152 protein-coding genes, 2 tRNA genes and 1 other RNA gene are annotated in these 188,898 nt (G+C 54.4%); 79 read left to right on the forward strand and 76 right to left on the reverse strand.

Features of this window, described 5'->3' with window-relative positions:
* From RTX30_RS11750 to RTX30_RS11760, 3 genes are all read right to left on the reverse strand, one after another.
* Positions 1-3,082, reverse strand: a 3,082-nt coding sequence (locus RTX30_RS11750) for a DUF6531 domain-containing protein (RefSeq protein ID WP_312689939.1), incomplete at its 3' end; no start/stop codon positions are given.
* Positions 3,083-3,084: 2 nt separating this feature from the next.
* Positions 3,085-3,504, reverse strand: a complete 420-nt coding sequence (locus tag RTX30_RS11755; RefSeq protein WP_312689941.1) for a DcrB-related protein — start codon at positions 3,502-3,504, stop codon at positions 3,085-3,087.
* A complete protein-coding gene (locus tag RTX30_RS11760) occupies positions 3,504-5,426 on the reverse strand; it encodes a type VI secretion system tip protein TssI/VgrG (protein WP_312689943.1) in 1,923 nt (640 codons plus the stop codon). The genes RTX30_RS11755 and RTX30_RS11760 overlap by 1 nt, the downstream gene beginning before the upstream one ends.
* Before the next feature lie 515 nt (positions 5,427-5,941).
* On the opposite strand from RTX30_RS11760, the gene RTX30_RS11765 reads away from it, so the two are divergent.
* Together RTX30_RS11765 and RTX30_RS11770 are read left to right on the forward strand one after the other, a co-directional pair.
* The gene (locus tag RTX30_RS11765) at positions 5,942-6,646 is read left to right on the forward strand and encodes a GNAT family protein (RefSeq protein ID WP_312689945.1); all 705 of its coding nucleotides are present in this window, start codon (positions 5,942-5,944) and stop codon (positions 6,644-6,646) included.
* A gap of 407 nt (positions 6,647-7,053) precedes the next feature.
* On the forward strand, positions 7,054-9,540 hold the full coding sequence (locus RTX30_RS11770; RefSeq protein ID WP_312689947.1) for an autotransporter domain-containing protein: 2,487 nt from the start codon (positions 7,054-7,056) through the stop codon (positions 9,538-9,540).
* Positions 9,541-9,585: 45 nt separating this feature from the next.
* On the opposite strand, the gene RTX30_RS11775 is transcribed toward RTX30_RS11770, so the two are convergent.
* Positions 9,586-10,779, reverse strand: a complete 1,194-nt coding sequence (locus tag RTX30_RS11775) for an NAD(P)/FAD-dependent oxidoreductase (protein ID WP_312689949.1) — start codon at positions 10,777-10,779, stop codon at positions 9,586-9,588.
* A gap of 228 nt (positions 10,780-11,007) precedes the next feature.
* Between RTX30_RS11775 and pitA the strand changes: the two genes are divergently transcribed.
* On the forward strand, positions 11,008-12,504 hold the full coding sequence (pitA, locus tag RTX30_RS11780) for an inorganic phosphate transporter PitA (protein WP_312689951.1): 1,497 nt from the start codon (positions 11,008-11,010) through the stop codon (positions 12,502-12,504).
* Positions 12,505-12,603: 99 nt separating this feature from the next.
* Here pitA and uspB read toward each other — a convergent pair whose 3' ends face one another.
* The gene (uspB, locus tag RTX30_RS11785) at positions 12,604-12,939 is read right to left on the reverse strand and encodes a universal stress protein UspB (protein WP_312690204.1); all 336 of its coding nucleotides are present in this window, start codon (positions 12,937-12,939) and stop codon (positions 12,604-12,606) included.
* Positions 12,940-13,394: 455 nt separating this feature from the next.
* On the opposite strand from uspB, the gene uspA reads away from it, so the two are divergent.
* On the forward strand, positions 13,395-13,832 hold the full coding sequence (gene uspA, locus RTX30_RS11790; RefSeq protein WP_312689953.1) for a universal stress protein UspA: 438 nt from the start codon (positions 13,395-13,397) through the stop codon (positions 13,830-13,832).
* A gap of 65 nt (positions 13,833-13,897) precedes the next feature.
* On the opposite strand, the gene rsmJ is transcribed toward uspA, so the two are convergent.
* The 3 genes from rsmJ to RTX30_RS11805 form a co-directional block, all read right to left on the reverse strand.
* Positions 13,898-14,650, reverse strand: coding sequence for a 16S rRNA (guanine(1516)-N(2))-methyltransferase RsmJ (gene rsmJ, locus RTX30_RS11795; RefSeq protein ID WP_312689955.1), 753 nt, complete (start codon positions 14,648-14,650; stop codon positions 13,898-13,900).
* A gap of 4 nt (positions 14,651-14,654) precedes the next feature.
* A complete protein-coding gene (gene prlC, locus RTX30_RS11800) occupies positions 14,655-16,697 on the reverse strand; it encodes an oligopeptidase A (protein ID WP_312689957.1) in 2,043 nt (680 codons plus the stop codon).
* Positions 16,698-16,880: 183 nt separating this feature from the next.
* Positions 16,881-18,149: a phosphatase PAP2 family protein gene (locus RTX30_RS11805; RefSeq protein WP_312689959.1), complete on the reverse strand. Its 1,269-nt coding sequence runs from the start codon at positions 18,147-18,149 to the stop codon at positions 16,881-16,883.
* Positions 18,150-18,343: 194 nt separating this feature from the next.
* On the opposite strand from RTX30_RS11805, the gene RTX30_RS11810 reads away from it, so the two are divergent.
* From RTX30_RS11810 to potE, 5 genes are all read left to right on the forward strand, one after another.
* Positions 18,344-19,186 carry a 23S rRNA (adenine(2030)-N(6))-methyltransferase RlmJ gene (locus tag RTX30_RS11810; RefSeq protein WP_312689961.1) on the forward strand — a complete coding sequence of 281 codons (843 nt, stop codon included), beginning with the start codon at positions 18,344-18,346 and terminating at the stop codon, positions 19,184-19,186.
* Positions 19,187-19,268: 82 nt separating this feature from the next.
* On the forward strand, positions 19,269-20,621 hold the full coding sequence (gene gorA, locus RTX30_RS11815) for a glutathione-disulfide reductase (RefSeq protein WP_312689962.1): 1,353 nt from the start codon (positions 19,269-19,271) through the stop codon (positions 20,619-20,621).
* 436 nt (positions 20,622-21,057) lie between these two features.
* On the forward strand, positions 21,058-21,162 hold the full coding sequence (gene speFL, locus RTX30_RS11820) for a leader peptide SpeFL (protein WP_263100815.1): 105 nt from the start codon (positions 21,058-21,060) through the stop codon (positions 21,160-21,162).
* A 258-nt stretch (positions 21,163-21,420) separates the two neighbouring features.
* Positions 21,421-23,619 (forward strand): ornithine decarboxylase SpeF, encoded by a 2,199-nt coding sequence (speF, locus tag RTX30_RS11825; RefSeq protein WP_312689966.1) that lies wholly within the window; start codon positions 21,421-21,423, stop codon positions 23,617-23,619.
* The gene (gene potE / locus RTX30_RS11830) at positions 23,616-24,935 is read left to right on the forward strand and encodes a putrescine-ornithine antiporter (protein WP_312689968.1); all 1,320 of its coding nucleotides are present in this window, start codon (positions 23,616-23,618) and stop codon (positions 24,933-24,935) included. The genes speF and potE overlap by 4 nt, the downstream gene beginning before the upstream one ends.
* A 153-nt stretch (positions 24,936-25,088) precedes the next feature.
* Here the strand turns inward: potE and RTX30_RS11835 are convergent, their stop codons facing one another.
* The gene (locus tag RTX30_RS11835) at positions 25,089-25,982 is read right to left on the reverse strand and encodes a LysR family transcriptional regulator (RefSeq protein ID WP_312689970.1); all 894 of its coding nucleotides are present in this window, start codon (positions 25,980-25,982) and stop codon (positions 25,089-25,091) included.
* Between the two features lie 133 nt (positions 25,983-26,115).
* Between RTX30_RS11835 and aguB the strand changes: the two genes are divergently transcribed.
* Together aguB and aguA are read left to right on the forward strand one after the other, a co-directional pair.
* Positions 26,116-27,000, forward strand: a complete 885-nt coding sequence (gene aguB / locus RTX30_RS11840; protein ID WP_312689972.1) for an N-carbamoylputrescine amidase — start codon at positions 26,116-26,118, stop codon at positions 26,998-27,000.
* Positions 27,001-27,003: 3 nt separating this feature from the next.
* The gene (gene aguA, locus RTX30_RS11845) at positions 27,004-28,086 is read left to right on the forward strand and encodes an agmatine deiminase (RefSeq protein WP_312689974.1); all 1,083 of its coding nucleotides are present in this window, start codon (positions 27,004-27,006) and stop codon (positions 28,084-28,086) included.
* 33 nt (positions 28,087-28,119) lie between these two features.
* Here the strand turns inward: aguA and RTX30_RS11850 are convergent, their stop codons facing one another.
* Complete coding sequence (locus RTX30_RS11850) at positions 28,120-28,527, reverse strand: GNAT family N-acetyltransferase (protein WP_312689976.1); 408 nt, start codon at positions 28,525-28,527, stop codon at positions 28,120-28,122.
* A gap of 306 nt (positions 28,528-28,833) precedes the next feature.
* On the opposite strand from RTX30_RS11850, the gene RTX30_RS11855 reads away from it, so the two are divergent.
* Entirely contained in the window at positions 28,834-30,483 is a 1,650-nt protein-coding gene (locus RTX30_RS11855; protein ID WP_312689978.1) for an alpha,alpha-trehalase, read from the forward strand.
* 84 nt (positions 30,484-30,567) lie between these two features.
* Here RTX30_RS11855 and RTX30_RS11860 read toward each other — a convergent pair whose 3' ends face one another.
* Complete coding sequence (locus tag RTX30_RS11860; RefSeq protein ID WP_312689979.1) at positions 30,568-32,154, reverse strand: STY4199 family HEPN domain-containing protein; 1,587 nt, start codon at positions 32,152-32,154, stop codon at positions 30,568-30,570.
* A gap of 157 nt (positions 32,155-32,311) precedes the next feature.
* On the opposite strand from RTX30_RS11860, the gene RTX30_RS11865 reads away from it, so the two are divergent.
* Both RTX30_RS11865 and RTX30_RS11870 read left to right on the forward strand, forming a co-directional pair.
* On the forward strand, positions 32,312-32,851 hold the full coding sequence (locus RTX30_RS11865; protein ID WP_312689980.1) for a GNAT family protein: 540 nt from the start codon (positions 32,312-32,314) through the stop codon (positions 32,849-32,851).
* Between the two features lie 64 nt (positions 32,852-32,915).
* A complete protein-coding gene (locus RTX30_RS11870) occupies positions 32,916-33,317 on the forward strand; it encodes a YdeI family stress tolerance OB fold protein (protein ID WP_312689982.1) in 402 nt (133 codons plus the stop codon).
* A gap of 43 nt (positions 33,318-33,360) precedes the next feature.
* Here the strand turns inward: RTX30_RS11870 and RTX30_RS11875 are convergent, their stop codons facing one another.
* A complete protein-coding gene (locus tag RTX30_RS11875; RefSeq protein WP_312689984.1) occupies positions 33,361-34,119 on the reverse strand; it encodes an SDR family oxidoreductase in 759 nt (252 codons plus the stop codon).
* A gap of 118 nt (positions 34,120-34,237) precedes the next feature.
* On the opposite strand from RTX30_RS11875, the gene RTX30_RS11880 reads away from it, so the two are divergent.
* The 3 genes from RTX30_RS11880 to RTX30_RS11890 all read left to right on the forward strand — a co-directional run bounded on the left by RTX30_RS11880 (position 34,238) and on the right by RTX30_RS11890 (position 37,811).
* Entirely contained in the window at positions 34,238-35,137 is a 900-nt protein-coding gene (locus tag RTX30_RS11880) for a LysR family transcriptional regulator (protein WP_312689986.1), read from the forward strand.
* Between the two features lie 53 nt (positions 35,138-35,190).
* Positions 35,191-36,222 carry an inner membrane protein YhjD gene (yhjD, locus tag RTX30_RS11885; RefSeq protein WP_312689987.1) on the forward strand — a complete coding sequence of 344 codons (1,032 nt, stop codon included), beginning with the start codon at positions 35,191-35,193 and terminating at the stop codon, positions 36,220-36,222.
* Positions 36,223-36,494: 272 nt separating this feature from the next.
* Positions 36,495-37,811, forward strand: coding sequence for an MFS transporter (locus RTX30_RS11890; RefSeq protein WP_312689988.1), 1,317 nt, complete (start codon positions 36,495-36,497; stop codon positions 37,809-37,811).
* A 33-nt stretch (positions 37,812-37,844) separates the two neighbouring features.
* Here the strand turns inward: RTX30_RS11890 and RTX30_RS11895 are convergent, their stop codons facing one another.
* Both RTX30_RS11895 and pdeH read right to left on the reverse strand, forming a co-directional pair.
* Positions 37,845-39,881 (reverse strand): AsmA family protein, encoded by a 2,037-nt coding sequence (locus tag RTX30_RS11895; RefSeq protein ID WP_312689990.1) that lies wholly within the window; start codon positions 39,879-39,881, stop codon positions 37,845-37,847.
* Positions 39,882-39,945: 64 nt separating this feature from the next.
* The gene (gene pdeH / locus RTX30_RS11900) at positions 39,946-40,716 is read right to left on the reverse strand and encodes a cyclic-guanylate-specific phosphodiesterase (RefSeq protein WP_312689992.1); all 771 of its coding nucleotides are present in this window, start codon (positions 40,714-40,716) and stop codon (positions 39,946-39,948) included.
* 231 nt (positions 40,717-40,947) lie between these two features.
* Between pdeH and RTX30_RS11905 the strand changes: the two genes are divergently transcribed.
* Positions 40,948-41,877, forward strand: a complete 930-nt coding sequence (locus tag RTX30_RS11905; RefSeq protein WP_312689994.1) for a sugar kinase — start codon at positions 40,948-40,950, stop codon at positions 41,875-41,877.
* 84 nt (positions 41,878-41,961) lie between these two features.
* Here RTX30_RS11905 and RTX30_RS11910 read toward each other — a convergent pair whose 3' ends face one another.
* The 9 genes from RTX30_RS11910 to bcsR all read right to left on the reverse strand — a co-directional run bounded on the left by RTX30_RS11910 (position 41,962) and on the right by bcsR (position 57,941).
* On the reverse strand, positions 41,962-43,455 hold the full coding sequence (locus tag RTX30_RS11910) for a pitrilysin family protein (protein ID WP_312689996.1): 1,494 nt from the start codon (positions 43,453-43,455) through the stop codon (positions 41,962-41,964).
* A gap of 218 nt (positions 43,456-43,673) precedes the next feature.
* On the reverse strand, positions 43,674-44,960 hold the full coding sequence (locus RTX30_RS11915; protein ID WP_312689998.1) for a dicarboxylate/amino acid:cation symporter: 1,287 nt from the start codon (positions 44,958-44,960) through the stop codon (positions 43,674-43,676).
* A gap of 157 nt (positions 44,961-45,117) precedes the next feature.
* Entirely contained in the window at positions 45,118-47,124 is a 2,007-nt protein-coding gene (gene hmsP / locus RTX30_RS11920; protein WP_312690000.1) for a biofilm formation regulator HmsP, read from the reverse strand.
* Between the two features lie 222 nt (positions 47,125-47,346).
* Positions 47,347-50,844: a cellulose synthase complex outer membrane protein BcsC gene (gene bcsC, locus RTX30_RS11925; protein ID WP_312690003.1), complete on the reverse strand. Its 3,498-nt coding sequence runs from the start codon at positions 50,842-50,844 to the stop codon at positions 47,347-47,349.
* Positions 50,826-51,935: a cellulose synthase complex periplasmic endoglucanase BcsZ gene (bcsZ, locus tag RTX30_RS11930; protein ID WP_409429814.1), complete on the reverse strand. Its 1,110-nt coding sequence runs from the start codon at positions 51,933-51,935 to the stop codon at positions 50,826-50,828. Before bcsZ ends, bcsC begins: the two co-directional genes overlap by 19 nt.
* Positions 51,935-54,352: a cellulose biosynthesis cyclic di-GMP-binding regulatory protein BcsB gene (gene bcsB, locus RTX30_RS11935; RefSeq protein WP_312690007.1), complete on the reverse strand. Its 2,418-nt coding sequence runs from the start codon at positions 54,350-54,352 to the stop codon at positions 51,935-51,937. The genes bcsZ and bcsB (RTX30_RS11935) overlap by 1 nt, the downstream gene beginning before the upstream one ends.
* A 10-nt stretch (positions 54,353-54,362) precedes the next feature.
* On the reverse strand, positions 54,363-56,981 hold the full coding sequence (gene bcsA, locus RTX30_RS11940) for a UDP-forming cellulose synthase catalytic subunit (RefSeq protein ID WP_312690009.1): 2,619 nt from the start codon (positions 56,979-56,981) through the stop codon (positions 54,363-54,365).
* Positions 56,978-57,742: a cellulose biosynthesis protein BcsQ gene (gene bcsQ / locus RTX30_RS11945; protein ID WP_312690010.1), complete on the reverse strand. Its 765-nt coding sequence runs from the start codon at positions 57,740-57,742 to the stop codon at positions 56,978-56,980. The genes bcsA (RTX30_RS11940) and bcsQ (RTX30_RS11945) overlap by 4 nt, the downstream gene beginning before the upstream one ends.
* A gap of 10 nt (positions 57,743-57,752) precedes the next feature.
* The gene (gene bcsR, locus RTX30_RS11950; protein ID WP_312690012.1) at positions 57,753-57,941 is read right to left on the reverse strand and encodes a cellulose biosynthesis protein BcsR; all 189 of its coding nucleotides are present in this window, start codon (positions 57,939-57,941) and stop codon (positions 57,753-57,755) included.
* 188 nt (positions 57,942-58,129) lie between these two features.
* On the opposite strand from bcsR, the gene bcsE reads away from it, so the two are divergent.
* From bcsE to bcsG, 3 genes are read left to right on the forward strand one after another with little or no spacing between them, the layout of a single operon-like run.
* A complete protein-coding gene (gene bcsE, locus RTX30_RS11955) occupies positions 58,130-59,689 on the forward strand; it encodes a cellulose biosynthesis c-di-GMP-binding protein BcsE (RefSeq protein ID WP_312690014.1) in 1,560 nt (519 codons plus the stop codon).
* A complete protein-coding gene (bcsF, locus tag RTX30_RS11960; protein ID WP_312690016.1) occupies positions 59,686-59,883 on the forward strand; it encodes a cellulose biosynthesis protein BcsF in 198 nt (65 codons plus the stop codon). The genes bcsE and bcsF overlap by 4 nt, the downstream gene beginning before the upstream one ends.
* Positions 59,876-61,555, forward strand: coding sequence for a cellulose biosynthesis protein BcsG (gene bcsG, locus RTX30_RS11965; RefSeq protein ID WP_312690017.1), 1,680 nt, complete (start codon positions 59,876-59,878; stop codon positions 61,553-61,555). The genes bcsF and bcsG overlap by 8 nt, the downstream gene beginning before the upstream one ends.
* A gap of 43 nt (positions 61,556-61,598) precedes the next feature.
* On the opposite strand, the gene RTX30_RS11970 is transcribed toward bcsG, so the two are convergent.
* The 18 genes from RTX30_RS11970 to RTX30_RS12055 form a co-directional block, all read right to left on the reverse strand.
* The gene (locus RTX30_RS11970; RefSeq protein ID WP_312690019.1) at positions 61,599-62,594 is read right to left on the reverse strand and encodes a glycosyl hydrolase family 8; all 996 of its coding nucleotides are present in this window, start codon (positions 62,592-62,594) and stop codon (positions 61,599-61,601) included.
* Positions 62,595-62,602: 8 nt separating this feature from the next.
* Positions 62,603-63,076 (reverse strand): cellulose biosynthesis protein BcsD, encoded by a 474-nt coding sequence (bcsD, locus tag RTX30_RS11975; protein WP_312690021.1) that lies wholly within the window; start codon positions 63,074-63,076, stop codon positions 62,603-62,605.
* Entirely contained in the window at positions 63,076-67,059 is a 3,984-nt protein-coding gene (locus tag RTX30_RS11980) for a cellulose synthase subunit BcsC-related outer membrane protein (protein WP_312690205.1), read from the reverse strand. Before RTX30_RS11980 ends, bcsD begins: the two co-directional genes overlap by 1 nt.
* A gap of 14 nt (positions 67,060-67,073) precedes the next feature.
* Positions 67,074-69,359 carry a cellulose biosynthesis cyclic di-GMP-binding regulatory protein BcsB gene (gene bcsB, locus RTX30_RS11985; RefSeq protein ID WP_312690023.1) on the reverse strand — a complete coding sequence of 762 codons (2,286 nt, stop codon included), beginning with the start codon at positions 69,357-69,359 and terminating at the stop codon, positions 67,074-67,076.
* Positions 69,356-71,470, reverse strand: coding sequence for a UDP-forming cellulose synthase catalytic subunit (bcsA, locus tag RTX30_RS11990; RefSeq protein WP_312690025.1), 2,115 nt, complete (start codon positions 71,468-71,470; stop codon positions 69,356-69,358). The genes bcsB (RTX30_RS11985) and bcsA (RTX30_RS11990) overlap by 4 nt, the downstream gene beginning before the upstream one ends.
* Positions 71,471-71,486: 16 nt before the next feature.
* A complete protein-coding gene (bcsQ, locus tag RTX30_RS11995) occupies positions 71,487-72,290 on the reverse strand; it encodes a cellulose biosynthesis protein BcsQ (protein WP_312690027.1) in 804 nt (267 codons plus the stop codon).
* Positions 72,281-72,814, reverse strand: a complete 534-nt coding sequence (bcsO, locus tag RTX30_RS12000) for a cellulose biosynthesis protein BcsO (RefSeq protein ID WP_312690029.1) — start codon at positions 72,812-72,814, stop codon at positions 72,281-72,283. The genes bcsQ (RTX30_RS11995) and bcsO overlap by 10 nt, the downstream gene beginning before the upstream one ends.
* Before the next feature lie 637 nt (positions 72,815-73,451).
* Positions 73,452-74,465, reverse strand: coding sequence for a dipeptide ABC transporter ATP-binding subunit DppF (dppF, locus tag RTX30_RS12005; RefSeq protein WP_312690031.1), 1,014 nt, complete (start codon positions 74,463-74,465; stop codon positions 73,452-73,454).
* The gene (dppD, locus tag RTX30_RS12010; RefSeq protein ID WP_312690033.1) at positions 74,462-75,445 is read right to left on the reverse strand and encodes a dipeptide ABC transporter ATP-binding protein; all 984 of its coding nucleotides are present in this window, start codon (positions 75,443-75,445) and stop codon (positions 74,462-74,464) included. The genes dppF and dppD overlap by 4 nt, the downstream gene beginning before the upstream one ends.
* A 10-nt stretch (positions 75,446-75,455) precedes the next feature.
* On the reverse strand, positions 75,456-76,358 hold the full coding sequence (gene dppC / locus RTX30_RS12015; protein WP_312690035.1) for a dipeptide ABC transporter permease DppC: 903 nt from the start codon (positions 76,356-76,358) through the stop codon (positions 75,456-75,458).
* 9 nt (positions 76,359-76,367) lie between these two features.
* Positions 76,368-77,387: a dipeptide ABC transporter permease DppB gene (dppB, locus tag RTX30_RS12020; RefSeq protein ID WP_312690037.1), complete on the reverse strand. Its 1,020-nt coding sequence runs from the start codon at positions 77,385-77,387 to the stop codon at positions 76,368-76,370.
* 135 nt (positions 77,388-77,522) lie between these two features.
* On the reverse strand, positions 77,523-79,130 hold the full coding sequence (gene dppA, locus RTX30_RS12025; protein ID WP_312690039.1) for a dipeptide ABC transporter periplasmic-binding protein DppA: 1,608 nt from the start codon (positions 79,128-79,130) through the stop codon (positions 77,523-77,525).
* A gap of 713 nt (positions 79,131-79,843) precedes the next feature.
* Positions 79,844-79,975: non-coding RNA, RtT sRNA (locus tag RTX30_RS12030), on the reverse strand.
* A gap of 36 nt (positions 79,976-80,011) precedes the next feature.
* Positions 80,012-80,088: transfer RNA gene (locus RTX30_RS12035), tRNA-Pro, on the reverse strand.
* Between the two features lie 91 nt (positions 80,089-80,179).
* A complete protein-coding gene (gene eptB, locus RTX30_RS12040) occupies positions 80,180-81,859 on the reverse strand; it encodes a kdo(2)-lipid A phosphoethanolamine 7''-transferase (protein WP_312690041.1) in 1,680 nt (559 codons plus the stop codon).
* A 216-nt stretch (positions 81,860-82,075) separates the two neighbouring features.
* Entirely contained in the window at positions 82,076-82,507 is a 432-nt protein-coding gene (locus RTX30_RS12045) for an organic hydroperoxide resistance protein (RefSeq protein ID WP_312690043.1), read from the reverse strand.
* A gap of 128 nt (positions 82,508-82,635) precedes the next feature.
* Positions 82,636-83,838: an MFS transporter gene (locus RTX30_RS12050; protein ID WP_312690045.1), complete on the reverse strand. Its 1,203-nt coding sequence runs from the start codon at positions 83,836-83,838 to the stop codon at positions 82,636-82,638.
* Between the two features lie 242 nt (positions 83,839-84,080).
* The gene (locus tag RTX30_RS12055; RefSeq protein ID WP_312690047.1) at positions 84,081-84,770 is read right to left on the reverse strand and encodes an autotransporter domain-containing protein; all 690 of its coding nucleotides are present in this window, start codon (positions 84,768-84,770) and stop codon (positions 84,081-84,083) included.
* Positions 84,771-84,919: 149 nt separating this feature from the next.
* On the opposite strand from RTX30_RS12055, the gene tag reads away from it, so the two are divergent.
* Positions 84,920-85,498, forward strand: coding sequence for a DNA-3-methyladenine glycosylase I (gene tag, locus RTX30_RS12060; RefSeq protein WP_312690049.1), 579 nt, complete (start codon positions 84,920-84,922; stop codon positions 85,496-85,498).
* On the forward strand, positions 85,479-85,925 hold the full coding sequence (locus RTX30_RS12065; protein WP_312690051.1) for an N-acetyltransferase: 447 nt from the start codon (positions 85,479-85,481) through the stop codon (positions 85,923-85,925). The genes tag and RTX30_RS12065 overlap by 20 nt, the downstream gene beginning before the upstream one ends.
* On the opposite strand, the gene RTX30_RS12070 is transcribed toward RTX30_RS12065, so the two are convergent.
* Entirely contained in the window at positions 85,888-88,218 is a 2,331-nt protein-coding gene (locus RTX30_RS12070; protein ID WP_409429815.1) for a molybdopterin guanine dinucleotide-containing S/N-oxide reductase, read from the reverse strand. The two genes, RTX30_RS12065 and RTX30_RS12070, sit on opposite strands and share 38 nt — an antisense overlap.
* 231 nt (positions 88,219-88,449) lie before the next feature.
* Between RTX30_RS12070 and RTX30_RS12075 the strand changes: the two genes are divergently transcribed.
* From RTX30_RS12075 to ghrB, 5 genes are all read left to right on the forward strand, one after another.
* Positions 88,450-89,466, forward strand: coding sequence for a LacI family DNA-binding transcriptional regulator (locus RTX30_RS12075; protein ID WP_312690053.1), 1,017 nt, complete (start codon positions 88,450-88,452; stop codon positions 89,464-89,466).
* A gap of 112 nt (positions 89,467-89,578) precedes the next feature.
* Positions 89,579-90,340 carry a sugar phosphate isomerase/epimerase gene (locus tag RTX30_RS12080; protein WP_312690055.1) on the forward strand — a complete coding sequence of 254 codons (762 nt, stop codon included), beginning with the start codon at positions 89,579-89,581 and terminating at the stop codon, positions 90,338-90,340.
* Entirely contained in the window at positions 90,333-91,274 is a 942-nt protein-coding gene (locus RTX30_RS12085; RefSeq protein ID WP_312690057.1) for a sugar kinase, read from the forward strand. Before RTX30_RS12080 ends, RTX30_RS12085 begins: the two co-directional genes overlap by 8 nt.
* Before the next feature lie 81 nt (positions 91,275-91,355).
* Positions 91,356-92,648, forward strand: coding sequence for an MFS transporter (locus RTX30_RS12090; protein ID WP_312690059.1), 1,293 nt, complete (start codon positions 91,356-91,358; stop codon positions 92,646-92,648).
* Complete coding sequence (gene ghrB, locus RTX30_RS12095) at positions 92,645-93,619, forward strand: glyoxylate/hydroxypyruvate reductase GhrB (RefSeq protein ID WP_312690060.1); 975 nt, start codon at positions 92,645-92,647, stop codon at positions 93,617-93,619. Before RTX30_RS12090 ends, ghrB begins: the two co-directional genes overlap by 4 nt.
* Positions 93,620-93,701: 82 nt before the next feature.
* Here the strand turns inward: ghrB and RTX30_RS12100 are convergent, their stop codons facing one another.
* A complete protein-coding gene (locus tag RTX30_RS12100; protein WP_263098844.1) occupies positions 93,702-94,415 on the reverse strand; it encodes a DUF3053 domain-containing protein in 714 nt (237 codons plus the stop codon).
* Positions 94,416-94,804: 389 nt separating this feature from the next.
* Here RTX30_RS12100 and RTX30_RS12105 point away from each other — a divergent pair, with 389 nt between their 5' ends.
* Positions 94,805-95,098 carry an HTH-type transcriptional regulator gene (locus RTX30_RS12105; RefSeq protein WP_312690067.1) on the forward strand — a complete coding sequence of 98 codons (294 nt, stop codon included), beginning with the start codon at positions 94,805-94,807 and terminating at the stop codon, positions 95,096-95,098.
* 36 nt (positions 95,099-95,134) lie between these two features.
* On the opposite strand, the gene RTX30_RS12110 is transcribed toward RTX30_RS12105, so the two are convergent.
* Positions 95,135-96,754, reverse strand: a complete 1,620-nt coding sequence (locus tag RTX30_RS12110) for an ABC-F family ATP-binding cassette domain-containing protein (RefSeq protein ID WP_312690068.1) — start codon at positions 96,752-96,754, stop codon at positions 95,135-95,137.
* A gap of 413 nt (positions 96,755-97,167) precedes the next feature.
* Here RTX30_RS12110 and RTX30_RS12115 point away from each other — a divergent pair, with 413 nt between their 5' ends.
* Genes RTX30_RS12115 through RTX30_RS12125 form a run of 3 tightly spaced genes read left to right on the forward strand, consistent with a single transcriptional unit; the run spans position 97,168 to position 99,163 of the window.
* A complete protein-coding gene (locus RTX30_RS12115) occupies positions 97,168-97,536 on the forward strand; it encodes a response regulator (protein ID WP_312690070.1) in 369 nt (122 codons plus the stop codon).
* Positions 97,533-98,177, forward strand: a complete 645-nt coding sequence (locus RTX30_RS12120; RefSeq protein WP_312690072.1) for a chemotaxis protein CheC — start codon at positions 97,533-97,535, stop codon at positions 98,175-98,177. The genes RTX30_RS12115 and RTX30_RS12120 overlap by 4 nt, the downstream gene beginning before the upstream one ends.
* 2 nt (positions 98,178-98,179) lie before the next feature.
* A complete protein-coding gene (locus RTX30_RS12125; RefSeq protein WP_312690074.1) occupies positions 98,180-99,163 on the forward strand; it encodes a diguanylate cyclase in 984 nt (327 codons plus the stop codon).
* Between the two features lie 52 nt (positions 99,164-99,215).
* On the opposite strand, the gene glyS is transcribed toward RTX30_RS12125, so the two are convergent.
* From glyS to RTX30_RS12140, 3 genes are all read right to left on the reverse strand, one after another.
* Positions 99,216-101,285 carry a glycine--tRNA ligase subunit beta gene (gene glyS, locus RTX30_RS12130; RefSeq protein WP_312690076.1) on the reverse strand — a complete coding sequence of 690 codons (2,070 nt, stop codon included), beginning with the start codon at positions 101,283-101,285 and terminating at the stop codon, positions 99,216-99,218.
* Positions 101,286-101,294: 9 nt separating this feature from the next.
* Entirely contained in the window at positions 101,295-102,206 is a 912-nt protein-coding gene (gene glyQ / locus RTX30_RS12135; protein ID WP_312690077.1) for a glycine--tRNA ligase subunit alpha, read from the reverse strand.
* A gap of 136 nt (positions 102,207-102,342) precedes the next feature.
* Entirely contained in the window at positions 102,343-102,642 is a 300-nt protein-coding gene (locus RTX30_RS12140; RefSeq protein ID WP_312690078.1) for a YsaB family lipoprotein, read from the reverse strand.
* A gap of 174 nt (positions 102,643-102,816) precedes the next feature.
* On the opposite strand from RTX30_RS12140, the gene RTX30_RS12145 reads away from it, so the two are divergent.
* Positions 102,817-103,812, forward strand: coding sequence for an acyltransferase (locus RTX30_RS12145; RefSeq protein ID WP_312690079.1), 996 nt, complete (start codon positions 102,817-102,819; stop codon positions 103,810-103,812).
* Here the strand turns inward: RTX30_RS12145 and RTX30_RS12150 are convergent.
* From RTX30_RS12150 to xylA, 4 genes are all read right to left on the reverse strand, one after another.
* The gene (locus tag RTX30_RS12150) at positions 103,805-104,722 is read right to left on the reverse strand and encodes a helix-turn-helix domain-containing protein (protein WP_312690080.1); all 918 of its coding nucleotides are present in this window, start codon (positions 104,720-104,722) and stop codon (positions 103,805-103,807) included. The two genes, RTX30_RS12145 and RTX30_RS12150, sit on opposite strands and share 8 nt — an antisense overlap.
* Positions 104,722-105,258, reverse strand: coding sequence for an isochorismatase family protein (locus RTX30_RS12155; protein ID WP_312690081.1), 537 nt, complete (start codon positions 105,256-105,258; stop codon positions 104,722-104,724). Before RTX30_RS12155 ends, RTX30_RS12150 begins: the two co-directional genes overlap by 1 nt.
* 121 nt (positions 105,259-105,379) lie before the next feature.
* The gene (gene xylB, locus RTX30_RS12160; protein WP_312690083.1) at positions 105,380-106,834 is read right to left on the reverse strand and encodes a xylulokinase; all 1,455 of its coding nucleotides are present in this window, start codon (positions 106,832-106,834) and stop codon (positions 105,380-105,382) included.
* 50 nt (positions 106,835-106,884) lie between these two features.
* Entirely contained in the window at positions 106,885-108,207 is a 1,323-nt protein-coding gene (gene xylA, locus RTX30_RS12165) for a xylose isomerase (RefSeq protein WP_312690085.1), read from the reverse strand.
* A 360-nt stretch (positions 108,208-108,567) separates the two neighbouring features.
* Here xylA and xylF point away from each other — a divergent pair, with 360 nt between their 5' ends.
* From xylF to xylR, 4 genes are all read left to right on the forward strand, one after another.
* Entirely contained in the window at positions 108,568-109,560 is a 993-nt protein-coding gene (xylF, locus tag RTX30_RS12170) for a D-xylose ABC transporter substrate-binding protein (protein WP_312690087.1), read from the forward strand.
* An 88-nt stretch (positions 109,561-109,648) separates the two neighbouring features.
* The gene (locus tag RTX30_RS12175; protein WP_312690089.1) at positions 109,649-111,190 is read left to right on the forward strand and encodes a xylose ABC transporter ATP-binding protein; all 1,542 of its coding nucleotides are present in this window, start codon (positions 109,649-109,651) and stop codon (positions 111,188-111,190) included.
* Entirely contained in the window at positions 111,168-112,349 is a 1,182-nt protein-coding gene (gene xylH / locus RTX30_RS12180; protein ID WP_312690091.1) for a xylose ABC transporter permease XylH, read from the forward strand. The genes RTX30_RS12175 and xylH overlap by 23 nt, the downstream gene beginning before the upstream one ends.
* Positions 112,350-112,451: 102 nt before the next feature.
* The gene (gene xylR / locus RTX30_RS12185; RefSeq protein ID WP_312690093.1) at positions 112,452-113,630 is read left to right on the forward strand and encodes a D-xylose utilization transcriptional activator XylR; all 1,179 of its coding nucleotides are present in this window, start codon (positions 112,452-112,454) and stop codon (positions 113,628-113,630) included.
* Positions 113,631-113,684: 54 nt separating this feature from the next.
* Here the strand turns inward: xylR and RTX30_RS12190 are convergent, their stop codons facing one another.
* A complete protein-coding gene (locus RTX30_RS12190) occupies positions 113,685-114,515 on the reverse strand; it encodes a protein bax (RefSeq protein ID WP_312690095.1) in 831 nt (276 codons plus the stop codon).
* Positions 114,516-114,831: 316 nt separating this feature from the next.
* Between RTX30_RS12190 and RTX30_RS12195 the strand changes: the two genes are divergently transcribed.
* Positions 114,832-116,868: an alpha-amylase gene (locus RTX30_RS12195; RefSeq protein WP_312690097.1), complete on the forward strand. Its 2,037-nt coding sequence runs from the start codon at positions 114,832-114,834 to the stop codon at positions 116,866-116,868.
* Between the two features lie 148 nt (positions 116,869-117,016).
* The gene (avtA, locus tag RTX30_RS12200; protein WP_312690099.1) at positions 117,017-118,267 is read left to right on the forward strand and encodes a valine--pyruvate transaminase; all 1,251 of its coding nucleotides are present in this window, start codon (positions 117,017-117,019) and stop codon (positions 118,265-118,267) included.
* Positions 118,268-118,885: 618 nt separating this feature from the next.
* Here avtA and RTX30_RS12205 read toward each other — a convergent pair.
* The 4 genes from RTX30_RS12205 to RTX30_RS12220 all read right to left on the reverse strand — a co-directional run bounded on the left by RTX30_RS12205 (position 118,886) and on the right by RTX30_RS12220 (position 123,441).
* On the reverse strand, positions 118,886-119,347 hold the full coding sequence (locus RTX30_RS12205; protein WP_312690101.1) for a 4Fe-4S dicluster domain-containing protein: 462 nt from the start codon (positions 119,345-119,347) through the stop codon (positions 118,886-118,888).
* Positions 119,348-119,513: 166 nt separating this feature from the next.
* Entirely contained in the window at positions 119,514-121,364 is a 1,851-nt protein-coding gene (selB, locus tag RTX30_RS12210; RefSeq protein WP_312690103.1) for a selenocysteine-specific translation elongation factor, read from the reverse strand.
* Complete coding sequence (gene selA / locus RTX30_RS12215; RefSeq protein ID WP_312690105.1) at positions 121,361-122,737, reverse strand: L-seryl-tRNA(Sec) selenium transferase; 1,377 nt, start codon at positions 122,735-122,737, stop codon at positions 121,361-121,363. Before selA ends, selB begins: the two co-directional genes overlap by 4 nt.
* Before the next feature lie 95 nt (positions 122,738-122,832).
* Entirely contained in the window at positions 122,833-123,441 is a 609-nt protein-coding gene (locus RTX30_RS12220; RefSeq protein ID WP_312690107.1) for a glutathione S-transferase, read from the reverse strand.
* A 513-nt stretch (positions 123,442-123,954) separates the two neighbouring features.
* Between RTX30_RS12220 and RTX30_RS12225 the strand changes: the two genes are divergently transcribed.
* The 8 genes from RTX30_RS12225 (at position 123,955) to trmL (ending at position 132,574) form a co-directional block, all read left to right on the forward strand.
* Entirely contained in the window at positions 123,955-125,865 is a 1,911-nt protein-coding gene (locus tag RTX30_RS12225; RefSeq protein WP_312690109.1) for a PTS mannitol transporter subunit IICBA, read from the forward strand.
* Between the two features lie 115 nt (positions 125,866-125,980).
* Positions 125,981-127,144, forward strand: a complete 1,164-nt coding sequence (gene mtlD / locus RTX30_RS12230; RefSeq protein ID WP_312690207.1) for a mannitol-1-phosphate 5-dehydrogenase — start codon at positions 125,981-125,983, stop codon at positions 127,142-127,144.
* Complete coding sequence (gene mtlR / locus RTX30_RS12235) at positions 127,144-127,731, forward strand: mannitol operon repressor MtlR (RefSeq protein WP_312690209.1); 588 nt, start codon at positions 127,144-127,146, stop codon at positions 127,729-127,731. The genes mtlD and mtlR overlap by 1 nt, the downstream gene beginning before the upstream one ends.
* A gap of 56 nt (positions 127,732-127,787) precedes the next feature.
* Positions 127,788-128,150, forward strand: a complete 363-nt coding sequence (locus RTX30_RS12240; protein ID WP_312690111.1) for a YibL family ribosome-associated protein — start codon at positions 127,788-127,790, stop codon at positions 128,148-128,150.
* Positions 128,151-128,417: 267 nt separating this feature from the next.
* Positions 128,418-130,073 carry an L-lactate permease gene (gene lldP, locus RTX30_RS12245; protein ID WP_312690113.1) on the forward strand — a complete coding sequence of 552 codons (1,656 nt, stop codon included), beginning with the start codon at positions 128,418-128,420 and terminating at the stop codon, positions 130,071-130,073.
* Positions 130,070-130,846 carry a transcriptional regulator LldR gene (lldR, locus tag RTX30_RS12250; RefSeq protein WP_312690115.1) on the forward strand — a complete coding sequence of 259 codons (777 nt, stop codon included), beginning with the start codon at positions 130,070-130,072 and terminating at the stop codon, positions 130,844-130,846. The genes lldP and lldR overlap by 4 nt, the downstream gene beginning before the upstream one ends.
* The gene (gene lldD, locus RTX30_RS12255) at positions 130,843-132,030 is read left to right on the forward strand and encodes an FMN-dependent L-lactate dehydrogenase LldD (protein ID WP_312690117.1); all 1,188 of its coding nucleotides are present in this window, start codon (positions 130,843-130,845) and stop codon (positions 132,028-132,030) included. The genes lldR and lldD overlap by 4 nt, the downstream gene beginning before the upstream one ends.
* A gap of 70 nt (positions 132,031-132,100) precedes the next feature.
* Positions 132,101-132,574 carry a tRNA (uridine(34)/cytosine(34)/5-carboxymethylaminomethyluridine(34)-2'-O)-methyltransferase TrmL gene (trmL, locus tag RTX30_RS12260; RefSeq protein WP_312690118.1) on the forward strand — a complete coding sequence of 158 codons (474 nt, stop codon included), beginning with the start codon at positions 132,101-132,103 and terminating at the stop codon, positions 132,572-132,574.
* Between the two features lie 136 nt (positions 132,575-132,710).
* Here trmL and cysE read toward each other — a convergent pair whose 3' ends face one another.
* From cysE to RTX30_RS12285, 5 genes are all read right to left on the reverse strand, one after another.
* Complete coding sequence (gene cysE / locus RTX30_RS12265; protein WP_312690119.1) at positions 132,711-133,532, reverse strand: serine O-acetyltransferase; 822 nt, start codon at positions 133,530-133,532, stop codon at positions 132,711-132,713.
* A 139-nt stretch (positions 133,533-133,671) separates the two neighbouring features.
* Entirely contained in the window at positions 133,672-134,691 is a 1,020-nt protein-coding gene (gpsA, locus tag RTX30_RS12270) for an NAD(P)H-dependent glycerol-3-phosphate dehydrogenase (protein ID WP_312690121.1), read from the reverse strand.
* Complete coding sequence (secB, locus tag RTX30_RS12275; RefSeq protein ID WP_312690123.1) at positions 134,691-135,158, reverse strand: protein-export chaperone SecB; 468 nt, start codon at positions 135,156-135,158, stop codon at positions 134,691-134,693. Before secB ends, gpsA begins: the two co-directional genes overlap by 1 nt.
* 38 nt (positions 135,159-135,196) lie before the next feature.
* A complete protein-coding gene (gene grxC, locus RTX30_RS12280; RefSeq protein ID WP_312690124.1) occupies positions 135,197-135,448 on the reverse strand; it encodes a glutaredoxin 3 in 252 nt (83 codons plus the stop codon).
* 47 nt (positions 135,449-135,495) lie between these two features.
* Positions 135,496-135,927: a rhodanese-like domain-containing protein gene (locus RTX30_RS12285; RefSeq protein WP_312690125.1), complete on the reverse strand. Its 432-nt coding sequence runs from the start codon at positions 135,925-135,927 to the stop codon at positions 135,496-135,498.
* 248 nt (positions 135,928-136,175) lie between these two features.
* On the opposite strand from RTX30_RS12285, the gene gpmM reads away from it, so the two are divergent.
* From gpmM to RTX30_RS12310, 5 genes are all read left to right on the forward strand, one after another.
* A complete protein-coding gene (gene gpmM / locus RTX30_RS12290; protein WP_312690127.1) occupies positions 136,176-137,723 on the forward strand; it encodes a 2,3-bisphosphoglycerate-independent phosphoglycerate mutase in 1,548 nt (515 codons plus the stop codon).
* A 9-nt stretch (positions 137,724-137,732) separates the two neighbouring features.
* The gene (envC, locus tag RTX30_RS12295) at positions 137,733-138,998 is read left to right on the forward strand and encodes a murein hydrolase activator EnvC (protein ID WP_312690129.1); all 1,266 of its coding nucleotides are present in this window, start codon (positions 137,733-137,735) and stop codon (positions 138,996-138,998) included.
* 3 nt (positions 138,999-139,001) lie between these two features.
* Entirely contained in the window at positions 139,002-139,928 is a 927-nt protein-coding gene (locus RTX30_RS12300; protein WP_312690131.1) for a divergent polysaccharide deacetylase family protein, read from the forward strand.
* A gap of 67 nt (positions 139,929-139,995) precedes the next feature.
* Entirely contained in the window at positions 139,996-141,225 is a 1,230-nt protein-coding gene (locus RTX30_RS12305) for a glycosyltransferase (RefSeq protein WP_312690133.1), read from the forward strand.
* Entirely contained in the window at positions 141,218-142,138 is a 921-nt protein-coding gene (locus tag RTX30_RS12310) for a hypothetical protein (protein ID WP_312690135.1), read from the forward strand. Before RTX30_RS12305 ends, RTX30_RS12310 begins: the two co-directional genes overlap by 8 nt.
* Before the next feature lie 26 nt (positions 142,139-142,164).
* Here RTX30_RS12310 and tdh read toward each other — a convergent pair whose 3' ends face one another.
* Positions 142,165-143,193: an L-threonine 3-dehydrogenase gene (tdh, locus tag RTX30_RS12315; RefSeq protein ID WP_312690211.1), complete on the reverse strand. Its 1,029-nt coding sequence runs from the start codon at positions 143,191-143,193 to the stop codon at positions 142,165-142,167.
* Positions 143,194-143,201: 8 nt separating this feature from the next.
* Positions 143,202-144,398 carry a glycine C-acetyltransferase gene (kbl, locus tag RTX30_RS12320; protein ID WP_312690137.1) on the reverse strand — a complete coding sequence of 399 codons (1,197 nt, stop codon included), beginning with the start codon at positions 144,396-144,398 and terminating at the stop codon, positions 143,202-143,204.
* Between the two features lie 216 nt (positions 144,399-144,614).
* Between kbl and rfaD the strand changes: the two genes are divergently transcribed.
* From rfaD to RTX30_RS12345, 5 genes are read left to right on the forward strand one after another with little or no spacing between them, the layout of a single operon-like run.
* Complete coding sequence (rfaD, locus tag RTX30_RS12325) at positions 144,615-145,547, forward strand: ADP-glyceromanno-heptose 6-epimerase (protein ID WP_312690139.1); 933 nt, start codon at positions 144,615-144,617, stop codon at positions 145,545-145,547.
* Between the two features lie 2 nt (positions 145,548-145,549).
* Positions 145,550-146,596, forward strand: coding sequence for an ADP-heptose--LPS heptosyltransferase RfaF (gene rfaF, locus RTX30_RS12330; RefSeq protein WP_312690141.1), 1,047 nt, complete (start codon positions 145,550-145,552; stop codon positions 146,594-146,596).
* 3 nt (positions 146,597-146,599) lie between these two features.
* Entirely contained in the window at positions 146,600-147,583 is a 984-nt protein-coding gene (gene rfaC / locus RTX30_RS12335) for a lipopolysaccharide heptosyltransferase RfaC (RefSeq protein ID WP_312690143.1), read from the forward strand.
* A gap of 3 nt (positions 147,584-147,586) precedes the next feature.
* Entirely contained in the window at positions 147,587-148,705 is a 1,119-nt protein-coding gene (locus RTX30_RS12340; RefSeq protein WP_312690146.1) for a glycosyltransferase family 9 protein, read from the forward strand.
* Positions 148,702-149,610 (forward strand): glycosyltransferase family 2 protein, encoded by a 909-nt coding sequence (locus RTX30_RS12345; protein WP_312690147.1) that lies wholly within the window; start codon positions 148,702-148,704, stop codon positions 149,608-149,610. Before RTX30_RS12340 ends, RTX30_RS12345 begins: the two co-directional genes overlap by 4 nt.
* A gap of 61 nt (positions 149,611-149,671) precedes the next feature.
* Here RTX30_RS12345 and RTX30_RS12350 read toward each other — a convergent pair whose 3' ends face one another.
* Positions 149,672-150,628, reverse strand: coding sequence for a polysaccharide deacetylase family protein (locus tag RTX30_RS12350; RefSeq protein ID WP_312690149.1), 957 nt, complete (start codon positions 150,626-150,628; stop codon positions 149,672-149,674).
* A gap of 150 nt (positions 150,629-150,778) precedes the next feature.
* Here RTX30_RS12350 and rfaQ point away from each other — a divergent pair, with 150 nt between their 5' ends.
* From rfaQ to coaD, 7 genes are all read left to right on the forward strand, one after another.
* Positions 150,779-151,849: a putative lipopolysaccharide heptosyltransferase III gene (rfaQ, locus tag RTX30_RS12355; RefSeq protein ID WP_312690151.1), complete on the forward strand. Its 1,071-nt coding sequence runs from the start codon at positions 150,779-150,781 to the stop codon at positions 151,847-151,849.
* Positions 151,846-152,973, forward strand: a complete 1,128-nt coding sequence (locus RTX30_RS12360) for a glycosyltransferase family 4 protein (protein WP_312690153.1) — start codon at positions 151,846-151,848, stop codon at positions 152,971-152,973. Before rfaQ ends, RTX30_RS12360 begins: the two co-directional genes overlap by 4 nt.
* Before the next feature lie 2 nt (positions 152,974-152,975).
* Positions 152,976-154,079 (forward strand): glycosyltransferase, encoded by a 1,104-nt coding sequence (locus tag RTX30_RS12365; RefSeq protein WP_312690213.1) that lies wholly within the window; start codon positions 152,976-152,978, stop codon positions 154,077-154,079.
* Between the two features lie 11 nt (positions 154,080-154,090).
* Positions 154,091-155,080: a glycosyltransferase gene (locus RTX30_RS12370; protein WP_312690154.1), complete on the forward strand. Its 990-nt coding sequence runs from the start codon at positions 154,091-154,093 to the stop codon at positions 155,078-155,080.
* Between the two features lie 67 nt (positions 155,081-155,147).
* Positions 155,148-156,422: a lipid IV(A) 3-deoxy-D-manno-octulosonic acid transferase gene (gene waaA, locus RTX30_RS12375; protein ID WP_312690155.1), complete on the forward strand. Its 1,275-nt coding sequence runs from the start codon at positions 155,148-155,150 to the stop codon at positions 156,420-156,422.
* Positions 156,422-157,192, forward strand: a complete 771-nt coding sequence (locus tag RTX30_RS12380) for a glycosyltransferase family 2 protein (protein ID WP_312690156.1) — start codon at positions 156,422-156,424, stop codon at positions 157,190-157,192. Before waaA ends, RTX30_RS12380 begins: the two co-directional genes overlap by 1 nt.
* Before the next feature lie 3 nt (positions 157,193-157,195).
* Positions 157,196-157,675 carry a pantetheine-phosphate adenylyltransferase gene (gene coaD, locus RTX30_RS12385; protein WP_312690158.1) on the forward strand — a complete coding sequence of 160 codons (480 nt, stop codon included), beginning with the start codon at positions 157,196-157,198 and terminating at the stop codon, positions 157,673-157,675.
* A 51-nt stretch (positions 157,676-157,726) separates the two neighbouring features.
* Here coaD and mutM read toward each other — a convergent pair whose 3' ends face one another.
* The 4 genes from mutM to radC form a co-directional block, all read right to left on the reverse strand.
* The gene (mutM, locus tag RTX30_RS12390; RefSeq protein WP_312690160.1) at positions 157,727-158,536 is read right to left on the reverse strand and encodes a bifunctional DNA-formamidopyrimidine glycosylase/DNA-(apurinic or apyrimidinic site) lyase; all 810 of its coding nucleotides are present in this window, start codon (positions 158,534-158,536) and stop codon (positions 157,727-157,729) included.
* A gap of 75 nt (positions 158,537-158,611) precedes the next feature.
* Positions 158,612-158,779 carry a 50S ribosomal protein L33 gene (gene rpmG / locus RTX30_RS12395; RefSeq protein ID WP_003024094.1) on the reverse strand — a complete coding sequence of 56 codons (168 nt, stop codon included), beginning with the start codon at positions 158,777-158,779 and terminating at the stop codon, positions 158,612-158,614.
* Positions 158,780-158,799: 20 nt separating this feature from the next.
* Positions 158,800-159,036, reverse strand: a complete 237-nt coding sequence (gene rpmB, locus RTX30_RS12400; RefSeq protein ID WP_002436699.1) for a 50S ribosomal protein L28 — start codon at positions 159,034-159,036, stop codon at positions 158,800-158,802.
* Between the two features lie 216 nt (positions 159,037-159,252).
* Entirely contained in the window at positions 159,253-159,921 is a 669-nt protein-coding gene (gene radC, locus RTX30_RS12405) for a RadC family protein (protein ID WP_312690162.1), read from the reverse strand.
* 173 nt (positions 159,922-160,094) lie between these two features.
* Here radC and coaBC point away from each other — a divergent pair, with 173 nt between their 5' ends.
* The 4 genes from coaBC to RTX30_RS12425 all read left to right on the forward strand — a co-directional run bounded on the left by coaBC (position 160,095) and on the right by RTX30_RS12425 (position 163,659).
* Positions 160,095-161,306: a bifunctional phosphopantothenoylcysteine decarboxylase/phosphopantothenate--cysteine ligase CoaBC gene (gene coaBC, locus RTX30_RS12410; protein ID WP_312690214.1), complete on the forward strand. Its 1,212-nt coding sequence runs from the start codon at positions 160,095-160,097 to the stop codon at positions 161,304-161,306.
* Positions 161,284-161,742, forward strand: coding sequence for a dUTP diphosphatase (dut, locus tag RTX30_RS12415; protein WP_312690164.1), 459 nt, complete (start codon positions 161,284-161,286; stop codon positions 161,740-161,742). The genes coaBC and dut overlap by 23 nt, the downstream gene beginning before the upstream one ends.
* A gap of 124 nt (positions 161,743-161,866) precedes the next feature.
* A complete protein-coding gene (gene slmA / locus RTX30_RS12420) occupies positions 161,867-162,463 on the forward strand; it encodes a nucleoid occlusion factor SlmA (RefSeq protein WP_312690166.1) in 597 nt (198 codons plus the stop codon).
* Between the two features lie 179 nt (positions 162,464-162,642).
* A complete protein-coding gene (locus tag RTX30_RS12425; RefSeq protein WP_312690168.1) occupies positions 162,643-163,659 on the forward strand; it encodes an SMP-30/gluconolactonase/LRE family protein in 1,017 nt (338 codons plus the stop codon).
* Between the two features lie 32 nt (positions 163,660-163,691).
* On the opposite strand, the gene pyrE is transcribed toward RTX30_RS12425, so the two are convergent.
* Both pyrE and rph read right to left on the reverse strand, forming a co-directional pair.
* The gene (pyrE, locus tag RTX30_RS12430; protein ID WP_312690170.1) at positions 163,692-164,333 is read right to left on the reverse strand and encodes an orotate phosphoribosyltransferase; all 642 of its coding nucleotides are present in this window, start codon (positions 164,331-164,333) and stop codon (positions 163,692-163,694) included.
* Between the two features lie 63 nt (positions 164,334-164,396).
* Entirely contained in the window at positions 164,397-165,113 is a 717-nt protein-coding gene (gene rph / locus RTX30_RS12435) for a ribonuclease PH (protein WP_312690172.1), read from the reverse strand.
* Positions 165,114-165,235: 122 nt separating this feature from the next.
* Here rph and RTX30_RS12440 point away from each other — a divergent pair, with 122 nt between their 5' ends.
* Together RTX30_RS12440 and RTX30_RS12445 are read left to right on the forward strand one after the other, a co-directional pair.
* The gene (locus RTX30_RS12440; RefSeq protein WP_312690174.1) at positions 165,236-166,099 is read left to right on the forward strand and encodes a YicC/YloC family endoribonuclease; all 864 of its coding nucleotides are present in this window, start codon (positions 165,236-165,238) and stop codon (positions 166,097-166,099) included.
* A 674-nt stretch (positions 166,100-166,773) separates the two neighbouring features.
* The gene (locus RTX30_RS12445) at positions 166,774-167,391 is read left to right on the forward strand and encodes a trimeric intracellular cation channel family protein (RefSeq protein WP_312690176.1); all 618 of its coding nucleotides are present in this window, start codon (positions 166,774-166,776) and stop codon (positions 167,389-167,391) included.
* Here the strand turns inward: RTX30_RS12445 and ligB are convergent.
* Entirely contained in the window at positions 167,385-169,064 is a 1,680-nt protein-coding gene (gene ligB / locus RTX30_RS12450) for an NAD-dependent DNA ligase LigB (RefSeq protein WP_312690178.1), read from the reverse strand. The genes RTX30_RS12445 and ligB overlap by 7 nt on opposite strands.
* A 255-nt stretch (positions 169,065-169,319) precedes the next feature.
* Here ligB and gmk point away from each other — a divergent pair, with 255 nt between their 5' ends.
* The 7 genes from gmk (at position 169,320) to RTX30_RS12485 (ending at position 178,579) form a co-directional block, all read left to right on the forward strand.
* On the forward strand, positions 169,320-169,943 hold the full coding sequence (gene gmk / locus RTX30_RS12455; protein ID WP_312690180.1) for a guanylate kinase: 624 nt from the start codon (positions 169,320-169,322) through the stop codon (positions 169,941-169,943).
* Between the two features lie 54 nt (positions 169,944-169,997).
* A complete protein-coding gene (gene rpoZ / locus RTX30_RS12460) occupies positions 169,998-170,273 on the forward strand; it encodes a DNA-directed RNA polymerase subunit omega (RefSeq protein ID WP_000135058.1) in 276 nt (91 codons plus the stop codon).
* 19 nt (positions 170,274-170,292) lie between these two features.
* A complete protein-coding gene (gene spoT / locus RTX30_RS12465; RefSeq protein WP_312690182.1) occupies positions 170,293-172,413 on the forward strand; it encodes a bifunctional GTP diphosphokinase/guanosine-3',5'-bis pyrophosphate 3'-pyrophosphohydrolase in 2,121 nt (706 codons plus the stop codon).
* A 3-nt stretch (positions 172,414-172,416) separates the two neighbouring features.
* Entirely contained in the window at positions 172,417-173,106 is a 690-nt protein-coding gene (gene trmH / locus RTX30_RS12470; RefSeq protein ID WP_312690184.1) for a tRNA (guanosine(18)-2'-O)-methyltransferase TrmH, read from the forward strand.
* 4 nt (positions 173,107-173,110) lie between these two features.
* Positions 173,111-175,192 carry an ATP-dependent DNA helicase RecG gene (gene recG / locus RTX30_RS12475; RefSeq protein ID WP_312690186.1) on the forward strand — a complete coding sequence of 694 codons (2,082 nt, stop codon included), beginning with the start codon at positions 173,111-173,113 and terminating at the stop codon, positions 175,190-175,192.
* Between the two features lie 124 nt (positions 175,193-175,316).
* Complete coding sequence (locus RTX30_RS12480; protein ID WP_312690188.1) at positions 175,317-176,702, forward strand: uracil-xanthine permease family protein; 1,386 nt, start codon at positions 175,317-175,319, stop codon at positions 176,700-176,702.
* Between the two features lie 122 nt (positions 176,703-176,824).
* Positions 176,825-178,579 (forward strand): AsmA family protein, encoded by a 1,755-nt coding sequence (locus RTX30_RS12485; protein WP_312690190.1) that lies wholly within the window; start codon positions 176,825-176,827, stop codon positions 178,577-178,579.
* A 56-nt stretch (positions 178,580-178,635) separates the two neighbouring features.
* Here RTX30_RS12485 and yicI read toward each other — a convergent pair whose 3' ends face one another.
* Both yicI and RTX30_RS12495 read right to left on the reverse strand, forming a co-directional pair.
* Entirely contained in the window at positions 178,636-180,954 is a 2,319-nt protein-coding gene (yicI, locus tag RTX30_RS12490) for an alpha-xylosidase (protein ID WP_312690192.1), read from the reverse strand.
* Between the two features lie 10 nt (positions 180,955-180,964).
* Positions 180,965-182,356: a glycoside-pentoside-hexuronide family transporter gene (locus RTX30_RS12495; RefSeq protein ID WP_312690194.1), complete on the reverse strand. Its 1,392-nt coding sequence runs from the start codon at positions 182,354-182,356 to the stop codon at positions 180,965-180,967.
* Positions 182,357-182,644: 288 nt separating this feature from the next.
* On the opposite strand from RTX30_RS12495, the gene RTX30_RS12500 reads away from it, so the two are divergent.
* Positions 182,645-182,739: transfer RNA gene (locus tag RTX30_RS12500), tRNA-Sec, on the forward strand.
* A 162-nt stretch (positions 182,740-182,901) separates the two neighbouring features.
* Positions 182,902-184,104 carry a phage integrase central domain-containing protein gene (locus RTX30_RS12505; RefSeq protein WP_024552134.1) on the forward strand — a complete coding sequence of 401 codons (1,203 nt, stop codon included), beginning with the start codon at positions 182,902-182,904 and terminating at the stop codon, positions 184,102-184,104.
* Positions 184,105-184,188: 84 nt separating this feature from the next.
* On the opposite strand, the gene RTX30_RS12510 is transcribed toward RTX30_RS12505, so the two are convergent.
* The 3 genes from RTX30_RS12510 to RTX30_RS12520 form a co-directional block, all read right to left on the reverse strand.
* Positions 184,189-184,518 carry a hypothetical protein gene (locus RTX30_RS12510; RefSeq protein ID WP_024552133.1) on the reverse strand — a complete coding sequence of 110 codons (330 nt, stop codon included), beginning with the start codon at positions 184,516-184,518 and terminating at the stop codon, positions 184,189-184,191.
* Positions 184,519-184,929: 411 nt separating this feature from the next.
* The gene (locus RTX30_RS12515) at positions 184,930-188,208 is read right to left on the reverse strand and encodes a PIN domain-containing protein (protein WP_312690202.1); all 3,279 of its coding nucleotides are present in this window, start codon (positions 188,206-188,208) and stop codon (positions 184,930-184,932) included.
* On the reverse strand, positions 188,208-188,537 hold the full coding sequence (locus RTX30_RS12520) for a hypothetical protein (RefSeq protein ID WP_024552131.1): 330 nt from the start codon (positions 188,535-188,537) through the stop codon (positions 188,208-188,210). The genes RTX30_RS12515 and RTX30_RS12520 overlap by 1 nt, the downstream gene beginning before the upstream one ends.
* Positions 188,538-188,898: the final 361 nt, after the last annotated feature.

Raw genomic sequence — 188,898 nt, forward strand, 5'->3', positions numbered from 1 at the left:
CCGGCAGCGTTTTGCCGCCGAAAACAAGCTGCATCTCCAGCAGGTGCCCGGTGCCGTAACGCAGGTACTGCATCTGCCGCCCGTCCGGGTACGTGGTCGCACTCAGGTTGCTTAACGCATCGTACTGGTGTTCATATTTGCCGGACGCGTTCTCTTCACTGACCAGGTCACCGAGCTTGTTACGCGTCAGGATGATGACGTCACTGCTCTGCGGCTCGCGCATATCGATAACCGACTGCCGCCACTCGCTGTAGGCATAACGGCGGATTTCTGTTGCCAGCGCGCTGAAGCGGTACTCGGTGCGGTGCTGGTCGGTTTCCCGCGCCACCATGCGCCCGAGCGCGTCGTATTCGTAATTCACCACCTGCGGCGGCAGCGCACTGCCGCGGGCTGGGTGACGGATCATCGTCGCCACTTGCTGCGCGGCGTTGTACTGGTACTCGGTCTGCCGCCCGGCGTAATCCTGCTGGCGGGTCAACAGCCCGGTGGCGGTGTAATCAAAACGCCACTGCTGGTTATTGGCATTGGTGAGTGTGACCAGCCGACCCGCGCGGTTAAAGGCAAAACGGGTGACCTGCCCGGCGGAATCGATCGCTTCAGTGACCTGGCCGCGCGCATTCAGCTTGACTTTGCGATCCAGCATGCCGTCTATGTTCTGCCCGCACAGTAGCCCGGCTTTGTTGTACTTAAACAGCGTCTCGCGGCCATCGGCGCGCACAAAGGTCTGCAGGCGCGACGCCGCGCTCCAGCGGTAACGCTCGGTATTGCCCAGCGGATCGGTCACAGACGTAAGCCGGCCTGCGGTGTCGTACTGGCGGCGGCTCTGGTAACCCGAGCAATCCTCTTCGCGGATCAATTGCCCCAGTTCGTCCCACCAGAAACGGTAACTGTTCTCCAGCGCATCGATACGGCGGACTAAATCGCCCTGATCGTTCCACTCAAAGCGGGTTATGCCGCCTTCCGGATCGGTCAGTGCCACCACATCCCCTGCCAGGTTGTACTCATAGCGCCAGGTCGCGCCGTCGGGTAACACTTCAATGGCCGGGAAATCGTACAGCGGGTGCCAGGTGGTCATACGCGCGCGATGCAGCGGGTCGCGCTCCAGCGTCAGATTGCCGCGCTCATCCCAGGTATATTCCCAGCGCCCGCCGTCCGGCTGAATGGCAGAACGCAACTGTTCGGAACTGCCCACCCAGTTGAATTGCCAGTGGCCGCCGTGCACATCGGTGTAGTCCGTCACACGGTACATCGCATCCCAATGATGTTCGCTGACTACGCCTTCGTCGTTGCTGACGCGGGCGTAACGTTTTTGCTCGTCGGCGTCGATACGCCAGTTCTCCAGTACCGCGCCCTGCTCGTCATGCACCTGGTAACCGCTCACGCGCCAGTGCTCTGAGCCTGCCTCTGGCCGCCACTGGTAGTGCACCGTTAAGCCGGTTGAGAAGCTATGCCAGGCCAGCATATCGCTGGCACGATCCCAGCCAAACTGGCGGGTGACAACGCCATCGGCGTCCGTCACGGCAATCAGTTGCCCCTGGGCGTTATAACCATAAGTGACCAGCAGACGACGTTCGCCCGCGCAAATCTGGTACACCGCAGCCAGTCGCCCGAAGCGGGTTTCGTATGCCAGTTCCACGTCCAGCGCTTCGTTATCACTGGAGATGCGCGTCAACTGGCCCTGTTCGTTCCAGCTGTAATAGTGGGCGTTTTCATGGCGATCGTAGATGCGCTGGATGCGCCACTCACCCGGTCGGGTGGGGTCTGGCTCATAGATATGGTGCTCACCTTCGCCGGTTTGCATGGCGATGATCCCGTTCGGGCTGGCAAAAATCCGCATGCCATCTTCCGGGTAGGAGATCATGTCGCCAACCCGGACTTCGCCCAGTCCCAGTTCACGCCCGCTCATATCGCGGAAGATCATCTGGTTATCCGCCAGGCGCAGGAGACGGGTTTCAAACGGCATCATCCAGCCGGTTCCAAGCATGCCGGTGGCACGGTTGCGGCTGTGGTAGATGCGCTGCCAGTAGAGCGGCATGCGATCCGGCAACACAAAATCAAGATCTTCTTCTTTGGCGAGCACTTTGCTGCCAAGCGGAATATGAACAGGAAAGGCAGTCTGGATGGCGCTTACCACCATGCCTGAAAGTACCATCTCACCGGTCATGCCGCCTAATACGCAGACAAACTGTTTTAATGCCCCGCGCAGTAACTGGCGTTCGCAGGCGAGCTTTGCCAGGCGAGACAGCGCACCGAGCCCCGCACTCCCTATCAGGTTGCCCAGCAGGTAAGCCAGCTGGTTTTTGCCGCTGTGAATATCACGCACCGTAATCGTGTCGCCCCCAATGCGCACACGCGGGTTCTCGCTGACTTTGATTTCGGCTTCGCAGGTGCTTTTTTCACCGTTGCGGGCAGCGGGCTGGTTGTTAATGAGGACTTTTTTCGACCCCTGCGCCACAAAGTTGCTGCTGGTGACCATATGGCCTTTTGTACAGTCAACGGTGTCTTCCGGCATTGGCGTCGCGTTGGGGTTCGCGCTTTCCACCATCGGCTGGGTGAGGGTGTCCCAAAAGTTGGAGCCCCATTTTTTAAGGTCGTCGAGGGTGATGTCTTTGGCGCGTTCGGCAATGGCCATTACCACACCGCCAGGCGTGAGGATCGTTTTTGCCGCTGTGGCCGCAACGGCAAGCGCGATCATACCTACCGCGGCCCAGTCGATGCTTTCATCGGCGGTGGGGTTGTTCAGGTAATCACGATCCACCGTTCCGGCTGCCCGGGCGGCTTTTTTGCCCATGATCTGGACGTTTTCCGAGCCAGAAGCAATGTGCGCGTCCGGTGGCCCATGATCGAAGAGCGCATCCACCATTTTGCCTGCGGTATTGCCGATCTCCTCCAGCTTGCCGCTAAAGATAAGCGCCGCCAGGCCCGCAAGCGCGGCCCCGGCAAACAGAGTACCGACACCGGAGCTGGCAAAAGCAATGACCCCACAGACGATCGCCCCTTCTACCAGACCGCCAACGAAGTCCGCCAGCACGGAACTGTGGATCAACGGATCCTCAATACGGGCAGCGATATAATCTGTCATTCTTACGCCCCCAACTGTAAACCCGTTCTGATCGACGCCCAGAATGCCTCGGCGTCGGCATCAAACGGCGCAGTCCGGCTGAGCGTCAGCACGACCAGGTGGTCTTCCACCCGGGTTACAGCCAGTTTTTCATACACCATCGAGCTCTGGTTTAAGAAACGCAGCGCCACCTCACGGGCCGGTTGCCCGGCGACAGTGCTGTCTGTCACTTCACCCATCGTGACTTTTTTCATGCTGCGCTGCACTTTCGCCAGTTGCTGCTTGATGAAATCCTCTTCTTTGCCGGGTTGCACATCCCATGCGCGGGTAACCACCAGCGTTGCGTCATGCTGCTTAAACTTCAGGATGTTGATGCTTCTGTCCTGGTGCGCGTCCGGCAGGTTGAGTACGCCTTCGGAAAGCACAAACTGCGATGTCGCCATTATTTATCCGTCCCTTGATTAAATGCTTTTTTCACCGCCGCCTGGATTTCCGTCGGGGTGGGCGACGCCTGGGTCGCAGGTTTCGCTTCGGCGAGATTCAGATCCAGCAGGCCGCCAGTGTTAATGACCCCATGGTCGCCTGCTTCAATAAGGAAGTTGTTGCACTTGAGTTCCACCGTGCCGTTGGCGTTCAGCGTTAGCGACGAGTAGCCGCTCACCAGGGTGATACTGCTGTCCGACGCCTGCACGATCTTGCCCTGAACAAGCTGATTAAACCCGCCGCCGATCAGCTCGTCATGCTTAAGCTGGGTCGCCTGGGTGTGTTTTCCCGCCACCGAACCGGTGTAGTCCTGGGCGACACTGACCGTACGCGACCCGCCGACGCTGTGGGATTCATCTTTTTTGACGTTGGTGTCCAGGTTACGCTCAGCCTGGATCCATACCTGTTCTTCCCCCGCTTTGTCTTCAAAACGCAGGGCGTTGGCGTTATCGACAGAGCCATCTTTTGAACGGCTGAGGAAGCCCATTTGCGTAGCAGCGGCGGGTAATGCCCACGGCGGCATGCTGGCTTCGTTGTACACGCGCCCGGTGATGATGGGTCTGTCCGGATCGCCGTTGATAAAGTCGATCACCACTTCATCGCCCACGCGTGGCACCTGCACCCCGCCAAAACCCTGCCCGGCCCAGGCACTGGAAACGCGCACCCAGCAAGAGCTGGTGTCGTCGCCTTTTGCCAGCCGGTCCCAGTGAAACTTCACTTTTACCCGCCCGTAACGGTCTGTCCAGATACTCTCGCCCTGCGGCCCCACCACTTTCGCAGTCTGCGGGCCATAGGTGCGTGGCCACGCGGTCTGCTGCGGCGGACGGTACACGACGGAAGACGGGATCACACTGAAATCAACGCGATGGATGGTTTCGCTGTCTGCGCCGCTGGCGTAGCGGTTCTCTTCAAAGTTGTAGTAAGCCGAGGTCACCAGATACTCGCCGTTGTCATTAAAGAAAGCGGCATTGGTCAACTGGAACGTGCTGCCCGGCACGATGCCCACAGCGGTGGCAGTGCCTTCAATTTGCTGATGCTCCACCTGCCAGCGCTCCTGACGGATGCGGGCGTAAAACTCACCGTGACCGTGCTCCACAAAACGGCCTGGCCAGTCGTACACGTCGATGGCACCTGGCGAAGGGGAGTTCGGGTTTTGCCGCGCCTGGAACAGCCACGCGTTCGGCTTGCGGAAGTCGTAGTCGTCGAGGCTGTACAGCCCCGGCGTAACGCTGTCTTCCAGCGCCCACTGGCTAATACCTTCTTCATCGGTGCTGCCGCCAGACGGCGTCTGATGGTAAGGGATGGTTTCATAGCCGCTGAACGGTTGATGCTGGGTAGCCGCATCGGTCAGAACCAGCGTGTGCTTATCGGCTTCATGGCGGAAGTGGTAAGTAATGCCCTCCAGCTCCATCAAGCGGCTGATAAAGTCAAAGCTGCTCTCCTGGTACTGGACGCAGTAATCCCACGTGCGGTAGCTGCCGGTCAGTTTGTCTTCAATATTGACCTGGTATTCGCCGAGCAGCGTTTTGACGATTTGCGGTACCGTCTGCCCCTGGAAGATACGCAGGTTACGGTCGCGCTTCATCGGCCAGAGATCCGACTCCACAGTTAATTGATAAACAGCATAGCGCGTGCCGCTCAGCTCAACCGCACTCACCGCCACGCGGGTGATTTTGCCATTGAGATAGCGCGAGCCAGATAATGCCTGTGTAGGAATGGTCACAGTGACCGACTTGCCGAGTAACTGACTGCGATCCATTCTCGCGTCTGTGCCGAGCAGTTGCAGGTTAAATGCAAATGACTCAGACAACGCTTCCCGGCCAGAAACCTTCCAAAAGAGCAGTCCTTCGGCAGGTAATTGAACAGTAATACGATTGAGCATAAATCGGATCCTGACATAAAGACGGATTCCACTCCGGGTTCCGTTCTTGCGTTTAGTATTGCGGTATTCAGATAAAGCTACCGCATGAATTCTGTAAATGAAAAGATCTATATTGTCTGATTTCTCGCCTTAATAAATGCCAGGAATAATCCTAATCAAGCTGTATAAACCTGAAAAAAATTCAGTTTTTTATGGGGTTAAACGCCAGAGTTCGCTGGCAAGATGGCATAAGCTAAATTTTAGACAATTTCTGTGTTTTCTGTCAGCGCGCGGTTAACCCCGAAACCGCACTCTCTAAAGGTACAGCCTCCTGTTTGCGATACTTATCGCAGTTTCATACGGTCTGTTAGACGGTGCACCGGAAAAGGGTTATAAAATATTCATGGCACGTTACCAATTATTATTCCCTTACGTTAACTACCGTTATTATTTTTATTGTATCAGACCGCCGGAAAGTTAATCTCTGTTAAATTTTATTTAAGCTGTATTAACCGGGTAATAGACAGGAGGGGGTTATGGATAAATTCAACGCCTATGGTCAACGTCTGGGCCAGCCGCTTCCGGAGTGGGCACCACGAGCGTTACCGGAGAAGATCAACCTGCATGGCCAATATTGCAACGTTATTCCATTAGCGATTGATCATGCCGAAGATCTTTTCCCCGAATGGCATAGCATCGAAGATGATCGCGACTGGACATGGCTCGAAGATAATCGCCCGAAGGATAAATCTGCCTGTTACGCTTATTTAAGAGACCTGATTGCACATAAAGACAGATTATATTTTTCTGTGCAGGATAAAAGTGACGATCAAATAAAAGGCATTTTCTATATTGGGAAAATAGACCCGGATAATGGTTCTTTCGATATGGCAGAAGTCAACTGGACACCCTTAATGAAAAGAACCCGCGTCAGCACCGAAAGCCTTTATCTGGTGCTGTCTTATTTTTTCGACACCCTGAAGTACAGGCGATGTGAATGGAGAACAAGCACGTATAACATTGAGGGTATCCGTGCTGCAGAGAGAATAGGCTTTGTTAAAGAGGGTATCCTGCGCGATAAGAAAGTACGCAAGGGGTATTCTGTCGATATTGCCGTCTTCGCCATCACCCGCAAAGAGTGGCCCGCCATTGTCTCAATGATGACCGCCTGGCTACGCGAAGAGAACTTCGACGGGCTGGGTCATCAACGGCAGAAGCTCACCGCGTTTCGTCGTTATTAGCCCGCGCCTGCGTTGAGTCGGTTTCCCGTCAATGCAGGCGGGTGATTTACGTTCCGCCAGGCGCGGGTTGCCCCTTCGGGGCATACCCTTTTCACGTCGTGCTAGTCGCCACAGTTACAGTTATGCGTAAAAGGTTACTCTTTTGTAATCATATAGTTAAATAAAGAGCCGGAAATTATTAGCTTTATTTATCTATTTTTAACGCGCATGCGTTAAAGAAGACGGGTTCCTGCGTCGATAACCTGAAGGTCGTAGAGAATTTATTCCGTGATGCATTCTGCAAGTTGTCCTGTTTCAACGCATTGCCCTGTTGAAACACTGCAAACGCTCCCTCGAAGACAACAATATTCCCGATCCTGACTGGACAAAGAGCCGGCGGAACCATTCACATATTGGATGAATAGCAGATGCAAAAACCCGTTTTTCGTAAAACGCCACTGTCGCTGGCCGTTATCGCTGCGCAACTGTTGCTGGCGCAACAGGCGCTGGCCGCTGAAGCCAATTTGATCAGCAGTGATCAGAGTAACGGCATTCAGATCGTTGAAGCGCATAGCACCTATGATGTGCTGCAGAACGTTATCGTCAGGGGAACATCGGAAGATATGGCTGGCATTTATGCCGGCACGGCAATTGGCACGTTTACCAACGCCGGCACCATTACCTCCGTGCGTGATAATGGCCCCTTCAGGGTGCTGGGCCTGAACGTACAGAACCATATCAATACGCTGATTAATACGGGTGCCATCACCGCAGAAAACGTAGCCAATGCGGCAGCCGTGTTTAACGGCGGCACCATCGATAGCCTGCAAAACAGCGGTTATATCTATTCTGAAACTGGCCTGCGTAACCTGCGCAATATCGGCGCGCTGACCAACAACGGGACGATCTCTGGCGCTCTGTATGGCATTAATAGCGATAATTTCGCTTACGGTGCCAACACGGTGATAGGTGATATTACTAACAACGGCCTGATCAGCGGCAATACTGCCATTAACAGTAACGCGCCGATGACCACGGTGAATAACAACGGCGCCATCAGCGGCGCACTGGCGGCAATCAACAGTAGCGGCGCGATTGGTACCCTTAATAACAGCGGAAGCATTGTCGGGGATATTCTCTATACCAGCTCTTCCTCCATGACTCTGAACGGATCCGCTCAGGGCGGCGCGCTGTTCGGCGTCTTCACCGGTCAGAACGGAGTGATGGGCACGCTTGCCAGCCAGAACGCCGATCTCTATATGGGGAGCGGGCATATATGGATGAACGACAACATCGATGTGGGCAGCCACAAACTGATTAACCAGGCTGCAGTGCTGCGTCTCAACCAGCCGACCGCGATAACCGGTAACTATCTGCAGAAAGCAGATGCCACGCTCGAAATCGGTGTCAATGACAATGCGGTGATCAACACCTTTACCGGTGATTCTGGTTATGGCCGCCTTAATGTGTCGGGCATCGCCACGTTTGAGCCAGGTTCGAATGTGGTGCTGGCGAGAAACGGTGCCAGCTACAATTTTGCCGCCGGGCAGCGTTATCTGGTGGCGCTGGCCAACATGAACGGCACCAATTACAACGAGTCTTCGTTGCACTACGCGGTTGAAAATTTCAATGGCAAAGCGGTCGGCGGGACTTACATGGATATGGACAGCGGCCAGCGTGGGCTGGTGGTGGTCCTGCGCGCGGCCGACCCGGTGCTGCCGGGCGACTCAACCGTGATTACACCCCCCGATACATCGCTGGCACCGCAGCCGACAAAAGGTTTAGCCACCACGCGCAATGCTGCGTCGTCCCTGAAAGGGCTTTCTGGCTATAGCGGTTTCGCTGACGGACTGCTTGATCTCTATAACGCCTCTCTGGCGATCAGCAGCCGCGAAGAAGCCAACAAAGCGGGCGAGCAGCTCTCTCCGGTGCAGAATATCGCCGCGGGCAGCACCGCATCGGCCGCATCGCTGAATGCGCTGTCTGTGGTAAGCAACCATGTCGACAGCGTGCGCCTGGCGCGTAACGGCAGCGTACAGCGCGGTATTGCCACCGGTGATGATCCGCTGGACTGGGCTGTCTGGGGCCAGCCATTTTATGGCAACGTTCGCCAGGGAATGATCGATAACGTCAGTGGTTACACGGCACACTACGGTGGGCTGGTACTGGGGGCGGACCGCCAGATCGCGGAGGCCTGGCGCGCAGGTGGGGCAATGACTTACTCGCACGCGTCCGTTCGCGGCAGCGACAACTTAACAGGCAACCACACCGATGTGGATGCGTGGGGCGGCGTGGCGTATGCCAGCTGGAGCGGTAACCCGTGGTACGTCAACCTCTCGGCCAGCGTCACCCGCCAGCAGTTTGACAGCCAGCGTGTGATTGCGTTTGACGGCTTCTCTGGCCAGGCGAAGGGTAAGTTCAACGGCCTGCAAACCGTGACGAAAGCTGAAGCGGGTTACCCGATCCTGTTTGGCGAAGGGACGACGCTGACCCCTCTGGCCGCCATGAGCTATAGCTATTTGCACCAGAAAGGTTACCGGGAGCACAGCGACAGCGGTGCCGCACTCAACGTAGACAGCAGCCACAGCCAGTCTGTCCGCCACAGCGTGGGCGGCAAACTGGAGCACAGCTGGAGCACGCCAGCCGGGGATTTAGTACCGTTCGCACAGGTCATGTGGAGCCATGAGTACGACCGCAGCCGCACCGCAACCGGTGCCAGCTATGTGGCCGATTCCGTGGGGGAAACCCGCTTCACCAGCCTCGGCGCTACACCGGTGGCAGATACGGCGGATATCAGCGCGGGCGTTACGCTGGTGCAGGGCGATGATCTGAGCATTAGCGCACGCTACGACCTCTCTACCGCACCGCATTTTGATGCGCAGACGGTCAGCCTGCGCCTGCGTAAGTTGTTCTAAAACAATCACCCAGGGCCGCTCCCGTAGCGCAGCGGCCTTTCTGGGTTATTCGGCCGTCAGCGCCTGCGCGCAAGCCCAGGCGCTGGACCACGCCCACTGAAAGTTATACCCGCCGAGCCAGCCAGTGACGTCCATCACCTCGCCAATAAAATACAATCCAGGCACCTTACGGGCCTCCATGGTGCGCGAAGAGAGTTCATGGGTATCCACACCGCCAAGCGTTACTTCCGCCGTGCGATAGCCTTCGGTGCCATTCGGCTGCACCCGCCATTGCGTCAGCGTCATAACCAGATAGTCCTGCTCGCGGCTGTTCAGTTGCTTGAGGGTCACATCCGGGAGTTGCCCCAGTTGCTGCAGGCACTCCACCAACCGTTTCGGTAACTGCATGGCGAGCGTGTTTTTCAGGCTTTGATTCGGGTGCGCATCGCGCTGCTGATTGAGGAAAGTGTCCAGATCGCATTCGGGCAGCAGATTAATGGTGACAAATTCCCCTGGCTGCCAGTAACTGGAAATTTGCAGAACAGCCGGCCCTGAGAGCCCACGGTGGGTAAACAGCAAGTTTTCGCGAAACACAGTGCCATCTTCGGCGGTAATGATCGACGGTACAGAAACCCCGGAAAGGGTTTGCATCTGCTCCAGCAGCGGCTTGTGCAACGTAAACGGCACCAATCCTGCGCGGGTGGGCAGTACCTTTAAACCAAACTGTTCGGCGATTTTATAACCAAACGGCGAGGCTCCCAGGCCCGGCATCGATAACCCCCCCGAAGCGATCACCAGTTTTGCAGCCTGGACGCCGGCGCCATTCAGTTGCAGTGTAAAGCCCTCTTCGTTGCGCTCAACACTCAGCACTTCGCTGCGCAGGCGCTGCGTGACGTTGCCTTTTTCACACTCGGCAACCAGCATGTCGACAATCTGCTGGGCGGAGTCATCGCAGAAGAGCTGACCCAGCGTTTTTTCATGCCAGGCAATACCGTGTTTGCCCACCAGATCGATGAAATCCCACTGGGTATAGCGCGCAAGGGCAGATTTGCAAAAATGCGGGTTCTGACTCAAATAAGCTGCCGGCTCAACATAAAGGTTAGTAAAGTTGCAGCGGCCGCCGCCGGACATCAGGATCTTGCGGCCCGGTTTTTTGCCGTTATCCAGCAGCAATACCCGGCAGCCCGCCTGCCCGGCCAGCGCCGCACAGAACATTCCCGCCGCACCGGCGCCGATAACGATGGCATCAAACCTTTCCACAGCAGTTTCCTCATTTGAAAAACGTGGCGGATTGTAAAGAGTTCATGCTGGTCGCACCAGAGAGAATGCGCGCTCACAGAACATGATATTGAAAAATAAAAGATAATTTCCAAAATACCGGCCTTTGTAAGAAATAATGTCAAAAAAAATACATATTTCACTTTGCCCGCACACGCAATGTCCCTGATAATGCGCCGCGTTCATGTCCTCAAAATGGCGTAACGACTTATGTTACATTTGTTTGCCGGCCTGGATCTTCATACCGGGCTATTACTCTTGCTTGCTTTGGTTTTTGTTCTGTTTTACGAAGCGATTAATGGCTTCCATGACACTGCAAACGCCGTTGCAACAGTGATTTATACGCGCGCTATGCGCTCTCAGCTGGCGGTAGTAATGGCGGCGGTGTTTAACTTTTTCGGCGTGTTGCTGGGCGGGTTAAGCGTTGCATATGCGATTGTGCATATGTTGCCAACCGATCTACTCCTCAATGTCAGTTCTGCTCACGGTCTGGCGATGGTCTTCTCCATGCTGCTGGCCGCGATTATCTGGAACCTCGGCACCTGGTATTTTGGTCTGCCGGCGTCCAGCTCCCATACCCTGATTGGCGCGATTATCGGCATTGGTTTAACCAATGCGTTGATGACCGGTACCTCAGTGGTTGATGCGTTAAACATCCCGAAAGTGCTGAATATCTTCGCGTCGCTGATCGTCTCACCGATTGTCGGCCTGGTGTTCGCTGGTGGGCTGGTATTTATACTGCGTCGCTACTGGAGCAATACCAAAAAACGCGCCCGTATCCATATGACACCGGCGGAACGCGAGAAAATCGACGGCAAAAGAAAGCCGCCGTTCTGGACGCGCATAGCGCTGATCCTCTCCGCGATTGGCGTGAGTTTTTCACACGGCGCGAATGACGGCCAGAAAGGCATCGGCCTGATTATGCTGGTGTTGATCGGTGTTGCGCCAGCCGGATTCGTGGTGAATATGAACGCTTCCGGCTATGACATCACCCGTACCCGTGATGCCGTAAACAACGTGGAAACGTACTTCCAGCAACATCCGGCGCTGCTGCAAAAAGCAACGGGTGTGGATCCGCTGATCCCAACGCCGGAAGAAGTGACCACGCAGCCGGGTGAGTTCCATTGCCATCCTGGCCGCGCCATCATTGCGCTGGACCGCGCTAAAGCGATGCTGACAAACGTTGAAAGCTACGACAAACTGCCGGTTGAGCAGCGTAGCCAGCTGCGTCGCATTATGCTTTGCCTCTCCGATATTACCGATAAAGTAGCGAAGCAGCCGGAAGTCAGCGCTGACGACCAGCGTCTGCTGAAGAAACTGAAAGGCGATATGCTGAGCACCATCGAGTATGCGCCTGTCTGGATCATTATGGCGGTGGCGCTGGCGCTGGGCCTCGGCACAATGATCGGCTGGCGTCGTGTGGCAACGACCATCGGCGAGAAAATCGGTAAGAAAGGCATGACCTACGCGCAGGGGATGTCTGCACAAATGACCGCCGCGGTGTCCATCGGTCTGGCGAGTTATACCGGTATGCCGGTATCCACGACTCACGTGCTCTCCTCTTCCGTTGCCGGGACGATGATTGTCGATGGCGGTGGCCTGCAACGCAAAACGGTCACCAGCATTCTGATGGCCTGGGTATTTACCCTGCCAGCCTCGATTATTCTGTCTGGCGGGTTGTACTGGATTGCACTGCACCTGATTTAACGGTTTGCACGCATGACAAGAACGGGTCAGGAAACTGGCCCGTTTTTTTGGCTCCTACAACGGCAGAGCGGCGCGTTTACCGCCCTGCGGCGCAGCGGCTTAATGCCAAATCATCAACGCAATCAAACTCACCACTACGAGACCGCACAGCGAACTGGTCAGGATGAACTGCCGACGTACCCTTTCGCAGCGGCGAATGAATTCGTCGTCATGGTGATCGCGATAGCGCTGGGCGTAAATGTACCACACCAGCCGCATCTGCTTGCCCGGTTGACCGTGGGACGTGAAAAATCCGCCGCCATCCACGTATTGATAGAGTAAGGGGTCACAACCTCGAAGTACCACTAACAGTGCGCGCAACGATGAGTAATAACGCACCATGTTAACCACACAGACGACACACAAGGCCCAAAACAGCGCTACAGTGCTGATCACCATATCCCCTCCCCTGGCGATCCCCCCACGAAGACAAACTCCGCGACGACCGCTCCTGGATACTCAACCAAGTCAGACAATGAAGAGTGTTACCAACGCCGGACGGGGCGACAGCGCAGGCGGTGTCCCGCAATTGACCTTGGCTTCCTGCCCGAACAATTGTGGGACACCGTCTGTTTTCCGTACGGTTTATTAATAGTGTAGGAGAAAGGGATCTTTTTTTGCCACTCGCTTTATCATCTACCCTGCATCTGGCTGTAAATATCCCTTAAGTGAATCGTGATCCAGGTTGATTGACGGTGATATAAGAGAGTTATAAGGTAGAAATATCTTCACAAAGAGATCCTTAAGGCCGGGCGCTACCCGCTCACGTGAAACGCAGGACGCGGGCGCAGTGCACACACATCAGGGGCACTCCCCGATGGTCATCGACAACTTATGGAAGGAGTAACACTATGGCTTACAAACACATCCTCATCGCAGTTGATCTCTCCCCTGAAAGCAAATTGCTGGTTGAGAAAGCAGTATCCATGGCGCGTCCTTATAACGCGAAGATTTCCCTGATTCATGTCGATGTAAACTACTCCGATCTTTACACTGGCCTGATCGACGTTAATCTCGGCGATATGCAAAAACGTATCTCTGATGAAACCCATCAGGCGCTGACTGAGCTGTCCACCAATGCCGGTTACCCGATTACCGAAACCCTGAGCGGCAGCGGTGACCTGGGCCAGGTGCTGGTAGACGCCATCAAAAAATACGATATGGACCTGGTGGTTTGCGGTCATCATCAGGACTTCTGGAGCAAGCTGATGTCTTCCGCACGCCAGCTAATCAATACCGTTCATGTTGATATGCTGATTGTCCCGCTGCGCGATGAAGACGAGGATTAACACCTCCTACACGGCGGCGCATTAACCTGAATACCGCCCGGCCCGCGCAACGCGGCCGGGCTTTTTTATTCCCCGGAACCGGGATAAATATCAAAACGGTGGCTTTTGGTCACCACCGCCGACTGCGTAGCAATCCCCGCCAGCGGCGGCGCGTAATCCGGTCGCTTCACCACCACGCGTTTAATGGCAAGACGACGCGCCGGTTCGAGTAATCCGTCGGCATCCAGATCCGGCCCGACAAGCGACTGAAACACCCGCATCTCCTTTTTCACCAGCGCACTTTTTTGCTTATGCGGAAACATCGGATCGAGATAGACCACCTGCGGGCGCGGGGTGATATCTGCGAGCCCGGTCAGACTGGAGGCATGGATCAATTGCAAACGCTCGCGCAGCCACGGGCCGATTTCCACATCCGCATAGCCGCGGTGCAGGCCATCTTCCAGCAAGGCCGCAACCACCGGATTTCGCTCCAGCATGCGCACCCGGCAGCCAACCGACGCGAGCACAAACGCATCGCGCCCCAGCCCGGCAGTGGCATCCACGACATCCGGCAGGTAGCCGCCTTTAATACCGACCGCTTTGGCAACCGCTTCGCCGCGACCGCCGCCAAACTTACGCCGGTGCGCCATTGCGCCTGCCACAAAATCAACAAAAATGCCGCCCAGTTTGGGTTCATCACGCTTGCGCAGTTCCAGATGGGTAGGCGTGCGCACCAGTGCCATCAGGTTGGCATCATCCTGCTCCAGCCCAAAGCGAGCCGCAAGAACAGATAAGGCGCCGTCTCCGGCGCCTGTTTCATCCAGCAAACAAATTTTCAACGCGTTAGCCTTCGATACCGTAATGCTCAAGCATCGCATCAATCTGCGGCTCGCGGCCACGGAAGCGTTTGAAGAGATCCATCGGCTCTTCTGAACCGCCGCGGGTCAGGATGTTATCCAGGAAGGATTGCCCGGTTTCGCGGTTGAAAATCCCCTCTTCTTCGAAGCGGGAATAGGCGTCTGCCGCCAGCACGTCCGCCCACAGGTAGCTGTAGTAACCGGCAGCATATCCTCCGGCAAAAATATGGCTGAAGGCATGCGGGAAACGTCCCCATGACGGCCCCGGCATCACCGCAACCTGGCGTTTGATTTCGGCCAGCGTTTCGAGGATTTTCGCCCCCTGTTCCGGGCTAAATTCCGCATGCAGACGGAAGTCGAACAGACCAAACTCAAGCTGACGCAAAATAAACATCGCGGCCTGGTAATTCTTCGCAGCCAGCATCTTATCCAGCAATGCCTGCGGCAGTGGCTCGCCCGTCTCGTAATGGCCGGAGATAAACGCCAGCGCTTCCGGCTCCCAGCACCAGTTTTCCATAAACTGGCTCGGCAGTTCGACGGCATCCCACGGCACACCACTGATGCCGGCCACACCGGCGGTTTCAATTCGGGTCAGCATATGGTGCAGACCATGACCAAACTCGTGGAACAGGGTGATCACTTCATCGTGGGTGAACAGTGCCGGTTTGCCGCTGACCGGGCGGTTAAAATTACAGGTAAGATAGGCCACCGGTTTTTGCAGCGAGCCGTCTGCTCTGCGCATTTGCCCCACGCAGTCATCCATCCATGCGCCGCCGCGTTTATGTTCGCGCGCATACAAGTCGAGATAGAAGCTGCCGCGCAGTTCGTTATTTTCATCATACAGCTCAAAGAAACGCACATCCGGATGCCAGACGTCGATATCGTTGCGCTCCTTCGCGGTGATGCCGTAAATGCGTTTCACCACTTCAAACAGGCCGTTGACGGCGCGATTTTCCGGGAAGTAAGGGCGCAATTGTTCATCGCTGATGCTGTAAAGATGCTGTTTCTGTTTTTCGCTGTAGTAACCAATATCCCACGGCTGCAGTTCATCCACACCGAACTCAGCTTTCGCAAACGCACGCAGCTGTGCCAGCTCTTTTTCACCCTGCGGACGGGCGCGTTTTGCCAGATCGGTTAAGAAGTCCAGCACCTGTGACGGGTTTTCTGCCATTTTTGTGGCCAGCGATTTAAAGGCATAACTTTCGAAGCCCAGCAGTTGCGCCAGCTCATGACGCAGCGCGAGGATCTCCGCCATCACCGGGCTATTGTCCCATTTGCCGGCATTTGGCCCTTGATCGGAGGCACGAGTGCTGTAAGCGCGGTACATCTCTTCACGCAGTGCCTGATTATCGCAGTAGGTCATGACCGGCAGATAACTCGGGATATCCAGCGTGAGCAGCCAGCCCTGTTGTTCTTTGGCTTCCGCCTGCGCTTTAGCAGCGGCTAAGGCGCTTTCCGGCATCCCGGCCAGTTCGGCCTCATCGGTGACCAGCTTGCTCCAGCCCATGGTCGCATCTAACACGTTATTACTGTAGGCGTTGCCCAGTTCCGACAGGCGTGCGGCGATTTCGCCATAACGTTGCTGTTTCTCTTTTGGCAGCCCGATACCGGACAATTTGAAGTCACGCAGCGCATTATCAACAGATTTCTTCTCAGCGACGCTCAGCGCAGCGTAGTGCGGCCCGTCACGCAAATCGCGGTATGCGTTATACAGCCCTTCGTTCTGGCCGACCCAGGTACTGTATTCCGACAACAGCGGCAGGGTCTGCTCGTAAGCTTCACGCAGTTCCGGGCTGTTTTTAACGGAATTCAGGTGACTGACTGGTGAAAAAAGGCGACTTAAGCGGTCATCCACTTCTGCCAGCGGCTGGCAAAGGTTTTGCCAGGTGTAAGGACCGCCCTGCGCGACAACGCTTTCGACCGCGTTCCGGCAATCTTCCAGCGCTTGAGTTACCGCTGGCACAACATGCTCAGGAAGGATTTTGGAAAAAGGCGGTAATACGAAAGGCGTCAATAATGGATTAGTCATATGCGCAGTCCTTGGGATGGGGTGAATATAGCGCGTCGGCGCTTGGCAATGTTTTGTAGCATGGGGTTAAGTGTAGGAGATTTCAATCCCGGACGTTGCGCTTAACGGGGTATCGCTGCAATAAGCGCCAATAATGAAAACGCCCGGCAGCATTGCGCTCACCGGGCGGACAAACTCGCTGAATTAATGGCCTTTATGTGCCATATCGTAAGCGGCTGGCAGGTTCAGACGCTGCCAGAAGTTCTGCTCGTCGGTGGTGCCGGCAAGGGGATAACCCGCAGGCAGCGCCGTTTTTACCATCAATGCACGGCGCTGGGCGGCGGAGAGGTTCGGTAGGGCCGCTTCCAGCAGGACTTCTGCACCTTGCGGAACGTTTAACGCTTTTTGCGCCCCTTTCTGCTGCGGCAGGTTGTAGGTCATGGTGAAGCGGTAGAAATCACGCATCGCCGGATCACGATACGGATCGTCTTTGCCTGCCGTTTTCGCACAGGCTTCAAGCGTCATGCCACACTCTTTTTCCAGCGCCGCACGCAGCTGGTCACGCGCTTCATTGAACAGGGCGCGGTACTGTGGATCGCTGAGGTAATGCGCGACGTTGCGTTGCGCTACCATGCGCGAGCCTATGACATCCAGCGGGTAATGCACGCCCAGCACCACGCGGGAGTATCCGTAGCGGGCACCTCGCGCCAGCAGCGCATCAAACCGCTCCGGGATCATCTCCGCCATGAGCAGCGCATCGGTATACCCGGTATTAGTGTGGCCGCTCGGGAACGCACCACCCTCGGCTGAATAAGGCTGGTTATCTTTTACCACCACATCATCCGGCACTTGATGGATCGTGTTACCAGGGATCAGGAAAGGGCGCTTATAGTCGAAATGTTTTTTTGCCGTGCTGGTGCTGACTTCGCTGGCTTTGATCAACGCGGCGGCTTTACCTAACTCGCCCTTATCATAAGCGGTAAGAAATGCCTGCCCGAGCTTCGGCCCCAGAGCATCTGCAATAAAGTAGAGGTAGCTAATGCCTTCTGCATCCGCCAGTGCCTGGCGACGTAAGCCTTTGGTCGCGTTGAGGTTAATCGCCTCCACAGTTTGCAGGCTGGCGTCCAGCGTCGGTTTCGGTAGCGCGCTAAACGCCGAAAGCAGGTCAATACCGGCTTGCTGGTTGGCTTTGGTCTGGAAGTCATAACCCCGCGCTTTCAACCAGCCTTTATCAGCCTGTTTATCCTGGGTTGCGTGTTCCAGTTGCGCGCGTGTCAGCGCAGACGCACTGCCCTGCAACGCTTGCCGTAGTGCAGCCAGGGATTGAGCCTCCAGTGCAACATAGGTCTGGCTCTCTGCTGCCGGAGTGGTGGAATTGGCGATATCACGCGCTTGCTCCAGCGGGATTGCCTGCGCCATCGCCTGGTGAGCAAGCAGTAGCGCAGCCGTTAAAAGCGTAAGACGGATTTTCATATTTTTTCCTTTTATTCAAACCATTACCTTGCCCTGGTGCGACGCTAGCGCGTCGGTTTGACACTTTCATGACACGGTTATGTTTTGAAACCTTTTCCGACGGCCTGAAACAAGCGCGGCGCGCCTGCGGTAATTGCGGGCAATCTGCGGTAAACTGTGGCAAACCTCGTTTATTTTCCGGAATCCCAGTATCCATGCTCAGTTATCGCCATAGCTTCCACGCGGGCAACCATGCCGACGTCCTTAAACACACCGTTCAGAGCCTGATCATCGAAGCGCTGAAAGAAAAAGAGAAACCGTTTCTCTATCTCGACACCCATGCAGGCGCCGGACGCTACCAGCTCTCTGGCGAGCATGCTGAACGCACGGGTGAATATCTGGAAGGGATTGCGCGTATCTGGCAACAGGATGATTTGCCTGCCGAACTGGAGCCGTATATGAGTGCGGTGCGCCACTTTAACCGCGGCGAACAGCTGCGCTATTACCCGGGTTCGCCGTTGATTGCGCGTGAACTGCTGCGTGAGCAGGACAGCCTGCTGCTGACCGAACTGCACCCCAGCGACTACCCGCTGCTGCGCCAGGAGTTTCAGAAAGACAGCCGCACGCGCGTGAGCCGTGCCGACGGTTATCAGCAGTTAAAAGCCAAACTGCCGCCGGTTTCCCGCCGCGGTCTGATCCTTATTGACCCGCCTTATGAGATCAAAACCGATTACCAGGCCGTCGTCAGCGGAATTAACGAGGGGTACAAACGGTTTGCCACCGGCGTCTATGCGCTGTGGTATCCGGTCGTGCTGCGCCAGCAGATCAAACGCATGTTGCGCGATCTGGAAGCCACCGGCATCCGCAATATTCTGCAAATCGAACTGGGCGTGCGCCCGGACAGCGATCAGCGCGGCATGACTGCCTCCGGCATGATTGTGATTAACCCACCGTGGAAGCTGGCTGCACAAATGAATAACGTGCTGCCGTGGTTGCACAGTAAATTGGTGCCGGAAGGGACCGGACATACACTGGTCCATCAATTGGTACCGGAGTAATCGCAGCCATTGATGGAACCTTTCGGGCTGCGCGTTACAATCGCGACACTTTTCGACCTCGTTCAGGATTAAGGAATCAACCATGAGCAAACATTACGACTATATCGCCATTGGCGGCGGCAGCGGCGGTATCGCATCGATCAACCGTGCGGCGATGTACGGTCAGAAATGCGCGCTGATCGAAGCGAAAGAGCTCGGCGGCACCTGCGTGAACGTGGGTTGTGTCCCGAAGAAAGTGATGTGGCACGCCGCGCAGATCGCCGAAGCCATCCATTTGTACGGCCCGGATTACGGTTTCGACACCACGGTAAACCACTTTGACTGGGGCAAGCTGGTCGCCAGCCGCAGCGCCTATATCGACCGAATCCACACTTCGTACGACAATGTGCTGGGTAAAAACAATGTCGATGTCATCCGCGGGTTCGCACGCTTTGTCGATGCCAGAACCGTTGAAGTGAATGGTGAAACCATCACTGCCGATCACATTTTGATCGCCACCGGCGGCCGCCCGAGCCACCCGGATATTCCTGGCGTAGAGTACGGTATTGATTCCGACGGTTTCTTTGCATTACCGGCGCTGCCAAAACGCGTTGCGGTCGTTGGCGCTGGCTACATTGCCGTTGAACTGGCCGGCGTAATTAATGGCCTTGGCGCTGAAACGCACCTGTTCGTCCGTAAACATGCGCCCCTGCGCAGCTTCGACCCGCTGATCACCGAAACGCTGGTGGAAGTGATGGCGGCGGAAGGCCCGACGCTGCACACCCATGCCGTGCCGAAAGAGGTAGTGAAAAACGCCGACGGCAGCCTGACCCTGACGCTGGATGATGGCCGTTCACAAACGGTGGACTGCCTGATTTGGGCGATTGGCCGCGAACCGGCTACGGATAATTTCAACCTGGCCGTCACTGGCGTGAAAACCAATGATAAAGGCTATATCGAAGTGGATAAGTTCCAGAATACCAGCGTACCGGGGATTTACGCCGTGGGCGATAACACGGGAGCGGTAGAGCTGACCCCGGTTGCTGTGGCAGCGGGCCGTCGTCTCTCTGAGCGTCTGTTTAATAACAAACCGGATGAGCACCTGGATTACAACAATATCCCGACGGTGGTGTTCAGCCACCCGCCGATTGGAACAGTTGGCTTAACAGAGCCGCAAGCACGTGAACAGTACGGTGACGAGCTGGTAAAAGTGTACAAATCATCGTTTACCGCGATGTACACCGCCGTCACCACCCATCGCCAGCCGTGCCGCATGAAACTGGTGTGCGTCGGGCCGGAAGAGCGTATCGTCGGTATTCATGGCATCGGATCCGGTATGGATGAGATGCTGCAAGGTTTTGCTGTCGCGCTGAAGATGGGTGCCACCAAGAAAGACTTTGACAATACGGTTGCGATCCACCCCACCGCAGCCGAAGAGTTTGTGACCATGCGTTAATGCCTGAACCGCCTGTATCCACGCAGAAAAGCTGGCCGTAACACGGTCAGCTTTTTTTTGCCCGGTACTCAATGAAGAGAGAACGCAGCGCCTGCTTAGCGCCGCCCGGTCGCCGTCTTCAACGACCTCACGTAAAATGTCTTGCCACTGCAAAGTGAATTGTTATTCATTATTTTTAATTAATTAACGATATTATTTTTTTAAATTTTAACACCCGAAAGAACGTATTTTAATAATACATTTAATGATCAACTCAAATATCAAAAGAAACATCTATAACATTAAATTAACAATGCAGTGCGTTATCTCGCAATATGCATAAAACGCGACTAATTATTTCTAATATGATCCTTTTTTATTGATCGCTATCACACAAAAAGCCCATTTCCTGGATAAAATACCCACACCTTTAATTTACTCAGGAAAGGTGATGAAAATGGAAAATAATAATCGTGCAATGCCCCATATCAGGCGCACCACGCATATTATGATGTTTGCCAACCGTAATAGCTTCGACTTTCACTTCTTTAATGCCCGGTAGTCATCTGACTACGGGCACTCCAGCATACAGGTCTTTCTGACCCTCTGTATTACAGGCTGAATGCCTGTATCTCGCGGTGCTCGCACGCTCTAACCCTGCATTACTGGTGACCGGACTGGTTAGGGTTTATTGCATCTGAATAACATCGACTTACTGACTTTTTATTTGTCAGTGGGATGATTTTATTCGCTCCGGAGATATCAATTTCTTATTTGAGAAATTGAGGACCTGCTATTACCTGAAAATAAAGAGTTGAAAATGTCTGAATTAAAAATTGCAATCAGTCGTTCCTGTCATGATTGTTTTTCCACACAGAGAAATATTGTCAGTGTCGATGAAAGTCAGTTTATTGACGTTGCTGCCATTGTGTTATCCGTCAATGATATTGAACGAGGGAAACTCGATGAAATCGACGCCACTGGCTACGGCATCCCGGTCTTTGTCGCAACACAAGATGAAGAGCGCGTTCCGGCGGAACATCTGCCTCGGATCTCTGGCGTCTTTGAGCTGAACGAAACCCGCAGCGACTATTACGGTCGCCAGTTGGAAACTGCAGCTCACCACTATGAAACTCAACTGCGACCGCCGTTCTTTCGCGCGCTGGTGGATTATGTCAGCCAGGGCAACAGCGCGTTTGACTGCCCTGGCCACCAGGGCGGTGAGTTTTTTCGCCGCCATCCGGCAGGCAATCAGTTTGTTGATTACTTTGGCGAAACACTTTTCCGCTCAGATCTGTGCAATGCCGACGTAGCAATGGGTGATTTGTTGATCCATGAAGGCGCGCCATGCATTGCGCAGCAGCATGCGGCCAGCGTGTTCAACGCCGACAAAACCTACTTCGTCCTGAATGGCACGTCATCGTCCAACAAAGTGGTGCTCAACGCCTTGCTGACGCCGGGGGATTTGGTGTTGTTTGACCGCAACAACCACAAATCAAACCACCACGGCGCACTCTTGCAGGCAGGTGCCACACCGGTCTATCTGGAAACCGCACGCAACCCGTATGGTTTTATCGGCGGCATCGACGCCCATTGTTTTGAAGAAGCCTATCTGCGCCAGCTTATTGACGACGTTGCACCACAGCGGGCCAAAGAGGCACGCCCCTTCCGCCTGGCGGTGATCCAGTTAGGGACTTACGACGGCACCATTTATAACGCCCGCCAGGTGGTGGACAAGATCGGCCACCTGTGTGACTACATCCTCTTTGACTCCGCCTGGGTGGGTTATGAGCAATTTATCCCGATGATGGCCGATTGCTCGCCATTGCTGCTGGATCTAAACGAAAACGATCCGGGCATTCTGGTGACCCAATCGGTACACAAACAGCAGGCGGGTTTCTCCCAGACCTCGCAAATCCATAAAAAAGACCGCCATATCAAAGGGCAGCCCCGTTATGTGCCGCATAAGCGCATGAACAACGCCTTTATGATGCACGCCTCCACCAGCCCCTTTTACCCGCTGTTCGCCGCGCTGGATATCAACGCCAAAATGCATGAGGGCGTGAGTGGTCGCAACATGTGGATGGACTGCGTCATCAATGGCATTGATGCCCGCAAATTAATCCTCGATAACTGCCGTTATATCCGTCCATTTGTGCCGGAAACCATCGAGGGTAAACCGTGGCAATCCTATGACACTGCTGAGATCGCCAGCGATCTTCGCTTCTTCCATTTTGTTCCAGGGGAACGGTGGCACGCCTTTGAAGGCTATGCCGAACACCAGTACTTTGTTGATCCGTGCAAGCTACTGCTAACCACGCCGGGCATTAACGCGGGCAGTGGGGAGTATGACGCCTTCGGCGTTCCGGCCACTATTCTTGCCAACTTTCTGCGTGAAAATGGCGTAATACCGGAAAAATGCGACCTTAACTCGATCCTGTTTCTGCTGACCCCGGCAGAAGATATGGCCAAGCTGCAGCAGCTTATTGCCCTGCTGGTGCGGTTCGAAAAATTGCTGGAAGCCGATGCGCCGCTTGCCGACGTCCTGCCTTCACTCTACCGCCAGCACCAGGCGCGTTACGACGGCTACAGCCTGCGTCAGCTATGTCAGGAAATGCACGATCTTTACGCCCGCCACAACGTAAAACAGCTGCAGAAAGAGATGTTCCGCAAATCGCACTTCCCGCGCGTCAGCATGTCGCCTCAGGACGCTAATTACGCTTATCTGCGCGGCGAAGTGGAGCTGGTTCGTCTGCCAAATGCGGAAGGCCGCGTGGCGGCAGAAGGCGCGCTGCCTTACCCGCCAGGGGTGCTGTGTGTCGTCCCAGGCGAGATTTGGGGCGGTTCGGTACTGCATTATTTCAGCGCGCTGGAAGAAGGGATCAACCTGCTTCCGGGTTTTGCGCCGGAGCTGCAGGGTGTGTACATCGAAGAACATGATGGCCGTAAACAGGTATGGTGCTATGTCATTAAGCAGCAGGAACAGCAACATAACCTGCTGAAAGGAGAGAAATTATGAGTACGGCAAAATCCAATAAGATGGGTGTTATCCAGCTCACCATTCTGACGATGGTCAATATGATGGGCTCCGGGATAATTATGCTGCCCACCAAACTGGCGGAAGTCGGCACCATTTCCATTATCTCCTGGCTGGTGACCGCTGTCGGTTCCATGGCGCTGGCATGGGCTTTTGCCAAGTGTGGCATGTTCAGCAGGAAATCTGGCGGCATGGGCGGCTATGCGGAGTATGTGTTCGGCAAATCCGGCAACTTTATGGCGAACTACACCTATGGCATGTCGTTGCTGATTGCTAACGTGGCCATCGCCATTTCTGCCGTGGGGTATGGCACCGAGCTGTTTGGCGCCGTTTTGTCGCCGGTGCAAATTGGCCTCGCCACCATCGGCGTGTTGTGGATTTGTACCGTGGCGAACTTTGGCGGCGCGCGCATTACCGGGCAGATCAGCAGTATCACCGTGTGGGGGGTGATCATTCCGGTGGTTGGCCTGTGCATTATTGGCTGGTTCTGGTTTAGCCCGTCGTTGTATGTCGCGTCCTGGAATCCGCATAGCGTGCCGTTCTTCAGCGCTGTCGGCTCCTCTATCGCCATGACCTTGTGGGCTTTCCTCGGACTGGAGTCGGCCTGCGCAAATGCGGACGTGGTGGAAAACCCCGAACGCAACGTACCGATTGCGGTGCTGGGCGGCACACTGGGTGCAGCGGTGATTTACATCGTCTCCACCAACGTGATTGCCGGGATTGTGCCGAATATGGATCTGGCGAACTCCACTGCGCCGTTTGGCCTGGCGTTTGCGCAGATGTTTACCCCTGCAGTCGGGAAAGTGATTATGGCGCTGATGATCATGTCCTGCTGCGGTTCACTGCTGGGCTGGCAGTTCACCATTGCGCAGGTGTTTAAATCCTCCGCTGACGAAGGTTACTTCCCGAAAGTCTTCTCACGGGTAACAAAAGTGGATGCGCCCGTGCAGGGGATGCTGACGATTGTGATTATCCAGAGCGGGTTATCGCTGATGACGATCAGTCCGTCGTTAAACAGCCAGTTTAACGTACTGGTCAATCTGGCGGTGGTGACTAACATCATCCCGTATATTCTGTCGATGGCGGCGCTGGTGATCATTCAAAAAATGGCGAACGTAAACCCGGCAAAAGCCAAAGCCGCGAACATTGTTGCCTTTATTGGCGCGCTGTACAGCTTCTATGCGCTTTACTCCTCCGGTGAAGAAGCCATGCTTTACGGCTCAATTGTGACTTTCCTCGGCTGGACGCTGTATGGGCTGGTTTCACCCCGTTTTGAACTGAACAATAAACACAACTGAGTGCGGCCCCGGAGGCAACGCTTCCGGGGTTGTTGTGCTACATCATCAGCTTTGCTTACTGCCAGAAACCGGCCTCACCCGCCGGTTTTATTCGCCTGCGCTCTTTCGTTTAAAAGGCGTTGTCATTTATGCATAAGCCCCACCTTTCAGCCGTTAAATGCGCGCGGTTTTTAATTCGTTAATCAGCCACTGCACCGCGGGCTGGTAATCATACAACCGGTGGGTGAGCAACAATAAATCATACGACGGAGCGCCCTCCGGCAACTGCATAATGCGCAGCGGCAACATCTTTGCCAGCTCCTGGGCAATACGAAACGGAACACACATGACATAACCGGATGCCACCGCCACACGCCCGCCAACGGCATAGCTCTGTACCACGGTCGCCAGCGGGCGGTAAAGGTGCTGAGAGAGCAGCCAGCCGTCGATGTGATCTGCGCCGGAACTCACCGCTGGTAAGTGGATCTGAGGTTCACTGACCAGGTGCCTCATCGTCAGTTGCGCGGGTAAGTCGTCACGATCGATGGACGCAATCGCCACAAAATGATCCGACACCAGCCGGTGTTTATTAAAATAGTGCGGAATGTGCTGCACCGTATCCACACCGATAAAGGCATCCAGTTGCCCTTTCTCCACCCTTTCGACTTTGATGGTTTCAGACAGAATATCCACGGACAGGCGCACATTCGGCGCAATAGTTTTAAACCGCGCGGTCAGCACCGGCATGAACATAAACTCGAAGTAATCCACCGCGCCGATATAAAAGGTGTGTGCGTCGCGCAGTGGGTCGAAGTGGCTCGGCCCGCGTGTGGCGTTATCCAGCTTGCTAAGTGCATTTTCAATCACCGGGATCATCATCGCCGCATACGGCGTTGGCTCCATGCCGTTGCGCGTGCGAATGAACATCTCATCGTTCAACTGTTCACGCAGGCGGTTCAGCGCATGGCTGAATGCCGACTGCGAGAGATTGGCTTTCTGCGCCGCACGGGTCACGTTCTTCTCTTTCGCCAGAATCGGCACCAGCCGCAGCAAGTTCAGGTCGATCACCACTATGCATCCTGTTCATGTTTTTATGATAACAATACATTTTATGCATAACGGTTTTCGTTGCTATAGTTTGCAGCAAAATAGGTGCTGACAATTTGCACTGCCTGAACCGAGTCCAACGGGAGATTTTTTTATGAGAAATGTCACAGTCGCCGCAACCCAAATGGCCTGTAGCTGGGATCTGGAAAAAAACGTACAAAACGCAGAGCGTCTGGTACGTGAAGCCCACAGCAAAGGCGCACAGATCATCCTGATTCAGGAGCTGTTTGCTGCACCTTACTTCTGCATCGATCAGAGCCCGGAACACTACGCTCTGGCGCAGGAAGTGGCTACCAGCCCGCTGATCAAGCATTTCTCTGCACTGGCCAAAGAGCTGGAAGTGGTGCTGCCGCTGAGCCTGTTTGAAAAGAGCAACAACGCCTACTACAACTCGCTGGTGATGATAGACGCCGACGGTAGCGTGCTGGACACCTACCGTAAAACCCACATCCCGAATGGCCCGGCCTACCAGGAAAAACAGTTCTTTGTGCCTGGCGATACCGGCTTCAAAGTGTGGAACACCCGCTACGCGAAAGTGGGCGTTGGTATCTGCTGGGATCAGTGGTTCCCGGAAACAGCACGTTCACTGGCACTGATGGGTGCTGAGGTGATTTTCTACCCTACGGCAATTGGTTCTGAACCGGCATACCCGGATATCGACAGCCAGCCGCACTGGACCCGTGTTCAGCAGGGTCACGCGGCCGCCAACGTCATTCCGGTGATTGCATCCAACCGTATCGGTACCGAAGCCAGTAAATATGTTGAAGGCCTGGAAATGACCTTCTACGGCTCGTCGTTCATTGCCGATCAGACCGGCGCACTGGTCGAGCAAGCCAACAAAACGGACGAAGCGGTGCTGGTGCACACCTTTGATCTGGATGCTATTGCCGCACAACGTGCATCCTGGGGTCTGTTCCGTGACCGTCGTCCGAACATGTACACCACGCTTGCCACCTCTGACGGCAGCGTAAGGAGCTGAGTCATGTCACAACTGACCACGCCCGTAAAAGACGGGTTCGCAATGCCTGCAGAATGGGCGCCGCATCAGGCCGTGTGGATGATTTGGCCCTACCGTACCGATAACTGGCGTGCAGGCGCGGCGCCCGCGCAACAGGCTTTTGCGAAAGTGGCTCAGGCGATTTCACGCAATACGCCGGTTATCATGGGCGTGCCTGCTGCAGAGATGGCCAAAGCGCGCGCCACCATGCCGGCGGACGTCACCCTGGTGGAAATGGAAAGCGATGATGCCTGGATGCGCGACACCGGGCCAACAGTAGTGCTGAATGCCGCCGGTGAACAGCGTGGCATCAGTTGGACATTTAACGCCTGGGGCGGTCTGAATGGCGGTCTGTACGCAAGCTGGGATCGCGATCAGCAGGTGGCGGCTCAGGTGGCGCATTACCACCAAATGCCGTGCTATCACACGGATCTGATTCTGGAAGGCGGCTCCATTCATGTTGATGGCGAAGGCACCCTGCTGACCACAGCAGAATGTCTGCTTAACCCAAACCGCAACCCGAATTTGAGCAAGGCGGAGATCGAACAACAGTTGCGCGACTACCTTGGTGTCTCGCAAATCATCTGGCTGCCGGATGGCGTTTTCAATGATGAAACCGACGGTCACATCGACAATATGTGCTGCTTTGTGCGCCCGGGTGAAGTTGCGCTGCACTGGACAGACGATCGCAACGATCCACAGTACGCCCGTTCCGTTGCCGCACTTGAGGTTCTGGAGCAGGTGAAGGATGCGCAGGGCCGCACGCTGAAAGTGTGGAAAGTCCCCTCTCCACCAGCGCTGTTCGCCAGTGCGGAAGAGGCCGACGGCGTAGCGAAAGGCACGGCGATTGAGCGTAACGAAGGCAACCGCCTGGCGGGCTCCTACGTCAACTATCTGGTCAGCAATCAGCAGATTATTTTCCCTCTGCTGGATCCGGCCACCGACGCGACCGCGCAGGCGTTGTTTGCAGAGATGTACCCGGATTTCGTCATCACTGGCGTACCGGCGCGCGAGATTTTACTCGGCGGCGGTAATATCCACTGCATTACGCAGCAAATCCCGCGTTGATCCTTTACCCGGCGACAGCTGTTGCCGGGTGTTTCACAACTTTCGTCCCATACGTATATACGCCATACCATGTTGATGGAACGGCGCGCTTTCTGCGATAAAACCAAACCGGGTATAAAACGATACTGCACTGGCTCTGGCATTCAGTTGAACTGACGCTATTCCTTCCTGCGCGAGTTTTTCCAGCACCGACTGGAAAAGAAAATGGCCAAATCCCTGTTGTTGCTTATGCTGTAGCGTGGCGAATTTTCGAATTTGGCAGTGGCGATCGCCCCGTAAAAACACGGATAAACAGCTGACGATTTCCTGCTGCGCAATGACCCCATAATGGCTGGCCTGTTCATCCCCCTCCACGCGTGAGGCCTCGCGCTCACGTTGCGGCCACAGTACCGCATGGCGGATATCCAGACATTGCTCTAACGTAATAGTAGCGAGTTCCAAGCCTTTTCCTCTGTGCGTAACGGGTGTTTGCCCTACTCTACCCTGCGGTAAAATAGAGCGGGGGGATTATTCACAAATCGTTGCAAAACGAATGCTCCGAATTTCGCCGCTGCGCTGGCCGTCTTGTTATGCCAGTTATATTTTTTAAATCAGCAAATTAGTGCGTTTCTTCGGTTTTGTACCCGGCAATGAAACGTGATCGAGCGCACACTTTGTCACGCCAAGATCGAAGCGAATGTCTACGCTTAATAGATAGCCGGGAAACACCCGTATTTTTTACGACGACATCCGGAGGCCAGAATCGTTATGTTCAACCAGAAATTACAAAGCGCAGAATCAGTCGGGTTCGCCATTGACCAGGAAGTCTTCTACGAAACCGATCCATGCGAATTAAAACTGGATGAAATGATCGAGGCGGAGCCGGAGCCGGAAATGATTGAAGGGTTGCCCGCATCCGATGCGCTGACCCCTGCCGATCGTTATCTTGAGCTGTTTGAACACGTGCAGTCATCGCGTATCTTTTCCGATAGTAAAACCTTCCCTGACTGCGCGCCGAAAATGGATCCGCTCGATATCCTGATTCGTTATCGCAAAATCAAACGTAAACCCGAGTTTGACCTGCGCCAGTTTGTGGTGCGTCATTTCTGGATGCCAGAAAACTATGCAAAAGCGTATGTGTCGAACCCAGAAAATTCGTTGAAAGAGCATATCGACCAGTTGTGGCCGGTATTGACCCGTGAACCACAGGATCATATTCCCTGGTCATCCCTGCTGGCGCTGCCACAGGCCTACATTGTGCCGGGCGGGCGCTTCCGGGAGACCTACTACTGGGACTCCTATTTCACCATGCTGGGGCTGGCAGAAAGCGGGCGTGACGATCTCCTGCGCTGTATGGCCGATAACTTCGCGTGGATGATTGAGCGTTACGGCCACATTCCGAATGGTAACCGTACCTATTACCTGAGCCGTTCGCAGCCGCCAGTGTTTGCGCTGATGGTCGAACTGTTCGAAGAGGACGGTGTGCGTGGCGCACGCCGCTACCTGGACCATTTGTTGATGGAATATGCATTCTGGATGGATGGCGCAGAGTCGCTGGTGCTCAACCAGGCTTATCGCCACGTGGTGCGCATGCCAGACGGTTCATTGCTCAACCGTTACTGGGATGACCGCGATACCCCGCGTGATGAATCCTGGATAGAAGACGTAGAAACCGCGCGCCATTCAGGGCGTCCGCCGAATGAGGTTTATCGCGATTTGCGTGCTGGCGCGGCGTCCGGCTGGGATTACTCTTCACGCTGGCTGCGGGACGCGCAACGTCTGGCAAGTATTCGCACGACGCAGTTTATCCCGATTGATTTGAACGCCTTCCTGTTCAAACTGGAAAGCGCTATTGCCAATATTTCTGGTCTGAAAGGCGACCGCGAACGCGAAACGTTGTTCCGCCAGAAAGCCAGCGATCGCCGGGCCGCGGTGAACCGCTACCTGTGGGATGAAGAAAACGGTTGTTACCGCGATTATGACTGGCGTCGTGAACAGATGGCGCTGTTTTCTGCCGCCAGTATTGTGCCGCTGTACGTGGGCATGGCGACTCACGAACAGGCAGACAGACTGGCAGAAGCCGTGACGGCGCGTTTGCTGACGCCTGGCGGTATTCTGGCGACCGAATATGAAACCAGTGAACAGTGGGATAAGCCTAACGGCTGGGCGCCGTTGCAATGGATGGCGATCCAGGGGTTCAAACTGTATGGCAACGATGCGCTGGGGGATGAAATCGCCCGCAGCTGGTTACAAACCGTGAACCACTACTATCAGCATCATCACAAACTGATTGAGAAGTACCACATTGCCAGCAGCACGCCACGCGAAGGGGGCGGGGGTGAATATCCGTTGCAGGATGGTTTCGGCTGGACGAATGGTGTCGTGCGCAGATTAATTGGTTTGTACGGCGAGCCCTGATCTGCCGGGCTGAAAACAGGCCGGATGGCAATCCGGCCTGGAAGGATCCAGACCGGATGAGCGCTGCGCCAGCAGGGCTGCCTCTTAGTCAATGACGTTATAAATGGCGGTCTGAATGTCCGCCTGTTTTTTATTCTCGTCCGAAGGTTCTGCTTTGTAACGCAACTGCGCCTGTTCCATCTCGTAACGCTGGCGTTCTACCACCGGCTCCCGCGCACAGAAGGCCCGCAGGTATTCTTTGCCGATGGACGTTAACTTTTTACCGGCCAGCATTTCGTGCGAGAGCGTGGTAATGAAGCGCCGACAGGGGCGGTTTTCATCCATTTGCAGCCGGTAGCGCAACAGCATTTCCAGCACCTCGCTGTTATCAGCCGCCATTGCCTGTTCCGTCCATGAGAGCTTCCAGTTCATGCCCGTGCGTAAAAACATCGACACCACCTTGGTGTCATTACGATCGATGGCCGAACGGAAATTGTTCTCATCGCGCGGGATCCCCATATTGCTCAGTTCTTCTTTTGGTGAGGTTCGCTGCCTGTCTTCGGCAATCGGTACTGAAATACCGCTTCCACGGGAAGCCGGTACAGAACTCCCGCTGCTAAACATCCAGAACGCGCCAATGACCATAAGCAGTACCATCACCCCCACCGCGCCCCACAGCGCACCTGAGAGCATCACATCCCGCTCTTCGCGGCTGCGCGCTGCACGTTTAGCGGGGGGATCAATATTGTCGCGTATTGGCATCTCATCACCTCCGGCGGCGCGATCACGCTTGCGCGCTTGCTCCCAGAAAGCGTCCAGTCCCACACCCGCTTCTTTCAATAAGTGAGCGGGGTTCGTTTTTGTGCGCCCCTCTTCCCATGCCCGCTGTACCGGCCCGGTAATTTGCGGGTAATAACTCTCCAGCAGGCTCAACTGATTCGAGGTGAGCGGCTGGTTGGCAATCACGGTTGTCCGGATCTGCCGGATATCATCCAGAAACGTTTGTAGCGTTTTGCGGGGTTCCAGAAAAAGGTTTAAGACCGACGAATCATTAAACAATCGTGCATAGTGCTGGCTGAACTCTTTTTTATCGATTAACAGCAATGCCAGCTCACTAAAGCGCATGCCGCTTAATACATCGTTTCGATCGCCAATCCGCAGCCAGCGACGCACGCGATCGGCACCAAACTGCATTTTCAGATGGTTGCGCAGCCGTTCAGGATCTGACCATGCCTGCATAACCAGCGATTTGATCATCAGTTCCAGCGCCCGCAGTTGCTCCAGGCCATGTGTTTGTTGAGCATCCGTCACTTTTAGCAACGTGGTGTAGCTCAGCAATTTTTGCCGGGCGCGCAGGTTTTCTAACGCCGCCACAAAGCGTAATGCGGCAATAAGCTGATTTTCCGTCACGCTTTGCCCGCTCTCATAATGCGGAACGAGCTGCTGCAAGTGGCGAAGTTGTAAAGTGAACTGAGTTAATTCCGCATCGTTGAGTTTAAGTCGTTTTGCCACTGCGCCCCATCCACCCATACTGAGGCGCGCAATATCCAGTTGTTCAAGAAACCAGCGGGGATCTTTTCCCTCATCGAAATGCGCATTCAGTAATAACAGAATTTCGACGGCAGCCTCGCGAATAACGGCAATACATTTTTCAAACTGTTCACCCGTACTAGCTGGGGCAGTATGTGTCATTATTTTCCTTTAAGTACAACTGAAGAAATAATTATCTGGCCTACATCAGCGCTGAATTTTTTCTTTATTTATCTGTAGTTAAAACATAGCGCAGATAATAATTATTATCAGTGACAACCGTTTGAACACGTAAAAAAAATCACTGGAGACATTCAACGTGCCAATACTTCGTACCCCCAGGTTAATATGTGAACCGATCGTCGAACGCGACTGGCCGTTCTTTCTCGCGCTGCAACAGCAGCCGGAGGTGATGCAATATGTCGCAGAACCGCGTTCAGAACAGGAGATTCGCACGGCATTTATCTCACGCCTGCCGTCATGGTCTCCCGGCAGCCCGCACTGGCTCTGTTTAGTGGTACGGGACAATGCCAGCCAGTTACCGCTCGGCGTGACAGGATACATTCACCGTGAAGATGATTGCGCAGAAGTGGGCTTCCTGTTTGCACCGCAGGCACAAGGCAAAGGTTATGCCAGAGAATCGCTCAATGCGCTCTGTCACTACGCGTTTAATGACGGCGGCATTCGTCGTCTGGTGGCCACAGTGACGGCAGGGAATCTTGCTTCACGCCATTTACTGGAAAAAACAGGCTTCTTATTGGAAGGCGAACTGCGCGAAGCCTACTGGCTGGCCGGACGCTGGCAAAATGACTGGCTGTTTGGCTTGCTGCGGCATGAATTTGCAAAAGCCGGTAATTAGCCTGCACACCTCCTGTACCTCTGCCAGGCTTAAGGCTGTGTTCAGAACACTATCAGGAGAAGTTATGAAAAAAATCGTACTGGCCACCGCCTGCATCACAACTCTGCTTTGCGCTACTGCGTTTGCCGAAGACCAACCAGGCCTGAAGACCGACAAAGCACCACCGCCGCCGCACAAAATCACAGACGGTTACCGCGGTATTGAAGATGCGCGTACCATGACGGTTAAGCAGGCGAAAGCCCTGCACGATAACGCGTCCATTTCGCTACGTGGCAATCTGGTCGAAGAAGAGGGGAAAGATCTCTATTTGTTCCGCGACAAAACCGATCAGATTCAGGCCTATATTCCCAAAGCCGTTTTTGATGGTAAATCAGTCTCGCCGGATGAATTAGTCGGTATCAGCGGCTCGCTGGATAAAAAACAGCAGCCGCCGCAAATCAAAGTCACCCATTTTCAGAAGCAATAAACCGTGCACGCCCGGCGCAGTGTCACCCGCCGGGCATCGGCCCTCACAGGAACATCCCGCCGGAGACTTCCACGCGCTGCGCATTCATCCAGGCCAGATCATCACTCAGTAATGCGGCAATGGCGTCGCCAATATCATCTGGTAACCCCACGCGCCCCAACGCGGTTTGCGCTGCAATGTGCTGATTAATTTGTTCGTTATCCCGCACCATGCCGCCGCCAAAATCCGTTTCGATAGCACCAGGCGCAATAATGTTGACGGTGATCCCCCGTAGACCCAGCTCTTTTGCCTGATAACGCGTCAGGACTTCCATCGCCCCTTTCATCGCAGCATAGGCGGCATAACCGGGCTGGCAGAAACGCGCCAGCCCACTGGAAACATTCAGGATCCGCCCACCATTTTTGAGCAATGGCAGCAGATGCTGCGTCAGGAAAAATGGCCCCTTGAAGTGGATGTTGACCAACTCGTCAAACTGCTCTTCGCGGGTGTCGGCGAAAGCTGCATTAATACCGACACCCGCATTGTTCAATAAATAATCAAACGTCTCACGCTGCCAGACCGTTTTAAGCTGTTCATGGACTTGTCGGGTAAACGCGGCGAAGGCGGCACAATTGCCGACATTAAGCTGCAATGCCACGGCTTTCACGCCTTTTTCTTCAATTTCGCGCACAACGCGCAGCGCATCGTCAGCATTATGGTTATAGGTCAGGATAATTCCCGTTCCCCGTGCAGCCAGCTTCAACGCCGCGTTTTTACCCAAACCGCGGCTACCACCAGTCACTAATGCAATAGGTTGTGTCATAAGAAACCTCGTTTTCACTGAAGGAATGTGTCAGGAAAGCGTATTAGCTGACGGAAAAACAATAAAGGTGCTAAATTACGCTTCACTGTTTCACTGATGACAACAATCGAGTGCCGTGATGGATAAAATTTACGCAATGCAACTGTTTATCCGCGTCGCAGAACTGGAGAGTTTTTCCCGGGCGGCAGACTCGATGGGGCTTCCTAAGGGTAGCGTATCGCGCCAGATCCAGTCGCTGGAGACGCATCTCGGTACGCAATTGCTGCATCGAACGACCCGCCGCGTGCAGCTCACCCAGGATGGCATGGTCTATTACGAGCGGGCCAAAGATCTGCTCGCGAATATCGACGAACTCGACGGTATGTTTTTGCACGATCCGGCCAGCGTCAGCGGGCGGCTGCGCGTGGATATGCCCGTTGGCGTGGCGAAAAACCTGGTGATCCCCCGGTTGCCCACTTTTTTGCAACAGTACCCCGGCATCGAACTGGAACTGAGCAGCAGCGACCGACGGGTGGATATTATCCGCGAGGGCTTTGACTGCGTGGTACGCGTTGGGACGCTAAAAGATTCTGGCCTGATTGCCCGCCAGCTTGGCCGGCTCTCGGTCATTAACTGCGCCAGCCCGGGTTATCTGGCGCGTTTTGGCTACCCGGAAACCCTCGACGATCTCTCTTCCCATGCGCTGGTGCATTACGCCGCAAACCTTGGTGTTCGCCCACTGGGGTTTGAAGTGTGGCAAAACGGGCAGACAACATGGGTAAAAACCGGGGGCATTCTGACCGTGAACAGTACCGAGACTTACCAGGCGTCCTGCATGGCGGGGCTGGGGATTATTCAGGTGCCCCGCGTTGGCGTGCGCGATGCGTTACGCAGCGGCAAACTGGTCGAGATCCTGCCCCAGTACCGCGCCGAAGCTATGCCGGTTTCGCTGATATACCCGCATCGCCGCAACCTTTCGCGTCGCGTGCACCTCTTTATGGAATGGCTGGCCGCCGCGTTGAAAGACTATGTGGATTAGCACCAGGCTATAATTCCAGTTACCTCACCTTCAGGAAAAGGAAAAACGACCTGATGACGCCGGAGAATCACGAAAAACGCCCGACGCAACATCTCGACTACGAACCCGTCAGGAAAATGACGGTGCCGCCGCCGGAAAAGGAACACACCGCCAGCCCGAAGGGCAACACCACGCTGTCGAAGCTGAATGATATGGTGCAAAAAATTCAGCGCTTTCCCGTTATCGCGCATCTGATCCGGGCCACGGAACGCTTTAACGACCGCATGGGGAACCAATTTGGCGCGGCCATCACCTATTTCTCGTTTTTATCGATGATCCCCATTCTGATGGTTTCTTTTGCTGCGGCAGGTTTTGTGCTCGCCTCACACCCGACGTTATTACAGGATATCTTCGACAAGATCCTAATGAGCGTCAGCGATCCGACGATGGCGGCGACGCTGAAGAACACCATTAATATCGCCGTGCAACAGCGCACGACGGTGGGCATTGTCGGGTTGGCCATTGCGCTCTATTCCGGTGTGAACTGGATGGGCAACCTGCGCGAAGCCATTCGTGCCCAGTCGCGTGATGTCTGGGAGCGCAATGCACAGGACCAGGAAAAAATCTGGGTGAAGTATTTCCGCGACTTTATTTCGCTGATTGGTCTGCTGATCGCGCTGGTTGTCACCCTGTCGATCACGTCCATTTCCGGCGCGGCACAGCAGCTCATCATCTCTGCGCTCTACCTGGATTATATCGAGTGGCTGAAACCGGCATGGCGGCTCATTGGCCTGGCAATTTCCATTTTCGCTAACTATTTGCTGTTCTTCTGGATCTTCTGGCGATTGCCGCGCCACCGCCCGCGCAGAAAAGCCCTGATCCGCGGCACCCTGATCGCCGCAGTGGGTTTTGAGGTGATTAAAATCATCATGACCTGGACCCTGCCATCGCTGGTGAAGTCCCCCTCTGGCGCGGCGTTTGGCTCCGTGCTGGGTCTGATGGCGTTCTTCTACTTCTTCGCCCGCCTGACACTGTTTTGCGCCGCGTGGATCGCCACTGCGCAGTACAAAGATGACCCGCGTATGCCAGGCAAAACCGATCGTTAAACGGGCTATCGGGCTGATCACAATTGCAATATTTCAGCCCGATCGGCTAATTCAGCATGAAAATCCAGACCGTAACTTTTATTTAACCAAAAACCAGTTTTATTCACTAATTTTGAAAATGTGTGAAGCATTTCATAGAAGATAAATCTCGGGTCTGAAAATTATCCGCTTTTTGCCTGTTTTTTGCTCGGCCCGCCATTTTGTTACAGATTGAAATGTCGCTTTTGCTGTGACTAATATGGTCGTTCGTTCGCCAAAAATAAGAAAATTCTATGCAAGCTACAGCTACAACATTAGACAATGAGCAGGAAAACCCACCGGTAAACTCACGTAATAAAGTCGTCGTCGCCTCTCTGATTGGCACCGCCATCGAATTCTTCGATTTCTATATTTACGCGACCGCGGCGGTCATTGTTTTCCCGCATATCTTCTTCCCGCAGGGCGATCCGACCGCGGCGACACTCCAGTCGCTGGCCACCTTCGCTATCGCGTTTATTGCCCGCCCTATTGGTTCGGCAGTATTTGGTCACTTTGGCGACCGCGTTGGCCGTAAAGTCACCCTCGTTGCGTCACTGCTGACGATGGGGATCTCGACCGTATTGATTGGCCTGCTGCCAGGTTATGAAACGATTGGCGTCATGGCGCCGCTGCTGCTGGCGCTGGCCCGTTTTGGCCAGGGCCTGGGGCTGGGCGGTGAATGGGGCGGCGCGGCGTTGCTGGCGACAGAAAATGCGCCACCGCGGAAACGCGCGCTGTATGGCTCCTTCCCGCAGTTAGGCGCGCCTATTGGCTTCTTCTTTGCCAACGGTACTTTCCTGCTGCTCTCCTGGTTGCTGACCGATGAGCAGTTTATGAGCTGGGGCTGGCGCGTTCCGTTTATCTTCTCCGCCGTGCTGGTGATTATTGGTTTGTATGTGCGTGTTTCACTGCATGAAACGCCGGTTTTTGCCAAAGTTGCCGCCGCGAAAAAACAGGTGAAAGTGCCGCTGGGTACGCTGTTAACCAAACATGTACGCGTTACGGTGCTGGGCACTTTTATCATGCTGGCGACCTACACCCTGTTCTATATCATGACCGTTTACTCGATGACCTACAGCACCTCGCCGCAGGGACTGGGACTGCCGCGTAACGAAGTGCTGTGGATGTTGATGCTGGCGGTCATTGGTTTTGGCGTGATGGTGCCGGTTGCGGGCTTGCTGGCGGATGCGTTCGGGCGCCGCAAAAGCATGGTGGCGATCACCGCAATGATCATTGTGTTCGCGTTGTTTATCTTCCCGCCGCTGCTCGGTTCCGGTAACCCGGTGCTGGTTATGGCATACCTGTTGATTGGCCTGAGCCTGATGGGGTTAACGTTCGGACCGATGGGGGCGCTGCTGCCGGAGCTGTTCCCGACAGAAGTGCGTTACACGGGGGCGTCTTTCTCTTACAACGTCTCGTCGATTCTTGGCGCGTCTGTTGCTCCTTACATCGCCACCTGGCTGCAGGCAAACTACGGTCTGTTTTATGTGGGGGTTTACCTGGCAGCGATGGCAACATTAACGCTGCTGGCGCTGCTGCTGACCCACGAAACCAGGCACCAGTCGCTGTAATGCGTTCGCCCTCTCCGGAGAGAGGGCGATAACTTAGCGCTTCATCTGCGACAAAATGGCCTGACACTGATTTTGCTCGCCTTCTGAAGGCGAGATCAACGCCAGCAGTGCCGCCGCCGGCGTGACCAGCGTCGCCAGCGCTGCGGCCACCGCACCACGCGCAATTAACGGCCCGGCTTTAACGCCCGCCTGCGGATTTTTAAAGCTGCCGCGCACATATAACGGCGAGCGCAGCGTCACAATCCGCACCCCTTTACTTTCCGGATCGATGGTCAAATCCAGCTGTTCAGAGGCGAAACGGGCAGTCCCGGTGATGTTAATCAGCGCGTTTTCCGTGTCAAAAGCGAAAATCTGCGGGCGCGCCACGCCCTGCACCAGGTCCAGATTGGCGGCTGCGCAGTTTACCCGCACTTCATCATCGCCGAAGATCTGCCCCACTACGTAGTTCCCCACATTCAGACCGAGGATCTCCATCAGGTTGCGGCTGACCAGACCGTCGTTCATTAGCAGTTTCACATTGCCGTTGCTGGTGCCGAGCAGCGCCGCCACCGAATTGCCCACCCCGCGAATATCGGCATCGCCGTTCATCTCGCCGAGCGTTTTTTGCATCAGTTCAACGTTGGGCATCAGTTCTTTAAGCTTCAGCCGGCGCGCCTGAATTTCCGCCCGTCCCTGCATCGGCTTTTTGTCGCCTTCAAGATGAACAGTGGAAGAGATGGTGCCCCCCGCTAGGCCAAACTTCAGTGGCTGCAGGCGCAGGTCGGCATTTTTTAACATCACGTGGGTGGAGAGATCGCTAATCGGCAGGGTTGAACCATGCTCAATACGGCGACCTTTAAAGCGCACATCGGCATCCATCACGTTCCATTTATCGGTTTCAAAGCGATCGTAGGGCAACACTTTGTCCGCCGGTTGTGGTGAGCTTTTATCTTTATTCGCCACCGTGCCTTTGCCGGAATCCACGCCAATCAGCGGCCCCAGATCGGCCAGCCGTAACTGACGTGATTCAACGTCCCCTTCCAGTTTCGGACGCGGCTTGCCAGTGGTGTAGCGCAGCGTACCGTGAATATCGCTGGCGCCAATGTGGCCATTGAAATCACGGTAATCGTACTGGGAGCTTTTTTCGTTATCGAGCTTCGCCACCAGGTGACCATCGGTTTCAAACGGTGGCGTATCCGGGAGCAGCACGCCGGTGAGGTCATACAGATCGCCAAGCGAATCACCGCCGAACTTCAGTTGCAAGTCAACGCCGCCCATCTTCAGCGGATCGGTTACCGTGCCGACAAACGCCACGCGGGTATTACCGGAACGAAAATCTGCCTGTACCGGGAAGGGGGTGTCATCACCGCGCAACGCCAGCATACCGCCGATCTTCCCGGAACCAGAGAGCGGTTGGCCGTTGTAGCGCCCCTTCGCCGTCAAGCCAAAAACATAATCGCCCGCTTTCACTTTCGCATCACTGTTACCGGTGACTTCGCTAAATGGCAGCGGTTTACCCAACGGATCGACGAGGATCGTTATATCGGAGCGGGTGACGCTATCGTCAATGACGATACGTCCGCGATCAAAAAGAATATTGTCGAGGCGGAAAGACCAGCCTGAAGGCTGCGCATTTGCGTCTTTGTTACCTTCGCTGGCGAGGGTAAATGTCCAGTTATTGAGGGTGTCTGAGCGACGGATCAGCCGGGCATCCGGTTGCTGGAGTTTGACCCAGGGCAGATAAACAGTTTTGGTCAGCAGTGAGAGCGGAGCCAGCGTGGCTTCCACGCGCGGCAGATGCACCATCGTGACTTCGGGAATATCCGGCGGGTTGCCAAGCATAATGTCATTGGCGTGAATATGCGGCCATGGTACCCAGCTACGCCAGCCTGGCTCTTCTTTTTGCCGTTCCCAGACCACGCCCAGATCGCCACGAATGGCAAACGGACGATTCAGCTCGACGGAGACTTTTTCATTGATGGTAGGTTTAAGGCGATTCCAGTCGAATGTGGCGATGATAATAATGGCAACCACAATCAGCAGCAGTAGCGTTGCAACGATGGCAATGATCGCTTTACTCGTTTTTGTCATTGTGCCTTTCCTTTTTAAGCCTTGCTTTCATAAAGATAGCTGAGGCTCAGGGAAAGGGCGGCGATTACAGCTCGAGTATCACGTGTTCAAGTCGGGTTAACGGAACCGGGCGAGAGAGAAAATACCCTTGAGCGGCAAAAGCGGGAGAGTCCTGCACATCACGCCACTCTTCCAGCGTTTCAACCCCTTCGACAATCACGCCCTGACAATAGCGGTTCATTAACTGCAACAGCAACGTGAACAAATTCTGCCCTTCCGGGGTTTTGCGCAGCATGATAAACAAGTCACGCGCCACTTTGATGTAGTCGTACCGGACTTCGCTCAGCGCAGAGAAATTCGCCATCCCGGTACCAAAGTCATCAAGCCACAGCGGACCGATTTCGCTAATTGAAGCGAATGTTGAATCCTGCGGCAATCGAATATGTTCAACCAGTTCAAAACGGATCCACGGCAGCGATTCCACCAGTGACATCAACTCATCTACCTGGCGCATTGCCAGCAGGGTCGGGCCATCAACATTCACCGACGCCAGCACATCGTTTTCGGCAAAAAATGCCTTTTGTTCCGCCAGCAGCGCCACTTGTTCATATACCACTTCCACGCGCTGACGCACCGGGACTTCTGAAAAGTAACGGTCCGGAGCAATGCGGGTTTCTGGCTGCGAGGGATGGGTAACAATGGTCAATACTTCAATAGCCATCAGGCGTCCATCTGTTTTGTAGATGGGCTGATAAGTATAAGCACGTTCGCATTGCAGCCAGTAACGCCGTTCCTGCAAGCTTTCGATGCTCGCCTCAGGAATACTGAGTTGCTGGATGACCTGCTTTAACTTCATTTCTGCTGTCCTGTCGATGGGATGACCTGGAAGAACTCGTCAAAGGGTTATCGGCGCTCCGTCTGATAACTTTATGTTCATGCAGGTTGCAAAATTAAAAAACGACACGGCGGAATATGCATGGAATACGCTTTAGCTCAAAAAAATACTGGAACGTTGTTTTAATATAGTTGACCACGAAACACCCACAACGCACACTATCGTTAATTCATCTGATTCAGGTTCACGACTATGTCCAGGAAAATTGCCATCATTGGCGAATGCATGATTGAGCTGTCACAAAAAGGCGACGATGTTAAGCGTGGCTTTGGCGGCGATACCCTTAACACCTCCGTATATGTTGCGCGCCAGGTCGACCCGGCGGCCCTGTCGGTGCACTATGTTACCGCGCTCGGGACGGACAGTTTCAGCCAGCAAATGCTGGGAGCCTGGCAGAGTGAAAAGCTGGATACCCGCCTGATTCAGCGAATGGAAAACCGTTTACCGGGCCTGTACTACATCGAAACCGATGAAACCGGCGAACGTACCTTTTACTACTGGCGTAACGAGGCTGCAGCGAAATTCTGGCTGGAGAGTGAGCAGGCAGACGCCATCTGCGAAGAGCTGGCGACCTTCGACTATCTCTATCTCAGCGGCATCAGCCTGGCGATTTTAAGCCCGAACAGCCGCCAGAAGTTGCTGTCATTGCTGCAGGAATGCCGCGCCAACGGCGGCAAGGTCATTTTTGACAATAACTATCGCCCGCGTTTGTGGAACAGCAAAGAAGAGACGCAGCAGGTATATCAGCAGATGCTGGCCTGCACCGATATTGCCTTCCTGACGCTGGATGATGAAGATTTGCTGTGGGGCGCTAAACCGGTAGAAGAGGTCATTGAACGTACGCAGCGCGCGGGCGTTGAGGAAGTGGTGATCAAACGCGGCGCAGACTCCTGCCTGGTTGCTATTACCGGTGAAGCGATAATTGAAGTACCGGCCGTGAAATTGCCGAAAGAGAAAGTGATTGATACAACGGCGGCGGGCGACTCCTTCAGCGCGGGCTACCTTGCCGTGCGTCTTACCGGGGGCGACGCCGCAGCAGCGGCGAAACGCGGCCACTTAACCGCCAGTACAGTGATTCAGTATCGCGGCGCGATTATTCCGCACGAGGCCATGCCAGACTGATTTTGTGCGTACGCACAGCAGTTATCGTGACGTACTCAAAACAAAAGGCCCGTATAAGCGGGCCTTTTTCATATCATGAGCAGATCATTGCTGCGGTGGAATATCTGAGACATCCGAATGGGTGTCATCGGCGGCGGCGGGCGCAGCAGACGCATCCGCGGGTGCCATCACGCCTTCCCACGTCGCCTGCAGATCCTTCATATTGAATTCCGGTTCCCCTTTCGGCTGCAGCAATATTAACGCCATATCCTGCGATAGTTGCTGATGCAGATCCCGGTTCAACATTTCCGGCGTCAGGCTTGCCAGGAACGCCTGGCGCAGTTTCTGATACTGTTCCGGGGCGATGTCCACCACCTGGTTTTGCAGCGAGCGCATTCTCTGGCTGATCAGAATGTCGGTCCCCGTGCGAGCATACGTGGCAAACAGTTTCTGTAATTCAAGGCTCTTCTGCGCAATCAACGCCTTGAACTCCTCTTCCGGCAACCCTTTTTCACGCACTTTCGCCAGTTCCCGGGCAATAACGCCTGCATTAGCATTCAGCTTGTCGTTCGGCGAATCGACATTAATGGCGCACTGGGCGCGCTGGAAAAGCACCCGGCATTCAAAGCTCAGGCCAATGTCTTTGGTGTTGTTGCGGGTCAGGTTTTGCTGAATATGCCAGAACAGCGCCTCGCGCGCTAAGTCCGCACGCCAGTAACGCTCCAGCGCCGAAGACTCACGGATCGGCTGCCAGGGCGAGTCCCACATAATCGACAACCGATCCTGTGTGACCGCGTCGGTCATCAGGCTTACCGGCTGGCGCGGCAGCGGCGACAATGTCGGCACCGGCGCAGGCGTATGGCGTTTCCCTTCTAACTCACCGAACGTCTTATTAATTTGCTCGGCGATAGCCCGGCTATCCACGTTGCCGACCACAATCAGCGTCATCGCGTCCGGGGTGTACCATTTTTCATAAAATGCTTTGACCTGTTCGGCATCGACCGGATCTTTTGGCGCGTCGGAGGGGTCATGCGCCAGCAGTGCGGAGCCTTTCAGACGGTACCGCCACGCGTTGTCTTTGGTGTCGGCAGGCCAGGTTGCGACCACATCATTGCTGGCCAGCGCATGGCTGACCGTTTCGGGTGTGATAGTGAGCTTACCGGCGGCGTCGGCCAGCCAGACCAGCGCTTCTTTCAGGAGATCGCTGCGGTTATTCGGCAGGCTCAGGCTGTATTGCGTAAAGTCGTAAGAGACGACAGCCGGAGGCAGTGGGTGCTTCGGATCGATGCCCTGCTGCCATAAAGAACGTACCTGCGCCGGTTCAAGTCGACCGCTATGGGTCAGCGCGATACGGGGAATAAAATGGTTGAATCCGCTCTGTTGTGTGCTTTCGGAGAGCGAGCCGGTATCAATAGACAGACGAATTTCAATACGATCGCTGGGGCGCTGCGGCGTGGCTAACACTTGCCACTTAAAACCATTCGCCAGTGTCCCTTGTTGCCACGCCGGGTCTGGCTGGAGCGCATCTGCCTGCACATAACCGACAGCCGCCAGCATCAGCAAACCGCCTGTTAACAATCGAATTTTTGTGCCCTGCATGTGAACCCCTAATCAACATTCCTGGTTAAAAAGTTAGCCCTCCAGGAGGAGGTCGAAAGATACATAAAAACACTTCGCTTTTAGACCACAAGAAACGCAAAACGTCTCACTGCGAAGTGAATTATCCCGAAAATTCATCATGAATGGCGTCGGTATCTGGGGGGATTATGCGCAGAAGCCCGCAGCCCGACAAGGGACTGCGGTCATAAGTAGTGAAATTATGAGGAAATTTCGTGGGTTTTCGTGCTGTCAGCACGATTATTCAGCGTATCGACGAGCTGTTTTTGGTCCAGCTCTTTCACCCATTTTGCGACGAAGATTGTCGCTACACCGTTACCGACCAGGTTGGTTAACGCACGCGCTTCAGACATAAAGCGGTCGATACCCAGGATCAGCGCAAGGCCCGCCACCGGCAAATGCCCAACCGCAGACAGCGTGGCCGCCAGCACGATAAACCCACTGCCAGTCACCCCGGCAGCGCCTTTCGAGGAGAGCAGCAGCACCACCAGCAGCGTAATTTGATGGAAGATATCCATCTGGCTATTCGTCGCCTGCGCGATAAAGACCGCCGCCATGGTCAGGTAAATGGAAGTACCATCCAGGTTGAAAGAGTACCCGGTCGGAATAACCAGCCCCACCACCGATTTGCGGCACCCCAGGCGTTCCATTTTCTCCAGCATACGCGGCAGCGCGGATTCAGATGACGACGTACCGAGCACAATCAGCAGCTCTTCACGGATATACCGGATAAATTTGAAGATGCTAAAGCCGGTTGCCCGCGCGATGCCACCCAGTACGACCACCACAAACAGAATACAGGTTACATAGAAGCAGATGATCAACTGACCGAGTTGCACCAGCGTGCCAACACCGTATTTGCCAATGGTGAATGCCATTGCGCCGAAAGCACCAATCGGGGCAAGACGCATGATGAAGTTGATGATACCGAAGATCACCTGCGAGAAACTTTCAATGACGTTGAAAATCAACTGGCCTTTATGGCCAAGGCGATGCAACGCAAATCCAAACAGCACAGCAAATAGCAGCACTTGCAGAATGTTGCCGCTGGCAAATGCGCCGATCACGCTGGAAGGAATAACATCAAGCAGGAACGCAATGACCCCCTGCTCTTTCGCCTGTTCGGCGTAAACAGCAACCGCTTTGGCGTCCAGCGTTGCGGGGTCCACGTTCATGCCCGCGCCGGGTTGCACCACGTTAACAATCACCAGGCCGATGATCAGCGCCAGCGTACTGACGATTTCAAAGTAAAGCAGCGCAACGGCACCAGTACGTCCCACCGCTTTCATGCTTTCCATGCCCGCGATGCCGGTAACAACCGTACAGAAGATGACAGGGGCAATGATCATCTTGATAAGCTTAACGAAGCCATCACCAAGCGGCTTCATTTGCGCGCCGAGTTCAGGATAGTAATGGCCAAGCAGGATACCGATAGCAATCGCCGTCAGAACCTGAAAGTAGAGACTTTTAAACAAAGAGGTTTTCATAAGGTGTCCTTGGATTAAACCTCAGGCTTAGTGGGGATTTTTACCTAGCCTGCGATTTAAAAATAACACCCGTCAAACATGACAGAAATAAACTTACATCATTTCTGAAACAACAATGTTAAAAAGTTTGAACTGACTCGCACAAGCCCATAACAATTTATTGTTTTTCAGCCTTATCCGTCGCGGCGAAATAGTGGCCTTCGAAAACCTCCGGCGTGGTCGCGCGGGCAAATAAAAAGCCCTGGGCCACATCCACACCCGCCTCTGCCAGCCAGCGTCGCTGCGCCTCGTTCTCCACCCCTTCGGCGATAATCTCCAGCCCGAGGCTGCGCGCCATGTGAATAATGGCCGACACCATGCTGCTGTCCTCCGGCAACCCTTCGACAAACAATTTGTCGATTTTCAACACATCCACGGGCAGCGACTTCATGTGCTGCAACTGACGCAGCCCGGCATACCCCATGCCGAAATCATCCAGGGCGATGCGCACCCCGGCATCACGCAATGGGCGAAGGATCGCGACCGCAGCCTGCGGATCGTCAATACGGCGGCTTTCGGTCACTTCGAGAATCAGGGTATTCGGTGCAATACGGTAGCGATGCAGTAATTCAAGCATGTCTGGCACCATATTTGGGTGCAGTAGCTGCAAGGCAGAAAGATTGACCGACAACGGCAGCATAATCCCGCGGGATTGCCACGCCGACAACAAACGGCAGGACTCTTCCAGAACCCAGTAGCCAACATTTATCATCAGGCCGCAGGCTTCCATGCGCTCGATAAGCCCGTCTGGCAAATCCCAGCGATTATCCGCTTGCTGCATACGCAGTAACACTTCGGCGCTCACCAGTTTGCCGGTCGTCATATCCACTTGCGGTTGCAGCCAGACGGCGAATTTGCCCTCATCGAGCGCGGTCAGAATATCGCTCTCCTCGGTTAAGCGCTGCTGCGCCAGTTCCATCTGCTCAGGGTCGAAAAATTGGATCTGGTTTTTGCCTTTGCGCCGGGCATTACGCGCTGCCGAAACCGCACGGCGGTAGAGCTGTTCCGCGTTCACTTCGCCATTGAACATGGCAACACCGATGCTGGCGGTCGGGCGCAGCTGAATTCCGTGCAGCGGCACGCGCTCATTCATAGCAGTGAGCACTTGCTGACCTAGCGTAATGGCATGCCACGGCGCCTTTACACCGTTGGCGATAATGGCAAAATCATAGCCGCTGACCTGCGCCAGTACGCTATCCGGCGACACTACGGATTTCAGCTTCTCCGCCAGCGTCAGCAACAACATCTCACGCTGGTTCTCCTGCAACACACCGGCAGTATCGTGCAACGTTTCGCAGGAGACGATCATCAAGGCCGTGGCCTGCTGGCGGGCAATTGCCTGCTCCAGTAACGCCATCAAAAAGGCTTTGTTCGCCAAACCAGATACCGGGAAATGGGTCGACTGAATATTTAACGCGTCATATTCACGCAACATAATCAGCTGGTTACGGTTGTAGCTACGCACCAGCATGCCAATTTCATCATCATGGTGATGCGCTGGCAGCGCCATCTGGTGGCCAATCCGCTCTCCGGCCGTCAGGTCGTTCAGCTCGCGCGCCATTTTACGCAGCGGATGTATCACCAGCCGGTTAACGCACCAGGAGATCGCCACGGTCAGCACTAACCAAAGCAGCAAGTAAGCAGTTACTAACGTTGAGAGCGTACTGATAACAAATTTATAGACGTGCCAGGAATCCGCCTGTAACACCAGATAAGCCAGCGGTTGGGGATTGGCCGGGCGCTCAAGGGAGTAAACAGGCAAGGAGATCTGGATCGGTAATTCGAAGAAGCGAGTGACCATCACCGGCACCGGGCGTTCCGGAATAAAGCGCACCCGCAGCGCCTGGAACTGATTCGGCAATACCACATCTGCGCGACTGACCACACCCGCCGGTTTAATCTGTTTGAGAATGGACTCCGCTTCAGGAATATCCGCCTTCAGAATTGCCGCAGAGAGCGGTTCACGAACAGAACGCGCAATACTTTCCAGTTGCGTGGCCGTGTAATAGCGATTCTGCTGTAAAAAGTGGAACAGCAAAATAACGCAAAAAATAAAAACAAATACCATCGACACGGCAGAAACCATGGCCATCTGTTTAATGGTTAAAGAACGGCTAACACGCAAAATCACTCTCCAGAGATACGATGAGCGCAGAGGAAATAAACGGCGAACTCTGCCGCCAGAGTATACTCGATCGCAACGCGCTTGAGACCAGCAAGCAGGCAGATTGCCTGGCGCTGTGGAAAGCGCAGCAAAAAGGGAGGGTAACGTGTTGAATTTTTGGTGATTCGCTGCCGCGCGCTGAGCCAGCCACGCGGCAGTTTCCCGCCAGGAATTATCTTTTTTTTACCAGTCGGCGTAAGGCATCAACGGTTGAGGCGGAATATCCATGTCACCCTGCCAGCCTGCGCCGGAATAACGGACATAGAGTAATGCGTGGCTTGGGGTATAATCCTTCGCTTGCTGAATGTCCACCCCTGCACCAATAAACCAGTGGGCTGTCACTCTGCGCTCAACCAGCGCCCGCGCGGTATAACCAAAACCGTTAGAACTGCTGGTCGAACTGCCACGATCCTTGTCGGAATACTTCGCGTTGCCGTTGGGGAAGGTTTCGTTATCCGGGATCAACCCCTGCAATGGGTAGCGTTTCGTCCCGGTGGTTCTGGCGTGTGACCAGGAGCCAGAAGCGCCCAATTCCCACGACCAGTTCTCGGTGCGTTTACGCCACGTCACCGGCACCGCAAACGAAACATACTGCTGTGGGCTGTAATAGCCGCCTTGCCCCAGCGTGTACTCGCTCAAATCTTTGTTATAGCGCCACAACATATTATTCAGGCCGACCGTCAGGCGCTCATTGTCTTTATTGATCAGCTTGTAGTAATACCCGGCCATCAAACGCATACGCCAGTTATCCGCTACGTTTTTGCCGGTCAGGGAATCGACATTGAAACTCGACCAGACCCCATTAGCGTCGCCTTTATCATAACTCACGCTGACACCGCCGCCGGTGGCGCGCACGCCGCCCCAGGTGGTACCGGTATTGGTATCTTTCTGGCCGCCAAACGCCAGCAACGAGCTTGAGATAGCGCGACGATGGACATTCACCGTGTAACCGAGCGGACCGATATCGCTGCTGTAACTCAGCCCCCCGACAATGTCGACCACATCGAAGCCCGTTGGCGTGGTGCCGATATCGCCAGCCCAGGTTTCATTTTGCCAGCCCGCCGCAAAGCTTGCGCCACTGGAACTCTGATGTGTGTTGCCGCTACAGGGCGTTGCGGAACAGGTTCCCCAATTAGGGTTGTAAGTACCGTCGGTGGTGGCAAAGCTGCCGACATTCATATTCACCACATCGGTGCGCAAGAACACCCGCCCGTCGGACAGCGGCGCATCCACCTGCAACATGGTGGTGTGCCCTTTCAAATCAGAGTAACCGCCGGTGCCGCTCGAATCGGAATATTCATGTTGCAGCGTGACATTGAGATCTTGCTGACGATAGAGCTCCGCCGCATCGCTGCGCACGCCGCGCTTCAGCCAGTCATCTTTTGTCTCTGTACGCGTCAGGCGCGTATAGGCATCGTTATCAGTCGGACGGCGGGTCGCAATGCCTGCCGCCACCATCGCATCTTTGTAGGTATCCAGCGCCTGTTGTGGCTCGCCCTGTTGCCGCTGGAAGCGGGCGGCGTCACGCAATACCAGCGCACTCTCCATTGAAGGCGGCTGCGATTTCGCCTGCGGCACGATAGCCGCAAAGGTTTGCTGCGCGCTGGTGGTATCGCCCAGCGATGCCTGCACCAGTGCCAGCCGGCGCTGTGTGTTGATGGATGGCGGCGCTGCGGGTGTGGTGGTTTGCAGTTTCGCCAGCTGCGCGCGCGCTGCCATGGCGTTGCCCCCGGCGGCATACAGCTCCGCCAGGCCGAGCAGAGCATCGTCGTTATTTGCATCCTGCGATAACACCTGCTGGTAGTAATGTTGTGCAGAGGCGCTGTCGCCACGCTGTTGCGCCCAGTCGGCGCGAGTCAAATCAATACGGGCGGTAGCCGGTTGCTGCGCCAATAGCGCCAGCGCCTGATCTTCATGTCCGCTGTCGCGCAGACGATTGGCGTTTTCCATTACCCGGTTGGTTTGCAGCCGCTCCGCCAGTTCCTGAATATTGCTGTTCCACTGATCCTTCGGCAGACCATTAAGATGGTTCAGCGCCGCCAGTTCCTGATTATTTCCCGAGAGATAGAGCGCGTAGGCATACACCTGCTCCGCATCGCGCGGTTTCAGCGCCACCAGTTGGTGCATCTGCGCATCGGCTTCGTGTTGCCTGCCCGACTGACGCAAATCACTGGCCAGACGGTAGGTGATCCACACGCTGCCGGGGTCAAGTGCCAGCCGCTGGCGCTGCAGCTCTGCCGCCTGCGCCCACTGACCTTTGTTTTCAAGCGCTTCCGCCTGCTGCGCCAGCTGATCATTTTTCAGCCCACGTTCAATGTCATCAATGCTGCGACGCTGACTGGCCGTCAGGGATTGAATAAAGCTGGCGGCTTTTTCCGGCGACTGGGCGCGGTAAATATTCGCCAGCCCACGCACGGCATTACTGTTACCGCTGTCCATGCGCAACGCCTGGCGGTAAAAACGCTCTGCTGCTGCGCTATCCTGACGGGCTGTCGCCACATCGCCCAGACCGAGTACCGCGTAACTGTCGCTATTATCAATCCCACGCGCCTGGGTGTAGTAACGCTCCGCCTGCGCGGGATTTTTTGCTTTCAGCGCCTCGTCACCCTGCTGGATCAGCAGCCAGTAACGGTTGGTTTGCAGCAGGCTATCCCACTTGCTGCGGCTTCCACTGGTGGGATCCATAGCGATGGCTTTTTCAAACTGCGCCACGGCGCGTGCGCGATCGCCGCTTTGTGAATAGGCCTGTCCAAGCGCGCCAACGGCTTCACTGTCAGTATGATTGGCGTTAACCGCCTGCTGAAGTTCGCCAATCGCTTTTTTACCCTGACCGGCATCGACCGCCGCCAGCCCTGTCGCGCGTGCCCGAAATGCCGGGTCCGCCAACTGCTGTTGCTGAGCCGCAAGCTGGCTGCGGGCCGCATCCACCGTATCGCCAGAACTGAACACCGCGAGAAAGTTTTGCAGCGCTTTCACACTGGCATCGCTCACCGGCATGCCCTGAATTTGCTGGTACCAAAGGCTTGCCGCCGCATCACGCCCGGCTCCAGATTTAGCCATCTGTTGCAACACCGCGTAACCCTCCGCGCTGCGGCCTTCGCCAAACAGCAATTGCGCCAGCGAGCCTTGCAGTTGCACGTTCCCGGGGTTAGCGGCGTTCAGGGTTTTCAGTTGGTTAATGGCTTCACTGCGACGCGCCGGCACTTTCGCCACCAGCGACCAGTACTCTACCGCCAGATCGCCATCCGGCGGGTTGCCTTTAAACAGGGCATCGTAGGCGGCAATGGCTTCCTGCGTATGGCCAGTCGTCGCCTGCAACCGCGCCTGTTGCAGCGCCTGACGCCCCTCCGCCGTAGAGAGCGCCATCGTGGTGACAGAGGATTTATATGCTCTGGAATTCGCCGCCAGGTGCTTCATACGATCGAGCTGTTTTTGCGCTCCGGCCTGATCGCCCTGACGCAAAAGATAACGAAAACGGGCGGCAACGACTTCCGGATTGTCCGGATCGATAAGTTCGAGGCGATACAACGACTGACGCACCAGATCTTCACGCTTCGTGGCTTCTCCCAGCCGCACCTGCTCCAGCAATTGCTGCTGCGCCGTGGGTTCGGCTGTTTGCCCGGCGGGCACCAGCGCAAAACCGAGTGAGAGACAGAGTAAACTTACTGTGAACTTGCGCATGCCTGGCCCCAGTCAGGTTGTAACTCACCGCGAGGGGTGAAACGAAAACGGTGCTCATCCCACCCCTGCCCAAACAGAGTGAGAACATAGCTGTAGTAGGCATCATCGCCAGGAAAACGATCGGCGACGATCTGACGTTGTACCGCCTGCGCATCGCGATTTTGCAGAAAGGGCAGCAAAGCGGCGGAAAACCCTACCGGGCCATCACCGCGCACCTGGCCGGTCGCGACATCGACTTTCTCTGGCACCACGCCATTCTTCGCTGTCACTGTCGCCATCGGTTTGAGTCGCTCCAGCAACCGCGCTTTTTGCCCGTCGCGGTCGTGCATCATACCCACCCATAAATAGACACGGATGGCATCGTAGCTGCTTACCAGCGTCTTACCGGGTTGCAACTGCCAGCCTTTGCCTTTTTGATAGCGGACCCAGTCCGGCGAGAAGCCTTTTGGCGCCGTCTCCAGCAACAGGCGAAGGTTGGTTTCGCGCAGCGTTGTCCACGGCGCGCCAAAACGGGTGAAATAACTTGCCAGTTGCGGCGGCAAATAGCTGGGGTTAAAACGCCAGCTCGTCGCTTCAGCAAAGCCGACTTTGCCAGGCAACAGCATTGATCCCAGCCCTGGCACGTTGGTCACTTCCTCTTTTGCGATGCGGCTCAATAGCGCCTTGCCGAGCGTGGTATAGCGCGGCTCTTGCCACAACCGCCCCGCTTCCAGCAGCGACCAGGCTATCCACAGATCCGAATCCGCCGCGGAGTTGGTGTCCAGCACGTCCCAACTGGTGTCCTCTTTCTTTCCCCACAGCCAGGCAGGAAGCCGGGCTGTAAGATCGCCCTGCGCCAGGTTGTTCTGCGTCCAGTCCAGCTGCGTGTCGAATGCCTTGCGGTCGTTGGCGACCAGCGCAAAGAACAGCGCATAGCTTTGCCCTTCCGAGGTGGTTATCTTGCGCGCATCGCTGGGGTCAATGACCCGCCCGCCGTCGCTCATATAAGCCTGTTTAAAGTGTTCCCAGGCTGGCCATGTGCAGGCGGCGCGCGCATTCATCGCCACCAACACCAGCGCCATGACAACCCAGCGTAGCGCTCTCATGCTCATTACTCGTGATCAGGGTCAAGACGACGACGGCTGATAATGCGCAGCAGACGCCACAGCACCCAGGCCAGCAGCACAATGCTGACCGCCGCCAGCACCGCCAGCAGCACCGGATGGTTTGCCAGCGCATACCAGATGCGTTCAAACCACGGCAAATGCCCCACATAGTAAATATCGCCGACACGCAGACCATCCACGCCGGATTCGCGGATGACGGTGACCGAACCGAAAATCGCGGCGCGTTTACCGCTGTCGTTCATGGCAGTGTTCAGCAATTCATAGCCACGCGGGCTATCCGCCAGCAGTGCAACAACGCTGCGCTGATCGTTATACGGTGACTGGAAGCCGACAATCGCCGCCATTGGCCCCTGCGACGCGACGCCGGTTTGTACATCCGCCCGACGGTCAGCCTCATCCGGTACGATGGAAGGGAATGGCGTCTGGCGCAGCGGCGTTTTCACCCAGCTTTGCGCTGCATCGACAAGCAGATCGACTTTTTTATCATCCTTTAGCTGTGCAGGAATGGCGCCGATGATCATGATGTCGGCATCTTTGTTCTGAATCTGGCTACCGTCGTCAGTGACTTGCACGTTAATGGCCGGGAACCCGGTTTGCGCGCCGATTGCACCCAGAGAATCCAGCAATGTCGATACCTGAGCCGCCGTCGGTTTAGGCGGAGTGACCACAATGGTTTGCGACAGATCAGCCATACGGCTAAACGGGAAACCGGCATTCGCAAAGGCGCGCAGATCCGGCATGGCAATAAAGTGATAGTACTTCGAGAAATCGATAGTGGAGTCGTCGCCAATCACGACCCGGTTCGGTACCTGCTGGAAGGTGATGCAGTTTTCAAGAGTACCGCCCGGCATTGGGTTCATATACTGGAAGTCAAAACGCAGCTGGTTGACTGCACCCAGTTTCAGCGCCGGAATAGACACATCGGTTTTACCATCCAGCAGGCCTTGCAATACCGGAAGACGCAACAGCAACTTGTTAGAATCCTGATTACCCAGCAGATTGAAATATTGCAGGAACTGGTTGTTCAGGCTGATATCCATGCGCGAGTTATCTTTGGTCGGCGGCGCGGTGTAGCGGTAATTGAGGTTCATATCAATGCCGTTACTGCGCAGCAGATAGAGGTCCGGCGGCAGGTTCAGCGCCACGTTAATCGACGCCGGCTCCAGGCCGTTGGACTGTAACTGCTCTTCATAGGTTTTCAGCTCGCCAAACGTCACCGGACGATCGGTGCGGATCCAGTTCGGCGCATCGTACGGCTGGCGTGCCAGCAACGGTTTTACTTCATTAACCGTGACCGTATCGCCACGGAAAAGAATATTCCCTTGGGCAATACCTTTCGCCGCCTGCAGCAGATCGTTGTCGTCGCGGCCCATCACCACCAGTAGCTTCACATAGGGGTTATTCGGATGGCTGATCATGCTGACGGTCGGCGCCTTAACAGCAGGCAGATCGCGCAAGAAATCAGGACGCCTGTCATTGGTGGCGAAGACAATGGCATTACGATCTGGCAGCGCGTTGTAACTGACCGGGAAGCGCTGACCACGCCAGCCAGTACGGGACCCAAACCAGGACGCAATGACCGCGGCGGCCTGCTGCTGTGCAATACCCGGCGCATCGGCAAAGACCATCGGCAGATCTAACGCGCGGGTATCACGCTGATCGAAGAACGGCACCGGGAAGTGCGACAAATCATTTTGCACGGCCAGTTTCTGGTAAGTCAGATCCAGCGAACTGCTACGACCAATGTCCAGCCACAGCGTAGTGCTGGCCGGGTTTTCACACACATCACGGTAATGGCCGACAAACTCCAGACGCACCCGGTTAAAGTCGGTGATAAACAGTGGATTGATCGGTACCTGAGCCAGCGTTTTTTTGCCTAACTGCTCTTTCGTTACCGGCAGCACGCCCATCAGTTCATCGTTCAGGTAGACCTTCAGTTGCGACTGCACCGGCAGTAATGAAGGTGATGGCGTGTACTCAAGATTCAGCACGGCTTTTGATACCAGCTCATCGCTGCGCATGCCAAACTCGACGCCTCCGTCCGGGTTAACGCCACGCAGCACCATACTGCCCGGCGGCGGCGCAATCTGTGCAAAGGTCAGCTTCACATCGCGCGAGGGCGCATTTGCCGCAACCACAGGCGCATTCGCGCCCGGCACGCCCGGCATCACCTGGCCGATGACTGGCTGGCCGTTACTGGCCGGCATTTGCCCTTCCGTTGGCGTGGTCGGCGTCAGGGCTTCCGATTGGTTCGGCGTCTGGGTGACAACCGGTTGCGTTGCGGGCGCAACGGTCGGCACGGTGGGCGCAGCAGGGTTCGCGGGTGCCGCAAGGGTCATCATTGGGGGAAGTGCGCTCATCCCCACAGCCACTGCACAAAGCCAGGAAAGTTTTCTTTTCATCGCGTTTTCATCATTGTTGAGCCATAACCGGATCCGGTTGCTGTACCGCCACGTTCCGTGCCGGGCGGCGGGGGATAAAAGACACCACCCATGACACCAGGCCGGTGAGGGCACGGAAAATCATCTTGACTGACGACGGAGCAAATTCCGCGAGATGGCGATAGCCGCGGAAACCCAATTTCAAAATATCAAACAGACTTTCCAGCGGTTTATCTTCCGGGAAACTGTCCTGCCACAACGCCCAGGTATCCGCGCGGGCAAAAGTACACTGCACAAAATCGATATGCTGTTTGGTGGTCAGCGGCATCAGTTGCAAACCCACTTCATTGCCGGAGACACGCGCCACTGTGGTGGGGAAGACATACTCCTGCTGACCGCGTTTGAGCAGCAGGTTGACTTTCTGCCCTTCCAGCACCAGCGCCTGGCCATTAATCTTGATACCCAGCCCGCCGTCGGAGAAGTCATGAACCGTACAGGAGAAGAGGTGACCATCTTCACGGGCAATCGCGGCGGGCATGGAGATTTCCACACGGTGTGCGCGCCGCACCTGTTTACTCTCGACCGATACCGCCACTGCACCGCCGAGAATAATCATGTTGTAGAACACCCAGGCCATACTGACAAAGACAGTGAGGATTTCATTTTCCGGGCCATAGAAATAGCGCCAGATGCCCGCCAGCAAGCCAACCACATTAATCAACACCAGGTAGATATAGGGCCGAGAAATCACCCAGTCGACATACTCTTCTTCCACCAGCCCGCCTTTGGCGGTGACGTTAAACTTACCTTTGTGCGGGTTGAACAGCGCCACCAGCGTGGGTGGCGCGATATACCACGCCAGCACCGTTTCATAGATCTCGCTCCAGAAGGAGTGGCGGTATTTGCCCTGAATTTTTGAGTTGGTCAGGCTGGCGTGGATCATATGCGGCAGCACAAACAGCGCAATCATGATCGCCGGGGCGTAAATGATGTAGGCATGCAACAGCAGAAACGCCAGCGGCGCGGTGAGGAAGATCAGCCGTGGAATGCCCGACAAGAAGTGGAACATAGCGTTGACGTAGCACAAGCGCTGCGCCAGTTTCAGCCCTTTGCCCATTAAGGGGTTATCAAGACGGAAAATCTGCACCATGCCACGCGCCCAGCGAATGCGCTGACCGATATGGGCAGAGAGACTCTCCGTCGCCAGCCCCGCCGCCTGCGGAATGCGCATATACGCCGAGGTGTGGCCCAGGCGGTGCAACCGCAACGAGGTGTGCGCATCTTCGGTTACGGTCTCAACCGCAATGCCGCCGATCTGATCCAGTGGCCCACGGCGTATAACCGCACAGGAACCGCAGAAGAACGTGGCATCCCACATGTCATTACCGTCCTGCACCAGGCCGTAGAACAGTGTGCCTTCGTTAGGGGTTTTACGGAACCGGCCAAGGTTACGCTCAAACGGATCCGGCGAGAAGAAGTGGTGCGGCGTCTGCATCATTGCCAGCTTTTTCTCTTTCAGGAACCAGCCCATCGTCATTTGCAGGAAGGAGCGTGTCGGGACGTGGTCACAGTCGAAAATCGACACGAACTCGCCCTTGGCGTATTTCAGGGCGTTATTGATGTTCCCGGCTTTCGCATGTTCATGTGTGGTACGGGCGATATATTCCACCCCGACGCTTTTAGCGAAGGCGCGGAACTCTTCGCGGCCGCCATCATCCAGGATCCAGATTTTGAGCTTATCTTTCGGCCAGTCGATACCCAGCGACGCATAAATCGTGTTTTTCACCACGTTGAGGTCTTCGTTATAGGTCGGTACGAAGATATCTACCGTAGGCCACTGCGCCATATCTTTCGGCAGCGGAACGGGCTGGCGATTAAGCGGCCACACGACCTGGAAATAACCCAGAATCAGGACAATCCAGGCATAGGTTTCGGCGAACAGCAATACCACGCCGCAGACCAGGCTGACCGGATCGTTCCAGTTCAGGGTGGAGGTATAGCGCCACCAGATATACCGGCAGGAGACGGTGAGCGACAGCACAATCAGCATCAGTGCCGAGAAGCGACCAGGAATGCGCCGCACCAGCAGCGCCACGCCCCACAGCAGCATCAGGAAGACGAACTGCGAAAGCGGGTTAAACGGCTGCGTCACGCACAAGATAGCGAGAACCAGCGAGAAAAAGACGATAACGCCGAGGATCAGGCGGCGCACGTGCGGGTTGATATGCCCCAGCTCTTTTTGGTTATCGAGATGGCCGGTACGCTGTGTAACCCGTTCAGGGAGCGTATCCAGCCAGTGATACCAGCGACCACGTAGCGCACGCGCCCTGGCAAAACGCTTACGGCGGGCGGACTTCGGCGGCCCCCACGGCAGCGTGACTAACAGCCACAGGGTCTGTACCAGGTAGCGCGCCGGATCAAGGGGACGTGGCTTATCGGGGTCAATATGCGGAAACCACAGCTGCTGCTGCGCACGTAATTGCTGCCAGCGCGGGTGCTCCAGCGGAATAAACACCCATGCAAGTATCGCCCAGAAGCAGCCAGAAGCCGCACTGAACCCGGAAGCACCCTGCCGACGATAGTGCTGATAACGCGCGCTTAAGCGCGCGCTGACCGGGGGGATCAGTAACCAGGCGGAGAGGCGACTCATTCCGGGCTCCTTTCCGGCTCGCCGTCGGGGGCGCCTGACCGGGCGTAGTGAAGCAGGCACCAGTTCGCCAGTGTCAGCATCTCTTCTGCCGCCAGCGCGTCGGCGCGATATTCCCCCAGCGGCTGTTTCGACGCCATACTTTCTGCTACCGCTTCATCACGATGGATATACATCGGCAGGATCCGCCGCTGGCTTTGTAACCAGACTTGCCAGAGATCATCCTGCAGCTGGCTGCCGATACGCAGATCATTAATCAGAATATGGGTTCCGGCCGGTAACGCCTGCTGGTGCAAACGCACATGGCAGTTGGTATCCGGCTTCACAATGGTGAGCGTGTGATCGCAATGCTCAATAAACAGACGGGCCAGCGGCGAATAGCCGTGCGGCAAATCAATCAGCACCCATTGATAATGGTGCTGCGTTTTGAGGGCCTGCAGAATAGCCGCCAGTTGGTTGAGTACTTCAGGCAGGCGCTGGCTGTTTTCCCATTCGCTGGTCGTGAGCCGGCCAAAAGGCAGGACATCAAGTTGTGATGTGTAGCGCAGCCCCGCATCGCGCCAGTCCTGGCCATCAAGCACGCTGCGTGCCCAACCGCCGTTGTGCGAGAAATCGACATTAAATGACAGGCGCAGAAGATTATCGGGGCAGGCATCAATGACCAATACCGATTCCCCTAATAATTGCAATGACCAGGCCAGCGCCGCGGTGACGGACGTCGTGCCGACGCCACCGCGAATCCCCTGTAGTCCCAAGATGGCCATTCAGGCTCCCTTATTGTTGACGGGCAAATTCTGCAAGCAGAGGCCAACGTTTAATCGCTGCCGCCAACTGTTCTCGTTGGGAAATATCGGCATAATCTATTTCGGGCAATGAAAAAGCCTTGCTCAGCGCCAGGAAATCATTTTGAAATGTGTAGCCCAAAGTTGGGTCTGTTTGAGTGTTGGGTTCATTGTTGTGCATTCAGGCCCGATCCTCGATCCCTATGAATAAAAAACTCACGTAAACACGTATAGATACAGCGAGGCATCGCGCCTGAGAAAATTCGTTTACATGCTAAATCTGATATTCTTTAATTTCAATGTTAGGTTTATTTCTTCGCTTTCGCTAGTAAACTGAGATACAGACAAATTCGCTGCAAGAGGGACATCGTGGACCCCGTATTTTCTATTGGCATCCAGTCATTATGGGATGAATTGCGTCAAATGCCTGCTGGCGGTATCTGGTGGATTAATACCGACCGGGAACAGGATGCGATTAATCTGATAAATCAAACCATCGCGGCGCAAGATAAAGATGCAAAAGTCGCGGCTATTGGCATGGGCCACGATCTGCGTAAAATCATTGAGCTGGATAATGATCACGGCCCTGAAAAAATCCGTCTGTTTTCCGTGCCAAATCGGGAAAAGAGTCTATACTTTTTCACCCGCGATTTGCTTTGCTCCATTGAGCCTGAACATTATTTATTGATTCTGGTTGGTGCCAATAATGCCTGGCAGAATATCCCTACTGCTAATTTGCACAAATGGCTAGAAAAAACTCAGGAATGGGTGAAATACCACAAATGCTCGCTATTAATTATTAACCCAGGCAGCAACAATGATAAACAAGCGTCGATGCTGATGAGTGAATACCGCACGCTATTCGGCATGGCGAGCCTGCGTTATCAGAGTGATTTGCATATTTATGATGTAGCCTGGTGGTGTAATGAAAAAGGGGTAAGCGCACGTCAGCAGTTGCAGCTGTTGGCTCACGAGGGGCGCTGGCAATTAGCCCGCCAGGAAGAGGCCGCTGTTCAGCCTCGTAGCGATGAAAAACGCATCCTTAGCCATGTTGCAGTACTGGAAGGCGCGCCACCGCTCTCAGAACACTGGTCATTATTTGAAACCAATGAAGGTTTGTTTGAAGAAGCCCGCTCCAGCCAGGCGGCAACGCTGATCTTCGCCCTCATGCAAAACCATCAGATCGAGAGTATCGCCCGGCAGATCCATACCTTGCGCCGCCAGCGCGGTAGCGGGCTAAAAATTATTGTGCGTGAGAGCAAAGCCAGCCTGCGCGCCACCGATGAACGTCTGTTGCTTGGCTGTGGCGCGAATATGGTGATCCCCTGGAACGCACCGCTGTCGCGCTGCTTAACCCTGATTGAAAGCGTCCAGGGCCAGCAGTTCAGCCGCCTGGTGCCGGAAGATATCACCGCCCTGCTCTCCATGACGCAACCGCTGAAATTGCGCGGCTTCCAGCCGTGGGATACGTTTTGCGAAGCCGTGGGCAATATGGTCAATAACACGTTACTGCCAGCCGATGGCAAAGGGGTGCTGGTGGCGCTGCGCCCGGTGCCCGGTATTCGCGTTGAACAGGCGCTGACGCTCTGCCGACCAAACCGAACTGGCGATATTGTCAGTATTGGCGATAACCGACTGGTGCTGTTTTTATCGTTCTGCCGGGTCAACGATCTCGACACCGCGCTGAATCATATTTTCCCGCTGCCCACGGCGGATATTTTCTCCAACCGTACAGTGTGGTTTGAAGATAACCAGATTGCCGCTGAGCTGGTGCAAATGCGCTCGCTGCCGCCAGAGAAATGGTCAAAACCGCTGACGGCCACACGCGAAACGAAAAAAGTCATTAATGCAGAACATGATGGCACCGTGTGGCGGCGCATCCCGGAACAGTTCAGACTTTTAAGCGAAACAACGGAGCGTCCATCATGATGTCTGTTGCCGATATTGTGCAGCTTATTGTGCTGTGCGCGCTCATCTTCTTTCCGCTGGGTTATCTGGCGCGCCACTGGTCACGCCCGCTCCGCACCGCGTTACGCATCACCTTTACCAAACCGCGCTATATGAAATCGAACGGCGTGTTGCGCCGTGAATCGTCCGTCAAGGCAGACCGTAAACATGACTAATCCAACTACGACCACTCCCATGCCCTCGCCGTTATGGCAATACTGGCGCGGCCTGGCAGGCTGGAACTTCTATTTTCTGGTGAAGTTCGCGCTGCTTTGGGCGGGTTACCTCAATTTTCACCCAATGCTGAACCTGGTATTTATGGCATTCCTGTTAATGCCGATACCCCGCCAGCGTTTGCACCGCCTGCGCCACTGGATTGCTATCCCTGTCGGTTTCGGGCTGTTCTGGCACGACACCTGGTTGCCAGGACTGGAAAGTATGATGAGCCAGGGTGCGCAGGTAGCGGGTTTTAGCGCTGATTACCTGCTGGATCTCGTCACACGCTTTATCAACTGGCAAATGATCGGGGCATTGTTCGTTCTGCTGATTGCCTGGCTCTTTTTGTCACAATGGATCCGCGTCACGGTCTTTGTGGTGGCGATCATGATCTGGCTGAACGTATTAACGCTTACCGGGCCGTCATTCTCATTATGGCCGGGCGGCCAGCCAACGACCACAGTGACCACCACGGGTGGCAGCGCCGCTGCTACAGTCGCTGCTGCTGGCGATACGCCGGTCGTGGGCGATATGCCCGCACAGACCGCGCCGCCAACGTCGGAAAATCTCAATGCGTGGCTGGCCAGCTTCTATGCCTCAGAAGCCAAACGCCAAAGTACCTTCCCGACCCAGCTCGCCGCCGACGCCCAGCCGTTTGATTTGCTGGTCATTAATATCTGTTCACTGTCATGGGCCGATATTGAAGCTGCCGGTTTAATGTCGCACCCGCTGTGGTCGCATTTCGATATGGTGTTTAAACATTTCAACTCCGCCACGGCTTACAGCGGCCCGGCAGCGATTCGTCTGCTGCGCGCCAGCTGCGGGCAGACCTCGCATACCAACCTTTACCAGCAAGCCGGAACGCAATGCTATCTGTTTGATAACCTCGCAAAACTGGGCTTTACGCAGCAGTTGATGATGGATCACAACGGTGAATTTGGCGGTTTTTTGAAAGAGATCCGCGATAACGGCGGGGTGCAAGTACCACTGATGAACCAGGCCGGCCTTCCGCCAGTCCTGCTCTCCTTTGATGGCTCGCCGATTTACGACGACACCGCTGTACTGAATCGCTGGATGGAGTCCGAAGCGGATAACCAGGGTAAGCGCACCGCCACCTTCTACAACCTGCTGCCATTGCATGACGGCAACCACTATCCGGGCGATCGCAAAACAGCGGATTACAAACTGCGGGCGCAGAAACTGTTTGATGAACTGGATGCCTTCTTCACCCAACTTGAGCAATCCGGGCGTAAAGTAATGGTGGTACTGGTGCCGGAACATGGCGCCGCGTTGCAGGGCGATAAAATGCAGGTTTCCGGCCTGCGCGATATCCCAAGCCCGTCGATCACCAACGTACCGGCAGCTATCAAGTTCTTCGGCATGAAGTCTCCGCATCAGGGCGCGCCAATCGAGATCACCCAGCCGAGCAGCTTCCTGGCAGTATCGGAAATTGTCACCCGCGTTCTTGATGGCAAGATCTTTACGGAAGACACCGTTAACTGGACGCAACTGACCAGTAACCTGCCGCAAACCGCGCCGGTTTCCGAAAATGCTAACGCGATTGTTATCCAGTACCAGGACAAGCCGTATGTGCGCCTGAATGGCGGCGACTGGGTACCGTATCCGCAGTGATGTGGTTTTTACCCCTCTCCCGGCGGGAGAGGGGCTGAAGACATTATTTCTGTTGCGCCAGCCAGACCAGCATTTTCAGGCTGGCAGAGTAGTAATCATCCTGCGCACTGATTTGCGGCTCACTGAGCGGCTCGCCAAGCGTAAAGTCACGCACCGCCAGTAACCCGTCATTCATATTGTAAGGCGAATAATCATTGGTGGTCACATTCACCCAGGCCGGAGTCTGGTTGCGACTAAAACCCTGCCACCAGTTGCGCCACGGCGTCAGTAGCGGGCTTTGCTTATCCTGCCAGCCGACATATAACGGAATACGGATCGCATCGTAACTCATGCGCGGCGGCCACTCTTTAGCGGGCGTCAGCTTACCGTCCGCCGCCAGCGCCACCCAGTCAGTCGGCAAATTGGCTTTACCCCAGCCCATTTTCCCCAACAGTGTCTGCCCGTCTTTAATCAGCTCACGCCAGACCACCAGGTGACTGCGATCGGCAAAGTCCTGCCACGCCGGGAAAATAAAGTACGCGGGGTTCAGGTTCACATAGGTGTGCAGATTGAAGCCTTTCGCCCCCGGCAACATCACCCGATAACCGGCAAAGCTTGTCACAGTGTGTTTCAGCACGGCCTGGGTAATCGCGTCGGATGCAGAGAGATACGCCGGGTCATTCCAGCGCTGTCCGGCTTTCAGCAATGCCCATGCGATCAGGACATCGCCGTCGCTGGCATCGTTTTTGTCGGCAATGGGATCAGCCTCTACCGGGTTATAACGCCAGTAAAACAGGCCGGTATCCTTGTCTTTCAGGGTGTTGTTCGTCCAGTTCCACAAACTGGCAAAGGCCGCTTTATCATTATTAGCCACCGCCATCAGCATGGCGTAGCCCTGGCCTTCAGTATGGGAAATGCTCTTATTACCGGTATCGACGATACGGCCATCCGGCATCAGAAACCGTGCTTTATACGTCTCCCAGGCCACTCCGGCCTGAGAGAAGGACGAAAACAACAGGCTTGTCATCATCACCATTGCGGCGAAAATGTGCTTCAACATGGGTTCACTCACTGTGGGTTAGCGTAACGGAATACGACATCCGACACAGAATAGAGGCTTTCACGTCTGAAGACGAGACCGGACTCGCCGCCCTGCCCCTGCAACCAGCGTGAATAAAGCCCTTCGAGAATGGCGCAAAATGCCGCGCACCAGCGCGTCTGGTGCGCTTCCTCACGGGCGACCGGCATGCCCTGGTGGCGAAAAGCCAGGCCGTTATCACTGGCCTGAATATCAATACAGCCCCAGTTGAACAGGCTCAATTGCGCATTGATATGGGCTTCCAGTTCGCCCACGGTCTGCGAAGGCGGCAATGGCGCACGATCCGCCATCGCCTCTCCCATCTGGCGCAGGAACGGCAAGCTTTCGGCTTCGCCAACGTTACGCACCATGCCATCAATCATCACGCTCAGCAGATCAAACCACCCCGGCGGGGTCTGCTGCTGCTGAAAATAGGCCAGCAACATCGCGTTATCCGTCGTCATTACTTATCTCCCAGCATGTACCGCAAATAAACACCTGCGGTACTTTCGTTATAGCTGCCGAAGGTGTCGTAACTGACGTTACCGCCCACCGTCATTTTCTTGTTCACGTTGTAATCCAGACCTGCATGGAAGTTATAGCCAATGCCGTTTTGCGAACGTCCGCCATACTGGGCTTCTTTGATAAAGCCCAGGTCAGCCAGCTGTTGCAACATCTGTTGTGACTGCCCGTCTGTCGGGAAGTAGTCGCTCTTGTCCTGGGTATAAGACTGATACCCCACTGCGCCGCCAAGCTTCAGCTTCCAGTTGTCGATCTTCTGTGTCAGATCCACAGGCAGAGCCACGCTGACATAGTTCTGCGGGCTAAAGTAACCGCCCTGGCCGAAGGTGAAATAGCTGAGGTTTTTCGAGTAATCCATCCAGCTGACGCTCAGCCCGGTTTGCAACTGCCGGAAATCATCATGCCACGGGCGCAAATAGACTCCGGCATTGGCGTTCATGCTGGTGTTGGTCGCCACGTTTTCACCCACATAGCTGTAGCCGCCACCACCCACATAAAAACCTGCATCGCCGTCATCGTAACTCAGCTGCACGCTGCCGCCGTTTTTCGTCACCTGACCCCAGCGTTGGCCAGAATACTTGTCATATAAGCCGACATATGACAGCAGGCTGTCGGTCACCGCACGGCGCTCCCCGGTCAGGATCAGGGTTAAATAGTTGGTCAGCCTCGGCGACCACTTCACGCCGCCCACCAGCGAAGTGAGATCCTGGCCGAGCGGCGTACTGCCGATATCCAGCTTGTAGCTTTCGCCGCTTAACGCCATGTTCAGTTCAACACCGCTGGCGTTTTGGGAATCCGTCGAAGCGTTTATCGCATCGCTATAGTTCTTTTTATAGTTGGATTCGCTCAGGCTTTGCAGACGACCGGAACCCAGCAGCGACGTCAGATTGCTGTACCCTTCCGCCGTGAAAGGCGACAACTTGCTGGCGTCGGTGTAACCGGATAGATCGGTGAATTTGTCGCTGCCATCGGTCGCCGTTGAGCTATTCGCCGTTTTAATCGATGTACTGAGATTACTGGCGGCATCCGCCAGCGGGTTAGTGCCGTAGCGACGCCAGGCATCGCCCGAGGCGCTCCCCGAACTGAGGGAGACCGGCGTGGCGGTGAACTCAAAACGCGATTCGCCAAACGGCGAACTCGACCAGGTCAGCGGCGCTTTGGCTTCCGTCAGTTTACTGGTGCCGGTTTCGCCATCACGACCACGGATTTGTACGCCACCCTGCAACCACATACCGGTTTGTTCATTCATTTGCTGCATCATGTCGTCGACCTGGCGCAGAGTGCGGCTTTGCGCCGTTTCAACCGGTAAGTCGGTACGGGTCGTTCCCGGCAGGTTACTCCCTGGCTCACGCGCAACCTGGGCCACCTGCCACGGCAGTGTCTGCCCATACAGCGACTGCGGTGCGGCGCTTTTGCTGGTGGTGGTAAACGGGTTATCCGCCAGCAATACGCCGCCGAGGGTAGGCGTCGCATCACGGTTGGTCGAGTCCAGCCCGACCAGCTTGCCACGCGCGCTACGCAGGTAAGTCATTGCCTGTTGGTGGTTGCCTTTTGCCTCTTCCAGTCGCGCCAGCAGCAGCAAGCGATCCGGCGAGCTATTACTGCGCAGCCCGTTCGCCAGGCTTTGCGCTTTCGTCACGTTATTTTCCGACAGCGCCACATCAATTGCGCCCACGCGTGCCGCCTGATCATCGCTGTCACGCGTCATCAGGTAGTCATACAGCACACCGGCTTCTTTGTTCATTTTGCCGCTCTGGTACAGGCGCCCCATCGCAAACATCAAATCGGTATTCTGCGGATCGTTTTGCAAAGCGCGGATCAGCTTATCGTAAGCGGCGGCGTAATTGCCCTGCTCACGCAGCCGATCGGCTTCGTTGATCACGTAGCCATTGCGCACGCCCGCCAGCTGCGCCGGGGTGCTGCGCGACTGCAGTTCCGGGCTGGAAACAAAGCTTTGCGCCTCCTGGTTAAGCCCGGCCTGGTTCAGTACGGCAACCTGATCGGCATAATCGCCGGCATTGCCCTGCACCCCTTGCTGCATGTTGCCCCGTACCAGCGATACGGCTGTCGTCAAATCGCCAGTACGCGCCAGCATGCGCGCCAGTTTGCCGGCATCTACCGGGCTTTTTGGCGGCGTAACAGACAACGCTTTCAGGGTATTTGACGCGGCGGTCATATTGCCCTGCGCCAGATAACGCTCAGCAGTCGCCATTTGCAGGTTGTAATTAACCCGCTGAGCGAGATCGCGCATCTGGCTGTTCTGGCTGGACGGGGAAATGCGGCCCAGCAACGAGCTGGCTTGCTGCCAGCCACCATTTTCACTGGCGTACAGCGCTGCTGCGTACAGCGAACTGGCTCCCGCGCCATCACGCCCTGCCGGGAGCATCACCGTCGCTCCTTCGCTCTCGCGTCCGGATTGCTGCAACAGACGGGCTAAATCGAGACGCAGCCACGGGTCATCCGGCAATCGGGCCACGCCCTGGCGCAGCAGACTGATGGCCTGCTCACTGTTTCCGGCAGCAGCCAGTTGTTGGGCCTGGCGGCGCAATGGATCGCCAGGTGTTCCCGCCACCACACGCGGTTGCAGCTTCGCCTGCACATTCGCCGGCAGGGTTCTCAGCATTGCCTGGGCTTCCTCTGCTTTATTTTGCTCGCGCAGAACGTAATAGAGGTTTTCCCGCGCCGGTGCGTTCTGCGGTTGATCGCTCAGAACGCCGCGCAGCGTCTGTTCCGCCTGGCTGTAATCTTTATTCTGGCGAAGCACATCGGCGCGGAACAGCTTCGCCGCCGTGCCACGCTCACCACTTTGTTGCGCCAGTGGGGCCGACAGCGCCAGCGCCTGGCTGACATTGCCCTCTTTTAACGCTTGTTGCGCCTGTGCCAGTTGCCCGTAAAACGCAGCGTCTTCTGCCTGGTTCTGCCGTTCGCCTGCCGCGTCGCCACCCTGATTTGCCGCCCGGTTAAGGTATTGCGCCGCCGCCTTATAATCACCGCTACGCTGGGCGATATACCCCATCCCCGCCAGCGCATCGGCATCGTCCGGGTTGGTTTGCAGCACTTGTGCAAATTTCTGCTTTGCCGCGCCAGTGTCCCCGCTATTGAGTGCGTTAAAGCCCGCGCCCTTTGCCGCCCCGCCTATGTTTTTGCGGTAGTAGGCCTGCACCTCGCTGTCCTGCGGGTGGCGTTGCAGCCAGGTATCGTAAAAGCGCTCATCGCCCGAGGTCGGGCCGAGCCATAACAACGCCTGGCGTAACCCGGCATCTGCCTCGGGGCTGCCGCCTGCCATCGGCTCCAGCAACAACATCCCCTGGCGGCGTGTCTCTTCACGCCAGGTCAGCATTTTGCCCAGCGCAACGCGTGCGGCATTATCCTGTGGGTACTGCGCGACAAAGCTTTGCAATTGCGACAGCGCCTGCGAATAGAGCGCTTTATCGCTCGCCATCGTCAGGTAATATTCCGGCGCGAGGCTTGGCGGCGGCGTGGGGCCATTAAACATACTGCGCCATGTTTCCAGCGCCGCCGGCACGTTACCGCTACGCGCTTGCTGCCGTGCGAGGGTCAATTGCCCCTGCGGGACTTGCGCCAGCTGTTTGGCGTTATCCAGCGCTTGCAGGCCGTTGTCGTTCGGCGCGCTCTTCGCCAGCCTGGCGCGCCACTGTGCGGCGGTTTGCAGGTCGCCGTTTTGCTGCGCCCATAATGCCATCAGGTACATGGCCTGGGTGTTATTGGCATCGACCATTAACACTTTTTTCAGCGACTCCATCGCCAGATCGTCATGGGATTTTTCGTGCCAGTAGTTAGCCTGATCGAACAACGCTTTCACTGCCGCCTCGTTTTGTGCGGCAACAGCCTGCCCGGCCACGCCGAGCAATAGGGTGCCGGAGAGGCAAAATGTGGATAACCGACGCGCGGTGTTGATGGTCATGGTGGTGATCTTTTTCACTTGTGGCTCTCCGGATCCAGACGTGCAGGCTCGCGTTTTTTCAGCGTGATATACAACACCCAGGCTCCCAGAGCGCTGAAGAGCAGTCCAAGAAGCGCCAGCAGCGCCGAGTGCTGGTTGGCGTACCAAATCACCCGCATCTGTGCAGGCATTTCGCCACTCGGGAACTGCTCGCCCACACGGAAACTGCGCACGCCATTTTCATTGGTGATGATCGCTGCATCACCACGAATACCGGCATTAATGCGTGCAGAACTCAGGTCATCATGCAAACGTGAAAGCTGTTCATCGTTGCTGCCCAGCGCCAGCACCACCAGCCGTGCGTCATTCCACGGTGAACGGAAACTGACGAAGCCGCGCCACGCTTCGTTAGAAGAGAAGTAGCGATCCGCTTCAATGCCCTGCGCCGCCCAGTCGCCGGAGAGCCAGCGCCGGATTTTTTGCCAGTTGCCGGGTTCACGCACGCCCAGCGTGCTGTCATGCGTGGTAAACGGCGACTCGGACAGCAGCGCACGGTTGAACGCATGCTGATCCATACCGGATACGGCCAGCACATCGCGGTCACGCAGCAGCGTCTGTACATTCCCTTCCGTCGGCATGCCCAGCAGTACGCGGTTATGCGCCAGAGCAGTACCAGTGGCATTACCGGAACGTGCCGCCATGTCGAGCAGTGTGGCAAGCTGAGTTTCCGTCGGGTTTGTCGGCAGCATTAAGACGGTTTCTGAGTAGTCCGCCAGCCGGGTAAAGGGGAAGGCCGCGCCGACGAAGTAAGAGAGGTTCGGTAACAAGGCAAAATGACGGGTGTGGCTCAGGTCAATCCACGACTCATCATCAATGCGGCTCTTAATATTGTTGTTTAACAATGTGCTGCATGGCGCGCTCGCTTTCGGCACGATGTTGAAGTACAGCGATAGCTGGTTGTCGCCGTAAATCATGTACGGCTCGAGCGGCATATCAAAGGATTCCTGTCGCGCATCGCCCCCCACTTTATGCCACAGTGTTTCCAGCGCGCCTTGCTTGTTCACCGGCAGGTTATGCAGGAACGTATCATTCAGTGTCATGCTCAGCCAGGAGCGCTGTTCGTCGATCCAGTTCTCGGTCGGGAAGCGGTAACCAATATGCAGAGGGATGGTTTCCCCGTCCCACAGGAACAGATCCGGCGCGGCGCGAAACGCAACCTGTAAAGGCGGGTGCCAGATCCCGGTGGTGGTCAGGCTCTGATCTTTACGCATCAGTTCACTGAGCTTTACCGGACGATCGGTTGGGATCCAACGCGGCGCATCATACGGTTTGCTCAGCGGGATGGTTTGCGCATCAACATCCACCTGCGGGGTTTGCTGGGAGAAATTACCTCGCGTCAACCGCCAGGCCGCCGCGCGCAATTCGGTGTCGTCTTTGCCCACCACCAGCAGCAGTTTGTAAACCGGGTTCGCCGGGTTATCGATCACTTTCAGCAGCGGCTGCGCGCTTTCCGGCAATGTCAGCCCGCCGATCTGCTCGCCTGGGTGGCCAATCAAAATGCCGTTCTTCTCCGGCAAACGATCGTGATACGCAGCAAAGGAAACGCCACGATAATCGGCCTGGATACCCATCCACGATGAGATCAGCGCCGCGGCACTGAGGGTATCGGCGCTGAGCGTCTGTCCGAACGCTATCGCAATCGCCGCCGGGGTCATCTGCATACGGTCAAAGAAGGGGCGCGGGAAGTGGCTCAGATCGGCACCAATATCAAGCTGCTGCCCTTCCAGTTCAAAATGAGAGTCCGGCAGGATGGTAACGCGATACTTGTCATTCAGATCGCGCTGGCACTGCATCGCATCGCCGTCGTTGATTTTAAAACTGAGATTGTTGCTGGAAACCATTAACGCTGCGGGTACATCGAGCTGGTAGCGGGCAATGTCGCCGTCGGTGAGGCTTAGCGGCACGGTGCCCAGCGGCTGGCCGTTGAGCATCAGTTGCAGGGTGGCGTTGCGCGTCGCCATTGCCGGGGAGAGACGGAGATTTAATGCCAGCCGGGCGCTGGTCATCACCTGGTCTGTCGGCAGGGTAAAATCGACTCCGCCCTGGAATTGCCCCCCGCTGAGGGTAATGCCCTGCGGCTGGCCCATTTGTGCAAGGCTAACGCTATTGACCACCGACGGCACAAACGTTGAGGTGCTCTGCGTCAGCCCGGGTGCGGTGAGTTCCAGCGGCAGGAGCGCGCCGACAGACGTTTCTTCGCTGTGCAACGGCGTAATAAATAATGCGCTGACCAGCATCGCCAGCGTAGTCAGACGTTTCATGCTTGCTCCTCCGCAGACGCTGCGCTGTCTGCCTGCGCCGCCCGCAGGCGACGATTTTCACGGCGGGACGTCCAGGTAAGCCAGAAGAGATCAAACACAGAACGCACAATCGTCAGCAGGGAACGGAACGGGTTGTCCTGCGGCTTCGGCGGGTGGATCCAGGCATCGGCGCGGGAAAGCACAACCCGCACCAGTTCACGGCGACGCGACAGAGGAATGTCGTTAAACATCAGCCGGATATATTGCTCATCGCTGGCAATAACATTTACCGGAATGCTGATCGCCCCGGATTGCAGCAACAGTTCAATCTCTTCGATGTCATCGGACAGATGGCGCGTGTCCGGCACCACGATGCGACAGCCCCCCATCGACAGATCCGCCGTCTTGCTGCGGGAGATGATCCCGCTGGCGTAGTGGATCAGTACCGGGATGTCGACATCAATACGGATTGTTTTACGCGTTTGTCGTGTTTCACGCGCCACGGCGATAGCCGCCAGCAGGAAGATCAGGCTGTACACTCCCCAGCCGACGTTCAGCGCGATAACGCGTGGATCGACACCAAAATAGTCATGCGCGCAGGCCCGCACGATGCCGGCAATGACCCCGGCGGCGAGCAGGACCGCAATAATCAAATGCGGGCGTACCACGCTAAAGTCGAAGTAGCCCACGTTCAGCAGGCCGCCTTTGTCGGTCACGTTAAACTTGCCGCGTTTCGGGAATAGCATCGTGACCACTGTCGGCAGCGCAATGTGAAAAGCCAGCACCAGGTCATAGATTTCGCCCCAGAAGCTGTAGCGGTAGCGCCCGTTCAGACGGGAGTTAACATAGACAGAGAGGAACAGGTGCGGTAGCGCGTACGCAAAAACCAGGCTCGCCGAGGAGTGAATAATGTTCAGGTTAAACAGTAGATACGCCAGCGGCGCGGTCAGAAAGGCGATACGCGGCAGGGCAAATTGGTAATAGAGCATGGCGCTCAGGTAACAGAGACGCTGCTGGAGGGTCAGGCCACGGCCAAACATCGGGTTATCGAGGCGAAAAATCTGCGTCATCCCTCGCGCCCAGCGGGTACGCTGGATCACATGCAGAACCAGACGCTCGGTCGCCAGGCCCGCCGCCAGTGGGATTGCGATAAATGACGATCCCCAGCCCAGGCGCTGTAATTTCAGCGCGGTGTGTGCATCTTCGGTGACGGTTTCTACGGCAAAACCCCCAATCTCTTCCAGCGCGCTGCGGCGGATCACCGCACAGGAGCCACAGAAAAAAGTGGCGTTCCAGTTGTCGTTGCCTTGCTGTATCGGGCCATAGAACAGCGTCCCTTCGTTAGGGATATTGCGCCCGACCGAGAGGTTACGCTCAAACGGATCGGGCGAATAGAAGTAGTGCGGCGTCTGCACCAGCGCCAGCTTCGGATCCTTAAGAAAACCGCCCACCGTAGCTTGCAGAAAGATGCGCGTGGCGACATGGTCGCAGTCGAAAACGCAGATCAGCTCCCCGTTGGTGAGCTTCATAGCGTGATTAAGGTTCCCGGCTTTGGCATGCGCATTATTATTACGCGTGATATACCCCACCCCCACATCGGCGGCAAACACGGCGAACTCGCTACGTTTACCGTCGTCAAGCAGGTAGATCTTGAGCTTGTCTTGCGGGTAATCAATACACTGCGCCGCCAGCACCGTATCCCGCACCACCTCTAACGGTTCGTTATAGGTGGGGATATACACATCCACCGTCGGCCACAGGCTGATGTCGTCCGGCAACTGGACAATGTCGCGTTTTAAGGGCCAGGCAGTCTGCAAATAGCTGAGCAGCAACATTACCCATACGTAGACTTCCGCGAGGAACAGCCCCATGCCGAGGAGGGTTTCAATCTCTGAATTAAAATGCAGCGTTTGCGTCAGTCGGAAGTACATATAGCGGGTCGACAACAGGATCGACATCACCACCATTATCAAAGAGATGTAGCGCTTTTTATTAAAACCGAGCAGGAACAAAATGCCGATGCTGATCAAGCCAAAAATGTACTGCTTCTGGCTGTCCATCGGGGTAATGACCACTAACAGGGCGACCGGAATCATTGCCAGCGCCAGCAAGAGATAAAGAAACGTTTTCATGGGTTGCCCGTGAGTGTTAGAAGCCAGACATTTTGGGTTTACTGTGCACCGTGCCGTCGCCAATCTTGATGCCGAGAATGCCAGCGACGCGTTTCGCAATCAGTTCAATATCAAACGCCGCCGCAGAAGCCGGGCTGAAATCAAAAACCGACTGTTGTGAGGCGTTGGCTTCCGCAACACTTTCATCCCGGTGCAGCACGCCCAGCAGTTGGTTGCCCAGCCGCTGCTCCATAAACGCCGTCACGTCGCGGCTGATTTGCCGACGGTTATCGCTCTGGTTGATCACAAAGTAGTGGCCGGCTTTACGGTTGAGGATCTCCCCGGTCAGGCGGTTATTTTCGATATGCGGTAACAAAGAGAGCGACGCGGTATCTGCCAGCATCGTCACCAGGTGCACATCGGCCAGCCGTGACATGGCTTTTAATGCGGCCGACGGCCCCGGCGGGAAGTCGGCAATGATAATCAGGCCGGGATAGTTGAGCAGGGTATTCAACCCCCGCGTGAGGAAGTGCTCATCGTTGGTCAGACGCTCTTCGAAGGCGACACGCTGCTCTTCGCTGGCATCACCATACGGCAGGACAAAGATATTGCTGCCAGCGGAGAGGACAAACTGGCTCCAGTCGGAAGATTCCCCCGCTTTAGCCACAAAACCGCGCCCGTCGGAAAGAGGAACGCCGAAATGCAAACGCAACGCGTTCTGCACATCGAAATCCAGCGCCAGCACTTTACTGCCCGAGCGCGCCAGCGCATACGCCAGGTTAGCCGTTAGCGTCGTTTTCCCGACCCCGCCTTTCGGCGAACACACACAAATTAACGGCATGACGCAATCCTTTCTAACAACGATTGTAATGGCTGATTTTTGCCCGGTGCCGGTTTGGCTTCCGGCGTTTTTGCCGCAAAAAGTTTGGCGTAGTTGACGCGCGCTGACGCAGCGGTAGTAAGCGAGGCGGGATGCGGCGCAGGTATCTGCATCACGGGCGCAAATCTGGCGGGTTCCGGGGCACTGGCTGCGGCATTAAACGCGGGCGCCACGCTATCAAGTTGGCTGGCAACCCCCTGAAAAATAGACGAGGCCGGTACACGGAGCGGCTCTACGGGTTCCGCGTCATTAGCGTGTTCGTGATCGCTGACGTGAAAGAGCGCCGGATCAACGGTCTGGGGGACAGGAACGGAAACATGGCCGCCAGGGGCCAGCACCGAGGCGTCCGTGGCGGGAGAAAGCTGATTAATAAGGCTCCAGTGGCCCTGGTCGTTCGCGAGGTTCTGCGCAGAGAAATCCTTGAAAGCGTGATTCTGATTACGAGTCTTGTCCTTGAACCTCTGCAAATCATCATAATGATTCATAGTTATTCTCATGATTTACAAAAAAATATTGTACCCACCACCGTCAGGATCGACAGGTCCTGGTATTGGTAGCTCGATGGCGTTTTTTTATTTCGCGGTGCAATTACGAGTGGGTACGTGGTAATGCTTTTCTATTAGCAACAGCGTGATTGTGGCGGTAAAAGTTTTAGCAGTGCTAAACACGCTGTTAATTTGCAGCAAATATATAAATATTGCCCATACATGTGCCATCTTTTTTTTACGCTAAAATCATTACAGAATTTTAATCCTGCGATTCAGCCTTTAATCGGGACAATTAACAACAATAAATATTAAAAATGTTATTATTAATTTTTTATAATTAAATATTCAGCACAATATGCTATTTGTTGTATTTATGCGTTACACTTTTAGTTACCTCAGGACATATTCAGAAATAACTTTTCGCGTCGGAAAAGACGCTAATTGCGCTAACTCATTATTCCTGTTGGCATTATTGCGACACTACTGTTTTTGGCAGGTTTTTCGGAAATTTTTAAAATAAACCGGAGCGTTTATCAGGTTTTAAGATTATCGCCAGAATGAAAATAAGCGATTTCGCCGCCAGCGGACAAAAAAATGCCCGGTAAGCAACAAGCTACCGGGCAGGGAGAACGGATTATGCCTGTGGTTTCTCGCCGTTTTCATCCTGATCAACAGCAAAGCAGGCCACCAGCTGACCGCCATACTCTTTCAGTTGCGGCTGCAACTGCGTGCACGGCCCAAAACGACGACGGCAGCGGGCATTAAACGCACAGCCCGGCGGCGGGTTGAGCGGGCTGGGCAGCTCGCCGGTCAGCTTGATGCGCTCGCGGCGCTCATCCGGGTTCAGACGGGGCGTGGCAGAGAGCAGCGCCTGGGTATAAGGATGGCGCGGATTAGAAAAAATCTGATCCTTGGTGCCTTTTTCCACGCAGCGGCCGAGGTACATCACCATGACTTCATCCGCAATGTGCTCAACCACCGACAGATCGTGAGAAATAAAGACGTAAGACAGCCCCAAATCCTGCTGCAGATCCATCATCAGGTTTAGCACCTGCGCACGTACGGACACGTCCAGCGCGGAAACCGGTTCATCTGCGATGACCACATCCGGGTCAAGCATCAAACCACGGGCGATAGCAATACGCTGACGCTGGCCGCCGGAAAACATATGCGGATAGCGGTCGTAATGTTCGGTTTTCAGGCCGACTTTCGCCATCATCGCCAGCGCTTTCTCACGCCGCGCCTCTTTGCTCAGCGCGGTATTAATCAGCAGCGGCTCTTCAAGGATTTGCCCCACTTTTTTGCGCGGGTTCAGCGAACCATAGGGGTTCTGGAAGACAATCTGAATTTTCTGCCGACGCAGTTTTTGCGCCTGCGGATCGTGCTTCAGCAAATCCTGCCCCTGGTAGTACAGCTCGCCGCCGGTCGGGGTTTCGATCATGGTCAGCAGGCGACCGAGCGTGGATTTGCCACAGCCGGATTCACCCACCACCGCCAGCGTTTTGCCGCGCTCCAGCGTAAAGGAGACGCCATCCAGTGCTTTAACCAGGCGTTCCGGAGCAAAGAGCCCTTTTTTCACCGGGTAGTGTTTTTTCAGGTCGATAGCCTGCAACAGCGGCTGTTGCGAGGTGGCCTCTTGCGTACTCATCGTGTTGGCCTCCCGGCGTCATCGAGTGGGTAGTGACATTTAGACTGACGCCCGCCATCGACGGTGTTCAGTGCAGGCTCCTGCTCGCGGCACAGGTCCGTAGCATACGGGCAGCGCGGGTTGAGCAGACAGCCAGTCGGGCGGTCATATTTGCCCGGCACCACACCCGGCAGCGATGCCAGACGGGCTTTATCCTGCGCGAATTCCGGCAGCGCGCGCAGCAGCGCCTGGGTGTACGGATGACGCGGCGCGCGGAAAATATCTTTCGCTTCACCGGTTTCCACCACCTGACCCGCGTACATAACGATAATTTTATGCGCCGCTTCCGCTACCAGCGCCAGATCGTGAGTGATCAGGATCAGCGCCATGTTCTCTTTCTGCTGTAACTCCAGCAGCAGTTCAATGATCTGCGCCTGGATCGTCACGTCGAGCGCGGTCGTCGGTTCGTCGGCAATCAGCAGCTTCGGCTGGCAGGCAATCGCCATGGCAATCATCACGCGCTGGCTCATCCCACCGGACAATTGGTGCGGGTAAACATCCAGACGCGATTCAGGGTCAGGAATACCAACCTGCGTCAGCAGATCAATGGCACGCTGACGACGGGTTCTTTTATTGCCGCCCTGGTGGACTTTAATGGCTTCCATAATCTGGAAACCGACCGTATAGCACGGGTTCAGGCTGGTCATCGGATCCTGGAAAATCATCGCCACTTCGGAACCCACCAGACTGCGGCGCTCTTTTTCCGATATGCGTTTCAGATCCTGACCATTAAATTCCAGCTTGTCGGCCATGACGCGGCCCGGGAAGTCAATCAATCCCATGATTGCCAGCGAGCTGACCGATTTACCGGAACCGGACTCACCGACAATGCCAACCACTTCACCCTGATTTACGCTGTAGCTTATGCGGTCTACGGCGCGGAATTCGGAGCCAACGTCGCCGAAGTGCACCGATAATTTATCTACATTTAATAACGCCATCTCGAGCCTCTTACTGCTTCAGTTTGGGGTCGAGCGCATCACGCAAACCGTCGCCCATCAGGTTAAATGCCAGCACCGTTAGCAGGATCGCAACGCCAGGGAAGGTGACGACCCACCAGGCGCTCTGCGCGAATTGCAACACGTCGGAGAGCATCGTGCCCCACTCCGGTGTTGGCGGCTGCGCACCCATACCGAGGAAGCCCAGAGCAGCCATATCAAGAATGGCGTTCGAGAAACCCAGCGACGCCTGAACAATCAGCGGCGCAAGGCAGTTAGGGAAGATGTTCACGAACATTTGGCGCATCGCACCGGCACCCGCCACGCGGGACGCAGTCACATAGTCGCGATTCACCTCCACCAGTACGGCAGCGCGGGTGAGTCGGACATAGTGCGGCAAGGCCACAAAGGTGAGCGCCAGCGAGGCGTTAACGATCGACGGGCCAAAGATGGCCACCAGCACCAGCGCCAGTAACAGGCTTGGCAGCGCCAGCATGATGTCGACAACACGCATAATGATATTGTCGATCAGACCGCCGAAGTAGCCGGCGACAAGCCCCAGCACAATACCGGCAACCAGCGACAGCACCACCACCAAGCAACCGACCAGCAGCGACAGACGCGCACCGAACATCAGACGGGACAGCGTATCGCGACCTACATCGTCGGTGCCAAGAATATGTGACCAGGTGCCGCCATCCTGCCAGACCGGCGGCGCAAGCAGCGCATCGCGGAACTGATCCGCCGGGTTGTGCGGCGCCAGGACGTTAGCGAATACGGCAATAATCAGCATGATGAGCACATACACCAGCCCAACGACCGCGCCTTTATTGCGTTTGAAATAGTGCCAGAACTCCTGCAGCGGGGTCATCGGCACCGGTGCAGCGACAACTTTATTTTCAGTGACTTGTGACATGATGGCCCCTTACTTCTTATGCCGGATACGCGGGTTCACCACGCCGTAAAGCAGGTCTACCAGCAGGTTGACGAGAATGATCATCGTCGCCACCAGCAGCACCCCGCCCTGCACCACCGGATAGTCACGGCGTTGCAGCGCATCAATCAGCCAGCGGCCAAGACCCGGCCACGAGAAGATGGTTTCTGTCAGGATGGCCCCTGCCAGCATCGTTCCCACCTGCAAACCGATGACCGTCACCACGGGCAGCATCGCATTGCGCAGTGCATGGACGATAATCACGCGCATGCGGGTCAGCCCCTTCGCGCGGGCGGTACGAATGTAATCTTCACCCAGCACTTCGAGCATGGATGAGCGCGTCATACGCACAATCACCGCTAACGGGATTGTCCCCAGGACCACCGCAGGCAGGATCATATGCGCCAGTGCGTCGATGAAGTTCCCCTCTTCGCCCCAGATGGCGGTGTCTATCAACATAAACCCGGTTAATGGGTTCGTGTCATCAAGGAACACCATATCGCTGACGCGCCCCGAAACCGGCGTCAGGTTCAACTGCACCGACACCAGCATGATCAACATCATGCCCCACCAAAAAATAGGCATCGAGTAACCCGTCAGCGCAAGACTCACGGCGGTGTGATCGAAAATGGAACCGCGCTTCACCGCAGCCATTACACCGACCGGAATGCCAACCGCAACGGCAAAAATCATGGCGCAAACACCGAGTTCGAGTGTCGCTTTAAACCGCGGCACGAACTCGTCCCACACCGGAAGACGGCTCTTCAGAGAGATGCCTAAATCACCATGCAACACGCCCCAGACGTACTGGACATATTGCTCCCAGAGCGGCTTGTCGAGTCCAAGCTCGGCCAGCAACTGGGCGTGACGCTCAGGGGAGATACCACGCTCACCCGCCATGATCATCACCGGATCGCCGGGGATCATATGGACAAAAGCAAAGGTGAGAAGGGTGATACCGATAAACGTGGGGATAACCAACCCCAAACGTCGGAGAATGAACTGCAACATAACCCGGATTCTCAGTAGTGACGCAGCGCCTGGCGACGGCGCGTCTGTATTACTCACAATAATGAATTCCCTCCTGAGAGGGAAAACGCCTTTCCCCCTCTCCCGGAAAGGGAGAGGGGTCAGGATTCGAACTTATTATTCGACAGACACGTTTTCGAAGTGGTGTTTGCCTAATGGATCAACCACATAGCCTTTGACTTCTTTACGCACTGGCTCATAAACGGTGGAGTGAGCCACAATCAGCGCCGGAGCCTGATCATGCATCACAACCTGAGCTTGTTTGTACAGTTCAATACGCTTGTTATGGTCGTCGGTCGCACGCGCCGGCTGAATCAGATCTTCAAACGGCTTATAGCACCAGCGGGAGTAGTTAGAGCCGTCTTTCGCCGCTGCGCAGCTGAACAGCGTGGCGAAGAAGTTATCCGGATCCCCGTTGTCGCCGGTCCAGCCCATCATCACCGCCTGGTGTTCGCCTGCTTTCGCACGCTTCAGGTATTCACCCCATTCGTAGGTGACGATCTTGGCCTGCACGCCCACTTTCGCCCAGTCAGCCTGAATCATCTCTGCCATGCGGCGAGCGTTCGGGTTGTACGGACGTTGTACCGGCATTGCCCACAGTTCAACGGTAAAGCCTTTATCCTGACCTGCTTCTTTCAGCAGTTGTTTCGCTTTCTCAGGATCGTAGGTGTAATCCTTAACGTCGTCGTTATAGCCCCACATGGTCGGCGGGATCAGGTTTTTCGCCGCGACGCCCGCGCCCTGGTACACCGCTTTAATGATCGCTTCTTTGTTCACCGCGTAAGTCAGCGCCTGACGTACTTTCACATCATCAAACGGTTTCTTCTCGGTATTGAAGGACATATAGCCGACGTTCAGACCCGCCTGCTCAAGCAGCGTAATGTTTTTATCCTGCTTCATGCGTTCAATGTCTGCCGGGTTCGGGTACGGCATAACCTGGCACTCATTTTTCTGCAGCTTGGCGTAACGCACTGAGGCGTCTGGGGTGATGGAGAAGACCAGACGATCGATTTTCGGTTTGGTGCCCCAGAATCCTTCAAACGCTTTGTAGAGAATGCGCGAGTCTTTCTGGTATTGCAGCAGCTGGAACGGGCCGGTACCGATCGGATCAAGATCGACTTTCTCCGGTGTGCCCGCTTTCAGCATGTTGTCTGCGTACTCTTTAGAGAGGATAGACGCGAAATCCATCGCCAGATCGGCGAGGAACGGTGACTCCGGACGCGTCAGGACGAACTGGACGGTATGATCGTCCACTTTCTTCACTTCGCTAATCAGGTCTGGCAGACCCATACCTTCGAAGTATTCGTAACTGCCGCCAGAGACTTTGTGATACGGATTCTGGGCGTTTTTCTGACGATCGAAGGAGAAGACGACGTCATCTGCGTTGAATTCACGCGTTGGTTTAAAACCTTTGTTGTCCTGCCACTTTACGCCTTTACGCAGGTGGAAAGTGTACGTTTTGCCATCGGCGCTGATTTCCCACTTTTCAGCAAGACCCGGAATGACTTCAGTTGTGCCGGTTTTAAATTCAACCAGACGGTTATAAATCGGCACTGAGCTGGCATCGTAAGTGGTACCAGAAGTGAAAAGCTGTGGGTTGAAGCCTTCAGGCGAACCTTCAGAACAATAAACCAGGGTTTTTGCCTGCACGCTGGCGGCTACAGTCATAGCCACAAGGCTAAGACCAAGCTTCAGCATCCCTGACTTCTTCAAGGAAATACTCATTGATTCTGCTCCAATGTGATATGTGTTGTTACCCTTGCATGGGGTATGTCCGACAGGCCTTTATTAGATTTTTACCCGGTCTGGTCGGTAGTGCCCGAGGGCTTTATGAGAGATGGGGATTCCTTTCACAAGGTTGACTGAGTTGCAGTGCAGATTCTCCTTGAAATGCCCCTCATGCCCTACAATCTGTCAACAGAATGTCAAAACGTCAATACAGGTAACCGGGATTTACAACGGCGGTGAGAATCCGTAAACAAAGTTTAAAAAAACTTCAAACCTCTATTTTCAGCAGGGAAATTTATGCTACTGCCTCAGGAGCAGGACAAATCACCTTACAACGCGATATATCCAGTGATTAACATTCATGCAGATTATAAAAAATTTCTTACGATATGCTGAATATATGAGCGATTAATACCGTGAACGCTAAAACGCACAGCGAAATATGCTGCCTCTATCTATAAGCAACGCGAAAAAAGATTCATCTATATATAAAAAAATACAATGGAATATCTCACAAAAGAGTGAACTGGCAGTGGGAAGTGAGGATAAGCGAGATTTTTGACGAAAAGGAATGTTGCGGCGTTGCTGGCGGGGGCTGCGCTCCCCCGTTCTGCTGCGCAGCAGAGGTGATGAGGCAAACCTGTTATCAGTTACGTTTTGCAGGCGCAGAAAGCAAAAAACCCAACCTTGCGGTTGGGTTTTTCTGAATTTGGTCGGTGATAGAGGATGACTCGCCACTGCGTGGCTCGCCCTGCGGGCCGTTGCTGAAGCAACGTTCTCTCGCTTCGCTCGGGTCGAACCTCCCCCCCGGAGTTTCTCATCCTCTTCTGGACGCAGAAAGCAAAAAACCCAACCTTGCGGTTGGGTTTTTCTGAATTTGGTCGGTGATAGAGGATTCGAACCTCCGACCCCTTCGTCCCGAACGAAGTGCGCTACCAGGCTGCGCCAATCACCGAATGCGGGGCGCATCTTACTGCCGTGAACATGCCCCGTCAATCCTTTAATGTAAAAAAGCGCGCTGACTGGTGAGAAAGCCAGCAGCGTAGTTACTTCGCGGGCTGCGACCGCAAATGGCACCAGTTATTGTTCTCGTTAATCCCGCCATTTGGCGAGGTATAACCGAGGCAACCCATTACCGTGTCGTACAGCTCAACGTGGCGGCGCGGCGTTTTATAGGCGGCCTGCTGCTTCAGTTGCGCGAACATTTTCGCCTTGTCCGGATCCTGCAAATACTTATCGGACATCCACACCATCATCGGCACGCGGAACTGCTCCGGCGGCGCCATTTTACGCGGCGTACCATGCAAATGCTCTTTGTCGTTAATCGACTCGCCGTGGTCGGCTGCGTAGAAGATGATTGCCTTACGATCGCGCAGCTTATCAATCACCGTATCGATAAAGTGATCCACATACGTGACCGAATTATCGTACGAGTTAATCAACTCCTCTTTACTGCATTTGCCGCTGGCCTGGCACTCCGGCGTCCACTGCGCAAAGCTGCGCGGGTAGCGCTGGGTGTAATTAAAGTGCGAGCCTTTAGTATGGAGAATAATCATGTGTTTACCGGCATGTTTATTGTCCAGCGAGCGTTGCATCTCCTCAATAAGCAGCATGTCATCCACGCTTTTACCGCGGTTACGCGGCTCGGCACCAATCTGCTCGCGATAGGCTATGTTGTCTGCCATGGTATTGCTGTAGAACCACATCTCGCTCTGCATGGCGTACAAATCGGTGGTGAACCCCAGTTGCTTGAGCACCGCAAACACATTTTGCTCTTTCAGCGTACGTTGCGGGTTATCGTCTGCCCCGCCTTCACGCACAAACATGCAGCGTAAAGAGAGTTTTGTCGCCGTATCGCAGGACTCGCCGCGATAAGCAACCAGGTTTTTCTCCTGCGCCAGTTTCGGGGTGGTGTCACGGGAATAGCCCAGCATCCCCATATGATCCCAACGCGTTGTTTCGCCAATAATAAAGACGACCCAGGTATCATCGATATCTTTCGGCGCCACGTAGGTAAACTTTGTCGCCGGGTTCATCAGTGACTTATTATCTGAAGACTCATCCACCTGCGCCCAGGCATACAGCCCCAGTGCCGAAAGCCAGTTAGAAGGCAGATAAGAGTTGGCCACCACCCCGCCATAACTGGGCATATCTACGCCGGAGATCTTCTCATCATCTTTTTGCTGCATATCCAGCAGACGAATCGGCCCCCACACCATCAACCCCGCCAGCACCACCAGCGTCACACTGCGAAGGCGCTGGCCGGGCGTATGCAACTGGCGCAGCAGCGTGTAGCGGCAACGATTACTCCAGATAAAGAGCAACGGCAACGCGCTGACCAGCACAACCCAGACAATCAGTTGCCAGCCCACCACTTCTTTGGAGAGGTCAATATCCGTGGTCATCACCGAGGCAATAATGCCATAGCCGATCACCACGTTAAGGAAAGTCATATAGAAGCTGGCACAGGCGGAAAACAGCACGACCAGCGAAGCCAGTACGCGCCAGGCGCGGCGGCCAAACAGCGATAAAACGCGCAGCAGGAAAAAGGTAACCAACACCGTACCTGCCAGTTCAACAACCGCAGAGAGTCCTTTCAAAACGGTGAAAGCTTGCGCATAACCGTCAAACCGACGATAAAAAACCGCGCTATTCATAAACAGACCGATATACAACGCCAGGAAGAAGCTCAGCTTCTGCTGGGTCATCGTTTTGATATAACTCATGCAAACGACCCTGAAAAAAGGGGAAACAGCGCCCGACAAGCGTCGACCAGTAACGCAGGCAGGCAAACAGAGTGCGACGGAAGTTAAGGATGGAAACTTCTAAGGCGCGGTAAGTAGACCATAGCGGGGCGGAAAAGTGTCAGGATGGAGTGAACGCTGACCACATATTTACAAAAATATTCGGTCAGCGTCAGAAAACGATTAGCTTATTTGATATCAGGAGGTGATCACATTCAGCTTAACGTCGATATTGCCGCGTGTGGCGTTTGAATAAGGGCACACAATATGGGCTTTTTGCACCAGCGCCTCAGCTTCGGCGTGATCCATCCCCGGCAGGTGGATATCCAGCTGCGCTTCAATACCAAAACCGGTCGGCAGAGGACCGATCCCGACCTGTCCTTCAATATACGCTTCCTGCGGTACTTTCTTTTTCTCGACCGAGGCAACATGTTTCAGCGCACCCAGGAAACAGGCGGAATATCCAGCGGCAAAGAGCTGTTCCGGGTTGGTCACTTCCCCACCCGCTCCCCCCATTTCTTTGGGTACGCCCAGTTTGACATCCAGCACGCCATCAGAAGAGGTTGCGCGGCCATCACGGCCCCCGGTTGCTTTTGCTTTCGCACGGTAAACCACTTTTTCTAAGGACATGTAAAACTCCTTCTGTTGGAAGAAACCTGACCTATAAGGATAGTCGCTCTGTCAGGAGTGTGCGGCGCAGATCAAAAAAACCGCCGGAGCGGCGGTTTTTGCTGAGCACACTTTGATTAACCGGTCGGTCAGGCGTGCGCCTCTTTATAAAAATGGCGTTGCGGCTGGCGAATGGTGGTAGACAGCGCCAGAGAAATAATCAGCAGCGCGAAGATCACGCAGAAAGTGACATAAAAGCCGCCAAACAGCGAGGCGATAATCGAACCACAAATGCTGCCGATACCGAAGCCGAGATAAATCACACCGTAATTTTTCGCCAGATTGTTCAGACCGAAGAATTCGCTGACCAGCGACGGGAAGACGGTGATCGTCCCCCCGAAGTTAAAGGCCACACAACCGATTGCCGCAAAGAAGGTCAGCCCATTCAGCGGAGCGAACAGCAGCGCTGCCATACCCACCAGCGAAATCACCTGGCCAAGCGTGATCACCCTGATTCGGGCCATTTTGTCAGACAGGATGCCCAGCACCAGGCGACCACTCAGGTTAGCAATGGCAATCACGGTTACCGCATTGGCTGCTGTTGCCACATCCAGGTGCACCATGCCTTGCGCGATATCCTTCGCCACGCCGATCACATACAGGCCACTCATGCAGGCCGTCAGGAACATGACCGCCAGCATCCAGTACTGCGGTTTACGCATGGATTGCGCCAGCGTGAAATCATTTTCGACCACGCCGTTAACAGAGGTGGCTTTTTGCAATGGCGCATCGGTCATCAGGGTGGCACCAAAAACGATCATCACCAGCACAATGGCCCCCCAGATCATAAAAGTGCTTTCCAGGCCCACCGTCGCCAGCAAATGACTGTCGATAAATTTAAAACCCAGGCTGCCAAGGCCATAAGAACCAATGGAAAACGCAGAGATAAGCCCTTTGCGTTCCGGAAACCATTTTACGCAGTTGGAGAGTGTTAACAGGTAACCGGCACCATCAGCCAGGCCGACCAGCACGCCTGCGCTGAGCCACAGCATTAACAGATTGTGAGAGTGCGCGGTCAGGAAGAAACCAATGCCGAGCAGAACGCCGGAAGCCATAGTGACACGTTTAACGCCAAAACGTTCCTGTAATTTCCCGGCGACTGACGATGAGAGCGCCAGTCCGAGACTCAACAAGCCAAAGGAGAAGGCAACCTGGCTCACCGGCTCATCCAGCTTTTCCGCCAGTGAACTGTTGAACAAACTCCAGGTATAAACAGACCCTAACGCAAACTGCGTAATAATGGTGCCGACCAGCGTCAGCCAGCGCGTGCGATTAACAATGGAAGTTTTCATGGCAGTCGTCCTGCAGAAGAAAAGAAAGGAATTCACTGCCGACAACCATAACGAAGCGCATTTCACGCCGGGGTAAAAAAGGCATGAAATGCAGTAAAGAAGGAATGAAATGCCTCTGAGCGGGAATGAATGGCGCGCCAAAAAAACGAGGCGGCCATTCAGGAATGTGAGTTAGTACATACTATCAATGCAAATCGCGCTGCTATTGTTTCTTAACTGTAAAAAGTTTGTTTTAAATGTACTTAAAAACGGGCGCTTACCCCCATGCTGTAGAGGTAGTTTTGCCCGAGGGTGACATTTTCTGACTGCGACATGGAGGCATAAGCGGCCAGGTGCGAATTCAGCAGCATATCGGCGCCCAGCGTTACGTCCAGCCAGTTGCCATACTGGCTGGCAGCGGCCAGCCGATAGAACCCGGACTGGCTCTTCCAGACGTTCTCGCCTATTTGCTGGTTATAACTGATTTGCGCCCATGGGCGCAGGCCGCCGACGCGGCTGTCCACACGCCATCCCAACGAGCTGACGCTGGCATGCCACAGCGGATCGCTGTACTGTGCGTTGGTCGCGCTATCGCCGAATTCGTTATACATTGAGGTCGTGGAACCGTCGTAACGCCACACCGCGACCGGCCCGGTCGTTAACCCCTGCGCCAGCGGGATATTCAGGCCAATACTCATGGTGCTGGTGGCGTCCAGCGGGGCGTTGTCCGGTAGATTAAAAGCAATACCCGGCGAATTCTGCGCAGAGCGAATACGCTCCTCAAGAATATCGTTGTAGCGCGGTTGGCGAGCGCTATCCCAGGTATAGCGCGCAGAGGTCGCGTTCTGGTGGTCAGTAATAATATATTCTTGCTGCCACGCCATTGCCGCCTCGCAAAAAAAGAGACAGGCAGGCACTAGCGCAACCAACAGGCCACTGTTTTTAATTTTCATCAATTTGCGACTCCAGAAAAGAGCCGAACACGGCGTAATTGTTATCGTTGTTGTCGGGCCTAAGACCCTTTAGTAAATATTGTCTTTTTAACACACACGTCAAGATGGGTTGACGATCTATTTCACTATATCGAGAACGGAGTAAGGATATGCAACGTTGCGGATGGGTCACTCAGGACCCGCTCTATCTTGCTTACCACGATACCGAATGGGGCGTGGTGCAAAAGGATGGCAAAAAACTGTTCGAGATGATCTGCCTCGAAGGCCAGCAAGCCGGGCTTTCGTGGATTACCGTATTGAAAAAACGCGAAAATTACCGTGAGGCCTTTCATCACTTCGACCCCGAACGCGTTGCCGCAATGACCGTAGAAGATGTAGAAAAACTACTGCAAAATGCCGGTATTATCCGCCATCGCGGTAAACTTGAAGCGATTATCGGTAATGCCCGCGCCTACCTGTCCATGGCGCAAAATGGCGAGTCATTTTCGGAATTTGTCTGGGGGTTTGTGGATCATACGCCACAGATAACCCAGGCTGCCACGCTCGGCGAGATCCCCACCTCAACGCCCGCGTCCGATGCGCTGTCAAAGGCGCTAAAAAAGCGTGGCTTTAAATTCGTGGGTACCACCATCTGTTACTCGTTTATGCAGGCCTGCGGTCTGGTCAACGACCATGTTACAGGCTGTATCTGCCATGCCGGGAGCGCGCATGATCCGCGAGTGGCATAACCAGGACTTGTCGCCGCTGATCGAGCTCTGGCTGGAGAGCACTATCTTCGCCCATCCCTTTATCCAGGAAAGCTACTGGCATGAGAGCGAAGCGCTGGTGCGCAGTGCTTACCTGCCGGTTGCGCAGACCTGGGTCTGGGAAGAAAACGGCGAACTGACAGGATTTATTAGCGTAATGGATGAACAGTTTATCGGGGCGCTGTTTGTCCGCCCCGCAGCGCTGCGTCGCGGTATTGGTAAAAGGCTGATTGATCATGCCAAACAGCACTTTTCATGGCTCAGCCTTGAAGTTTACCAGAAGAACGAACGGGCGGTTAACTTCTACCATGCGCAGGGTTTTCGTATCGAAGAGAGCGCATGGCAGGATGAAACACGTCACCCGACGTGGATCATGAACTGGCGGGCGGATCAAACGCCGTCAGGGTAAGCGACGGGCCTTGATACTTCTCGATCCACGCCAGCGCAGTATTACCGGCGCAGCCGTTGCCAAGACGCGAGCTGGGCAAATCTTTGGTCAGCACGTTCACTGCACCATTTTTACAAATACCGCCGGCGTGGTGGTCGAGATCCGGCCAGGCACCTTCGTGGATACAGATAACGCCAGGCTTAATGCCCTCTGTCACCACTGCCCCCGCCAGCACCTGCCCACGCCCATTCCATACGCGTACCACGTCGCCGTCTGCAATCCCGCGCGCCTGTGCATCCTGCGGATGCAGGGTAACAGGTTCGCGGCCGGCCACCGCATACTGTTCACGCAGGCGGGTAAAGTTAAGCTGACTGTGCAAGCGATGCGCCGGATGCGCAGAGAGCACCTGTAACTGCTGCGGCTCAGCATTGCCGTGCCACTCGTCCGGCTCCAGCCACATTGGGTGTGGCGGGCAGTCGGCATAGCCGAAACGTTGAATACGCTCGGAGAAGATTTCGATTTTACCGCTCGGCGTTTTTAGCGGATTCGCCTGCGGGTCACGGCGAAAATCACCGAAGCGAACGAAGCGCGCATTTTGCTCGCTTTCAGGCATCTCAATCAACTGGTTGGCCTGCCAGAACTGCTCAAAAGGCGGTAAGGTGACTTGCTGGCTGGCACCGCGCTGACCCGCAATCTCATAGAACGTTTCCAGCCATTGCAGATCGCTTTTCCCTTCGGTAAAGCGCTCGCGCCCACCTGCCTCCCAGCGTTCGCTCAGTTCAGCAAACACCTCCCAGTCATCACGCGCTTCGTACTGCGGAGCCACCACGCGCTTCATTGGCACCAGATGCTGGTTGCTGTAATCGCCGGTCATGGTCAGGTCATTGCGTTCAAACGAGGTGGTCGCTGGCAGCACGATATCGGCATGCTTAGCGGCTGCCGTCCAGAAGCATTCTGAAATCACCACCAGTTCGGGTTTTTGCCAGGCGCGGATCAAGCGATTGGTGTCCTGATGGTGGGTAAAGTTCGCGCCACCTGCCCACCAGACAAAACGGATATCAGGGAAGTGGCGGTTCATACCGTTGTGCTGATAAGCACCGCCGGGGTTTTCCAGCGCTTCAACAATGCGGGCGACGGGAATTTTATCCACAGCGTCGGTCCCGTCCTTCACGGTGCCCTGCATCGAAGCCAGCACTGCCGCACGACGCGTCGGGTTGCCGCCGTTGGCAAAATGGTAAGAGAGACCAAAACCGCCGCCGGGCGTGCCAATCTGGCCAAGCATGGCGGCCAGCGTCACCAGCATCCAGTGTTTTTGCTCGCCAAATTGCTGACGCTGCATGCCCCAGCCGGACATCAGCATGGTGGTGTTTTCATGGAAAAGTTGCGCCAGTTCGCGGATTTTTGGCGCATCAATACCGCAAATATCTGCTGCCCATTCCGCCGTTTTCGGCACGCCGTCGCGCTCGCCAGTCAGATAAGCCGCAAACGCGTCGTAGCCCACGGTACACCGTGCCAGAAAATCATTATCCTGCCAGCTATGTTCCACCAGCGTATGCGCAATGCCGAGCATTAACGCCACGTCAGTGCCCATATGCGGTGCGAGCCACTCTATGCTGTCGCCAAAGAAATCGACGGTTTCCGAGCGCATAGGATCGATGCAGATCACCCGTTTCCCGCTTTTTCGCAGCGCGTCAAAATAAGGAATGCCCTGTTCATCGCTCGCGTTCCAGGCAATCTTCAGCGTATTGAGCGGATTGGCGCTCCACAGCACCACCACCTCGCTGTGTTCAAGGATCAGCGGCCAGCTGGTCTGTTGTTGGTACACTTCGTTGCTACCGACCACATACGGCATGATCGCCTGCGCCGCACCGGTGGAATAATCCCCCAGATGGCCCGTGTACCCCCCCGCCAGACTCATATAGCGTTGTAACAACGTCGCGGCTTTGTGCAGCACGCCGTTTGAACGCCAACCATACGAACCGGCAAAAATCGATGCCGGCCCGTAACTGTCACGAATGCGTTTATGCTGCTGGTGAATGAGCGTCAGCGCATCGTCCCAGCTGACACGGACAAACTCATCCTGGCCCCGCACGCCCTGCGGATTAGCAGGCGATGCAAGAAAACCTTTGCGTACCATCGGATAGCGAACACGTGTGGGACTGTGCACTTGCTCCTGCACGACCGTTTGCAGTGAGTTCGGGTGGCGAACAGGCAGCGCCCCGCGTGAAGCAAGCACGTTTTCGCCGTCGGTATCGACCAGCATTGGCCCCCAGTGGGCCGCCGTAAGAACAGTTTTGATAGCAGAGTTTGCCAAAGCGCGCTCCTGAATAGCATGCAGGTGATGACGGCGGTTCGCCGTATTCATGGTGTCTGTTGGAACTTCATTGCGTTCTATCATCCACAGTGACGTTGGGATAGCAAAGAATTAAACGTCATTACGCGCATACCAGAGGTGATAAGCGCGGCAAAGACATTATCTTAGTGCTTGATTGAACGCCATTTCGCGCTAAGGTGTGGGCAAATATTCACGGCGAGGGACGCAGTCATGGCGAAAACAGCACGCGCAACCATTAGCGATGTCGCAAAAGCAGCGAAAACCGGTAAAACCAGTATTTCCCGCTACCTGAATGGTGAAAAACACCTGCTGTCCGCCGCGCTGCTGGCGCGTATTGAACAGGCGATAGCCGAGCTGGATTACCGCCCCAGCCTGATGGCGCGCGGCCTGAAACGTGGGCGTACCCGCCTGATTGGTTTGATCATCGCCGATATCACCAATCCTTACTCTGTACATGTGTTAAGCGGCATTGAGGCGGCGTGCCGCGAGAAAGGCTTCACTCCGCTGGTGTGTAACACCAACAACGAAGTCGATCAGGAGTTGCACTATCTTGACCTGCTGCGCAGCTACCAGGTCGAGGGCATTGTGGTCAACGCGGTCGGCATGCGTGAAGAAGGGCTTAATCGCCTGCAACAATCCGCTCTGCCAATGGTACTTATCGACCGCAAAATTCCGGATTTCGCCTGTGATGTTGTCGGACTGGATAACACCCATGCCGCCACTACCGCCACGGAGCATTTGATTGAACAGGGCTTCGAGGCGTTACTTTTTCTCAGCGAACCGCTTGGCACGGTCAATACCCGCCGCGAACGCCTAAGCGCCTTTCGCGCCACGCTCGCGCGTTATCCTGGCGTGGTGGCAGAAAACGCCGAAACGCCGCTGCATGACGCCGCCATCATGGACAATGTCTTGCGTCAGTTCCACGCCAGCCACCGGGGCATGCGTAAAGCCGTGATTTCCGCCAATGGCGCATTAACTCTGCAAGTGGCGCGGGCTTTAAAACGCATCGGGTTGAACTGGGGTAGCGATATCGGTTTGCTCGGCTTTGATGAACTGGAGTGGGCAGAACTGGCAGGTGTCGGGATCACTACGCTCAAACAACCCACCTGGCAAATCGGCTATGCCGCTGTAGAACAAGTGGTACGGCGCATCGAAGGCCACAGCGACACCGTGCACGAGCAGGTATTTTCCGGCGAATTGATCGTTCGCGGCTCCACCTCACGCTAAAAGCTTCGTGATAGTGATCATAAATTCGGCACAGTAAACTTTTCTTTGGAACCGGTTCCATCTAGCGTTAAAGGCAGACTGAAGTCATGTCGATCGATGTTGGAGCCGGACTATGCAGAGAAAGATTATTGTTGTCACCGCCGCCTATGGCCATGACGCTATTGACGCGCTGGGCGGGCAATTGGCCCTGTTACCGATTGTGGCCGACGCAGGCGCTGACGGGGTGGAAATCCGCCGCGAATTGTTGAGCGAAGCCGAACTGACTCACTTGCCAGCACTGGCGCGCGCCGTACAAAACCACCACTTGCAGGCCTGCTACTCCGCGCCAGAGCCGTTGTGCCTCGAAGACGGCGCACTCAACCCCCGCCTGCCGCAATTACTGGCCGAAGCACAAACGCTGAACGCGCTGTGGCTGAAAGTTTCCCTGGGTCACTTTCGTCATAGCGCGGAGCTTGAGACGCTACGGGAATGGCTGGCGAACAGCACGGTGGGGCTGGTGGTGGAAAATGATCAAACCGAATGCGGCAGGCTGGCGCCAATGCTGCGTTTTAAGGCAGCCTGCCATACGCTGGCCCTGCCCGTCACACTGACTTTCGATACGGGCAACTGGCTCTGGGTGGGCGATTCGCCGGAAGAAGCCGCACGCCAGTTGGCACCCGCCGTCAGCTATATCCATGTAAAAGCCGCCATTGCGCATGGCGATCGCTATCGCGCTGTGCCGCCTGACCTGGCGGATCCCCGCTGGCTAACCCTGCTGGATAACCTCCCGGCAGATGCGCCGCGCGGTATTGAATTCCCGCTTGAAGGCGATGATCTCGCCGCCGTCACACGTCGTTACGTAAATGCCTTACGGAAGGAGCCACGCCATGCATAGCCCACTGGATGTTGTCACTGTCGGTGAAGCCATGGCGATGTTCGTCGCCACCGAAACCGGCGATCTGGCCGCTGCCGGGCAGTTTATTAAACGTGCAGCAGGCGCAGAGCTGAATGTGGCCACCGGACTGGCGCGGCTCGGCCTGAAGGTGAGCTGGATAAGCCGTGTCGGCGATGACAGCTTTGGCCGTTTTATTCTCGATACGCTGCAAAAAGAGGGGATTGACCGTACAGGCGTGACGCTGGACGGGCGTTATCCGACCGGTTTTCAGTTGAAATCTAAAGCCGAAAATGGAACCGATCCCATTGTGGAATATTTCCGTAAAGGCTCCGCCGCTAGCCATTTGTCGCCAGAAGATTTCAATAATGCCGTTTTCCGTCAGGCACGGCACCTGCATTTAAGCGGCGTGGCCGCAGCGTTATCCGACTCGTCATATGCCTTGCTGAACCATGCGGTAAACATCATGAAATCACAGGGCAGGACAATCTCTTTCGATCCCAATCTGCGCCCGGTGTTGTGGCGTAGCGAAGCAGAGATGGTAGAGAAACTGAACCAGCTCGCCTTCCAGGCAGACTGGGTGTTGCCAGGGTTAAAAGAGGGCATCACCCTGACGGGCCAACACACGCCGGAAGGCATTGCGGATTTCTATCTGCAACGCGGCGTGCAGGCCGTGGTGATCAAGACCGGGCCGGATGGCGCCTGGTTTAAAAACGCCAGCGGCGAGCAAGGTGCCGTTGCGCCGATAAAAGTGGACAACGTTGTAGACACTGTCGGCGCCGGAGATGGCTTCGCTGTGGGCGTGATCAGCGCCCTGCTGGAGGGCAAAACCCTGGTCGATGCAGTGCGCCGTGGTAACACCATTGGCGCGCTGGCGATACAAGTGCCAGGCGACAGCGAAGGTTTGCCAACGCGTGAGCAGTTAGGCGCGTGGTAGTTTTTCGCCTGTTTCGCCGCAAATAACACCGATCTGTCCCCTACAAACAGACGGCGAGTAACCTCAACTGGAGGCAGCCTTATGAATAAAGCAACGAATCCGACAAAACGCTGGCTGTATATTATGCCGATTGTGTTTATCACCTACAGTCTGGCTTATCTGGACCGGGCGAACTTTAGTTTCGCCTCTGCCGCCGGGATCAATGACGATCTGGGCATTACCAAAGGGATCTCGTCTCTGCTGGGTGCCCTCTTCTTTCTTGGGTACTTCTTTTTCCAGATCCCCGGCGCGGTCTATGCCGAACGCCGTAGCGTGCGTAAGCTGATTTTTATCTGCCTGATTTTATGGGGCGGTTGTGCGTCGTTAACCGGCGTGGTCAACAACATCCCCATGCTGGCGGCGATCCGCTTTATCCTTGGTGTAGTGGAAGCGGCCGTGATGCCAGCCATGCTGATTTATATCAGTAACTGGTTTACCAAATCGGAACGCTCACGCGCGAATACGTTTCTGATCCTCGGCAACCCGGTCACTGTGCTGTGGATGTCAGTGGTGTCTGGCTATTTGATTCAGTCCTTTGGCTGGCGCGAAATGTTTATCATTGAAGGCATTCCAGCGGTGATTTGGGCGTTCTGCTGGTGGGTGCTGGTTAAAGATAAACCTGAACAGGTGAACTGGCTTTCCGGCGAAGAAAAAGCGGCGCTTAAGGCCCAACTGGATAAAGAGCAACAGGGTATTAAAGCTGTGCGCAACTACAGTGAAGCCTTCCGCTCACGTAATGTCATCCTGCTGTGTCTGCAGTATTTCGCCTGGAGTATTGGCGTGTATGGGTTTGTGCTGTGGCTGCCGTCCATTATCCGCAGCGGCGGCGAAAACCTCGGCATGGTCGAAGTGGGCTGGTTGTCGTCGGTTCCTTACCTCGCGGCCACGCTGGCAATGCTACTGGCGTCCTGGGCATCGGATAAACTGCAAAACCGCAAACTGTTCGTCTGGCCTCTGCTGCTGATGGGTGCCTTCGCGTTTATCGGCTCCTGGGCGGTGGGCGCGAACCACTTCTGGATCTCCTACACGTTACTGGTCATCGCCGGCGCGGCAATGTATGCGCCGTATGGGCCATTCTTCGCGATTATTCCCGAGATGCTGCCACGTAACGTTGCCGGCGGCGCAATGGCGTTAATCAACAGCATGGGCGCGCTGGGCTCGTTCTGTGGTTCCTGGGTTGTAGGGTATCTGAACGGCGCGACCGGCAGCCCGGCAGCGTCGTACATTTTCATGGGGGTAGCGCTTTTCGCCTCTGTGTGGCTTACTTTAATTGTTAAGCCTGCTAACAATAAATTGGTTTCGGCAGGCGCATCACCACGAGGGAGAACCGCATGAAGCCGTCCATCATCCTGTACAAAGTCTTGCCCGAAGACTTGCTCAAGCGTCTGGAAACGCACTTTACCGTCACCCAGGTTGCCGATCTGAAGCCGCAAACCGTCGAGCAGCACGCCGACGCCTTCGCCAGTGCGCAGGGATTGCTGGGGTCCAGTGAAAAAGTGGATCAAGCGCTGCTGGAGAAGATGCCGCACCTGCGCGCCACTTCTACCGTTTCCGTCGGGTATGACAACTTTGATGTGGATGCGCTGAATGCCCGCAAAATTTTGCTGATGCACACGCCGACCGTTCTGACCGAAACCGTTGCCGATACCATCATGGCGCTGGTGCTGAGCAGCGCCCGCCGGGTAGTAGAAGTGGCTAATCGGGTGAAAGCGGGCGAGTGGAAGTCCGGCATCGGCGCGGACTGGTTTGGTGTCGATGTCCATCATAAAACGTTGGGTATTATCGGCATGGGGCGGATCGGTATGGCGCTGGCCCAGCGCGCGCATTTTGGATTCGGCATGCCCGTTCTGTATAACGCTCGCCGCCATCATACCGAGGCAGAGGAGCGCTTTCAGGCACGTTATTGTGACCTGGAGACGCTCCTGAAAGAGTCCGATTTTATTTGCCTGATCCTGCCGCTTACTGACGAAACGCACCATTTAATTGGCGAGAAACAGTTCGCCATGATGAAAAAGTCCGCCATCTTTATTAACGCCGGTCGCGGCCCGGTAGTTGACGAACAAGCACTGGTGCATGCTCTGCAAAGCGGTGAAATCCACGCTGCCGGGCTGGATGTGTTTGAAAAAGAGCCGCTGCCCGCCGACTCCCCGCTGTTGTCGTTACCCAATGTGGTCGCACTGCCGCATATTGGCTCTGCCACGCACGAAACGCGCTACAACATGGCGGCGTGCGCGGTGGATAACCTGATAGACGCATTGAAGGGTAACGTGGAGAAAAACTGCGTTAACCCGCAGGTGGCTGGCTAAATTAATCACCCCTCCCTGCGGGGGGTCAGAGATGACAATAAAAAAGAGGCGATAATCGCCTCTTTTTTTTGCCCGCACCGGATTATTGTTGCGTGGCGTTGACGGTTGCCGTCCAGGCCTGAGTAAACGCCTGATGCTGCGCCGCCAGCGGCCCAATCAGCGCATTGTACTGGCTGGCCTGTTGCGAGGTCGGGAACTGAATACCATTGGCGACAAAGCTCACCTGGTTATTCTGCTGCGCAATAAAATCACCGACCTGTACCAGCTGCTGAGTGAAGATCTGCGCCGCCGGGATCAGCGGTTGCAGCGCATTGGCCGGGTTGGTCACGACTTTGGTAAACACCTGGTCATACACCGGCTTCAAATCATCCGCTTGTTTCAGCGCCGCGTGTGAAGCGTCCGCCTGCATTTTGGCGTTTTGCAACTGCTGACTCAGCACGCCCAGCGAGCCATTGGCCTGACGAAGCGGTTCGCGCTGCGTCATATAATCCTGCGGTACGCGAATGGCGTTTACGCTGTCCACGACCGGACGTAAACCCGAATCCATGGCCTGATTAACCTGCTGGGAATAGCCATAAATGACGGCATAGTCAGAAACAAACGGGCCAAATTGCTTTTTCTGATCCGCCGTCAGGGCAGGCAGCCGTTCGCTGCTACGCATCGCGGTATTTTGCAGGAAATCGATAAACGCCTTGCGTTGATCGCCTTCTTTGTCGAAACACCCACTCAGGCTAACTACCATTAATAACGCCGCAAGTGGCGCAAACCAGCGAGAGCAGGACTTACCTGTCGCCATTTTATTACTCCTTTCACCCAAAAAAGCGCACACCGACACCCGTGTGCCGATGGCTAACAAGGATAGTCCAGGTCAGCCTTGCAAGATACCCTTTCCTTGCATTCTTATGCCGGAAAAAGCGCGCCGGGAGAGCACGTTACCACGCTTGCGTCACTGCGCCCTACATACAACAATTTGCTGACTATTTACAAAAAAATACTGAGCGCGGGCAGTCTGTGAGTAATCAAGCAATTAAGTGCCATAAAAATGCCTGAACATGCATCTCCAGGGCATCAAAAGCCCCACATAGCACGATTAGCCACTGAGGCAACCACACACCAGGACTTTTCCCGACTATTCTTAACAGGCTGTATCACGATCCCGCTGTGTGATTTTAAGAGGAGTTCTCAATGGAATACAAAGATCCTGTGTTTGAACTGCTGAGTAGTTTGGAACAGATTGTATTAAAAAGTGATGTAACACAGCCGGTTACCCTGAGCCAAAAGCCAAACACCTTTAATGAGTTTGAACGATTGAGACGGGGTACCGGCCTGAAAATTGACGACTTCGCGCGTGCGATGGGCGTCAGCGTCTCCATTGTTCACGAGTGGGAATCACAACGTATAAAACCCACTGCGACAGAGATGAAACTGATGCGTCTTATTCATGCCAACCCGACGCTCAGTAAGCAACTTATTGACTAAGTGATGCCCGACCCCCGTCAAGACGGGGGTTTATGTTTATACCCTTTCGCAACGCCACCCCGTATCCTGCCATTCAACACTGTGCGTTAGCATTAATCCTTGTAAGAACGCCTCATCGTGCGATACCACCAGCATTGCTCCAGGAAATGACGCCAGTGCGACTTCAATGGCACGGGTTGATACCAAATCAAGATGGTTTGTCGGCTCATCCAGCAGCAAAAGCTGTGTCGCCTCACGTCGCCACAACACACAGGCCAGTGCGGCTTTCAGGCGTTCACCGCCGCTGAGCGCAGCCAGCGGAAGCGTGACTTTATCCGCCCCCAGTTGCAGTTGCGCCAGACGCGTGCGCAGCACGCCTTCTTCAAGCGGCGTATTCTCCAGGTTGAGATGCTCCATCACCGACAGGCTGAGATCCCACTGCGTCAGATGCTGGTCAAGGTAAGCGGCCGTGACCGAAAGTTGGCAACATCCGGAAACGGGCACCACTTCGCCAAGAATGAGCTTCAGCAATGTCGATTTACCGCAACCATTTGGACCTCGCAACGCCACACGCATTGGCCCGTCGATACGCCAGTTCAACGCTGGCATCGCCACCCAGGGCAGAACCAGATCGTCGATCACCAGCACCTGCTTTCCATCAGCAATATGGCTGCCCGGTAACGTAAAGAGCACAGGAGCCTCTTCCTCTACCCTTTCCCGAGCCTGCCTGACCGCCGTATTGAGCGCATCGTTTTGCTCGCGATGCTGCTTGCGCCAGCTCGCAGGGCGCTCTTTCGCCGCGTTTTTATACCTGACCCGCTCGAACGAGGCGATATTCAGCGTGTCCACCGTGCGCAGGGTATGGGCAGAGCGCCGCTGGCTGGCATCATGCTCTTTCTGCATGCGGTGTCGCGTGCGTCGGCGTTCGGTGGCGGCATGTTCCAGCATCGCTTTCGCCGCCTGCTGCTCGCTTTCCCGCTGGCGCTCGTACTCGTCATAATTCCCGCCGTAGCTGTGCAGGCCTGCAGGCGTCAGTTCGAGAATGCGGGGCATTAGCGCCAGTAACTCGCGATCGTGAGAGGCCACCAGCGCGCCGCCGTGCCAGCGTGACAGGCCTTCGTAAAACCAGGCCCGCCCTTCCCGATCCAGATGGTTTGTCGGCTCATCCAGCAGCAGGTAATCCGCACCGGTCATTAACGCACTGCTCAGCAGGGCGCGCATTCGTTCACCGCCGCTCAGGTCAGCGGCAGGTTTATTCGGGTCAAACGCCGGTAACCCGGCCCGGATAAAGGCCAGTTGCAGGCGCTCGGGCAGATCCCAACCCCCTTCCAGCACGTTGAGATCGTCTGATTGATACTCACCGCGTTCGATGCGATCACGGGCGGCAAAAACATCGCCATACCCCAGAAATTCAGCCAGCGTCGTCGTTGCCGTTACCACAGGTTGTTGAGACACCCAGGCCAGGGTGCCAAAGCGTTCGATATGACCGGCAGCGGGAGTTTCCAGCCCTGCCAGCAGCCGCAGTAGCTGCGTTTTACCCGCACCGTTGCGGCCAACCAGCCCACATAGCGAGGGTTCAAGTGACAGGTTTAACGGGCCGAAAAGGGTTTCGCCCGTCGCAAACTGACAGGTGAGCTGATGCAAAATAAAAGCAGGGGATTGCGCACAATGAGCCATAAGCACTCCTGAATGAAATCAATACCTTTCCCCGCTGACGCCATGGCGTTTAGCAAGGAACCGAATTCATCAGTCGTGTTTGTTCATTTTCCAGGTGCGCTCCAGTGAGACGAGACGTTCGTCGGGGCAAAGCATAGCCGTAACCTCCGCTGAGCTTCAAGCTTAAATTTTCACCCTCTTCCTTAAAGGGGCTAATTGTTTGTCCAATAATGCCGATGAATAAGATGACTTAACTAAAAGTGGCAAGCCGTGCGTGTCTTTCGGGCAGGCAACCTCGCAAAGCAAACGACTCAAAAAGGTTACGCATCCGCGTTATTGCGTCGAATTGTGCTGTGGCATTCATCAGGGAAGATAGCCCCCGGAATAGGTGCATTGTTGTTGTTTTTGCGGCAATGAACGATAAAAGAGAATGAATGATGTCCAGATATATTCTTATTGTTGATGACAGCCGTCTGTCCCGAATGATTTCACGCCAGTATGTCACGAACCTGCATAACGACTGGAAAATTGATGAAGCCGGGACGGGCGAAGAAGCGATCGAACTCGCATCCGCGACGACGCCGTGGCTTATCCTGCTGGATGTGAACATGCCCGGTATTGGCGGGATTGAAACCGCCTCGCGTATCCGTCAATCCCACCCTGAAACACACATTGTGTTGCTGACAGCAAACGTGCAGAACTCGATTCAGGTCGCGGCTGAAGAGCTCGGTCTGGGTTTTCTGGCAAAACCGCTGAAAGAGCCACAACTCCATGCCCTGCTCAATAGCATGGAGGTGAAATGATGAGTGAACTCCCGGATATCACCGACATTGAATCAGACAGCCTGATGGAGATCTTCAACATAGGCGTTGGCCACGCGGCCGCCGCGATGAGCAATATCGTCAATGAAGAAGTCCGTATGTCTGTGCCAACCCTCCGCTTCACCCCGCGCTCGGAAGCCGCCGATGAGCTGGGTGCCGGCATGTCCCTGTTTGGCATCAGCCAGCATTATGAAGGGGCTTATGCGACCGAAGCGATTTTGATGTTTCCGGAAGCCGCCAGTTTTGAGATTGTGCGCATGATGGTCGGCGACCTGATCCCAGCACACGAACTGGGGGAGATGGAGCGCGAAGCGATGAGCGAAATCGGCAATATCGTGCTCAATGCCTGCGTCGGGACGCTGGCCAATATGTTCCAGAAGGAGTTGCAAGGCTCGTTGCCCGTTGTGAGGGTGGGTACCAGCAAGCAGATCCTCAACCCGAACAAAGACGAAAGCGATCCGCTGGTGATGATGCTGCGCATCGATTTTTCTCTTGAGCGCCAGCAAATCCAGGGCTATCTGGCTTTTATTCTTGATATGTCTGCGCTGCGTGACTTACGCGAGCAAATACGGTTGTACATCAGCCGTTTAGAATCCGGTAGCGTGCCTGACGGAATGCAATAATCATGAAAGATAAGTTGTTATTGGATGCATTTTCAGCGCTTAGCCTTGGTGTCATCATTGTTGACGCCCACTACCGTATTACCCAGTGGAACGCCTGGTTAGAGGCGCATACCGGACATGCGGCCAGTGACACTACCGGCAAGAATTTCTTTAGTGTATTCCCTGACCTGGAGCATCATCGCGTGGGTGATGCTATTCGTCAGGCCATTAATCACAATTTATCTTCATTGCTTTCTCAGTCGCTGCACCGCTCGCCGTTCCCGCTGTTTGCTGAACCGGCCCGGCCAGGCGCACGCCTCAGCCAGGCCGTCACCATCGTCCCGCTGGGCGAAACCGAGCGTTATTGTCTTATTCAGATAGTCGATGTCACCGCTGCCGTTCGCCGTGAATCTCTGCTGCGTGAACAGGCAAATGAGCTGCTGGCTCAGTCCCTGTCCGATGGACTAACAGGTGTGGGCAATCGGCGCTATTTTGATCTCTGCATTGACCGGGAGTGGCGGGCCAGCAAGCGCAATAATAAATCCTTGTCGCTGCTGTTGATTGATGTCGACTATTTTAAGCTCTACAACGACTGTTACGGTCACCAGCGCGGAGACGAATGTCTGAAGCAGATTGCGACCGCCATGCGCGGCGCGCTGGAAAACGCCAACGATGTGCTGTTCCGTTACGGTGGCGAGGAGTTTTGCGCGCTGTTACCGGAGACACGCTCAGCCGATGCCGTCGAAGTGGCTGAACGCCTGCGCACCCGCGTGCAGATGCTCGATTTACCGCACATCAGCTCGCCGGATGGCATCGTCAGTGTCAGTATCGGCGTTGCCAGCCTGAGCCAGAAAAACCACTCCGAATACGGTCAGCTTATTCAGTGCGCGGATAACGCGTTGTATGAAGCCAAACGTGCCGGGCGCAATAGCGTGCGGGTCAAAACGACCTTCACAAAATTCGCACCCTTTACGGGGACCGCCTGTGGAAATCCTCCGCACCCCTGAATTTCGGGCATAAAAAAACCCGCCGCGCTGGCGGGTTTTTTATAACACACGGTTATTGCAGCAGGGAGATATCCGCTACCTGCAAGAACAACTCACGCAGTTTCGACAGCAAGGTCAAACGGTTGACCCGCACGTCTTTATCGTCGGCGTTAACCATTACCTGTTCGAAGAACTCATCGACCGGCTCACGCAGCGCTGCCAGCTCGATCAGCGCTTGCTGATAACGGCCCTCAGCGAAGAACGGCTGCAGCTTGTCGCGCAGCACAACGAGATTGCCCGCCAGCTTGATTTCCGCCGCTTCTTTCAGCACCGACGCGTGAACCATATCGTTCAGTGTCTCATCGGATTTCGCCAGAATGTTGGAAACACGCTTGTTGGCTGCCGCCAGCGCCGCGGCCTCTTCCAGCGTACGGAAGTGTGAAACCGCCTTCATGCGGGCATCGAAGTCCGCCGGTTTGGTCGGACGACGTGCCAGCACCGCCTGAATGGTATCGACGCTGTAACCTTCGTCCTGATACCAGGCGCGGAAACGGCCCAGCATAAAGTCGATTACATCGTCAGTCACTTTAGCGTTGGTCAGCTTGTCGCCGTACAGACGCACGGCTTCTTCGGTCAGGGTCTGCAGATCCAGCGCGAGGTTCTTCTCAACGATGATACGCAGCACGCCCAGCGCTGCACGGCGCAGTGCGAACGGATCTTTGTCGCCTTTCGGATGCTGACCAATACCAAAGATACCCGCCAGGGTGTCCATCTTATCGGCAATCGCCAGTGCGCAGGCAATTGGGTTTGATGGCAGGTCGTCCCCGGCAAAACGCGGCTGATACTGCTCGTTCAGTGCAACGGCCACATCTTCCGCTTCGCCGTCGTGACGCGCATAGTGCATACCCATCACGCCCTGGGTGTCGGTAAATTCAAACACCATATTGGTCATCAGGTCGCACTTGGAGAGCAGGCCCGCGCGGGTGGCATGGTTCACATCCGCGCCGATTTGCCCGGCGATCCAACCCGCCAGCGCCTGAATACGGTCAGTCTTGTCGCGCAGCGTACCCAGTTGCTGCTGGAACAGCACGGTTTGCAGACGCGGCAGATGATCTTCAAGGCGTTTCTTGCGGTCGGTATTAAAGAAGAACTCGGCGTCCGCCAGACGCGGGCGCACCACTTTTTCGTTACCCGAGATGATTTGCGTCGGATCTTTCGACTCAATATTGGCCACGAAGATAAAGTGCGGCAGCAGTTTGCCGTCGTTATCATAAACCGGGAAGTACTTCTGATCGCCCTTCATGGTGTAAACCAGCGCTTCGGCTGGAACCGCGAGGAATTTCTCTTCAAATTTCGCGGTCAGCACCACTGGCCATTCTACCAGCGAGGTCACTTCTTCCAGCAGGCTGTCGCTCAGATCGGCATTACCGCCGATGTTGCGCGCCGCTTCTTCGGCATGCGCTTTGATTTTTGCTTTACGCGCCGCATAGTCAGCAACCACTTTGCCGCGCTCCAGCAGGATTTGCGGATACTGGTCTGCATTATCGATGGTGAACTCCGGCTCGCCCATAAAGCGATGGCCGCGGATCACGCGATCGGAACTGATACCCAGAATGTTGGCCGGCACAACAGCATCGCCCAACAGCAGGGTAACCGTATGCACAGGACGCACGAAATGCACGTCGGACGCGCCCCAGCGCATCAGTTTCGGTATCGGCAATTTGCCCAGCGCGGTTGCCACCATGTTCGGCAGCAGGGTTTCAACGCTTTCGCCCTTCACATGGGCACGGTACAGCAACCATTCGCCTTTGTCGGTAGTCAGACGTTCTGCCTGATCGACCGTGATCCCGCAACCGCGTGCCCAGCCTTCAGCCGCTTTGCTCGGTTTCCCTTCGGCATCAAATGCCTGGGCAATCGCCGGGCCGCGTTTTTCAACTTCGCGATCCGGTTGTGCGGCAGCCAGTTTCGCCACTTTCAGCGCCAGACGGCGCGGGGCGGCAAACCACTGAACATCGCCATGCGCGACGCCAGCCGCATCCAGTTCTGCGGTAAAGTTGGCAGCGAAGGACTCAGCCAGGCTGCGCAGTGCTTTTGGTGGCAGCTCTTCGGTGCCGATCTCCACCAGGAAAGTTTTCTCAGACATGGCCGCCTCTTATTTATTTCTGTTGCACATCGGGAAGCCAAGGGCTTCACGGGAAGCGTAGTACGCCTCAGCGACTGCTTTGGTCAGCGTGCGGATACGCAGAATGTAGCGCTGACGTTCCGTCACGGAGATGGCTTTGCGCGCATCCAGCAGGTTGAAGCTGTGGGCGGCCTTCAGAATGCGCTCGTAAGCAGGCAGCGGCAGCGGGTTTTCAAGCGCCAGCAGTTGCTGGGCTTCTTTTTCATACTGTTCAAAGCAGGTGAACAGGAAATCGACATCCGCATATTCGAAGTTGTAAGTGGACTGCTCCACTTCGTTCTGATGGAACACGTCGCCGTAGGTGGTTTTACCCAGCGGGCCGTCGCTCCAGACCAGGTCGTAAACGCTGTCTACACCCTGGATGTACATGGCCAGACGTTCCAGACCATAGGTGATTTCGCCGGTGACCGGTTTGCACTCCAGGCCGCCAACCTGCTGGAAGTAGGTGAACTGTGTGACTTCCATACCGTTGAGCCATACTTCCCAACCCAGCCCCCAGGCACCCAGCGTCGGGTTTTCCCAGTTATCTTCCACAAAGCGGATATCGTGGATTTCCGGGTCCATACCCAGCTCTTTCAGCGACCCGAGATACAGCTCCTGAATATTATCCGGAGAAGGTTTAATCACGACCTGGAACTGATAGTAGTGCTGTAAACGGTTCGGGTTTTCGCCATAACGACCGTCAGTCGGACGGCGGGAAGGCTGCACATACGCGGTCGCCATCGGTTCTGGCCCCAACGCGCGCAGGCAGGTCATCGGGTGAGAGGTGCCGGCGCCAACTTCCATGTCCAGAGGTTGAACAATGGTGCAGCCCTGACGAGCCCAGTAATCCTGTAAGGTCAGGATCAGGCCCTGGAAGGTCCTGGTATCAAACTTTTGCATATTATTTCGTGCTGGATACGTGTGGATTTAAAGGAAGCGCTCAGTATACCCGCTGACTGCAAGATATACAGTACGAAACGGATCTGTTTAGGGAAAATTGGGCAAAACAACGCGGATAAGACCACCAACAACCCGATTAACGCATCGAAAGGTGTAAAAATTGGCCTTCTGTATCAAAAGCGCAGACAAAGGCTTCATGGCGGGGCGTGACACCACGCATTTCATAACTGCCCTGAAATTGCTCAAAACCGGTCACGTCAATCTGCTGTGCGCCCGTATTGTAACGCTGCGCCGCATTTTGCCGGCAGACCTGTTCCATAGAGAGCGTGTGCGACGGCCCAATTCTCGCCTTCTGCGCTTTTTGCGCTGGGTGTTCCGGTAAGGCACTGCAGCCGACCAACAGCAGCACGAGTACTGACGTAAGACACTTCATCATTTTTTTGTCACCGCCCTGTTCACGGGCTGTTATTTTTAAAAGAAGGCAGGAAACACAATTTTTGCAAATCTGTGGAAAACTGCACAAGCGTGAGCGGAAAAACTCAGAATTATCCAACGAGATGGCCCGAAAAATCGCGAGTCAGAGGATATTTACGGAAAACCAGAGGGACTGATGTCGTCGAAAATTTACTGGATAGATAATCTGCGAGGGATAGCCTGCTTAATGGTGGTGATGATCCATACTACGACCTGGTACATCACCAACCCGGCCAGCGTGACAACCTTTGACTGGGATGTCGCCAACATTTTGAATTCTGCTTCCCGTGTCAGCGTTCCGCTGTTTTTTATGATCTCCGGCTATCTCTTTTTCGGCGAACGCAGCGCACAGCCCCGTCATTTTTTACGCATCGCGCTGTGCCTGCTGTTTTACAGCGCCATCGCAATGCTCTACATCGTGCTGTTCACGTCGATTAACAACGAATTATCGATAAGAAATCTGCTGCAAAAACCGGTGTTTTATCACCTGTGGTTTTTCTTTGCGATTATCGTCATTTACCTGGTTTCACCGCTGATCCAGGTGAAAGCGGTCAATGGCAAGATGTTGCTGGCGCTGATGGTGGTGCTGGGCATTGTGGCCAACCCCAATACCGTGCCGCAGAAGATGGGCGGATTTGAGTGGCTGCCGATTAATCTCTATATCGGCGGCGACACCTTTTACTACCTGCTGTATGGCATGCTGGGGCGTGCCCTTGGGATGATGGATACGCAAAAGCGTGCGCTGACATGGGGTTGCGCCGCGCTGTTTTTTGCCGCCGTGTTTATCATTTCTCGCGGCACCCTGCATGAATTGCAATGGCGCGGTAACTTCGCCGATACCTGGTATCTCTACTGTGGGCCGATGGTTTTTCTGTGCGCGATTTCGCTGTTTACCTTCGTGAAAAACACGCTTAACAGCCGCAGCCTGCCAGGGCTGACGTTAATCTCGCATCATTCACTGGGTATTTACGGCTTTCACGCGTTGATTATCCATGCTTTACGCACCCGCGGCGTCGAGCTGCGGGCCTTGCCGCTGCTCGATATCGTATGGGTTTTTGCTGCCACGCTGCTGGCAAGCCTGGCGCTGTCGATGCTGGTGCAGCGCATCGACAGGCGGCGTTTTATCAGTTAAACGTTCGCGCCCGTGCCCGGTGCAACTGGCGAGGTGAAGAGAACCCGGCGGCAAACGCCGCCTGCTCGGCACCACGCCCCTGCAGTAGCCACTGTTCGGCTATTGCCAGCCTCAGTTGCTCAAGGTAGTCACGCACGCTAATGCCTAAATGCTGTTGAAAAAGACGCGTCAAGTGGCGGGGGCTGACGTGCGCCCGCTCTGCGATATCCGCCAGTTGCCAGGCCCGCTGAGGATCCGCAGTCAGCGCATCCTGCGCCCGATGCACCGCCGGGTGCATATGGTTGCGGTAGCGCAGCCAGGGCGAAATTTGCGGATCGTCACCGGAACGACGGAACCACACCACCATTTCACGGGCCACTGCCAGCGCTGTCTCTGGCCCGCTGATGCGGTTAATCAAATGCAGCGCCAGGTCGATTCCCGACGTGATGCCAGCACTGGTCCAGATGCTGCGATCCTCAATAAAAATACGGTTCTCTTTAACCAGCGCGGCCGGAGCAACGCTTTTTAAACGGTTGATAACGTCATGGTGCGTGGTGCATTGAATACCGTTTAACAGTCCGGCTTTCGCCGCCAGCACGGAACCGGAACAGACGCACATCAAGGTAATTCGCTGGCTGTGAATGTGCGGTTGCAGGCGCATTAACCAGCGGCGCACTGCCTCCGCCTGCGGTGTATCGAACAGGCGCGAGGAGTCAAACACGCCTGGCAATACCAACAGGCTGCCCTCCGGCAGGGTGTCTGGCAGTGGCGCAATATTGCCCATCGTGAGGCCAATGGAGGTGGATACGTCGCTTTCAGGGCCGATGTAGTGCAGTCGGTACGCCTTCGCCAGCGCGAAGGTTTCCGCCGGGCCGGTCAAATCCAGCGCCAGTACACCCGGCAACATCACAAACCAGACATCAGTCGTCATCAAGATTCCAGAGTTTCATAAACGGTTTTAATGGCGGCGAAGCGGCCTTCCAGCACGGTTTCTGTGCGATGGCGCAGCGCGTGGCAGTCCAGCGTAACCCCTTTGTGGGTCATCGGGAAGGTCAGTGTTGCTTCGCTGACGAAGGTCACGCGGTATCCCAGATCTGACGCCACACGCGCCGTTGTTTCACAGCACTGCTCAGTACGCACACCACAAATGATCAGGTGATTGATATCGCGGCTACGCAGCCAGTGATCCAGCCCGGTATCGGTAAAGGCATTATGCACGTGTTTGTAAAAGGTGACGGCTGGCTGATGTTGCAGGAACGGCATCGGCGTGACAAAGCCGCTGTCCAGCGAGAACGGGCCGCTGTCGGCAACGTGGAAAATATCCACCACCGGTATGTCACGCGCCTGGCAGCCCTCAATCAGCGCCAAAATGGCCTGCTGAAACGCGGGAAAGTCACTCTCCTGCCAGTACTCGCGATGAAAGAAAGACTGCTGGGTGTCGATATTGATAAGGGCGGTGCGTGACATTTCAGGACTCCATGCTCAGTAGGTGTAAGGCTATTCTGGCAAGGAGTTAATGGGTTGCTAAGACCAAAAAAGGACAACATAATGGTGAATCAGGCCCATCCACCAGGATGGGCCACAGAGGTTATGACATGAGGGGCACTAGCTGCTGGTAAATACGGCGGAACGTTTCACGCCGCGTAACGTAATGCGCATGGCGTGCAGCATCTGGCACGTGTTGTTGCTCAAGGGCAAGCTGTGGTAACAACGTTGCCAGCGGCGTGTGTGGATGAACAGCAATTTGCGCCAGCCGCGCCGCGCCCAGCGCAGGGCCGACATCCCCCCCGGTGCGATAGTCGAGCTGCAATCCGCTGATATCTGCCAGCATTTGCCGCCACCAGGCGCTTCGCGCACCGCCGCCGATAAGGGTAATGCTCTGCGGTGTGACGCCGCAGGAATGCACCACATCCATACCGTCCGCCAGCGCGTAGCCGACCCCTTCCAGCACCGCGCGGGCCAGCTCCGGGCGCCCATGCTGATGCGTGAGGCCAAAGAACACCCCTTTGGCCTGCGGATTATTATGCGGGGTGCGTTCGCCAGACAGATAAGGCAAAAACCAGAGGTCTCCGGCGTTATCGTCTGCCTGTTGTGCGGCATCAATCAACGCCGGTACGGTATCCAGACCGGTGAGTTTCGCCGCCCAGTCGAGACAGGACGCCGCACTCAGCATCACCGACATCAAATGCCAGCGTCCCGGTAACGCGTGGCAAAAACTGTGCACCGCGCTTTCTGGTTTGCTGAGGAACCCTTCGCTGACGGCAAAATAGACGCCGGATGTACCGAGCGACAGCATAGCCTGCCCGGCATCAGCCATACCCACACCAACCGCACCAGCGGCATTATCGCCCCCGCCCGCGACCACCGGCACCACCGGCATCGACCAGCGCTGCGCCACTTCAGGCAGCAGTTCGCCGGTTATCTCGCTGCCTTCAAACAAGGCGGGCATGTGCGCGCGCGATAAGTTGCAGGCGGCGAGCATTTCGTCGCTCCAGTCACGCTTCGCCACATCCAGCCACATCGTTCCCGCTGCATCGGACATATCGCTGGCAAACACGCCAGACATCTTCAGTCGCAGAAAGTCTTTGGGCAGCAATACCTTCGCTACCCGGGCAAAAATATCCGGCTCGTGGCGCTGCACCCACAGCAACTTGGGCGCAGTAAAACCGGGCATCATCAGATTCCCGGTTATCGCACGAGAATTTTTCACCTGCGCTTCCAGCAACGTGCACTCTTCGCCGCAACGGCCGTCGTTCCACAGGATAGCCGGACGCAGCACGCGGTTTTCGCTATCCAGCAGCGTCGCGCCGTGCATCTGCCCGGCAAGACCAATGGCTTTAACCTGCGCGAGAGAGTGGGCTGCCGCCAGCGCTTGTACCGCGCTATCCGTCGCCTGCCACCACTGTTCGGGATCCTGCTCAGACCAGAGAGGATGCGGACGCGATACGCTGAGTTTCTCCGTATGGGAAGCCAGCACATCGCCCTGCTCGCTTAGCAGAATCGCCTTTACGCCAGAGGTGCCGAGATCGATCCCGATATACATAGTGACCACTCCTTTTGTTCTGCGCCGCGAAGCCTGCGGCGCAGCGCCGGTTATTTGTCGAACAGGTAGTAATTAACCAGGTTTTCCAGCTGTTCCTGATGACCGCTTTGATGCCGCGGCGCCAGGTTCTGCTGTTCAGCGTACTTCGCCAGCTCCGCAAGGCTAAGCTGCCCCTGCAAAATTTGCTGGCCCAGTTCACCATTCCAGCCGGCGTAACGCCGGGCGACACGTTTATCCAGCTCGCCATCTTCAACCATCCGCGCCGCCACTTTCAGCGCCAGCGCCATGGTGTCCATTGCCCCGATATGGCCATAGAAAAGATCGTACTTGTCGGTGCTCTGGCGACGCACTTTGGCGTCGAAGTTCAGCCCGCCGGTCGTGAAGCCGCCCGCTTTGATAATCTCGTACATCACCAGCGCATTTTCCTCCACGCTGTTGGGAAACTGGTCGGTGTCCCAGCCGAGCTGCGGGTCGCCACGGTTGGCGTCCACAGAGCCAAACAGCCCCAACGCAATGGCGGTGGCGATTTCATGGTGGAAAGAGTGCCCGGCAAGCGTGGCATGGTTAGCCTCGATATTCAGTTTAATCTCTTTCTCCAGACCAAACTGTTTCAGGAAGCCATACACATTCGCGGCATCGTAATCATACTGATGCTTGGTTGGCTCCTGCGGCTTGGGTTCAATCAGCAGCGTGCCACGAAAACCGATTTTGTGTTTGTGCTCAACCACCATGTGCATGAAGCGCCCAATCTGTTCGCGCTCCTGACGCAAATCGGTATTGAGCAGGGTTTCGTAGCCTTCGCGGCCGCCCCACAGCACATAGTTTTCGCCGCCGAGTTTATGGGTAGCATTCATTGCCGTGACCACCTGTGTGGCCGCCCAACTGAACACTTCCGGATCGGGGTTGGTTGCTGCGCCTGCGGCGTAGCGCGGATTGGTGAAGCAGTTTGCCGTTCCCCACAATAGTTTCACGCCGCTTTGCTGCTGCTTTTCACCCAGCACATCTACCATTTGCGCAAAGTTGTTCAGGTACTCTTTCAGCGAAGCACCTTCTGGTGAGACATCCACATCATGAAAGCAATAAAAGGGCACATGCAGCTTATGGAAGAACTCAAAAGCGACATCCGCCTTACGTTTTGCCTGTGCCAGCGCCTCGCCAGGCTGCTGCCATGGACGGTCAAAAGAGCCAACGCCGAACATATCCGCGCCGTTCCAGCAGAACGTATGCCAGTAGCAAGCAGCAAAACGCAGGTGATCTTCCATACGCTTACCGAGCACTAACTCATCCGGATTGTAATGACGAAACGCTAAAGGGTTAGTGGTTTTCGGGCCTTCATAACGAACGCGATCCAGCTGGTCAAAATATGCTTGCATAATGAGCTCCATTGACAGATATGCGGCGAGTGTTCAAATCTGCAGTAATACTGGATCCTCGCCGGGCGTTGCTCAATTACGTTATTTCACACTGCCATTAAGAGAATGCGCAAACGTGCGCTGGCTCGCAAAATAATGACTTTCAGCGTTGCGTAGCGTCTTCCGATTTTTTATGCAAAATCGGTTTTGCTTTTTTTAAAATAAGATCGTGGTCATAAATCAGGAAATAAACCAAAAAACGTAATGCCCGGATAAAAATCTGTAATTGCCAGCCCAGGATTATGCGTTAAGAATTTGCTCGTTCAAAGCAGTGCATGTTTCTTTTATCTCGCCATTCACCCTACAAAAGGTATTACTATTATGAAGATAAAGAATCTTTGCCTTACTCTCTGCGCTTCCCTGCTGTTTGCCAGCGTCGCCAGCCATGCCAAAGAGGTGAAAATCGGCATGGCGATTGACGATCTCCGTCTTGAACGCTGGCAAAAAGATCGCGATATTTTTGTTAAAAAAGCCGAGTCGCTCGGCGCCAGTGTGTTTGTTCAGTCTGCTAACGGCAACGAAGAAACGCAGATGTCGCAAATTGAAAATATGATTAATCGCGGCGTTGATGTCCTGGTTATTATTCCTTACAACGGTCAGGTATTAAGTAATGTGGTAAAAGAAGCTAAGCAGGAAGGAATTAAAGTACTGGCTTATGATCGCATGATTAATAATGCCGACATTGATTTCTATATTTCTTTTGATAATGAAAAAGTCGGGGAATTACAGGCGCAAAGCCTTGTCAGTAAAGTCCCTCAGGGTAATTATTTCCTGATGGGCGGTTCACCAGTCGACAATAACGCCAAACTGTTCCGCGCCGGGCAAATGAAAGTGTTAAAACCCTATGTTGATAGCGGAAAAATTAAAATTGTTGGCGATCAGTGGGTCGATGGCTGGCTGCCTGAAAATGCGCTAAAAATCATGGAAAACGCCCTCACCGCTAACAATAACAAAATCGATGCCGTGGTCGCGTCGAATGATGCAACCGCTGGCGGCGCTATCCAGGCGCTGAGTGCACAGGGACTGGCCGGGAAGGTCGCTATCTCCGGCCAGGATGCCGATCTGGCCGGGGTGAAACGGCTGATTAACGGTAGCCAGACCATGACGGTCTACAAACCCATTACCCAACTGGCAAATACCGCTGCAGAGATTGCCGTCGAGCTGGGTAACGGCAAGCAACCCAAAGCAGATGCTTCCCTGAACAACGGGTTAAAAGACGTGCCTGCTCGCCTGCTGACGCCAATTGAAGTGACCAAAGACAACATTGACGCCACGGTCATCAAAGACGGTTTTCATCAGAAAAATCAGCTCTGAATACGGCGGCGCGCCCTTGCTTCATCGCGGCGCGCCTTCCGCCAATGCTTTCGGGCGCTGTTATACCAGCGGATAACGTGGAGCAGCCATGCCTTATTTACTCGAAATGAAGAACATCACCAAAGCGTTCGGCGCGGTCAAAGCCATTGATAACGTCAGCCTGCGCCTGAATGCTGGCGAAGTGTTGTCGTTGTGCGGCGAAAATGGGTCGGGCAAATCCACACTGATGAAAGTGCTGTGCGGGATCTATCCGGCAGGTAGTTATGAAGGGGAAATCGTCTTTTCGGGCGAAACGCTACAGGCCACGCATATCCGCGATACCGAGCGTAAAGGCATCGCTATCATCCATCAGGAGCTGGCCCTGGTGAAACATCTGACGGTACTGGAAAACATCTTCCTGGGCGCGGAAATTACCCGTCATGGCGTAATGGACTACGACCAGATGACGCTGCGCTGTGAAAAGCTGCTTAAGCAAGTCAGCCTGGCGATTTCGCCGGACACCCGCGTGGGCGATTTAGGTCTTGGGCAGCAGCAATTGGTGGAAATCGCCAAGGCGCTGAACAAGCAGGTACGCTTACTGATTCTTGATGAACCGACCGCCTCGCTGACGGAACAGGAAACCGCGATCCTGCTCGATATAATTCGCGATCTGCGCAACCACGATATTGCCTGTATTTATATCTCTCACAAACTCAATGAAGTCAAAGCGATATCCGACGTGATCAGCGTTATTCGCGACGGTTTGCATATAGGCACACGCGACGCCGCGGGAATGAGCGAAGACGACATTATCACCATGATGGTTGGCCGCGAACTGACGGCGCTGTACCCCAATGAACCGCACGAGACAGGCGACGAGATCCTGCGCGTTGAGCACCTTACTGCCTGGCATCCGGTAAACCGCCACATCAAGCGCGTTAACGATATCTCCTTCAGCCTCAAACGCGGGGAGATCCTCGGTATTGCCGGGCTGGTCGGTGCAGGCAGGACCGAAGCGGTACAGTGCCTGTTTGGTGTCTGGCCGGGGCGCTGGGAAGGCACCGTCTATCTGGACGGTAAGCCGGTACACATTGCTAACTGCCAGCAGGCGATTGCGCACGGCATTGCAATGGTGCCCGAGGATCGTAAAAAAGACGGCATTGTGCCCGTGATGGCGGTGGGTAAGAACATGACCCTGGCAGCGTTGGATCAGTTCACCGGGGCGTTCAGTAGCCTGGACGATGCCGCCGAGCAAGCCTGTATTTTGCAGTCACTGCAGCGTCTGAAGGTCAAAACCTCCTCGCCAGAACTGGCGATTGGCCGCCTGAGCGGCGGTAATCAGCAGAAGGCGATTCTCGCCCGCTGCCTGCTGCTCAATCCGCGCATTCTGATCCTTGATGAGCCGACACGCGGCATCGATATTGGCGCCAAGTACGAAATCTACAAACTGATCAATCAACTGGTACAGCAAGGGATTGCGGTCATTGTTATCTCATCCGAACTGCCTGAAGTGTTGGGCTTAAGCGACCGGGTGCTGGTGATGCACGAAGGCAGGCTAAAAGCCGATCTTATCAATCGTAATCTGACCCAGGAGCAGGTCATGGAAGCGGCGCTGAGGAGCGAACATCATGTCGAAAAGCAACCCGTCTGAAATCAAGTTATCCAGCGCAACGCCGGGAGCATTCTCCGGGCTGAAGTCGCTCAATCTGCAAGTGTTTGTGATGATTGCAGCCATCGTGGTGATTATGCTGTTTTTTACCGGCATGACAGATGGCGCCTATCTGAGCGCGCGTAATATCTCCAACCTGCTGCGCCAGACTGCCATTACTGGCATCCTCGCCGTGGGAATGGTGTTTGTGATCATCTCCGCCGAAATTGACCTTTCTGTTGGCTCAATGATGGGCCTGTTGGGCGGCGCGGCGGCGATTTTCGATGTCTGGCTCGGCTGGCCGCTGCCGCTCACAGTGGCGGTCACGCTGGTGCTGGGCTTAGTGCTGGGCGCCTGGAATGGCTGGTGGGTGGCCTATCGCAAAGTCCCGTCGTTTATTGTGACTCTTGCCGGGATGCTGGCCTTCCGCGGGGTATTGATCGGCATCACCAACGGCACGACGGTGTCGCCCACCAGCGCGGCAATGTCGCAGATTGGCCAAAGTTACTTGCCCGACGGCATCGGTTTCGGCGTGGGGGTACTGGGGCTGGCGGCATTTGTGTTATGGCAATGGCGAGGCCGTTTGCGTCGCCAGTCGCTCGGGCTGGCAACATCCTCTTCGGGCACGGCGGTAGGTCGTCAGGCGATTATTGCAGTGATTGTACTGGGCGCCATCTGGTTGCTTAATGATTATCGCGGTGTGCCCACACCCGTGCTGCTGCTGGCTTTTTTGCTGCTGGCCGGAATGTTTATGGCTACCCGCACCGCCTTTGGCCGGCGTATTTATGCGATTGGCGGCAATGTTGATGCCGCACGCCTGTCTGGCATCAACGTTGAGCGCACCAAACTGGCGGTATTCGCCATTAATGGCCTGATGGTGGCGATTGCCGGCTTGATCCTCAGTTCGCGCCTTGGTGCGGGCTCACCGTCGGCGGGGAATATTGCCGAACTGGATGCCATTGCCGCCTGCGTGATTGGCGGCACCAGCCTCGCCGGAGGAATCGGCAGTGTTGCCGGTGCGGTAATGGGGGCATTTATTATGGCTTCGCTGGATAACGGCATGAGCATGATGGACGTGCCGACGTTCTGGCAGTACATCGTTAAAGGTGCCATTTTGCTGCTGGCGGTGTGGATGGATTCAGCAACCAAACGCCGGGCCTGAATAACGTGATCGCTGCGACGATCACACTGCCAGCGCTTTTTTATCCGGCCACAGGCTGAATATGGTAATCAGAACAGACGACTCATCAGGAAGCGAATCGATATGTTTGAGAAGCGCCATCGCATCACGTTGTTATTCAACGCCAATAAAGCCTACGACCGTCAGGTCGTTGAGGGGGTTGGTGAATATTTGCAGGCGTCACAATCGGAGTGGGACATCTTTATAGAAGAAGATTTTCGCGCCCGTATTGAAAACATCAAAGAGTGGCTTGGCGATGGGGTGATTGCCGATTATGACGACCGGGATATCGAGCGTCTGCTGGTAGATGTCGACGTGCCGATCGTCGGCGTTGGCGGCTCTTACCACACGCCAGAACACTACCCTCCCGTTCATTACATCGCCACCGACAACTATGCGCTGGTAGAGAGTGCCTTTCTGCATTTGAAAGAGAAAGGCGTTCACCGCTTTGCGTTTTACGGCTTACCCGCTTCCAGCGGTAAGCGATGGGCGGCCGAGCGTGAATATGCGTTCTGCCAGCTGGTGGCGCAGGAGAAATACCGTGGCGTGGTCTACCAGGGTCTGACAACCGCGCCAGAGAACTGGCAACATGCGCAAAACCGTCTGGCGGACTGGCTGCAAACGCTGCCGCCGCAGACTGGCATTATTGCGGTCACTGATGCGCGTGCACGTCACGTACTGCAAGTGTGCGACCATCTGCATATTCCAGTGCCGGAAAAATTATGCGTCATTGGCATTGATAACGAAGAACTGACCCGTTATCTGTCGCGGGTGGCGCTCTCCTCTGTGGCGCAGGGAACCCGGCAGATGGGTTACCAGGCGGCGAAGCTGCTGCACCGGCTACTGGATAACGAAACCCTGCCGCTTCAGCGGCTGCTGGTGCCGCCCGTGCGTGTTGTGGCACGGCGCTCCACTGATTACCGTTCTCTGAACGATCCGGCGGTTATCCAGGCCATGCACTATATCCGTAACCATGCCTGCAAAGGCATCAAGGTCGATCAGGTGCTGGATGCCGTGGGGATCTCACGATCTAATCTGGAAAAACGCTTCAAGGAAGAAGTCGGAGAGACAATTCACTCAATGATCCATGCTGAAAAGCTGGAAAAAGCCAGAAGTTTGTTGATCTCAACCTCACTGTCGATCAATGAGATTTCACAAATGTGCGGTTACCCGTCTCTGCAATATTTCTATTCGGTATTCCGCAAGGAATACGACAGCACCCCAAAAGATTACCGCGACCGCTACAGCGAGATCCTTATTTAACGCACTTTTAATGCATATAGAAAAACGCCTTCCGGATGGAAGGCGTTTAATGCATTACATATGAGAGGCAATTAACTGCCGGTTGTCCTGATACATGGCAAACAGGTAGTTGTTGTAACTCGTGCCACGGGTTGAGTAACCCTGCAGCTTATGGATCATATTGGTCGCCGTCACTTCCTGATCCGCCTTACGCAACTGCGCGCGCGACTTACGGAAAGAGGCATACGCTGAATGCGTGTTCAGGTTGGTCACATAGGCGTCTACTGACTCCTGTACCGACTCAAAGTGAGAGTAACCTTTCACTTTGCCTGCGCCATTCTTACATGCCCCTTTGGCACACTTCATACCAAACAGGTTATTATTAGAACGCGCCAGCTTCGAGGTTCCCCAACCACTTTCCGCTGCCGCCATCGTCGCCACCATGCTGTCCGGGATGATGTCCACTCGCTCCAGCAGCGCATTCCAGGGAATACGACGCGTATTCCCGGACCAGCTTACTTTATAACGTTTGGACAACTCCCTCAGACGCGTGCGTTCGGCAGGCGACCACTGGCTGTCGTATTGTTTGCTAAGCAACCAGTTACGCTCGGCGGTAATCGCTGAGTTTTTACTGGTGATATAAGGCATTACCGTCCGGAGAAACGCTTTTTTCCTTGGGGTTCCGGAAGGGTATTTTCGCAAATCAGGAAGTGAACTACTTTTTACACTATTGCGAGAATACTCTTGTTTACTGCTTGCCTGTTTTTTTACGCTTGCCTTAGTGACGTGGGCTTTGTGACTCGCTGTTTCTGTTGTGTGCGTCTTTGCCAGCACCCCACCCGAAAATATAAGGGTGAAAAACATGAGTATCGTCGCCCCAGGTCGTCGCATGGGTATCGATATCATTAAGTCTCCTGGTCGGATATAAACATTCCAACACCTTCTTTTTTGCCTAATTTTGAGAGCTGAATCTCAAATCATAACAAAAATAGCCTGCAAGAGCACGTACAGAAATAATCCAATTCTGAAACCATGTCACGAGTAAACTGCATAAAAAACGGACAATATCCCGTAATTGTGGCGTTTATCGCAGATCCGGGACCCATTTGTGCGCGCGATCGCTCACCCCTAAGACTCCTCCCTGGCGATAACCCACACAGGAGGAGTTGCCCACGTGACGAGGATGGCACACTGGCGCACATCGCCATCACCGAGGCTCCCCATGAAACACGCCACATTAGCCCTTCTCTTTTTGCCCACGCTTGCGCTCGCCGACTGGACCGCCAGCGGCTTTCCCGCTCTCACTAACGACGGAACCGGCCTGTGGCGGAGCGAAACCACGCTGAAAAAGGGCAGCGTGCCGCTGGTCTTTAAAGAGGGAGAGCAGTGCTGGCAACCCGCAGAGAGCGTAAAACTGAATCAGATGCTGTCACTGGTCCCTTGTACAGGAAGCGCCGCACAGTGGCGGGTTTTCCGCGATGGTGACTACCAGTTACAGATTGATACCCGTTCGGGCACACCGACTCTGATGCTGAGTGTGAAAAGCGAGTCGGTAGATACGCCAGCGGCGACGGTACGCCAGTGCCCGGTGCGCAATAATACGCCGCTCACGGTGCCCGTCGGCGACACGTTTCCGGAAGGCAGCGTGGTGAGGGACTTCTACAGTCAGCAGACCGCAACCGTGCACGGAGGCAATATCACCCTGCAACCTGCGGCGAACAGCAAGGGGTTATTGCTGCTTGAATCTGCACAAACCGCGAAGCCTGCGGCATTTCAGTGGCACAACGCCACTGTCTATTTTGTCCTCACCGACCGTTATGTGAATGGCGATCCGTACAATGACAACAGTTATGGCCGACACAAAGACGGTATGCAGGAGATCGGCACCTTTCACGGCGGCGATCTAAAAGGGTTAACCAGCAAACTGGACTACCTGCAACAGCTGGGCGTTAACGCACTGTGGATTAGCTCGCCGCTGGAGCAAATCCACGGTTGGGTTGGCGGCGGTACGAAGGGCGACTTTCCGCATTATGCGTACCACGGCTATTACCCCATGGACTGGACGCGCCTCGACGCCAATATGGGAACGGAGGACGAGCTACATACGCTGGTGGATGAAGCCCACCGACGGGGCATTCGTGTGCTGTTTGACGTGGTAATGAATCACACTGGCTACGCGACGCTAGCGGATATGCAAACTTACCAGTTTGGCGCGCTGTACCTGAAAGAAAACGAGCGCGAGAAGCTGCTGGGCAAACACTGGACCGACTGGCGGCCCGCCGCTGGCCAGAGCTGGCACAGTTTTAATGATTACATCAACTTCAGCGATAAAACCGCCTGGCAAAACTGGTGGGGCAAAAAATGGATCCGTACCGATATTGGCGACTATGACAATCCGGGTTTTGACGATCTGACGCTGTCGCTGGCCTTCCTGCCGGATTTGAAAACCGAGTCTACTACCGCCTCCGGGCTGCCGCTGTTTTACCGCCATAAAGCGGATACTCGCGCACAGGAGATGCGCGGTTATACGCCACGGGATTACCTCACGCACTGGCTGAGCCAGTGGGTACGCGAGTATGGCATTGACGGTTTTCGCGTCGATACCGCTAAACACGTTGAACTGGCGGCCTGGCAGCAGCTTAAAGATCAGGCGACACAGGCGCTGGCCGCGTGGAAGCAGGCCAATCCCCAGAAAAAAATCGATGATTCCCCCTTCTGGATGACCGGCGAATCCTGGGGCCACGGCGTCATGCAAAGTGAATATTACCGCCACGGTTTTGATGCGATGATCAATTTTGATTATCAGCAGCAGGCGGCCAGCGCTGTGCCATGCCTGGCGAATATGGATGCCGTCTGGCAGCAAATGGCTGACAAGTTGCAGAACTTTAACGCCCTGAGTTATCTCTCTTCGCACGACACTCGCCTGTTCCGTGAAGGGGGTCAACAGGCGGCGGAATTGCTGCTGCTTGCGCCTGGTGCGGTCCAAATCTTTTATGGCGATGAGTCCGGCCGTCCCTTTGGCCCCACGGGATCGGATCCGCTTCAGGGTACGCGATCGGATATGAACTGGCAGGATCTGAATGGCAGCGCAGCACAGAACCTGCGTCACTGGCAAACGCTGGGCCAGTTCCGCGCACGTCATCCTGCACTTGGCGCGGGTAAGCAGACGACGCTCACATTACCGCAGGGTTATGGATTCAAACGCCAGTGGGGCGATGACAAGGTCATTGTCGTCTGGGCCGGGCGTGATCCGCAGTGAGCCGCTCGCTCACATCAGTATATAACGCCATATAAGTGTAAATTTTAAGAATAAAACGCGATTATTTGCGCCGAACGGTGATTTGCACCCTGCTTCGCAGAGCGCTATGGTTAGCCACTTTGAACAGTAGCCCGGCAGAACAGTAGCGATGACATTTTCACTTTTCGGCGACAAATTCACCCGCCATGCAGGCATTACACGCCTGATGGAGGATCTCAACGACGGTTTACGTACCCCTGGTGCCATCATGCTTGGCGGTGGCAACCCGGCGCAAATTCCCGCCATGACTGATTACTTCCACAACCTGCTGGCAGAGATGGTAGAAAACGGCAAAGCGACTGATGCGCTGTGTAATTATGACGGCCCACAGGGTAAAACCGAGCTACTGACCGCGCTGGCAGGTATGCTGCGTGAAGAACTGGGTTGGGATATTGAGCCACAGAATATTGCACTGACAAACGGCAGTCAGAGTGCGTTTTTCTACTTGTTCAATCTGTTTGCAGGCCGCCGCGCCGATGGCAGCACCCGTAAGGTATTGTTCCCGCTGGCGCCAGAGTATATCGGCTATGCGGACTCCGGCCTGGAAGAGGATCTGTTTGTTTCCGCGCGCCCGAATATTGAGCTACTGCCGGACGGCCAGTTCAAATATCACGTCGATTTTGAACATCTGCACATTGGTGAAGAGACGGGGATGATTTGCGTCTCGCGCCCGACCAACCCCACCGGCAACGTTATCACCGATGAAGAACTGATGAAGCTGGATGTGCTGGCCAATCAACACAACATTCCGCTGGTGATCGATAACGCGTATGGCGTGCCTTTTCCGGGGATTATCTTCAGTGAAGCGCGCCCGCTGTGGAACCCGAATATTATTTTGTGTATGAGCCTGTCGAAGCTGGGCCTGCCAGGCAGCCGCTGCGGCATCATTATTGCCAATGAAAAAGTGATCTCCGCTATTCGTAATATGAACGGCATTATCAGCCTTGCGCCTGGCGGTATTGGACCGGCAATGATGTGTGAAATGATCAAGCGCAAAGACCTGCTGCGGCTGTCGCAGGAGGTCATCAAGCCCTTTTACTATCAACGGGTGCAGGAAACCATTACCACGCTGCGCCGTTATTTGCCGGAAGAACGCTGCCTGATCCATAAACCCGAGGGCGCTATCTTCCTGTGGTTGTGGTTTAAGGATTTACCTATCAGCACTGAATTGCTGTACCAACGACTCAAGAAACGCGGGGTATTAATGGTACCTGGCGATTATTTCTTCCCCGGCCTGGATAAACCCTGGCCGCACACACACCAGTGCATGCGCATGAACTATGTGCCTGACCCCTCGCTTATTGAACAAGGGGTGAGAATTCTCGCTGAAGAAGTCGAAAAGGCCTGGCAAGAAAACTAACACCACACGCCTTATCTAACGCCCTCCAGCCAGGGGGCGTTTTCGCTGCGTATTAATCTGGCCACGCACAATATATTTTTCCACGCTTATATTTCTTCAGAAAACGATGAATAGCTCAGTTTATTTATGGAAGTTATTTCCATCTGGCTGTGCCGATTAACGCAACCTTCAGAAACCTAATACTATTAGGGTTTAATCGTTAGCGTGCTACGATAGGTTATTGAAATAAATATATTTTATATTGCTTTGCGTTATTTTTAAGAATAATCACATTTTTCACTTTTTCCTGCCATTATTCATCAGGCCATATGGCTGGTCTTAAAAAGCGACATACACTGATTAATACATCCCTGCCGTTTTATTCAGTGGAGCATCATCATGGCGACGAACGCATTTCTCGCCCTCAATACCCTGGCAACGGAATAACGACAGCATCGTTGCCGTTATTTGCTCTCTCATACCTCCAACACCAGCGAAACCAAGCCCCCGAATGGTTGGGCGGCGAACAGTGATAAACAGATCTGGCGTTACCCTTCGGTGCCCCCACAAGGGGCACTGTTTCACTGCCATTACAGGTGCGATAAGGTCCGCCACAATACTTATAACTAAAACAGCGACTTATAAAGAGAGACTACGCAAGCGCGCTTCTCGCAGAAGCAGCGGATTGATACAACTCAGCGCCGACGTCGGGCAAGCTTCAACGCAGGCCGGGCCCGTCTCACGGTGCTGGCAGAGATCGCATTTCAGTGCCTGTGCCCCGGTGACCTGCATTGCGCCGAATGGGCAGGCGATCATACAGCTCTTACAGCCGATACAACGAGATTGTTCGACATGTATCGCCCCTTCCGAACGACGAATTGCACCGACCGGGCAGACATTGGCACAGGGCGCATCTTCACAGTGATGGCAGGTGACTGCGGTAGAAAATGCCCCGGTTTTCACCACACGAATACGGGCAGTAAACGTGGAAGGTGTGACCCCGGAGCAGTCCTGGTTGTCTTCATGGGAAACAACGCAGGCCACTTCGCAGGTCCGGCAGCCGATGCATCGGCTAGAGTCTGCGACAATAAAATGGTTCATTTTCCACTCCGGCAGGCGAAAAAAGCCAAGGGTGCCAGAAAACAGGATGACAGTGCTTTGATCGCAACCGGGAAAAAGGCCAGATTTGTCATTTGCATAAACCTATCTGGCGCTTTGCCTTAACCCTTTTAACGCGACTGGCGCGGGAGACGCCAGTTAACCAGGATTAGCCATGATCTTTGCTGAACAAGGCCCTATCACGCAGGATATGGTCATTGCCGCGGCGGCGAGTAAAACCAATCCGGTCAAAGTATTCGAGGATCTGGATCGCCAGTTTGCGCCCGACATTGAGCGTATCGCGGAAGTCGGCCGCGCTGGTTGAACCGCGCGCCAGATCCAGATCGCGGATCATATCGGCGAAAGTAACAATCCGATCGTTACGGTAATAGCGATCTTTGACGATCGCAGTAATCAGCCCCTGCTGTGCCGCCTGTTGCAGCAAGCTGCGTGTCACCTGCTCATCGGCGCCGATCGCTCGCGCCAAATCGCGCACCCACCATGGCTCATCACCAAATAACATGCCCGCTTTTTGCCAGAGCTGCGCCTGCTCGTCGGTAAAGCCCGCTTTGTGATCGGGCAGATGCAGCCAGCCATGGTGGCTATGGATATCGCCATTTTCACGCATCCGCTCAATCAGCGTTAAAACCAGCGCTTCATCTTCCATCGGCAGAGCCATGCGTCGCAAGCGCTCACGGCCGGGGCCCGGTTCATCACGATGTTGCTGGTGATAAACCGCCAGCGTCTCCAGCAACTTGCGTTGCCAGCGTGCCGCAACCGGTGCATTCAGCAGATTATCGCCAGCACGGATATACCCCGGCTGCCCGGCAAGTTGCTCCAGCCCGACAGGGCTGAGCTGGCGTGCCCAGCCAAAGGCGCGGAGATTAACGGCCCCACGCGACAAATGCACGGCCAGCGCCTGCGCATCGCTTGTGGTTTGCGCAAGCGCGGCGATCCATTGCAGGTACTCCGTTTTACGTTTGCCGCGACGCGGTGAGTTCAGCGCCACTATGCGCGCGCCAGCCAGTGTGCTGCGTGCGGAAATATCCCTCAGCACCAGGCGGTCGTTATCCGCAAGCCACAGCGGCGAATCCAGCACCAGCTCTGCAAGGTCATTTTCCAGCAGCGAGACGCGCCCGGTCACGTGGCTGGCGGCATGATGCACATGCACTGGTTGCCACTGCGTCAGCGGAACGTGTGTTTGCAGCGTGACGATCAGGCGTTCTGTTGGCGCATCGGGTTGCTGCGACAGCAGCCAGTCACCACGGGTGAGATCCTCTTTTTGCGCATCACCGGCGATATTCAGGGCGATGCGCTGCCCGGCATGTGCCTGATCAACAGGCTGATTTTGAGCATGCAGGCCTCGCACGCGCATCGGTTTATTCACACCCGTCAGCCACAGCGTATCGCCAACGCGCACCTCGCCGGAGAGCGCAGTGCCCGTGACCACCAGCCCCGCGCCTTTTACGGTAAAAGCGCGATCCAGTGCCAGACGAAAGCGCTGGTGCTCCGGGTGCGTACGCTCTGTAAGCTGCAGCAGGTGTTCACGCAACGCATCAATACCGCGCAGGGTGGTTGCCGCCGTCACGAACACCGTCGCGTGTTGATAACCAAAACGCTGCACGGTGGCCTGAACGTCTTCATGCACCTGGGCAATACGCGCCTCATCGACGCGATCGGCCTTGGTCAGCGCCACGGTCAGCGCCGGGTTGCCGGTGAGCTGTAAAATCGCCAGGTGTTCGCACGTTTGCGCCATGACGCCATCATCACAGGCCACCACCAGCAGCGCATGATCAATGCCGCCCACGCCCGCGAGCATATTGGAAAGAAACTTCTCATGCCCCGGAACATCAATAAAGCCCGGTACGCGCCCGTCTGGCTGCGGCCAGTAGGCGTAACCGAGATCGATGGTCATACCGCGTTTTTTCTCTTCCGGCAGGCGGTCTGCATTCACACCGGTAATGGCTTCAATCAACGTGGTTTTGCCGTGGTCAACATGCCCGGCAGTGGCAATAATCATTTCTGCAGCATCTCCAACAAGCGGGATTCATTTTCAAGACAGCGGCAATCCAGCCACAACCGGCCCTCATAAATACGGCCAATCACCGGCTGCGGCAGCGCGCGCCACTGCACGGCCAGCGCTTCCAGCCGACGACCGCTTCCATCGCGCGGGGTGAACGTCAGCGCTGCACCGGGCAGGCGGTCTACCGGCAGCGATCCACTGCCGATTTGCGACAGGCAAGGCTCAACACGCAAGTCAAATTCAGGGTAATGTGACATCAGCGCGTGACGCAGGCGCTGCGCCTGCTCACGGATCTCCTGCTCCGGTCGCGTAAGATAACGCAGCGTGGGCAGCGACTGTGGGAGTTTTTCCGGGTGCAAATAGAGGCGTAACGTGGCCTCCAGCGCGGCCAGTGTCATTTTATCTGCACGCAGCGCACGCTTCAGCGGGTGCTGCTGCAATTGGTCAATCAGTGTTTTTTTACCGACGATAATTCCCGCCTGCGGGCCTCCCAGCAACTTGTCGCCCGAGAAGCTGACCAGGCTAACGCCCGCAGCAATCAGGGATTGCGGCATCGGTTCCTGCGGCAGCCCATACTGGCTTAACGCCACCAGCGAACCACTGCCAAGGTCGACAATCACCGGTAGCCCTGCGGCCTCAGCAAGCGCCACCAACTCGCTCTCATCGACCGCTTTAGTAAAGCCTTCAATATGATAATTGCTGGTGTGCACCTTCATCAGCAGCGCGGTATTGTCATTGATGGCTTGCTGATAGTCTTTGGCATGGGTGCGGTTGGTCGTGCCGACTTCATGCAGTACGCAGCCTGCCTGGCGCATCACATCCGGAATGCGAAACGCCCCCCCAATCTCTACCAGTTCGCCACGAGAAACCACTACCTCACGGCCTGCCGCTGTGGCGGCCAGCATTAACAGCACGGCGGCGGCATTGTTATTAACGATGCAGGCATCTTCCGCCCCGGTCAGCTGGCAAAGCAGCGTTGCCAGGGCGCGATCGCGATGCCCTCGTCCGGCACCGTCAAGATCATACTCCAGCGTTACCGGCGAGCTCATCACCCGGGTCACGGCATCAATGGCGGCTTGCGACTGCACGGCGCGGCCTAAATTGGTGTGCAGCACGGTGCCACTGAGGTTAAACACTGGGCGTAATGCGCTGATGTCGCTGCGCGCCAGTCGCTGCCGGGTTTCCTCCGCCCAATGCGGGCACCAGTCTGGCAGTGTCTGCGCGGTACGGATATGCTGACGGGCTTCGTCCTGCATTTCACGCAATGTGCCGGCCACCTGCTGGTGGCCAAACGTCGCTAACAAAATGGCGAACGCCTCGTCACGTAACAGACGATCGGTTGAAGGGATCTGGCTGTAAAGAGTTGTCATGAAAAGGCCTGGCTGTAGGTTGCCCCCTCCCGTGGGGAGAGGGTTTGACATGTGGGGATTGTACAGCGACTTTGCTCAGGCGGACACCATGCTTATCAAGCCTTTGGCGGGGCGGTGCGGGCAAAACTCTCGCGCAGAAACAGGTTTTCCACCAGTTTGACCAGCAACGGCCGATCAACACACCAGCCGGGGGAAACATGGCGGAAGTTAATGTAATCAATGGCGCAGCCAATGGCGATTGTGGCCAGATTCAGCGTATCCACACTGAGTGTCCCTGTCTGCAGGGCGCTTTCCAGCGCATCCAGACCACGGCTGACTTTCTCCCGCTGGCGCAGCAGCTCGCTTTCGGATTGCTGCTCAACCGGGCGCGCCAGTTCACGTACCGACACCAGTGCGGCATCCATAATCCCGTCGGCAAGAGCTTCAAGCTGGCGAATCTTAAGTGCGGCCATCGCATCCGATGGCACCATCGCCGGGTCAAGTCCCAGTAAATCGAGATACTGCGTGATGATCGGCGAGTCATACCAGACATCGCCTTCATCGGTTACCAGCGCCGGGACCTTGCCAAGCGGATTGAATTGCGCCACGCCATTTACGGCGTGGTAGGGCTGTTCATTGACAAATTCAAAGGTGATGCCCTTTTCCAGCAGGATCACAGAAATTTTACGCACAAAGGGGCTGGTGTAGCTGCCGATCAGTTTCATTGCCGGGTCCTTTTTTCGCCAACTAAACTCTCAGTATGAACCAGGGAATACAGAGTTTCATCCAGATGAAAACTTCGCGGCCTATCTTTTACCGCACTGGAGGGGGTGTAAGGGAGTTACAGTTTGTCCAGCGCGAAAAATGCACAGTTTGCGAGCGATCACACTCAGAAAAGTCCTGGCAAAAATATCTTGTGATTTAGATCACAAATAAATAACAAAGTGTCGAATGAGAAATGTGAAACACATCACATTTAACCCCTTGCAGTGTCTGTTTTTTGTGCTTTGTTCTTTTTTTACACATGTTTTTTGTGATCGTGATCACGACAAATGACCGACTACCCCCTCTATTGATGTGATCCAAGTCACACAAATAGCCGCTATCTGGACAGTTTCCCCATTCGGTGCGAGATTTCGCATCACAGATAACCCAGGTCCGGCTACCTCTGCCGCCACATTAACAACAAACCTCGGGCTTCCGGCCTGTGCGATAGCAAACATAAGAAGGGGTGTTTTATGTCATCCGATATCAAGATCAAGGTGCAAAGCTTTGGTCGATTCCTCAGCAATATGGTGATGCCAAACATCGGCGCGTTTATCGCGTGGGGGATCATCACCGCATTGTTTATTCCTACAGGGTGGTTACCTAACGAGACGCTGGCGAAACTCGTTGGCCCAATGATTACTTACCTGCTGCCGCTGCTCATCGGTTTTACCGGTGGCCGTCTGGTCGGCGGCGATCGTGGCGGTGTCGTCGGCGCGATCACCACAATGGGTGTTATCGTCGGTGCGGATATGCCGATGTTCCTCGGCGCAATGATTGCTGGCCCGCTGGGCGGCTTCTGCATTAAGAAATTTGACGCCGCCGTAGACGGTAAGATCAAATCCGGTTTCGAAATGCTGGTGAATAACTTCTCCGCTGGCATCATCGGTATGATCCTCGCCATCCTGGCGTTCCTCGGCATTGGCCCTGCAGTTGAAGTCCTGTCGAAAGCACTGGCAGCGGGCGTTAACTTCATGGTGGTGCATGACATGCTGCCGCTGGCGTCTGTCTTTGTTGAACCAGCGAAAATCCTGTTCCTCAATAACGCCATAAACCACGGTATCTTCTCACCGCTGGGTATTCAGCAGTCTCATGATATCGGCAAGTCTATCTTCTTCCTGATTGAAGCTAACCCGGGTCCGGGTATGGGCGTTCTGCTGGCCTATATGTTCTTTGGTCGCGGCAGCGCGAAACAGTCTGCTGGCGGTGCGGCTATCATCCACTTCCTGGGCGGTATCCACGAAATTTACTTCCCGTATGTGCTGATGAACCCGCGTCTGCTGCTGGCCGTGATCCTCGGTGGTATGACGGGCGTATTTACGCTGAGCGTACTGAACGGTGGTCTGGTGTCTCCGGCATCTCCGGGTTCCATTCTGGCAGTGCTGGCCATGACGCCAAAAGGCGCTTACTTCGCGAACCTGACGGCTATCTTCGCTGCCCTGATCGTCTCCTTCGTGATCTCTTCTATCCTGCTGAAAACCAGCAAAGTGAAAGAAGAAGACGAAGATATCGAAACGGCTACCCGTCGTATGCAGGACATGAAAGCCCAGTCCAAAGGCGCTACGCCGCTGGCGGCCGGTGACGTGACCAACGACCTGAGCCATGTACGTAAAATCATCGTTGCATGTGATGCCGGTATGGGTTCCAGCGCCATGGGTGCAGGTGTGCTGCGTAAGAAAGTCCAGGATGCCGGTCTGACCCACATCTCGGTGACCAACAGCGCAATCAACAGCCTGCCGTCCGACGTTGACCTGGTCATTACGCACCGCGATCTGACCGAACGTGCAATGCGCCAGGCGCCACAAGCGCAGCATATTTCGCTGACCAACTTCCTGGATAGCGGCCTGTACACCAATCTGACGGAACGTCTGGTTGCTGCACAGCGCCACACGGACAATGAAGCAAAGGTCAACAGCAGCCTGCAAGATAGCTTTGATGCCTCTAACAGCAACCTGTTTAAACTGAGTGCAGAGAATATCTTCCTTGGCCGCACGGCGAGCAACAAAGAAGAAGCGATCCGTTTTGCCGGTGAACAACTGGTGAAAGGCGGCTATGTGCAACCCGAATACGTTGATGCCATGCTGGAGCGTGAAAAACTGACCCCAACCTATCTGGGTGAGTCTATTGCAGTACCGCACGGCACTGTAGAAGCGAAAGATCGCGTGCTGAAAACGGGCGTCGTGTTCTGCCAGTATCCGGCGGGTGTTCGCTTCGGCGAAGAGGAAGATGACATCGCCCGTCTGGTGATCGGCATCGCCGCACGTAACAATGAGCACATCCAGGTGATCACCAGTCTCACCAACGCCCTGGATGACGAGACGGTCATTCAACGTCTGGCTCAGACCACCAGCGCGGAAGAAGTTCTGGCGCTGCTTGGTAAGTAATCCCTTAGCCCGGTCAACTGACCGGGCCGATGCTCTCTCCCCTGCCGGGGAGAGGGCTCGGGTGAGGAGAAATTGACGCGGTTCCTCACCCCAGCCCTCTCGGGTAAAAACATTGATAAAGGTTAATACTATGAAAGCATTACATTTTGGCGCAGGTAATATCGGACGTGGTTTTATCGGCAAATTACTGGCCGACGCGGGGATTGAACTGACATTCGCCGATGTGAATCAGGTGGTTCTCGACGCCCTTAATGCCCGTCATAGCTACCAGGTACATGTGGTGGGTGAAAATGAGCAGGTTGATACCGTTTCCGGGGTTAATGCGGTAAGCAGTATTGGCGACGAGGTGGTGGATTTGATTGCCACTGTTGACCTGGTGACCACCGCAGTGGGGCCTGTCGTGCTGGAGCGCATTGCCCCGGCTATCGCAAAAGGCCTGGCCAAACGCAAAGCTCAGGGGCTTAATGCGCCGCTGAACATTATTGCCTGTGAAAACATGGTGCGCGGCACCACACAGTTGAAAGGCCATGTTATGGCTGCCCTGGACGATGCAGACAAAGCCTGGGTTGAAGAACATGTTGGCTTCGTCGACTCTGCCGTTGACCGTATCGTTCCGCCGTCTGAGTCGGCAACTCACGATCCGCTGGAAGTCACCGTTGAAACCTTCAGCGAATGGATTGTGGATAAAACCCAGTTCAAAGGTACGCTGCCAGACATTCCAGGAATGGAATTAACTGATAACCTGATGGCATTTGTTGAACGTAAGCTCTTCACGCTGAATACCGGGCATGCTATAACCGCGTACCTTGGAAAACAGACCGGCCTTCAAACCATTCGCGACGCCATCCTGGACGCCAACATCCGTGCGGTCGTCAAAGGCGCAATGGAAGAGAGCGGCGCGGTGCTGATCAAGCGTTATGGCTTCGATGCCGATAAGCACGCTGCGTATATTCAGAAAATCCTGGGCCGTTTTGAAAACCCCTATCTGAAAGACGATGTTGAGCGCGTAGGCCGTCAGCCGCTGCGTAAACTGAGCGCTGGCGACCGACTGATTAAACCGTTGCTCGGCACGCTGGAATACAACCTGCCGCATGCCAACCTGGTAAAAGGTATCGCCGCTGCCATGCATTACCGCAGCGAGCAGGATCCGCAGGCGCAGGAGCTGGCCGCGCTTATCGCTGAGAAAGGCCCGCAGGCTGCACTGGCTCAGGTTTCCGGCCTGGAGGTCAACAGCCCGGTCGTTAACGAAGCCGTCAACGCCTATAACGCACAGGCATGATGCCGACTCTGGCGCGGGAGATCCCGCGCCTGTTAACGAAATTGTCAGATATGCAGGCAATAATGGAACAAACGCAGGCTTTCGAAAACCGTGTACTCGAGCGTCTGAATGCGGGCAAAACAGTACGAAGCTTTTTAATCGCTGCCGTTGAGCTACTCAATGAAGCGGTCAATATTCTGGTGCTGCAGGTATTCCGCAAAGACGACTATGCGGTGAAATATGCTGTAGAGCCGCTGCTTGACGGAGATGGACCGCTGGGCAATTTGTCCGTGCGTTTGAAGCTGATTTACGGTCTTGGGGTGATTTCTCGCCCGGAATATGAAGACGCAGAGCTGCTGATGGCGCTGCGCGAAGAGCTGAACCACGACGGCACAGAATACGCCTTCACCGATGATGAGATCCTTGGGCCATTCGGCGAGCTGCACTGTGTTGCCGCCCTGCCGCCAACACCGCTGTTTGATAAAAGCGATCCGAACCTGTTTGCCATGCAAAAACAGCGCTACCAACAAGTGGTGCGATCCACTATGGTGCTGTCGCTCACCGAGCTGATCTCCCGAATCAGTTTAAAAAAGGCATTCCAGAAGTAAACTCCGTTATAAATGCTGTATCCTTATCTTTTATTTCCCCAACAAAACTGAGCCCCATGAAAGAAGTCGAAAAGAACGAAATTAAGCGCCTGAGCGACCGCCTTGACGCGATTCGCCACCAGCAGGCAGCGCTCTCTTTAGTCGAAGCTGCAGATAAATACGCCGAGCTGGAAAAAGAGAAAATCACGCTGGAAGACGAGATCGCCCGTCTGCGCGCGCAGTACATTCAGAAACTGAGTAAAGAAGCGCAGAAACTGATGCAAATGCCGTTCAGCCGCGCCATCACCAAGAAAGAGCAGGCCGATCTCGGCAAACTGAAAAAAAGCGTGCGCGGTCTGGTTGTCGTGCACCCGATGACCGCGCTGGGTCGTGAGATGGGTCTTGATGCCATGACCGGTTTTGCAAAAAGCGAGTTCTGATCCGCGCTTAACAGCCCAGCCTCTCTACGTGAGGGGCACGGGCTGCCCCAATTGGTCCTACCAATCCTCCCTGAAATTTCTCTCTGGTTCACAATTCGACAAAATCTGGTCACAGAACAATTGCCTGTGGGTAACATTTGGATAACCATTCGTTATCACAAACCCTACACAACACCATTGGCAGGACCACTTTTACAAAACATGTGACGCAGAGATAAGCACAGACTTACCGCCCGCCTGTTTTGCTGTGGTTCTCAGGAGACCTGCATGAATCTCTGGCAACAGAATTACGACCCGGCCGGCAATATCTGGCTATCCAGTCTGATCGCATCGCTGCCGATCCTGTTTTTCTTTTTTGCGCTGATAAAGCTCAAGCTGAAAGGCTATCTTGCCGCCAGTTGGACGGTCGCCATTGCGCTGGCCGTGGCACTGCTGTTTTATGATATGCCGCTAAAAAATGCGCTGGCCTCGGTGGTGTATGGCTTCTTCTACGGCCTGTGGCCGATTGCCTGGATCATTATCGCCGCCGTCTTTGTGTATAAGATCTCGGTCAAAACCGGGCAGTTTGACATTATTCGCTCGTCCATCCTGTCCATTACACCCGACCAGCGGTTGCAAATGTTGATTGTTGGTTTCTCTTTCGGCGCGTTTCTGGAAGGGGCTGCCGGGTTCGGCGCACCGGTCGCCATTACCGCGGCACTGCTGGTGGGGTTAGGGTTTAATCCGCTCTATGCCGCAGGCCTGTGCTTAATTGTTAACACCGCGCCAGTGGCCTTCGGCGCTATGGGCATCCCGATTCTGGTTGCCGGGCAGGTAACCGGTCTGGACAGCTTTGAAATCGGCCAGATGGTGGGCCGCCAGTTGCCATTCCTGACCATTATTGTGCTGTTCTGGATCATGGCGATTATGGATGGCTGGCGCGGCGTGAAAGAGACCTGGCCTGCGGTGATCGTGGCCGGTGGTTCGTTTGCGATTGCACAATATCTGAGTTCAAACTTTATTGGCCCGGAACTGCCGGACATCATCTCATCGCTGGTGTCTCTGGTGTGCCTGACTCTGTTCCTTAAACGCTGGAAACCCGTACGTATTTTCCGCTTTGGCGATATGGGAGCCGCCCAGGTCGACCTGGATTTAAAACAAACCCAATACAGCGCCGGTCAGGTGCTGCGCGCCTGGTCCCCGTTCCTGTTTTTAACCGCCACCGTCACGCTGTGGAGCGTTCCGCCATTCAAGGCGCTGTTTGCCCCGGGTGGTGCACTGTATGACTGGGTGTTTACTGTTTCCGTACCGTACCTCGATAAACTGGTAGCCCGCATGCCGCCGGTTGTCAGTGCGGCAACGCCTTACGCGGCGGTGTACAAATTTGACTGGTTCTCTGCCACCGGGACAGCCATTTTGTTTGCCGCCATTCTGTCGATTGTCTGGCTGCGCATGAAACCCAGAGACGCTATCAGCACGTTTAAGAGTACGCTGCGTGATCTGGCCTTGCCGATTTACTCCATCGGCATGGTGCTGGCTTTCGCCTTTATTTCTAACTACTCCGGACTGTCATCAACACTGGCGCTGGCACTTGCCCATACTGGCAGCGCGTTCACCTTCTTTTCGCCGTTCCTTGGCTGGCTGGGTGTCTTTCTTACCGGTTCGGATACCTCGTCGAATGCGCTCTTCGCCGCCTTACAAGCCACCGCAGCCCAACAAATTGGTGTGTCAGATATTTTGATGGTGGCGGCCAATACGACCGGTGGCGTGACCGGCAAAATGATCTCGCCTCAGTCGATTGCTATCGCCTGTGCAGCCGTTGGCCTGGTAGGGAAAGAGTCGGATTTGTTCCGCTTCACTGTTAAGCACAGCCTGATTTTCACCTGCATGGTGGGCCTGATTACCACACTTCAGGCCTATGTATTGACCTGGATGATCCCATGAAAGTTTTACCCAGACGCCTCGCCGATGATGTTGCTGATCGCGTGCGGGCGCTGATTGCCGAACAACGCCTGGAAGCGGGCATGAAATTGCCCGCCGAACGCCAACTGGCCGTGCAACTTGGCGTGTCGCGTAACTCATTGCGTGAAGCCCTGTCACGGCTGGTAAGCGAAGGCGTCTTACTGAGCCGTCGCGGCGGCGGCACCTTTGTTCGCTGGCAACACGATGAATGGTCTGAACAAAACATCGTGCAGCCGCTCAAAACGTTGCTGAATGACGACCCGGATTACAGTTTTGATATTCTGGAAGCGCGCCACGCCATTGAGGCCAGCACCGCCTGGCATGCGGCCATGCGCGCCACCGAGGCCGATAAAGAGAAAATCGTGCTGTGCTTTGAGGCCACGCAATCCGACGACCCGGATCTGGCCTCGCAGGCGGATGTGCGCTTTCACCTTGCCATCGCAGAGGCTTCGCATAATGTCGTGTTGCTGCAAACCATGCGTGGATTCTTCGATCTGCTGCAATCGTCGGTCAAACAGAGCCGCCAGCGTATGTACCTCGTTCCCCCCGTTTTTTCACAACTTACTGAACAGCACCAGGCGGTGATGCAGGCGATTGTTGCCGGCGATGCCGATGGCGCACGTCAGGCCATGATGGCGCATCTCGGCTTTGTGCATACCACCATTCGCCAGTTCGATGAAGATCAGGCTCGCCAGGCACGGATCACCCGCCTGCCTGACGAGCAGCTCATTCACTCCAGGGAGAAAAAAGCATGATTATTTCCGCAGCCAGTGACTACCGGGCAGCCGCCAAACGTATTCTGCCGCCATTCCTTTTCCACTATATTGACGGCGGCGCGTATGCCGAATACACCCTGCGCCGCAATGTTGAGGATCTTTCCCAGGTAGCGCTGCGCCAGCGGGTGCTGAAAAATATGTCCGACCTCAGCCTCGAAACCACGCTGTTTAACGAAAAGCTCTCTATGCCGGTTGCGCTGGCACCGGTCGGGCTGTGCGGCATGTATGCCCGCCGTGGCGAAGTCCAGGCTGCGGGAGCCGCCGATGCGAAAGGCATTCCTTTTACGTTGTCGACCGTCTCCGTCTGCCCGATTGAAGAAGTCGCGCCGACCCTGAAACGTCCCATGTGGTTCCAGTTGTATGTGCTGCGTGACCGCGGCTTCATGCGTAATGCGCTGGAGCGAGCCAAAGCGGCGGGATGCTCTACGCTGGTGTTTACCGTTGATATGCCTACACCGGGCGCGCGCTACCGCGACGCCCACTCCGGGATGAGCGGCCCGAATGCGGCCCTGCGTCGCTACTGGCAGGCAGTTACGCACCCGCAATGGGCATGGGACGTAGGAATGAACGGGCGGCCGCACGATCTGGGCAACATCTCGACTTACCTTGGCAAGCCGACAGGGCTGGAAGACTACATTGGCTGGCTGGCGAAAAACTTCGATCCGTCAATCTCCTGGAAGGACCTGGAGTGGATCCGGGAATTCTGGGACGGTCCGATGGTGATCAAAGGGATCCTGGACGCAGAAGATGCCCGCGATGCAGTGCGCTTTGGTGCAGACGGCATTGTGGTGTCTAACCACGGCGGCCGCCAGCTGGATGGCGTGCTCTCATCTGCCCGTGCGCTGCCGGCGATTGCCGATGCCGTAAAAGGCGATATCGCCATTCTTGCCGACAGCGGTATCCGTAATGGACTTGATGTGGTGCGCATGATTGCGCTCGGCGCAGACTCCGTTCTGCTGGGCCGCGCGTATCTTTACGCGCTGGCAACCCATGGACGTAAAGGCGTGGCCAACCTGCTGGATTTGATCGAAAAAGAAATGAAAGTCGCAATGACGCTGACTGGCGCGCGTTCGATTAGCGAAATCAGCAAGGCATCGCTGGTACAGGAGCTAAGCCAGTTGCCTGCTGCACTGGCGCCGCTGGCACACGGCGATGCAGCCTGAGTAAAAAACCCTCTCCCCGTTCCGGGGAGAGTGCTATCCTCTGCCCCGCGTTTTTACCAGGGGCTGCACAATGTTAAATATCGTTTTATTCGAACCAGAAATCCCGCCCAACACCGGGAATATCATCCGCCTGTGTGCGAATACCGGCTTTAGCCTGCATATTATCGAACCGATGGGGTTTACCTGGGACGATAAACGTCTGCGCCGCGCCGGGCTGGATTACCATGAATTTGCCGCCGTAAAGCGCCACCACGATTATGCCGCTTTCGTTGCTGCCGAACAGCCGCAGCGTCTGTTTGCGCTGACCACCAAAGGGACGCCAGCACACAGTGCGGTGAGTTACGAAGACGGGGATTATTTAATGTTCGGCCCGGAAACACGTGGATTGCCAGCGACCATTCTCGATGCGCTGCCGCCTGAGCAAAAAATCCGTATTCCGATGATGCCGGACAGCCGCAGCATGAACCTGTCTAACGCCGTATCGGTGGTGGTCTATGAGGCCTGGCGCCAGTTAGGTTACCCTGGCGCAGTACTGCGCAGTTGATGCGTTGCCTGCGCAGAGATTTTTTCTGGCGCAGGCAAGTTGAAAGAGACAGCGCGAAAAAACGCAGCGTACTCAACGTGCGTGAAGGCAAAAAGCACTGACCCGGTTCACTCTGGCGAGTAACACCGTCAGAAAATCAGATCCCGTCGCCGTATTCAAACCCGTGGTTAATGCCGTTAAAGTGCTGATCCATATCCATTGAGGGTTTGTCGCTTTCGGGTTTACCCACAATGCGTGCCGGCACGCCTGCAGCGGTAGTGTGCGGCGGAACGGGTTGCAATACCACGGAGCCCGCGCCTATTTTCGCGCCGCGCCCTACTTCAATATTGCCCAGGATCTTCGCGCCTGCGCCAATCATCACGCCTTCGCGGATTTTTGGATGGCGATCGCCCGATGTTTTTCCGGTCCCGCCCAGCGTTACCGATTGCAGAATCGACACATCGTCTTCAATGACCGCCGTTTCCCCTACCACAATGCCGGTTGCGTGATCGAGCATAATGCCGCGACCAATTTTCGCCGCCGGGTGAATGTCCACCTGGAAGCTCACCGACACCTGGTTTTGCAGGAAAATCGCCAGCGCACGACGCCCTTGTAGCCATAGCCAGTGACCAATGCGATAAGCCTGCAGCGCATGAAAACCTTTCAGGTAGAGCAGCGGCGTGGAGTATTTATCCACTGCCGGGTCACGCGTGCGCACAGCCTGAATATCACAGGCCGCAGAGGCAATCATTTCCGGATCGGCTGCGTAGGCCTCTTCCACCACTTCACGAATGGCAATAGCCGGCATGATCGGCGACGCCAGCTTGTTCGCCAGCATATAACTCAGTGCGCTGCCCAGATTTTCATGTTTGAGCAGCGTGGCATGGTAAAAACTGGCCAGCATGGGCTCGCAATCCGCCAGCGCACGGGCTTCGGCTTTGATATTGTTCCAGACCAGATCCAGTTCTTCACACGGCATTGCTTACTCCATGACTCTCTGCGTTTCGGTACATTAAATCCTTCTGGCGCGTGGACGTGGCAAGTCTGAGCAGCCCCGGTAAGTGACCGGGGTGCGCAGACAGCGCCAACAGAGAGACGGCCTGAAGGATGACGTATTGCTAGTGGTTGCTGCGCTCGTCTTTACGGGCACGACCTAACAGGGTCAATGCTGCCTCGCGCGCATTTTTTCCGCAATACAATACCTGATAAATTTCCTCGGTTATTGGCATTTCGACGCCAAACCGGTGCGCCAGCGCGCGCACTTCTTTGGTATTGCGGTAGCCTTCCACCACCTGGCCTATCTTGTCCTGGGCGCTTTGCACATCCATGCCCTGACCAAGCATCATGCCGAAACGGCGATTGCGTGACTGATTATCGGTACATGTCAGCACCAGATCGCCCAACCCCGCCATTCCCATAAAGGTTGCCGGATCGGCGCCCAACGCAGCGCCAAGGCGCGACATTTCGGTCAGGCCACGCGTGATCAGTGCCGTGCGCGCATTTGCGCCAAAACCGATGCCGTCAGACATGCCCGCGCCAATCGCAATGACGTTTTTCACCGCGCCGCCCAGCTGCACGCCAATAAAGTCCGGGTTGCTGTAAACGCGGAAGCTTTTGCCGCAGTGTAGAAGTTGCTGAAGATCCTCTGCGAACTGCGCATCGGTCGAAGCCAGCGAAATCGCCGTTGGCAAGCCAGCCGCCAGTTCTTTGGCGAACGTCGGCCCAGAGATCACCGCCAGCGGAATCTCTTCGCCCAGCGCTTCACGCGCAACATCTTCCAGCAACCGGCCTGTTTCAGCTTCAAGGCCTTTAGTGGCCCAGACAATGCGCGCATCGTGCCGCATCAGCGGTTTAATTTGCGTCAGCACGGTACCAAAAACATGGCTTGGCACCACCACCAGAATATTGCGGCTGGCTGCCAGCGCTTGCGCAAGGTCGCTTTCTAAATGGAGCGTATCGGGAAAAGGCACATCGGGGAGGAACGCGGCGTTACAACGGTCATGTTGCAGGGTCGCGATATGTTTTGGGTCATGGCCCCAGAGCACAACCTGGTGACCATTTCTCGCCAGCGTGATGGCAAGAGCGGTGCCGTAAGAACCGGCACCGATCACAGTCATTGCAGCATTAAGTGCGTTCATCAGGCATCCTGATGTTCTTCGGCACCTTCGCCAGTCTGCTGTTGCAGGTAATTCATGAACAGCGCATCAAAGTTAACCGGCGCGAGGTTCAGTTGCGGGAATGTACCGCGGGACACCAGGCTGGTGATGCATTCACGGGCATACGGGAACAGGATGTTCGGGCAGTATGCGCCAAGGCAATGCGCCATCTGGGTACCTTCGATACCGTCGATAGAGAAGATACCGCCCTGCTGTACTTCACACAGGAAGCCAGTCTCTTCGCCCAGGGAAGCGGTTACGGTTACGCGCAGAACCACTTCATAAACGCCTTCTGCCAGTTGCGTGGAGGCGGTGTCGAGATCCAGTTTCACTTCCGGCTGCCACTCTTTCTGGAAGATGTGTGGCGCATTCGGCGCTTCGAAAGAGATATCTTTCGTATAAATACGCTGAATCTGGAAAGTCATTTCGGTGTTGTTTTGTTCAGACATGAGTGAATAACCCTTAAGTGTTGTAGTGCTTCAAAGCATTAACGCAACAGCGGATCCAGCCCGCCACGCGCATCCAGCGCATATAAATCGTCGCAGCCGCCAATGTGCTGCGCATCAATAAAAATCTGCGGAACCGTTGTACGGCCACTACGTTGAATCATCTCTTCACGTTTTACCGCATCGCCATCAATCGGCAGCTCAGCAAAAGCCACGCCTTTGCTGCTCAACAGCGCTTTTGCACGGTGGCAAAACGGGCAGGTTGCTTTCGTGTAGATTTCAATATTGGCCATCACTTTTCTCCGGGTTTAACCCAGCGGGCGCTTTCCCGCCGGGCAAATTATTTACCGCGAACTAACGGCAGATTCTCTCCGATCCAGCCGGAGATACCATCTTTCAGCACGTAGACTTTTTCAAAGCCCGCGCTGGTCAACGCATTTGCCGGTGCCTGCGCCTGCATACCCGTTCCATCAACCACGATGACAGGCGCGCTTTTGTGTTTCTCAAGCTCACCTACATTATTGGCTTTGATCTCGTTTGGCAGCAAATTCACGGAGCCTGCAATGTGACCTTTACGGAAATCATCACGCTGGCGCAAATCCACCACGATGGCGTCTTCTTTATTGATCAAGCGTGTGGCTTCGCCGCGAGAAATCACTTTCACTTTAGACGCAAGGCCTTTGAAAGTGGTGAACAGCACCGCCCCGAGTAACGCCACCCAAGCGATACACAGTATGGGGTTGCGGCCAATAAATTGCATAATTTCTTGCATCTGGGGTAACGACTCCCGACTAAGTGATTAAAAAAACCAGGACAGGAGTATACCTGCGCAGTGTGGCAAATACAGCCAGCGAGGACGACGGAATGCATTTTCTGCGGAGTGTTACGAAAAAAATGAAGATAAGTGGCGAAAACTCACCGTCGAGCCGCCGCTTTTTTTGATCTTCTGCGGCTATTTGATCGATTCAGCTGTAGTAAAATTACGCAAATTTTTTTGTCTCTGAGCAAGAGGTTGTCGCAATGTCGGTTTCTAAAAAACCTATGGTACTGGTGATCCTGGATGGCTACGGCTACCGTGAAGACCAGCAAGATAACGCCATTTTTAACGCCAAAACCCCGGTAATGGATCAACTGTGGGCAACTCGTCCTCATACCCTGATTGATGCCTCCGGGCTGGAAGTCGGTCTGCCGGATCGTCAGATGGGCAACTCTGAAGTGGGCCATGTCAACCTTGGCGCCGGTCGCATTGTTTACCAGGATCTGACCCGTCTTGACGTGGAAATCAAAGAACGCACCTTCTTCAGCAACCCGGTACTGTCTGGCGCGGTGGACAACGCTGTTGCCGCAGGCAAAGCGGTACACATTATGGGCCTGCTCTCTGCTGGCGGCGTGCACAGCCATGAAGACCACATTATGGCAATGGTAGAGCTGGCTGCTGAACGCGGTGCAGAAAAAATCTACCTGCATGCCTTCCTGGACGGACGTGATACCCCGCCGCGCAGCGCTGAATCTTCACTGAAAAAATTCGAGGATAAATTCGCCGCGCTCGGCAAAGGCCGCGTCGCCTCCATTATTGGTCGCTACTTCGCCATGGACCGCGATAACCGCTGGGATCGTGTTGAGCATGCTTATGATCTGATGACTCAGGCCAAAGGCGAGTTCACCTTCGACAGCGCCGTTGCCGGTTTGCAGGCAGCCTATGCACGTGACGAAAACGATGAGTTCGTTAAAGCCACTGTGATCCGTGCTGCGGGTCAACCAGACGCCGCCATGCAAGACGGCGATGCGCTGATTTTCATGAACTTCCGTGCTGACCGCGCGCGTGAAATCACTCGCGCCTTTGTAAATGCGGACTTCGACGGCTTTGCGCGTAAGAAAGTGGTGAAACTTGCCGATTTCGTCATGCTGACCGAATATGCCGCCGACATCAAAGCCGCCGTTGCCTATCCGCCTGCATCACTGGCAAATACACTGGGTGAATGGATGGCAAAACACCACAAAACCCAGTTGCGTATTTCCGAAACCGAAAAATATGCCCACGTGACCTTCTTCTTTAACGGTGGCGTTGAAGAGCCGTTCCCGGGTGAAGATCGCATTCTGATCAACTCCCCGAAAGTGGCGACTTACGACCTGCAGCCCGAAATGAGCTCTGCAGAATTAACCGAAAAATTGGTCGGCGCGATCACCAGCGGTAAGTACGACACCATCATTTGTAACTACCCGAACGGGGATATGGTCGGTCATACGGGCGTGTTTGACGCCGCTGTTGCCGCTGTTGAAGCGCTGGATCACTGTGTAGCAGAAGTGACCAAAGCGGTGGAAGCCGTTGGCGGCCAGTTGCTGATCACCGCAGACCACGGCAATGCCGAGCAAATGCGTGACCCATCAACCGGCCAGGCGCACACCGCGCATACCAACCTGCCGGTACCGTTGATCTACATTGGCGACAAGGCCGTGAAGGCGATTGCTGGTGGTAAACTTTCCGACATCGCGCCGACAATGTTGACGCTGATGGGCATGGAAATCCCGCAAGAGATGACTGGTAAGCCGCTGTTCATCGTGGAATAATCGCTCCCCATGAGGGGAAAGGCGATTTTTTCTATTACCTGGGGCGGAATTCGGCCCCTGATCTGCGCCAGCGCACTCTGCGCTGGCGCATTGCTGTGCGCCGTATCCGCCCATGCGGACGATCGCGACCAGTTGAAATCCATTCAGGCTGATATCGCCGAAAAAGAACGCGCGGTACGCCAGCAACAGCAACAACGCGCCGGGCTTCTTGCCCAACTCAAGGCGCAAGAACAGGCCATTTCCGCCGCCGCCCGCCAGCTGCATGAAACGCAAACCACCCTCGCCCAACTGAATAAACAGATTGATGAAATGAATGCATCCATCGCCAAACTGGAACGCCAGCGCGCAACGCAGGAACATAACCTTGCGGCCCAACTGGATGCGGCATTTCGCCAGGGTGAGCATACCGGTATTCAACTGATTTTAAGCGGTGAAGAGAGTCAGCGCGGCCAGCGTTTGCAGGCCTACTTTGGTTATCTTAACCAGGCGCGCCAGGAAACAATTGCCCAGTTGAAACAGACGCGGGAAGAGGTTGCCTCGCAGAAAGCCGAACTGGAAGAGAAACAGAGCCAGCAACAGACGCTGTTGTATGAGCAAAAAGCACAGCAGGCGAAGCTGGAGCAGGCACGTAACGAGCGGCAAAAAACCCTGAGCGGACTGGAGTCCTCTATTCAGGCAGGCCAGCAACAGTTGAGCGAACTGCGCGCCAACGAATCACGTTTGCGCGACCGTCTTGCCCGCGCAGAAGCCGCCGCAAAAGCCCGTGCCGAGCGTGAAGCCCGCGAAGCGCAGGCAGTGCGCGATCGGCAGAAAGACGCCAGCCGCAAAGGCACCACCTACAAACCGACAGAGAGCGAACGCTCGCTCATGTCCCGCACCGGCGGGCTGGGTTCGCCCTCCGGTCAGGCTATCTGGCCGGTTCGCGGCCCGTTACTCCATCGTTATGGCGAACAATTGCAGGGTGAGCTACGTTGGAAAGGGATTGTTATCGGTGCGTCTGAAGGCAGCGAAGTCAAAGCTGTCGCCGATGGTCGCGTGATCCTTGCCGACTGGCTGCAAGGTTATGGCCTGGTGGTCGTGGTTGAGCACGGCAAGGGCGACATGAGCCTTTATGGCTACAACCAAAGCGCTCTGGTCAGCGTGGGTACGCAGGTGCGCGCCGGTCAGCCGATAGCACTCGTTGGCAGCAGTGGCGGTCAGGGCCGGCCATCACTCTATTTCGAAATTCGCCGTCAGGGTCAGGCGGTCAATCCACAACCGTGGTTGGGAAGATAAGTTTTGCTTCAATTTCGTCGTATTGTTCTCACGCTGGGTAGCGTGCTGGCTTTTTCCTCGCCGGCGTTTGCCGGAAAACTGGCCATCGTAATCGACGACTTTGGCTACCGTCCGCAGACTGAAAACCAGGTGCTGGCCATGCCGCAGGCGGTTTCCGTCGCGGTGTTACCAAATGCGACACACGCGCGGGAAATGGCCACCAAAGCTCATAACAGCGGCCATGAAGTGCTGATCCATCTGCCGATGGCTCCCCTCAGTAAGCAACCGCTGGAAAAAGACACTCTGCGCCCGGATATGAGCAGCACCGAGATCGAACGCATCATCAGCGATGCCGTCAGCAAAGTGCCTTACGCTGTGGGTCTGAATAATCATATGGGCAGCGCCATGACCTCCAGCCTGTTCGGGATGCAAAAAGTGATGCAGGCGCTGGAACGCTACAATCTCTATTTTCTCGACAGCATGACCATCGGCAACAGCCAGGCGCTGCATGCCGCGGCGGGTACTGGCGTGAAAGTGATCAAACGCAAAGTGTTCCTTGACGATACGCAAAACGAAGCCGACATTCGCCGCCAGTTCGATCGGGCTGTGGAGCTGGCACGCCGTAATGGTTCCGCCATCGCGATTGGCCATCCTCATCCGGCAACCGTGCGTGTCTTGCAACAGGTTATCTACACTCTGCCCGCCGATATTACGCTGGTGCGCCCGAGTAGCCTCCTGAATGAGCCGCAAATCGATAATGCGAGGCCCGGCGGCATCGCCCCGCCACCGCCGCGTAACCCCTTCCGTGGCGTGAAACTGTGCAAAACAAAACAGAAATTGCAGCCTGTTGACGCCACCCGCTTCTTTACGGTACTGGGTGAGAGCATCAGCGAGAGTTCGCTCACCCAATACCTGCATCAGCAATGGCAAGGTTGGGGCAAAAAAGCGTAATTTTTGCAGAATGCGAACCGGGTTCTCTATAATGCGGCCTGGTTTTGCATCGCAAACAGGTTCCGTCATGCCGCAAAGACACAAAATCCTCCTGCTGGATACCGGCAACGAATGGGGGGGTGGCACAAACAGTATGCTCGAGCTGCTGAAGCGGATTGATCGCCAGAAGTTTGATATTACTTGCTGTTTCTACAAGGATTACAGCCGCGCGCAAGGGCAAACGATCGGTCAGGTGCTGAACAGCATCGGCATCCCACTGGTAATTATTCCTCAGCGCAGGCAACCTGCATGGGCAAAACTGACGAAAGAGCTGGGACGCAGCCTGCTGTTTTTCTCACGCAGCGCGCGCAAAGCGTTCGTGCGGCGTATTGACCGCTTGTGGCGAATTTTGCCCAATGCCAGCGCAATAGAAACGCTGTTGAAGAACGGCCATTTCGACACGCTGTACATGAACAATCAGCCCGCCACCAACGAAGAGGGTTACCTCGCGGCCGCCAGGTTGCCAGTTCGCCTGGTGCAACATTGTCGCATTGAACCGGTGCTCACCCCGCCTGTGGTTAACCTGGTTAACCAGCATGTGACGAAGGTGATTGCCGTTTCACACGGCGTTGAACGGGTTTTGCTAAAACACGGTGTCAAACCCGCCCTGTGCACCACGGTCAATAATGCCATTGATATTCATCAACCGCTGCCGGATCGCCAGGCCATGCGTCAACAACTGGGGCTGGATGACGACACTTTCGTGTTCGGCAGTGTTGGCTCGCTGATCCAACGTAAAGCAAATCATCATACGCTCACTGCGTTGAGCCTGTTTCACCAACGCCACCCGCAAGCAAAATGGAAAATGATCCTCGTAGGCGAAGGCGGTGAGCGCAACGCATTGACGCAACAGGCGAAGGCATCAGGCATTGCGGATAAAGTGCTGTTCACCGGTTTTCAGAATACGCCCTTCGATTATCTTTCTACCTTCGATGCGTTTATTCTGGCGTCGCAAAGTGAAGGCCTGCCCCGCGTTGTGCTGGAAGCCATGTTGCTTGGTATTCCGGTTGTTGGCTCAGATGTGACCGGCACCGCCGAGCTGATTGAACACCAGTCCACCGGGTTGCTGTTCCCGTGGAGCGACGTCGGGCAATTGTCTGCTCACCTTGAACAGATCTGGAGCAATGCCGCACTGCGGCAACAACTGGCCGCCCGCGCAAACGAGAAGATACGCAGCACCTACGCAATAGAGCATTACGTGCAGGGTGTCGAAGCGGTGCTGAATCCTGCATATTCACAACGAGACGGACATGTTTAAATTTCTGAACGCGAGATATCGCCATATTACGAGTCGGCATAACCTTCCTTACCGCTCGCTTCCGGCGTCTGATAAGCGCATTGCGGTCGATTCGGTTGTTATTCCCTGCACCGGCGTAGACTTCGTTGAAGAAGCGCTGCTTTCGGCGACCTTTGCCGAACGTTTTGCCGATCGCGTGAGCGAAATCGTGATTGTGACGGACCAACCCGAATCTGCATTTGGTCAACTGCCTGCCAGGACGCGCGTCGTCACGCTGGATTTACCGAAACGCGAAGAAAGCTATCGCTACAAGCAGATCTATTTGAGCAGGCTGATTAAGCTCAACGCGCCGCTACAGGCTCGCGGTGAAGGGGTGCTGATGATCGACTCCGATCTCAACCTGCTAAAAATGCCCGACATCAACATGGCGGATATGCATATCTACTCCAGCTTCCGTCAGGGCAAAATGATTGCCAAGCTGGACGGCGCACCCGCAGAAAACGTACCGGCTTACTATAAAGAGACCGTGCGCCCTTATCTGGTTGATCATGTTAACGGTGCCTTCCTCGCGGCGACCAAAAAGACCTGGCGGCGTATTTGCCCGCTCTGGCTGACTCTTTTTCAGGATACCTGGGAGCTAATGGAAGACAGCCAGCCGCCGACTGACCAGCTGCCGCTGGCTGCATTACTGGATATGCTCGACCTGAAAACGGTAAACCTGGGCGACTGGATGAACTGGCCGGTGTCGAAGAAAATCGGCGGTCAGGAAGCGGTGATCCCCTCGGAGGTGATTGGCGCACACGGCGGCTTCCCCCTTTCGGAATGGCAGAAATATCTGGCATCAACCGATAGCAAGTTGTTGTTTAAAGGGCAGGATTATACGCGCAAAGTGCGCTACCTGACGGACAAAGAGAAACAGCAGCAACAATCATGATAAAGGGGCCAGCGGCCCCTTTTTTCTTACTTATCCCAGCTCAGGATCACCTTACCTGAATGCCCTGAACGCATGGCATCAAAGCCCTGCTGGAAGTCATCAATGCCGAAACGGTGGGTAATAATCGGCGAGAGATCCAGACCAGACTGGATTAATGCAGCCATTTTATACCAGGTTTCAAACATCTCACGGCCATAAATACCTTTTATAAACAGCCCCTTGAAGATGACCTTGGTCCAGTCGATAGACATATCCGACGGCGGGATCCCCAGCATAGCAATACGCCCGCCGTGGTTCATGGTATCGAGCATGGTGCGGAAAGCTGGCGGCGCGCCAGACATCTCCAGCCCGACGTCGAACCCTTCGGTCATGCCCAGCTCTGCCATGACATCGGTCAGGCTCTCTTTGCTAACGTTAACCGCACGGGTAACACCCATTTTCCGTGCCAGATCGAGACGGTATTCGTTCACATCGGTGATCACCACGTGGCGTGCGCCAACATGTTTTGCCACTGCCGCCGCCATAATGCCGATAGGGCCGGCACCGGAAACCAGCACATCCTCACCCACCAGGTCGAAGGAGAGTGCGGTATGCACCGCATTACCGAACGGGTCAAAAATGGAGGCCAGATCGTCGGAGATATTGTCCGGAATTTTAAAAGCGTTGAAAGCCGGGATCACCAGATACTCGGCAAAACAGCCTGGACGGTTAACGCCGACGCCCACCGTATTGCGGCACAAATGGGTGCGGCCAGCCCGGCAGTTACGGCAATGACCGCAGGTAATATGGCCTTCGCCAGACACGCGATCGCCGATCCTGAAGCCTTTGACTTCCTGCCCCATGCCGACCACTTCACCGACGTACTCATGCCCGACCACCATGGGAGCGGGAATGGTTTTCTGCGACCACTCGTCCCAATTGTAGATATGCACATCGGTGCCGCAAATGGCAGTTTTGCGGATTTTAATCAGCAAATCGTTATGACCCACATCCGGTTCCGCGACGTCGGTCATCCAGATGCCTTCTTCCGCTTTCAGTTTGGATAGTGCTTTCATCATGGTCCTCAGGCAATCACGCCCAGCTGTTTACCAATGCGGATAAAGGCTGCTACCGCACGCTCAATTTGCTCCGGGCTATGCGCCGCAGACATCTGCGTGCGAATACGCGCCTGGCCTTTTGGCACCACCGGGTAGAAGAAACCGGTGACATAGATGCCCTCTTTTTGCAGTTCGCGGGCGAAGTTTTGCGCAACCACCGCATCGCCCAGCATCACCGGGATAATGGCGTGATCGGCCCCAGCCAGCGTAAAGCCTGCGGCCGTCATTTTTTCGCGGAACAAGCGGGCGTTGGACCACAAGCGGTCACGCAATTCACCCCCGGATGCCAGCATCTCGAGCACTTTGATCGACGCGGCAACAATTGCAGGTGCCAGTGAATTAGAGAACAGGTACGGGCGGGAACGCTGACGCAGCCACTCAACCACCTCTTTGCGTGCCGCGGTATAACCGCCGGATGCCCCGCCCAGCGCTTTGCCCAGCGTACCGGTGATGATATCGACCCGCCCCATCACGTCGCAGTACTCATGCGTACCACGGCCGTTAGCGCCAACAAAACCCACTGCGTGAGAATCATCGACCATGACCAGCGCATCGTATTTATCTGCCAGGTCGCACACGCCTTTCAGGTTGGCAATCACACCATCCATTGAGAACACGCCGTCGGTGGCAATCAGTACATGACGCGCACCGGCCTCACGTGCCTCTTGCAAACGCGCTTCCAGCTCCTGCATATCGTTATTGGCATAGCGGTAGCGTTTTGCTTTGCACAGACGAACACCATCGATAATCGAGGCATGGTTCAGCGCATCGGAGATGATGGCGTCTTCAGCACCCAACAGGGTTTCAAACAGCCCACCGTTAGCATCAAAGCAAGAAGAGTAGAGGATGGAATCTTCCATGCCGAGGAAGTCGGCAAGTTTCTGCTCCAGCACTTTATGGCTGTCTTGCGTGCCGCAGATAAAGCGCACAGAGGCCATACCGAAACCGTGGCTGTCCATGCCCGCTTTTGCCGCTGCAATCAATTCAGGATGATTGGCCAGGCCGAGGTAGTTATTGGCACAGAAGTTAATAACGTGGCTACCATTGGCCACGGTAATGTCAGCCTGTTGCGCCGACGTGATAATGCGTTCTTCTTTGAACAGACCTTCCGCCCGTGCGGTTTCCAGGTCGTTCGTTAACTGCTTATAAAAATCCCCACGCATCGCAATTCTCCAGACAGGGCAAATTTCAGCACATATTACCCAAAGCTATACGGTGATACGAGATGACACATCACCACTTATCCATTTTGTAGCATAAATCACGCAGCGCCTTAGCGTTACCCCGCTGAATGGCTGAAGGGTCGGCAATGTGATGGTATGATAAGAAATATTAGTGTCTGAGATCGTCTCAACGCTTCACTTTTCAAAGGTACAGTTATGATCATCGTTACCGGCGGCGCGGGCTTCATCGGCAGCAACATAGTTAAGGCTCTGAATGATAAAGGCATCACGGATATTCTGGTGGTGGACAACCTGAAAGACGGCACCAAGTTTGTCAATCTTGTCGACCTGCATATTGCCGACTATATGGATAAAGAAGATTTTCTGATCCAGATTATGTCTGGCGAAGAATTCGGCGATATTGAAGCGGTGTTCCATGAAGGCGCCTGCTCTTCCACTACCGAGTGGGATGGCAAGTACATGATGGATAACAACTATCAGTACTCCAAAGAGCTGCTACATTACTGCCTGGAACGCGAAATCCCGTTCCTGTACGCCTCTTCCGCTGCGACTTACGGCGGCCGTACGTCTGACTTTATCGAATCCCGTGAATACGAGAAGCCGCTCAACGTGTATGGCTACTCCAAACTGCTGTTTGATGAATATGTGCGCGGCATTCTGCCGGAAGCGAATTCCCCCATCGTCGGCTTCCGCTATTTTAATGTTTATGGCCCGCGCGAAGGCCATAAAGGCAGCATGGCGAGTGTGGCATTTCACCTCAACACCCAGTTAAATAACGGCGAAAGCCCGAAACTGTTTGAAGGCAGCGATAGCTTCAAGCGCGATTTTGTCTATGTGGGTGATGTGGCGGCAGTGAACCTGTGGTTCTGGGAAAACGGTGTTTCCGGCATTTTCAACCTCGGTACAGGCCGTGCGGAGTCCTTCCAGGCCGTTGCCGATGCAACACTGGCTTTTCATAAAAAAGGCAGCATTGAGTACATCCCCTTCCCGGATAAACTGAAAGGCCGCTATCAGGCTTTCACGCAGGCAGATCTGAGCAAGCTGCGCGCTGCGGGCTATGACAAGCCGTTCAAAACCGTTGCTGAAGGCGTAACCGAATATATGGAATGGCTGAACCGCGACGCATAAGTATGAAAATATTGGTGATTGGCCCATCCTGGGTTGGCGACATGATGATGTCGCAAAGTCTTTATCGCACGCTGAAAGCGCGCTTTCCCCAGGCAGTAATCGACGTGATGGCACCCGCATGGTGCCGTCCGCTTTTATCACGGATGCCGGAAGTGAACGAAGCCATTCCTATGCCGCTGGGTCACGGCGCGCTGGAGATTGGCGCGCGTCGCAAACTGGGCCATAGCCTGCGCGAACGGCGATACGATCGCGCTTATGTGCTGCCAAACTCTTTTAAATCTGCGCTGGTGCCGTTCTTCGCCGGTATTCCACACCGTACCGGCTGGCGCGGCGAAATGCGTTACGGCCTGCTCAACGATGCCCGCGTGCTGGACAAACAAGCCTGGCCGTTAATGGTTGAGCGCTATGTGGCGCTGGCCTACGACAAAGGGGTCATGCGCTCAGCCAGTGATCTGCCGCAGCCGCTGCTGTGGCCGCAATTGCAGGTTAACGACGCTGAGAAGTCGCAGGTCTGTGCCGCCTTTGACATCGCCGCTGAACGCCCGATGATTGGTTTCTGCCCAGGCGCAGAGTTTGGGCCTGCCAAACGCTGGCCGCATTATCACTATGCTGAGCTGGCCAAACAGTTGATCGACGAAGGCTACCAGATCGCGTTGTTTGGCTCGGCTAAAGATCACGATGCCGGCAATCAAATTCTTGCCGCGCTTAGCGTGGAGCAACAAGCATGGTGCCGCAACCTGGCGGGAGAAACGCAGTTAGAGCAGGCTGTCGTGCTGATCGCTGCCTGCAAAGCCGTGGTCAGCAATGACTCCGGCCTGATGCATGTCGCCGCCGCGCTTGACCGCCCATTAGTGGCGCTTTATGGCCCAAGCAGCCCGGACTTCACACCGCCGCTCTCGCACAAAGCGCGCGTTATTCGCCTGATCACGGGCTACCATAAAGTGCGCAAAGGCGACGCGGCTGAAGGCTATCACCAGAGCCTTATCGACATTACGCCGCAGCGCGTGCTGGAAGAGCTGAATGGTCTGCTGCTGGACGCACAAGGATAATTGATGCGGGTACTGATTGTTAAAACCTCCTCAATGGGAGATGTGCTGCATACGCTACCCGCGCTGACCGATGCCGTTCATGCTATTCCGGGTATTCGTTTTGACTGGGTAGTGGAAGAGGGTTTTGCACAAATCCCGTCCTGGCATGCTGCCGTTGATCGGGTTATTCCCGTTGCCATTCGCCGCTGGCGCAAAGCCTGGTTCTCTGCGCCGATCAAAGCGGAGCGCAACGCTTTTCGCGCCGCCGTGCAGGCGCAACATTACGATGCGATTATTGATGCGCAGGGGCTGGTCAAAAGCGCCGCGCTGGTCACTCGCCTGGCGCATGGCGTTAAACATGGCATGGACTGGCGAACGGCGCGGGAGCCGCTGGCAAGTCTGTTCTATAATCGCCGACACCATATTGCCAAACAGCAGCATGCGGTCGAGCGAACCCGCGAGCTGTTTGCAAAAAGCCTGGGCTATGTAAAGCCGCAAGCGCAGGGTGATTACGCCATTGCACAACATTTTGTGGGCGATGTGGCGCAAGGTAGCGATCCGTATGTCATTTTTCTGCACGCGACCACGCGCGATGACAAGCACTGGCCGGAGACACACTGGCGAAGGCTCATAGAGCTAATGCAACCAACGGGCATCCATATTAAACTCCCGTGGGGCGCAGAACACGAACGTCAGCGAGCAGAACGACTGGCAGCAGGGTTTCCCAATGTAGAAGTTCTGCCCAAACTCTCTCTGGCGCAGGTCGCGGCGCAATTGGCTGGCGCCATGGCTGTTGTCTCTGTCGATACCGGGCTGAGTCATTTGACCGCCGCGCTGGACAGACCGAATGTCACGCTTTTTGGTCCAACCGATCCGGGGTTAATCGGCGGTTACGGTAAAAATCAGCATCAAATGGTCAGCCCTTCTCAGCGTATGGGAGACATTAGCGCACATGAAATTTTTACATATCTTCAGGACAACCATCGGCTTTCTGATATGGATATTTAAGCGATGAGCTATGTATTTCTGCTGATTTTACTTCTACCGGTGAAACTCATTGGTAAGCTGTTTCGTAAAAATACGGGTAAAAACCTTGTTATTCAAACAGCTAAAATCGGCGACTTTATCAATGCTACCCCCTTGTTAGGCTGGCTGCAAAAAAGCGATGTCCTGGTGAGCCGTAGCGTCAGCGCGCTGGTAAAACATGATGACACCATCGATCAGGCGTTCTATATCGAGCAGCAAAAACGCAACCTGTGGCGTAAGCTCTGTTTCGCCTGCTACATCATGAACCGCTACGATAATGTCTACCTTCTGCAACCCACCAGCTGTAACCTCTTTTTCGCCGCCGTCTGTAACGCCAACAATAAACAGTTTTTAAGTATCTATACCCGCCGCTGGTACCACGGGATCTTTTACGCAACGGCAGATGGCACGGTTAACCATGAAAGACGCACGCTTTCCGTGACCAATTATCTGCGTCTCGCCAATCGTACGCTCACCTGGCAGGACGCACCAAAACACGCAACGAAGCCGCTGTTTAAACCGTCGGTGTATCCCGGCATTCTCGATAAGCCCGACGTTATTCGCATTGGTATCAGTATTTCAGCGGGCAATAAAGCCAAAACCATTCCACCCGTTATCTGGAAAACTCTGTTCGACAGCCTCGCGTCGCTGCCTTGTACGTTCTATGTCTTTGGTGCGCCGAATGAGCAACCCTGGATGGATGATATTATTCGCTCCTATGGAGAGATGCCTAATCTGGTCAATATGATAGGTAAAGTCTCACTGGTCGAATTGCCGTGGGCAATTGCGAAAATGGACTGTTATATTGCGTCCGATTCAGGAAATGTTTATATCGCAGATGCGGTCGGTGTACCGGTGATATTGCTTTTTGGGCCTTGCTGCCATTACGAGCAACGCCCGTTAGGAAATGTGCTGTTGATTGGCAATGATGCAAACATCAGCTCTTATGTTTTTGAGACACGTTACTATTTCACTCAGCCAAGAGAAGCGCTTTTTGCTGTTAGCGACGACGATATTGCGGCAATCAAACACTTTATAACCGAACTGCCAAAAACCCATTCGCTTCTACATTCCTCCGCCGTGCAGGGCAATTCACTGATATGACTTTTCTGAGCGTCATTATTGCGGCGCACAATGCCGAAAAAACACTGGCGGCCACGCTGGAAAGCTTAAACACAGCACTGGGCGATACCAGAGATGCCGTCGAAGTCATTCTGTTTAACGACAGTTCTGACGATGCCACGCAGACGATTATTGATCAGTGGGTGCCGCGCCTGCCAAATGCCCTCACTCGCTGCGTTAACTATCGTAACGTGGGCCAGGTACGCAGCAGCGCAGTTGCGCTGGCGAGCGGTGAATATATCACCATGCTGGACAGTGACGACTTACTGAAACCACTTAGCTTGCATGATGCCGTTGCGTTTTTAAGAAAACAGCAACCGGATATGTTGCTCACGCGTTTACTCGAAATTCGCGACTTGCGTAAAATCTCAACCGACTGGCAAGGATTTACGCCCGAAGCACTTACCCAGGATGACGCCATTCGCCGTTTTCTGATCCATAAAGATTTTCAGGCGCATTTGATTGGGCAGTTTATTCGTCGCGATATTTACCAGCGTAACCCAATCCCGGTGATGGTTTGCTATGAAGATTTCGCCGTTTTCCCGGGTATGCTGATGCAGGCCAGCCAGATTTTTTATCAACGCGCTGGCCACTATTATTACGTAAAACGCCCTGACAGCCTGTCGACTACGCTGGACGCCAGTAAAATTACGCCCCTGGTGGAATGCACGCTGAGTATGGAAAAGCAATTCCCCGCCAAATTTAAGCCGCTCATTAACTGCCACTGGTTCGATATTTATAGCAACCACCGCGCGCACTTAACGCCGCAGCAAATGCAGACCGTGAAAAAACGGGTTGATGAGCTCTATTCGTTGGGCTTCTTTTTCGCGGGTGACGTGCGTTTCAGTTATAAAAAACGGGCAATCAAAGCCTGGTTGAAAAAGTGAGATAAACGCCCGCACCTGCCCCACAAGGGCCAACACTCAGGTGCGGTAAGCACGGGCTTTTTTATGGCTGCTTGTGCTGATAAAACTCCGCCAGCGTCATGCCCTGCGTCCGGGTAGCCAGCCAGGCAAACAGCTGCTCCAGATCTTCATATAACCCCTCAATCGCCGCTTCATCAGCAAAGGTTGGGCTGCCACCGGGCATAAACTCTGAAGAATGCAGCATAAACTCCACATAATCGCTGCCCTGGGACAGGCATTTATCTGCCACGTCGATCATTTGGGCGCTGTTCCCACCCGACGGACGCAGCCAGTTCGCCGATGGCGAGCGATATTTACCCCGCAAGCGGTCATAGCGCTGTTTCACCGCATTCAGCCATGCCGGATGTTTGTACTGAATGCTCATCGGGACTTCAAGCAGCGGGCCGTTACCCGGCTTCGAGATATCATCACAATCTATGAAATAAGCGTGATCCGGGAAATGCTGGTAATCCGTTCCGCCGTTGCCCTGCGGTGCGCCTTTGGCATTGCGCCAGTTAACGCGAGGAGTGACGGAGCAATCCACCTGATAACCCAGCTCAACCAGCAGCCTTGCGTAGCGGCTGTCGAACGCCCAACGCCCCGCACGATGGCTCACCATTTTGGTTTCAAACGTCTCTTCCAGTAAGCGCGTCATATAGAGCACTTTCTCGCGCATCACATCATCGGGAAACTCAATCAGATAGGGCTGCCAGCGCCAGTCATCGCCGGTAAGATCATGTTCGGGCGGGCTGTTCCACGCATGGAGATGCATGCCCACTTCCCCCTGGCCGCGCGCAATCACATCTTTGGCGAACTCAACAAAACGCGGCTCAATGGCCATTTCATAGTTAGTTAGCCACACCGGTTTAAAACCGTAGCGTTCACAAAGCGCCTGGAAACGCGCCAGATAGCGCGAATTTTCCGTTTTGATTTCGCGATGGTTTTTCCAGAGATTATCGCCCTCTGTATCAATGGTGATGATAAACGCTGGCTTCGTCATTTTGGTTCCACAGGAATGAAAGTCGGCACTATGTTACGCATTCTCTTAACGCTGAGTAAACCTTTCCCCCATAAAATGGGGAGAACGTGGAGAAAGAGTGCAAGTCCACATAAGGTCTATTAGAATTGCTGCGAGGTCGTTTCCAATAAGATGATGATGAATAGCATACTTAATACGCCACAGATACGCATTTTAGTTATCAAGCTTCGTCATCACGGCGACATGTTACTGACCACTCCTGTGATTAATTCATTGCGACAGCGCTGTCCCGACGCGCAGATCGATGTCCTGCTCTATGAAGAGACGCGGGATATGCTGGCGGCGCATCCGGCTATTCACACCATTTATGGTATCGACAAAAAGTGGAAGCAACTCGGCACGCTAAAACATCTGCAAAAAGAGTGGCAGTTGCTGCGAACATTAAGAGCCCGACATTATCATCTGGTTATCAACCTTGCCGATCAGTGGCGCAGCGCGATTGTTACGCGCTTCACCGGCGCACCTATGCGTATCGGGTTCGCCCTCAATAAACGCGACAATGCGTTCTGGCGCTTTTGTCACTCCAGCCTGGCCTCGGTTGCTAACCACAACGCCATGCATACCGTGGAGCAAAATCTCTCTGTACTCTCTCCGCTAGGCGTCGTGCCATTACCCCAGGTAACCATGAGCTATGCTGCGCAGGACTGGGAACAGGCCAGGCAGCGACTCGTTGCGAAAGGCGTGGGTGATAATTACCTGGTTATCCAGCCGACCTCGCGCTGGTTCTTTAAATGCTGGGATGAAAGCAAGATGGCGCAGGTGATCACTGCGCTCCGTCAGGAAGGCCACACGGTGGTGCTGACCTCCGGCCCCGATAAAAAAGAGCGGCAAATGATTGAAACGATCCTTGCCGCCTCGCCGCAAGACGGCGTCGTTTCGCTGGCAGGCGACCTCACCCTGCGCCAGCTGGCTGCGCTTATCGATCATGCCTGCTTATTTATTGGCGTCGACTCCGTGCCGATGCATATGGCCGCTGCGTTGCAAACCCCTTGTGTCGCGCTATTTGGTCCATCCAAGCTCACCTTCTGGTCGCCCTGGCAGGTTAACGGCGAAGTGATCTGGGCGGGAGATTACGGGCCACTTCCGGATCCGGACGCTGTCGATACCCGCACGAATGAGCGCTATCTTGATGCGATTCCCGTCGACGCCGTGGTTTCAGCCGCAAGGAAATATCTGTCATGAAGCATCATCGCCTGGCGATTGTCCGCCAAAAATACCGCCCGGATGGCGGCGCTGAGCGCTTCGTCTCCAGGGCGCTCAGCGCACTGAGCAATCAGGATCTGGAACTCAATGTGATCACCCGCGAATGGCAGGGTGAGAAACAGGACGACTGGCACATTCATATCTGCGATCCCTTTAAATGGGGACGCATTAGCCGCGAACGCGGGTTTGCGCAGGCGGCACGAGCGCTCTGGCAACAACAGCAGTTTGATATTGTGCAGAGCCATGAGCGCATTCCCGGCTGTGACATTTACCGTGCAGGCGACGGCGTACACCGCCGCTGGCTGCTACAACGCACACGCATTCTGCCGGGCTGGCGCGCCCGGATGTTGATGAATGACCGCTATCACCGTTATGTAATGAATGCCGAGCGCGAGATGTATCAAGCCCCAGAGCTGAAGGCGGTGATCTGTAATGCGGCGATGATTAAACAAGAAATCATTGAAGATTTCGCTGTTGACGCCGAAAAGATACATGTCATTTATAATTCAATCGATTCCACGCGTTTCACGCCAGGTGACAGCGCGCACCGTTCAGCGCTGCGCCAAAAGCTGGACTTACCGTCGAATGCAGTGGTCTTCTGCTTCGTCGGATCGGGGTTTGAAAGAAAAGGACTTGCCAGCGCTATCCAGGCAATTGCCGGTACGCCCGCTTATTTGATTGTCGTGGGTCAGGATAAGGCGGAAAAGCGGTATCGCGCACTGGCCGCCACGCTGGGTTGCGAGAAACAAATTCGTTTCTTAGGGATGCAAAAAGAGACGCTGCCGTATTATCAGGCGTCGGATGCCCTGCTGTTGCCCACGCTTTATGATCCTTTTCCGAATGTCATCCTCGAAGCAATGGCCTGCGGCCTGCCCGTTATCACCTCTAAGAGCTGCGGGGGCGCGGAGTTTATTGCACAAGGAGAGAATGGTTTCGTCTGTGATGCTCTCGATATAACGGCATTAAAAGCGTCCGTGACGGCCATTCCATTACTTGAAAAGAACTACAATATGGGCATGGCTGCCCGCAAAAAAGTCATGGACGCAACACCAGAGCGGCTTTCAAGCCAGCTCATTTCGCTTTATAAAAACTTCATGGATTAATGATGCGCATCCTGATGATTATTGATGGTTTACCGGGCGGAGGAGCTGAAAAAACAGTTCTTACGCTCTCCAGCGGATTGATGGAAATGGGACATCAGGTCTCTCTGTTTTCATTGAGAAAAGTGTGTGATTACCCCATTCCGGAAGGTCTTGACTATCAAGTTGTCCTGGATAAATGCAAAAAGCCCTGGCGTAAACTGACCGAGATCGCGCGTCGTGCAAAGCTGCTGGACCATGCCATTGAGATGGCAGAACAGCAGGCGGGAAAATACGACCTCGTGGTTTCCCATCTGCATAAAACCGACCGTATTGTCGCCCACAGCCGGGCGCTCGATCGCAATAAAGTCTGGTTTTGCCTGCACGGTATGTTTTCCTACTCCTATCTGCGCCACCGCCGCGGCTTGTCGCGCTGGCTTAAGCATCAGAAGATTCGCCATACCTATGAAAACCGCAACGTGATCGCTGTCTCTAACGCGGTGCTGGAAGACATTTCGCAGCAGATGAGCATTCCCATCCGCCGCGGTGAAGTGATCCATAATCCCTTTGATATCCCGTTGATTCAGCAACTGGCGGCCGAGCCATTTGAGATGCAAGGGCAGGATTACATCATCCATGTTGGTCGCTTTCATGAGAATAAGCGCCATGACCGGCTGTTGCGTGCTTATGCCATCAGCAACATCGACGCCCCCCTGGTGATGATGGGAAACGGCTCAACGGCGCTTATCCAACAGCTTAAAACCCTTGCTGACGAACTGAGCATTAGCGATCGCGTGATGTTCCGTGGCTTTGTGCCTAACCCTTATCCGTGGATTAAAGGGGCGCGCCTGTTAACGTTAAGCTCAGACTGCGAAGGGTTTGGCAACGTGCTGGTAGAAGCCATTATCTGCAACACGCCCCCGGTAAGCACAAACTGCCCGGGCGGCCCGGCGGAAATATTGACCGGCCCGCTTGCGCGCGGGCTTTCGGCAATGAGCGATGAGGGTCTGGCTAAAACGCTGGCCGATATCTATAACAACCCACCTTTAATTAACGGTGATACTATCGCTTCCTATGGTATCAACGCGATTTGCCAGCAGTATGTTGCTCTGGCTGAAGAGATAAAATAATCAGGTTTTTTATGCAAAATTCAGCGCCATTATTAAGCGTGGTCGTTGCCGTCTATAACGGTGAAGCCTTCCTGGATCAGTTTTTCACCTGCCTTGTTAACCAACGCATTGAAAGTATGGAAGTGATCATCGTTAACGATGGTTCCACCGACGGTTCAATGGCGATCGTTGAAAAATGGCGCTCACAGTTACCGCAATTGCAGGTGATTGAACAGGCGAATCAGGGCGTCTCCATCGCACGTAATACCGGGCTTGCCGTCGCCACGGGCCAGTATCTCTCCTTCCCCGACATTGACGACGTCTTTAAGCCGGGTATGTTCCAGCGTCTGCTGGATATGGCGCAGGATGGCGATCTGGATGTGGCAACCTGCAACGGTAACTACGTCTGGGAAAATGATAAAAAGCCGACACGTCCTATCTTTCCACCTGAGGCCCTGCAATCAACAGGTGTCATGCGTGGCCCGGACTGGCTGAAAAAGGCGCTGGATTCACGCAAGTTTCTGCACGTGACCTGGCTGAATATCTATCGCCACGACTTTATAAAGCAGCACGGTTTCCGTTTCGAGCCCGGCTTGCGTCATCAGGATATTCCGTGGACCACGGAAGTGCTGCTTGCCGCTGAACGGGTGCAGTACACCAGTGAACGTTTTTACGATTATTACATCCACTCGGCATCGGTTTCTCATATGCCGGACAATGACGATACGCTGATCCGCTCCGCACGTCATTACATGAAAATATTGCAGATGCTGGATGCGATTAATCAGCGCTATCCCGACGAAGCGAAGCATATTCCCGCCTGTTACTGGCAAATCGCCAAAGAGGGGTTGGGAATCATCCACACATTTGACAATATGCAGGATGAGCAGAAGAAGGCCTTGATAATCCGGGAGTTTTTCGACACCGGTGTCTGGGCGCTGATCTGGAAAAACGCAAAAACGCTGCGTTTACGCTGGCGCCTGGGCCGCCGCTACTTCCGTCTGAAAAGGTATCTGGCATAAGAGATAGCTTTACGCAGGCTAAATGCTTAGAATTTGCCCGCCGAATCTTAAAAAAACGGATAGTCGCTTGGAATTGTTGTATACCACCCTGCTCTACATCATTCAGCCTCTGGTGTGGCTGCGGTTATTACTTCGCAGCCGCAAAGCCCCTGCTTACCGCAAACGCTGGGCCGAACGTTATGGCTTTTGCCATGACAAAGTGAAGCCGGACGGTATTCTGTTGCATTCCGTATCCGTGGGCGAAACGCTGGCGGCCATCCCGCTGGTGCGCGCGTTGCGCCATCGTTACCCTTCACTGCCCATCACAGTGACTACCATGACGCCCACCGGTTCAGAGCGCGTCATGTCGGCCTTTGGCAAAGACGTTCATCACGTCTATCTTCCGTATGATCTGCCCTGCGCCATGAACCGTTTCTTTAACAGCGTTCGCCCTAAGCTGGTGATCGTGATGGAAACCGAACTGTGGCCGAATATGATTTCTGCGCTCAGCGCCCGCAAGATCCCGCTGGTTATCGCCAACGCTCGCCTGTCAGAACGCTCGGCGAAAGGTTACGGCAAGCTGGGCAAATTTATGCGTCGTCTGCTGGGTAAAATTACGCTGATTGCCGCACAAAACCAGGAAGATGGCGACCGTTTCCTGCAACTGGGCCTGAAGCGCAATCAACTGGCCGTAACGGGCAGCCTGAAATTCGATATCTCAGTCACGCCGGAGCTTGCCGCGCGTGCTGTTACGCTGCGTCGCCAGTGGGCGCCGCGACGCCAGGTGTGGATTGCCACCAGCACGCACGAAGGCGAAGAAGCCATTATCCTGCAGGCGCATCGTAAGCTGCTGGAAAACTTCCCCGACCTGTTGCTGATCCTGGTTCCCCGCCATCCGGAACGGTTCCCCGATGCGCGCAACATGACGCAGAAAGCTGGGTTTAGTTACACCCTGCGCAGTTCAGGCGAAATTCCGTCTTCCAGTACCCAGGTGGTGATTGGCGATACCATGGGTGAGCTGATGCTGCTGTATGGCATTGCCGATTTGGCCTTCGTGGGCGGCAGCCTGGTAGAGCGCGGTGGTCATAACCCGCTGGAACCGGCGGCGCATGCCATCCCGGTGCTGATGGGGCCGCACACCTTTAATTTCAAAGATATCTGCTCGCGTCTGCAAGAAGCGGAAGGGCTGATTACCGTTACCGATGCCGACTCACTGGTTAAAGAAGTCGCGACCTTGCTGACCGACGAAGATTATCGCCTGTGGTACGGGCGTCATGCGGTTGAAGTCCTGCACCAGAACCAGGGTGCGCTGGCACGTCTGCTGCAGCTTCTGCAACCGTATTTGCCTCAGCGGAGCCATTAATGTCCAGACGCCTGTCGGTGGTGATGATCGCCAAAAACGCGGCGGATTTGCTGCCTGATTGCCTGGCGTCCGTCGCCTGGGCCGATGAGATCGTGGTACTGGACTCCGGTAGCGACGATGACACCGCTGACGTTGCCGCCCGTGCTGGCGCAAAAGTCTTCACCGACACAGCCTGGTCAGGCTATGGTGTTCAGCGCCAGCGTGCTCAGCGCTACGCCAGCGGCGATTATATCCTGATGATTGATACTGACGAACGCGTCACGCCGGAGCTGGCGCAGTCGCTTCGCGCAGCGCTTGATGCGCCGCAACCGGGCGCCGTTTACAGTATTGCCCGGCGTAACTATTTTCTTGGTCGCTTTATGCGCCACAGCGGCTGGTATCCCGATCGTGTGACACGCCTGTATGAACGCGAGCGTTATCAGTACAACGACAACAAGGTGCATGAATCACTGGAAGCACCAAAAGCACAGGTGATTGCCCTGTCCGGGGATTTACTGCACCTGACCTGTCGTGATTTCGCCAGCTTCCAGCGCAAGCAGCTTAACTACGCAACGGCGTGGGCGCAGGAGCGCCACCAACGTGGCAAAAAAACCTCACTGCCCGGCATTTTCGCCCATACTTTGGGCGCCTTTTGCAAAACCTTGTTGCTGCGCGGTGGTGTGCTCGACGGTAAACAGGGCTGGCTGCTGGCAGTGGTTAACGCGCAGTATACTTTCAATAAATACACCGAGCTGTGGGCGCTGAACCACGGTTATTCAGAGAAAGAATAAGCGATGAGCACAAAAGCGATTTATCCCGGCACCTTTGATCCGATCACTAACGGGCATATTGATATCGTTACCCGCGCCGCCACCATGTTTGACGAGGTGGTGCTGGCCATTGCCGCCAGCCCAAGTAAAAAACCGATGTTTGACCTGCAGGAGCGCGTGGCGCTGGCACAGGCATCGACGGCGCACATTGCCAACGTTACGGTAGTGGGCTTTAGTGATTTGATGGCGAACTTTGCCCGGGCGCAGCAGGCCAATATCCTGATCCGCGGTCTGCGGGCAGTGGCTGATTTTGAATATGAAATGCAGCTGGCGCATATGAATCGCCACTTGATGCCTGAACTGGAAAGCGTATTTTTAATGCCGTCGAAAGAGTGGTCGTTTATCTCTTCAACGCTGGTAAAAGAAGTGGCGCGCCATCAGGGCGATGTCACCCATTTCCTGCCGCAAAATGTGCACCAGGCGCTGCTGGAAAAGCTGAAATAACCACGCTATCCGGCCTGACAGGCGTTTTATCATCAGGCACGGAGACAGTTGTTATTTCTGGCAGCGACGGCAGTAAAACGTCGAACGCTGCGCGTGTTTCGCGGCCATAATTGGCGTTGCGCAAACGCGACAAGGTTCACCTTCCCGCCCGTAGACTTGTAATTCCTGCGCAAAATAGCCCGGTTTCCCGTCGCTTTGCAAAAAGTCCTTCAGCGTGGTTCCACCCTGCTCGATGGATCGCAGCAGTACCGCTTTGATTACCCGCACCAGTAATTCACACTCTTGCCGGGAGAGAGAGGAGGCCAGCCGATCGGGATGGATCCCGGCAGCGAACAGTGATTCGCTGGCATAAATGTTACCCACGCCTACCACCAGCTTGTTATCCATCAGCCAGGGTTTGATCGCGGTTTTTTTCTTTGCGCATTTCTGCTGAAAGTAACCGGCGTTAAACTGTTCGCTCAGCGGCTCCGGGCCGAGGTGCGCCAACACATTGTGCCCTTCCAGCTCTTTGGTCCACAGCCATGCGCCAAAGCGGCGCGGATCGGTGTAACGCAGCACTTTGCCGTTACTCATTATCAGGTCAACATGATCGTGTTTTTCCGCCGGTAGCTCGTAAGGCAGTATGCGCAGACTGCCGGACATACCAAGATGGATAATGATCCAACCGTCCGGCAGCTCCAGCAGGAGGTATTTGGCGCGGCGCTGCACACTGAGCACCGGTTTATCGCTCAGGCTGTGGATCTCTTCTGAAACCGGCCAGCGTAATCGCCCGTTGCGCACCACTGCATGAAGAATGGTTTCGCCCACCAGGTGCGGTTCAATACCACGGCGGCTGGTTTCGACTTCGGGTAATTCAGGCATCTCATCTCCGGCTTATGGGTTAGCAGAAATGCAAAAACCCCGACATTGCGGGGTTTTTGTTCAAGAAAACTAAAATTATTTGATTTTAGCTTCTTTGTACAGCACGTGCTGACGGACAACTGGATCGAATTTTTTCAGTTCCAGTTTTTCCGGCTTAGTACGTTTGTTCTTCGTGGTGGTGTAGAAGTGACCAGTACCAGCGGAAGAAACCAGCTTGATTTTCTCACGAATACCTTTAGCCATGATTTATATCCTTTAAGTACTTAGTACTTTTCGCCACGGGCACGCAGTTCAGACAGAACTGTATCGATGCCTTTCTTATCAATAACACGCATACCTTTAGCAGATACACGCAGGGTGACAAAACGCTTTTCGCTCTCAACCCAGAAACGGTGAGAGTGCAGGTTCGGCAGGAAACGGCGTTTAGTCGCGTTCAGTGCGTGGGAACGGTTGTTACCGGTCACCGGACGCTTGCCAGTAACTTGGCAGACTCGGGACATGTCTATTCTCCAAAAATCAAATTAGCTCGAGCTTCGTATGGGGTATCGGCGCCTCGTCAGGCTTTACAGCCCGGTCATCGCAGTTCAATGTGAACTCTCGATTGCCAGGCCCAAATGCCAAACCCGAGATTCTCAAAGGTGGCGTAGTATACGCTGAGTCGGCGGTGTGCTCAAGTCCCGAACAGACAAAGATCCCTAAGGATCGCGCAAAGTGGTCTAAATCCACCCACGTTCTGCAAAAGAAACAGACTCTCCACGACCGATTACCAGATGGTCAATCACCCGGATGCCCATGAACTGACAGCATTTTACCACTCTTTCGGTGATCTGCCTGTCCGCTTTGCTCGGCTCAGCATTACCAGAGGGGTGATTATGCGCGAGGATCACGCCCGCCGCATTCACTTTTAACGCTTCACGGACAATTTCACGCGGGTGCACCTCAACATTGTTGATTGTTCCGCTGAATAACCGGCTATGTTTGAGCACCCGATTCTGGTTATCCAGAAAGATCACCATAAAGATCTCGCGCTCCTCACCCATCAGCTGACTTTGTAAAAACTCCTTCGTCATCTCCGGGCTAAGTAACGAGCTCTCTTCCAACAGCCGCGCATTGTAATAGCGACGCGCCAGTTCGCCGATGCCTCGCAGTTGCGCATACTTCGCCACGCCAATACCGTGCACATCTTTAAAATCATCAAGGTCGGAAGAGAGCAACGCATATAACGACCCAAAGCGTTTTAGCATCTCCCTTGCGACGGTGAGTACGCACTTTCCCTGAGTACCGGTACGTAAAAACAGGGCTAATAGCTCAACATCCGTCAGTGACTCAATACCATATTTAAGCATTTTTTCACGCGGCTTCTGCGGGGTAAAAACGATATCCATGTCATTCCTCCTTCTCTCACGTCCATGCTGCCATAAGGTGCCTCCCACCTTCGATGAACGATTTCCATCTCTGCGTAGTACCTCGCAAAGTGGTTCGCGGGCAAAAGCACGACAACATCAGGATTGTGATAAAATGCCCAGCTTCTGGTGAAATCCAACAGGAAAGAATCATGATGAGTCTGGCGGGTAAAAAAATCGTCCTCGGCGTCAGTGGCGGCATTGCGGCTTATAAAGCACCGGAACTGGTGCGCCGTTTGCGTGAACGTGGCGCGGAAGTACGTGTCGCGATGACCGAGGCCGCTAAAGCCTTTATTACGCCGATGAGCCTGCAGGCCGTCTCCGGTTATCCGGTGTCTGACAGTCTGCTTGATCCCGCCGCAGAAGCGGCAATGGGGCATATTGAACTGGGTAAATGGGCGGATCTGGTGATTCTCGCGCCCGCTACCGCCGATCTCATCGCCCGCGTCGCTGCTGGCATGGCTAACGATTTGGTGTCCACCATCTGCCTGGCGACGCCCTCACCGGTTGCAGTGGTCCCGGCCATGAACCAGCAGATGTATCGCGCCGCGGCTACCCAGCATAATTTGCAGGTGCTTGCCTCACGTGGTCTGTTGTTATGGGGGCCGGACAGCGGTAGCCAGGCCTGTGGCGATATTGGCCCCGGTCGTATGCTGGATCCGCTGGCCATTGTTGATATGGCAGCAACGCATTTTTCCCCTGTCAACGATCTGCAACATCTGAACATCATGATTACCGCCGGTCCCACTCGCGAGCCGCTGGATCCGGTGCGGTATATCACCAATCTCAGTTCCGGTAAGATGGGCTTTGCCATTGCCGCCGCTGCCGCCAATCGTGGCGCGAAGGTGACGCTGGTAGCGGGCCCGGTTTCATTGCCCACCCCTACAGGTGTTCAACGTGTGGATGTGACCACCGCGCTGGAGATGGAAGCCGCCGTACAGCAGGGTATACAAGGGCAGCAGATTTTTATCGGCTGCGCCGCCGTTGCAGATTACCGCGCCGCCAGCATCGCTGAAGAGAAAATCAAAAAGCAAGGCGATGAAATCACGATAAAAATGGTTAAGAATCCGGATATCGTCGCAGGCGTTGCCGCGCTGACCACCCACCGCCCTTACGTTGTTGGGTTTGCCGCCGAAACAAATAATGTGGAAGAATATGCCCGGCAAAAACGTACCCGCAAAAACCTTGATCTGATTTGCGCCAATGACGTTTCGCAGGACAATCAAGGCTTTAATAGCGACAGCAACGCATTACACCTTTTCTGGCAGGATGGCGATAAACGCTTACCGCTGGAGCGCAAGGAACTTCTGGGACACTTATTACTGGACGAGATCGTTACCCGTTATGATGAAAAAAATCGACGTTAAGATTCTGGACCCGCGCGTTGGCAATCAATTTCCGCTGCCGACATACGCCACCTCCGGTTCTGCCGGACTTGACCTGCGCGCCTGTCTTGACGACGCCGTAGAGCTGGCACCTGGCGCCACCACCTTACTGCCTACCGGCCTGGCCATTCATATTGCCGACCCTGAGCTGGCAGCGGTGATCCTGCCCCGTTCCGGGCTGGGGCACAAACATGGCGTGGTGCTGGGTAACCTGGTCGGGCTGATTGATTCGGATTACCAGGGGCAGTTGATGGTTTCTGTCTGGAACCGCGGGCACGACAGCTTTACTATCGTGCCAGGCGAACGCATCGCGCAGATGGTGTTTGTACCGGTTGTGCAGGCGGAATTTAACCTGGTGGAAGACTTTGACGCGACTGAACGCGGTGAAGGCGGCTTCGGCCATTCTGGCCGCCAGTAATGGCCCTTTTTTAACGCATCACACAACGAAATAACGCGATAACATCACCGCAAACGCATATCGTTTGCGGTCGCTGTGTGGCTGCTCGCCTGACGAGTGCTTATTTTCAGGGGTATTTTAGAACATGGCAGAAAAACAAACCGCGAAAAGGAATCGTCGCGAAGAAATACTTCAGTCTCTGGCGCTAATGCTGGAATCCAGTGATGGAAGCCAACGCATTACCACAGCGAAACTGGCGGCATCTGTCGGCGTTTCTGAAGCCGCGCTGTACCGTCATTTTCCCAGCAAAACGCGCATGTTCGATAGCCTGATTGAGTTTATCGAAGATAGTCTGATTACCCGCATTAACCTGATATTAAAAGATGAGAAAGACACCACTGCGCGCCTGCGTCTGATTGTGCTGCTGATCCTCGGTTTTGGCGAGCGTAACCCAGGCCTGACGCGCATTATGACCGGGCACGCGCTGATGTTCGAACAGGATCGTCTCCAGGGGCGTATTAACCAGTTGTTTGAACGCATTGAAGCGCAGCTGCGCCAGGTTCTGCGCGAGCGGAAAATGCGTGAAGGTGAAGGCTACACACACGACGAAACCCTGCTGGCGAGCCAGCTACTGGCGTTTTGCGAAGGTATGCTGTCACGCTTTGTACGCAGCGAATTTAAATACAGCCCGACCGAAGATTTCGAAACCCGCTGGCCGTTGCTGGCCGCCCAATTGCAATGATCCCCATGCAGCCCTTTGTGGCTGCATTCTCATTTCTGCGCACTCTGTGAAAAAGCCCAACGGAATTCGTTGAGATGCCAGATGTCGCCACGCCCAACATTTTCTAGTCTCCCTCAGGCAGTATCTTTCCACCTAAGCCAAATCATCTTATAAATCCCCTACAAACAAGGAGAGACCGGATGGCAACATCTCGTCGGGAACTGCTAAAGCTGAGCGGCATCGCCACCGCGTCGTTATTACTCAGTCAAAAAAGCATCGCCGCGTGGGCACCCTCTGCACGTTACCCTGATCCCAGCATTGTCGCGCTGGATGACAGCTTCCGTGACTACATGGTTGCCAGTGCCAAAGTTGAGCAAATCGCGACGGGCTGCCGCTGGGCGGAAGGCCCGGTCTGGTTTGGCGACACCCGCATGCTGCTGTGGAGCGATATTCCGAATAACGCGGTCATGTGCTGGGATGAAACAACGGGGGCAACCCGTGTTTTTCGTAAGCCCTCGAATAATGCCAACGGTCATGCTCGTGACAGGCAAGGCAGGTTAATCAGTTGCGAACATGATACCCGTCGCATTACACGTACCGAATACGACGGCACTATTACAGTGCTGGCGGACAGTTTCGAAGGCAAGCCGCTCAATTCACCTAACGATATCGCCGTAAAGTCGGATGGCTCAATCTGGTTCACCGATCCGCCGTTCGGCATCGCCGGATTCTATGAAGGTCATAAAGCCACGCCGCAACTGCCGCAGAATGTCTATCGCCTCGATCCGGAGACACGCAAGCTGGAAGTGATGCTGGGAGACGTTCGCGGCCCGAACGGGATTTGTTTCTCCGCTGATGAAAAAACGTTGTATGTGGTGGAAAGTCGCGCCACACCCAACCGTCTCATCCTGGCATGGGATATTGTGGGCAATCAGTTACAGAATAAGCGGGTGCATATTGATTGTGGCAACGGAACCGCCGACGGTATCGCCATCGATGTGAAGGGTAACTTGTGGTGCGGCTGGGGCATGGGTACCGACGAACTGGACGGTGTGCGGATTTTCAACCCGCAAGGCAAAGCGATTGGTATGATCCATCTGCCGGAACGCTGCGCCAATCTCTGCTTCGGCGGCGAGCAGCGTAATCGTCTGTTCATGGCAGCCAGCACCTCGGTCTACTCACTGTATGTAAACACGCAAGGCGCAAAACTGCTGTAAAACTGGCCCGGCAACGTTTGCCGGGCGCTTCCTCAAACGCCATATTGCTCGCGATAAGCACGAACAGACGCCAGATGATCGGCCATTTCGGGTTTCTCTTCCAGGTAAGCAATCAGGTCTTTCAGCGTGATGATAGAAATCACCTGGCAACCGTAGTCGCGCTCCACCTCCTGAATAGCAGAAATATCGGCACGGCCCCGTTCCTGGCGATCCAGAGAAATCAACACACCGGCCAGCGTCGCGCCGTTAGCCTGAATAATCTCCATCGACTCGCGAATGGCAGTTCCGGCGGTGATCACATCATCCACCAGCATCACGCGGCCCTGCAACGCGCTACCGACCAGGTTACCGCCTTCACCATGATCTTTGGCTTCTTTACGGTTAAAACAGTAAGGCACATCACGCTCGTGATGTTCCGCCAGCGCGACCGCCGTGGTCGTCGCAATAGGAATGCCCTTGTAAGCCGGGCCAAACAGCAGGTCAAAATCAATGCCGGAATCCACCAGCGCCTCGGCATAAAAACGCCCTAACAGCGCCAGATCACGCCCGGTATTAAACAGCCCGGCGTTGAAGAAATAGGGGCTTTTACGCCCGGATTTCAGCGTAAATTCGCCAAACTTCAATACCTGTTTGTTAAGCGCAAATTCAATAAACTGACGCTGATACGCTTTCATGGATCCGCTCCTCATCTCACTTTTTACAGACAAAAAAAAGGGCGACATCGTCGCCCTTAGTAACTAGTTCGCCAGCGCCGCTTTCTGCGTCGCAATAATCGATTCGATCCCCCCTCTGGCCAGCGCCAGCAGGGTAAGTAGCTCTTCATGGGAGAACGGCTCGCCTTCCGCCGTGCCCTGCACTTCGATCATACGGCCATCTTCTGTCATCACCACGTTCATATCGGTTTCAGCGGCAGAGTCTTCAACATATTCAAGATCGCAAACCGCCTCGCCATTCACGATGCCTACAGAGACCGCCGCCACCATACCTTTCATCGGGTTGGTTTTCAGCTTACCGGCAGCAACCAGTTTATTCAGTGCATCGGCCAGTGCCACACAAGCACCAGTAATAGACGCGGTACGGGTACCGCCATCAGCCTGAATAACATCGCAGTCGAGGGTGATGGTGAATTCACCCAGCGCGTTCAGATCAACCGCAGCGCGCAGAGCGCGGGCAATCAGACGCTGGATTTCCATAGTGCGACCACCCTGCTTCCCTTTCGCCGCTTCGCGGGCGTTTCGGGTATGGGTGGAACGCGGCAACATACCATATTCGGCGGTGATCCAGCCCTGGCCCTGGCCTTTCAGAAAACGCGGCACGCCCTCTTCAATGGAGGCGGTGCACAGCACTTTGGTATCACCAAATTCAACCAGCACGGAGCCTTCAGCGTGTTTTGTGTAATTACGGGTCAGGGTGACTGGGCGCACCTGAGTGGCGCTACGGCCTGCTGGACGCATGATGATTTCTCCGGCTTTTCGAATGTGGCTGCGCATTATACTGGCTTACCGTGGTTATTCCTATCCTGATAAGGCCACGAAAGCTATAATCCCCGCATCTCTCTTTAAAAACGGGAACGTCTATGATCCGCAGTATGACCGCCTACGCCCGGCGTGAAATCAAGGGTGAATGGGGCTCTGCCTCCTGGGAACTGCGCTCGGTTAACCAGCGTTATCTGGAAACCTACTTCCGCCTGCCGGAGCAATTCCGTAGCCTCGAACCGGTCGTCCGGGAACGTCTCCGTACCCGCCTGACCCGCGGTAAAGTCGAATGCAATCTTCGCTTTGAACCGGATGCCAGCGCCCAGGGCGAGCTGATCCTGAATGAAAAACTGGCGAAACAGCTGGTGAACGCAGCGAACTGGGTAAAAATGCAGAGTGACGAAGGGGAAATCAACCCGGTCGATATTCTGCGCTGGCCTGGCGTAATGGCGGCTCAGGAGCAGGATCTGGATGCGATTGCCACACAGCTCCTCGCGGCACTGGATGGTGCGCTGGATGACTTTATCATCGCCCGCGAAACCGAAGGTCAGGCGCTGAAAAGCCTGATTGAACAGCGTCTGGAAGGCGTAAGCAACGAAGTTACCAAAGTCCGGGCCCATATGCCGGAAATCCTGCAATGGCAGCGCGATCGTCTGGTGGCCAAGCTGGAAGAAGCGCAGGTGCAGCTTGAGAACAACCGCCTCGAGCAGGAGCTGGTGCTGATGGCGCAGCGTATTGACGTGGCTGAAGAGTTGGACCGTCTCGAGGCTCATGTGAAAGAGACCTACAACATCCTCAAGAAAAAAGAAGCCGTCGGCCGCCGCCTCGACTTTATGATGCAAGAGTTCAACCGTGAGTCGAACACGCTGGCATCCAAGTCTATCAACGCAGAAGTGACCAATTCTGCGATTGAACTGAAAGTGCTGATCGAGCAAATGCGCGAGCAGATCCAGAACATTGAATAACTGTTAGCAACGCACATCAACACTCAAGAAAGCCCGTGACATTGCGGGCTTTTTTATTATGAGCTATTACGACAAAACACATCGATATGGTAAAAATCCCGCAATTTATACGCTGCTCATTTGCTGTGGGGCAGAATGGCCATAGCCACCAGCAGGAGTGATACCTGGCAATCAGATGGGCTTATTCGCAAACTACATGTGTATGCTCAGCGCTATTCCTGCTCCGTGTTGAGCATTTTTTGCGCTGGGCGGGATGTTTTAGGTAACTGTCTAACGCATTCAGGTCGCAGTTTGAGCGCAAAATAGATACCCATCGTTCGCATTGTGAGACTTAAGTGCCGAACAACGTACAGCCAATCTCACTCGTCATTCCACTCCCCATTATCGGGATGTAAGAGGCTGATGATTCATCATCAGATCCAACGCTGACTAATACTGATAAAAGACCCATAAGCGCTCTATTTATTATCGCTTAAGCTTTATTAACCTTCCAAATCCGGCCATAAAAAACTGAGACTGAAAAAGGGAACTTAATCCATTTTGGTCAAGCAGATAGACATAATCCCCTTCAACAGCCATTAGAAAATCTTATCCGAAACGTTTTTCCTTAGAAATTCTCAATCGCGCTGTCACACCCGAATCGCTACCCTGCGGCCTCTGATCACGGGGGCGATATGCTGTTACATGTTCTTTATCTTATTGGCATCACGGCCGAAGCAATGACCGGCGCACTGGCGGCGGGCCGTCGGCGGATGGACACGTTCGGGGTGATTATTATTGCCACCGCTACAGCGCTTGGCGGCGGCTCGGTACGGGATATCCTGCTTGGCCATTACCCGCTTGGTTGGGTGCAGCACCCGGAATACGTCATTATCGTTGCCGTTGCGGCGGTGCTTACCACCCTGTTCGCACCCGTCATGCCGCACCTGCGCCGCCTGTTTTTGGTTCTGGATGCACTCGGTCTGGTGGTATTTTCCATTATTGGTGCCCAGGTTGCCCTGGATATGGGCGAAGGCCCGGTAATTGCAACTATCGCCGCCGTGGTGACCGGTGTGTTTGGCGGTGTGCTGCGCGATATGTTTTGTAAACGTATTCCGCTGGTTTTCCAAAAAGAGCTCTATGCAGGGATCGCCTTCGCCGCCGCCGTGCTCTATATCAGCCTTGGCCATTTTGTCTCCAGCCATGATGCCGTTGTAATTGCCACGCTGTTGTTTGGTTTCACGGCTCGACTGCTGGCCATCCGCTGGAAACTCGGTTTGCCGGTATTTCACTACCAACACAGTACTCACTGAAACGCTGCAATCCCTTGCGCTCCAAGCCATGTCGCCAGCTGTTCGATCGCTGGCGCATGCGTAAAGGTGATAATTTGCCGGGCCTTTTCAACGCCAACAGCCGGTAATCGCTGCCAGGCGACTTCATCCCGCTCCTGCACTTGACGCCAGTGTGTATCGCTGGCCGCTTTAAGTGCTGACTGCGGCAACGGCGCGCCCAATGCCTGTAGCCAGCGGATAAACGGGCGATCCCGCACTAACGAAAAACGATGCCACAGTTGTAGTCCGCGTGCAGGCGAGATACCGGGTGTCGACTGCAGTTGTTCCTTCGTTAGCGCCAGCCAGGAAAAAAGGTGTTCAAAGCGGTGAGCCTGATGCAATGCACGCCATCCACTCTCTCCCAGCCCTTCAATCCCCAGCCCTCTTGCGGAACTCAGCCACACCAACCGGGCGATAAACTGCTCTTGGCAGGCAGGAGAAGCATAAAAGCAGCTCAGCGGGGTAAAGCGGGCTTCTGGCGGCATGGGTTTTTCCCGCACCACACTGCGCCACACGACATGATTAATACGTGGAATGCCTTGTCCGGCAAGGCTGACGGAAATCTGATCCCCCGGTGCAAGATCCAGCAACTGCCATCGACTTATGGAACCGACATTCACCCGCTGCACACGTTTATCATCAAGCTGCACGGGTTCCAGCAGTGCGACGACGGAGATTTTCCCCGTGCGGCCCACAGCAAACTCAACCCCATTGACCACCGCAACCTTCTCAACCGCATCATATTTCCAGGCCGCTACCCACTCCCCGCCGCCAGGCAGCCACTCTTTTCCGTTCGGTTCCGTCCCTGCTCGTACGACCACACCGTCGGTGACAAATGGCAACGGCGCAGTAAACCAGGCTGTGCGTAAGCGCTCAACATCCTGCACACTGGCTACTGCCACGCTATAACGCTGCGTCAGCTCAAACCCGGCTTTTGTCAGCAACGCCGCTTTGTGCGTGAGTGATGCAGGGCCATCCGGCCAGGCCCAGACAAAAAAGCCCAGCTCATGAAGTAAAGAAGAGTCTTTATGGCTCATCATCGCTCCCGCCACCTTCGCGCGGGCATTCAGCCCACCGGCCTCTTTCTGCACATGCCCCACGCGGCGTAGAAACAGCTCGCCCTGTAAAACACTGTCTGCCAGTGCACCGCTCACCTGGCTGGGAATCGCAGGGATGGCTTTCACTTTTGCCGTCCAGTCCTCACCCGCCAGACCATCTCCGCGGCTGATTGCTTTAAAAAGCCTGCCCTGACGATAGATAAGTGTTACTGCGACGCCGTCCACCTTTGGCTGCGCCCAAAGATCCTGCTTCCCCGTCATCCACTGCTGCAATGCCTGCTTATCGGCCAGTTTCCGCACCCCGGTATGCGCCACAGGATGTTTCACATTGCCGCGAGGCAGCGTGGGCTGCGCACTGGCTGGCTGTAGATCAAAACAGCGTTGCCACTGCGCCAGCTTTGCGCTGAGTTGATCGTAAACCTGGTCGCTAACGCGACTTGCACCCTGTGACCAATACGCCTCATTCCATTGCGTAATCTGCTTTTGCAATCGGCTTACCTCTTCCTGCGCCCGTGATGGTGACCAGACAGGGCACGTCGCCAGGCTAAATGCGCTCCATAGCAACAGAAACACTGTTATTACGGCTCTTCTCCACATTGCTTTCTCCTTGTGTTAGCGCAGCCGTTATAGCGTTGCCTGAGGGAGCGTTTCGAGGGGTAAAAGGGGCGATTGCGAGGTCACTTCCGGCAATTCATCGCCGCAATGAAAATTTGCAGACATATCAGGAAAGCAGTACGCGAAATGCCATCCTCAGGGGGAAAAAGTGTGACAAAAGCTACGTCGCATAGCCTTGATGTGTATAATAGGCACGTATGTAAGTTTCCTTTCGCAATTCACATACAAAAGACTCTCATGGCTCAAGGCACGCTATATATTGTTTCCGCCCCCAGCGGCGCGGGTAAATCAAGCCTCATCCAGGCTTTGCTGAAAACCCAACCGTTATACGACACACAGGTTTCTGTTTCGCACACCACGCGCGCGCCGCGTCCTGGTGAAGTGCACGGTGAACACTATTTCTTTGTTAATCATGATGAGTTTAAATCCATGATCGGCGAAGACGCGTTTCTTGAGCATGCAGAGGTATTTGGTAATTATTACGGTACCTCGCGCGCCACCATCGAACAGGTATTGTCTACCGGCGTGGACGTATTTCTTGATATCGACTGGCAGGGCGCGCAGCAAATTCGCACACGTATGCCGCAAGCACGCAGTATCTTTATCCTGCCGCCGTCTAAAGTGGAACTGGATCGTCGCCTGCGCGGGCGCGGCCAGGACAGCGAAGAGGTAATAGCGAAACGTATGGCGCTGGCAGTTGCGGAAATGAGCCATTACGCGGAATATGATTACCTTATTGTGAATGATGATTTCGATACCGCCCTCGGCGATTTGAAAACCATTATTCGGGCTGAACGTCTGCGCATGGGCCGTCAAAAGCAGCGACATGACGCTTTAATCAGCAAACTATTGGCAGACTGAACCTGGTTTCAGTATGATGCCCAGTCATTTCTTCACCTGTGGAGCATTTTAAGTATGGCACGCGTAACTGTTCAGGACGCTGTAGAGAAAATTGGTAACCGTTTTGACCTGGTACTGGTCGCCGCGCGTCGCGCTCGTCAGATGCAGGTTGGCGGTAAAGATCCGCTGGTACCGGAAGAAAACGATAAAACCACCGTTATCGCGCTGCGTGAAATCGAAGAAGGTCTGATCAACAACCAGATCCTCGACGTACGTGAGCGCCAGGAGCAGCAAGAGCAGGAAGCCGCAGAACTGCAGGCCGTCACCGCCATTGCTGAAGGTCGTCGTTAATTAATCCTGCAGGTCACCCTTGTATCTGTTTGAAAGCCTGAATCAGCTGATTCAAAACTATCTGCCTGAAGACCAGATCAAGCGTCTCAGGCAGGCGTATCTCGTTGCACGTGACGCTCACGAGGGCCAGACACGTTCAAGCGGTGAACCCTACATCACGCACCCTGTTGCAGTGGCTTGCATTCTGGCCGAGATGAAACTCGACCACGAAACGCTGATGGCCGCGCTTCTGCATGACGTGATTGAAGATACCCCGGCCACATACCAGGACATGGAGCAGCTGTTTGGCAAAAGCGTTGCCGAACTGGTGGAAGGGGTATCCAAGCTTGATAAGCTCAAGTTTCAGGATAAGAAAGAAGCGCAGGCTGAAAACTTCCGCAAGATGATCATGGCGATGGTGCAAGACATCCGCGTCATTCTGATTAAACTTGCCGACCGCACCCACAATATGCGCACGCTGGGCTCACTTCGCCCGGACAAACGTCGTCGTATTGCCCGCGAAACTCTCGAAATCTACAGTCCGCTGGCGCACCGTTTAGGTATTCATCACATCAAAACCGAGCTGGAAGAGCTTGGCTTTGAAGCGTTGTACCCGAACCGTTTCCGCGTGATTAAAGAAGTGGTTAAAGCCGCACGCGGCAACCGCAAAGAGATGATTCAGAAAATCCTCTCAGAAATCGAAGGACGTTTACAGGAAGCGGGCATTCCTTGCCGGGTAAGCGGGCGTGAGAAACACCTTTACTCCATCTACTGCAAGATGGTGCTGAAAGAGCAGCGATTTCACTCCATCATGGATATCTACGCCTTCCGCGTCATTGTCCACGATCTGGATACCTGCTACCGCGTCCTCGGCCAGATGCACAGCTTGTATAAGCCGCGTCCAGGTCGCGTTAAAGACTACATCGCCATTCCCAAGGCTAACGGCTATCAGTCCCTGCACACCTCAATGATTGGCCCGCACGGCGTGCCGGTTGAGGTGCAGATCCGTACTGAAGATATGGATCAAATGGCAGAGATGGGGGTTGCCGCACACTGGGCGTATAAAGAGCACGGTGAAAGCAGTACCACGGCGCAAATCCGTGCGCAGCGCTGGATGCAAAGTTTGCTGGAATTGCAGCAGAGCGCCGGAAGTTCATTCGAATTTATCGAGAGCGTTAAATCTGATCTCTTCCCCGATGAGATTTATGTTTTCACCCCGGAAGGCCGTATTGTTGAACTGCCTGCGGGCGCGACGCCGGTGGATTTCGCCTACGCGGTGCACACCGATATCGGCCATGCCTGTGTTGGCGCGCGCGTCGACCGCCAGCCTTACCCCCTGTCGCAGTCACTCTCCAGTGGCCAGACAGTAGAAATTATCACTGCACCGGGCGCCCGCCCGAATGCCGCCTGGCTGAACTTTGTGGTCAGCTCGAAAGCCCGCGCCAAGATCCGCCAGATGCTGAAAAATCTCAAGCGAGATGACTCGGTCAGTCTTGGCCGTCGTCTGCTGAACCATGCGCTGGGCGGTAGCCGTAAACTGGCGGAGATCCCGCAGGAACATATTCAGCGCGAACTGGACCGTATGAAACTGGCCGCGCTGGACGATCTGTTAGCGGAAATCGGCCTGGGCAACGCCATGAGCGTCGTCGTCGCCAAAAACCTGCAACAAGGCGAAGCGGTGTCTGCTGCGCAAGCGCCGGCCAGCAACGGCAGCAGCGGTCATTTGCCGATTAAAGGCGCAGACGGCGTGCTTATCACCTTCGCCAAATGCTGCCGACCGATCCCAGGTGATCCGATTGTCGCTCATGTAAGCCCAGGTAAAGGGTTGGTTATCCACCATGAATCCTGCCGTAACATTCGTGGCTATCAGAAAGAAGCCGAGAAGTTTATGGCCGTGGAGTGGGATAAAGAGACCGCGCAGGAATTTATTACCGAGATCAAGGTGGATATGTTCAACCACCAGGGAGCGCTGGCAAACCTGACTGCCGCCATCAATACCGCCTCTTCCAATATTCAAAGCCTGAATACGGAAGAGAAAGATGGCCGCGTGTACAGCGCTTTCATCCGTCTCACGGCGCGCGACCGCGTTCACCTGGCGAATATCATGCGTAAAATTCGTGTGATGCCAGACGTGATTAAAGTCACCCGTAACCGAAACTGATTTATGAATTCTCAGCGTTATGCGCGTATCCGCGAGATGCTCGCCAGGCGTCAGCCTGACCTGACCGTCTGTATGGAGCAGGTGCACAAACCTCATAACGTCTCTGCGATTATCCGTACCGCGGACGCAGTCGGCGTGCATGAAGTTCATGCCGTCTGGCCAGGTAATCGCATGCGAACCATGGCGTCATCAGCCGCAGGCAGCAACAGTTGGGTGGAAGTCAAAACCCACCGCACCATTGGCGACGCCGTAAACGTGCTGAAATCTCAGGGTATGCAGATCCTTGCAACCAATCTGTCTGCCAAAGCCGTCGATTTTCGCGAGATCGATTATACCCGTCCAACCTGCATCCTGATGGGCCAGGAAAAAACGGGGATCACTCAGCAAGCGTTGGATCTGGCGGATCAGGACATTATCATTCCGATGATCGGCATGGTGCAGTCACTAAACGTCTCCGTTGCTTCCGCATTGATCCTCTATGAAGCGCAGCGCCAGCGGCAAAACGCGGGCATGTACCAGCGTGAAAACAGCATGCTGCCAGACGCAGAGCAACAACGCTTGCTGTTCGAAGGCGGCTATCCTGTACTGGCGAGAGTCGCGAAACGCAAAGGTCTGGCTTACCCTCATGTGAATGCTGAGGGTGAAATCGAAGCCGATCCGACATGGTGGGCCACCATGCAGGCGGCAGGCTAACCGTATGAAAGGCCGCCTGCTCGACGCTATCCCGCTCAATACGCTGACCGGCGTCGGCGCGGCGCAGAGCAATAAGCTGGCAAAAATCGGCCTGCATACCGTTCAGGATCTCCTGCTTCACCTGCCACTGCGCTACGAAGATCGCACGCACCTTTACCCCATTGCCGACCTGCTGCCGGGCGTTTATGCCACGGTGGAAGGCGAAGTGCTGAACTGTAACATTACCTTCGGCGGTCGCCGAATGATGACCTGCCAGATCAGCGACGGCTCCGGCATTCTCACCATGCGCTTTTTTAACTTCAACGCGGCAATGAAAAATAGCCTTGCGACGGGTCGCCGCGTACTGGCCTACGGTGAGGCAAAACGCGGAAAGTATGGCGCAGAGATGATCCACCCTGAGTACCGTATTCAGGGCGATCTCAGTATGCCGGATTTACAGGAAACGCTGACGCCGGTTTACCCGACGACCGAAGGCGTGAAGCAGGCGACGCTACGTAAACTGACTGAACAGGCGCTGGATTTGCTGGCGACCTGCGCTATCAGCGAGCTACTGCCGCCGGAGCTGGCACAAGGCATGATGAGCCTGCCAGACGCGCTGCGCACACTTCATCGCCCACCGCCAACCATGCAGCTCAGCGATCTGGAGAGCGGTCAACATCCGGCGCAAAAGCGTTTAATTCTTGAAGAGCTACTGGCGCATAACCTCAGCATGCTGGCATTGCGCGCCGGAGCACAGCGTTATCATGCGCAACCGCTCACGGCTAAAGATGAACTTAAGCAGCGCTTGCTCGCCTCCCTGCCGTTTAAACCGACCGGCGCACAGGAACGCGTTGTGGCGGAGATTGAGCGTGATATGGCGCTGGATATGCCCATGATGCGCCTCGTGCAGGGCGACGTTGGCTCGGGTAAAACGCTGGTTGCCGCCCTCGCGGCCTTACGAGCCATCGCAAATGGCAAACAAGTTGCGATGATGGCGCCGACCGAACTGCTCGCAGAGCAGCACGCCAATAATTTTCGTACCTGGTTTGCGCCACTCGGCGTAGAAGTGGGCTGGCTGGCGGGCAAACAGAAAGGCAAAGCCAGGCTGGCGCAGCAGGAGGCGATTGCCAGCGGCCAGGTACAGATGATCGTCGGTACACATGCCATTTTCCAGGAACAAGTGCAGTTTAACGGCCTTGCGCTGGTGATCATCGATGAACAACACCGTTTTGGTGTGCATCAGCGTCTGGCGCTGTGGGAGAAGGGCCAACAGCAGGGCTTTCACCCGCATCAGTTGATCATGACCGCCACGCCCATTCCACGCACGCTGGCAATGACCGCTTATGCTGACCTGGACACCTCAGTCATTGACGAATTGCCACCGGGACGCACACCGGTCACTACTGTCGCCATTCCGGATACCCGCCGTAACGACATCATCGATCGTGTGCGCAATGCCTGCACCGACGAAGGTCGCCAGGCGTACTGGGTCTGTACACTGATTGAAGAGTCAGATCTGCTGGAAGCGCAGGCTGCAGAAGCCACCTGGGAAGAACTGAAACTGGCGCTGCCTGAACTGAACGTCGGGCTGGTTCATGGGCGCATGAAGCCAGCAGAAAAACAGTCAGTGATGCAGGGGTTCAAGCAGGGCGAGTTACATTTACTGGTCGCCACAACGGTAATTGAAGTGGGCGTAGATGTACCGAACTCCAGCCTGATGATTATAGAGAACCCGGAACGTCTCGGTCTTGCGCAACTCCACCAGCTGCGTGGACGCGTCGGGCGCGGTGCCGTGGCCTCACATTGTGTGCTGCTGTATAAATCTCCCTTATCGAAAACCGCACAGAAGCGCCTACAGGTCCTGCGCGACAGCAATGATGGTTTTGTCATTGCGCAAAAAGATCTGGAGATTCGCGGCCCCGGTGAACTGCTCGGCACCCGGCAGACCGGCAATGCGGAATTCAAAGTCGCCGATCTGCTGCGTGACCAGGCCATGATCCCGGAAGTCCAGCGCACCGCACGACACATTCATGAGCGCTATCCTCAGCTGGCTGAAGCCCTGATCGACCGCTGGATGCCGGAAACAGAACGCTACTCGAACGCCTGATTTTTAGAACCGAATCCCGTAAAAACCACCCCTTTTAGAAAAGTATGTTTTTAACATAGCAACCGTTTGCTTTTACCAAACAGTCCGATAAAATCACCGCTTTTCCATCAGGGGATTGCTTGAGATGTCCGTTAACACCATCGAGTCCGAAAGTGCGCAACCGGTTGCGCAGACTCAACCCAGCGAACTGATCTACCGTCTGGAAGACCGCCCGCCGCTGCCGCAGACCCTGTTTGCCGCCTTGCAGCACCTGCTGGCGATGTTTGTCGGCGTTATCACGCCCGCACTGCTTATCTGCCAGGCGCTGGGGTTACCGGCTCAGGACACTCAGCACATTATCAGCATGTCGCTGTTCGCCTCCGGCGTCGCATCCATCATTCAGATCAAAGCCTGGGGGCCGGTTGGCTCCGGTCTGCTGTCGATTCAGGGCACCAGTTTTAACTTTGTAGCACCGCTGATTATGGGCGGTACCGCGCTGAAAACCGGCGGCGCGGATGTGCCAACCATGATGGCAGCGCTGTTTGGTACCCTGATGCTGGCCAGTTGCACTGAGATGATCATTTCCCGCATTCTGCCGCTGGCGCGCCGTATTATTACGCCGCTGGTTTCCGGCGTAGTGGTGATGATTATTGGTTTGTCGCTGATTCAGGTCGGCCTGACCTCAGTGGGCGGTGGCTTTGCCGCGATGGGCAACCACACCTTCGGCGCGCCGAAAAATCTGCTGCTGGCAGGCGTAGTGCTGGCGATCATTATTCTGCTTAACCGCCAGCGTAACCCTTACCTGCGCATTGCATCGCTGGTGATCGCTATGGCGGCGGGTTATGTACTGGCAATGATGATGGGAATGCTGCCAGACTATACCGCCCCGGCGGATAAATTTATGGTGCCGACGCCGCTCTATTACGGCCTGAGCATTGACTGGAGCCTGCTGCTGCCTCTGATGCTGGTGTTTATGATCACCTCGCTGGAAACCATTGGTGACATCACGGCCACGTCGGATGTCTCTGAGCAACCCGTTGCCGGCCCGCTCTATATGAAGCGTCTGAAAGGCGGCGTACTGGCAAACGGCCTCAACTCATTTGTTTCAGCGGTATTTAACACCTTCCCGAATTCCTGCTTTGGTCAGAACAACGGGGTGATCCAGTTGACTGGCGTCGCCAGCCGCTATATCGGTTTTTTCGTGGCGCTGATGCTGATAGTGCTTGGCCTGTTCCCGGCGGTCAGCGCTTTTGTTCAGCAGTTGCCTGAGCCGGTACTGGGTGGTGCGACACTGGTGATGTTCGGCACGATTGCCGCCTCTGGCGTACGTATTGTCTCCCGAGAGCCGCTAAACCGCCGCGCGATCATGATTATTGCGCTGTCGCTGGCCGTTGGCCTTGGCGTCTCTCAACAGCCACAGATCCTGCAGTTCGCGCCGGACTGGCTGAAAAACCTGCTCTCCTCCGGTATTGCCGCAGGTGGCATCACCGCGATTGTGCTGAATCTGATTTTTCCTGCAGAGAAAAACTGATTTCTCCACGGCAACGGGGGATCTCCTCGTTGCCGCCGTTACCTCCATTCATCATTCCGCCCTTGAGCATTGCGCATAAATCATGCAAAACTGCCTGACTGACACTTGGGGGATGGAAGATCATGAAATTTATTGGAAAGCTGCTCCTTGTCGTCGTTACCCTCCTGCTGGTGGCGATTGTGGCCGCTTATTTTTTGCTACAAACCCGCTGGGGCGCGACGCAGGTCAGTCAATGGGTCAATGAAAATAGCGACTATCACCTGACCTTTGAAGCGATGGACCACCGCTTCTCTTCCCCCTCTCACGTGCTGCTTAAAAGTGTTAATTTTGGTCGTAAAGGTCAGCCGGCGACACTGGTTGCGAAACGTGTCGACATCGGCCTCAGCAGCCGCCAGCTCACTGATCCACTGCATGCCGATGCCATCCTGCTCCAGGACGGCACCCTGAACCTTTCTGCTGCCGCCGCGCCGCTACCTTTCCAGGCTGATCGCCTGCAGCTCAGTAATATGGCCTTTAACAGCCCGGCCACGGGCTGGGATCTCAGTGCGCAACGGGTGACAGGCGGCGTCGCGCCCTGGCAGCCGGTCGCTGGCAATGTGCTCGGCAGTAAAGCGCAGATCCAGATGAGTGCCGGTTCGCTGACGTTAAACGGTGTTCCCGCCAGTAATGTATTAATTCAGGGCAGTATTAATAAAGATGTGGTTACGCTAACCACCATCGGCGCGGATATGGCCCGCGGTTCGTTGACGGGCGACGCGCAGCGCAATGCCGACGGCAGTTGGGTGGTGAATAACCTGCGTCTGAACGATATCCGCCTGCAGAGTGACAAATCCCTGCTCGATTTCTTTCGCCCTCTGCTGACATTGCCGTCATTGCAGATTGGCCGCGTCGATGTTACCGATGCGCGCCTGCAGGGACCAGGATGGGCTGTCACCGATCTTGACCTCAATTTGCGCAACCTCACGCTGGCAGGCGGCGACTGGAAAAGTGAAGATGGCAGGCTGTCGATGAATGCGTCCGAATTCATTTACGGCTCGCTGCATCTGTTCGATCCGATCCTCAATGCCACGTTTTCCCCGCAAGGGATTGCGTTACAGCAGTTCACCTCTCGCTGGGAAAATGGCATGGTGCGCACTTCCGGCAACTGGTACCGTGCGGGCCATGCCCTGGTGCTGGACGATGCCGTCTTCGCCGGGCTGGAATATACGTTGCCGGAAAACTGGAAACAGTTGTGGATGGATGAACTACCGACATGGCTCAACAGTGTGATGCTAAAGAAATTCAGCGCCAGCCGTAACCTGGTGATTGATATTGATCCCGCGTTCCCCTGGCAACTGACCGCGCTGGATGGCTACGGTGATAACTTGCAACTGGCTCGCGATCGCCAGTGGGGCGTCTGGGGTGGCACCATGAAGCTGAACGCCGCCGCCGGGACGTTTAATCGCGTCGATGTACGCCGCCCGTCGTTGGCCCTTAACGCCAACAGCAGTTCAGTCAATATTACCGAACTGAGCGCCTTTACCGGCCAGGGTTTGCTGGAAGCCACCGCCGTCGCATCGCAAACACCGGAACGCACTGTTCGCATCAGTCTGAATGGCCGCGGTGTACCGGTCAATATTCTGCAAGAGTGGGGCTGGCCAGCACTGCCGATTAACGGTGATGGCAATCTGCAACTGACAGCCAGCGGCAATGTCAGCGCAAACACGCCGCTGAAACCAACGGTAAACGGTGAGCTGCAGGTCATTAACGCGCAAAAACAGCAAATAAAACAAAGTATGCACGCAGGTGTCGTCTCCGGTAGCTTAGTTGCACCTCCTCCGGCAGATCCTGCGCAATCATCTTCGCCTCAACCTTCCCCCCTGAAAAAAGAGCGATGAAACCCACGCCCGCCCTGCCCTCTCGCCTCACAGGGAGGAGAACAGGGCGGGGAGGGTCACAGCGTAATCTGAATCTTACTTTCCTGCGGCATGATCACCACTCCCAGTTCGCTTCCAGACTGCGTAGCCCCCTGCACTCCGGTTATCTGTGTAATATTGCGCAGACACAGCGTCCAGTTACGGCTTTCACCTTCAGCTTGAACGCGAATCACGCCGTTTTCACGTCTCGCCCGCAGCCAAAAAACCACCACACCGTTAGCGTCTGTAACTTCGCACAGCGCTTCACGCCCTTCATCCAGCGCAAATAACTGGAAGGCAGTGCCTTCGTGCCAGGCGTAATCCGGGCGCTGATCGTTATTGCCCATCGCCAGGAGTGTGTTGTCGCGCACATAGACCGGCAGACTCAGCAGGTCATGGCACTGTTTATGCCAACGGCTACCCTTCAGTACATCGTTATGCCACAGATGCGTCCAGCGCCCTTCCGGCAGATAAAACTGCACGTCACCCGCCTCGCTAAACACTGGCGCCACCAGCAGCGCATCGCCCAGCATGTACTGGCGGTCGAGGTAATCACAGGCAGGATCGTCCGGGAAGGAAAGCATCATGGCGCGCATCATCGGTGTGCCGCGCTCGTGCGCCACAACGGCCTGGCGGTAAAGGTACGGCATGAGGCGGCATTTCAGTTGCGTGAAGTGACGCACCACATCACAGGACTCTTCGTCGTAAGCCCACGGCACGCGGTAAGATTTGCTGCCATGCAGCCGGCTATGGCTGGAAAGCAAACCGAACGCGCACCAGCGTTTATAAACATGAGCAGGCGCGGTATTTTCGAACCCGCCGATATCGTGACTCCAGAAACCAAAACCAGACAGACCAATCGAGAGCCCACCGCGCAGGCTTTCCGCCATCGATTCGTAATTAGCGTAACAGTCGCCGCCCCAGTGCACCGGGAACTGTTGCGCGCCAACGGAGGCCGAACGGGCAAACAACACCGCATTCTGCTCGCCGACTGTTTCTTTCATCACTTTCCACACCAGTTCGTTATAGATGTAGGCATAGTGGTTGTGCATCTTCTGCGGACACGCGCCGTTATGCCATACCACATCGGTCGGTATGCGCTCGCCAAAGTCGGTCTTGAAACAGTCGACCCCCATCGCCATCAGGCCTTTGAGTTTATCGGCGTACCACTGGCAGGCTTCCGGGTTGGTGAAGTCGTAAATCGCCAGCCCCGGCTGCCACTTATCCCATTGCCACAGCGAACCATCAGCGCGTTTTAACAGGTAGCCTTTCTCTTTTACTTGCTGAAATACCGGAGATTTCTGACCGATATAGGGGTTTATCCAGACGCAGACTTTCAGACCGCGTGCTTTCAGCCGCGCGATCATTCCTTGCGGATCGGGGAACGTCACCGGGTCCCACTCAAAATCGCACCACTGAAAGGCCTTCATCCAGAAGCAGTCGAAATGAAACACGTGCAGCGGCAACTGGCGTTCTGCCATACCATCGATAAAACGGTTCACCGTCGCTTCGTCGTAATCGGTGGTAAACGAGGTGGTCAGCCACAGGCCAAAAGACCAGGCGGGAGGCAGCGCCGGACGGCCGGTAAAGTGCGTATAGCGGTTCAACACAGCCTGCGGTGTCGGGCCATCAATCACAAAGTACTCCAGGTACTCGCCCTCAACGCTGAACTGCACTTTGGACACCTTCTCGGAGCCGATTTCAAACTCCACCGCTTGCGGGTGATTGACCAGCACACCGTAGCCCCGGTTGGTGAGATAGAATGGAATATTCTTGTAAGATTGTTCAGTGCTCGTGCCGCCATCGCGATTCCAGGTTTCCACCATCTGGCCATTACGTACCAGCGCGGTAAACCGCTCACCAAGGCCATAAACCGTTTCGCCAACGCCCAAATCCAGCCTTTCGAACACGTAATTACGACCGCTGTGGTTATCCTGCACATAGCCATTGTTCTTTAACTGGCTACCGGTAATCCGCACGCCGTTACGCAGAAAATCAAGCGCCCAGTTTTCGCCTTTGCCCACGCGCACGCTCAATACGCCGCTTTGCAGTTCGGCAAACTCCTCGGTATTACGTATCTCAACCTTCACGTTCTGCGAACGGTTCAATGGGAAGTGCGGGCCGTTATCCATCGCGCCCTGAAAATGCTCAAGGCGCACACCAATAACGCCTTCCTGCGGCGAGAAGAATCGCAATGTAAACAGAGGCGTGTCCAGTTGCCAGGTGCGCTCGCGCACATCGCGTGGTGCGGCATATACCACCATCTCATTGCCCTGTTGTTCAACCTCGAACACCTGAATGGGCTGGATTAAAGTCAGCCCCGGCTGTATCAACCAGTTACCGTCACTGATTTTCATGTATGACTCCTTACAGTAATTCTTCCCGTGTTGAGACGTTGCCAGACCCGTACTGCGTGCGGTGCTCACCCCGCGCCAGTTGCGCCATTATCGATGTCAGGAATGGCGTTCGGAGGGTGTAATAGCGTTTGGCAATAAAGGCACTGAGCAGGTAGCAGACCGCCGGAACCAGCGTGAAAAGCGCAATGATGATGCTAATGGTGGTGCTGTTCTGGGTTTGTGCAGCGGCGTTATAGCCACCCCCCGCCAGTGCCCAGCCAATCAACGCACCACCCAGCGCAAGGCCGAGTTTCAGCACAAACAAGGTGCCCGCAAAACTGATGCCGGTGAGACGTTTACCGTTGCGCCATTCACCGTAATCAACGGTATCGGACATCATCACCCACTGGATTGGCGTGACCAACTGATGTAGCACCCCAATCACGAAGATGAAGATAAACATCGTGATGCTGGCTTCGATCGGTACAAAGAACATGGCCACACTGAGCACGGTAAGCGCGGCGTTGGTCCACCAAAAAATGGTGACTTTGCACTTCCAGTCGGTCAGCGGTTTGGCAAGGGCGCTGCCGATCAAGTTGCCAACGCAGTAAGTCGTAAGGAAAGCGGTAAAGATGGCGGCATCGCCCATAATCCAGGTGACGTAATACATCATTGCCCCGCCGCGCACGCACACCGCCAGGATATTCAGGATGGTGAGCAAGCCGACGATGCGCCATTGATCGTTCTGCCAGATATCGCGCAGGTCTTCACGCATGGCGGTGGTGCTCGGTGGAGCCTGAATACGCTCTTTGGTCGTAAAGAAGCAGAACGCCAGCATCATAAAGGCGACAACGGAGAGCACTGCAATGCCGCCCTGGAAGCCGACGACTTTGTCTTCGCCGCCAATCAGTTTCACCAGCGGCATCATCAGCACGGTAGAGAGCATGCCGCCTGCAGTCGCCAGCACAAAGCGCCAGGATTGCAGCGAGATACGCTGTTGCGGATCGTTGGTGATAACCCCGCCAAGGGCGCAGTAAGGAATATTCACCACGGTGTAAAGCAGAGTGAGTAACGTATAAGTTACAGCGGCATAGAGCATTTTACCGCTCATGCTGAGATCCGGCGTGCTGTATGCAAGTACGCAGACCACGCCAAACGGCAGTGCGCCAAAGATAATCCACGGGCGGAACTTACCCCAGCGGCTCCGCGTGCGGTCGGCAATCAGCCCCATGCATGGGTCGGATAGGGCATCTAACGCACGCGCCAGTAAGAACATGGTGCCAACAAAACCGGCAGGAATGCCGAAGATATCGGTATAGAAAAACATCATGTACAGCATTACGTTATCAAAAACGATATGGCTGGCGGCATCACCCATTCCGTAGCCAATCTTTTCTTTTACAGAAATAATCTGACTGTCCATTTTTGTTTCCTTAACGCCTGAAAAGTAAGCGGAGTGCGGCTTCAGACGTTGTAAACGATCATTTTCCAGGCGGAAATTGCGTTTTCTGGTTATCAGATTACGATTCTTCTTTTCTGTGATCGTGGTTCTTTTCACGATGCAAAAAATCTAACCATCGGAAAATATGAGGATTTATCTTAAACAGGGGTTTGTAGCACCCGCACAACGAGAAAATTTATGGTGGGGGTATGTGGTAAATGCATGAAAGTAGCTATAATGCGCCCCGCCTCCATGTAGCAATGCAGGCGCGGAAGATCGTCATCTCCGGTGAGGTGGCTGGACTTCAAATCCAGTTGGGGCCGCCAGCGGTCCCGGGCAGGTTCGACTCCTGTGATCTTCCGCCAATTAGCCTCTACTGAACTCCACTGTCTCAAGTAAATCCCCTATAATACCCGCAATTAAAGCTGATTATGTTCTCCCGAGGTCTACTGTCTCTACCAGAATCAAGTGTATTCTGGGGGCATAATGGGGGGCATGATTTATAGCCCCATTTTGAGATGCCCCCAATGAAGCTAACAGTCAGACAAATCGACACAGCCAAGCCCAAAGAGAAGCCATATAAGCTATCTGATGGTGGAGGCCTCTACATTGAAGTAACTACCAACGGCTCACGTTACTGGCGTTTAAAGTATCGCTTCGCAGGTAAGGAAAAGCGTCTTGCTTTCGGCGTTTATCCCGAGGTTTCTCTCGCCCAAGCTCGCGAAAAACGTGATGCTGCGAAAAAGCTACTGTCTGCAGGAAATGATCCCGGCGAACTAAAGAAAGCAGAGAAAATTGCCCAAAAGCTTAATTATGAAAATACATTCGAAGCTATTGCCCGTGAATGGCATCAGTTGAGAGCCGATCGTTGGTCATTGCGCTATCGGGATGAAATTATTGATACTTTTGAAAAGGATATTTTTCCTTACATAGGTAAACGCCCCATAGCTGAAATTAAGCCTATGGAATTGCTGGAAACCCTTCGCCGAATGGAAAAACGAGGCGCGTTAGAGAAGATGCGCAAAGTCAGACAGCGCTGCGGTGAAGTATTCCGTCATGCAATCGTGACCGGACGCGCTGAATACAATCCTGCACCCGATCTCGCTACAGCCCTCGCAACACCAAAGAAAACACATTTTCCTTTCCTGACTGCCGAAGAGCTCCCTCACTTTCTTAGAGATCTTGCAGGCTATACCGGGAGTGTTATTACTAAGACTGCAACTCAAATCATCATGCTTACAGGGGTACGAACTCAAGAATTACGTTTTGCCCGTTGGGATGATATCAATTTTGAAAAACGGCTGTGGGAAATCCCTGCTGAAGTGATGAAGATGAAACGTCCACACATCGTTCCAATGTCGGATCAGGTTGTCGCACTTTTTGAGTCACTGAAGCCTATTACGGGGCTATACCCGCTGGTATTTGTCGGACGTAATGATCGTACAAAGCCGATCTCAAAAGAGAGCGTTAATCAGGTGATTGAGTTGTTGGGATATAAAGGAAGGCTGACGGGGCATGGTTTCCGCCACACGATGAGCACCATTCTTCATGAAGAAGGCTTTAACTCAGCGTGGATAGAAACGCAGCTAGCGCATGTGGATAAGAACGCGATACGTGGGACTTACAACCATGCGCAGTATTTGGAGGGGCGTAGGGAGATGATGCAGTGGTACGCAGATTATATTACCAGTAACGCAAAGCACAGCGATGTAGCGTTCGGCTATATTTAGTTGCATTACTAAGTTAATTTTTTAAATATCTATCTGAAGCGGATTTCATTGCTTCAGATAGATAATAGAATTTATTTTTTGATATTATATATTTGAATGAAAATACATGATCAACATGCATGGAATATAGACTGAAAAAAAGATAACATTTCTTTCAAGAATAGTAAGGTCATTACCCCTCCTTAAAAAGGACATTATTCTATTTAATTTTAATGTCGTAATAATTTTATTCGAAGAGCCTAAATTATTAATGCGCTCTAAAATTTTTATGTAAGTAAATAAAGCCAAAATAAATGCCATTAGAATCGTAAATTCAGAAATGTGATAGCGTTCAAAAAGCCCCCAGGCACGGAATGCGAATAAAAATGAGATAACAGTAAAAAAGGAAAATAATCTTACTTTACGCTCACTCATAACAACTCCTTTCCAAACTCTTTATAATTTTTAAATATAAAATAAAAATTTTAACTGATGTAGTGGAGTCTACCACGTTTCTACGAACTCAAAAACAACAAAAGATAATGAAGATCAATTAAAATAGAGAATTTCTATCAGAAAAACACCCAAATTAATTATTCATAACCAAATGCTGTATATTTAAATAGATTTTAAAAAACATCTTTCCATTTTTTAAGAACATGTACTTAACAAACAAACTAGTCATCACGGTAAAATCACTATTATTGTTTATAACTGCCGCAGTCCAACTAGCAAATATCTATTAGAATATGAAAGTATTTATACCAAATAAAAATGTCAGATTTACATGCCCCCTCTATAACTAGAGGGAGCCGATAAAGATTAAGTTAGATGATCATTTAATAATTAAGCAGAAATATTAGTTGATGATAGCAATCTCTCAAGCTCTATATTGATTACCTCTATATTTAAGAAATGGCCAACTGAAAATAAGGTCGCCAAATCAAAAACTAATTTTTGCAAGGGTCGAAACTTATAAAACGGCTTCACAGTTTCAGAGATTAACAATGCCACTTTTTCTTCCGCAGTCTTCCCCTCAACGCATAGCATAGCCGTTTTGCAACAAGTGTTAAACACGTATTCCTCATAGCCATCGTAGACAGGATTATACGCTCGACTACCTTTTAAAATATCGCTATCCAGATATGCTTTGACTATCACATTTCTAGTTATTTGAGAAAGAAAATTTATGTTTTCTGCAGTTTCTCTGCCTGGACATTTATATTTCTCAATAAATTTTGCGGTTAGAAAAATATCTTTCCTTTCATTTGATCCACTTAAAATTATTATGTCATTGTAGAAAATAGGAACAGGAAGCCCGCAAATAAGACTAACAATTATACTTTCTTTTCTTTCTTTGAATTCTGAAGAATTTATAAGCCCTTTCAAAAAATCATTTAAATTCGCAACAGGAAAATCAGACTTCTGAGCTAATATACATAATAAATGGTCAATACTTAACCATGGGATATCATTAGCATGAGAAAGTTGGATGGTTGAAAAAGTTGAGGGATCTATAATGTCTTTAATTTTCACAAGATTTTCAGGAGTATCAACAATCCTGATTCTTTCTTCTTGAGAAATATTAATTAACAGCTTTAATTGTTGTATAAAGTCATAAGAGTTCTTCTTTATATCTGCTGCTGTAATTCGTTGCATGCCAAATTCAGTAACATCTAATGAGATATAATCTTCTCTCGTAATATCTCTTATCCAGTACTCTAAAATATCCTTAGTATAATTTGTTAATATTAATGTAATTCCTTTTTTAGCAATTAAAGAAACAAATCCCAATAGCGAAAGATAAATAGATGTATATAGATCAATAATAACTTTATCTGGGCTATTGATACCTTCATCATGTAGTTTTACATATTGTGTCGTGTCCGAAGAAGTTAAATGGTAATAGGCAGCTCGGAAATAGTCTCCACGGTGTGTAAAATCACCTCTCATACACAATGGAATATGAGGATTTTGGAGAGAAGGATTTTGCGTCGCCTTATTATTTGAGTAACGACGTAAAATCCTCTCGAAATATGGAAGAAATTCTTCTTCATTAGAAGGTAATTCAAACAATTTAAACGGATCTGACCCATCGTTATTTTGATCCCTTATTTTTATTGCAGCTTGATATGCAGCAATAAATGCAGGAGTTTCACTAGTAAGAGATATTTCCCCGAGGTAAGGATCTTCGACAGTTTCGCCCACAGTCAACTTTTCAAGTATTCTACCCAAAGGCGAATTAACATTCAAACACAGAGGATGTTCGGTCTCTACATCTCTTACTAATATACGATTATATTTTTTAAACCCATCAGTATATTCAATACCCTTAATGCAACATTTTGGTAAATATATAAAGTCTTTCTTATCGGTACGATTCATCAAAGAGTTATGATGTATATCTATTAGATATTTTGCCAGTTGATTAGGATTTACCACAAACCAGTCGACTAAAATAGCTTCTGCAATATTAGGGTCTACATATTTTGCTATGCTATTTAATAAAGGAATTTTGGTTTCATGATAGGAATAAAAAACCTCACAAGGGATCCCCACAACTAACTTAGTCAGGTCAACTTTACTGGCTTTATTCTTTTGATACAAATATAGCAGCAGATCCCATGAATAAGCATTCTTATTATTAATTTTAAGTGCTTTTTGGACTGCAGTAATTGCTTCTTCATCTTGCTGTATACGCTCATAAGCTTGAGCTTCTAACAGCCATACCGATTCGCTTTTAACATCATCTGAAAATAAAGCTAGTTTTTTAAAGAAAAGATCATTCTGCTCGCTTAAATATAGTGCTTGCAGTAAATTTTCAAGTAGCGGAGATAGCCATGGCTCGTCAGGTAATATAGGTTCTATATACTTTACTGCTATTAAAGGAAGATTTAAACTCATAAATCTTTCGCATAAAAACATTAAATTAGAAGGATTTAATCCCCTATATCGATTCATGTCTAAAGACAAGAATTCTTCAGCTTGTTGGGTTAAATCAATAATGGACTTTTTATCTTGAGATGTACATAACCAGACAGAGACTTGAAGTTCTAATAATGAGTTAATATAAGAATCGTCAGTACTAATTTTCCCTCCATTATGTCGCCAATCGGCAAGCGACTTTTTATTAAAAGAGCCATTTGTTAGCAATTCATTAAGTATGGAGAATGTCTCAAGGTCTTTTATTTCTTCTGGCAATTTCAACTCTGAATTTGTTGCAAAAGTTTTACTAGTAATTTTTGTAATAATCTCTGCACATTCACGACTGATTTTTTTTATATTAATAGTATTTTTTTTTGCAAGTTCTATCAGTTTTATATTTGTAAAATTAGTAATATAAAGCTGGTTTATTAACGGCAATGTAAAACGAGAAATATCTGATGGAAAGTTATCCAAGAGAGTGTTAATTAAGTAATCAACATGTTTTTTTTCATATATACTGAATGAAAGAATGTGTCTATTTTTAATATTGTTTAAGAAGGTAAGGGTTTCACAGTGAAGTAAGAAAAAAGTTGAATTTATTGAAGGGTAGTTTTCATTTAAGTATTGACTAAGGTCGTAGGCAATATTGATATTGTTGTTTCTTAATGAACCTCGAATTAACCCTAGTATCTCTTGTTCTAAGAAATTAAATTTACATTGACTATTACATGCTTCAACTATCTCATCGGCAGTTGCTAAGAACTCAAAAAAAACCTCATTCGTATAAGGCCCACTCACCTCTGCAGAAAAATATCTATCCCTAGCTGTATCTAGATGAATTTTGGACTCAAAATGTAAGAGTATTGAAAAAGCAACGTCTAAAGTGTCGTAATCTAATTCTTTATTTCGCACAAGATTTTGAAGTTCTTGTTTTTGATTTTGTAAGCCTTTTTCTTCTTGTATGAGGGCTACTTTAGTCTTCAGTGCATTTAATAATGATTTAACATTTATGTCTACACCATCTATGTTTGCAATGGACTCAAGCTTTTTTTCTGCATCAGATACTTTTCTGTGCGAAATATCCTGCATTAAATCAGCAATAAACCCTTTAATATATTTTGGTTCTATGTTGTTAATGATGTTGACAATTTTATTATTGCCAACATTGTCCCCAGAACCTGTATGGATTTGCTTTCCCATTATTTACCATTATTGATAACTTTGTTTCCAGCGACATTATCGCCAGTACCGTAGTGGTTTTGATTAACCATGCCAATTGATTGTTCTTGCTTAATATTTTGCATGCATTTTATTATTTCTGGATTATTATCAATACGTTTTTTTATTGCATGTTGTCCTAACTCATCTAAATCAAGCATATTTATCTTATTTGCCAACTCTTCTATCAATTCATCATCGAATAGCCATCCCTGTAACTTTCCTTTCAAAAACTCAGTCGAAATTTTTACCCCTTTGACAAAACCATCATAAAGGATTCCTGAGAGGATTGTACTAGTCATAAATTCCATACCAACTCCTACCTGCCCACATAGTAAAGTACTAAAAATCGCTTTTTTTTAAAGAAAAATCAACGATCTTTAACCATAAAATTGACTTCAAGAGCCTAACTTTTCAAGTCACATCTTCTATATGCCATCCTTTAAGCACAAGAGCATCACGTAAAGCCTGTGAAACACGGTTTTCGTTCGCTGCTAGGCATAATAATTTCGTTGGTCGAGACATTGCTACATAAAGGTTACGCATTTGCACCTGCTGGGTTTTAGGTAGCTTTGAAATCTTTTTGGTCGCTGTTCCTGAAATATACTCTAGCCCCAGTGACCTGCTCCCCATTGATTAATACACATCGATGTTAGTAATGTCTTCATAAGC

The organism is Kosakonia sp., assembly GCF_032052965.1.
Lineage (GTDB): Bacteria > Pseudomonadota > Gammaproteobacteria > Enterobacterales > Enterobacteriaceae > Kosakonia.

Coding starts and splice junctions, on each gene's coding strand:
- RTX30_RS12425 (WP_312690168.1), top strand. CDS start 162,643: ATGGCAACATCTCGTCGGGAACTGCTAAAGCTGAGCGGCATCGCCACC.
- recG (WP_312690186.1), top strand. CDS start 173,111: ATGAAAGGCCGCCTGCTCGACGCTATCCCGCTCAATACGCTGACCGGC.
- RTX30_RS12145 (WP_312690079.1), top strand. CDS start 102,817: ATGTCGTCGAAAATTTACTGGATAGATAATCTGCGAGGGATAGCCTGC.
- RTX30_RS11855 (WP_312689978.1), top strand. CDS start 28,834: ATGTTCAACCAGAAATTACAAAGCGCAGAATCAGTCGGGTTCGCCATT.
- glyS (WP_312690076.1), bottom strand. CDS start 101,285: ATGTCTGAGAAAACTTTCCTGGTGGAGATCGGCACCGAAGAGCTGCCA.
- rfaD (WP_312690139.1), top strand. CDS start 144,615: ATGATCATCGTTACCGGCGGCGCGGGCTTCATCGGCAGCAACATAGTT.
- RTX30_RS12220 (WP_312690107.1), bottom strand. CDS start 123,441: ATGAAACTGATCGGCAGCTACACCAGCCCCTTTGTGCGTAAAATTTCT.
- RTX30_RS12115 (WP_312690070.1), top strand. CDS start 97,168: ATGATGTCCAGATATATTCTTATTGTTGATGACAGCCGTCTGTCCCGA.
- RTX30_RS11805 (WP_312689959.1), bottom strand. CDS start 18,149: ATGAAAATCCGTCTTACGCTTTTAACGGCTGCGCTACTGCTTGCTCAC.
- RTX30_RS11905 (WP_312689994.1), top strand. CDS start 40,948: ATGTCCAGGAAAATTGCCATCATTGGCGAATGCATGATTGAGCTGTCA.
- dppF (WP_312690031.1), bottom strand. CDS start 74,465: ATGAGTACGCAAGAGGCCACCTCGCAACAGCCGCTGTTGCAGGCTATC.
- dppB (WP_312690037.1), bottom strand. CDS start 77,387: ATGTTGCAGTTCATTCTCCGACGTTTGGGGTTGGTTATCCCCACGTTT.
- bcsB (WP_312690023.1), bottom strand. CDS start 69,359: ATGAAACGTCTGACTACGCTGGCGATGCTGGTCAGCGCATTATTTATT.
- RTX30_RS11980 (WP_312690205.1), bottom strand. CDS start 67,059: ATGACCATCAACACCGCGCGTCGGTTATCCACATTTTGCCTCTCCGGC.
- RTX30_RS11910 (WP_312689996.1), bottom strand. CDS start 43,455: ATGCAGGGCACAAAAATTCGATTGTTAACAGGCGGTTTGCTGATGCTG.
- aguA (WP_312689974.1), top strand. CDS start 27,004: ATGTCACAACTGACCACGCCCGTAAAAGACGGGTTCGCAATGCCTGCA.
- dppC (WP_312690035.1), bottom strand. CDS start 76,358: ATGTCACAAGTCACTGAAAATAAAGTTGTCGCTGCACCGGTGCCGATG.
- RTX30_RS11870 (WP_312689982.1), top strand. CDS start 32,916: ATGAAAAAAATCGTACTGGCCACCGCCTGCATCACAACTCTGCTTTGC.
- potE (WP_312689968.1), top strand. CDS start 23,616: ATGAGTACGGCAAAATCCAATAAGATGGGTGTTATCCAGCTCACCATT.
- mtlR (WP_312690209.1), top strand. CDS start 127,144: ATGCCGACTCTGGCGCGGGAGATCCCGCGCCTGTTAACGAAATTGTCA.
- RTX30_RS12085 (WP_312690057.1), top strand. CDS start 90,333: ATGCATAGCCCACTGGATGTTGTCACTGTCGGTGAAGCCATGGCGATG.
- ligB (WP_312690178.1), bottom strand. CDS start 169,064: ATGTGGAGAAGAGCCGTAATAACAGTGTTTCTGTTGCTATGGAGCGCA.
- dppD (WP_312690033.1), bottom strand. CDS start 75,445: ATGGCGTTATTAAATGTAGATAAATTATCGGTGCACTTCGGCGACGTT.
- speF (WP_312689966.1), top strand. CDS start 21,421: ATGTCTGAATTAAAAATTGCAATCAGTCGTTCCTGTCATGATTGTTTT.
- cysE (WP_312690119.1), bottom strand. CDS start 133,532: ATGCCGTGTGAAGAACTGGATCTGGTCTGGAACAATATCAAAGCCGAA.
- RTX30_RS12505 (WP_024552134.1), top strand. CDS start 182,902: ATGAAGCTAACAGTCAGACAAATCGACACAGCCAAGCCCAAAGAGAAG.
- rfaQ (WP_312690151.1), top strand. CDS start 150,779: ATGATGATGAATAGCATACTTAATACGCCACAGATACGCATTTTAGTT.
- dut (WP_312690164.1), top strand. CDS start 161,284: ATGATGAAAAAAATCGACGTTAAGATTCTGGACCCGCGCGTTGGCAAT.
- kbl (WP_312690137.1), bottom strand. CDS start 144,398: ATGCGTGGGGATTTTTATAAGCAGTTAACGAACGACCTGGAAACCGCA.
- RTX30_RS12380 (WP_312690156.1), top strand. CDS start 156,422: ATGTCCAGACGCCTGTCGGTGGTGATGATCGCCAAAAACGCGGCGGAT.
- bcsC (WP_312690003.1), bottom strand. CDS start 50,844: ATGCGCAAGTTCACAGTAAGTTTACTCTGTCTCTCACTCGGTTTTGCG.
- RTX30_RS11880 (WP_312689986.1), top strand. CDS start 34,238: ATGGATAAAATTTACGCAATGCAACTGTTTATCCGCGTCGCAGAACTG.
- RTX30_RS12520 (WP_024552131.1), bottom strand. CDS start 188,537: ATGGAATTTATGACTAGTACAATCCTCTCAGGAATCCTTTATGATGGT.
- dppA (WP_312690039.1), bottom strand. CDS start 79,130: ATGAGTATTTCCTTGAAGAAGTCAGGGATGCTGAAGCTTGGTCTTAGC.
- uspA (WP_312689953.1), top strand. CDS start 13,395: ATGGCTTACAAACACATCCTCATCGCAGTTGATCTCTCCCCTGAAAGC.
- prlC (WP_312689957.1), bottom strand. CDS start 16,697: ATGACTAATCCATTATTGACGCCTTTCGTATTACCGCCTTTTTCCAAA.
- RTX30_RS11765 (WP_312689945.1), top strand. CDS start 5,942: ATGGATAAATTCAACGCCTATGGTCAACGTCTGGGCCAGCCGCTTCCG.
- RTX30_RS12100 (WP_263098844.1), bottom strand. CDS start 94,415: ATGGCGACAGGTAAGTCCTGCTCTCGCTGGTTTGCGCCACTTGCGGCG.
- rpoZ (WP_000135058.1), top strand. CDS start 169,998: ATGGCACGCGTAACTGTTCAGGACGCTGTAGAGAAAATTGGTAACCGT.
- RTX30_RS12360 (WP_312690153.1), top strand. CDS start 151,846: ATGAAGCATCATCGCCTGGCGATTGTCCGCCAAAAATACCGCCCGGAT.
- bcsF (WP_312690016.1), top strand. CDS start 59,686: ATGATGTCTGTTGCCGATATTGTGCAGCTTATTGTGCTGTGCGCGCTC.
- RTX30_RS12205 (WP_312690101.1), bottom strand. CDS start 119,347: ATGAACCATTTTATTGTCGCAGACTCTAGCCGATGCATCGGCTGCCGG.
- RTX30_RS12225 (WP_312690109.1), top strand. CDS start 123,955: ATGTCATCCGATATCAAGATCAAGGTGCAAAGCTTTGGTCGATTCCTC.
- bcsB (WP_312690007.1), bottom strand. CDS start 54,352: ATGAAAAGAAAACTTTCCTGGCTTTGTGCAGTGGCTGTGGGGATGAGC.
- bcsA (WP_312690009.1), bottom strand. CDS start 56,981: ATGAGTCGCCTCTCCGCCTGGTTACTGATCCCCCCGGTCAGCGCGCGC.
- RTX30_RS12240 (WP_312690111.1), top strand. CDS start 127,788: ATGAAAGAAGTCGAAAAGAACGAAATTAAGCGCCTGAGCGACCGCCTT.
- bcsQ (WP_312690027.1), bottom strand. CDS start 72,290: ATGCCGTTAATTTGTGTGTGTTCGCCGAAAGGCGGGGTCGGGAAAACG.
- eptB (WP_312690041.1), bottom strand. CDS start 81,859: ATGAGTTATATCAAAACGATGACCCAGCAGAAGCTGAGCTTCTTCCTG.
- RTX30_RS11755 (WP_312689941.1), bottom strand. CDS start 3,504: ATGGCGACATCGCAGTTTGTGCTTTCCGAAGGCGTACTCAACCTGCCG.
- RTX30_RS12175 (WP_312690089.1), top strand. CDS start 109,649: ATGCCTTATTTACTCGAAATGAAGAACATCACCAAAGCGTTCGGCGCG.
- gpsA (WP_312690121.1), bottom strand. CDS start 134,691: ATGAACGCACTTAATGCTGCAATGACTGTGATCGGTGCCGGTTCTTAC.
- RTX30_RS12345 (WP_312690147.1), top strand. CDS start 148,702: ATGACTTTTCTGAGCGTCATTATTGCGGCGCACAATGCCGAAAAAACA.
- selA (WP_312690105.1), bottom strand. CDS start 122,737: ATGACAACTCTTTACAGCCAGATCCCTTCAACCGATCGTCTGTTACGT.
- mutM (WP_312690160.1), bottom strand. CDS start 158,536: ATGCCTGAATTACCCGAAGTCGAAACCAGCCGCCGTGGTATTGAACCG.
- RTX30_RS12110 (WP_312690068.1), bottom strand. CDS start 96,754: ATGGCTCATTGTGCGCAATCCCCTGCTTTTATTTTGCATCAGCTCACC.
- xylH (WP_312690091.1), top strand. CDS start 111,168: ATGTCGAAAAGCAACCCGTCTGAAATCAAGTTATCCAGCGCAACGCCG.
- RTX30_RS11875 (WP_312689984.1), bottom strand. CDS start 34,119: ATGACACAACCTATTGCATTAGTGACTGGTGGTAGCCGCGGTTTGGGT.
- coaBC (WP_312690214.1), top strand. CDS start 160,095: ATGAGTCTGGCGGGTAAAAAAATCGTCCTCGGCGTCAGTGGCGGCATT.
- RTX30_RS12065 (WP_312690051.1), top strand. CDS start 85,479: ATGATCCGCGAGTGGCATAACCAGGACTTGTCGCCGCTGATCGAGCTC.
- RTX30_RS12365 (WP_312690213.1), top strand. CDS start 152,976: ATGCGCATCCTGATGATTATTGATGGTTTACCGGGCGGAGGAGCTGAA.
- RTX30_RS12310 (WP_312690135.1), top strand. CDS start 141,218: ATGTTTAAATTTCTGAACGCGAGATATCGCCATATTACGAGTCGGCAT.
- glyQ (WP_312690077.1), bottom strand. CDS start 102,206: ATGCAAAAGTTTGATACCAGGACCTTCCAGGGCCTGATCCTGACCTTA.
- yhjD (WP_312689987.1), top strand. CDS start 35,191: ATGACGCCGGAGAATCACGAAAAACGCCCGACGCAACATCTCGACTAC.
- RTX30_RS12050 (WP_312690045.1), bottom strand. CDS start 83,838: ATGAAAACTTCCATTGTTAATCGCACGCGCTGGCTGACGCTGGTCGGC.
- pdeH (WP_312689992.1), bottom strand. CDS start 40,716: ATGAAGTTAAAGCAGGTCATCCAGCAACTCAGTATTCCTGAGGCGAGC.
- radC (WP_312690162.1), bottom strand. CDS start 159,921: ATGGATATCGTTTTTACCCCGCAGAAGCCGCGTGAAAAAATGCTTAAA.
- trmH (WP_312690184.1), top strand. CDS start 172,417: ATGAATTCTCAGCGTTATGCGCGTATCCGCGAGATGCTCGCCAGGCGT.
- slmA (WP_312690166.1), top strand. CDS start 161,867: ATGGCAGAAAAACAAACCGCGAAAAGGAATCGTCGCGAAGAAATACTT.
- RTX30_RS11860 (WP_312689979.1), bottom strand. CDS start 32,154: ATGACACATACTGCCCCAGCTAGTACGGGTGAACAGTTTGAAAAATGT.
- RTX30_RS12105 (WP_312690067.1), top strand. CDS start 94,805: ATGGAATACAAAGATCCTGTGTTTGAACTGCTGAGTAGTTTGGAACAG.
- yicI (WP_312690192.1), bottom strand. CDS start 180,954: ATGAAAATCAGTGACGGTAACTGGTTGATACAGCCGGGGCTGACTTTA.
- rfaC (WP_312690143.1), top strand. CDS start 146,600: ATGCGGGTACTGATTGTTAAAACCTCCTCAATGGGAGATGTGCTGCAT.
- RTX30_RS12120 (WP_312690072.1), top strand. CDS start 97,533: ATGATGAGTGAACTCCCGGATATCACCGACATTGAATCAGACAGCCTG.
- gpmM (WP_312690127.1), top strand. CDS start 136,176: ATGTCGGTTTCTAAAAAACCTATGGTACTGGTGATCCTGGATGGCTAC.
- secB (WP_312690123.1), bottom strand. CDS start 135,158: ATGTCTGAACAAAACAACACCGAAATGACTTTCCAGATTCAGCGTATT.
- RTX30_RS12285 (WP_312690125.1), bottom strand. CDS start 135,927: ATGCAAGAAATTATGCAATTTATTGGCCGCAACCCCATACTGTGTATC.
- speFL (WP_263100815.1), top strand. CDS start 21,058: ATGGAAAATAATAATCGTGCAATGCCCCATATCAGGCGCACCACGCAT.
- pyrE (WP_312690170.1), bottom strand. CDS start 164,333: ATGAAAGCGTATCAGCGTCAGTTTATTGAATTTGCGCTTAACAAACAG.
- xylB (WP_312690083.1), bottom strand. CDS start 106,834: ATGTATATCGGGATCGATCTCGGCACCTCTGGCGTAAAGGCGATTCTG.
- tag (WP_312690049.1), top strand. CDS start 84,920: ATGCAACGTTGCGGATGGGTCACTCAGGACCCGCTCTATCTTGCTTAC.
- tdh (WP_312690211.1), bottom strand. CDS start 143,193: ATGAAAGCACTATCCAAACTGAAAGCGGAAGAAGGCATCTGGATGACC.
- RTX30_RS12190 (WP_312690095.1), bottom strand. CDS start 114,515: ATGATATCGATACCCATGCGACGACCTGGGGCGACGATACTCATGTTT.
- RTX30_RS12045 (WP_312690043.1), bottom strand. CDS start 82,507: ATGTCCTTAGAAAAAGTGGTTTACCGTGCGAAAGCAAAAGCAACCGGG.
- coaD (WP_312690158.1), top strand. CDS start 157,196: ATGAGCACAAAAGCGATTTATCCCGGCACCTTTGATCCGATCACTAAC.
- RTX30_RS11890 (WP_312689988.1), top strand. CDS start 36,495: ATGCAAGCTACAGCTACAACATTAGACAATGAGCAGGAAAACCCACCG.
- trmL (WP_312690118.1), top strand. CDS start 132,101: ATGTTAAATATCGTTTTATTCGAACCAGAAATCCCGCCCAACACCGGG.
- bcsA (WP_312690025.1), bottom strand. CDS start 71,470: ATGAAAACGTTTCTTTATCTCTTGCTGGCGCTGGCAATGATTCCGGTC.
- aguB (WP_312689972.1), top strand. CDS start 26,116: ATGAGAAATGTCACAGTCGCCGCAACCCAAATGGCCTGTAGCTGGGAT.
- bcsR (WP_312690012.1), bottom strand. CDS start 57,941: ATGCACAACAATGAACCCAACACTCAAACAGACCCAACTTTGGGCTAC.
- RTX30_RS12445 (WP_312690176.1), top strand. CDS start 166,774: ATGCTGTTACATGTTCTTTATCTTATTGGCATCACGGCCGAAGCAATG.
- RTX30_RS12350 (WP_312690149.1), bottom strand. CDS start 150,628: ATGACGAAGCCAGCGTTTATCATCACCATTGATACAGAGGGCGATAAT.
- RTX30_RS12495 (WP_312690194.1), bottom strand. CDS start 182,356: ATGGACAGTCAGATTATTTCTGTAAAAGAAAAGATTGGCTACGGAATG.
- grxC (WP_312690124.1), bottom strand. CDS start 135,448: ATGGCCAATATTGAAATCTACACGAAAGCAACCTGCCCGTTTTGCCAC.
- selB (WP_312690103.1), bottom strand. CDS start 121,364: ATGATTATTGCCACTGCCGGGCATGTTGACCACGGCAAAACCACGTTG.
- RTX30_RS11895 (WP_312689990.1), bottom strand. CDS start 39,881: ATGACAAAAACGAGTAAAGCGATCATTGCCATCGTTGCAACGCTACTG.
- RTX30_RS12150 (WP_312690080.1), bottom strand. CDS start 104,722: ATGACGACTGATGTCTGGTTTGTGATGTTGCCGGGTGTACTGGCGCTG.
- envC (WP_312690129.1), top strand. CDS start 137,733: ATGAGGGGAAAGGCGATTTTTTCTATTACCTGGGGCGGAATTCGGCCC.
- RTX30_RS12515 (WP_312690202.1), bottom strand. CDS start 188,208: ATGGGAAAGCAAATCCATACAGGTTCTGGGGACAATGTTGGCAATAAT.
- RTX30_RS12195 (WP_312690097.1), top strand. CDS start 114,832: ATGAAACACGCCACATTAGCCCTTCTCTTTTTGCCCACGCTTGCGCTC.
- RTX30_RS11810 (WP_312689961.1), top strand. CDS start 18,344: ATGCTCAGTTATCGCCATAGCTTCCACGCGGGCAACCATGCCGACGTC.
- lldR (WP_312690115.1), top strand. CDS start 130,070: ATGAAAGTTTTACCCAGACGCCTCGCCGATGATGTTGCTGATCGCGTG.
- RTX30_RS11915 (WP_312689998.1), bottom strand. CDS start 44,960: ATGAAAACCTCTTTGTTTAAAAGTCTCTACTTTCAGGTTCTGACGGCG.
- RTX30_RS12440 (WP_312690174.1), top strand. CDS start 165,236: ATGATCCGCAGTATGACCGCCTACGCCCGGCGTGAAATCAAGGGTGAA.
- bcsD (WP_312690021.1), bottom strand. CDS start 63,076: ATGACGACGGATAACGCGATGTTGCTGGCCTATTTTCAGCAGCAGCAG.
- rpmB (WP_002436699.1), bottom strand. CDS start 159,036: ATGTCCCGAGTCTGCCAAGTTACTGGCAAGCGTCCGGTGACCGGTAAC.
- RTX30_RS12510 (WP_024552133.1), bottom strand. CDS start 184,518: ATGAGTGAGCGTAAAGTAAGATTATTTTCCTTTTTTACTGTTATCTCA.
- xylR (WP_312690093.1), top strand. CDS start 112,452: ATGTTTGAGAAGCGCCATCGCATCACGTTGTTATTCAACGCCAATAAA.
- gmk (WP_312690180.1), top strand. CDS start 169,320: ATGGCTCAAGGCACGCTATATATTGTTTCCGCCCCCAGCGGCGCGGGT.
- lldP (WP_312690113.1), top strand. CDS start 128,418: ATGAATCTCTGGCAACAGAATTACGACCCGGCCGGCAATATCTGGCTA.
- RTX30_RS11970 (WP_312690019.1), bottom strand. CDS start 62,594: ATGTTGAAGCACATTTTCGCCGCAATGGTGATGATGACAAGCCTGTTG.
- bcsG (WP_312690017.1), top strand. CDS start 59,876: ATGACTAATCCAACTACGACCACTCCCATGCCCTCGCCGTTATGGCAA.
- RTX30_RS11760 (WP_312689943.1), bottom strand. CDS start 5,426: ATGCTCAATCGTATTACTGTTCAATTACCTGCCGAAGGACTGCTCTTT.
- rpmG (WP_003024094.1), bottom strand. CDS start 158,779: ATGGCTAAAGGTATTCGTGAGAAAATCAAGCTGGTTTCTTCCGCTGGT.
- bcsZ (WP_409429814.1), bottom strand. CDS start 51,935: ATGAGCATGAGAGCGCTACGCTGGGTTGTCATGGCGCTGGTGTTGGTG.
- RTX30_RS12305 (WP_312690133.1), top strand. CDS start 139,996: ATGCCGCAAAGACACAAAATCCTCCTGCTGGATACCGGCAACGAATGG.
- RTX30_RS12125 (WP_312690074.1), top strand. CDS start 98,180: ATGAAAGATAAGTTGTTATTGGATGCATTTTCAGCGCTTAGCCTTGGT.
- RTX30_RS11770 (WP_312689947.1), top strand. CDS start 7,054: ATGCAAAAACCCGTTTTTCGTAAAACGCCACTGTCGCTGGCCGTTATC.
- xylF (WP_312690087.1), top strand. CDS start 108,568: ATGAAGATAAAGAATCTTTGCCTTACTCTCTGCGCTTCCCTGCTGTTT.
- bcsO (WP_312690029.1), bottom strand. CDS start 72,814: ATGAATCATTATGATGATTTGCAGAGGTTCAAGGACAAGACTCGTAAT.
- RTX30_RS12055 (WP_312690047.1), bottom strand. CDS start 84,770: ATGAAAATTAAAAACAGTGGCCTGTTGGTTGCGCTAGTGCCTGCCTGT.
- RTX30_RS12080 (WP_312690055.1), top strand. CDS start 89,579: ATGCAGAGAAAGATTATTGTTGTCACCGCCGCCTATGGCCATGACGCT.
- rfaF (WP_312690141.1), top strand. CDS start 145,550: ATGAAAATATTGGTGATTGGCCCATCCTGGGTTGGCGACATGATGATG.
- RTX30_RS12370 (WP_312690154.1), top strand. CDS start 154,091: ATGCAAAATTCAGCGCCATTATTAAGCGTGGTCGTTGCCGTCTATAAC.
- lldD (WP_312690117.1), top strand. CDS start 130,843: ATGATTATTTCCGCAGCCAGTGACTACCGGGCAGCCGCCAAACGTATT.
- ghrB (WP_312690060.1), top strand. CDS start 92,645: ATGAAGCCGTCCATCATCCTGTACAAAGTCTTGCCCGAAGACTTGCTC.
- gorA (WP_312689962.1), top strand. CDS start 19,269: ATGAGCAAACATTACGACTATATCGCCATTGGCGGCGGCAGCGGCGGT.
- RTX30_RS12090 (WP_312690059.1), top strand. CDS start 91,356: ATGAATAAAGCAACGAATCCGACAAAACGCTGGCTGTATATTATGCCG.
- xylA (WP_312690085.1), bottom strand. CDS start 108,207: ATGCAAGCATATTTTGACCAGCTGGATCGCGTTCGTTATGAAGGCCCG.
- rph (WP_312690172.1), bottom strand. CDS start 165,113: ATGCGTCCAGCAGGCCGTAGCGCCACTCAGGTGCGCCCAGTCACCCTG.
- pitA (WP_312689951.1), top strand. CDS start 11,008: ATGTTACATTTGTTTGCCGGCCTGGATCTTCATACCGGGCTATTACTC.
- RTX30_RS12480 (WP_312690188.1), top strand. CDS start 175,317: ATGTCCGTTAACACCATCGAGTCCGAAAGTGCGCAACCGGTTGCGCAG.
- bcsQ (WP_312690010.1), bottom strand. CDS start 57,742: ATGGCCATCTTGGGACTACAGGGGATTCGCGGTGGCGTCGGCACGACG.
- RTX30_RS12485 (WP_312690190.1), top strand. CDS start 176,825: ATGAAATTTATTGGAAAGCTGCTCCTTGTCGTCGTTACCCTCCTGCTG.
- RTX30_RS12075 (WP_312690053.1), top strand. CDS start 88,450: ATGGCGAAAACAGCACGCGCAACCATTAGCGATGTCGCAAAAGCAGCG.
- avtA (WP_312690099.1), top strand. CDS start 117,017: ATGACATTTTCACTTTTCGGCGACAAATTCACCCGCCATGCAGGCATT.
- RTX30_RS12340 (WP_312690146.1), top strand. CDS start 147,587: ATGAGCTATGTATTTCTGCTGATTTTACTTCTACCGGTGAAACTCATT.
- RTX30_RS12140 (WP_312690078.1), bottom strand. CDS start 102,642: ATGATGAAGTGTCTTACGTCAGTACTCGTGCTGCTGTTGGTCGGCTGC.
- RTX30_RS12155 (WP_312690081.1), bottom strand. CDS start 105,258: ATGTCACGCACCGCCCTTATCAATATCGACACCCAGCAGTCTTTCTTT.